The organism is Kitasatospora sp. GAS204B, from assembly GCF_029892155.1.
Lineage (GTDB): Bacteria > Actinomycetota > Actinomycetes > Streptomycetales > Streptomycetaceae > Kitasatospora.
In genome coordinates this window covers 170,892-339,650 of sequence record NZ_JARZAG010000005.1, presented here as the reverse complement: position 1 = coordinate 339,650, position 168,759 = coordinate 170,892, and the positions used below count along the sequence as shown (strand labels likewise).

143 protein-coding genes, 1 tRNA gene, 3 pseudogenes and 1 riboswitch (1 of these 148 cut by a window edge) are annotated in these 168,759 nt (G+C 72.0%); of the genes and pseudogenes, 88 read left to right on the top strand and 59 right to left on the bottom strand.

The window, feature by feature from the left end; all coding sequences use genetic code 11:
• Window positions 1–741 (top strand): annotated as a pseudogene (locus P3T41_RS09865) (transcriptional regulator); the annotation flags it as partial.
• 923 nt (window positions 742–1,664) lie between these two features.
• On the opposite strand, the gene P3T41_RS09860 reads toward P3T41_RS09865, so the two are convergent.
• The 12 genes from P3T41_RS09860 to P3T41_RS09805 form a co-directional block, all read right to left on the bottom strand.
• Window positions 1,665–2,207: a hypothetical protein gene (locus P3T41_RS09860; protein WP_280689261.1), complete on the bottom strand. Its 543-nt coding sequence runs from the start codon at window positions 2,205–2,207 to the stop codon at window positions 1,665–1,667.
• A gap of 71 nt (window positions 2,208–2,278) precedes the next feature.
• Window positions 2,279–2,995: a hypothetical protein gene (locus P3T41_RS09855; RefSeq protein ID WP_280689260.1), complete on the bottom strand. Its 717-nt coding sequence runs from the start codon at window positions 2,993–2,995 to the stop codon at window positions 2,279–2,281.
• A gap of 638 nt (window positions 2,996–3,633) precedes the next feature.
• Entirely contained in the window at window positions 3,634–4,611 is a 978-nt protein-coding gene (locus P3T41_RS09850) for an aldo/keto reductase (protein ID WP_280689259.1), read from the bottom strand.
• 106 nt (window positions 4,612–4,717) lie between these two features.
• On the bottom strand, window positions 4,718–5,605 hold the full coding sequence (locus P3T41_RS09845; protein WP_280689258.1) for a TIGR03621 family F420-dependent LLM class oxidoreductase: 888 nt from the start codon (window positions 5,603–5,605) through the stop codon (window positions 4,718–4,720).
• Between the two features lie 6 nt (window positions 5,606–5,611).
• Window positions 5,612–8,680, bottom strand: a complete 3,069-nt coding sequence (locus tag P3T41_RS09840; RefSeq protein ID WP_280689257.1) for a condensation domain-containing protein — start codon at window positions 8,678–8,680, stop codon at window positions 5,612–5,614.
• Between the two features lie 22 nt (window positions 8,681–8,702).
• Entirely contained in the window at window positions 8,703–10,271 is a 1,569-nt protein-coding gene (locus P3T41_RS09835; RefSeq protein WP_280689256.1) for an amino acid adenylation domain-containing protein, read from the bottom strand.
• A gap of 31 nt (window positions 10,272–10,302) precedes the next feature.
• A complete protein-coding gene (locus tag P3T41_RS09830; protein ID WP_280689255.1) occupies window positions 10,303–10,491 on the bottom strand; it encodes an MbtH family protein in 189 nt (62 codons plus the stop codon).
• A gap of 51 nt (window positions 10,492–10,542) precedes the next feature.
• Window positions 10,543–11,298: an alpha/beta fold hydrolase gene (locus tag P3T41_RS09825; RefSeq protein WP_280689254.1), complete on the bottom strand. Its 756-nt coding sequence runs from the start codon at window positions 11,296–11,298 to the stop codon at window positions 10,543–10,545.
• Window positions 11,295–14,636, bottom strand: coding sequence for an amino acid adenylation domain-containing protein (locus P3T41_RS09820; protein WP_280689253.1), 3,342 nt, complete (start codon window positions 14,634–14,636; stop codon window positions 11,295–11,297). The genes P3T41_RS09825 and P3T41_RS09820 overlap by 4 nt, the downstream gene beginning before the upstream one ends.
• Entirely contained in the window at window positions 14,633–16,780 is a 2,148-nt protein-coding gene (locus tag P3T41_RS09815; protein ID WP_280689252.1) for a beta-ketoacyl synthase N-terminal-like domain-containing protein, read from the bottom strand. Before P3T41_RS09815 ends, P3T41_RS09820 begins: the two co-directional genes overlap by 4 nt.
• Window positions 16,777–20,151: an amino acid adenylation domain-containing protein gene (locus P3T41_RS09810; protein ID WP_280689251.1), complete on the bottom strand. Its 3,375-nt coding sequence runs from the start codon at window positions 20,149–20,151 to the stop codon at window positions 16,777–16,779. The genes P3T41_RS09815 and P3T41_RS09810 overlap by 4 nt, the downstream gene beginning before the upstream one ends.
• The gene (locus P3T41_RS09805; protein WP_280689250.1) at window positions 20,141–20,461 is read right to left on the bottom strand and encodes a phosphopantetheine-binding protein; all 321 of its coding nucleotides are present in this window, start codon (window positions 20,459–20,461) and stop codon (window positions 20,141–20,143) included. The genes P3T41_RS09810 and P3T41_RS09805 overlap by 11 nt, the downstream gene beginning before the upstream one ends.
• A gap of 666 nt (window positions 20,462–21,127) precedes the next feature.
• On the opposite strand from P3T41_RS09805, the gene P3T41_RS09800 reads away from it, so the two are divergent.
• Both P3T41_RS09800 and P3T41_RS09795 read left to right on the top strand, forming a co-directional pair.
• A complete protein-coding gene (locus P3T41_RS09800) occupies window positions 21,128–21,775 on the top strand; it encodes a response regulator transcription factor (RefSeq protein ID WP_280689249.1) in 648 nt (215 codons plus the stop codon).
• An 80-nt stretch (window positions 21,776–21,855) separates the two neighbouring features.
• Window positions 21,856–22,719, top strand: a complete 864-nt coding sequence (locus P3T41_RS09795; RefSeq protein WP_280689248.1) for a GNAT family N-acetyltransferase — start codon at window positions 21,856–21,858, stop codon at window positions 22,717–22,719.
• A gap of 37 nt (window positions 22,720–22,756) precedes the next feature.
• On the opposite strand, the gene P3T41_RS09790 is transcribed toward P3T41_RS09795, so the two are convergent.
• Window positions 22,757–24,409, bottom strand: a complete 1,653-nt coding sequence (locus P3T41_RS09790) for a beta-1,3-glucanase family protein (RefSeq protein ID WP_280689247.1) — start codon at window positions 24,407–24,409, stop codon at window positions 22,757–22,759.
• 291 nt (window positions 24,410–24,700) lie between these two features.
• Here P3T41_RS09790 and P3T41_RS09785 point away from each other — a divergent pair, with 291 nt between their 5' ends.
• On the top strand, window positions 24,701–26,500 hold the full coding sequence (locus tag P3T41_RS09785) for an FAD-dependent oxidoreductase (RefSeq protein ID WP_280689246.1): 1,800 nt from the start codon (window positions 24,701–24,703) through the stop codon (window positions 26,498–26,500).
• A gap of 23 nt (window positions 26,501–26,523) precedes the next feature.
• On the opposite strand, the gene P3T41_RS09780 is transcribed toward P3T41_RS09785, so the two are convergent.
• Window positions 26,524–27,033, bottom strand: a complete 510-nt coding sequence (locus P3T41_RS09780) for a universal stress protein (RefSeq protein WP_280689245.1) — start codon at window positions 27,031–27,033, stop codon at window positions 26,524–26,526.
• A gap of 235 nt (window positions 27,034–27,268) precedes the next feature.
• Here P3T41_RS09780 and P3T41_RS09775 point away from each other — a divergent pair, with 235 nt between their 5' ends.
• Both P3T41_RS09775 and P3T41_RS09770 read left to right on the top strand, forming a co-directional pair.
• Window positions 27,269–28,690, top strand: coding sequence for a DUF2252 domain-containing protein (locus P3T41_RS09775; RefSeq protein WP_280689244.1), 1,422 nt, complete (start codon window positions 27,269–27,271; stop codon window positions 28,688–28,690).
• 134 nt (window positions 28,691–28,824) lie between these two features.
• The gene (locus tag P3T41_RS09770; RefSeq protein ID WP_280689243.1) at window positions 28,825–29,328 is read left to right on the top strand and encodes a hypothetical protein; all 504 of its coding nucleotides are present in this window, start codon (window positions 28,825–28,827) and stop codon (window positions 29,326–29,328) included.
• A gap of 27 nt (window positions 29,329–29,355) precedes the next feature.
• Here P3T41_RS09770 and P3T41_RS09765 read toward each other — a convergent pair whose 3' ends face one another.
• The gene (locus P3T41_RS09765; RefSeq protein WP_280689242.1) at window positions 29,356–30,240 is read right to left on the bottom strand and encodes a geranyl diphosphate 2-C-methyltransferase; all 885 of its coding nucleotides are present in this window, start codon (window positions 30,238–30,240) and stop codon (window positions 29,356–29,358) included.
• A gap of 18 nt (window positions 30,241–30,258) precedes the next feature.
• Window positions 30,259–31,629 carry a family 2 encapsulin nanocompartment cargo protein terpene cyclase gene (locus tag P3T41_RS09760; protein WP_280689276.1) on the bottom strand — a complete coding sequence of 457 codons (1,371 nt, stop codon included), beginning with the start codon at window positions 31,627–31,629 and terminating at the stop codon, window positions 30,259–30,261.
• 489 nt (window positions 31,630–32,118) lie between these two features.
• Between P3T41_RS09760 and P3T41_RS09755 the strand changes: the two genes are divergently transcribed.
• Window positions 32,119–32,472, top strand: a complete 354-nt coding sequence (locus P3T41_RS09755) for a PadR family transcriptional regulator (protein WP_280689241.1) — start codon at window positions 32,119–32,121, stop codon at window positions 32,470–32,472.
• Window positions 32,469–33,479, top strand: a complete 1,011-nt coding sequence (locus P3T41_RS09750) for a hypothetical protein (RefSeq protein ID WP_280689240.1) — start codon at window positions 32,469–32,471, stop codon at window positions 33,477–33,479. Before P3T41_RS09755 ends, P3T41_RS09750 begins: the two co-directional genes overlap by 4 nt.
• A gap of 832 nt (window positions 33,480–34,311) precedes the next feature.
• On the opposite strand, the gene P3T41_RS09745 is transcribed toward P3T41_RS09750, so the two are convergent.
• Window positions 34,312–35,244 carry a hypothetical protein gene (locus tag P3T41_RS09745; RefSeq protein ID WP_280689239.1) on the bottom strand — a complete coding sequence of 311 codons (933 nt, stop codon included), beginning with the start codon at window positions 35,242–35,244 and terminating at the stop codon, window positions 34,312–34,314.
• A gap of 369 nt (window positions 35,245–35,613) precedes the next feature.
• Complete coding sequence (locus P3T41_RS09740) at window positions 35,614–36,756, bottom strand: cytochrome P450 (protein WP_280689238.1); 1,143 nt, start codon at window positions 36,754–36,756, stop codon at window positions 35,614–35,616.
• 297 nt (window positions 36,757–37,053) lie between these two features.
• Between P3T41_RS09740 and P3T41_RS09735 the strand changes: the two genes are divergently transcribed.
• On the top strand, window positions 37,054–37,281 hold the full coding sequence (locus tag P3T41_RS09735; RefSeq protein WP_280689237.1) for a hypothetical protein: 228 nt from the start codon (window positions 37,054–37,056) through the stop codon (window positions 37,279–37,281).
• A 21-nt stretch (window positions 37,282–37,302) separates the two neighbouring features.
• On the opposite strand, the gene P3T41_RS09730 is transcribed toward P3T41_RS09735, so the two are convergent.
• Entirely contained in the window at window positions 37,303–38,043 is a 741-nt protein-coding gene (locus P3T41_RS09730; protein ID WP_280689236.1) for a class I SAM-dependent methyltransferase, read from the bottom strand.
• A 179-nt stretch (window positions 38,044–38,222) separates the two neighbouring features.
• On the opposite strand from P3T41_RS09730, the gene P3T41_RS09725 reads away from it, so the two are divergent.
• The 3 genes from P3T41_RS09725 to P3T41_RS09715 all read left to right on the top strand — a co-directional run bounded on the left by P3T41_RS09725 (window position 38,223) and on the right by P3T41_RS09715 (window position 41,708).
• Complete coding sequence (locus P3T41_RS09725) at window positions 38,223–38,357, top strand: hypothetical protein (RefSeq protein WP_280689235.1); 135 nt, start codon at window positions 38,223–38,225, stop codon at window positions 38,355–38,357.
• Window positions 38,358–38,372: 15 nt separating this feature from the next.
• Window positions 38,373–38,699: a nuclear transport factor 2 family protein gene (locus P3T41_RS09720; RefSeq protein WP_280689234.1), complete on the top strand. Its 327-nt coding sequence runs from the start codon at window positions 38,373–38,375 to the stop codon at window positions 38,697–38,699.
• A 273-nt stretch (window positions 38,700–38,972) separates the two neighbouring features.
• Entirely contained in the window at window positions 38,973–41,708 is a 2,736-nt protein-coding gene (locus P3T41_RS09715) for a SpoIIE family protein phosphatase/ATP-binding protein (RefSeq protein WP_280689233.1), read from the top strand.
• A gap of 139 nt (window positions 41,709–41,847) precedes the next feature.
• Here the strand turns inward: P3T41_RS09715 and P3T41_RS09710 are convergent, their stop codons facing one another.
• Both P3T41_RS09710 and P3T41_RS09705 read right to left on the bottom strand, forming a co-directional pair.
• Window positions 41,848–42,735 carry an aminoglycoside phosphotransferase family protein gene (locus P3T41_RS09710; protein ID WP_280689275.1) on the bottom strand — a complete coding sequence of 296 codons (888 nt, stop codon included), beginning with the start codon at window positions 42,733–42,735 and terminating at the stop codon, window positions 41,848–41,850.
• A 400-nt stretch (window positions 42,736–43,135) separates the two neighbouring features.
• Window positions 43,136–43,223, bottom strand: a tRNA-Leu gene (locus P3T41_RS09705).
• 255 nt (window positions 43,224–43,478) lie between these two features.
• Here P3T41_RS09705 and P3T41_RS09700 point away from each other — a divergent pair.
• From P3T41_RS09700 to P3T41_RS09690, 3 genes are all read left to right on the top strand, one after another.
• Complete coding sequence (locus tag P3T41_RS09700; protein WP_280689232.1) at window positions 43,479–44,816, top strand: M20/M25/M40 family metallo-hydrolase; 1,338 nt, start codon at window positions 43,479–43,481, stop codon at window positions 44,814–44,816.
• Between the two features lie 328 nt (window positions 44,817–45,144).
• Entirely contained in the window at window positions 45,145–45,387 is a 243-nt protein-coding gene (locus P3T41_RS09695) for a chaplin (protein WP_280689231.1), read from the top strand.
• A gap of 294 nt (window positions 45,388–45,681) precedes the next feature.
• The gene (locus P3T41_RS09690) at window positions 45,682–46,590 is read left to right on the top strand and encodes a chaplin (protein ID WP_348533635.1); all 909 of its coding nucleotides are present in this window, start codon (window positions 45,682–45,684) and stop codon (window positions 46,588–46,590) included.
• A 195-nt stretch (window positions 46,591–46,785) separates the two neighbouring features.
• On the opposite strand, the gene P3T41_RS09685 is transcribed toward P3T41_RS09690, so the two are convergent.
• Window positions 46,786–46,980 (bottom strand): DUF5703 family protein, encoded by a 195-nt coding sequence (locus P3T41_RS09685; protein ID WP_266301036.1) that lies wholly within the window; start codon window positions 46,978–46,980, stop codon window positions 46,786–46,788.
• Window positions 46,981–47,393: 413 nt separating this feature from the next.
• On the opposite strand from P3T41_RS09685, the gene P3T41_RS09680 reads away from it, so the two are divergent.
• Entirely contained in the window at window positions 47,394–47,999 is a 606-nt protein-coding gene (locus tag P3T41_RS09680; RefSeq protein ID WP_280689229.1) for a hypothetical protein, read from the top strand.
• A gap of 112 nt (window positions 48,000–48,111) precedes the next feature.
• On the opposite strand, the gene P3T41_RS09675 is transcribed toward P3T41_RS09680, so the two are convergent.
• Together P3T41_RS09675 and P3T41_RS09670 are read right to left on the bottom strand one after the other, a co-directional pair.
• A complete protein-coding gene (locus P3T41_RS09675) occupies window positions 48,112–50,310 on the bottom strand; it encodes an ATP-binding domain-containing protein (RefSeq protein WP_280689228.1) in 2,199 nt (732 codons plus the stop codon).
• A complete protein-coding gene (locus P3T41_RS09670) occupies window positions 50,307–51,305 on the bottom strand; it encodes an aldo/keto reductase (RefSeq protein WP_280689227.1) in 999 nt (332 codons plus the stop codon). The genes P3T41_RS09675 and P3T41_RS09670 overlap by 4 nt, the downstream gene beginning before the upstream one ends.
• A gap of 167 nt (window positions 51,306–51,472) precedes the next feature.
• On the opposite strand from P3T41_RS09670, the gene P3T41_RS09665 reads away from it, so the two are divergent.
• The 5 genes from P3T41_RS09665 to mshC all read left to right on the top strand — a co-directional run bounded on the left by P3T41_RS09665 (window position 51,473) and on the right by mshC (window position 56,373).
• Window positions 51,473–52,519 (top strand): LLM class F420-dependent oxidoreductase, encoded by a 1,047-nt coding sequence (locus tag P3T41_RS09665; RefSeq protein ID WP_280689226.1) that lies wholly within the window; start codon window positions 51,473–51,475, stop codon window positions 52,517–52,519.
• A gap of 92 nt (window positions 52,520–52,611) precedes the next feature.
• Complete coding sequence (locus tag P3T41_RS09660) at window positions 52,612–53,316, top strand: histidine phosphatase family protein (RefSeq protein WP_280689225.1); 705 nt, start codon at window positions 52,612–52,614, stop codon at window positions 53,314–53,316.
• Between the two features lie 159 nt (window positions 53,317–53,475).
• Window positions 53,476–54,051: a DUF3090 domain-containing protein gene (locus tag P3T41_RS09655; protein WP_280689224.1), complete on the top strand. Its 576-nt coding sequence runs from the start codon at window positions 53,476–53,478 to the stop codon at window positions 54,049–54,051.
• Window positions 54,052–54,173: 122 nt separating this feature from the next.
• The gene (locus P3T41_RS09650; RefSeq protein ID WP_280689274.1) at window positions 54,174–54,971 is read left to right on the top strand and encodes an SCO1664 family protein; all 798 of its coding nucleotides are present in this window, start codon (window positions 54,174–54,176) and stop codon (window positions 54,969–54,971) included.
• 172 nt (window positions 54,972–55,143) lie between these two features.
• Window positions 55,144–56,373: a cysteine--1-D-myo-inosityl 2-amino-2-deoxy-alpha-D-glucopyranoside ligase gene (gene mshC, locus P3T41_RS09645; RefSeq protein ID WP_280689223.1), complete on the top strand. Its 1,230-nt coding sequence runs from the start codon at window positions 55,144–55,146 to the stop codon at window positions 56,371–56,373.
• A gap of 66 nt (window positions 56,374–56,439) precedes the next feature.
• On the opposite strand, the gene P3T41_RS09640 is transcribed toward mshC, so the two are convergent.
• From P3T41_RS09640 to P3T41_RS09620, 5 genes are all read right to left on the bottom strand, one after another.
• Window positions 56,440–57,480 (bottom strand): slipin family protein, encoded by a 1,041-nt coding sequence (locus tag P3T41_RS09640; protein ID WP_280689222.1) that lies wholly within the window; start codon window positions 57,478–57,480, stop codon window positions 56,440–56,442.
• Between the two features lie 312 nt (window positions 57,481–57,792).
• Window positions 57,793–58,908, bottom strand: a complete 1,116-nt coding sequence (locus P3T41_RS09635; protein ID WP_280689221.1) for a PAC2 family protein — start codon at window positions 58,906–58,908, stop codon at window positions 57,793–57,795.
• 269 nt (window positions 58,909–59,177) lie between these two features.
• Entirely contained in the window at window positions 59,178–60,011 is an 834-nt protein-coding gene (locus P3T41_RS09630) for an SGNH/GDSL hydrolase family protein (protein WP_280689220.1), read from the bottom strand.
• 45 nt (window positions 60,012–60,056) lie between these two features.
• Window positions 60,057–60,833 carry a GNAT family N-acetyltransferase gene (locus P3T41_RS09625; protein WP_280689273.1) on the bottom strand — a complete coding sequence of 259 codons (777 nt, stop codon included), beginning with the start codon at window positions 60,831–60,833 and terminating at the stop codon, window positions 60,057–60,059.
• Between the two features lie 77 nt (window positions 60,834–60,910).
• The gene (locus tag P3T41_RS09620) at window positions 60,911–61,618 is read right to left on the bottom strand and encodes a haloacid dehalogenase-like hydrolase (RefSeq protein ID WP_280689219.1); all 708 of its coding nucleotides are present in this window, start codon (window positions 61,616–61,618) and stop codon (window positions 60,911–60,913) included.
• 83 nt (window positions 61,619–61,701) lie between these two features.
• Window positions 61,702–61,787, top strand: a riboswitch (ZMP/ZTP riboswitch).
• A 38-nt stretch (window positions 61,788–61,825) separates the two neighbouring features.
• Between P3T41_RS09620 and P3T41_RS09615 the strand changes: the two genes are divergently transcribed.
• The 3 genes from P3T41_RS09615 (at window position 61,826) to P3T41_RS09605 (ending at window position 63,643) form a co-directional block, all read left to right on the top strand.
• A complete protein-coding gene (locus P3T41_RS09615; protein ID WP_280689218.1) occupies window positions 61,826–62,974 on the top strand; it encodes a phosphoribosylaminoimidazolecarboxamide formyltransferase in 1,149 nt (382 codons plus the stop codon).
• Window positions 62,975–63,047: 73 nt separating this feature from the next.
• Window positions 63,048–63,245, top strand: a complete 198-nt coding sequence (locus P3T41_RS09610; protein ID WP_280689217.1) for a hypothetical protein — start codon at window positions 63,048–63,050, stop codon at window positions 63,243–63,245.
• Window positions 63,242–63,643: a hypothetical protein gene (locus tag P3T41_RS09605; RefSeq protein ID WP_280689216.1), complete on the top strand. Its 402-nt coding sequence runs from the start codon at window positions 63,242–63,244 to the stop codon at window positions 63,641–63,643. The genes P3T41_RS09610 and P3T41_RS09605 overlap by 4 nt, the downstream gene beginning before the upstream one ends.
• Window positions 63,644–63,680: 37 nt before the next feature.
• Here the strand turns inward: P3T41_RS09605 and P3T41_RS09600 are convergent, their stop codons facing one another.
• Entirely contained in the window at window positions 63,681–64,421 is a 741-nt protein-coding gene (locus P3T41_RS09600; protein ID WP_280689215.1) for an alpha/beta hydrolase, read from the bottom strand.
• 307 nt (window positions 64,422–64,728) lie between these two features.
• Here P3T41_RS09600 and P3T41_RS09595 point away from each other — a divergent pair, with 307 nt between their 5' ends.
• The gene (locus tag P3T41_RS09595) at window positions 64,729–65,355 is read left to right on the top strand and encodes a disulfide bond formation protein DsbA (RefSeq protein ID WP_280689214.1); all 627 of its coding nucleotides are present in this window, start codon (window positions 64,729–64,731) and stop codon (window positions 65,353–65,355) included.
• Window positions 65,356–65,477: 122 nt separating this feature from the next.
• Here P3T41_RS09595 and P3T41_RS09590 read toward each other — a convergent pair whose 3' ends face one another.
• Window positions 65,478–66,470, bottom strand: coding sequence for a hypothetical protein (locus P3T41_RS09590; RefSeq protein WP_348533636.1), 993 nt, complete (start codon window positions 66,468–66,470; stop codon window positions 65,478–65,480).
• Window positions 66,471–66,734: 264 nt separating this feature from the next.
• On the opposite strand from P3T41_RS09590, the gene metH reads away from it, so the two are divergent.
• The 3 genes from metH to P3T41_RS09575 all read left to right on the top strand — a co-directional run bounded on the left by metH (window position 66,735) and on the right by P3T41_RS09575 (window position 72,983).
• Window positions 66,735–70,268, top strand: coding sequence for a methionine synthase (metH, locus tag P3T41_RS09585; RefSeq protein ID WP_280689213.1), 3,534 nt, complete (start codon window positions 66,735–66,737; stop codon window positions 70,266–70,268).
• A 91-nt stretch (window positions 70,269–70,359) separates the two neighbouring features.
• Window positions 70,360–71,064 (top strand): HAD family phosphatase, encoded by a 705-nt coding sequence (locus P3T41_RS09580; protein ID WP_280689212.1) that lies wholly within the window; start codon window positions 70,360–70,362, stop codon window positions 71,062–71,064.
• A 302-nt stretch (window positions 71,065–71,366) separates the two neighbouring features.
• Window positions 71,367–72,983 carry an ABC transporter substrate-binding protein gene (locus P3T41_RS09575; RefSeq protein ID WP_280689211.1) on the top strand — a complete coding sequence of 539 codons (1,617 nt, stop codon included), beginning with the start codon at window positions 71,367–71,369 and terminating at the stop codon, window positions 72,981–72,983.
• Window positions 72,984–73,112: 129 nt separating this feature from the next.
• Here the strand turns inward: P3T41_RS09575 and P3T41_RS09570 are convergent, their stop codons facing one another.
• Window positions 73,113–73,784, bottom strand: a complete 672-nt coding sequence (locus P3T41_RS09570; protein ID WP_280689210.1) for a response regulator transcription factor — start codon at window positions 73,782–73,784, stop codon at window positions 73,113–73,115.
• Window positions 73,785–74,687: a RecB family exonuclease gene (locus P3T41_RS09565; protein ID WP_280689209.1), complete on the bottom strand. Its 903-nt coding sequence runs from the start codon at window positions 74,685–74,687 to the stop codon at window positions 73,785–73,787. It lies immediately after the preceding gene.
• A 179-nt stretch (window positions 74,688–74,866) separates the two neighbouring features.
• On the opposite strand from P3T41_RS09565, the gene P3T41_RS09560 reads away from it, so the two are divergent.
• From P3T41_RS09560 to P3T41_RS09550, 3 genes are all read left to right on the top strand, one after another.
• Window positions 74,867–76,093 (top strand): site-2 protease family protein, encoded by a 1,227-nt coding sequence (locus P3T41_RS09560; protein ID WP_280689208.1) that lies wholly within the window; start codon window positions 74,867–74,869, stop codon window positions 76,091–76,093.
• Window positions 76,094–76,169: 76 nt separating this feature from the next.
• Window positions 76,170–77,126 carry a tRNA (adenine-N1)-methyltransferase gene (locus tag P3T41_RS09555; RefSeq protein WP_280689207.1) on the top strand — a complete coding sequence of 319 codons (957 nt, stop codon included), beginning with the start codon at window positions 76,170–76,172 and terminating at the stop codon, window positions 77,124–77,126.
• A 175-nt stretch (window positions 77,127–77,301) separates the two neighbouring features.
• A complete protein-coding gene (locus P3T41_RS09550) occupies window positions 77,302–77,952 on the top strand; it encodes a hypothetical protein (protein ID WP_280689206.1) in 651 nt (216 codons plus the stop codon).
• A 65-nt stretch (window positions 77,953–78,017) separates the two neighbouring features.
• Here the strand turns inward: P3T41_RS09550 and P3T41_RS09545 are convergent, their stop codons facing one another.
• On the bottom strand, window positions 78,018–78,320 hold the full coding sequence (locus tag P3T41_RS09545) for a ferredoxin (protein WP_280689205.1): 303 nt from the start codon (window positions 78,318–78,320) through the stop codon (window positions 78,018–78,020).
• 221 nt (window positions 78,321–78,541) lie between these two features.
• Here P3T41_RS09545 and arc point away from each other — a divergent pair, with 221 nt between their 5' ends.
• The 26 genes and pseudogenes from arc to P3T41_RS09415 all read left to right on the top strand — a co-directional run.
• On the top strand, window positions 78,542–80,308 hold the full coding sequence (arc, locus tag P3T41_RS09540; RefSeq protein WP_280689204.1) for a proteasome ATPase: 1,767 nt from the start codon (window positions 78,542–78,544) through the stop codon (window positions 80,306–80,308).
• A 139-nt stretch (window positions 80,309–80,447) separates the two neighbouring features.
• On the top strand, window positions 80,448–81,959 hold the full coding sequence (dop, locus tag P3T41_RS09535; RefSeq protein ID WP_280689203.1) for a depupylase/deamidase Dop: 1,512 nt from the start codon (window positions 80,448–80,450) through the stop codon (window positions 81,957–81,959).
• A 178-nt stretch (window positions 81,960–82,137) separates the two neighbouring features.
• On the top strand, window positions 82,138–82,356 hold the full coding sequence (locus tag P3T41_RS09530; RefSeq protein WP_280689202.1) for a ubiquitin-like protein Pup: 219 nt from the start codon (window positions 82,138–82,140) through the stop codon (window positions 82,354–82,356).
• Window positions 82,357–82,362: 6 nt separating this feature from the next.
• Window positions 82,363–82,887, top strand: a pseudogene (locus P3T41_RS09525) (endonuclease VII domain-containing protein); the annotation flags it as partial.
• 20 nt (window positions 82,888–82,907) lie between these two features.
• Window positions 82,908–83,750 (top strand): proteasome subunit beta, encoded by an 843-nt coding sequence (gene prcB, locus P3T41_RS09520; protein ID WP_280689201.1) that lies wholly within the window; start codon window positions 82,908–82,910, stop codon window positions 83,748–83,750.
• A gap of 36 nt (window positions 83,751–83,786) precedes the next feature.
• Window positions 83,787–84,620, top strand: a complete 834-nt coding sequence (gene prcA, locus P3T41_RS09515) for a proteasome subunit alpha (RefSeq protein ID WP_280689200.1) — start codon at window positions 83,787–83,789, stop codon at window positions 84,618–84,620.
• Window positions 84,621–84,773: 153 nt separating this feature from the next.
• Window positions 84,774–86,135 carry a Pup--protein ligase gene (gene pafA / locus P3T41_RS09510; protein WP_280689199.1) on the top strand — a complete coding sequence of 454 codons (1,362 nt, stop codon included), beginning with the start codon at window positions 84,774–84,776 and terminating at the stop codon, window positions 86,133–86,135.
• Window positions 86,136–86,302: 167 nt separating this feature from the next.
• A complete protein-coding gene (locus P3T41_RS09505) occupies window positions 86,303–87,295 on the top strand; it encodes an FKBP-type peptidyl-prolyl cis-trans isomerase (RefSeq protein WP_280689198.1) in 993 nt (330 codons plus the stop codon).
• A 152-nt stretch (window positions 87,296–87,447) separates the two neighbouring features.
• The gene (locus P3T41_RS09500) at window positions 87,448–88,773 is read left to right on the top strand and encodes an FKBP-type peptidyl-prolyl cis-trans isomerase (RefSeq protein WP_280689197.1); all 1,326 of its coding nucleotides are present in this window, start codon (window positions 87,448–87,450) and stop codon (window positions 88,771–88,773) included.
• Window positions 88,774–88,945: 172 nt separating this feature from the next.
• The gene (locus P3T41_RS09495) at window positions 88,946–89,320 is read left to right on the top strand and encodes an FKBP-type peptidyl-prolyl cis-trans isomerase (RefSeq protein ID WP_280689196.1); all 375 of its coding nucleotides are present in this window, start codon (window positions 88,946–88,948) and stop codon (window positions 89,318–89,320) included.
• Between the two features lie 141 nt (window positions 89,321–89,461).
• Window positions 89,462–90,463 (top strand): WYL domain-containing protein, encoded by a 1,002-nt coding sequence (locus tag P3T41_RS09490; RefSeq protein ID WP_280689195.1) that lies wholly within the window; start codon window positions 89,462–89,464, stop codon window positions 90,461–90,463.
• Window positions 90,460–91,413 carry a WYL domain-containing protein gene (locus P3T41_RS09485; protein WP_280689194.1) on the top strand — a complete coding sequence of 318 codons (954 nt, stop codon included), beginning with the start codon at window positions 90,460–90,462 and terminating at the stop codon, window positions 91,411–91,413. The genes P3T41_RS09490 and P3T41_RS09485 overlap by 4 nt, the downstream gene beginning before the upstream one ends.
• On the top strand, window positions 91,410–91,655 hold the full coding sequence (locus P3T41_RS09480) for a hypothetical protein (protein WP_280689193.1): 246 nt from the start codon (window positions 91,410–91,412) through the stop codon (window positions 91,653–91,655). Before P3T41_RS09485 ends, P3T41_RS09480 begins: the two co-directional genes overlap by 4 nt.
• On the top strand, window positions 91,652–91,831 hold the full coding sequence (locus P3T41_RS09475; RefSeq protein ID WP_280689192.1) for a hypothetical protein: 180 nt from the start codon (window positions 91,652–91,654) through the stop codon (window positions 91,829–91,831). Before P3T41_RS09480 ends, P3T41_RS09475 begins: the two co-directional genes overlap by 4 nt.
• A gap of 203 nt (window positions 91,832–92,034) precedes the next feature.
• Window positions 92,035–92,310: a twin-arginine translocase TatA/TatE family subunit gene (locus P3T41_RS09470; RefSeq protein WP_280689191.1), complete on the top strand. Its 276-nt coding sequence runs from the start codon at window positions 92,035–92,037 to the stop codon at window positions 92,308–92,310.
• 68 nt (window positions 92,311–92,378) lie between these two features.
• On the top strand, window positions 92,379–93,329 hold the full coding sequence (gene tatC, locus P3T41_RS09465; RefSeq protein ID WP_280689190.1) for a twin-arginine translocase subunit TatC: 951 nt from the start codon (window positions 92,379–92,381) through the stop codon (window positions 93,327–93,329).
• A 154-nt stretch (window positions 93,330–93,483) separates the two neighbouring features.
• Entirely contained in the window at window positions 93,484–94,629 is a 1,146-nt protein-coding gene (locus P3T41_RS09460) for an FAD-dependent oxidoreductase (protein WP_280689189.1), read from the top strand.
• A gap of 53 nt (window positions 94,630–94,682) precedes the next feature.
• A complete protein-coding gene (locus tag P3T41_RS09455) occupies window positions 94,683–94,994 on the top strand; it encodes a (2Fe-2S)-binding protein (protein WP_280689188.1) in 312 nt (103 codons plus the stop codon).
• On the top strand, window positions 94,978–96,384 hold the full coding sequence (locus P3T41_RS09450; protein WP_280689187.1) for an NAD(P)/FAD-dependent oxidoreductase: 1,407 nt from the start codon (window positions 94,978–94,980) through the stop codon (window positions 96,382–96,384). The genes P3T41_RS09455 and P3T41_RS09450 overlap by 17 nt, the downstream gene beginning before the upstream one ends.
• A gap of 274 nt (window positions 96,385–96,658) precedes the next feature.
• Window positions 96,659–97,522 (top strand): dihydrodipicolinate synthase family protein, encoded by an 864-nt coding sequence (locus P3T41_RS09445; protein ID WP_280689271.1) that lies wholly within the window; start codon window positions 96,659–96,661, stop codon window positions 97,520–97,522.
• 135 nt (window positions 97,523–97,657) lie between these two features.
• A complete protein-coding gene (locus tag P3T41_RS09440) occupies window positions 97,658–98,662 on the top strand; it encodes a proline racemase family protein (RefSeq protein ID WP_280689186.1) in 1,005 nt (334 codons plus the stop codon).
• Window positions 98,659–100,020 carry an aldehyde dehydrogenase family protein gene (locus P3T41_RS09435; RefSeq protein WP_280689185.1) on the top strand — a complete coding sequence of 454 codons (1,362 nt, stop codon included), beginning with the start codon at window positions 98,659–98,661 and terminating at the stop codon, window positions 100,018–100,020. The genes P3T41_RS09440 and P3T41_RS09435 overlap by 4 nt, the downstream gene beginning before the upstream one ends.
• Window positions 100,020–101,003: a proline racemase family protein gene (locus tag P3T41_RS09430; protein ID WP_280689184.1), complete on the top strand. Its 984-nt coding sequence runs from the start codon at window positions 100,020–100,022 to the stop codon at window positions 101,001–101,003. The genes P3T41_RS09435 and P3T41_RS09430 overlap by 1 nt, the downstream gene beginning before the upstream one ends.
• Window positions 101,000–101,902, top strand: coding sequence for an ornithine cyclodeaminase family protein (locus P3T41_RS09425; protein ID WP_348533634.1), 903 nt, complete (start codon window positions 101,000–101,002; stop codon window positions 101,900–101,902). The genes P3T41_RS09430 and P3T41_RS09425 overlap by 4 nt, the downstream gene beginning before the upstream one ends.
• Window positions 101,903–102,097: 195 nt before the next feature.
• On the top strand, window positions 102,098–102,808 hold the full coding sequence (locus tag P3T41_RS09420) for a GntR family transcriptional regulator (RefSeq protein ID WP_280689183.1): 711 nt from the start codon (window positions 102,098–102,100) through the stop codon (window positions 102,806–102,808).
• A 228-nt stretch (window positions 102,809–103,036) separates the two neighbouring features.
• Window positions 103,037–103,549 (top strand): annotated as a pseudogene (locus P3T41_RS09415) (Uma2 family endonuclease); the annotation flags it as partial.
• A gap of 12 nt (window positions 103,550–103,561) precedes the next feature.
• Here P3T41_RS09415 and P3T41_RS09410 read toward each other — a convergent pair.
• A complete protein-coding gene (locus P3T41_RS09410) occupies window positions 103,562–104,272 on the bottom strand; it encodes an ABC transporter ATP-binding protein (RefSeq protein WP_280689182.1) in 711 nt (236 codons plus the stop codon).
• Between the two features lie 11 nt (window positions 104,273–104,283).
• Window positions 104,284–105,357, bottom strand: a complete 1,074-nt coding sequence (locus P3T41_RS09405) for an ABC transporter permease (protein WP_280689181.1) — start codon at window positions 105,355–105,357, stop codon at window positions 104,284–104,286.
• 274 nt (window positions 105,358–105,631) lie between these two features.
• Between P3T41_RS09405 and P3T41_RS09400 the strand changes: the two genes are divergently transcribed.
• On the top strand, window positions 105,632–107,149 hold the full coding sequence (locus tag P3T41_RS09400; RefSeq protein WP_280689180.1) for a sensor histidine kinase: 1,518 nt from the start codon (window positions 105,632–105,634) through the stop codon (window positions 107,147–107,149).
• Window positions 107,146–107,784, top strand: a complete 639-nt coding sequence (locus tag P3T41_RS09395; RefSeq protein ID WP_280689179.1) for a response regulator transcription factor — start codon at window positions 107,146–107,148, stop codon at window positions 107,782–107,784. Before P3T41_RS09400 ends, P3T41_RS09395 begins: the two co-directional genes overlap by 4 nt.
• Before the next feature lie 149 nt (window positions 107,785–107,933).
• On the opposite strand, the gene P3T41_RS09390 is transcribed toward P3T41_RS09395, so the two are convergent.
• Window positions 107,934–108,476 carry a YceI family protein gene (locus tag P3T41_RS09390; protein ID WP_280689178.1) on the bottom strand — a complete coding sequence of 181 codons (543 nt, stop codon included), beginning with the start codon at window positions 108,474–108,476 and terminating at the stop codon, window positions 107,934–107,936.
• A 203-nt stretch (window positions 108,477–108,679) separates the two neighbouring features.
• Entirely contained in the window at window positions 108,680–112,303 is a 3,624-nt protein-coding gene (locus tag P3T41_RS09385) for a choice-of-anchor D domain-containing protein (protein WP_280689177.1), read from the bottom strand.
• A gap of 391 nt (window positions 112,304–112,694) precedes the next feature.
• Here P3T41_RS09385 and P3T41_RS09380 point away from each other — a divergent pair, with 391 nt between their 5' ends.
• Window positions 112,695–113,702, top strand: a complete 1,008-nt coding sequence (locus P3T41_RS09380) for a LacI family DNA-binding transcriptional regulator (protein WP_280689176.1) — start codon at window positions 112,695–112,697, stop codon at window positions 113,700–113,702.
• Between the two features lie 184 nt (window positions 113,703–113,886).
• Here the strand turns inward: P3T41_RS09380 and P3T41_RS09375 are convergent, their stop codons facing one another.
• Together P3T41_RS09375 and P3T41_RS09370 are read right to left on the bottom strand one after the other, a co-directional pair.
• Window positions 113,887–114,834, bottom strand: a complete 948-nt coding sequence (locus P3T41_RS09375; RefSeq protein ID WP_280689175.1) for a hypothetical protein — start codon at window positions 114,832–114,834, stop codon at window positions 113,887–113,889.
• A 229-nt stretch (window positions 114,835–115,063) separates the two neighbouring features.
• Window positions 115,064–115,993 carry a hypothetical protein gene (locus P3T41_RS09370; protein ID WP_280689174.1) on the bottom strand — a complete coding sequence of 310 codons (930 nt, stop codon included), beginning with the start codon at window positions 115,991–115,993 and terminating at the stop codon, window positions 115,064–115,066.
• 157 nt (window positions 115,994–116,150) lie between these two features.
• Here P3T41_RS09370 and P3T41_RS09365 point away from each other — a divergent pair, with 157 nt between their 5' ends.
• Together P3T41_RS09365 and P3T41_RS09360 are read left to right on the top strand one after the other, a co-directional pair.
• The gene (locus P3T41_RS09365) at window positions 116,151–117,197 is read left to right on the top strand and encodes a nitronate monooxygenase (protein WP_280689173.1); all 1,047 of its coding nucleotides are present in this window, start codon (window positions 116,151–116,153) and stop codon (window positions 117,195–117,197) included.
• A 310-nt stretch (window positions 117,198–117,507) separates the two neighbouring features.
• Entirely contained in the window at window positions 117,508–118,266 is a 759-nt protein-coding gene (locus P3T41_RS09360; RefSeq protein ID WP_280689172.1) for a GNAT family N-acetyltransferase, read from the top strand.
• A gap of 154 nt (window positions 118,267–118,420) precedes the next feature.
• Here P3T41_RS09360 and P3T41_RS09355 read toward each other — a convergent pair whose 3' ends face one another.
• Entirely contained in the window at window positions 118,421–118,837 is a 417-nt protein-coding gene (locus tag P3T41_RS09355) for a PPOX class F420-dependent oxidoreductase (RefSeq protein WP_280689269.1), read from the bottom strand.
• Window positions 118,838–119,144: 307 nt separating this feature from the next.
• Here P3T41_RS09355 and P3T41_RS09350 point away from each other — a divergent pair, with 307 nt between their 5' ends.
• The gene (locus tag P3T41_RS09350; protein ID WP_280689171.1) at window positions 119,145–120,305 is read left to right on the top strand and encodes a hypothetical protein; all 1,161 of its coding nucleotides are present in this window, start codon (window positions 119,145–119,147) and stop codon (window positions 120,303–120,305) included.
• Window positions 120,306–120,341: 36 nt separating this feature from the next.
• On the opposite strand, the gene P3T41_RS09345 is transcribed toward P3T41_RS09350, so the two are convergent.
• Window positions 120,342–121,787, bottom strand: a complete 1,446-nt coding sequence (locus P3T41_RS09345; protein ID WP_280689170.1) for an aminopeptidase P family protein — start codon at window positions 121,785–121,787, stop codon at window positions 120,342–120,344.
• A gap of 309 nt (window positions 121,788–122,096) precedes the next feature.
• Here P3T41_RS09345 and P3T41_RS09340 point away from each other — a divergent pair, with 309 nt between their 5' ends.
• The 7 genes from P3T41_RS09340 to P3T41_RS09310 all read left to right on the top strand — a co-directional run bounded on the left by P3T41_RS09340 (window position 122,097) and on the right by P3T41_RS09310 (window position 130,862).
• Complete coding sequence (locus P3T41_RS09340) at window positions 122,097–123,830, top strand: ABC transporter substrate-binding protein (RefSeq protein WP_280689169.1); 1,734 nt, start codon at window positions 122,097–122,099, stop codon at window positions 123,828–123,830.
• A gap of 16 nt (window positions 123,831–123,846) precedes the next feature.
• Window positions 123,847–124,797 (top strand): ABC transporter permease, encoded by a 951-nt coding sequence (locus P3T41_RS09335; protein WP_280689168.1) that lies wholly within the window; start codon window positions 123,847–123,849, stop codon window positions 124,795–124,797.
• The gene (locus P3T41_RS09330) at window positions 124,794–125,783 is read left to right on the top strand and encodes an ABC transporter permease (RefSeq protein ID WP_280689167.1); all 990 of its coding nucleotides are present in this window, start codon (window positions 124,794–124,796) and stop codon (window positions 125,781–125,783) included. Before P3T41_RS09335 ends, P3T41_RS09330 begins: the two co-directional genes overlap by 4 nt.
• Window positions 125,780–126,778 carry an ABC transporter ATP-binding protein gene (locus P3T41_RS09325; RefSeq protein ID WP_280689166.1) on the top strand — a complete coding sequence of 333 codons (999 nt, stop codon included), beginning with the start codon at window positions 125,780–125,782 and terminating at the stop codon, window positions 126,776–126,778. The genes P3T41_RS09330 and P3T41_RS09325 overlap by 4 nt, the downstream gene beginning before the upstream one ends.
• A complete protein-coding gene (locus P3T41_RS09320; protein ID WP_280689165.1) occupies window positions 126,772–127,758 on the top strand; it encodes an oligopeptide/dipeptide ABC transporter ATP-binding protein in 987 nt (328 codons plus the stop codon). The genes P3T41_RS09325 and P3T41_RS09320 overlap by 7 nt, the downstream gene beginning before the upstream one ends.
• Window positions 127,759–127,834: 76 nt before the next feature.
• A complete protein-coding gene (locus P3T41_RS09315) occupies window positions 127,835–129,613 on the top strand; it encodes an alpha-galactosidase (RefSeq protein ID WP_280689164.1) in 1,779 nt (592 codons plus the stop codon).
• A 4-nt stretch (window positions 129,614–129,617) separates the two neighbouring features.
• A complete protein-coding gene (locus P3T41_RS09310) occupies window positions 129,618–130,862 on the top strand; it encodes an aminotransferase class V-fold PLP-dependent enzyme (RefSeq protein WP_280689163.1) in 1,245 nt (414 codons plus the stop codon).
• On the opposite strand, the gene P3T41_RS09305 is transcribed toward P3T41_RS09310, so the two are convergent.
• A complete protein-coding gene (locus P3T41_RS09305) occupies window positions 130,831–131,205 on the bottom strand; it encodes a hypothetical protein (protein WP_280689162.1) in 375 nt (124 codons plus the stop codon). The two genes, P3T41_RS09310 and P3T41_RS09305, sit on opposite strands and share 32 nt — an antisense overlap.
• A gap of 311 nt (window positions 131,206–131,516) precedes the next feature.
• On the opposite strand from P3T41_RS09305, the gene P3T41_RS09300 reads away from it, so the two are divergent.
• Entirely contained in the window at window positions 131,517–134,360 is a 2,844-nt protein-coding gene (locus P3T41_RS09300; protein WP_280689161.1) for a DEAD/DEAH box helicase, read from the top strand.
• A gap of 82 nt (window positions 134,361–134,442) precedes the next feature.
• Here P3T41_RS09300 and P3T41_RS09295 read toward each other — a convergent pair whose 3' ends face one another.
• On the bottom strand, window positions 134,443–135,495 hold the full coding sequence (locus tag P3T41_RS09295) for a sphingomyelin phosphodiesterase (protein WP_280689160.1): 1,053 nt from the start codon (window positions 135,493–135,495) through the stop codon (window positions 134,443–134,445).
• Between the two features lie 414 nt (window positions 135,496–135,909).
• Here P3T41_RS09295 and P3T41_RS09290 point away from each other — a divergent pair, with 414 nt between their 5' ends.
• Complete coding sequence (locus P3T41_RS09290; RefSeq protein ID WP_280689268.1) at window positions 135,910–137,139, top strand: hypothetical protein; 1,230 nt, start codon at window positions 135,910–135,912, stop codon at window positions 137,137–137,139.
• Window positions 137,123–137,893 (top strand): hypothetical protein, encoded by a 771-nt coding sequence (locus tag P3T41_RS09285; protein ID WP_280689159.1) that lies wholly within the window; start codon window positions 137,123–137,125, stop codon window positions 137,891–137,893. Before P3T41_RS09290 ends, P3T41_RS09285 begins: the two co-directional genes overlap by 17 nt.
• 18 nt (window positions 137,894–137,911) lie before the next feature.
• Here the strand turns inward: P3T41_RS09285 and P3T41_RS09280 are convergent, their stop codons facing one another.
• From P3T41_RS09280 to P3T41_RS09270, 3 genes are all read right to left on the bottom strand, one after another.
• Window positions 137,912–138,826, bottom strand: a complete 915-nt coding sequence (locus P3T41_RS09280; protein ID WP_280689267.1) for a 5'-3' exonuclease — start codon at window positions 138,824–138,826, stop codon at window positions 137,912–137,914.
• Window positions 138,827–138,903: 77 nt separating this feature from the next.
• Window positions 138,904–139,755 carry a PhzF family phenazine biosynthesis isomerase gene (locus tag P3T41_RS09275; RefSeq protein WP_280689158.1) on the bottom strand — a complete coding sequence of 284 codons (852 nt, stop codon included), beginning with the start codon at window positions 139,753–139,755 and terminating at the stop codon, window positions 138,904–138,906.
• A gap of 48 nt (window positions 139,756–139,803) precedes the next feature.
• A complete protein-coding gene (locus P3T41_RS09270; protein WP_280689156.1) occupies window positions 139,804–140,895 on the bottom strand; it encodes a cation diffusion facilitator family transporter in 1,092 nt (363 codons plus the stop codon).
• Between the two features lie 219 nt (window positions 140,896–141,114).
• Between P3T41_RS09270 and P3T41_RS09265 the strand changes: the two genes are divergently transcribed.
• Window positions 141,115–142,350 (top strand): DUF2510 domain-containing protein, encoded by a 1,236-nt coding sequence (locus tag P3T41_RS09265; RefSeq protein WP_280689155.1) that lies wholly within the window; start codon window positions 141,115–141,117, stop codon window positions 142,348–142,350.
• Window positions 142,351–142,451: 101 nt separating this feature from the next.
• Here P3T41_RS09265 and P3T41_RS09260 read toward each other — a convergent pair whose 3' ends face one another.
• Together P3T41_RS09260 and P3T41_RS09255 are read right to left on the bottom strand one after the other, a co-directional pair.
• Entirely contained in the window at window positions 142,452–143,651 is a 1,200-nt protein-coding gene (locus P3T41_RS09260) for an alanine racemase (protein WP_280689154.1), read from the bottom strand.
• Window positions 143,652–143,690: 39 nt separating this feature from the next.
• Window positions 143,691–144,785, bottom strand: a complete 1,095-nt coding sequence (locus P3T41_RS09255) for an exo-alpha-sialidase (protein ID WP_280689153.1) — start codon at window positions 144,783–144,785, stop codon at window positions 143,691–143,693.
• A gap of 49 nt (window positions 144,786–144,834) precedes the next feature.
• Between P3T41_RS09255 and P3T41_RS09250 the strand changes: the two genes are divergently transcribed.
• Complete coding sequence (locus tag P3T41_RS09250) at window positions 144,835–145,569, top strand: SseB family protein (protein ID WP_280689152.1); 735 nt, start codon at window positions 144,835–144,837, stop codon at window positions 145,567–145,569.
• Window positions 145,570–145,585: 16 nt separating this feature from the next.
• Here the strand turns inward: P3T41_RS09250 and P3T41_RS09245 are convergent, their stop codons facing one another.
• Complete coding sequence (locus P3T41_RS09245; protein WP_280689266.1) at window positions 145,586–145,918, bottom strand: DUF1844 domain-containing protein; 333 nt, start codon at window positions 145,916–145,918, stop codon at window positions 145,586–145,588.
• A 494-nt stretch (window positions 145,919–146,412) separates the two neighbouring features.
• Between P3T41_RS09245 and infC the strand changes: the two genes are divergently transcribed.
• The 8 genes from infC (at window position 146,413) to P3T41_RS09205 (ending at window position 154,995) form a co-directional block, all read left to right on the top strand.
• Window positions 146,413–147,189 carry a translation initiation factor IF-3 gene (gene infC, locus P3T41_RS09240; RefSeq protein ID WP_280689265.1) on the top strand — a complete coding sequence of 259 codons (777 nt, stop codon included), beginning with the start codon at window positions 146,413–146,415 and terminating at the stop codon, window positions 147,187–147,189.
• A 141-nt stretch (window positions 147,190–147,330) separates the two neighbouring features.
• Complete coding sequence (gene rpmI, locus P3T41_RS09235; protein ID WP_280689151.1) at window positions 147,331–147,525, top strand: 50S ribosomal protein L35; 195 nt, start codon at window positions 147,331–147,333, stop codon at window positions 147,523–147,525.
• A 107-nt stretch (window positions 147,526–147,632) separates the two neighbouring features.
• Window positions 147,633–148,028 (top strand): 50S ribosomal protein L20, encoded by a 396-nt coding sequence (rplT, locus tag P3T41_RS09230; protein WP_280689150.1) that lies wholly within the window; start codon window positions 147,633–147,635, stop codon window positions 148,026–148,028.
• A 126-nt stretch (window positions 148,029–148,154) separates the two neighbouring features.
• Window positions 148,155–149,045: an RNA methyltransferase gene (locus P3T41_RS09225; RefSeq protein ID WP_280689149.1), complete on the top strand. Its 891-nt coding sequence runs from the start codon at window positions 148,155–148,157 to the stop codon at window positions 149,043–149,045.
• A 66-nt stretch (window positions 149,046–149,111) separates the two neighbouring features.
• Window positions 149,112–150,245 carry an ATP-binding protein gene (locus tag P3T41_RS09220; protein ID WP_280689148.1) on the top strand — a complete coding sequence of 378 codons (1,134 nt, stop codon included), beginning with the start codon at window positions 149,112–149,114 and terminating at the stop codon, window positions 150,243–150,245.
• A 237-nt stretch (window positions 150,246–150,482) separates the two neighbouring features.
• On the top strand, window positions 150,483–151,604 hold the full coding sequence (gene pheS / locus P3T41_RS09215) for a phenylalanine--tRNA ligase subunit alpha (RefSeq protein ID WP_280689147.1): 1,122 nt from the start codon (window positions 150,483–150,485) through the stop codon (window positions 151,602–151,604).
• A complete protein-coding gene (gene pheT / locus P3T41_RS09210) occupies window positions 151,604–154,123 on the top strand; it encodes a phenylalanine--tRNA ligase subunit beta (RefSeq protein ID WP_280689146.1) in 2,520 nt (839 codons plus the stop codon). The genes pheS and pheT overlap by 1 nt, the downstream gene beginning before the upstream one ends.
• Before the next feature lie 140 nt (window positions 154,124–154,263).
• Window positions 154,264–154,995: a hypothetical protein gene (locus tag P3T41_RS09205; protein ID WP_280689144.1), complete on the top strand. Its 732-nt coding sequence runs from the start codon at window positions 154,264–154,266 to the stop codon at window positions 154,993–154,995.
• Between the two features lie 452 nt (window positions 154,996–155,447).
• Here P3T41_RS09205 and P3T41_RS09200 read toward each other — a convergent pair whose 3' ends face one another.
• Window positions 155,448–156,275 (bottom strand): GH25 family lysozyme, encoded by an 828-nt coding sequence (locus P3T41_RS09200; protein WP_280689143.1) that lies wholly within the window; start codon window positions 156,273–156,275, stop codon window positions 155,448–155,450.
• A 203-nt stretch (window positions 156,276–156,478) separates the two neighbouring features.
• Complete coding sequence (locus P3T41_RS09195; RefSeq protein WP_280689142.1) at window positions 156,479–157,348, bottom strand: 3-hydroxybutyryl-CoA dehydrogenase; 870 nt, start codon at window positions 157,346–157,348, stop codon at window positions 156,479–156,481.
• Window positions 157,349–157,582: 234 nt separating this feature from the next.
• On the opposite strand from P3T41_RS09195, the gene P3T41_RS09190 reads away from it, so the two are divergent.
• Window positions 157,583–158,401, top strand: a complete 819-nt coding sequence (locus P3T41_RS09190) for an SDR family oxidoreductase (RefSeq protein ID WP_280689141.1) — start codon at window positions 157,583–157,585, stop codon at window positions 158,399–158,401.
• A 40-nt stretch (window positions 158,402–158,441) separates the two neighbouring features.
• On the opposite strand, the gene P3T41_RS09185 is transcribed toward P3T41_RS09190, so the two are convergent.
• From P3T41_RS09185 to P3T41_RS09165, 5 genes are all read right to left on the bottom strand, one after another.
• On the bottom strand, window positions 158,442–159,365 hold the full coding sequence (locus P3T41_RS09185) for a nuclear transport factor 2 family protein (protein ID WP_280689140.1): 924 nt from the start codon (window positions 159,363–159,365) through the stop codon (window positions 158,442–158,444).
• Between the two features lie 116 nt (window positions 159,366–159,481).
• Complete coding sequence (locus P3T41_RS09180) at window positions 159,482–160,351, bottom strand: polysaccharide deacetylase family protein (RefSeq protein ID WP_280689139.1); 870 nt, start codon at window positions 160,349–160,351, stop codon at window positions 159,482–159,484.
• A gap of 130 nt (window positions 160,352–160,481) precedes the next feature.
• Window positions 160,482–162,071, bottom strand: a complete 1,590-nt coding sequence (locus P3T41_RS09175) for an alpha-amylase family glycosyl hydrolase (protein WP_280689138.1) — start codon at window positions 162,069–162,071, stop codon at window positions 160,482–160,484.
• Window positions 162,072–162,127: 56 nt separating this feature from the next.
• Window positions 162,128–162,844 (bottom strand): class F sortase, encoded by a 717-nt coding sequence (locus tag P3T41_RS09170; protein ID WP_280689137.1) that lies wholly within the window; start codon window positions 162,842–162,844, stop codon window positions 162,128–162,130.
• A gap of 164 nt (window positions 162,845–163,008) precedes the next feature.
• On the bottom strand, window positions 163,009–163,443 hold the full coding sequence (locus P3T41_RS09165) for a hypothetical protein (protein ID WP_280689136.1): 435 nt from the start codon (window positions 163,441–163,443) through the stop codon (window positions 163,009–163,011).
• A 238-nt stretch (window positions 163,444–163,681) separates the two neighbouring features.
• On the opposite strand from P3T41_RS09165, the gene P3T41_RS09160 reads away from it, so the two are divergent.
• Together P3T41_RS09160 and P3T41_RS09155 are read left to right on the top strand one after the other, a co-directional pair.
• Window positions 163,682–163,954 (top strand): DUF1876 domain-containing protein, encoded by a 273-nt coding sequence (locus P3T41_RS09160; RefSeq protein WP_280689264.1) that lies wholly within the window; start codon window positions 163,682–163,684, stop codon window positions 163,952–163,954.
• 118 nt (window positions 163,955–164,072) lie between these two features.
• Entirely contained in the window at window positions 164,073–165,917 is a 1,845-nt protein-coding gene (locus tag P3T41_RS09155) for a Xaa-Pro dipeptidyl-peptidase (protein ID WP_280689135.1), read from the top strand.
• 47 nt (window positions 165,918–165,964) lie between these two features.
• Here P3T41_RS09155 and P3T41_RS09150 read toward each other — a convergent pair whose 3' ends face one another.
• Window positions 165,965–166,198 carry a ferredoxin gene (locus P3T41_RS09150; protein ID WP_280689134.1) on the bottom strand — a complete coding sequence of 78 codons (234 nt, stop codon included), beginning with the start codon at window positions 166,196–166,198 and terminating at the stop codon, window positions 165,965–165,967.
• Window positions 166,195–167,403 (bottom strand): cytochrome P450, encoded by a 1,209-nt coding sequence (locus P3T41_RS09145; protein ID WP_348533633.1) that lies wholly within the window; start codon window positions 167,401–167,403, stop codon window positions 166,195–166,197. Before P3T41_RS09145 ends, P3T41_RS09150 begins: the two co-directional genes overlap by 4 nt.
• A 233-nt stretch (window positions 167,404–167,636) precedes the next feature.
• Here P3T41_RS09145 and P3T41_RS09140 point away from each other — a divergent pair, with 233 nt between their 5' ends.
• Together P3T41_RS09140 and P3T41_RS09135 are read left to right on the top strand one after the other, a co-directional pair.
• Window positions 167,637–168,626, top strand: a complete 990-nt coding sequence (locus P3T41_RS09140) for an ATP-binding cassette domain-containing protein (RefSeq protein ID WP_280689132.1) — start codon at window positions 167,637–167,639, stop codon at window positions 168,624–168,626.
• Window positions 168,626–168,759, top strand: partial view of an ABC transporter permease gene (locus P3T41_RS09135; protein ID WP_280689131.1) — the start only. 736 nt of this gene lie beyond the right edge of the window; only the first 134 of its 870 coding nucleotides appear in the window; the start codon lies at window positions 168,626–168,628; its stop codon lies off the right edge, out of view. Before P3T41_RS09140 ends, P3T41_RS09135 begins: the two co-directional genes overlap by 1 nt.

The window sequence follows — 168,759 nt, the reverse complement described above, 5'->3', positions numbered from 1 at the left end:
GGTACCTCACCCCACTCGAAACCCGAGCCAGGCTCCGGCACGACTTCACCCCTGCAGCGTAAGCACCCGCTGTCCAAGATCAGGGGGGAACTTCACCAGGCCGAAAGCGCCGGCGACACGATCCGCGCCGCCATGGTCGCCTCGGGGCGGTCGTGGATCTATCTGCGCGATGCCCGGCTCGACCAGGCCGAACAGACCGCGCGGGCATCGTACGAGAACATCGAACCCCGCTACGGGGATCGTGACCTGGGGTTGTTGGCCACCTACGGGTGGCACGTCACCTTCGCGGCCGTCGTCGCAGCCCGTCAGGGGAACGTGGACGGCGCCGACGACCTGTTGTCACAAGGGCATGCGGTCGCGGCCCGGATGGGCCGGGACGTGACCGTGAACGGCACGGCGTTCGGGCCGACCACGGTCACCGCGCAGGCCATCGGCATCACCGTTTCCACCGGGCGTCCCGCCAAGGCGCTCGGGCTGTTCGACTCGATGGGTGACCTGTCCGGCCTCACTCCGTCGGCCCGCAACCGGATGATGCTGGACGTCGCCCTCGCGCAGGCCGACACCCGGCAGGGCGACACCGCCTTGGACACACTCCTTGACGTGTGTTCGGGTGCGCCCGGTTGGGCCCGGCACCAGGCACTGCCCGGGGTGGTCGCGCAGAAGGCGAGCGCGGGCAGCGCGACCACGGCCAAGCTGCGGAAGCTGTCGAGCATCCTCGGGACTTCTGTGATCATCAGCTGACGGAGAGTGATATGGGGCGTATCACTCGGCTGCGGTACGACTTCCGGAAGTGATACGCCCCATCCGTTCACCGATCGTGGCGGGCGGGCAACAGTAGGCGCATGCTGATGACCAGTCATCAACGCGCCGCCGCGACCCGCGTCGCGTTCCTCGCACGCCTCATGAAGGACCAAAGGCACCCCACCGGGGGCCGCAGATGACCACCCCGACTGACGCCTCCCCGTGGCCGGTCCGCGAGGAATCCTGGACCGTTCAGCCCGGCGACATGGCGGCCGTCGCCGCATCCCGCCGGCGCGCAGTCGCTGCCGCCCGCGCCTGGTGCCCCGAGGAGCTGCCGGAGGAGACCGCCGCCGCGATCCGCTGTGTCATCGCCGAACTGGTCACGAACGCCCTGCGGCACGCAGGTGATGCCGGACCTCGCCGTCCTGGTCGCCGACGGCTCGCCGAAGCCTCCCAGGCCGCGCGACCCCTACGCGGACGGCACTGCCGGCCGAGGACTCGCGGTGGTCGACGCCGAGACGATCGCGTGGAGCTGGCGCCCGGACGGCGCCGGCAAGGTCGTCAGCGCGACGATCGCCCTTCCCGGCTACACCGGGCGGCCCGCTGGCGCCGGCACGGCGCTCACGGCCCGTGTGAGTGCCGCAGCACCACGCCCAACGTCCACACCATCGCGTGCCCCGGCAGCGGCCGGCGCCACCTCACCATCCGATCGGCGCGCCGAACCGATGCCGCAACTACCGCAACGGAGGAGAGCAGCACGTGACGTACACGGAGCAGGGCGCCGCCGCTGGGGTCCTTGGAGTCACGGACCGGGACCGCGCCGGGAAAGTTGGGTGCCGCCTCAACGCACTTTCCACTGCTGGCAGCTGCAAGGTTACGCCCTCGCGGCGTAGACGGAGATCGTCCAACCGCAGAGCGGAACGTCAGACTTCCCGTTGCGCGACCCGTAGGACGACTTCGCTGCTGCGGTAGTTGTCCTCGCCGCACACGATGACGGTCACCTCCGCCAGGCGAGCCCGGACGGCGAAGCACCCGCTCAGCCTGATCTCGATGGCCTCCGCCTCGTGCCCGTCCACCGACAGCACCGCCGGACTCTCCTCGACGGCCCGGCACTCCCGCACCAGGTCGGGCAGCCGCTGGTGGCGGGCGAGTGGCGCCTCGCCGTCCTGGACTGCCCGCTCGTTGAGGAACACCGCGAGGGGGGAGGCGAGGTCATCCAGGGGCCGTACCCGCACCGTCTCGGGCAGTTCCCGGATCGTGCGCACGATGACCTGTGGAACGCGGCGTGCCTGGTACTTCACGTCCAGCGACCACGGGTACCCGTCGGCGCCGCCCTGCCCCAGGGTGCGCGTCCAGGCGGCCGGCGGGTCGGGCAGGAACGCCACGGGCTTTCCGAAGCGCCGCAGTTGACCCTCGTCGCCTCCCTCGTCGGGTGAGGGCAGCGGTCGGCCGGTGCTTCGGTACATAGGTGCCTCCGGTAGAGCTGGGACAGGGCCGGGAGTCACGAACTCCCGGCCCTGCCAGTCTGTCTGTCCTGCTAGCTGATTGTGTAGTGCACGGTGGCGGGACCCGCCGTGCAGGTGCCGCCGTCTACCAGTAGAGCCCAGGAGTAGGTGGGGTTGATCTCCGAGTAGGCAGCTCCCGCGGACAGGTGCCGCAATGCGCGGTGGTCACTCCAGCCGTTGGTGGTCCCGATCCTCTCCGGGGGCCACTCCTGGTTGCTCACGCCGCCTGGGTCCACGAGGGTGACGTCCCAGCTGAAGTAGTTGGTGGCGCTTTCGGTCATTGTGAAGCCGGTGTACAGGTCGCCGGCAACGGTGCCGCCGCCCCACGGGTCGAACTCCAGGAAGGCCCCGCCGCAGTCTCCCCACAACTCGGTGGAGACGTTCGGTACTACGGAACCCTCGGCAGCAGGTGTCGGCTTGACCGCCTCGGCCTTCTTCAGCGCGGCGTCGAGCTGCGTGGCGGTGGCGTCCTTCTTCACCGAGTACTGAACGCCGTTCGGCGCGGTCAGGATCCTGTAGCCGTTCCTGTCGGCCACGGCCGAGTCGAACTTGCTGTACTTCATCCCGGCGTCGATGCGGACCTTCTTACCGGACGCGAGTGCCTCCTTGATCGTGTCGCCCGACGGCACGCCGGTCCCGTGGACGGCCTGCGCGGTGGTGTTGGTCTGTTGCGGTGCGGCATTCGCGACGGTCGGCCCCGCAACTGTGAGCGTGAACATCGTGACGGCAATCGCTGTCTGCTCGAGCACCTGTGCCCCCCTGTGTGTGCCGCGACATCCCCCCAGCGCAGTGTGCGCCTGGTGTGACGGCAGGGGATTGACGCTACGTCTGCTCGACAGTCGCTCACCAGGCGTACGCTGCGGATGGCGTGAACACGCCCGAGGAGGGGCCGATTCCGGTAGCCCCCGACTGAGCAGGGGAACGACCTGGGAGCTAGCAACCTGATTACTGGCACGGATAGTTGGGTTGTCGCCAGCAGTTCCCAAGTTACTGCTCCAGTGGGACTGCTCCATGTGGCCTGATGGCGGGGAGTGAAACGAGGCCGGCGCATGGCTGGGACGGCTTTGAGGAGGACGTCCCACCCACGACTCACCGCAGCGCATGTAGAGACAGCGCCGTGGAGAGCCCACCGCTGTGCTCGACGATCTGCCGACGGATACGTGGGGCCACTTGTTCGTGCGACCTCCACGCGAACGTCACCCCGCCCCTGCAGCGTCCCCGCTACGCTCCCCACTCCCAGCCCGCCGACCAGGGCAGAAGGAGAACTCCCGCTGGAGTAGCCGAGGTTGTTGACGACCATTCAGAAGCCAGCCGGGCCCGTAGCAGTCGTGAGTGCTTGCTACGGGCCCGTCGTGCCGGCTGCGTCCTCAACTGCCGTGGCGTCAGGTCAGAACCGCCCGCCGTGCGGCGTGGGCAGGGCGTCGAGCTCGGCGAGGTCGGTCGCGCTCAGCTCCAGGTCGCCCGCGCCGGCGTTGTCGGTCAGGTACTTCGGGGTCTTGGTCCCGGGGATCGGGATCACCTGCGGGCCTTGTGCCATCAGCCAGGCGAGTGCGACCTGCGCCGGGGTGGCGCCCAGGCGCTCGGCGAGCGTCCGGACCTGGGCGACGATGGCCAGGTTGTCCCGCAGGACGTCCTGCTGGAACCGCGGCAGGCGGCGGCGGAAGTCGTCCTCGGGCAGCTCGTCGAAGGAGGCGAAGCGGCCGGTCAGGATGCCCTGGCCCAGTGGGGACCAGGGCAGTAGGGCGATGCCCTGGTCCTGGCAGTACGGCAGCACCTCGGCCTGCACGTCGCGGGTCCAGAGCGAGAACTCGGACTGCACCGAGGCCACCGGGTGCACCGACTGGGCCCGCCGGATCTCATCCACCGTCGCCTCGGACAGGCCGAGATGCCGGGCCTTGCCGGCTGCCACGGCCTCGGCCATCGCGCCGAAGGTCTCCTCGACCGGAACCTGCGGGTCCACCCGGTGCAACTGGTAGAGGTCCACGTGGTCGGTGCCCAGCCGGCGCAGGCTCGCGTCGATCGAGGTGCGGATGTGCTCGGGGCGCCCGTTGTTGCCGAAGAGCGGGGAGTTGTCGGGGCCGCCGGTCGGGTCGGTGACGACCAGGCCGACCTTGGTGGCCAGCACCGCGCGCTCCCGGTGGCCGCCGGCCAGCGCGCGGCCGACCAACTCCTCGTTGGCGAAGGGCCCGTAGACGTCGGCGGTGTCGATCAGCGTCATGCCGAGGTCCAGGGCCTGGCGGAGCACCGCGATGGCCGTGTCGTCGTCGCGCGGGGCCGCCATGTCGTAGGCGAAGCTCATGCCCATGCAGCCCAGGCCGAGGACGCCGACCTGCGGGCCCTTGGTACCCAGTGTGGTGGTGCGCATGTGCTCTTCCCTCCGGAGGTTGGTGCTTCGGGCGGCCGCCGACCGAACCTGAGTCGTCGTCACATCATGAGTATAAGCCGAAACTCACGGTGACGATGGTGCGAGCTCAGCGGCCAGCCAGCAGCTCGACGACCGGAGCGAACGCCGTCATGTCCCGTTCCTGGATGCACACGTAGGAGATGCCGTAGCGCTCCCGGCGGGTCAGCAGGGTGTCGGCGATCTCGGCGGGTGTGCCGACCAGCAGGGTGGGGACCTCCAGGAGCTGCTCCGCCGTGAGATAGGGGAGGCGGCGCCGCATGGCCTGGGCGGCGGCGCGGCGGTCCTCGGTGATCAGCACCGTCTGGACCATGATGTTGCGCTCCACCGCCGCCGCGCGCGGGCCGGCCTCGGCGGTGAAGAACGACACCCGCTCGTCCATCGCCTCGGCGTCGATGAGTTGCAGGGTGCCGCGGGCCGAGCCGGGCGCGAGGACGGCGCCGGCGAAGGAGACGATGTCCGCCTGCCGGGCGGCCAGCCGCAGGACCCGGTCGCCGTTGCCGCCGATCAGCAGCGGTGGTGCCTGGGTCGGCCGGGCGAAGCCGAGGGCGCGCGGGTCGGTCAGCAGGCCGCGCAGGGCGGCGGCGGCATCGGAGAGCCGGCCGACCCGACTGCCGGCGGTGCCCCAGTCCAGGCCGGCGGTCTCGAACTCGGCTCGGACGTAGCCGGTGCCGAGCCCGGCCTCCACCCGGCCGTCGGTCAGCTCGTGCGCGGTCAGCAGGTCGCGGGCCAGCAGGACCGGGTTCCAGAAGCCGCTGTTGAGGACGAAGGTGGTCAGCCGGATCCGCTCGGTGGCGGCGGCCGCGGCGACCACGGCGAGGAACGGGGACTGCACGCCGAGGTGGTCGGGGACCGCGATCACCTGGTAGCCGAGGCGTTCGGCGCTGCGGCAGCTCTCCGACCACTGCCGGCGCCCCCCGGTGGGGACCAGGTTGACGCCGAAGCGGAAGTTTCGCATGGGAGTTCAGCTCGTTTCGGTGGTCTGGGTCGGGTCGAGGGCGAGGACTGGTAGGTCGCTCAGCTCCTGGAAGCGGTTCAGCAGGTCGGCCAGGTCACCGGCCAACTTCCCTGCCGCGCCGGCGTCGAGGAAGCCGCCCCGGTAGGCGAGGGTGCCGTGCAGCGCGTCCTCGCGCGCCGTGAAGGTCACGGTGAGCCCGAACTTGTTGGTCGCCTCGTCCGGCAGGTCGTGATCGAGTGAGGCCAGCCGGGCCGCCCCGAGGGTGCCGGCCCAGCGGGTGGTGCTGACGCTGTTGAGCATGCAGTCGACGTAGGGGGTACGGCCGGAGGTACGCGGGGGGCGCAGCGTGCGGACCACCTCGTCGAAGGGCGCGCTCTGGTGCTCGAAGGCCTCGATCACGCTCTCGCGAGTCGCGCGCAGCAGGTCGGCGAGAGTCGTCCCGGGGGTGCAACGCGAGCGCAGTACCACGGTGTTGAGGGACGGACCGAGGACCTCGTCGAAAGCGCCGCCCGCCCGGTTCGCCACCGGCACACCGAAGGTGAGGTCGGCTTCGCCCGACCAGCGGTGCAGGGCCGCGGCCAGGGCCGCCGCGGTGACCATGAACTGCGAGGCCTGCCAGCGCTGCTGGACCGGGCGCAGCCGCCGGGTCAGGTCGGCCGCGAGCGGCAGGGCGGTGCTGCCGGGGGCGAGGCCGGCGATGGTGGCCGGCCCGAGGGTGCTGGGGGCGCCGGCCAGCCGGGCGGACCAGTACCCGAGGTCCGCGGTGGCCCGCACCTGGCCCGCGCCGACCTGCTGGGCGTGCACCAACTCCCGGTACTGGCGCGGCTGCGGCAGCTGCGGGAGTTCGGCCGGGTCGCCGCCCGCCTGCTGGTGGCAGCGGGCCAGCTCGCTCAGCAGGAGCGGCACCGACTCGCCGTCGAGCACCAGGTGGTGGACGCACAGGGCGAGCAGTTGCTCGCCGGAGGGCAGCGTGAACAGGCCCGCCGCCAGCAGCCGTCCGTCGGCGGGCGCGAAGCCCTCGGCGGCGGTGTCGGACCAGCCGCGCAGCCACCGGTGCGGGTCGGCGGCGGCCGCGGCGGTCAGCGCCGCCTGCGCCAACTCGGGCTCCCAGGCCGGGCCGACCTCCTGGAAGAGCCGGCCGTCGTGGTCGACGAAGCGGGTGCGCAGGATCTCGTGCCGGGCGACCAGCAGGGCGAGCGCGGCGCGCAGCCGGGCCGGGTCCAACTCCCCGTGCACGCGCCAGGAGAGCGGGATGTGGTACCTCGCGTGGCTCGGGTCCAGGCGTTCGGCCAGCCAGATGCCCTCCTGGAAGCCGGCGGCCGGGAAGACCTCGCCCCACTCGGCGTCCTGGACCTGGGACGGGGTCGCCGGCACCGCCGCCGGGGCGGTGCGCTGCCGGTCCACGAGTTCGGCGATGTCGACGAGCCTGGGGTGGCCGAACAGCTCGCGGACCGTGAGCGCCACGCCCAGCCGCTCGTTGATCCGGGCCAGCAGCGTGGCGGCGATCAGCGAGTGGCCGCCCAGCTCGAAGAACGAGTCCTCGGGCAGCAGGTCCGGGACCCGCAGTACCTCGGTCCAGATCGCCCCGACCTCCGCGATCGTCTTCGCCGAGACGGATGCCTGGTCCACCGCGGGCTCGGGCGCCGCCGCCTCCGTCTCCGGGTTCGAGCGGTGGGTGACGGCGGGCAGCAAGGCGGTGGCCTCGGCCAGGGTGCGGTGCGGGTCGGCCGCGAAGTCGGCGAGCACGGCCAGGAAGTCGCGCGCCAGCGCGTTGGTGGTGGCGCGCCCGACCGAGCCGGTCGCGTCCTTCCAGAGCATCCGGCTGCCGTTGCTGCCCTCGTTCAGCTGCACCATGAACCGGTAGTCGGCGATGTCCGTCGAGTCGAGGTAGTGCAGCGAGCAGCGCGAGTGCTCGCCGACGAGTTCGAAGTGGTAGACGTCGAGGCCGACTTCGGCGCTGGTGTTCCAGTACTCCAGGACCACCTGGTGGGTCTGGCGGCGGCCGCCGGGGCCCAGCAGGTTCGCGGCGCGCAGGATGCTGGGGAGCGGCAGGCCGCCGTGGCGCAGGCCGGCGCGGACCGTCGAGTGCAGCTCGCGCAGCAGGTCCGCGAAGCTGTCCGACGGGCGGATGCGCTGGCGGAACGGCAGCACGTTGACGAAGAAGCCGACCCGTCCGTCCAGCGCCTTGTCCGAACGGCCGTGGTAGGGAGCGGAGATGATCAGGTCGGCGCTGCCGGTGTGGTGGTGCAGCGTGACGAAGAGCGCGCCGAGCATCACGGTGAAGTAGGAGTGCCCCAACTCCTTGGCCCGGTCGCGCACCCGTCGGGCCAACTCCGGGTCCACGGTGAAGGGCCGCGCGTCGTCGGCAGCTGAGTCGTCGGCACCCGCGTCGTCGGCGCCGGTCCTGTCGTCGGCGGTCCCGTCGGCGGCGGGCAGCGGCCGGGCCGGCGGCAGCTCGGCCAGCGCCTCGCGCCAGTACGCCCGCAGCGGCTCGCCGCTCTCTCCTTCGGCCGCCTCCCGCGAGCGCCGGGCGTACTCGATCAGCGGCGTGAGGTCATCCGGTGGCGCCAACTCCTCGCCCCCGTAGGCCCGGCGTAGGTCGTCCAGCAGGACGGGGATCGAGGCGCCGTCCAGCGTGATGTGGTGCACCGTGATCACCAGTACGGTCCAGTCGCGGCCGGTCAGCAGCTCGACCCGGCTCAGCGGGCCCGCGTCCAGGTCGAACGGGACGCGGGCCGCCGCCAGGGCCGCCGTGCGGGAGCCGTCCACCTCGCGCACGGTGACCGGCACGGTCTCCTCGGTGGTGCCGGACCAGTCCAGGCACATCCCGTCGGCGCCGCGCGCCACCCGAGCCCGCAACGCGGGGTGGCGGCGCATCAGTTGGGCGACGGCGCCGCGCAGGCGCGGCAGCTCCAACGTGCCGTCGACCACCAGGGCGAGCGGGATGACGTGCTCCCACTTGGCGGGGTCGAGCTGCCAGGTCACCCACATCGCCTCCTGGGTGACCGACAGGGGGAGCTGGGTCGGGGGCAACTGGGTCGGGGGAAGTTGCGGGGTCGACACGGACTGGTCCATCAGGTCCTCCTCTGGCGGTGGGCTAGCGCAGTTGCTCGGCGAGCGCGCGCTTGTCGGTCTTCCCGGAGGGACTCAGCGGCAGCGAGGGCACGTTGACGAACCGTCCGGGCACCATGAAGGCGGGCAGCGCGGCCCGGGCGTGGCTGGTCAGCCGCTCCGCCAGGCCGTCGGCTGCCAGCCCGCCGTCCGGGGCGGTGTAGAAGGCCACCAGCATCCGCTCGCCGACGCGACTGGTGGCGGGCACCACCACCAGGTCGCCGACCCCGGGTGCCCCGCGCAGCGCCGACTCGACCTCGCCGATCTCGATCCGGTAGCCGTTGATCTTCACCTGGTCGTCCGCGCGTCCGGCGTACTCGAGGGCGCCGTCGGCCCGCAGCACCGCGAGGTCGCCGCTGCGGTAGTACCGGCGGGGCTGGCGGCCCGGCAGTGCCAGCACCGGGTAGCGCTCGGCGGTCAGCTTCGGGCGGTCCAGGTAGCCGATCGCCAACTGCTCACCGGCCAGGTGGATCTCGCCGATCTCGCCGGGTGCGACGGGGCGGCCCTCCGGGGTGAGCACGGCCAGCTCGAAGCCGTCCAGCGGCAGGCCGATGTTGAGCGCGGGGTCGGCGGCGCCGGCCGGCGCCGGCGAGCCGACCGGCACGTCGATCTCGGCCGGCAGCAGCGTGCGGCCGGTGGAGAAGACGGTGGTCTCGGTGATGCCGTACATGTTGACGAACTCGGTGGCCGTGCCGTGCACTTGGCGCCATTCGCGGACCGCGTCGACGTCCACCACCTCGCCGCCGAAGATCACGTAGCGCAGCGAGGGCACCCCCTGGGCGCCCGGGGCGGTGCCGGCCCGGGAGAGGTAGCGGAAGACCGAGGGGACCTGGTTGAGCACCGTCACCCGCTCGGCGCGGAGCAGCTCCAGCATCGCCTCGGGGGACCGGGCGGCCTCGGCGGAGACCACCACGAGCTTCCCGCCGTGCGCGAGGGCACCCCACAACTCCCAGACGGAGAAGTCGAAGCAGTACGAGTGGAAGAGCGTCCACACATCGCTGTCGTCGACCGTCACCAGCTGGTCGCAGGCCGCCAGCAGCGCCGTGACGTTGCGGTGCGAGACCTCGACACCCTTGGGGGTGCCGCTGGACCCGGAGGTGTAGATCACGTAGGCCGGCACCTGCGGGGTCACCGCCGCCTCGGCCGCGCGCGGCAGCTCGGCCGCCCAACTGCTCGAGCCGATGCCGAGTACCCGCCGCGCCGCCGGGGCGGTGGCCTCGCTGCCGGAGTCCGTCAGGATCAGCTCGACTGACGCATCGTCAGCCATGTACTGCACGCGCTCGGCCGGGTAGGACGGGTCGAGCGGGACATAGGCGCAGCCCGCCTTCAGCGTGGCCAGGATCGCGACCACCACCGCGTTGCCGCGCCGCAGGTGCAGGCCGACCCGGGCGCCGGGCCCCGAGGTCTCGCGCAGGATCGCCGCCGCCAGCCGGGCGGCTCGTTCGTCGAGTTGACGGTACGTCAGTTCCTCGTCGGCGTCGCAGACGGCCGGAGCGTCGGGCCGGAGCTCGACCTGCTGGGCGAATATCTGGTGAAGGCAGAGTTCTGACTGCACGGTGCTGTTCTCCACTCCTCTTCGGGGTCGGCTAACGGACGCTGAGCGGGCGCTGGTCGGTCCAGGTCTCCCTGATGTGGGCCAGGCAAGCCGCCTTGTCGCCCGTCACGCCGACGCCCGTCCAGCCGGCCGGCAGCTCCCGGCCCTCGGGCCAGATGGAGTACTGCTCCTCGTGGTTGCGCACCACGAGGTACTGGCGGTCGTCGCCATCCTCGAACATGTCGTGATCCTTCTCGTGCTGAGTTTTTGGAGGTCCGGTCTGGAGGTCCGGTCAGGCGTGCTGGAGCAGGTCCGAGGCCAGCTCGCCGAGTTGGGCGAGCAGGTCGACGCCGCTGGCGCCGGTGGGGAAGAAGTGGTCGCCGGGCAGCATCCGCAGGCTGAACCCGGCACTGGTGTGCTCGCGCCAGGCGGCGAGTTCGGGTTCGGCGACGGTGGTGTCGCCCAGGCCGCCGAAGACCCTGATCGGGATCGGCAGCGCCGGGCGCTCCCGGTAGCGGTAGGTGTAGTCGAGTTCGAAGTCGGCACGGATCGAGGGCAGCGCCAGCCGCAGCAACTCGGGCCGTGCCAGCACCTCTTCGGGTGTCCCGCCGAGGCCGACCATCACCTTCGCCAGGTCCGCGTCCGCCAGCCGGTGGTACGGCAGGCCCGCGCTGCCCAGCCGCGGGGCCCGGTGCGCGGCCACCACCAGCGCGCTGGGCGCGTGGGTCGCCGAGTCCGTGAGCCGGCTCGCCAGCTCGAACCCGACCAGCGAGCCGAGGCTGTGGCCGAAGACCACGGTGGGCAGCGCGGGTTCGGCCAGCACGGCCTCGGTCAGCGCGTCGACCAGCGGGTCCATCGCGGTGTACAGCGCCTCGCGCAGCCGAGCCCCGCGACCGGGCAACTGGACCGCGCAGACCTCCAGGTCGGCCGGCAGCAGCTCGCTCCAGGAGCGGTACATCGCGGCGGCCGCGCCGGCGCCCGGCAGGCAGAGCAGGCGCACCCGCGCTTCGGGGCGCGGCGGGAAGCGCAGCAGCCAGCGGCTCTTCACCGGGCACTCTCCTGCCGCAGGCGCTGGGCCAGCTCCTCGATGGTGGGGTGCTGGAAGATCGCGCTGACACCGAGGGTCAGCCCGGCCTCGCGGGCGCGGTGGACCACCTGGATGCTCTTCAGCGAGTCGCCGCCGATCTCGAAGAAGTCCTCGTCCACGCCGATCAGCGGCCGGCCCAGCACTTGGCTCCAGATCCCGGCCAGCGTGCGCTGCAGCGCGTCGCGCGGCTCGACCAGTCGCTCGTGGTCGTGGCCGTTCTCCTGCTGGGGCAGCGGCAGCGCGGCCCGGTCGACCTTGCCGCTGGAGTTGAGCGGGAACCGGGGCAGCAGGACCAGGTGGCCGGGGACCAGGTGCCTGGGCAGCTGGTCGCGCAGCCGCTCGCGCAGGACGGTGGTCAACTCCCGCTGCTCGACTGCGGCCGTCTCGACTGCGGCCGTCTCGACCGCGGCCGCCCCGACTGCGACCGTCCCGACCGCGGCCGCCCCGACTGCGACCGTCCCGACCGTGGCCGCCCCGACCGCGGCCGCCCCGGGCGGGGTGAGCACCAGGTAGGCGGTCAGCACCGGTTCGGCGCCGGGGGTGCCGGCCGGCGTGGTGGTGACCAGCGCCTCCTGCACCTCGGGCTGGGCGCGCAGCACGTTCTCGATCTCGCCGGGCTCGATCCGGAACCCGCGGACCTTGAGCTGGTGGTCGTTGCGGCCCAGGTACTCGATGGTGGTGTCGGCCCGCCAGCGCACCAGGTCGCCGGTGCGGTAGAGCCGGGCTCCCGGGGTGCGGCTGTGGGGGTGCGGGACGAAGCGGTCGGCGGTCAGCTCGGGCCGGCCCAGGTAGCCGCGGGCCAGCGCGACCCCGCCCAGGTACAGCTCGCCGGGCACCCCGACCGGGACCGGGCGCAACTGGTCGTCCAGCACGTAGACGTCCACACCGGCGATCGGGCGTCCGATCGGTACCCGGGCCTGACGAGCGGCGCCGGGTCCGGTCGCGTCCAGCGGCGGGCACTGCCACTCGGTGACCTCGATCGAGGCCTCGGTGGGTCCGTAGAAGTTGAACAGCCGCACCGAAAGCCGGCTCAGGCAGCGGTCCACCAGCTGGGCGGGCAGCGCCTGGCCGCTGCAGAACACGCGCCGCAGCGAGGCGCACCGGTGCAGGTCGGGCTCGTCCAGGAAGGCCTCCAGCATCGGCGGCACGAAGTGCACGGTGGTGACCGCCTCCCGCTCGATCAGGTCGACCAGGTAGCCGGGGTCGCGGTGGCCGCCCGGCGCGGCCATCACCAGCGTGGCGCCGGCGGTGAGCGGCCAGAGCAACTCCTGGACGGACACGTCGAAGGTGTACGGGGTCTTCTGCAGGACGCGGTCGGCGGGGGTGAGGCGCTGCGAGTCCTGCATGGCGTGCACCCGGTTGGCCAGCCCGCCGTGCGGCACGCCCACCGCCTTGGGCTCCCCCGTGGAGCCGGAGGTGTAGATGACGTAGGCGAGGTCGTCCGGGCCGACCGGCGCCGGCTCGGCTGCCTCGGCGGGCGCGGTGAGGGTGTCGACGGCCAGTACCGGCACCACGGACCCGGCGAAGGCCTCGGCGAGTTCGGTGGTGGTCAGCACGTGGGTGGCGCCCGACAGGCGGGCCAGCTTGGCCAGCCGGCCCGGCGGATCCTCGGGTGACAGCGGCAGGTAGGCGCCGCCGCCGCGCAGCACGGCCAGGATCGCGGGCACCAGGTCCAGGCCGCGCGGCAGGCAGAGTGCCACCACCGCTCCTGCCCGGGCGCCCTGTTGGGCCAGGTGGGCGCCGATCAGCTCGGTCCGGCCGGCCAGTTGCGCATAGCTCAGCTCGGTGCCCTCGAAGAGCACGGCGCTGCGCTCGGGCGTGCGGTCGATCTGACGATCGATCAGCTCGTGCACCGGCCCGTCCCACGGGTGCGGTTCGGCGCTGCGGCTCCACTCGTGCAGGATCTGCTCGGCCTGCCGCTCGCTCAACAGCGAGAGGTCGGCCACCTTGGTCTCGGGCGCGGCGAGCGCGGCGTCCAGCAGGTTCCGGTACTGCTCGGCCATCCGCGCCACGCTCGCCGCGTCGAACAGCTCGGTCCGGTACCGGAAGGTGGCCAGCGCACCGCCGTCCTGCGCATCGCCGTCGAGCTGTGCCGGGCCGCCGAGCGGACGGATCTCCAGCCAGAGATCGGTGAACGTGGTCGGCGGCCGGACCGGCAGCACCTCGACCGCCAGCTCCGCCAACTCCGGTACGGTCAGCGGCTGCTGGAGCGCGAACATGGTCTGGAAGAGCGGGTCGTGGCTGGCGGCGCGGTCCAGCCGCAGGGCGGTCACCAGTTGATCCAACGGCACGCCCTGGTCGGTGAAGGCGGCCAGCGCGGTGCGACGGGTGCGGGTCAGCAACTCGGCGAAGGTGGGCTCGCCGGACAGGTCGACGCGCAGCGGCAGGGTGTTGACGAACATGCCGATCAGCGGTTCCACGGCGGAGCTGGTGCGGCCGGCCGAGGGGCTGCCGATCACCAGGTCCCGCGTGCCGGAGAGCCGGGAGAGCAGCAGGGCGTAGGCGGCGAGCAGGGTCATGAACGGGGTGACCCGGTGTTGGCGGGCGGTGGCCAGCACCCGCTGCCACAACTCGGCGTCCAGCGGCAGGTCGTGGGTCGCGCCGGCGTAGCCCTGGACGGCGGGGCGGGTGTAGCTGGTCGGCAGTTCCAGCGCGGTCGGGGCGCCGGCCAGCCGCTCGCGCAGCCGAGCCAGCGCGCGCCCGGCCTCCTCACCGAGCAGCGCGGCTCGCTCACGCTCGGCGTACTCACCGAACTGCATGGGCAATGGCGGCAGTTGTGGATCGGCGCCGCTGCGGTGGGCGGCGTAGAGGGCGGACAGCTCCAGGTGGAACCGTCCCATCGACCAGCCGTCGCTGATGGTGTGGTGGCAGATCACCGCCAGCACGTGGTCCTCATCGTCCAGCCGCAGCAGGGCGGTTCGGATCAGCGGGCCCCGCGCGAGGTCGAACTCGCGCAGCGTGTCCGCCTCGACCAGCGCGGTGGCCCGGGTGACCCGCTCGTCGGCGGGGGCGCCGCGCAGGTCGGTGAGCGGCAGGGCGAGTTCGAGTTCGGCGGCGATCCGCTGGCGAGGTTCGCCGTCCGCCAGCTCGAAGGTGGTGCGTAGGCTCTCGTGCCGGACCACCAGGTGCTGAAGCGAGCGGTGCAGCGCGCCGGTGTCGAGCGGGCCGCGCAGGCGCAGCGCGGAGACCAGGTTGTAGGCGCTGTTGCCGCCGGTGAAGTGGTCCAGGAACCACAGTCGCCGCTGGGCGAACGAGGTCGGCGCGACCCTGGCCGCGGTCTCGGTCCCGGTGTACGTCACGCGGTCTCCCGGGTGGAGCTGCCGGCCTCGGTGGCCTGCAGGGTGGCGAGCAACTCGACGATCACGGTGGCGAATTCGGGGACGGTCGGGTGATCGAAGATCGCCTCCAGCGGCGGGGCCACCCCGAACTCGTCCTCGACCAGCGAGAACAGCTGCACGGCGGTGAGCGAGTCGCCGCCCAGCTCGAAGAAGTCACGCCCGGCGGGCTCCTCGCTATCGCCCAGGACCTTGGCGAAGAGCACCGCGAGCCGGTCCGTGACGGAGCCGGCGGCCTGCGGTGCCTGCGGCAGACTTTCAGGCGACTCCTCGGGCAGCCCGGTGCTCGGCAGCCCGGCGAAGGGCTCAGGCTGGACCAGGTGGTGCCGCCGCTCGAACGGGTAGCTGGGCAGCGGCACCCGGCGCCGGCGCGCGGCGCCGTGCAGGCGGGTCCAGTCGATCGCCGCCCCGTCCTGCCAGCGCCGCCCCAACGCGTCGAGCAGCACGGCGCGTTCCGCCTCCCCGGCAGCCAGGTCGAGCTGGTCGAGCAGCCGGCCGATCTCGCCCGCACCCTCGCCGGATTCGGCCCGCGCCGCCGCCGCAGTGAGCGCCGCGATGGCCTGCGCGTGGTCACCGCAGACCACGTACCGCCGGTGCGCGAACGCGTGCCGCCCGGTCTGCAGCGTCCAGGCGACGTCGGCCAGCGGCAAGTCGGGCCGCTGGCGCAGGTGTTCGGCCAGTCGGCCGGCCATCGCGGCCAGCGCGGTCGGGGTCCGGGCGGAGAGCACCAGCAGCTGGCCGCGCCCGTCCGGCGCACCGGCCGCCGCGTCCTGCGGCGCCTCCTCCAGTACCAGGTGGGCGTTGGTGCCGCCGATGCCGAAGGAGCTGACGCCGGCCCGGCGCGGCAGCGCGCCGGTGTCCCAGGCACGGCGTTCGGTGTTCACGGCGAACGGGCCGGCGGCGAAGTCGATCACCGGGTTCGGGCCCGTGAAGTGCAGGGTCGCCGGGATGGTCCGGTGCTGCAGCGCCAGCGCGGTCTTGATCAGGCTGGCCACCCCGGCGGCGGTGTCGGTATGCCCGATGTTGGTCTTGACCGAGCCCAGCAGCACGGAGCCGGCGGGCAGTTGATCGCCGCCGTCGTCGCCGAACGCCTCGGTCAGGGCGGCGACCTCGATCGGGTCGCCGACCGGGGTGCCGGTGCCGTGCGCCTCGACGTACGAGATGTCGGCGGGGCTCACCTCGGCCGCCGCGTGCGCCAGGCGGATCACCTCGCGCTGGCCGTGCACCCCGGGCGCGGTGAAGCCGGCCCGCTGGTGGCCGTCGTTGTTCACAGCGGTGCCCCGGATCACGGCGTGCACGTGATCGCCGTCGTCCAGCGCGTCCTGCAGCCGGCGCAGCACCACGACGCCCGCCCCGTCACCGCCGACGATGCCCTTGGCGTCCGCCGAGAAGGTGCGGCAGTGGCCGTCGGGGGACATCGTGCCACCCTCCAGGTAGCGGTAGCCGGAGCGCGGCAGGCGCAGCGTCACCCCGCCCGCGAGCGCCAGGTCGCAGTCGCCGGCCAGCAGCGCCCGGCCGGCCTCGTGGACGGCGACCAGCGAGCTCGAACAGGCCGTCAGCACCGCCATGCTGGGCCCGGTCAGTCCGAGCTTGTAGGAGACCCGGGTGGCCAGGTGCTCGGGCTCGTTGGCGATGGTCAGCGCGAGGTCGTCCACCCCGGGGAAGCGGTCGGCCTGGTCCCGCACCAGCGCGGCGTAGCCGTTGCGCCCGGCGCCGGCGTAGACGCCGACCGTGCCGGGAGTGTTGCGCGGGTCGTAGCCCGCCCGCTCCAGCGCCTCCCAGGCGCACTCCAGGAAGAGCTGGTGCTGCGGGTTGAGCAGGGTGGCGTCGCGGGTGGAGAACTGGAAGAAGTCGGCGTCGAACTCCCCTACGCCGTCGACGCTTCCGTGCATCGGCACGTAGCGCGGGTCGTCCAGCGCGGCCGGGTCGTGGCCCCAGACCCGCAACTCCTCGGCGGTGAAGGGGCGCACCGAGTCCACGCCGGCCACCAGGTTGTCCCAGTACTCCTCGGGCGTCGAGGCGCCGGGGAACCGGCAGGCCAGGCCGATGATGGCCAGGTGTGTGTCGTTGCCGCTCTCGTTGCCACTGTCGTGGTCCGTGTCGGTCATGAGTCCGTCCTTTCAACAGTGGGTGCGGGGCGCCGGCTCTGGGCCCGCAGCGCCTTCAGCCGGGCGGTGCCGCGTCGCGCGCGCTGGGCGGCGTCACCCGTCGGGCTCGCGGCCACCGCGGCGCCTGCCGCGACCGGCGCGGCAGCGTCCAGCCGGCGGGCCAGCGCGGCGATGGTGGGGTGCTCGAAGAGCGTGAGGATGCTCAGCTCGCGGTCCAACTCCCGGGCCAGCGCCTCGCGGACGGTGGCCAGCAGCAGGGAGTGGCCGCCGATGTCGAAGAAGTTGTCCTGGGTGCCGAACTCCCGGTGGCCCAGTGCCTGCGCCCAGACCTCGCCGATCCGCTGCTCCAGCGGCGTGCGGATGCCGGGCTCGGGCGCGGCGCCGGCGGGCAGCGGCAGGCCCTGCCCGGCCAGCGCGGCACGGTCGACCTTGCCGTTGCCGGTCAACGGCAGCGCGGGCAGCACCCGGTAGTCGTGCGGCCGCATGTAGCTCGGCAGCTGACGGCCCACTCGCTCGTGCAGCTCCGCCCGGTCGGGCGGGGCGGCGGGGTCGGCGAGCACCAGGTAGGCGGTCAGCGCCGGTTCGGCGCCGTCCGGCCCGGCGGGCACCAGGGCCACGATGGCGTCGCGCACGCCGGGGTGGGCGCGCAGGACGTTCTCGATCTCGCCGGCCTCGATCCGGAAACCGCGCAGCTTCAACTGCTGGTCGTTGCGGCCCAGGAAGTCGAGGGTGCCGTCGGTGCGGCGGCGCACCAGGTCGCCGGTGCGGTAGAGCCTGGCCCCAGGGGTGTGGCCGTAGGGGTGCGGGACGAAGCGGTCGGCGGTCAGGTCGGACCGGCCCAGGTAGCCGCGGGCGAGCGCGACCCCGCCCAGGTACAGCTCGCCGGGCAGGCCGATCGGCACCGGGTGCAACCGGTCGTCCAGCACGTAGGCTTCGACGCCCGCGATCGGGTGGCCGATGTCCGGCAGTGCGCCGCGTTGCAGGGGATCGGTGGTGACCGTCCCCGAGGTGGCGACCACCGTGCTCTCGGTCGGGCCGTAGTTGTTCACCAGTCGGAACGGCAACTCCTGTTGCCCGAGGCCGTGCAGGCGGTCGCCGCCGGTCAGCACCACGCGAGGGGCGCGCTCGGCGGGCCAGGGGACTGCGGTGATCAGTTCGACCAGCGGGGTGGGCAGGAAGCAACTGCTCACCTCGCGCTCCACCAGCCAGTCGGTCAGCTCGCGCGGTGACAACACGGTTGCGGTGTCCGGCACTTCGAGTGTCGCGCCGGCGGCCAGGGTGGGCCAGATCTCCCAGGCCGAGGCGTCGAAGCCCGGGGCGGCGATCAGCGTGCCGCGGTCGCCGGGCGCCGGTGCGAACTCCCGGTGGTGCCAGGCGACCAGGTTGGCCAGCGCCCGGTGCTCGATCATCACACCCTTGGGCCGGCCGGTCGAGCCCGAGGTGTAGATGACGTACGCGAGGTCGCCGGCGCCGGCCTGCGGCGCGGGCCGGGCGTCGGCGGACCCGAGGCCGGTGTCGGTGTCGGCGTCGTCGAGCAGCTCGTCGAGCGTGAGGATCCGTACGGTGTCCGGCAGTTCCGGATGCTGACGATCCGTCAGAACGGCCAGCGGGCACGCCTCGTCCAGCACGGCGGCCAACCGGCCCGGCGGGTTGGCCGGATCGAGTGGCAGATAGGCGGCGCCGCTCTTCAGGACGCCGAGTTCGGCGATCACCAGCTCCGGGCCGCGCGGCAGGCAGGTTGCCACCAGGGCACCGGGCCGGGCCCCGGCGGCCCGCAGGCGCGCCGCCACCAGGTCGGCCTGACGGTCGAGTTCGGCGTAGCTCAGGGCGCGCTCGGCGGTGCGCACCGCGACGGCCGTCGGCTGCTCGCTCGCCCGGCGCGCCACCAGCCGGTGCACGCACTCGGCGGCGGGCGGCGGCGGTTGGAGCGCGCCGGCCAGCACGGTCCGCTCCTCCTGCGGGCCCAGCAGCGGCAGCCGGTCGAGCGGCGCGTCCGGTGCGGCCAGCGCCGCCGTCAGCAGCCGCAGGTACCGCTCGCCCAGCAACTCGGCGGTGCGCGGCTCGAACAGGTCGCTCTGGTAGCCCATCCAGCCTTCGGCCCGCTCGGCGTCGAAGGCCACGTGCAGGGTCAGCTCGAACTTCGCGGTCTCGATCCGGATCGGCACCGGGCTCGCGGTCAGCCCCGGCATTCCGGACTCGGCGCCGCTCTGGTCCTCGTAGGTGAAGACGCTCTGGAAGATCGGGTGGCGCGAGGTCTGCCGCTCGGGCGCCAGTTCCTCGACCACCTGCTGGAAGGGCAGGTCCTGGTACTCGTGACCGGCCAGGAAGGTGTCGCGCACCTGGGGCAGCAGCTCGGCGAAGGTCAGGCCGGGGCGCACCCGCACCCGCAGCGGCAGCATGTTGACGAAGAGCCCGACCACCCCTTCGACCTCCAGCGAGGTGCGGCCGCTGACCGGCACGCCGATCACCACCTCCTTGGCGGCGGTCAGCCGGGCGAGCAGCGCGGCGTAGGCGCTGAGCAGCACGACGAACTTGGTGACCCGCTTCTTGCGGCCCAAGGCCTGTGCCTGCTGGGCGAGTTGGGGCGGCAGCAGGAAGGAGCGGACATCGCCGGCATTGCTCGGCACCCGTGGCTGGGGCCAGTCGGTCGGCAGCTGGAGCTGGGCGGGCGCGTCGGCCAGCTGCCGCCGCCAGTAGGCCATCGCCTCGGCCCGGCGCGGGCCGGCCAGCATCCGCCGCTCGTCGGCCGCGTAGTCCCGGTAGTCGTACGTGGGTGTGGGCGTCGTGGGCAGTCGAGGGTTGCCGTCGAGCGCGGCGGTGTACTCGCCCGCCAGATCGCGCTCGATGATGCCCAGCGACCACCCGTCCACCACGATGTGGTGGAAGGCGAGCACCAGCACGTGCTCCTCGGCCGCCAGCCGGATCAGCCCGGCCCGGAACACCGGGCCGTGCAGCAGGTCGAACGGCCCCAGCGCCAGCCGGTCCACCGCCTCGCCCAGCGCGCGTTCGCGGGCCGGGGCGGGCAGGTCGGTCAGGTCGGTGACGGGCAGCGGCACGGTGACGGCCGGCGCGATCCGCAGCATCGGCGTGCCGTCCACGGTGGGGAAGGTGGCGCGCAGCAGGCTGTGCCGCTCGGTCAGCCGGGTGAGGGCCGCTGCCAGCGCGGGCAGGTCGAGCGGGCCGCGCAGCCGGGTGGCCTTGGGCACGTTGTACTCGCTGCTCCGCGGGCGCAGCTGCCAGAAGAACCAGAGCCGCTGCTGCGCGGCGGAGAGCGGCGAGAGCTGGGACGTGAGGTCGGACTGGGACGTGAGGTCGGCCTGGGGCGAGACGTGGGACCGGGACGAGCGCTCGGGCTGCGGGCTACTGGACACCGGGGTCCGCCTCGGCCCGTCGAGCCGCCGTGAAGGCCGCCAGTTCGGCGACGGTCGGGTGGTCGAAGAAGGCCGCCAGCGGCACCTCCACCCGCAGCGTCTGCCGCATTCGGGAGATCACCTGCGAAGCGGTCAGCGAATGGCCGCCCAGCTCGAAGAAGTCGTCGTCGGGGGTGAGGCCGTCCAGGCGCAGCACATCCTGCCAGATGCCGGTGATGACGATCCGCAGTTCGTCCAGCGAATCGCAGGCGATCGGTGTTTGTGGCGGCTGCTGCGCCGCGTTGTCCGTCGATATCCCGTGGAGGGTCATGGCCGCAGGCTTCCTCTCTGTCCGAAGCATTGGTGGAAGGGGTTCAATTCGGGCCTGCTGCAGGGACCTTCGCGCTCTCGGCGCGGTTTCGGGGCCGATCCCAAGATGAACGGCACCGGAGACGGAACGCAAGGCGTGCCGCCCCTTGGGGCGGGGAGCGTCGCACTTTGGGGCTGCGACGGCGTGAAACGCGCTGGGCCCGGGGGATGATCACGATGCGGTCTCGGCCGTCCTGCCTGCTCGGCCGGGCGGCGCCGGATTCTGCCTCTTCGGGCAGTTCGGGCACGGCTGATGGTGCTGCCCCTTGGTGCAGCCACCCGGCGGGGCCCGACGGCCGCAGGCCCGGGGGCGCCGCCCGCAGCGGCCCTTTCCGGCCTTTCTCGGCCCTTCTCGGCCCTTTCCGGCCATCGGTGCAACGCACTACGCACCTGAGTCCGTGTCATCAGTTGCCGGACTATCGTCTCCTGACGAAGTGTCCGGAGATCGTCGCGGCAGGAGTCCTTGGCGAATCACGATCCGTAACGGGGCGTCAGAGATGAGACCGAAGTGGCGCATAATGGCAGTGTGCGGGGGAGCGGAGTCGGAGTGATGCCGACAAACTGCACGGGGTTCTCGGGGAATTCCCGTGCAGGGAATTGGAGCCAGCGCGTGGCCGGGGGGCAGCTGATGACTGACAAGGCCGTGAAATCCGTCACGGTGGCGGTTCTCGCGAATGATCCGGTGACCGGCGAGGGGGCCGTCTGGTGGCTCTCCTCGTGCAAGGACATCACCGCCAGCTACTGGACCTGGCGCCATCCCGCCGATGTGCTGCTGGTACTGGCGACCGAGGTCACCAGTGACACGCTGTCGCGGGTGGAACGCGTCCAGGTCGAGGCGACGGACCGGCCCCTGCCGCTGGTGCTGGTCGCGCACGAGTTTCCGGAGCACCAGATGCTGCGGGCCATCGACCTGGGCCTGGTGAGTTACCTGAACCGGCAGGAGAGCGGCTTCGACGACATCAAGCGCGCCGTCCTGGAGGCCGGCGCCGGGGGCGGGGAGTCCTCGGCGGGCGTGCAGCAGGCGCTGATCACCCACATCAGGGCGATCCGGGACCGGACGCTGGTGCCGGCCGGCCTGAACATCGCCGGTCTGGCCGACCGGGAGGTCGAGGTGCTGCGCCTGCTGGCGGAGGGCTTGAGCACCAAGCAGATCTCCGCGAAGCTCAGTTACTCCGAGCGCACGGTGAAGAGCATCGTGCACGGCGTGGTCACCCGGCTCGGCCTGCGCAACCGCACCCACGCCGTGGTCTACGCCCTGCGCGCCGGGGTGATCTGAGCGCGGTGCGCGGGCAGCCTGAGACCGACCGGCACAGGATGGGCGACGGCCCTGGTCACCGAACTGCGCAAGGAGCCGAGATGAACCCGAGCCCCGACCCGACCGCGCTGCCCACTGCGCGCGCCGCCGCCGAGCGCGCCGCCCGTGCGGCCGGGGTGACCATCCGCGAGCTGCACGACCTCGACACGCTGGCCGAGGCCGGCGCGCTGCTGGACCAGGTCTGGCCGCCCACCACGCCCGGGGGCACCATGATCACGCCCGAACTGCTGCTGGTCCTGGCCCACTCGGGCAGCTACGTGGCCGGCGTCCACCAGGACGACCGGCTGATCGGCACCTGCCTGGGCCTGCTCGCCACGGTCGGCCTGCACTCGCACGTCGCCGCCGTCGAGGGCGGCACCCGCGGCCGCAGCATCGGCTACGCCGTCAAACTGCACCAGCGCGCCTGGGCGTTGGAGCGCTCGATCGCCACCATCACCTGGACCTACGACCCGCTGGTCAGCCGCAACGCCTACTTCAACCTGGCCAAGCTCGGCGCGCTCCCGGCCGAGTACCTCGCCGATTTCTACGGCCCGATGCAGGACGAGGTGAACGCCGGCGACGCCTCGGACCGGCTGCTGGTCCGCTGGGAGCTGGCCGCCGAGCGGGTCGAACTGGCCTGCGCGGGACGGCCGCACACCATCGAGCCGGACGGGCTGCGGTCCCGTGCGGTGGTCGCCCTGGACATGGACGAGCGCGGCCGCCCGACCGCCGGGCGACCGGACGGCGACACCCTGCTGGTCCGCGTCCCGCCGGACATCGAGGCGCTGCGCCGGCGCGACCCCCGCGCAGCGCGTGACTGGCGCCACGCGCTGCGCGAGGTGCTCGCGGGTCTGCTGGCCGAGCGGTGCGCCGTCACCGGGTTCGCCCGGGACGGCTGGTACCTCGTCGAGCGACCGGAGAGCTGAGCGCAAGCGGTCGTTTCGTTGGCTGGCTGCGCTACCGTCAGCCGGCCGCGAAGGTGGACCAGTTGACGTTGACGTAGTCGGCGGGCTGGCCGCTGCTGAAGGTGAGGTAGACGGTGTGCACGCCGGTGGTCGCGGCGAGGTTGGCGGGGACGGTGGTCCAGCTCTGCCAGCCGCCGGTGTTGCCGATGGCGAAGCTGGCGACCGGCGGGGCGGTGACGCTGTCGAGCCGGACTTCGACCAGCCCGCTGACCCCGGCGGCCGCGCCCGAGGCCACCCGCGCCTGGAACTGGGTGGCGCCGGTCGCACCGAAGTCGATGCCGGAGTAGCCGAGCCAGGCACCATTGGAGATCCAGCCGACGTCCTGCCCGCCGCCGACGTCGGTGCAGGGCTCGGTCTGGGTACCCGAGTTGGAGCTGTGCGCGGCCGCCTTGATGGTGCTGAACGCGCTGGTGCCGCCCGGCGGCGGATTGCCGGAGGAGCCCTGGGCCGCGCCGACGGTGATGGTGAGCAGGGTCGGGGTGGCCGACTGGACCTTGCCCTCGAAGTCCACGCCTGCCGGGTGGACGTCGTCGTAGGGGAACGCGTAGCCGAGGTGGTCGGTGGTGGTCGCGTGCAGGATGCGCGCGTAGTGGTTGGTCCGGGCCTGGGTGTAGAAGGCGGCCGGGTTCTCGCCGTCCGGCTGGTTCGGATCGGCCAGCAGCGTGGTGCGGTTGAACGCCGCGGCCAGGCGCGCGCTCAGGTTGCCCATCTCGTCGTTGCCCGTGGTGAACGGGGCGCTGCTGCAGTTGAAGACGGCGGCGGTGGACGGTTTCGTGAAGCTGCCCACGCCGGGGAAGGTCAGCACCCCGTTGCCCACCCGTCCGGTGACGGTGCCCCAGGTGTACTGGGTGTCGACCACCAGGTCGGTGCCCTGGTACTGCTGCCACACCTGGTCGATGTACGCGTCGAGGTACCCGGCGAAGAGCGAGGAGTTCGACCCGATGGCCAGGTTGGGGCTGAGCGCGCGCAGGTTGTTCCCCGCGGCGTCCTGGACGATCAGCTTCGCCCAGTCGCCGCCGTCCGCGGTGGCCTGGGCGCGCAGCGCGGAGCAGACGGTATCGAGCCCGCCGGCCGGCAGTCCCTGGACCGTCTGGGGGCCCTGCGGCGTCTGCAGGTTGAAGGAGATCGGCACCGAGACGAAGTCCACGAAGCTGATGTTGGCGTACAGCTGGCTCTGGTCGTAGGTGAACTCGCAGAAGCTGTAAGCGGTGTTGATGTTCGGGTCGGTGGGGTTGCTCACCGACGGCATCGCGATGCCCGGGCCCGGGTTGACCAGGAACACCAGCTTGCTGCCGATCGAGAAGTAGATCCGCCCGCTGGCGAGTCGGGGCAGTGCGATGGTCCGGGGCGCCGCTCCGGGAGGCGGCAGGGCGATCGCGCAGTCGGCGCCGAGCGGGGCCCCGGGGGCGGCCGGGGAAGGCGGGTGGTAGAGCGTCTGGCCGTCGGCCTGGAGGAAGGCCCAGCTGTTGCCCTGCGCGATGTCCAGTCCCAGCACGTAGGCGTAGACGGTGTTCGAGGAGGTGTTGTTGGCCAGGTCCACGGTGAGCGTGGCCGGCGTGGCGGCCGCGGCGCGCCGCTGCGTGCCGGTGAGCACCAAGGGAGCCGCGAGAGCGGCCATCGAGGCGCCGAGCAGTGTCCTGCGAGCGATCACGGAGTCCTCCTGGAGGAGGCGGCGGTGGGGGGCGGCGCTGCGGCGCTGGCGTGTGGGGGAGTGCCGCGAGTCCGGTTGGTCTGACACTCTGGCCAGTTGACGTCCTCAAGTCAAGGCACGCCGCCGGACCACGAGCCGCCGCCGCGGCTCGGACGACTGTGCGAAGAGTCGAACGCCAAGTGAGGGTGGTGTACGTCCGGGGCGGTCCGGCGCGCCGTCGTCGCGATGGTTCGTAGGCTGTGCCCTGGACATGACGACACGTCAGCAGGATTCAACAGGGGGTCAATCGTCATGACGGCGAGTCGATCACGGCGTCGGTTCCTCTCCGAGGTCGGCGGCATCGGCGGTGCGGTCGCCCTGGGCGCGGCCGCACCGGCAACGGCTGCTGCTGATGCTGCCGGCGGTGGTGGCGGCCGAACCAGCGTCGCGGTGCTGGGCGGTGGCGTGTCAGGGCTGAGCGCGGCCCATGAACTCGCCCTGCGCGGCTACGCGGTGACGGTCTACGAGTACTACCCGGTGCTCGGTGGCAAGGCCCGCAGCATGGACGTGCCGGGCACCGGCCAGGGCGGCCGCCGGCCGCTGCCGGGCGAGCACGGCTTCCGGTTCTTCCCCGGCTTCTACCGCAACCTGCCCGACACGATGCGCCGGATCCCGTTCGGCGGCAATGCCGACGGGGTCCACGGCAACCTGCGCAACGGCACCGAGGCGCTGCTCGCCCGCAACGCCGGCCGCCCCGGCCTTCGGCTGCCCCTGCGCACCCTCACCGCACCACCGGACCCGAGCGAACTCGCCCCGGAGGCCCTGCTGCGGACCGTCACCGGTCTGCTCGACACCGTCCTGCACCTGCCCGCCGACGAGGTCGCCTACTTCGCCGGCCGGGTCCTGGTCCACCTCACCAGCTGCGACCGGCGCCGGGAGGATCAGTGGGAGAAGGTGCCCTGGTGGGACTTCATCCGGGCCGCCGAGATGTCCCAGGACTACCAGCGGCTGCTCGGCATCGGCCTGACCCGCGACCTGGCCGCCACCAAGGCGGAGGAGGCCAGCACCCGGACCGTCGCGCGCACCATCCTCGAGGCCTTCGTCATCGACGGCATCCTCGGCCGGGGCGTGGACGGCGAGCCCGACCGGGTGCTCAACGCGCCGACCAGCGAGGCCTGGATCGACCCGTGGGCGGCCGAGCTGCGCTCGCTCGGCGTGGTCTTCGAACTCGGCACCGAGGTACAGGAAGTGCTGTACGGCGACGGCCGGGTCACCGGCGTACGCGTCGCGGCCCCGGACGGCGGCGCGGCCCGGACCGTCACCGCCGATCATTACGTCTCGGCTCTTCCGGTGGAGCACGCCCGGGTCACCTGGGGGTCGGAACTCCGCGCCGCCGACCCGCAGTTGGCGCGCTGCGACGAGCTGCGCACCGACTGGATGGTCGGTGTGCAGTTCTACCTGAAGAGGCCGGTGCGGATCGTCCACGGGCACACCATCTACATCGACTCCCCATGGGCGATCACCAGCGTCAACCAGGCCCAGTTCTGGGACGTCCGGGACTTCCCCGCCGACTACGGGGACGGCACCGTGGTCGACTGCCTGTCGATCTGCGTCTCCGAGTGGAACCTGCCCGGCATCCTCTCCGGCAGGACCGCCATGGAGTGCACCCGCGAGCAGGTGGCGCAGGAGGCCTGGGCCCAGTGCAAGGACGCGCTCAACGGTGCGGGCCGGGTGCTCCTCGACGATGCGGATCTGCACTCGTGGTTCATGGATCCGGCCGTCACCGGCCTCGGTGGGCCCACCCCGCGCAACCGCGAGCAGCTCCTGATCCACCCGGCCGGCACCCTCTACCACCGGCCCTCCGCCGCCACGGCGATCCCCAACTTCTTCCTGGCCGGCGACTACGTGCGCACCGACGTGGACCTGGCCACCATGGAGGGGGCCAACGAGTCGGCCAGGCGAGCCGTCAACGCCCTGCTCGACGCGGACGGCTCGACCGCCGAACGCTGCCGCATCTGGCCCCTGTTCCGGCCGCCGGAGCTCGAACCGCTCAAGCGGGTCGACGAGTTGCGCTACCAGCTCGGCCTGCCCAACACCTTCGACCTGGGCTGAGGCCCGGCGTCGGCGAGCCGGTCTCAGGCCGGGGCCTCGTGCGGCTCGGCCGGCACCACCACGACCGGGAGGTGCGCGTGATGGACGACCTCGGTGCTGGTCGAGCCGAGCGTCAGGCGTCCCCAGGCGCTCGAACCCCGGGTGCCCACCACCAGCAGGCAGGCGTCCGTGCTGCCCTCCAGCAGGACCTGCGCCGGACGCCCCAGCTCGCACCGCACCTCGACCTCGACGGGCGGCCCGCCGACCTGCCGCGCGAGCTCCGCGACCGAGTCGGCCACCGCCTGCGTGACGAGATCGTACTGATGCGGCGGGTAGCCGCCGCTGGTCCCCGGCCAGGCCATCCGCTCCATGCCGGTGTGCCGGGCCGGCACGTAGTCGTAGGCGCACACGGCCCGCAGGGCGACGCCGCGTAGCTGGGCCTCACGGAGCGCGAAGAGCACCGCTTCGCGGGCGGGCGGTGAGCCGTCCGTTCCCACGGCGACCGGGCCTTCGGCGACCGGGCGCTTCGCATCGGGCGCGGGACTGTCGGTCATCAGAGCCTCCAGGGGGCTCGCCGGCAGCGGGTTGTCGCACGGCGACGACCCGGGGAGCCCGTCTCCGTCCAGGATCCTCCCCGCACGCTGCCCCGGCGCGCTGCCCTGGCGTGCTGCCCCGGCGCGCGCGGATCGCGGCTGCCGCGCGCAGCATGGGGAGAAGGGGAGGCCGATGCGTGCCGACGGCCCGGGCGAGGGCCGCCGGATGGACGGCTGTAACCGGACGGAGACTGTGATGACTCGGAATCCAACGATCACCACCCGCGACGTGTCCTGGCGCTCCCCGCGCGAACGCGCCGAGCTGGGCAGGGCGGCCCGCGCGCACGCGCCACGCTCCAGCCACGCCGAGTTCGAGCCGGGCCCGCACCGGCCCGACCCCGTGGACGTCATCGAGAAGCAGTCCGCCACCCGGGTCACCGAACTGGTGCCGATCCGCTACGGGCGGATGTCGGAATCGCCGTTCCGCTTCTACCGGGGCGCCGCCGCGATCATGGCCGGTGATCTGGCCACCACGCCACTCTCCGGCCTGCGCGTGCAACTCTGCGGTGACGCACACCTGTTGAACTTCCGGCTGCTCGCCTCCCCGGAGCGGAACCTGGTCTTCGACATCAACGACTTCGACGAGACGCTGCCGGGCCCGTGGGAGTGGGACGTCAAACGGCTGGCCGCCAGCATGGTCATCGCCGGCCGCGAGAACGGTTTCACCGACGCGGAACGCGCCGCGATCGTGCAGGCCACCGTCCGCTCCTACCGTGAACAGATGCGCCGCTTCGCCGGGATGAACAATCTCGACGTCTGGTACGCCCGGCAGGACGCCGAACAGCTGCAGGCCATCGCGGCCGGGCGGTTGCACAAGCGCGGCCGCGCCATGCTGTCCGAGACGCTGGCCAAGGCGCGCACCCGCGACAGCCTGCAAGCGTTCGAGAAGCTCACCGAGGTGGTCGACGGCGAGCGGCGGATCGCCTCGCAGCCGCCGGTGATCACCCGGGCCCGCGACCTGATGCCCGGCCTCGCGGGCGAGGCGCTGGAGGAGATGATCCGGGAGCTGATCGCCCGGTACCGCAGCAGCCTCCAGACGGACCGCCGGCACCTGCTCAGCCAGTTCACCCTGGTCGACATGGCACGCAAGGTGGTGGGCGTCGGCAGCGTCGGTACGCGCTGCTGGATCGTGCTGATGCTCGGCAAGGACGGTGAGGACCCCCTCTTCCTTCAGGCCAAGGAGGCCGACCCGTCGGTGCTGGCCGCACACGCCGGCGCGAGCCGGTACGCCACCCAGGGCGAGCGGGTGGTCGCCGGGCAGCGACTGATGCAGGCCACCAGCGACATCTTCCTCGGCTGGGAGCACGTGCACGCGCCGGACGGCGTCGAGCGCGACTTCTACGTACGCCAGCTGCGCGACTGGAAGGGCATCGCCGAGCCGTCGCAGATGGTGCCGCGCGGCATGCGCGCCTTCGGCGAGTTGTGCGGCGCCACCCTCGCCCGCGCCCACGCCAGATCCGGCGACCGGATCGCCATCGCCGCCTACCTGGGCCGCAGCGACGTGTTCGACCAGGCGCTGACGCGCTTCGCGGAGACCTACGCCGACCAGAACGAGCACGACCACCAGGCACTGCTCGACGCGGTCGCCTCGGGACGGGTGCCCGCCGAAGCGGCCTGAGGCCGGCGCTGAACTCACGCCTGGTGGGCCGTCGATGGCTCGAGCGCCGGGCCGTCCCTCCGTGCACCGATCTCAGCCCGGGAGCGGGCGCGTCACACTGACGTCAGGAGATCACGTACGTGGAGAGGACCGAGATGACATCCACCCCCGGCACCGCGCGCCTGCTGGCCGACCTCGCCGAACGCGTCGCCGGAGCCGGTTCGGAGCAGCGGGGCGCGCTGTGGCGGCTCGCGGAGCCCGGGCGGCAACTCGACGCCAACCTGATCCGCCTGCCGGCCGATGCCGTGGTGGACGAGCACCAGGAGAACGACCTGGACGTGCTGCTGCTCGTCGTCGCTGGCGGCGGCACGCTGTTGGACGGTGCGCGGGCGCTGCCGCTCGAGGTCGGCGGGCTGGTCTGGTTGCCGTGCGCCGCCCGGCGCGGACTGCGTGCCGGACCCGGGGGGCTGGTCTACCTCACCGTCCACCGGCGGCGTCCGGGCCTGGCCGTCCAGGGGGTCCGGACGGCCAGGCCCGTGGCCGAGGGTGGCGAGGCCGCCTGCCTGCTCCACCGGATCTGCCCGGCCTGCGGCGCGGTGCCCGATGGGGTCGCCCCGGCCTACTGCAGCCGCTGCGGTGAGCGGTTGGCGGCGGACTGACCGGCGGAGCAGGAGCGGGACGGCTGGTCAGACCCGGTCGGCGGCGATCAGCACGTACTGGAAGGAGCCGTCCTTGTAGGAGGAGAGAAACGCTTCTTCAATGCCGGTGACCAGCGAGGAGGTGGCCCGCAGCTCCCAGTAGGGCAGCGTCGCCGGCGTGAGGTCGATGACGGCCTGCGGCACGAGGCGGTTGTCGGCCATGGCGCGCAGGTACTCCCGGCGGGAGTGGATGTTGCACTCGAAGTGCGCGTTGATCTGCGACACCCACTTCGACGGCTGCCCGTAGACCGGGTTCCAGCAACCGGTGATGGTCACGTAGCGGCCGCCGACGGCGAGGATGCGGGAATGCTCGGCGAAGAGGTCGTCCAGGTCCACGTACATGCTGGACTCGTTGTTCCAGGAGCCCGCCACCTGCCCGGTCTCGAAGGGCATGTCCAGCATGTTGCAGACGCGGGAGCGGACGGAACGGTCGATGCCGAGCTGCTGGGCGCGCTGGTTGGCGAACTCGGCCTGCTTGGCCGAGAGGGTGACGCCTTCGACCCGGCAGCCGAACCGCTGGTGCGCCATGATCATGGAGCCGCCCCGGCCGCAGCCGGCGTCCACCAGCGTGGCGTCGCCCGGGACCTGGCCCAGGTGGTCCAGGAGGACGTCGGCCTGCGCGGACTCCAGCCGGTGCAGCTCGGCGATCACCTGCTTCTCGCGATCGCCCTCGTCGGACGCCGCGATCGCGGCGCGGTCGATCTCGCCGATGCCGTAGTGGTGGTGGTAGAGGCCGTCCACATCACCCAGGCGCAGGTTGACGGGTCGCGCCTCCTGGTCCCAGTAGCGGGCGATGTCGTCCTGGTAGGGCGTCGCCGGTCCGGGGATCTCGGCGGTCGTGTTCGGGTCGGCGATGAGGTCCGTTGTGGTCATTGGTGGTCAGCTCCTTGGTTACCAGAAATCGGGCAGGCTGTAGCGGTACGTGTTGGTGCAGTGCCAGTGGTGGTTGCCGTCGACCCAGGCGGCCACGCCGCGCAGGAACCGGACCACTGGTGGTGCGGGATGGGCGGCGGCGGCAGCGGCCGCGGCGGCCTCGAAGTCGTGCATGAGCTCGTTGTGGACCTCGACCGCCTTCAGGTACGCCTCGCGGTCGCTGCACCGTTCGCGCTCCGCGATCACCACCGGCAGGTTCAGGTGCTTGCCCGGGCTGGCGAGCTCCTTGGTGTACGAGTACAGGTCGTTGACGATGGTGGTGGCGTTGGAGCCGAGCGCGATGGCACGCTGAACGGCGGGCAGGGCGTGCAGCTCGGCGGGGAGCTCGTAGCCGTCGATGGTGTCGGTGATGGTCGGGCAGGGGCGGAAGTTGTTGAACTGGCGCATCGCCAGGTACTCCCACACCTCGGGCAGGTAGTCCGTCTCCGCCCAGGCGGCCTCGGCGAGGTATCCCAGGTGCAGACGGGCCATGTCGTGCCGGAACCGGTCCGCCTGGCTGGGCGTGGCCGCCTCGGTGAGGTACCGCATGGCGGAGTGGTAGGCGCGCCGGGGGGCGTCCGCGTGCAGCGACGCCTCCCAGTCCGGGTGGTACTCGTGCGTGGTGTGCAGGGGGTCGAGGGCGGTGTGCGCCAGCAGGAGCCGGCCACCGAGACCGATGGGTGAGCCGCCGTGGTCCTCGCAGTAGACGTCGTCCAGCGCGTTCTCGGCCGCCATGAGCCGGGTGGCGATCATCAGGTGGTCGATGGTGGGGGCCTCGGGGTGGCAGGCGACCATGTAGCGGCCGAGGTCGAAGCCGTCGAACTGGCCTTCCCAGTCCGGCGGAAAGAGCTGGACCTCCTCCACCGCCCACTGCTTGACCCGCCGACCCACCTCGGCCACCCGCTCGGGGTCGGGTTCGGGCACCGGGTGGTGGTAGAGGCCTGGAATCGGCCTGCCTGCTTCCGCCGGTGTCCCCTCCGCTGCCGCGTCAGGCGCCTGGCCGGGTGCGTCGGACCGGCCCGGGTGCAGGCTCGACGTGCCAAGGCCGCTCGGGCCGCGCAGAATCCGTGCGATGGATGCGGTGTTCGCTGTGGCGTTCACGGCCGCACCGCCGCGGGCCTGGCTGAGGCGGGCGCGGCAGGCGGTCTCCCGGCCTGGCCGGAGAACTGCGACCGCACGTCGGGGGTGAAGACGGTGAACCCGGCCAGGGGCATTGACCACTCCTTGTGCGTACTGGTGCGGACCGGCCGGCCCGAGACCGCCAGGGTCCGAACGCGCATCGGGGCTTTGATCCGGTTGGCAGACAACAGAGTTGTCGTCTCGCTCATCTAACTTAGCCAGCAGCGATATCCGCAATCCCCGCCCACCCCGCGCATACGCGCGCGCCAGCGGCGTGCGATCACCGGGGGCTTCACCCGGCGTTCCGTCGGAGACGGCTGCCGTCGCATGCTCAGGTGCGAGAATTCACCCACGTTTTCGGCGAGTGTCGGACAACTGGCAGTGTCAGTAGAGGAGTTGTACCACTCATTGGCCAGCTGCCATCCAGAGGAACTAGGTAGTTGATATGCTTAACGGTCAAGCATTTTCAAACCAATGCGCTGCAATTCGACGAGGTGGCGCGGATAATCAGCGGCTACTCGACTTGCTGTTGCCCCTGGCACTTTCGCTTGCTCGGCGACGGGTCCGGGCCAGCGGTGGACACGGTCTCGGCAGACCTTCGCGCCGGCTCCGTGTGCGGTGACCGAGCGTCAGATCAAGGCGGGCGGGGCACCTGCCCGCCGTTGCGAGGTCACGCGATCCCCTGGACTACATATGACGGTATCCGATATATGTAGTCCCATGACGGATCGTTCGATGCAGGAGCCCACGCTGCTCCTCCTCACCGCACTGGCCGATGCGCCCCGGCACGGGTACGCGCTGATCCAGGAGGTCGCCGTGATCTCCGGAGGCCGGGTGAAACTGCGTACGGGGACGCTCTACGGAGCGCTGGACCGCCTGCTCGGGCAGGGGCTGGTGCGCGTCGAGAGCGAGGAGGTGGTGGACGGGCGAGCCCGCCGCACCTACGCGCTCACCGACACCGGGCGCGAGGTGCTGACCGCCGAGGCCGAACGGCTGCGCGCGGTCGCCGCCGAGGCCGAACGCCGGCTCGCCGCCGCCCGCGCCCCGAAGCTGCGCACCGGGTTCGCCTCATGAGCGGCCTCGGGTTGAAGCTGGCGCTGTTGCTCCACCCGGCCGCCTACCGGCGGGAGTGGGGCGAGGAGTTGGCAGCGGTGTTCGCGGACACCACCGCCGGCACGGGCCGCTGGACCACCGCACGGGAGGCGGTCGACCTGGCCGGGCACGGGCTGCGGCTGCGGATCGGGCTGGGCTCCGACGGGCTGCCCGCGCAACTGGCCGCGCTGGCCGCACCGTTCGCGGCAACGGCGGCGGTGGCCTGGGGGCTCGTGTCGCAGCCCGGGCCCATGTCGGTGCTGATGCTCCTGGGGCCGAGGCACTGGCGGCAGTTCGGGATGCTGGACCTGTGGCCGTCCGCCACCGGCCTCCAGCTCGCCTCCTACTGGCTCGATCAGGCCGGCCTGCTGCTCTTGCTGCTGGCCGCCGTTGCGGCCGTGTGCGGTCGCTGGACGATGGCCCGGTCGTCCGGCGTGGTCGGCCTGCTGGCGACGCTGAGCGGTGACGTGATGGAGCTGACGGATTCCATGAGTTGGGCCGAAGGCCACTGGGCCCAGTTGATCGCCCGGGCGTTCGCCTGGTTCGGGCCGCAGGTACTGTGGGCGCTGATCCCGCTGGCCGCGCCGCGCGACCTGCTCGGACCTGCCGCCCGTCGGCGCAGCTGGAGCGCCCTGGCGGGAGCGCTGACCGGCGGTGTCCTGCTCGACACGGCGCTCGGAATGGGGCCGGTGAGGTGGCTCGGCTACGGCGCCGGCGCCGTGGTGGCGCTGGTGCTGGGTGCGACGGAACTCGCGCTGCTCGCGGTGGCCGTGCCCGCCCTGCTGCGCGGCCGGTACGGTCCGGCCGCCGCAGCGCTGGCAGGGTCTCCCGTCGTCGTCCTGATGCTCTTCATAGCCGGTTGCTTCCTGTGGAAGACCGCCGGCCCCGACGCGGCCGTGGCACTGCTCGGCGTGGCCACGCTGCTCACAGCGGGGCTGAGCCGCTGGCGGCCGACCATCCCCGACCGCCGGCCACCCACGGCCGGCTGACACCCCGACGGCTGGACCCGGCACGGGGGCCGGGCCCAGCCGCTTCCCTTTCCGGGATCGGGCTACCGACCAACTCCTCGGCTGGTGCGGCCTATCGGGCCTGGAAGTCGTGCCCGGCAGCGGGCGGTCGACCCGCTGCGCGATGAAGGCCGCCGGTACGCCGAGCGTCTCAGCGCCGCTGGAGCCACCACCGAGCTCGTCCAGGCAGGCGATCCAGCCCTCCCTGGTGGCGCCGGACCAGCTGTCGACACACCTGAGCCGTCCGCCGCCGATGACCAATCGCGTGTCATCCGCCGCGACCGCCTTGGCGGTCTCATCCATGAATACGAGCAAGTCGCATAAGGTGACCGGCTTTTCGGCACGCACAGGCCGGCTATCGTGCGAGGACGACCGGCTTCCACCCTGTGGTTGGACACTATCCGTTTACGCCGTGAGGGTGTGTCCTTGCTGGTGCCGCTGGCGGAACTCGAGTGGCGTGAGGTAGCCCCACTCCCATCGACTGCAGCATGTCCAACTCGCTTGTCTCACTGCGAAATTCAGTATTGGTTCTAGGTGGCTGAAGAAAGCTGGTCGCCCTAGCCGAGGGCGACGGCGACCAGCGGGTAGGGCGATGGCGGCTGAGGCCGCCGTTCGCGAAGCGGTGTGGACCGAACGGCTCGACCTGCGGTGCAGACTCGCCGTAAGCCGTCATCGCCAGGTCCGCGCCGTGGCCCGCGAGGCGGTCCGCCGCGCCGGCGGAGGTGTGCCCGGAGACTACCGCGCCGCCGTTCAGTCGCCCGCGCCCTCGCGCGGCGTGCCCGCGCCGCCGCGCTGTCCCGTGGCAGGGTCGGGGTCAGCCGCAGTGGCTCCAGCCGCTGGTCCAGGAGGTGCCGCGGTAGGAGCCGCCCCAGGACACGCAGATGTGTGGGGCGTGCTCGGTGACCGGGCCGGCGTAGTCGACGAAGTTGCCCGGGTTGCTCGTCGAGGCGCCGCCCTGGACGGCGAGGGTGGCGTTCATCGGGACAGCGCCGCTCGGGTGGGCTGCGAGGGTGACCGCACAGTCGACGCCGGTGGCGTTGTTGTACAGCAGGTAGACGGTGGCGTCGCCGAGGCTGTGCGAATCGATGACGCCGTACCCGGTGCCGCACACCTGACCGGGGCTGTACGGGTTGGCGGCGGCCGGAGGCGTCGGCGTCGGCGACCCCTTGGCGGTCGGGCCGGCGCCGGGAGTCTGCGCGGGGGCGGCTGGTGCTGTTGGTGCGGTGCTTCCCGCCGAGCCGCCCGGTGCCGGGGCGGCCGGGTGGCTGGTGGACCCGATCGGGTCGGCCGGCTGAGTGGCGGTCGACGGGCGGGGAGCGGTTGACGAAGGAGCGCCGGGTCGGACGCTCGCACCAGTCGACGCAGGAGCGTCGGGTGTGGCGCTGGCACCGGCTGACGCGGGAGCGCCGGGTCCGGTGCTCGAACTGGCCGACGGTGAGGCGCTGTTGCCGGAATCGGTGGCCGATGCTGTGGTGTCGCGCCAACCTGCTATGCCGCTGGGACCGACTCCCGCGAGGGCGGAACTGTGGCCGGGCTTCTGCCCCGAGCCGGTGACCTCGACCGCGGTGACGACGATGCCGCCCACAGCTGCCGCGGCCGCGACGCAGGCTGCCACCTTGCGGACCTGCTGGCGCCGCTGGGACGAGCGCTGGTAAGTCTCGGCGAGAGCCGCCCAGTCAGGTTCGGCGGTCGTCGCCGCCATCGGTTCGCCGCTCCAGAGCGGTCCTGGCCCCCGTGTGTCCGTCATGGGCCGACATCCTAGAACACCTGTTTTGGCCCGTGTGATAGCAGGTAGGCGGCGGACGCGCCGTCACCGGGCCGGCCCCGGCGCGGATGAGAAATTCGGCAGGCGCAGGTGCCCGCGGAGGTTCGAGGCGTTCGCGGCCGCCGAACCCGTTGATCCCGGCGCGTAATTGGCTGCCTATCAGGCCGGGCGGCTGGTGGTGGACCACTGGGTGGGGGAGGTGCCCGGTGACGCAACGCTCGGTGGGCTCATACGTGCGGTTCGCCGTGTGAGCCCACCGAGCCGAGGTTCACCAATCGATGCTTACACCCAGAACCAGTTCCGGGCCGGCTTCCGGTTGAGGATGCGGTGCAGTACAGCTGCCATGTTCGCTCACCTCCTCTCGGTCTCGTGGACCTGCCTGACGGTGCGGTGGACGGTGAAGGGCCGAGGGATGGCGCCCTCGACCATGACGGCGCGCATGTCGCCGCCAGTGACGGTCATACGGCAGTCGCTGGTGAGGGCGATCAGCGCTTCGGTCATCAACACATGCGCCACCGCTGCGCCGGCACAGGTGAAAGGGCCTGCGCCGAACGGTATGTAGGGACCGCGCTGGTGCGGTTCCGCCCAGCGGTCGGGTCGGAAGACGTCGTGGTCGGTCCAGCCTTGTTCGTCGTGGTGCAGCAGGTAGGGGCTGACCGAGAGCATCTCGCCCGCTTGGAAGGGGATACCGCCGAATTCAGTCGGGTGGGGGAAGGTGCGGCCGACCATCCACACCATCGGACGGTGCCGCAATGCTTCTCGCACGATCCAGTCCGCGGGCCAGGGCAGCGGACAATCCGATGTGTGGTGCGAGAAGGCCAGCAGAACCGACCACGCCAGTGAGGAGCTGACGGGCGCCACGATCGAACGGTACATCACCAGGAATACCTCGGCCACGGTCCGATCCGCCAGATTGTGCGGACAGGCGCCGAGCACGGCGTCCAGTACATCGCGGGACTCGCCCGCATGGTTCTCTCGGCGATATCCGACGTGTTCGGTGATCGCCGCGATGAGCTTGGCGCGCAGTATTTCCGCGCGCGCCCGCTGCCACGTGCCTGGAGCTTGGAATACGACGCCGCCATGGACGGCCTTGTCCATGAAGTGCCGGATCTGCGGCGGAGTGTCCGGATGTAACAGCAGATCTGCCAGGGCACGGTAGACAAGGTCGGTCGCCGTGGTCGGCCACTGGCTGACGGCCGGCAGTCGGGCCATCTCGGCGGAGAGCACCTCGCGGTAGTCCGCCACGTGTGCTCGCAGGAGGTCTCGTACCGCGTGGCCGACATCGACCTGTGCGGAACGGGTCGGCAGCAGGTCCCCGAAGAAGCCCGACCTGTCGCCGTTGAGCTCCGGGTCGCGTAGCAATGTGTGTGCCAGAGCGGCGTCACTCACGCACCTGCCGCCCCAGGGCAGTCGGAGTATGCCGTTTGAACTGCGGCGACGAAGTTCCTCGAGATACTCGAATGGATCGTGCTGGAGCCGGCGCTGATAGCCCACCCTCACCAAACCCCCCTGATGAGTCTTTGCCCTACGGCTCACGGACCTGAACTCGGTGACGTCGGCCCGTGTTTGTGGTGCGCCAGCTGACTCTAGCCGAGCGGTCGTCGTGTGGGAACAGTCGGTACGGGTACCGCTTTCGGATTCACGCTCCGTAGTGCCGAATCCAGTTGTGAGTCATTTTGATCAGGCGTATTGACTTGTCAGGACCGAAAGCCGCACACGAGTCCGCGCCTGCCGAGAATGTCATCCGTGCAGTTCAAGGGCTTGTGGGCGGCTGGCGCAGGATGATCAGTCGTGTTGCTTCGCTTGGCGTACCTGATCGTCAGCAACGTGTTCGCCGCCTTCCGACTGCTGCCGACTCGGGTGCTGCCGCAGCCCAAGGTCGATCTGTACGCGGCGATCCGCCGCGACGCGCACCGGCCGATCGGATTCAGCCCGCACTCGAGGTGGCCGGCCTGGTGCCTGGTGCCTGGTGCCTGGTGCCTGGTGCCTGATGCCGGATGGCGGCCCGTCCTCGGCTGAACAGGGGACGGCCGCTCGGGGTCAGGCGCGGCAGCGCAGCATCGTCAGCGGGGGGTTGGCGGCGTAGTCGTCCCAGAAGTCCCTGCCGTATTCGCGCACGCCGGCGGCGGAGACCTCCAGGGGAACCCAGGTGACCTCGTTGAATCCGGCCGCCCGCAGGCACTTCTCGAAGACCTCGCGGCTGGGCGGGTTCGCGACGAACGAGATCGGCGGGTCGAGGAGCGCGGTGAGCCGCTCGCGCGGGCCGATCTCGGTTTCCTCGCCGAGCGATTCGCACAGGAAGCCGTACTTGGCCAGGGACGGCCCGTCGAAACGGAAGTCCGGGTTCTGCGTGAAGACGAAGAACTCGGCGCCCTCCGCGATGCTGCGGCGGATGTTGTGGCACATCCGCTCGATGGTGGCGACGTCCTCGGCGTAGTTGAACAGCTGGACCGCAACCGCGATGTCGAAGCGCTGCTCGAAGGTGCGCAGTTCGGCGACGTCGCCGACCTCGTAGTGCACGCCCAGGGGGTCGCTGTCCTCCAGGCCCCGGGCCGCGTCGACCATCGCGGAGGAGATGTCCACGCCGAGGACGTGGGACGCGCCGCGGCGCTTGAACTCCCGGCTGTAGAAGCCGGTTCCGGAGGCCAGGTCGAGGATCGACTTGCCGTTCACATCGCCGACGAGGGCGAGGAAGCCGGGCACCTCCGCGTAGCGCGCGAGAGGGAGGGTCTTGAAGCCCTCGAACGCCTCGCCGATCTCGTCGTACAGCTGACCGCTCATCGTGCTGTTCCCCCTCTGTCCTTGGCGTCGGCCTTCGGGACAGGCCGCAGCCCTTGGCGGGAAGTCTTCCTCCCATCGGCCGGGCGTCGCATTGGCGGAAGCCACGAATATGCCGTGGCCCGCAGCTGGTGCGGTCTTCGTGTTCGTACCGGATGACTGCTGCTGGACGCGTCGAAGACGTGAGCACCAGTCAAGGGGCTCCGGTGGTGGCCAGTTGTCCCACGCTGAGCCAGGCCATGACCTGGGCCGGCCCGACGAGCGGCCGATGGATCACAGGCGGCGAGCTGCTGCTCGACCACTTCGCGGGTTGGTGAGGAATGATCACAGGCATGACCGATCCCCGCGAAGTGGTCGAGCAGCAGCTCGCCGCCTACAACAGCCACGATGTGGACGCCTTCGCCGCCACCTACGCCGAGGACGTCCTGGTCCAGCGGCGCAACGGCAGCCCCATGCAGGGCCGTCAAGCTCTGCGTGACGCATACGCCGGACTCTTCGCCGAAGGCCGCTGCCGGGCGGAGATCCTGGGGCGGCTCACCGAAGGCGACTGGGTGGTCGACCACGAACTCGCGCATGGCCTGGCCGACGAACCGATCCGCGTCCTGGTGGCCTACCGTGTGCGCGAAGGTCTCATCGACCGCGTCGACTTCCTCAGCTGAGCAGCATGGTCCCGTTCCGGCGGCCCCCGCGCAGCGCCGCCCGACGGTGATGTCACCGGCCGACCCACCGCACAGACCACCTGCGACGTAGACGGCCCGGCGCGGCACGCGAGCACGGCGGTGCACCGCGGCAGGCCGGCTCGTCTGGCGAGCTCAGCACGGTCACCGAGCGTGACTGTCCGGGGCAGAGAACGCGGACGGCAGGAATCCGAGGAGTGAGACAACGAAGAAAGCCTGGCGGAAAAATCCGGGCACGGTGCTAGACATGACAGCATGGTCGAACATGGCGACCGATCGCAGATCGTATTCAGAAAGCCACTGATCGCGAGAAACCGACGCAGCGTAGCCACTCAGGTATTCGCTCTGGAACTCGTGGTCGTGGTCCTCCTCGTGCTCGGGGCGATCCTGGCGCAGGTCCTGGAGTCGCGGCGGAGCAGCGATGCCGAGGCGAAGAACAGGTCGATTGCGGTCGCGGAAACCTTCGCACATTCTCCTGGCCTGCTCGCGGCCCTCAAATCGCCCGATCCCTCGGCGATTCTCCAGCCGATCACCGAGGCCACCCGCAAAGTGGCCGGCGTCGACTTCATCGTGGTCATGAACGACCAGGGAATCCGCTACACGCACCCGCTGCCGAGCAAGATCGGCCAACGGTTCGTCGGCACCATCGGCCCGTCCCTCCACGGGCAGATCTACACCGAGAGCGTGCACGGCCCGCTGGGCCACGAGGTCCAGGCGACCGTGCCGGTGACCGCCCCGGACGGATCGGTACCCGCCCTGGTGTCGGCCGGGCTCAAGGTCAAGAACGTCACCGCCGCCGACAACCGGCTGCTGCCGCTGATCCTCGGCACCGGCGGCGTCGCCGTCCTGGTCGCCACCACCGGCACCGCGCTGATCGCCCGCAGGGTGAAGCGCCAGACCCGCGGCATGGATCCGGGCGAGCTGGCCCGGATGTACGAGCACCACAACGCCGTCCTGCACGCGGTCCGGGAGGGGGTGGTCATCGTCGGACAGGACGGGCAGCTGCTGCTGGCCAATGACGAGGCGCGCGAGCTGCTGGGTCTGCCCGCGCAGGCTGAGGGCCGGCACGTGGGCGACATCGAGGGTCTCACCCCCGAGACCGCCGACCTGCTGCTGTCGGGCCGGACGGTCACCGACGAACTGCTCCACGTCGGCAGCCGGCTCGTCGCGGTCAACCAGCGGCCGACCGGCCCGCAGAGCCGCGCCATGGGGACGGTCGCCACCATTCGCGACTCCACGGAGCTGCTCGCTCTCTCCGGCAAGGCCGAGGTGGCCGGCCAGCGCCTCGCCCTGCTGTATGAGGCCGGCGTGGGCATCGGCACCACGCTCGACGTCGAGCGCACCGCTGAGGAGCTGGCCGGGGTCGCGGTGCCCGGCTTCGCGGACTTCGTCACCGTCGACCTCGCCGACCCAGTGCTGCAGGGCGAGGAGCCCACCGGCGGCGCCGTCAATCTGCGCCGCACCGCTGTCCACGGCATCCGCGACGACCACCCGTTCTACCCCTGCGGCCGACTGACCGCCTTCATCCCGTCCTCCCCGATGGCCCGCGGTTTCGACAGCGGCCGCTCGCAGGTCGTCCCCGATCTGGAGGTCGCGCACGGCTGGCGGGCCCAGGACCCCACGTGGACCGGGCACATCCTGGACTACGGCGTCCACACGCTGATCACCATCCCGCTGAAGGCCCGCGGCATCGTCCTGGGCGTCGTCAACTTCTGGCGGTCGCAGAAGCCCGAGCCGTTCGACGACGACGACCGCTCGCTGGCCGAGGAGCTGGTCGCGCGGGCCGCCGTCAGCATCGACAACGCCCGCCGTTACACCCGCGAGCACGCCATGGCCGTGACCCTGCAGCGCAGCCTGCTGCCGCGCGCCCTACCCGACCAGAGCGCACTGGAGGTCGCCCACCGTTACCTGCCCGCGCAGTCCGGTGTGAGCGGCGACTGGTTCGACGTGATCCCGCTGCCCGGCAGCCGGGTCGCCCTGGTGGTGGGCGACGTGGTCGGCCACGGGCTGCACGCCGCCGCCACCATGGGCCGGCTGCGCACGGCTGTACACAACTTCTCCACGCTCGACGTGCCGCCCAACGAGGTGCTCGGCCACCTCGACGAGCTGGTCAACCGGATCGACCAGGAGGAGGCCGACAGCGGTACCGGCACCGGCGTCACCGGCGCCACCTGCCTGTACGCGATCTACGACCCGACCTCCCGGCTCTGCACCATCGCGACCGCCGGCCACCCGCCGCCCGCGCTGGTCGAGCCCGACGGCAAGGTCGTCTTCCCGGACCTGCCGACCGGCCCGCCGCTCGGCGCGGGCGGGATGCCGTACGAGACGACCCAGCTGGAGCTGACCGAGGGCACCCAGATCGTGCTCTACACCGACGGCCTGATCGAGGAGCGCACCCGGGACTTCGACGTCGGCATGGACCTGCTGCGCGCGGCGCTGTCGCAGCGCGACCGGGATCCGGAGGAGAACTGCCGGGCGGTGCTGGACGCGCTGCTGCCGGAGCACCCGCAGGACGACGTGGCACTGCTGATCGCCAGGACCAGGGTGCTCGGTCCGGAGCGGGTCGCCGAGCGCGACGTGCCGTCCCACCCGGCCGCCGTCGCCGACATTCGGGCATGGAGCGCGGCGACGCTGGATGAATGGGGCCTGGGCGAGCTGTCCTTCGCCACCGAGCTCGCCCTGAGCGAGCTGGTCACCAACGCCATCCGCTACGGCTCGGACCCGGTGCGGGTCAGGCTGCTGCGCGACCGCAGCCTGATCCTGGAGGTCTGCGACGGCAGCAACACCTCGCCGCACCTGACCTACGCGGCGAGCACCGATGAGGGCGGCCGCGGCCTGTTCCTGGTAGCCCAGCTCACCGAGCGCTGGGGCACCCGCTACACGCCGCACGGCAAGATCATCTGGGCCGAGCAGGCCTTCCCCGCCCAAGTCCGCACCCTGACCCCGCAACGTCACGAGACCCCGCACGCCGTCCCGCTGCCCTCGCCGTGAGCCGTGCCGCCAGCGTGTGCGGGACGGTGCGTTTCAGGTTTCGCCGGCAGGGGAGACGGCGGACGGCGCGGCGCACAAGGCTGGGCAGGAGTCGGGAGCGCGCCTTACGCCGCATACCAAGCACAGACGCGGGTCGCTGTCACACGAGCAGCGCCTCGAGCTCCGGAAGTCGGCCGAACAGGTCGGGGAGGCCGCGCACGCCGTTGCGCACGGACTCGTGCGACAGCGCGAGGTCAGGGCCGGTGCTCGCCTCGACACCGGCGAGGCACCGGAGGACGTTCCACCTCGTGTGCCCCAGCCAGCCGCCGATCATGAACACGAACCAGCTTGGCCCTGACGGCGGCAGCGCCCCGCCCCCCGCGACGTAACCGTCGAGGACCGAGCGGAAGATGGCGGGCTTGATGTCGTCGAAGCCAGGTCCCTTCGCCAGGCTCAGCGCGGTCGAGCCGAGCTCACTGGCCAGGTCGAGCATCCCCGAGAGCTCCCAGTCGAGCACCACCGGCCGACCCTCTCGAGCGAGCAGGTTCCACGGTTGGATGTCCTTATGGGTCAGCACGACGGGGCCTGGCCGTTCGCAGGTGTCGACGAAGTGGGCAATCGCGAGGAACGTCTCGACGTGGGAGGCGAGTTCGTCGGCCCACGGCTGTCCGGTCGCCGCCGCCCGCTCGGCGAGCTCGGGCCAGTCCCGTGACGTCGGATCCTCGACCGACACGTGGGTCCACGGGACGTCGAGCGCGTGGATGCGCGCGAGGACCTCACCGATCTCGAACGCGTACGCCGCCGACACCGGTGCTTCGGGCACCGTTTCTCCCTCGACCCATCGGTGGACGAGCATGTGGTGGCTGGCCGAGACCGGCTCCGGCATCGGGATGCCGGCGCCGAAGGCCGCCCGCTCGAACCTGAACACGTCCTCGACGTGGTAGGTCCAGCGGCGGTCGACGAGGTTCAACTCCTTCACGGCGAAGGACCCTTGGTCAGTGTCGAGCCGGTACATCCGGTTGGCGAACCCGCCGTGGACGCGGATCATCGGCCTGATCGGCGCGCCGAGATGCGAAAGATTCACCCACGCATGCTAGGGGCTGGCAGTTCATCGATGCACCGGACTTTCCTGCGATGCATGCTCACGATCACCGCCACGCGGACGCAGGGGGCTGCCGGAGGACTTCCGGATTCACGACCTGCGACACAGCCACCTGATGAACGCCCTGAAGCGAGGGAGAACCCGGTAGAGGTGTCGGCGAACGTCCGGCACCACTGGCCCGGTTGCACGAGGGTACGGGCACAGTCGTAAGGACGGAGCCAGGAAGCTGGCCGCGAGCAACACGAACCGGGTAGGGCTGTCAGCCCTGGTGCAGGTCGTTGCTGGCGCTGTTGGTCACGCGGTATCCCAGAAATGACGAAAGCCCCGGGTAGGGGGCTATTCGATCTGGTGTCCGAGGGGGGACTTGAACCCCCACGCCCGATAAAGGGCACTAGCACCTCAAGCTAGCGCGTCTGCCATTCCGCCACCCGGACTAGGTGGTCCGCTCGGCCCGTCGGCCTCGCTGACATGCATAACTGTAGCAAAGATCGGCTCAGGGGCCCAAAAGCCTGGGGGAGTGGGGGTGGCTGGGGGGTGGACGGAAGGGTTCGGAGAGGTTCTGGGGGGATTTCCTTGGGGTGGGGCGGGGAGTGGGGGAGGATGGCGGGACCGTGCTCGAAAGGTTCCCGGCGAGGTCGGGGGCGGTCCGGACTGGTGTGCCGGGCGGGGCCAGACGACGAGGAGTGGGCGTGAGCGAGTCGAACGCGGAGCGGGCCGGCGGGTCGCGGGTGACGGGGGAGTCGGAGGTCGTCGACATCTGTCGTGATCTGATCCGGATCGACACCAGTAACTACGGGGACGGGTCGGGGCCCGGTGAGCGGGCCGCGGCGGAGTATGTGGCGGAGCAGCTGGCCGAGTTCGGGCTGGAGCCGAAGATCATCGAGTCGGCCAAGGGGCGAGCCTCGACCGTGGTGCGGATCGAGGGTGAGGACCGGTCGCGGCCGGGGCTGCTGATCCACGGGCACACCGATGTGGTGCCGGCCAACGCGGACGACTGGACGTACCACCCGTTCTCCGGCGAGGTCGCGGACGGTTGCGTCTGGGGGCGCGGCGCCGTGGACATGAAGGACATGGACGCGATGACCCTCGCGGTCGTCCGCGACCGCCTGCGCACCGGGCGCAAGCCCCCGCGTGACCTGGTGCTCGCTTTCCTCGCGGACGAGGAGGCCGGTGGCACCTACGGGGCGCGCTACCTGGTCGACAAGCACCCGGGCCTGTTCGAGGGCGTCACCGAGGCGATCGGCGAGGTCGGCGGGTTCTCGTTCACGGTCAACGACAAGGCGCGGCTGTACCTGATCGAGACGGCCGAGAAGGGCATGCACTGGATGCGGCTCACGGTCGAGGGTCGGGCCGGGCACGGGTCGATGATGAACGACGACAACGCCATCACCGAGCTCTGCGAGGCGGTGGCCCGGCTCGGCCGGCACGAGTTCCCGCTGCGGATCACCAAGACGGTCCGGTCGTTCCTGGACGAGCTCTCCGATGCGCTGGGCGTCCCGCTCGACCCGGAGAACATGGACGAGACCCTGCGCGTTCTCGGCGGGATCGCCAAGATGATCGGCACCACGCTGCGCAACACCGCGCAGCCGACCATGCTGGGCGCCGGGTACAAGGTGAACGTGATCCCGGGGCAGGCCACGGCGCACGTGGACGGGCGGTTCCTGCCCGGGTACGAGGAGGAGTTCCTGGCCGAGCTGGACAGCGTGCTCGGGCCGCGGGTGAAGCGGGAGAGCCTGCACTCCGACAAGGCGATCGAGACCAGCTTCGACGGCGCTCTGGTGGAGGCCATGCAGTCGGCGCTACGGGCCGAGGACCCGATCGCCCGGGCGGTGCCGTACTGCCTGTCGGGCGGGACGGACGCGAAGTCGTTCCAGGACCTCGGGATCCGCTGCTTCGGCTTCGCGCCGCTGCAACTGCCGCCGGAGCTGGACTTCGCCGGGATGTTCCACGGTGTGGACGAGCGGGTGCCGGTCGAGGGGTTGAAGTTCGGCGTGCGTGTGCTGGACCGGTTCCTCGACGCCTGCTGACGCCTGCTCACGCGTGCTGACACCTGCTCACGCGTGCTGACGCCCGGTGAGTCCTGCTGGCGGCGGCAGGCAGCTGGAAGGCGGTCAGGCCCGCCCTGGAAGTCGGAGTGACTTCCGGGGCGGGCTTTTCCATCTGAGGGGATGAAGAGTGGCGCGGTGATCGGCGGCGAGATGAATCGTTTCTTCCGCTCTTTCGCCTATCGATCATCAGAGCGAACCATCACCGCTGCGGGTGAATGGATCCGGGGCTGCGTACCCCATTTGGCAGAGCCTCGTTCACTCCTATGGCGGCTCGGGGACCGGGCCGCTCAGATGATCAGGAGGAAAGATGAACACCAAGAAGATCGCCATGGTCACGGCTGCGGCCGGTGGGCTGCTGCTGGCCGGTGCGGGTGTCGCGAGCGCGACCGGTGGGGCCGGTGCCGAGGGTGCCGCGGTGCACTCGCCTGGCGTCGCGTCCGGCAATGTCGTCCAGGTTCCCGTGCACATCCCGGTGAACGTCTGCGGCAACACGATCAGCGTGATCGGCCTGCTGAACCCGGCGTTCGGCGACACCTGCTTCAACAGCTGACGGTGTGCCGGTCGGCTGCCGCCACCTCGGGCGGGCAGGTTCGGTAGGCCCTGCGGGGCCTGCGGGGCCGTCAGCTCGGTAGGCAGAGCAGCACTCGGAAGAGGGGCGTCCCGGTGGGGGCGCCCTTTTTCGTGGCGTAATCCACCTGATCGAGTGAGGTGCGCCCGGTTGGGCCAACCTTTTGGGGGTTGGCTCGTTACTTAGTGGGCGGGAAAAGATTTCGTCGGAAATTCCGACCATCACATGTCAGGGGTACCTATGCGACAGGTTGCCAGAAAAGGGATCCTCACGGCGGTGGCCACCGGCAGCGTGCTGGCCTCCACCGCGGGTTATGCGTACGCGAGTGCGAACGCGGACGGGGTCGCGGCAGGCTCCCCGGGGGTCGGCTCGGGCAACGCGGTGCAGGTGCCGGTGGACGCGCCGATCAACGTGTGCGGCAACACGGTCGACGTGGTCGGGCTGCTGAACCCGGCGTACGGGAACCAGTGCGGGAACAGCGCGCCGCATGGTGATCAGCACAGCGGGCACGGTGGCCAGAAGGGTGGCCAGCCGGGCGCCGGTGACCAGGGCGGCTCGGGGGCGCAGACCGGTCCGGGCACGCCCCAGCAGGGTTCGTGGCCGGGCACCCCGTCGATGCCAGGTGTGCCCCCGCTGCCGGGCAGCCCCGGTGGCCCGGTGGTCAACCCGCCCACCGGCGGCGACAACGGCAGCACCGCCGGCAACGGCAACGGTCCCACCGGTAACGGCCCCACCGGCACCGCCGGCAGCTCGGCGTCCGGGGTCGCCGCGCACTCGCCCGGTGTGGGCTCCGGCAACACGGCGCAGCTCCCCACGGACGTCCCGCTGAACCTCTGCGGCAACTCGGGCAACGTGATCGGCCTGCTCAACCCGGTGATGGGCAATGACTGCGCCAACCACGAGGTCGCGCCGGTCGTCACCCCGGCGCCCGGTCCGCAGGCGCCGCCGGTCCAGACGCCGCCCACCCAGTCGATGCCGGGCGGCACCACCCGCACCGGGGGCGTGCCGGCCGCGGTGCCCGTCGCCGCGCCGGCGGCCGCCCCGGCGCTGACCGCGAGCCACCCGGCCACGGTCGGCCGGCTCGCCTACACGGGCGCCGGCGGGATCGACGTGCTCGCCCCGGCCGGGCTCGCGCTGCTGATCGCGGGTGGGGTGCTCTACCGCCGCTCGCGCGCGGCGGCCTGACCGGACCGCTGATCGAGGGGCGTCACAGAGCGAAGGACGTCACCGACCCAGGGGCGTCGCCCGCGCAGCCGTCGTGACGGCTGCACGCGGGCGACGCCCCTACAGCTGCCCCAGCTGCCCTGGCTGCCCCAGCGGTCCGTGCGGCACGCCGCCGCTACAGCCGTGCCACCGCTCGCTGCCGCCCGCCGCCCGGCATCACCAGCTGCGGACCTGCCGGATGATCCGGCGGCGCAGCAGCACCGTGCGACTGCCGTCCGGGAAGAGCCGCAGCCTGTCCAGCTCCCAGTGCCCGTACTCGGCGTGCTCGGTGAGCAACTGCCGTGCCGCGTTGCGCGTGGTGCCGCGCGGCATGCGCAGCGACTGGTACTCGTACTCGGGCTGTCGGACCAGCTTCGGTGGGGTCAATGGTCGCCTCCTCAGCGATGTCTGCGGGCAAGCCTACGACTTGCCCCCGACGATGACACCGGTCCGGCCGAGCCGCCGGACCGGCCTCTCGTCGGTCGAGCGCCATGCTCTTCGGAGAAGCCGCCTGATGGTCGATCAATTCCCTGAGCCGATTCCCTGAACGGCTCGCCCACCAGCACGCCGACCGTCCTCGGACGGAGTGCTCGGCCCTCCTTCGAGGGGAGTCCTACCCGGCTCGCAGGCCATGGATGCGCCGGCCGCAGGCTCCGGGAAGGGCGCACGGTGGCGGGCACAGAAGCGCACGCATTCGGACATCACGGGTCAAGTTGCCGGGCTTTCGGAAACTGAGAGCGGAACCCCTGTGCGCCCCGGGCCCCGGTACGGATAGCGTCTGCCTCATGTCTGATGCCGCGCAGCTCACCCGCACCGAGGTACGCGAAGCCGCCGAGGCGGTCAAGGCCGCTATCGACCGCCATCTGGAAGCGGTGTCCAGCACCACCGAAGCCGACGATCCTGCGGTCTTCGCCGCGTACGAGGGGTTGGCCGCGGCGGCCGTCCACTACGACCAGCTGCTGTACGAGGTCTACGACGAGGTGACCCCGTTCGAGGTCCCCGGCGACGGTGGCCCGGGCAGCTATCGCGGACCGGAGGAGCCGGAGGCGATCAGCGTGCTGATCCGCCGTGACTACCGGATCGCCGACCCGTGCCGGCTGCGCGGCCAGGCCGAGCGACTGGACGGTTCGCTGCCCGCGGTCCCGGAGGGTGCCGACGGGGTGACCGCCGCGGTCGGCGTGGTCTTCGGCGAGTACGAGCCGGACGAGATTGCGGCCCGCGCCGAGGAGTTCGGTCTGGAGGAGGGCGACTCGACGATCTGGGTCACGGCGACGGAGCCGGGCGAGCCGGGGGAGTGGCTCGCCGAGCCGTTCGACAGCCCGGATCCGCACCTGCTGCTCTGCCGGTTCGACGTCAGCGAGGTCTACGACGAGGACGAGCTGGACGACTGACCGGGGTGACCGGGTGACCAGGTGACCGGTCAAACCGTCGTGGGGTGCGCGGGGTCGATCGACCCGGCGCACCCCACGGTCGTACGCGCCCGCTGCGCGCCCCGTGCGTGCGTCAGTACGCCTGCTCGGTTTGCTCCGCGAGGATCGCCCGCAGCCGGGTGGTCCGTGCGGCGGCAGGACGTTCCGCGACGGCCTGCGCCAGCGCGGGACCCGCGGCGTGCACCACGGACAGGTGACGCTCGGCGCGGCTGAACGCCGTGTAGACCCACTGGCGGGTCAGCGTGGCGGCCGCGTCCTCGGGCAGCACCACCACCACGCCCGGCCAGCGCCGTCCGACGGCCTGATGCGCCGTCAGCGCCCAGCCGTGGCGCAGCCGGTCGACCTGGGCCGGCGGCAGCAGCAATTCGTCGGTCGCGCCGGCCAGTGCGAGCCGCAGACCGGCCGGGTCGCCGCCGAGCACGGTGCCGGGGCGGTTGACCCCGGGCAGCGGGGAGTAGACCACCCGGTCGCCGGGATCGAAGCCGGCGAACCGCCCGGGGCCGGGGTTCAGCCGGGCCTTGGCCGCCGCGTTCAGCGCGCGGGTGCCGGCCGGGCCGCCGTGCCCCGGGGTCAGCAGCACGGTCTGCTCGGCAGGGATGCCGAGCGCACGCGGAATCGAGTCGGTGAGCAACTGGACGGCCCGGTGGACGGCTTCGCCGGCCTCGCGCGCGGTGAGGATCATCACCTCCTTCTCCGGCGCCTCGACGCTCTGCAGCTCGCCGATGCCGATCCCGGAGACCAGCTCGCCGATCGGGCTGAGGTCGGGGGTGCGGGAGGCGACCACGGGAGCGGGCTTGGCGGCGAGCAGGTCGGCGAAGAGCCGGCCGGGCCCGGCCGACCAGAGCTGGCCAGGATCGCCGCTGAGCACCAGCCGGGTGCCGTCGGCGAGCGCCTCCACCAGGGTGGCGGCCAGCTCCAGGTCGAGCAGGGGGGCGTCCTGCACGATCAGCAGATCAACGGCGAGCGAGCCGTCCTCGGCCCGGCCCGGTCCGGTCGGCGCACCCGGCGCGCCCGGGCCGCCCGGCCCGTTCTGCAGCAGTTCGGCCAGCGTGAGCGACCTGCCGCGCCCGTCGGGGAGCAGCGCCGCCAACGCGTCCCGCCCGTGCTCGCTCCAGGAGGCCGCCCAGGCCCGCAGGCCCAGCTCGTCGGCGGTGGAGAGCAGCGCGGCGAGCTCGATCCGCGCGGCGGCGTCGCCGGTGTGCAGCACCAGCGGGTGCGCGGCGACGGCCCGGATCAGCGCGCTCGCCGAGGCGGACGGTGCCGCGGCCGCAGCGGCCTCCCAGACCGCGGCCGCGGGCGCGACGGGCTGCCGGCCTGCTGACGCCTCATCAACTTCGTCAGGCGCCACCTCATCGGCAGCAGCCTCGTCGGCTGACGCCTCATCGCCCGGCACCTCGAAGGTGGACATGATCCGCACCAGCCCGTCCGCCGCGCTGTCCTCGGCGAGCGCGAGCCGCTCCAGCGCGAGCAGCATCCGGACCGGCGACTCCTCGTCCTCCTCGGCCGGTTGGGCGCCGGGGCCGGTCTCCTCCTCCTGGAACGGCATCACCCGCCCGTCCAGCACGGCCTCCTGCAGCGCCTGTTCGGGCTCGGGCAAGCCGAGCTTGGCCAGGCCCTCGCGCAGCTCGCCCGCCTCCAGCGCGGAATGACCGCGCAGCGCGGCCTGCTCCAACAGCCAGACGGCCAGCGCCTGTCCGCGCCGCAGGTCGCCGGGGCCGGCCTCGGCGCCGAGCAGCGCGCGGGCGAAGCCGTCCGCCTGCTCGGGGCGCACCCCGGGCAGTGCGAGCAGGCCCCACGGGTCCTCTCGCAGGGCGGTGGCCGCGGCCTCGCCGAAGGCGGCCACGGCGGCTGCCGCGAGCCCGGCGACAGCGGCGGCGGGCGCGCCGCCGGCCGTCAGCACCTCGCTCACGGCGTTCAGCGCGGCGGCCCGCGCCTCGTCCAGCGCGGCCGTGGCAGCGGCGGCGGAAGCAGCAGCGGACGCGGCGGTGGCCGGAGCGTCTTCGCCGCTCGTCGCCCGCGCGGCGGCGCCGGCTGCCCCGTCCGCCCGGGCGGTCCCGCCGCCGATGGTCCGGATCGCCTCGGCCAGCGCGGCCACCTCGGCGGCTCGCCCGGCGTCACCGGCCGCCGCCGGTGCTCCGGCCGGCGCCGCGGCGCCGGGGGCGCTGCCGGCCCCGGTGTCCGGCTCGCTGCCGGCCCCGCCGCCCGCCTCCGCGCGCGGCTCGGGCAGTGCGGCCTCCTGCGGACCCGAGTCCGGGTCGTGCGTCTGACTCACAGTTCGTTCCAGTCCTGATCAGGGTAGCGACGCACCGGCGCCGAGATGTCGTCGAGCGCACCGCGGATCTCATCCGGAAGCGTAAGCGCCTCCACCGACAGCGCCGCCTGCAGCTGGGTCGCCGTGCGGGCGCCGACGATCGCGGCGGCCACCCCGGGCCGGTCCCGCACCCAGGAGAGCGCCACCGCCAGCGGGCTGCTGGCCAGGCCGTCGGCGGCGGTCGCCACCGCGTCCACGATCCGGCGCGAGCGCTCACCGAGGTACGGCTGGACGAACCCGGCCAGGTAGGGCGAAGCGCCGCGGGAGTCCGGCGGCACGCCGTGCCGGTACTTGCCGGTGAGCACCCCGCGCCCCAGCGGCGAGGAGGCCAGCAGGCCGACCCCGGCGTCCAGCGCGGCCGGCAGCACCTCGCGCTCGATGCCGCGCTGCACCAGCGAGTACTCCATCTGCGTCCCGGCCAGCGGCACCCGGCCGGCCGCGCAGCGCTGCCAGGTGGCGGCCTTGGCCAGTTGCCAGCCGCTGAAGTTGGAGACGCCGACGTAGCGGGCCCGGCCGGAGCCGACGGCCAGGTCCAGCGCGTGCAGGGTCTCCTCGGTGGGGGTGTCGGGGTCGAACGCGTGCACCTGCCACAGGTCGACGTGGTCGGTGCCGAGCCGGCGCAGCGAGGCGTCCAGTGCGGCCAGCAGGTACCCGCGGGAGGTGTCGAAGTGACGGGAGGCGTCGAAACGACGGTCGGCGTCGGGGACGCAGCCGGCCTTGGTGGCGATCACCAGCTCGGAGCGCGGGACCAGACTGTCCATCAGCCGGGAGAGCAGGTACTCGGCGCCGCCGTCCGCGTAGCTGTCGGAGGTGTCGACCAGCGTGCCGCCGGCCGCCGTGAACTCCTTGAGCTGCTCGGCGGCCTCCTGCTCGTCGGTGTCCCGGCCCCAGGTCATGGTGCCCAGGCCCAACCGCGAGACCCGCAGACCGGTGCGGCCGAGTTGACGCTGCTCCATGGCATCGAGCGTAGTGCGCAGGCGCTGGTCGGCCGCGCAGACCCGCAGGACCCCGCGAGCAGAGCCGGTGATGTGACCCGCGCCACCACTACCAGCCGGTAGCATCGCCCGCCGCCCCGGGACTACGCTCGGCCACGGCATTCCCCTCCCGAAAGGCGTGGCACGCTATGCGACTCGGCATCAACCTCGGCTACTGGGGACTCGGCCTGGACGCCGACAACATCGCGGTCGCCCAGGAGGCGGACCGGCTCGGTTACTCGGTCTGCTGGGCGGCGGAGGCGTACGGCTCGGACGCCGCCACGGTGCTCTCCTACGTCGCGGCGAAGACGGAGCGGATCGACGTCGGCTCGGCGATCTTCCAGATCCCGGCCCGTACCCCGGCGATGACGGCGATGACCGCCGCCACCCTGGACACCCTCTCCGGCGGCCGGTTCCGGCTCGGCCTCGGGGTGTCGGGTCCGCAGGTCTCCGAAGGCTGGTACGGCGTCAAGTTCGACAAGCCGCTGGCCCGAACCCGGGAGTACGTGGAGATCATCCGCAAGGCGATGTCGCGTGAGCGGCTGACCCACGAGGGCGCCAACTGGACCCTGCCGCTGCCGGGCGGGCCGGGCAAGGCGCTGAAGCTGACGGTGCATCCGGTGCGCGAGCGGATCCCGCTCTACCTGGCGGCGATCGGGCCCAAGAACGTGGAACTGGCCGGCGAGATCGCCGACGGCTGGCTCGGCCTCTTCTTCGCGCCCGAGCAGGCGGCGGCCTCGGTCGACCGGCTGCGGGCCGGGCGGGCCAAGGCCGGGCTGACCCTGGACGGGTTCGACCTCTGCCCCACCGTGCCGATCTCGGTCGGCACCGACCTGGCGGCGGCCGCCGACACCCAGCGGACCTACGCGTCGCTGTACATCGGCGGCATGGGCAGCAAGGAGCAGAACTTCTACAAGCAGCAGGCGCAGCGGCTGGGTTACGAGCAGGAGGCCGAGGAGATCCAGCAGCGCTACCTGGCCGGTGACAAGCAGGGCGCGGCGGCCGCGGTGCCGCAGGGCTTCATCGACTCGACCTCGCTGCTCGGCACCAAGGAGCGGATCGCCGACCGGATGCAGGCCTACGCGGCGGCCGGGGTCACCACCCTGACCCTCTCACCGGCCGGCTGGACCCTGGAGGAGCGGGTGACGGCGCTGCGCACCGGGGTCGAGGCGCTGGAGCTGGCCGGCCTGGCCTGAGCGCATCCGGACTGAGCGCCTCCCGGAGGGCCGAGAGGCCCCTGGACCCAGCCCCGGGCCGGCGGCAATAGCGGACCCCGTAGGCTTGGGGCATGCCCACACTGCTGTTGGTACGCCATGGCCGGTCGACTGCGAACTCCGCCGGGATCCTCGCCGGTTGGACGCCCGGCGTGGACCTCGACGAGACCGGCCGGACGCAGGCCGAGGCGCTGGTCGGCCGGCTGGCGGGGGTGCCGCTGGCGGTCGCGCTGAGCAGCCCGTTGGAGCGCTGCCGGCAGACCCTGGCCCCGCTGCTGGCCGCCCGTCCCGAGCTCGGCGAGCCGACCCTGGACGAGCGGCTCGGCGAGTGCCACTACGGCGAGTGGACCGGCCGTCCGCTGATGGAGCTGGCCAACGAGCCGCTCTGGCGCACCGTCCAGGACCACGCCTCGGCGGCCGCGTTCCCCGGCGGCGAGAGCCTGCGCGCGCTGAGTCACCGCACGGTGGCGGCGGTCCGCGAGTGGGACGAGAAGATCGCCGCCGAGCACGGACCCGACGCGGTGTGGATCGCCTGCACCCACGGGGACGTGATCAAGGCGATCGTGGCCGACGCGCTCGGCCTGCACCTGGACCACTTCCAGCGGATCAACGTGGACCCCTGCACGGTCACCGCGATCCGCTACACCCCGCTGCGCCCGTTCCTGCTGCGGATGGGCGACACCGGCGAGCTGAGCGGCCTGCGCCCGAAGACCGCCGACCGTGCGGGTGCCGCCGGCAGCGGCGACGCGGTGGTCGGCGGCTCCACCGGCACGGACTGACCACCGGCAACGTAGGACCGACTGCGCGCCACCGACCGAGCACCGGCGAACGGCCGCGCGCGGACTGCCTGCGGCGCCGACTGACTGCCGTGCCGAAGCCGTAGGGTGAAAAGGCGCGCCACCGAAAACCCGATCCGTTTCACACCCCGGAGCGAGAGAGTGCCCCGACAGGTCTTCTTCTACGACCAGCCCGAGCGGTTCGTGGCCGGCACCGTCGGCCAGCCCGGCTCGCGGGCGTTCTTCCTGCAGGCCAGCGCGCGCGGCCGGATCACCAGCGTGCTGTTGGAGAAGACGCAGGTGGCCGCGCTCGCCGAGCGGGTCGAGGAGGTGCTGGACGAGGCGCTGCGACGCAGCGGCGGCCAGGCGCCGATCCCGGCCATGGCACCGGCCGAACTGGTCGACACCGCCCCGCTCGACCTGCCGCTGGAGCAGGAGTTCCGGGTCGGCACCATGGCGCTGGCCTGGGACAACACCGACGGCTACCTGGTGGTCGAGGCCCAGGCGGTGATCGAGGACGCCGAGGACGACGAGGACGCCGCCGCCGAGTTGGCCTTCGAGGACGACGAGAACGGCCCGGACATGCTGCGGGTGCGGCTGACCGGCGCGATGGCCCGGGTGTTCGCCAAGCGCGCGCTCGACCTGGTCGCGGCCGGTCGCAAGCCCTGCCCGTTCTGCAACCTCCCGCTGGACCCGGAGGGCCATCTGTGCCCGCGTCAGAACGGTTACAAGCGCTGAACGCCGACCGCGAACCGCAGACCGACCGGGACCCGCAGCCCACGCCGGACCCGCCGGAGCCGGACGAGCAGGACCCGGAGGAGCAGGACATACCGGAGGCCGACCCGGTCGCCGGCGCGGCGCTGGCCGCCGACGTCCCCGCCGCGCTGGAGCTGCTGCGCGCCGGCACGCTCACCTTGCACGGGCGGCTCACCGACGCCTCCAACGCCGCGCTCTACTGCTCGGTCACCCTGGACGGCGTCTCGGCACTCTGCGTCTACAAGCCGGTGCGCGGCGAACGCCCGCTCTGGGACTTCCCCGACGGCACGTTGGCCGGGCGCGAGGTGGCCGCCTACGAGGTGGCCGCCGCCACCGGCTGGGCACTGATCCCGCCCACGGTGCTGCGCGAGGGTCCGTTCGGCACCGGCATGGTGCAGATCTGGGTCGAGCCGGACCCGAAGGCCGCCCCGCTGCTGGCCCTGCAGGACCCGAGCGGACCCGAGGCGGGTTGGCTGCCGATCATCGAGGCCGAGGTGGGGGAGGGCCGCACCGCGCTGCTGGTGCACCTGGACGACCAGCGGCTGCGCCGGCTCGCGGTGGTCGACGCGGTGCTCAACAACGCCGACCGCAAGGGCGGTCACCTGCTGCCGGCCGCCGACGGACGGATCTACGGGATCGACCACGGTGTCACCTTCGCGGTCCCCGGCAAGCTGCGCACCCTGCTCTGGGGTTGGGCCCGGCAGCCGCTGACCGGGGAGGCGGTCGAGATGCTGGAGCGGCTGCGCGGCGAGCTGGCGGGGCCGCTGGGGGAGCGGCTGCGGCCGCATCTGACGGAGGCTGAGGTGACGGCGACTCGGGAGCGGGTCGGCGGGCTGCTGCACAGCGCACGGCACCCGGTGCCGTCCCAGGAGTGGCCCTCGATCCCCTGGCCGCCGGTCTGACCCCGTGCTCCGGGTGAGCGCGGCCCGGCATCCTGGCTGCGGCCTGGTGTTGCTGCGGCCCGGTGTTGCTGCGCCCTGGTGTTGCTGCGGCCCGGTGTGAGCGCGCGCTCATTTCAGCCGATTCCGCATACTGGTTAGCCTTTCAAATGATCGCAAGGTTAGAGTCATTTTCATGCATGCCTGGCCCGCCTCCGAGGTTCCCGCCCTGCCTGGTCAGGGACTCCCCCTGCGCATCCACGACACCGCCGCGGGTGCGATCAGAGAGGTCGTGCCCACCGGCCCGACCGCTCGTCTGTACGTCTGCGGCATCACCCCGTACGACGCCACCCACCTGGGCCACGCCGCCACCTACAACGCCTTCGACCTGATCCAGCGGGTCTGGCGGGACGCCGGACTCGACGTCCGGTACGTCCAGAACGTCACCGATGTGGACGACCCGCTGCTCGAACGCGCGGTCGCCACCGGACAGGACTGGACCGAACTCGCCGAGCGGGAGACCGCGCTGTTCCGCGAGGACATGACGGCGCTGCGGATCCTGCCGCCGGCCCACTACATCGGTGCGGTCGAGTCGATCCCGTGGATCGTCCCGCTGGTCAAGAAGCTGCTGGCGAGCGGCGCCGCGTACGAGCTGGACGGCGACATCTACTTCTCCATCGAGTCCGACCCGCGGTTCGGCGAGGTCTCCCGGCTCAGCCGCGAGGAGATGCTGCCGGTCTTCGGCGAGCGCGGCGGCGACCCCGAGCGGCCCGGCAAGCGCCACCCGCTGGACGCGCTGCTCTGGCTGGCCGCCCGGCCCGGCGAGCCGGCCTGGGACACCGAGCTGGGTCACGGCCGGCCCGGCTGGCACATCGAGTGCGTCGCGATCGCGCTGGAGTACCTGGACATGTCCTTCGACATCCAGGGCGGCGGCAGCGACCTCGCCTTCCCGCACCACGAGATGGGTGCCGCGCACGCCCAGGCCGCCACCGGCCTGCACCCGTTCGCGAAGGCCTACGTGCACGCGGGCATGGTCGGGCTGGACGGTCAGAAGATGTCCAAGTCCCGCGGCAACCTGGTCTTCGTGTCCGCGCTGCGCCGCGATGGCGTCGACCCGGCGGCGATCCGCCTGGCGCTGCTGTCGCACCACTACCGCAGTGACTGGGAGTGGACCAAGAACACGCTGGACGAGGCCGTCGAGCGCCTCGCCCGCTGGCGCGCCGCCGTCTCCCGCCCGGACGGGCCGCCGGCCGAGCAGCTGCTCACCGAGGTGCGCGCGGCGCTGGCCGCCGACCTGGACGCGCCGGCCGCGCTGGCCGCCGTGGATCGCTGGGCCGAGCAGCAGGCCGCCACCGGCGGCGAGGACACCGGCGCGCCCGGCCTGGTCTCGCGCACGGTCGACGCGCTGCTGGGCGTCGCGCTGTAACAGCGCGTGCCGTCACCACTGCCGAGGGCCGCCGACCCGATACCGGGTCGGCGGCCCTCGGCGTTCTCACGTTCTCGCGGACGCCCCGCCGGACGCCGCGGTGCCGCCAGGGGAGGTGCCGTTGACGGACACCGTCGGGACCTCCAGCGCCAGCGCCTCCTGACCGGGGATCTCGGGCGCCTGGACCTCGGTCGCGGCACGCAGCTCGGGCACCGGTAGGTCGGGCACGTCGGGCACGTCAGGTACTTCGGGCACCTCGGGCATCCCGGGCAGCTCGCTCGCCGCCGGCTCAACCGGCTCAGCCAGCTCAGCCGGCTCCTCGCCGCGCTGGGCGTCGCTGGTCTTGGTCGCGCTGTCCAGGAACCGCAGCAGCTCGACCGGGAACGGCAGCACCAGGGTCGAGTTCTTCTCGGCGGCGACCTCCACCACGGTCTGGAGCAGCCGCAGTTGGAGCGCGGCCGGGGTCCGGCTCATGATCTTGGCGGCGTCGGAGAGCTTCTTGGACGCCTGGAACTCGCCGTCCGCGGTGATGATCCGGGCCCGCCGCTCGCGGTCCGCCTCGGCCTGCCGGGCCATCGAGCGCTTCATCGACTCGGGCAGCGCGACGTCCTTGATCTCGACCCGGTCGATCTCCACGCCCCAGCCGAGCGCCGGACTGTCCAGCATCAGCTCCAGGCCCTGGTTGATCGGCTCGCGGTTGGCCAGCAGGTCGTCCAGTTCGCTCTTGCCGATGATCGAGCGCAGCGAGGTCTGCGCGACCTGGGAGATCGCGAACTGGTAGTCCTGCACGTTGACGGTGGCGCGCACCGGGTCGACCACCCGGAAGTAGACCACCGCGTCCACCCGGACCGTGACGTTGTCGCGGGTGATGCCCTCCTGGGCGGGGACCGGCATGGTCACGATCTGCACGTTCACCCGGCGGATCCGGTCGGCCACCGGGAGCAGCATCACCAGGCCCGGGTCGCGGACCTCGTCGCGGACCCGGCCGAACCGGAACACCACGCCTCGCTGGAACTGCTGCACCACCCGGACGCTCAGCGCGGTCCAGACCGCGCCGAACGCGGCGAGTCCGCCCAGCACACCCAACACCACATCCAGGACAACCATGGCTGATCACCTCGGCCCGCACCGGCTCCGAACCTCCACGGTACTCCGCAGCTGCGGACGCGGACGCGGACGTGGACGTGGATGCGGACGCGGGAGCGGCGGCGGCCGCCGGAGGGAGAACTGGGCCCTGGCGTGGGATGGGTGGGTTTGGCGGAGAGCGGGGCGGAGAATGGTCTAGACCCTTGACAGGTATCGGTCCTGACGGGTGCACTGGTGGCGGCCGATGACCGGCGGCTGCCCGACGCCGGTCATCGGCTGACCACCGGACCGCCTGGTCGCCGGATCATCTGATCATGATCGGCTGATGACGGGTCAGCGCGCCGTGCCCTTGCCGTCGGCCCCGCGGCCATCGGCCCCGTGACCGTCGGCGCCGTCGCCGTCCTCGTCGCGATTCCCGTCCGCCGCACCGGAGTTGGGCCCGGCGCCCGAGTCGGACCCGGTCGCGCCGCCGTCCTGCGCGGCATCCGCGTCGGCGTCCGTGTCCACGCCCGTCTCGGCCTCGGTCGCCCCCGCCCCGCCCGCCGGGCCGTCCGTGGCGCGCTCGGTGATCGCCCGCCCGGCCACCGGCTTCTCGCCGGCTGGGCCCTGGTTGTCCCGGCGGCGCAGGTAGCGCTCGAACTCGCGGGCGATCGCCTCGCCGCTGGCCTCCGGCAGCTCGGCGGTGTCCTGGGCCTCCTCCAGCTGCTGGACGTACTCGGCCACCTCGCTGTCCTCGGCGGCCAGTTGGTCCACCCCCAGCTGCCAGGCCCGGGCGTCCTCGGGCAGCTCGCCGGGCGGGATCCGCAGGTCGAGCAGGTCCTCCAGTTTGTTCAGCAGGGCCAGCGTGGCCTTGGGGTTCGGCGGCTGCGCCACGTAGTGCGGCACTGCGGCCCAGAGGGTCACGGCTGGCACCCCGGCGTGCGCGCAGGCCTCCTGCAGCACGCCGACGATGCCGGTCGGACCCTCGTAGCGGCTCTCCTCCAGGTCCAGCCGGCGGGCCAGCTCGGCGTCCGAGGTGACGCCGCTGACCGGCACCGGGCGGCTGTGCGGGGTGTCGCCGAGCAGCGCGCCGAGGATCACGACCAGCTCCACGCCGAGCTCGTGGGCGAAGCCCAGCAGCTCGTTGCAGAACGAGCGCCAGCGCATGCTGGGCTCGATGCCGCGCACCAGGACCAGGTCCCGGGTGGTCGGCTCGGTCACCCGGACGACCGAGAGCCGGGTGGTCGGCCAGGTGATCCGGCGCACCCCGCCGTCCAGCCAGACCGTGGGCCGGTTGACCTGGAAGTCGTAGTAGTCCTCCGCGTCCAGGGCGGCGATCACCTTGCCGCCCCAGGTCTCCTCCAGGTGTCCGACCGCCGTGGAGGCGGCGTCGCCCGCGTCGTTCCAGCCCTCGAAGGCACAGACCATGACCGGGTCGATCAACTCGGGAACATCTTCCAGCTCGATCACCCAGCGTCTCCCTCCGGCCGATCCGGCCGCGCTCCCCGCCCTGGGACGGTCGCGGCCGGCCGACTGCCGACTGCTCTCCTGACCACGTGGAACGCTCCGTTCCACGGACCCTACCTGCCCAGCCTACGGGCTTTGATGCGCGCCGACCCCGACGGGCCGCCCGCCCGCCGGGGCCCGTCCCGGACCGTCCGGACGCACGTGTGGAAGGCGCCGGCCGGGTGGGTGCGACCGGGACAGTCTCGACCGGGGGAGGGCCCGGCGGCCAGCGGTTATCCGGCCAGCGCCTGCGCGACCACCGGGAGGTAGCCCTGTGACTGCCCGTCAGCGGTCGGGTGGAAGGACTCCCAGAGGCTCGGCAGCACGATGCCGGTGATCCACTCGCCGCCGCGCCCGGCGCAGATCCCGTGCCCGGCGAAGGTGGCGCGCGGGTCGGCGAACTGGGCACCGTGGGCGGCCGCTTGACGCTGGATCAGCTCGTCCAGCTGGTCGGCCAGCTGGTTGAAGCGGGTCCGGCGGTCGTCGGTCCCGGCCCAGCAGGTCGCGGCCGCGTGCTCCTGCAGCAGGTGCGGGTAGCCGGTGATCACCACCCGGGCGCCGGGGGCGGCCTGGCCGATCGCGCCGAGCAGCCGGTCGAGCCGGCCGGGCAGCTGGTCGTGCAGCAGTTCGGCCGCGTGGTCCAGTGCCTGGGTGCACCTGCCCTCGGTGGTCAGCGGTTGCAGGCAGTCCACCACCGCGTCCGAGAAGTCCAGGTCGTTGCCGCCCACCGTGAGCGTCACCATTGCGGTGCCGGCCGGCAGCCGGGGCAGCTGGCCGGAGAGCACGGCCGCGGTGTCCGCCCCGCCGCAGGCGAGATCGAGGAAGTCGCCGCCGGGGTGGCCGGCGGCCCACAGTGCCGGGTAGGCGCGGGTGCTGCGGTGGCAGTCGCCGCTCGCCGGGTCGTAGGAGCCGGCCGCCACGCCGGCGGCATAGGAGTCGCCGAGCGCGACATAGCCCGGCCGGCCCGCCGTCGTGGCAGCGGCGGCGGGTCCGGGCGCGGCGACGGCGAGCAGCAGGAGCGGCAGGGCGGCGAGGACGGTGCCCGTCCGGTGGCGCAGAGTGATCATGGCGACGCATGCTAGCGCGAACCGTGACGGCAGGTGCTCAGGCGATTACGGCTCGTAGGTGAAAGGTGTCGTGACGCTCAGCGCGGTGAAGCCCAGCCGGGCCAGGATCGGGCGGCTCTGGTCGGAGGCGTCCACCTGTAGGTAGCGGTAGCCGCGGTCGACGGCCAGCCGCGCGCGGTGCGCGATCAGCGCCCGGTACAGGCCCTTGCCGTGCCACCCGGGTGCGGTGCCGCCGCCCCACAGACCGGCGAAGGAGGTGCCGGGCAGCAGCTCCAGCCGGGCCCCGCAGACCGGCTCGTCACCGGCCATCGCGACGACCACGGCGAGCGTCTCGGGTGCCTGGTCGAGCACGTCCAGCAGCTCGCGGGTGAGCCGCGAGCCGTCGTTCTCGAAGGCCTGCTCGTGCACCCGGCCGAGCAACTCGATCGCCGTCCGGTCGGTCTCGGTGCGCAGCCGGACACCGGCCGGCAGCTCGACCGCACTGGTGAGCGCGGCGGCCTCGGCCACCATCAGCGTCTCCGGCGGCTCGGGCACCAGGCCGGCGGCGCGCAGCCGGTCGGCGAGGTCGGCGGGCCGGTCGTGGCTGTAGTGCTTCCACTCGAACTCCCGGCCGAGCGCACCGAAGTGGCGCAGCTGCTCGGCGATCGCCGGATCCGCCGTCCGCTCGTCCAGCTCGGACCAGAGCACGCCCGACCAGCCGTGCTCCCCGCCGTCCTGCCGGACCACCGACCCGACCCGCTCGACCACCGCGTCCGGCCCGTCCGGGCCCCGCTCCCGGCGCGCCTGCCGGTCGTACTCCGCCAGTACCTGCGCCGCATCCAGTTCCAGTGCCATCCGCCCAGCTGAGCAGGCGCACCGGGCGGTGGCAACCGGTTTGTTCGCCGCCCCGGCCCCGCCGGTCAGCGCTCCCCGGTGATCGCGCGCAGCACCGCCGCCGTGTCCGCCAGGTCCGGCAGGACCACGTCCGCGCCGGCCGCAGCCAGCTCCGCGGCCGACGCCGCCCCGGTCGCCACGGCCACGCTGCGGGCGCCGGCCGCCAGCGCGGTGGCCACATCGCGCCGGGTGTCGCCGATGATCACCGCCCGGCTGCCCGTGAAGGGCCGGCCCAGCACCTGCTCGGCCCGGGCGAACGCGAACTCCGGCAGGTCGGTGCGGTCGACCGCGTCGTCCCCGTAGGCGCCCAACCGCAGGTCCAACCGGCCGGCCAGGCCGAAGGCGGCCAGCTTCAACTCGGCCAGCGGCCGCAGGTTGCCGGTCAGCACCGACTGCCACACCCCGGGCAGCGCGCCGAGCGCCGCCAGCGCGGCCACCGCGCCGGGCAGCACGCGCCCCTCGTCCGTCAGGTCGGCGGCCCGGTCGTGCATCTCGGCCACCACCAGCTCCAGGAAGCTGTCGAGCAGCCCGTCCCCGGGGTCGAAGCCGTGCGCCCGGAGCACCTCGGCGGCCGCGGCCAGCTCGGTACGGCCGTCGAACTGCCAAGCCCGGGTGAGCGGTTGCCCGGTGGCGCGGTTGAACGCGGCGGCGTACGCGCGGCGGTTGACCGTGCCGGCGTCGATCAGCGTGTGGTCGATGTCCCAGAGCACCAGCAGCGGCGCGGACTCGTCCATGGTCGAGCTCCCTTGGTCCAGTGTGGCCGTACCGGACGGCCCCCCGAGCCGATCATCGCGCATCGGTGCTGGGCCTATACTTCCGACCCGGCCGCGACTGGCGAAGGTGGGCCACCACCGGGGAGCGGCCGGTGATCCGATGCGAGCGTCGACCGCCTGGGCGCCTCCATCAGCGAATTCCGACGATCTCGCTGACGAGGAGTCACCATGCGACTGCGTTATGGCATGAATCCCCACCAGGCCGCTGCCCCCGTACTACCGGTCCGTCCGGGCGATGAGCCGGTCCGCCTGCTCAGCGGCACCCCCTCCTACATCAACCTGCTGGACGCGCTGAACGCCTGGCAGTTGGTGAGCGAGGCCAGCCGGGCGCTGGGCGGGCAGGTGGCCGCCGCCTCGTTCAAGCACGTCTCCCCGGCGGGCGCCGCGCTGGCGGGCCCGGTGGACCAGGCGGCGGCCGAGCTGTACGGGGTGAGTGCGGCCGGCCTCGGCCCGGTCACCAGTGCCTACCTGCGGGCCCGGGACGCCGACCCCAAGTCCTCCTACGGCGACTTCGCCGCCGTCTCGCACCCGGTGGACGCCGAACTCGCTGAGCTGCTGGCCACCGTGGTCTGCGACGGCATCATCGCCCCCGACTACCACCCCGGCACCGTCGACCGGCTCAGCCGCAAGAAGGGCGGGCGGTTCCTGGTGCTGGCCGCCGACCCCGGCTACCGCCCGCCGGCCCGCGAGGTCCGCGAACTCTACGGCCTGCGGCTGGAGCAGGACCGCGATCAGGCCGAACTCTCCGCCGACCTGCTCCGGTTGTCGGTCGGCGAGGAGCTGTCGCCGGCCGCCGTGGCCGATCTGCTGCTCGGTCTCGCGGTGTTGCGCTATACCCAGTCGAACTCGGTCTGCTACGTGCGCGACGGCGTCACGGTCGGCATCGGCGCCGGTCAGCAGTCCCGGGTCGACTGCACCCGGCTGGCCGGGGCCAAGACCGACCTGTGGTGGTTGCGCCGCCACCCGGCCGTGCGGGCGCTGGAGTTCCGTCCCGAGGTGCGCCGCCAGGACCGGATCAACTGGCAGCTGCGCTACCTGGAGGGCGACCTCCCGGCCGACGTCACCAGCGTATTGGCCACCCCGGTTGCTGAATTGACGTTCCGTCAGCGGACTGACTGGCTGGCCGAACTGACCGGCGTCTCGTTCGCCTCCGACGGCGCGCTGCCCTTCCGCGACAACGTCGACTTCGCGGCCCGGCACGGCGTCACCCGGATCGCCGAACCGGGCGGCTCGATCCGCTCGGCGGAGGTGGAGCAGGCCTGCCGCGAGCACGGGATCACGCTAGCCCGCACCGGGCTGCGGCTCTTCCATCATTGAGTCCGGTATGATTAATCAAGGGCCTCTAGATCTCAGGATCAAGGGGGCTAGATTATTGGTCATGGTAGCGGGAATGAAGCTCAGGGAACTGGAGCGCAAGCTGATGGCCCAGGGCTGCACGGTCAAGTCGGACCTCGGCAGTCACACCAAGTGGATCTGCCCGTGTGGCCGACACCAGGCCCACATCCCCCGGCACACCATGGTGTCGCCGGGGGTTGTGAACGATACGGCGAAGAAGCTCGCCTGCCTGCCGAAGGGATGGATCAAGTGACCGAGAAGCCGACTTCGTACACCGTCGTCGCCAAGCGGTGGCGGCACGGCTGGGAGCTGCACATCGACGGCGTCGGTGTCACGCAGTCCCGCACGCTGCTCGACGCCGAGCACATGGCTCGCGATTACATCGCCCTGGAGCGGGACATCCCCGAGGACTCCTTCGAGGTCCGTGTCACGCCCGAGATCGGGGCCGGCGTCGATGGTGAACTCGTCGTCCTGCGTGCGGCCGACGACGAGGCGACCGCCGCGCAGCAGCGCGCGAGTGAGAAGCGGCGCACGATCGCGGCGCAGCTCAAGGCTCTCGGCCTGTCCGGCCGTGAGATCGCTGCGGTTCTCGGCATCACCCCTCAACGCGTCTCTCAACTCCTCAGTCAGAAAGGGCGCGCACAGGTCTGAGCGTCCGGCACGACGAGCCAGGATCGGTGACGCTCCCTCAGGCGTCGGCCACCCGCGCCAGCACTCGAGCCGTCTGCGCCGGCTCGGAGAACATCGGCCAGTGCCCGGTGGGCAGTTCCGCCAGCTGCCACTCCGGCCCGCCGAGCGCCGCGAACCACGGGTGCCGCTGCGCGATCATCGCCCGCACCGCGTCCAGCGGGTACGAGCAGCTCACCAGCGTCTTGGGCACCCCCGCTGCCGCGCCGGTGAGTTCGAGTGCCTGTCGAAGGGTCCCCACGGGCTGGTCGGTGGCCCGCTCGCGGAACAGCGCCAGCTCCGCCTCGTCGAGTCCGGTCAGGCTCACGCCGTTCGCCGCCAGCTGCTCCCAGGACGGCAGCGGGTAGCGCCAGCCGTCCACCAGCGCGGCCTCGATGCGCGCCCGCTGCTCGGGCGGCTGCTGGTCGAGCGGCGCCAGCCCGTCGGGGAGCGGGCCGCTGTCCAGGTAGACCACCCGCCGGATCCGCTCGGGCACCCGGTCTGCGGCCCCGGTCACCGGCGCGCCGGCGCCGCTGTGCGCGACCAGCACCACCTCGTGCAGGTCCGCGGCGGTGATCAGGTCGGTCAGGTCGCCGATGTGGGTCTCCAGGTCGACCTCAGGGCCGCCCTCGTCGGCCCGCTCGCCGAGCCCGGTCGGCGTGACGGCGTGCACCGCGTGCCCGGTCGCCCGCAGCGGCTCGGTCACCCGGTCCCAGGCCCAGCCGCCCAGCCAGTACCCGGGAACAAGAACGAACGTGCTCACGGAAATCTCCTCCTCGAAGTCGCTCACCACCGACCCTAGGATCGAATCAGGACGGAACCCGTCCGGATGGCGTCGGCCTCGCGAGTTCCCTCGGAGAACCCAGCTGGCCCACCCCGGCCGCCCCCACACGGTGCCGCGCCCGGCCGAGCTGCGGACCGAACTGCGCGCGCCGGCCGCCCGGTTGACCACCTGGAGAAAGCGCACCGGCTGACCGCCCGACCGGGTACCCGACGAAGTCGGCGGCCGCCGGGCGGACAATCGCGAAAGGGTCTGCCGAGTGTCAGAGCGGCGTCCTATGGTTGGGCCCATGACGACTTCCGAGCAGAACACGACCACGAAGGTCGATTTCTACTTCGACCCGATCTGCCCCTTCGCCTGGATCACCTCCCGCTGGATCCTGGAGGTCGAGCAGCAGCGTGACCTGGACCTTGACTTCAAGGTGATGAGCCTGTCCGTGCTCAACGCCGGGCGCGAGGACCTGCCTGAGCGCTACAAGGAGATGCTCGACCGTGGGTGGGGCCCGGTCCGGGTCTGCATCGCCGCCGCCGAGCAGCACGGTCCCAAGGTGCTGCGCGAGCTCTACACCGCGCTGGGCACCCGGATCCACAACCAGGACAACAAGGACTACGCCGAGGTCATCCCGCTGGCGCTGGCCGACGTCGGCCTGCCCGCCGAGCTGGCCGAGGCCGCGACCAGCACCGAGTGGGACGAGGCGCTGCGGCGCAGCCACCACGAGGGCATGGACCCGGTCGGCGAGGACGTCGGCACCCCGACCATCCACATCGACGGCGTGGCCTTCTTCGGCCCGGTGCTGACCGCGATCCCGCGTGGCGAGGATGCGGTCAAGCTCTTCGACGGCGCCCGGCTGCTGGCCGGCTTCCCGAAGTTCTTCGAGCTGAAGCGCACCCGCACCGGCGAGCTCGACTTCAACTGAGCCGCCCCGCCCGCCGCTGGGCCCCGGGAGGTCGGGGCCCAGCGGCCGGCTTGCGCGCTCGGGTGACGGATCGTCAGATCTGCTCGGCAGCACCGGTTCCCCTCGCACCGCTCACCGCCCGGTCAGTCCAGCCCGCACCAGTCCCGCCGGTACGTCGCCCAGTCCGCCGCCGTCGCCGTGAAGTCCGCGTAGACGGCCACCCCGAAGGCCTGCCGCCCCGCCGCGTGCCGCCCCAGCGCCAGGCGCACCCCGCGCACCGCCGCCGCCACCGTCTCGGCCGAGCCCCGGTGGCCCACCTGGTCGGCGTCGTAGGCGGGCAGCCCCATCAGCAGGTCGACCGAGGCCGGGGTGACCTCCAAGGCCAGCGCGGTCTGCTGCGCGACGTAGCCGGTGTAGAGCGAGGGCAGCGGCATCGCGGTGTCGTAGGACATCACCGCCACCTGGTCGACCCGCCGCGCCACCTGCCCGAAGTAGGCCTGCGACCACCACTTGGGATGCCCGGTGAGGGTGCCCGCCACGGCGTGCAGCCCCGGTAGCGGATCGATCTGCGGGGTGGCCACCGAGAACGGCACGCCGCGCGCGGCGGTCAGCGCGTGCACCTGGTCGAGCAGCGCGAGGTAGCCGGCGTCGCCCGAGTGCACCGGCTCCAGGTCGAAGTGCACGCCGTCGAAGCCCGCGTCCAGCACCTGCGCCGCCGAGTCGGTGATCCGTCGGCGAACCGCCGGGTCGTCCAAGTGGAGCCCGACCTCCTCCGGTGCCACCAGGTCGCCCAGCCAGGCCTGCACCCGCACACCGGGCAGTTCGCGGTGCACCGCCGCGAGCAGGGCGCCGGCCTGCGGGTAGCGGTCGGCGGGCAGCGAGCCGTCGTCGTTCAGCGGGCCGGCATGTACGAACAGGTCCCGGATGCCGCCCTGGATCAGCTGCGGCAGCCCGGCCAGGTCAGCCGGGCCCTTGCGGCCGTCCACCCAGGCGTGCCCGAGCCAGGCCGCGTCCTGCCCCCGGGTGCGGGCCAGCGCGGAGGGCGTCCCGGCGGCCTCCAGCCGCAGCGCCGTGGCGATCCCGGCCGGTGGCAGCACCAGCAGGGCCACCAGCGCCAGCGCGGTGAGCGTGACGATCGGCCGTCGCCGTGACCAGCCCCGCCACCCGGCCCGCAGCCGCCGCCCACCGCCCGCCAGGACCTGCCGCCACCTCGCCGAGACCTGCCGCCACCTGCTCGAATGCCACGCTTCGACCACGAATTCCGCCCCTGGGTCAGCTCTGATGGCCCACCATACGGAATGGTCTCCGTCGCAGAGCGCCCGGCCGGATACGCTGGCGGGGTGCGCCCCCGTCCGGAGGGTGCGCATAGCCGACAGCCGTCGCATCCAGGGAGTAGCCCCATGGCCACCAGTGTCCCCGCAGGCACCCAGACCGCCGTCCACCAGGCCCGCGCCACCGCGCTGCGCGAGGCCCTCGCCAGCCGGGTCGTCGTCGCCGACGGCGCGATGGGGACGATGCTGCAGGCACAGAATCCGACGCTCGAGGACTTCCAGGACCTGGAAGGCTGCAACGAGGTCCTGAACGTGACCCGTCCCGACATCGTGCGCGGGGTGCACCAGGCGTACTTCTCGGTCGGCGTGGACTGCGTGGAGACCAACACCTTCGGCGCGAACCTCACGGCGCTGGGGGAGTACGACATTCCCGAGCGGATCTTCGAGCTGTCCGAGGCCGGCGCCCGGATCGCCCGCGAGGTGGCCGACTCCTACGAGGACGGCCGCACCCGCTGGGTGCTCGGTTCGATCGGCCCGGGCACCAAGCTGCCGACGCTGGGTCACACCACCTTCGACCTGGTCCGCGAGGGCTTCAAGCAGAACGCGGCCGGCCTGATCGCGGGCGGCGCGGACGCGCTGCTGGTGGAGACCAGCCAGGACCTGCTGCAGACCAAGGCGGCGGTGCTGGGCTGCAAGGACGCGCTGGCCGAGGCCGGCCTCGACCTGGTGGTGCTGGCCCAGGTGACGGTCGAGACCACCGGCACCATGCTGCTGGGCTCGGAGATCGGGGCCGCGCTGACCGCGTTGGAGCCGCTGTCCCTCGACTACATCGGCCTGAACTGTGCCACCGGCCCGGCCGAGATGAGCGAGCACCTGCGCTACCTGGCCAAGAACGCCCGGATCGGGCTCTCCTGCATGCCGAACGCCGGTCTGCCGGTGCTCGGCAAGGACGGTGCGCACTACCCGCTGAGCCCCGCCGAGCTGGCGGACGCGCACGACACCTTCACCCGCGAGTACGGCCTGTCGCTGGTCGGCGGCTGCTGCGGCACCACACCCGAGCACCTGCGCCAGGTGGTCGAGCGGGTCCAGGGCCGCCCGCTGGCCGAGCGCCACCCGCGCCCCGAGCCGGCCGCCGCCTCGCTCTACCAGGCGGTCCCGTTCCGCCAGGACACCTCCTACCTGGCGATCGGCGAGCGGACCAACGCGAACGGCTCGAAGAAGTTCCGCGAGTCGATGCTGGCCGGCGACTGGCAGGCCTGCGTGGAGATCGCCCGCGAGCAGATCCGCGAGGGCGCGCACCTGCTGGACCTGTGCGTGGACTACGTGGGCCGCGACGGCGTAGCGGACATGAAGGAGATCGCCGGCCGCCTCGCGACGGCCTCCACCCTGCCGATCGTGCTGGACTCCACCGAGCCGCAGGTGCTGCGCGCGGGCCTGGAGCTGCTGGGCGGGCGCGCGGTGCTCAACTCGGTCAACTACGAGGACGGCGACGGTCCCGACACCCGGTTCGGCAAGGTCGCGGCGCTGGCTCGCGAGCACGGCGCGGCGCTGATCGCGCTGACCATCGACGAGAGCGGTCAGGCCCGCACCGCCGAGACCAAGGTCGCCATCGCCGAGCGGCTGATCGAGCAGTTGGGCCGCGAGTACGGCATCGCCGAGAGCGACATCCTGGTGGACTGCCTGGCCTTCACCCTGGGCACCGGGCAGGAGGAGTCGCGCCGCGACGGCATCGAGACCATCGAGGCGATCCGCGAGCTGAAGCGCCGTCACCCGGACGTGCAGACCACGCTGGGCCTGTCCAACATCTCCTTCGGCCTCTCGCCGGCGGCCCGTCAGGTGATCAACTCGGTCTTCCTGCACGAGTGCGTCGAAGCCGGTCTGGACTCGGCGATCGTGCACGCCGCCAAGATCCTGCCGATCGCGCGGATCCCCGAGGAGCAGCGCCAGGTCGCGCTCGACCTGGTCTACGACCGGCGCCGCCCCGAGCACGGGGACGAACCGGCCTACGACCCGCTGCAGAAGCTGCTCGAGATCTTCCAGGGCGTCTCGGCCGCCTCCAGCGCCGCGTCCAAGGCCGAGGAGCTGGCGGCGCTGCCGCTGGAGGAGCGGCTCAAGCGCCGGATCATCGACGGCGAGCGCAAGGGCCTGGAGGCCGACCTGGACGAGGCGCTCACCGAGCGTCCGGCACTGGCGATCGTCAACGAGACGCTGCTGGACGGCATGAAGGTGGTCGGCGAGCTGTTCGGCTCCGGCCAGATGCAACTGCCCTTCGTCCTGCAGTCCGCCGAGGTGATGAAGGGTGCGGTGGCGTACCTGGAGCCGCACATGGAGAAGTCCGACGACGAGGGCAAGGGCACCATCGTGCTGGCCACCGTCAAGGGCGACGTGCACGACATCGGCAAGAACCTGGTGGACATCATCCTGTCCAACAACGGCTACACCGTGGTCAACCTGGGCATCAAGCAGCCCGTCTCGGCGATCCTGGAGGCCGCCCAGGAGCACCGGGCGGACGTGATCGGCATGTCGGGCCTGCTGGTCAAGTCCACCGTGATCATGAAGGAGAACCTGGAGGAGCTGAACCAGCGCAAGCTGGCCGCCGACTTCCCGGTGATCCTCGGCGGCGCCGCGCTCACCCGGGCCTACGTCGAGCAGGACCTGCACGCCATCTACGAGGGCGAGGTCCGCTACGCCCGGGACGCCTTCGAGGGCCTCAAGCTGATGGACGCGCTGATCGGCGTCAAGCGCGGGGTGCCGGGCGCGGCCCTGCCCGAGCTGCGCCAGCGCCGGCACGCCCGCACCGAGGTGGTCGAGGAGGAGCAGGAGCCGAACCTCGGCCAGATCCGCTCGGACGTCGCGGTGGACAACCGGCTGCCCACCCCGCCGTTCTGGGGCGACCGGATCGTCAAGGGCATCCCGTTCGCCGACTACGCCTCCTGGCTGGACGAGGACGCGCTGTTCAAGGGCCAGTGGGGTCTGAAGGCGGCGCGCACCGGCCAGGGACCGTCCTACGAGGAGCTGGTGGAGACCGAGGGCCGGCCGCGGCTGCGGATGTGGCTGGACCGGCTGCAGACCGAGGGCTGGTTGGAGCCGGCCGTGATCTACGGCTACTACCCGGCCAACTCCAAGGGCGACGACCTGATCGTCTACCACCAGGACGGCACCGAGCGCACCCGGTTCACCTTCCCGCGCCAGCGGCGCGGCCGCCGCCTGTGCCTGGCGGACTTCTTCCGTCCGGAGGAGAGCGGCGAGCGCGACGTGCTCGGCCTGCAGGTGGTCACCATGGGCAACCGGGTCTCCGAGGCCGCGAACGAGCTGTTCCAGGCCAACGCCTACCGCGACTACCTGGAGCTGCACGGCCTGTCGGTGCAACTGGCCGAGGCGCTGGCCGAGTTCTGGCACGCCCGGGTCCGCTTCGAGCTGGGCTTCGGCGACGAGGACCCGCAGGACGTCCGGGACATGTTCGCGCTCAAGTACCGCGGCGCCCGCTTCTCGCTCGGCTACGGTGCCTGCCCCGAGCTGGAGGACCGCGCCAAGATCGCCGAGCTGCTCAAGCCGGAGCGGATCGGCGTGGTGCTCTCCGAGGAGTTCCAGCTCCACCCCGAGCAGTCCACCGACGCCATCGTGATCCACCACCCCGAGGCGAAGTACTTCAACGCGCGGTAACGCCTTGGTCGCGTGCCGTTCGTGTCCGGGCGCGTATCCTGGACGACCCCGCTCCGCAGGGGCGGGGTCGAACAGCGAAGGAGCGTGCCGCATGACCACTGTCGACACCGCAGCCGTGCAGCTCGACGCGCTCGGCGGCCCGGACCCGCAGGCGGTGCTGGTGGACATGGACGGCACGCTGATCGACAGCGAGCAGTACTGGTGGCAGGCCGAGGCCTCGCTCTTCGCCGAACTCGGCCACCCGCTGGACGACTCGCACCGGGCCCACGTGGTCGGCGGTCCGATGACCCGGGTGATCGACTACCTGCTCGGCGTCACCGGCCTGGAGGTGAGCCCGGCCGAGCTGGCCGTCGGGATCAACGAGCGTTTCGTCGAACTGCTGGACGGTGGCGCGCCGCTGATGCCCGGCGCCGCCGAGCTGCTGGCGCTGCTCGCCGAGCACCGGATCCCGGCCGCGCTGGTCTCCGCCTCGCACCGGCGGATCATCGACCTGGTCCTGAAGAACCTCGGGGACCACCCGTTCGCCTTCTCGGTGGCCGGTGACGAGGTGACCCGCACCAAGCCGCACCCCGACCCGTACCTGGCCGCGGTCGCCCGCTTCGGCGCCACACCGGCCCGCTGCGTGGTGATCGAGGACGCGCCGCTGGGCGTCCAGGCCGGCGAGGCGGCCGGCTGTCCGGTGATCGCGGTGCCTTCGGTGGCGCCGATCGCCGCCGCTCCCGGGCGCGTTGTGCTGCGCTCGCTGGCCGAACTCGACCTGGACCTGCTGCGCTCGGCGGTCGCCGCCCAGGTGTGATACCACCTGTGATTTCGCCGCCCGAATGTGACGCTCGTCTCCTTTTCCCGCCCGCCGGGCCGCGAGTCGGCCCGGCCTGGTAGGGCGAAACCGGACATCGGCTGACAACTCGTCGGCTCTGCGCACGTCCTTCGCATACCCCGTTCCCCGGCGGCGGTGAGCGCGACCTGCGGGATATGGCAGGCTGGCGCGGTCTATCCCGACACGCCTTGGGCAGAGCGTGCGGCGCGAATCCCTGATCCGGGGCCGTCCAGCGGCCTGCCCACCGGTCCCCACGGCCGGCCTGCACGGAGAAGGAACGCATGACTTCAGCCATACGACGCGTGCCCGGGCGCATCGCGACCCTGGGGTGTGCGGCCCTGGTCGCCACTTCGCTGGCCGGCTGCGGCTCGGTCAAGTCCATCGCGGGTGGCGGCAGCAGCAGCCCGATCACCCTGGGCACCGTCAACAGCACCACCGTGCTCGACCCGGCCGGTGCCTACGACATCGGCTCCTGGCTGATCCTGGAGAACACCTTCCAGGGGCTGCTCCGGTTCCCGGTCGGCGCCACCACGCCGCAGCCCGACGCCGCGCAGTCCTGCGAGTTCAGCTCTGACGCGATGACCTACCACTGCACCCTGCGCCAGGGCCTGACCTTCTCCAACGGCCACCCGCTGACCGCGCAGGACGTGGTCTTCTCGGTGAACCGGATGAAGAAGATCGCCGACCCGAACGGTCCCGCCTCGCTCCTCGACACCGTCAAGTCGGTCGAGGCGCAGGGCGACAGCGACGTGGTCTTCCACCTGACCCAGCCCGACGCGGTGCTGCCGGACAAGCTGGCCAGCGGCGCCGGCTCGATCGTGGACCACAGCGTCTTCCCGGCCGACAAGGAGCTGGCCAACGACCAGCTGATCGGTTCGGGGCCGTACAAGATCGACTCGGTGGACGAGACCACCGCCTCGGACGGCACCAAGACCCCCGCCAAGGTCAGCCTGTCGGCCAACGGCAAGTACCAGGGCGACGAGAAGGCGAAGACCTCGAAGATCGCGGTCCGCTTCTTCACCCAGCCCGACCAGCTGAAGAGCGCGCTGGACAGCGGCCAGGTCGACCTGGCCGACAACAGCCTGGACCCGAAGGTGGCCGCCCAGCTGCAGGCCGACCAGACGGCCGGCAAGGGCACCCTCAAGGTCACCGAGGTGGACGGCAGCGACTCCGGCTTCCTGGTCTTCAACACCAAGGACCAGACGCTGAGTCAGCAGGCGGTGCGCCAGGCCGCCGCCCAGCTGGTCGACCGCGACCAGCTCAGCAGCCAGGTCTTCTCGAACACCGTGCAGCCGCTCTACTCGGTCGTCCCGCAGGGCGTCGCCGGGCACAACACCGCCTTCTTCGACAAGTACGGTCAGCCGGACGCGGCCAAGGCCAAGGCGATCCTGGCAACCGCGAAGATCGCCACGCCGGTCAAGTTCAACCTCGCCTGGACCGGTGCCGCCGCCTCGGGCGCCGAGGCCGCGGCACTGAAGAAGCAGCTGGAGGCCGGCGGGCTGTTCCAGGTCACCACCCAGCAGGTGGCCGACTGGAGCGTCTACCGCAAGGCCTGGGCACAGGGCAGCTACCAGGCCTACACCACCGGCTGGAGCGCCGACTACCCGGACGCCGAGGACTTCGTGGCGCCGCTGGTGGTCGACGGTGGATCCTTCCACAACGGCTTCGACGACCCGGTGATCAGCCAGCAGCTGCTCCCGCAGACCCAGCGCCAGGCCGACCGCCTGCAGTCCGCCGGCACCTTCGGCACCATCCAGAACCAGCTGGCCGTCGACGTCCCGATGGTCCCGCTGGTGCAGAGCAAGGCGCTCTACACCGCACGCGAGGACATCAACGGCGTGGAGGCCGCCGTGGACTCCACCTCCCTGATCCGGTTCTCCGAGCTCAGCCGCGGCTGAGCCGGGCGCGGTACGCCGAGGGGCCGTCCGGAACTCCGGACGGCCCCTCGGGCTTCTCGTACGGCTGCTGCCAGCTGACGAATCGACGAATCGTTTCCCGCCGCAGGGCAGGGCAGGGCAGGGCCGGGCCTATGCCGCGCCCGGCCGGACCAGCCCGCTCTCGTAGGCGAAGACCGCGGCCTGCACCCGGTCGCGCAGCCCGAGCTTGGTCAGCACATGGCCCACGTGCGTCTTCACCGTGGTCTCGCTGACGAACAGCTCGGCGGCGATCTCGGCGTTCGACAGCCCCTTGGCGACCAGCCGCAACACCTCCATCTCCCGCTCGGTCAGCGCGGTCAGCGCGGGCGAGGGCGTCTCGTCGCCCGAGGGCAGCCGGGTCGCGTACATGTCCAGCAGCCGGCGGGTGATCGAGGGCGCCAGCATCGCGGCCCCGTCGGCCACCACCCGGATCGCCTGCACCAGCTCCTCGGCCGGCACGTCCTTGAGCAGGAACCCGCTGGCCCCGGCCCGCAGCGCCTCCACCACGTACTCGTCCAGGTCGAAGGTGGTCAGCACCAGCACCTTCACCGGGCCGTCCCGACCCGGCCCGACGATCCGTCTGGTCGCCTCCACCCCGTCCATCCGGGGCATCCGGATGTCCATCAGCACCACATCGGGCTGCAGGGCCCGCACCTGTTCCAGCGCCTGCTGACCGTCCCCGGCCTCGCCCACCACCACCAGATCGGACTCGGCCTCCAGAATCATCCGGAAACCGGTGCGCAGCAGTGGCTGGTCGTCGACCAGCAGCACTCGGATCGCCACCTAGGACTCCTTGCTCGTCATGCTCGTCACGGTCTTCTGCGGCGGCAGCCCGGTGATCGGCAGGGGGTAGGGCGGGGGAGTCCCGCCGAACTCCGGGCAGCTCGCCTGATGGTCGCACCAGTCGCAGAGCCGGTTGCGGGTGGCCGGGAACTCCCCGGTGGCCACCGCCCGGCCGATGGTCTCCCAGAGCGCCAGCAGCTTGCGCTCCACCGAGCGCAGGTCCGCCTCGTCCGGGTCGTAGCTGACCACGTCACCGCCGCCGCCCAGGTACACCAGCTGCAGCCGCTTGGGCAGCACGCCCTTCCAGCGCCACACCACCAGGGCGTAGAACTTCATCTGGAACATCGCCTTGCCCTCGAAGTCCCGCGAGGGCGCGCGCCCGGTCTTGTAGTCCACCAGCCGCACCTCGCCGGTGGGCGCCACGTCGACCCGGTCGATGTAGCCGCGCAGCTTCAGCCCCGAGTCGAGCACGGTCTCCACGTACAGCTCGCGCTCCACCGGCTCCAGCCGGGTCGGGTCCTCCAGCCGGAACCACTGGGCGAGCAGCTTCTCGGCGTCCGCCAGCCAGCGCGCCAACTGCTCGGCCGCCTCCCCGGCCCCGCCCCCGTCCGCACCCGGGAACAGTTCGGCCAGCTCCGGCCGCTCACCCAGCAGCCGCTCCCACTGCGGGCGCAGCAGCTCCAGCGCGCGCTGCGGGGTCCGCTCGCCGGCCGGGTGGTCGAAGAGCCGCTCCAGCACCGCGTGCACCAGGGTGCCCCGGGTGGCCGCCTGGCTCGGCGGCTCCGGCAGCTTGTCGATCACCCGCAGCCGGTAGAGCAGCGGGCAGGTCAGGAAGTCCCCGGCGCGCGAAGGGGACAGCCCGCTCGGCGGCACGGCCTGGCGGGCGGTCTCGGTCTGCTGCATACCCAGACCCTATGGGGTCCGGCTGTCATCCGGCTGTCAGACCACTCACCGCCCGCAAGTTGGGTAGAACGTTCACCAGGGGGCACTCACGCCATCGCGGTCCGAGATCACGTAGCGTGGGCAGCCTCCGCCCGCCAGGGACGGGGCCGAGGCGGGGACGACGACCTGAAGGGGTCACGGTGAGCGACACCACAGGGCAGCAGACCTCACAGCAACCGCCACGCCAGAACGGTCCCGCCGGCCCCGACGGCCCCGCCAAGGAGCCGGAGCGTCCCGGCGGCGCGATCCTGATGGGCCGTCCGTTCGGCGTGCCGATCTACGTCACCCCCACCTGGTTCCTGATCGCCGCCCTGATCACCTGGCTCTTCGGCGACCAGCTCTCCAACGTGCTGCCCGGCCTCGGCTTCACCCGCTACCTGGTGGCGCTCTCCTTCGCGATCGCCTTCTACGCCTCCGTCCTGGTCCACGAGCTGGCCCACACCCTGGTCGCGCTGCGCTACAAGCTCGGGGTCCGCCGGATCCAACTGCAGTTCTTCGGCGGCATCTCCGAGATCGAGAAGGAGGCCGAGACCCCTGGCCGGGAGTTCTGGCTGGCCTTCGTCGGGCCGCTGCTCTCCCTGGTGCTCGGCGGGATCTGCTGGCTCTTCCTGGACCTGGTCGAGCTGGAGACCGTGCCCGGCGTGCTGCTGGCCGGCCTGATGGTGGCCAACCTGGTGGTCGCCGTCTTCAACCTGCTGCCCGGCCTGCCACTGGACGGCGGCCGGATGCTGCGCGCCGTGGTCTGGGGCCTGACCGGACGCCAGATGACCGGCACCATCGCGGCCGCCTGGGCCGGGCGGGTGCTCGCCCTGGTCGTGCTGTTCGGCCTGCCCGCGATCAGCTCGGCCCGGGCCGGCGCCCAGCAGAGCGGCAGCCAGGCGCTGCTCGACTCGGTGCTGGCCGCGGTGCTCGCCGTGGTGATCTGGAACGGCGCCGGCGGGGCCCTGCGCAACGCGAGACTCAAGGAGGCGCTGCCCGGCCTGGCGGTGCGCGGCCTGACCCGCCGGGCCGTCTCGGTCACCGCCGAGACCCCGCTCGCCGAGGCGCTGCGCCAGGCCCGCGAGGCCCAGGCCGGCGCGGTGGTGGTGATCGACGGCCACGGCGACCCGATCGCGCTGGTCAAGGAGGCCGCCGTGCTCCAGGTCCCGGAGCACCGCCGCCCCTGGGTGGCCGTCGGGGCGCTGGCCCGCTCGCTCGAACCCGGCCTGCGGATCTCCGCCGACCTGGACGGCGAGCAGCTGCTGGCCGCGCTGCGCACCACCCCGGCCAGCGAGTACCTGGTGGTCGAGGAGGACGGCCGGCCCTACGGCGTGCTCGCCGTCTCCGACGTCGAACGCCGGCTGAGCGCGGTGCTCACCGGCCGCTGAGCCCACAGCTGCCGGTCACGGACCGTGATGATCGCCCGGCGTCGAGCGGTGTCCGGGCCGGGATAGGATTGTCGGCATGTCCGAACCGACCGGTGCCACCCGCAGGCGGGGGCCATTCACGGTCGGGGATCAGGTTCAGCTGACCGACCCCAAGGGCCGTCACTACACGTTCACGCTCGAGGGTGGAAAGAACTTCCACACCCACAAGGGCGCGTTCCCGCATGATGAGCTGATCGGCGCCCCCGAGGGCACCGTCGTGCGCACCACCGGGAACGTCCCCTATCTCGCGCTGCGCCCCCTGCTCCCCGACTACGTCCTGTCCATGCCCCGCGGCGCCGCCGTGATCTACCCCAAGGACGCGGGGCAGATCCTGGCCATGGCCGACATCTTCGCCGGCGCCCGCGTGGTCGAGGCCGGCGTCGGCTCCGGCGCGCTCAGCACCTACCTGCTGCGGGCCGTCGGCGACACCGGGCTGCTGGCCTCCTACGAGCGCCGCCAGGACTTCGCGGACATCGCCCGCAGCAACGTCGAGCGCTACTTCGGCGGCGCCCACCCGGCCTGGAAGCTCACCGTCGGCGACCTCCAGGACAACCTGGTGGAGAGCGACGTCGACCGGATCATCCTGGACATGCTGGCGCCCTGGGAGTGCCTGGACGTCGCCGCCAAGGCGCTCGTCCCCGGCGGCCTGATCTGCTGCTACGTGGCCACCACCACCCAGCTGTCGCGCACCGTCGAGGCGCTGCGCGAGCACGGCACCTTCACCGAGCCGCAGTCCTGGGAGACCATGGTCCGCACCTGGCACGTCGAAGGCCTGGCCGTCCGCCCCGACCACCGGATGATCGGGCACACCGGCTTCCTGCTCACCTCCCGCCGGCTGGCCGACGGCGTCGAGCCGCCGCTGCGCCGCCGCCGCCCCGCCAAGGGCGCCTACGGCGAGGACTACGACAACGGCTCGGCCGAGACCAGCCTGGCCGAGCGCGCCGCCGCCCGGGCCGCCGCCAAGGCCGCCACGCCGGTGATCGACCAGGACTGACCGGGACGACCCGTCCCGCCCGTCCGCCCTCGGGGGCGGCGCTCCCGCCCGGAGCGCCGCCCCCGAGGCGTTCGGCCGGCCGCTCGACGGGCGGCGCCCCCGGTGCCGACCACACCGCGCCCATGTGCGACGATCTGCGCGTACACGTTCACCCCGGGCCGGTGGAGGGGACCTCTTGGCCAACGCAGCGGACACGACGGCACCCGATCCGGCGCGCACCCCCCGACCCACCGAGGGTGCCCAGGCGCCGGCACCCGCCGCCGCCCGCTCGGGCCCCTGGCGCTGGGGCCTGGTCGTGCTGGCCTGCACCGCCCTGGTCACCGGCACGCTGGCCGCCGCACCGAGCGTCGCGAGCCACCCGCTCGCCGCCCCGGGCAGCGCGCAGGGCGCCACCGACACCCCGCACGCGCTGCCCACCGCGCAGGCCCCGGACCCCGCCCAGGCCCAGCTCCCGCTGGACTGCGGACCGATGCCCACCGCCGTGTCGATCAGCTTCACCGCCGACCTGGGCGACGGGACCCCGGCCACCGTGGTCGCCGCCCACTGCCAGGCCGGCAGCGGCACCGCCCCCGACGGCGTCTTCGTCCTCGCCCCCGGCCAGGACGGCCACCCGGCCGTGCGCGACACCCTGCTGCGCTGGCAGGAGGGCTTCATCGTGACCCGGCTCGCGCTGCGCTCCGACGGCACCATCACCGCCATCGCCAAGGGCTACTCCACCGCCGACGTGCCGCGCTGCTGCCCCGACCTGACCGTCCAGTTCAACTGGACCCGGCACGCCGACGGCTACCAGCGCACCCAGCAGATCGCCCCGACCGCCGCGACCTGACCGAGGGTCAGCACCGCTCAGCCTGACGGGGCGCCAACTCGCCCCGGCCAGGGGCCATTCGCGGCTCAGTCCGCGTCCGGCCCGTACACCTCGACCCGGTCGGCGACCCGTCGCACGTGGATGCAGTCGCCCGGGCAGTCCTTCGCCGAGTCCACCACGTCCTGAAGCAGCGTCAGCGGCACCCGCGTGGTGGCCCCCGGCTGCTGGCGCAACTCGTCGTCCTCGCCCTTCACATAGGCCAGACCGTCGATGTCCAGTTCGAAGACCTCCGGCGCGTACTGGACACAGATCCCGTCCCCGGTGCACAGGTCCTGATCGATCCACACCTCGAGAGGCTCGGCGGCACCCGCCCCACTGGTCACTGACATCGGTTCCTGCCTAGAAACGGTCACGATCGGATATTGACTCGCTCGACCCTACCCTCCGCCCGCTTTCCGGGCGTGTGCGGTGGGTATCTGCTTGCCGAGGGGAAGCACACACGGGTGAAGATCGGACACACCCCTTCCGTCTTTCTTGATCTAGGGGTTTACGCGACCCCTAGTGCAGGTAGGGTCTGGAAGCATCCCGCTCCCCGGAGGAGGTGAGGACCGTGGCAGCCCACGATGACGACTACAACCGCAGTGCCGGCAAGCCCGCCCGTGGTTCCGACGAGGCCGCACAGGTCTCGTACCTGGAGCAGGAGATCGCCGTGCTGCGTCGCAAGCTGGCCGACTCCCCGCGCTCTTCGAGAGTTCTCGAAGACCGGATCGTCGAGCTTCAGACCAACCTGGCCGGCGTGACCGCTCAGAACGAGCGGCTCGCAGCCACCCTGCGCGAGGCCCGCGACCAGATCGTGGCCCTCAAGGAGGAAGTGGACCGGCTGGCCCAGCCCCCCGCCGGATTCGGCACCTTCCTCACGCAGAACGAGGACGGCACCGCCGACATCTTCACGGGCGGGCGAAAGCTGCGCGTCAACGTCAGCCCCACCATCGACCTGGACGAGCTGCGTCGCGGGCAGGAAGTCCTGCTCAACGAGGCACTCAACATCGTCGACGCCTTCGCCTTCGAGTCGATCGGCGACCTCGTCACCCTCAAGGAGGTGCTCGAGGACGGCGAACGCGCGCTGGTCGTCGGACACACCGACGAGGAGCGGGTGGTGCGGCTGGCCGAGCCGCTGCGTGACATCACGCTGCGCGCCGGCGACGCGCTGCTGCTGGAGCCGCGCTCCGGCTACGTCTACGAGGTGGTTCCCAAGGCCGAAGTCGAGGAACTGGTCCTCGAAGAGGTCCCGGACATCGACTACCGCCAGATCGGCGGCCTCGCCAACCAGATCGAGCAGATCCGCGACGCGGTCGAACTGCCCTACCTGCACGCCGACCTCTTCAAGGAGTACGAGCTGCGCCCGCCCAAGGGCGTCCTCCTCTACGGCCCGCCCGGCTGCGGCAAGACGCTGATCGCCAAGGCGGTGGCCAACTCGCTCGCCAAGAAGGTCGCCGAGGTCACCGGCCGTCCGCAGGGCAAGAGCTACTTCCTCAACATCAAGGGCCCCGAGCTGCTCAACAAGTTCGTCGGCGAGACCGAGCGGCAGATCCGCCTGGTCTTCCAGCGGGCGCGCGAGAAGGCCAGCGAGGGCACCCCCGTCATCGTCTTCTTCGACGAGATGGAGTCGCTCTTCCGCACCCGCGGCTCCGGCATCAGCTCGGACGTGGAGAACACCATCGTCCCCCAGCTGCTCGCCGAGATCGACGGCGTGGAGGGCCTGGAGAACGTCATCGTGATCGGCGCCTCGAACCGCGAGGACATGATCGACCCGGCGATCCTGCGCCCCGGCCGACTCGACGTCAAGATCAAGATCGAGCGTCCGGACGCCGAGGCCGCCAAGGACATCTTCTCCAAGTACCTCAGGAACTCGCTGCCCTTCCACCCCGACGACCTCAAGGAGCACGAGGGCTCGGTGGACACCACCGTGCTCGCCATGATCCAGACCGTGGTCGAGCGGATGTACACCGAGAGCGAGGAGAACCGCTTCCTGGAGGTCACCTACGCCAACGGTGACAAGGAAGTCCTCTACTTCAAGGACTTCAACTCCGGCGCCATGATCCAGAACATCGTGGACCGGGCCAAGAAGATGGCGATCAAGGACTTCCTCGACCACGGCCAGCGCGGTCTGCGGGTCTCCCACCTGCTCGCCGCCTGCGTGGACGAGTTCAAGGAGAACGAGGACCTGCCCAACACCACCAACCCGGACGACTGGGCTCGGATCTCGGGCAAGAAGGGCGAGCGGATCGTCTTCATCCGCACGCTGGTCACCGGCAAGCAGGGCGCGGAGTCCGGCCGCTCCATCGACACCGTCGCCAACACCGGGCAGTACCTGTAGCAAGCGCCCACGGCCCCGGCAGGCCGGACAGGCTCGACAGACGCGGCTGGCGGACCCGACGGTCCGTCAGCCGCGGTGGCACAGCAGGGACGTCGGTGCCCCGCCCGCTCGGGGCGGAGCGACGGGCAAGGAGGGCCGCATGACCGTAAGGCGCGTGATGGGCATCGAGACCGAGTACGGGATCTCCGTACCCGGACACCCCAACGCCAACGCCATGCTCACCTCGTCCCAGATCGTCAACGCCTACGCGGCGGCGATGCACCGGGCGCGCCGCGCCCGCTGGGACTTCGAGGAGGAGAACCCGCTGCGGGACGCGAGGGGATTCGACCTCGCCCGGGAGGTGGCCGACGCCAGCCAACTCACCGACGAGGACATCGGCCTGGCCAACATCATCCTCACCAACGGAGCCCGCTTCTACGTCGACCACGCACACCCCGAGTACAGCTCGCCCGAGGTGACCAACCCGCGCGACGCCGTGCTCTGGGACAAGGCCGGCGAGCGGATCATGGCCGAGGCGGCCGCCCGCGCCCTGGAGCTGCCCAACGGGCAGAACATCCACCTCTACAAGAACAACACCGACAACAAGGGCGCCTCCTACGGCACCCACGAGAACTACCTGATGCAGCGGGCCACCCCGTTCGCCGACATCGTGCGCCACCTCACCCCGTTCTTCGTCTCCCGCCCGGTGGTCACCGGCGCCGGCCGGGTCGGCATCGGCCAGGACGGCTCCGCCCACGGCTTCCAGCTCAGCCAGCGGGCCGACTACTTCGAGGTCGAGGTCGGCCTGGAGACCACCCTCAAGCGCCCGATCATCAACACCCGCGACGAGCCGCACGCCGACGCGGAGAAGTACCGCCGGCTGCACGTGATCATCGGCGACGCCAACCTCTCGGAGATCTCCACCTACCTCAAGCTCGGCACCACCTCGCTGGTGCTGGCCATGATCGAGGACGGCTTCATCGCCGTCGACCTCGCCGTCGACCAGCCCGTGCGCACCCTGCACCGGGTCTCCCACGACCACGAGCTGCGGTACCAGATCACGCTGCGCAACGGCCGCAAGCTCACCGCCGTCCAGCTTCAGATGGAGTACTACGAACTGGCCCGCAAGTACGTCGAGGACCGCTACGGCCACGACGCCGACGAGCAGACCAAGGACGTGCTCAGCCGCTGGGAGGACGTGCTCGGCAAGCTGGAGCGCGACCCGATGAGCCTGTCCAAGCAGCTCGACTGGGTCGCCAAGAAGGAACTGCTGGAGGGCTACCGCCAGCGCGACGGCCTGGACTGGGACAACCCCCGGCTGCACCTGGTCGACCTCCAGTACAGCGACGTGCGCGCCGAGAAGGGCCTCTACAACCGCCTGGTCGCCCGCGGCCGCTTCGAGCGCCTGCTCACCGAGGAAGAGGTGCTGCGCGCCGTCCACCAGCCCCCGGACGACACCCGCGCCTACTTCCGCGGCCGCTGCCTCGACCAGTACGCCGAGCACGTGGCCGCGGCCTCCTGGGACTCCGTCATCTTCGACCTGCCGGGCCGCGACTCGCTGCAGCGGGTCCCCACCCTGGAGCCCCTGCGCGGCACCCGCAACCACGTCAAGGAACTGCTCGACCGCTGCCGCACCGCCGAGGAACTGGTCCGGGTGCTGAGCGGTGGGTGAGTGATCCGTCACCACGGGTGAAAGCCCCCGGCGATGGGAATCATCAGGGTGAGGTTCCGGCGTTTCATCAAGTACCAACCACGAACGGGCAGCGCCTCGCGCCACCCGGTGTATAGGGTCTGAGCAGCAAGCCCGGACCGACCAACCGTGCCAGACGATTGCGAGCGGGGTGAGGGACATGGCGACCAAGGACACCGGCGGCGGCCAGCAGCGGGCGAACCGCTCCTCGGAGGACGTCGAGGAGCAGACCGCGGAGGCGGAGCAGTCCGAGGAGCTCAAGGAGCGTCAGGAGAAGCTGAGCGAGGACGTCGATTCCGTGCTGGACGAAATCGATGAAGTGCTCGAGTCCAACGCAGAGGACTTCGTTCGGGGATTTGTCCAGAAGGGTGGACAATAATCCCAGATGTCCGAATTTGAAAATCGGGCATGGTGCAGTCGGTGCCAGCAATGGCCGGGCCGTGCTCAGTTTGCGCGCAATAGGTCGATGAAGAGCGGCCTGCAGGCCTATTGTCGTGAATGTTCAGCGAAGTACTACGACGCGCGGCAGCGGGCGAAGGGGAGAATCCCGAGGCCGCGCGTCGAAGTGCCTGAAGGTCACAAGCGGTGCCCTGATTGCGGCGAGGTGAAACCGCATTCCGAGTGGGACAGGAACGCGAAGCAGTCAAGCGGCCTGGCGCCGTACTGCAAGCCGTGTCGTTCGGCCCGGAATCGTGAGAGCCATTTCCGCCGTACCTACGGCATGACCGAAGCCGACCTCCAGGCCATGCTCAAGGAGCAGTGCCACATCTGCCCGATCTGCCAGGACAAACGCGCAGAGCATGTGGATCACGACCACGAAACGGGTAGGGTCCGTGGCATCCTCTGTTTCGCGTGCAACGCGGCGCTGGGGCAGATGCGGGACCGGCCCGACGCGCTCCGGCGGGCTGCCGACTACCTGGAAGGAATCGTGTGGAAGCCAACACTCGTGGCACCGGGCGTCTACCGGCTGCCTTCCTCACCCCCGGACATTCCTCCTTCATGGAGTTCCTGGCGGAGCACTCGCCGGAACTCATCCCCGGCCGCCGCGCCCTGCCCGAAGGGCTGACGATCGAGGCGCCGCACGGGACGACCATCGTCTCGGCGGTCTTCGACGGTGGTGTGGTGATCGCCGGTGACCGGCGGGCCACCATGGGCAACGTGATCGCCCAGCGCGACATCGAGAAGGTCTTCCCGGCCGACGAGTACAGCGCGGTCGGCATCGCCGGCACCGCGGGGCTCGCGGTCGAGATGGTGCGGCTGTTCCAGCTGGAGTTGGAGCACTACGAGAAGATCGAGGGCACCGTGCTCTCGCTGGAGGGCAAGGCCAACCGGCTGACCACCATGATCCGGGGCAACCTGGGGATGGCGATGCAGGGGCTGGCCGTGGTGCCGCTGTTCGCGGGGTACGACCTGGACCTGGGGCGCGGGCGGATCTTCACCTACGACGTCACCGGTGGGCGCTCCGAGGAGCGCGGCTTCGCCGCGACCGGCTCCGGCTCGGTCTTCGCCCGAGGCTCGCTCAAGAAGCTCTACCGCAGCGACCTGACGGCGGATCAGGCCGCCACCCTGGTGGTCCAGGCGCTGTACGACGCGGCCGATGACGACTCGGCCACCGGCGGTCCCGACCTGGCCCGCCGGATCTTCCCGATCGTCTCGCTGATCACCGCGGACGGTTTCCGCCGGCTCTCCGAGCAGGAGGTGGGCGAGATCGCGATCTCGATCACCGAACACCGCCGCAACCAGCCCGACGGTCCCCAGGCTCCGCTCCTCTAACTCCGCCGTCCACCACCAGAAGGGGATGACCCGCCGGTGTCCACACCGTTCTACGTCTCGCCGCAGCAGGCCATGGCGGACCGCGCGGAATACGCCCGCAAGGGCATCGCGCGTGGTCGCAGCGTGGTCGTGCTCACCTACGCCGACGGCATCGTCTTCGTGGCCGAGAACACCTCCCGGGCGCTGCACAAGGTGTCCGAGATCTACGACAAGATCGCCTTCGCCGCGGTCGGTCGCTACAACGAGTTCGAGAACCTGCGGATCGGCGGCGTGCGCTACGCCGATCTGCGCGGGTACTCCTACGACCGGGCCGATGTGACGGCCCGTGGGTTGGCCAACGTCTACGCGCAGACGCTGGGCACCATCTTCTCGTCGGTCGGCGAGAAGCCGTACGAGGTGGAGCTGATCGTCGCCGAGGTGGGCAAGGGCCCCGAGGACGACCAGATCTACCGGCTCACCCCTGACGGTTCGGTGGTCGACGAGCAGAACTCGGTGGTGGTCGGTGGCAACGCCGACTCGATCGGGAACTACCTCGGGCAGCGCCACCGGGTCGGGATGAGCCTGTCCGAGGCGCTCGGGGTGGCTGTCGAGTCGCTGGCCCGTGACCCCAACGGCGGCTCGCCGCGCACCCTCACCCCCGAGCAGTTGGAGGTGGCGGTGCTGGACCGGCAGCGGCCCCAGCAGCGCAAGTTCAAGCGGATCCTGGGCGGCCAGCTGAGCCGGCTGCTGAGCGGCGACGCCACGACCGACGCGGACTCGGACGCGGAGCCGCAGGCGGGTACCGACACGGCTGCGGCCTCGTCCGACGCCACCTCCGACGCCACCTCCGACGCCACCTCCGCTACCGAGGAGCCCGGCGCCGAGGAGTGACGGCGGGTCGCCGGTGGGGTGCGACGGGCTGACCGCCGCACCCCACCGGCGTGCTCGCGGGTGACCCGTGGGTGACCGGGCCGGCACGGATCGTGATCCGATTGGCCTCTCCAAAACGGTTTCAGATCCCCGCCAAAAGCGTAAAGTCCAGGCATGGACCGCCGAATTTTCGGGCTGGAGAACGAGTACGGCGTCACGTGTACGTTCCGGGGACAACGGCGTCTGTCTCCGGACGAGGTGGCCAGGTACCTCTTCCGCCGCGTAGTTTCCTGGGGCCGCAGCAGCAATGTGTTCCTGCGCAATGGCGCCCGCCTGTACCTCGATGTCGGTTCGCACCCGGAGTACGCCACCCCGGAGTGCGATGACGTCACCGAACTGGTGACGCATGACAAGGCGGGCGAGCGGATCCTCGAGGGCCTTCTGGTGGACGCCGAACGGCGGCTGCACGAGGAAGGCATCGCGGGGGACGTCTACCTCTTCAAGAACAACACCGACTCGGCCGGCAACTCCTACGGCTGCCACGAGAACTACCTGGTGGCCCGACACGGGGAGTTCTCCCGGCTGGCGGACGTGCTGATCCCGTTCCTGGTGACCCGCCAGCTGATCTGCGGGGCGGGCAAGGTGCTGCAGACCCCGCGCGGCGCGGTCTTCTGCGTCAGCCAGCGGGCCGAGCACATCTGGGAGGGCGTCAGCTCGGCGACCACCCGGTCCCGGCCGATCATCAACACCCGGGACGAGCCGCACGCGGACGCCGAGCGCTACCGCCGACTGCACGTGATCGTCGGTGACTCCAACATGTCGGAGACCACCACGCTGCTCAAGGTGGGCGCCACCGATCTGGTGCTGCGCCTGATCGAGGCGGGCGTGGTGATGCGCGACCTGACGCTGGAGAACCCGATCCGGGCAATCCGCGAGGTCAGCCACGACCTGACCGGCCGCCACCAGGTGCGGTTGGCCAACGGGCGGGAGGCGAGCGCGTTGGAGATCCAGGAGGAGTACTACTCGAAGGCGCTGGAGTTCGCCGACCGCAAGGGGCTGAACACCGGCACGGTGGGTCGGGTGCTGGAGCTGTGGGGCCGCACCCTGGAGGCGGTGCGCACCGAGGATCTGGCCAAGGTCGGCACCGAGATCGACTGGATCATGAAGTACCAGCTGATCGAGCGGTACCGGGAGAAGCACCAGATGAGCATGTCGAACCCGCGGGTCGCCCAGATCGATCTCGCGTACCACGACATCCACCGCCGCCGCGGCCTCTTCTACCTGCTGCAGAACAAGGGGCAGGCGCAGCGGGTGACCACCGACCTGAAGGTCTTCGAGGCCAAGTCGGTGCCGCCGCAGACCACTCGCGCCCGGCTGCGCGGTGACTTCATCCGCAAGGCGCAGGAGCAGCGGCGGGACTTCACGGTGGACTGGGTGCACCTGAAGCTGAACGACCAGGCGCAGCGCACGGTGCTCTGCAAGGACCCGTTCCGCTCGGTGGACGAGCGGGTGGAGAAGCTGATCGCGGGCATGTGAGCGGGCATGTGAGAGGGCAGGTGAGCGGCCGGCTGAGCGGGCCGCTGAGAGGCCTGATCGGCTGAGTGAAGAGGGTTGATCCGATCGCTGCGGCCCCGCCTCCTCGGGAGGCGGGGCGCGCTGGTTCTAGGCTGATCACGTTTACTGATCCGTAAATGTGACCGACCGTGAGGATCGCCGTGCGCCGCAGAGCCGGACTGCTCGTACTCCTGCCGATGCTGGTGCTCGCCGCGTGCAGCAGCAGCACCCCCACGAAGGCGGGGCCGTCCGCGGCACCGACCAGCGCCTCGCCCAGCGTGCCCGCCCCGGTGGGTTCCGCCTCGCCGATGCCGACGGTCAGCGGGGACTTCGGCAAGAAGGCCACCATCACGCTGACCGGGCAGCCCACCGGCCAGTTCGTGGTCACCACGGTCTCCGAGGGGGAGGGGGCGACGGTCAACAAGAACGACTGGGTGACCGTCAACTACTCCGCCAAGGACTGGACCACCGGCAAGGACCTGTCGAGCTCCTACGACGCGGGCGCCAAGCCGCAGCTCTACCAGGCGGGGAACGGCCAGCTGGTGCCGGCCTTCGACCAGAGCGTGGTGGGCAAGAAGGTGGGCAGCCGGGTGCTGGTGGTGGCGCCGCCCTCGACGGCCTTCGGCAGCACCGGTAACCAGCAGCTCGGGGTGGGCAAGGACGAGACCGTGGTGTTCGCGCTGGACATCGTGGAGGCGGTGCCGCCGGACTCGGTGGTGACCGGGACGCAGACCGAGCCGCCGGCCAACCAGCCGCAGGTCAAGGACAACGGCAAGGCCGCGCCGACGATCACCATCCCGGCCGGGCAGCCCGCGCCGACCTCGCTGCAGACCACGGTGCTGATCAAGGGCGACGGCAAGCCGGTGCAGTCCGGCCAGACCCTGCTGGTGCAGTACACCGGGGTGCTCTACAGCAACGGGCAGCAGTTCGACTCCTCGTGGAGCCACGGCGGCGCGCAGGCGCTTCAGGTGGGCACCGGCAGCGTGATCGCGGGTTGGGACCAGGGGCTGGTGGGGCAGCCGGTGGGCAGCCGGGTGATGCTGGTGATCCCGCCGTCGCTGGGCTACGGGTCGACCGCGCAGAGCGGAATTCCGGCCAACTCCACCCTGGTCTTCGTCATCGACATCCTGGAAGCTGTCTGACCACGGCTGCTCGGCCGGCGGTGCTTCTGTCACGCGCGCGGGTACTCCTGGTGTGTCATGCACACCCAATGAGTGCCCGCGCTCATGGCAAGCTGACATACTGCTGCCGATTCGCACAGCGGCGAGCGATCTGATGGCGAGGATGGGGAGAAATGGCTGAGAATCCGTCGGGCCCGAGCGAGGCCGACACCGCGAGCGCCCCTGTCGCCGACCCGGCGGCGCCCCGGCCCGGAGGCCCGCTGCCTGGCGACGGTGAGTCGATCGTGATTCCCCCGTCGATTCTCAAGCAGCAGGCGGGCTGGACCAAGCCCGGTGAGAGCGCGCCGCCGATCCCGGGTGCCGCCAAGCCGGAGGAGCCGCAGGTCTTCGCCTCCACCGTGCGCAAGCAGGAGATCTCCGAGGCCGACTACGAGAACGTGGGCGGCGGCGGCCGGCTGGGCGTGATCCTCGGCGTGGTGATCACGCTGCTGCTGGTCGGCAGCGGCGTCGGGCTCTACGCCGTGAACCAGCACAACGACAAGGCGGCCAAGGCCTCGGACGCGGCCACCGCCACGCCGAGCACCCCGCCCTCGCCGAGCCAGGCCCCCGTGCCGCCGATCAAGACCGACGCGAAGGTGCTGCCGACGGTCGCCGGCGACTTCGGCAAGAAGGCGAACATCACGGTGCCGCAGCAGGCGCCGGACGGCACCTTCGTGGTCAAGCCGATCTCCGAGGGTGACGGCGGCAAGATCAACAAGGGTGACTGGGTCTCCGCCGACTTCACCCTCAAGGACTGGCAGACCGGCAAGGACATCCCGGGCTCCTACGACCAGGGCAAGTCGCTGATCCTGCAGCCCGGCACCGGACAGGTGATCCCGGCGCTGGACGCCACCCTGGTGGGCCAGAAGGCGGGCAGCCGGCTGCTGGTGGTCGCTCCGCCGGCGGCCGCCTTCGGCGACCAGGGCAACGCGCAGCTGGGCCTGGGCGCCAAGGACACCCTGGTCCTGGTGATCGACATCCAGCGGGTGAGCGCGCCGGACGCCCGGGTGAGCGGTGACATGACCGCCCCGCCGGCCGACTTCCCGCAGGTCAAGGTGAACGGTGGCAAGACCGCCGACACCATCACCCCGCCGGCCGGCGTCACCGACCCGACCGACCTGAAGACCGCGGTGCTGATCCAGGGCAAGGGCCCGAAGGTGGAGAGCGGCGAGGAGGTCGTCGTCCAGTACACCGGGGTGACCCTGAAGGACGGCAAGAAGTTCGACTCCTCGGTGGAGAAGGGCCAGGCGTTCAGCTTCGTCACCGGCGGCGGCCAGGTCATCGCCGGCTGGGACAAGGGTGTGGTCGGCCAGAACGTCGGCAGCCGGATCGAGTTGGTGATCCCGGCCGCGCAGGCTTACGGTGCGCAGCCGCCGGCCGGCAGCGGCATCGCGGCCAACGCCTCGCTGGTCTTCGTGATCGACATTCTGGACGCGGGTCAGGGGTCCGGCGGCCAGTGATGGCAGGATGGTGGCTTCCGGCCGGCGGGGCGACCTGCGGCCGGGCCTGATCTGCGCGGGCGGCGGATGCCCGTACGGTGGTTCCTGGCGGAGCCCTCGTGCGGCGGATCCGCCGCCGTGCTGTGTGGACTGATGTGAGGCCGCCTCAGGCGGCCGATGAGAAGAGGTAGTTGTGAGCCAGAAGACGAAGCCCGAGATCGACTTCCCCGGTGGCGAGGCTCCGGCCGAGCTGCTCATCGAGGACATCGAGGTCGGCACCGGCGCCGAGGCCAAGGCCGGCGCCAATGTCGAGGTGCACTACGTCGGCGTGACCTTCGAGACCGGCGAGGAGTTCGACGCGAGCTGGAACCGCGGCTCGACCTTCCGCTTCCCGCTGGGCGGCGGCCGGGTCATCAAGGGCTGGGACCAGGGCGTGCAGGGCATGAAGGTGGGCGGCCGTCGCAAGCTGACCATCCCGCCGCACCTGGGCTACGGCAAGCAGTCGCCGACCCCGGCGATCCCGGCGAACTCGACCCTGATCTTCGTGGTCGACCTGATCGGCGTCTGACGGTCCGTCGGACCGCCGCGTGGAGGCGGCCGCGCTCCCGGGTCGGGGGTGCGGCCGTCTCGGCTTTCGCGGCAGGACTCGCTACCGGTACGGTCGGGTCCGCCGGGATTCCCGGGACGCAACGACGATGAAGGGTCAGCGATGGCGATCGCCAAGGCAGAGCGGCTGATGAACCTCGCCCTGTGCCTGATGAACACCAGACGGCCGCTCTCCAAGCGGGAGCTGCGGGAGTCCGTCGAGGCCTATCGGGAGGCCTGGCAGTCCGGCAGCGAGGACGCCTTCAACCGGATGTTCGAGCGGGACAAGGACGACCTGCGCGAGCTGGGCCTGGTGATCGACGTCGACGAGAACACCCTGGACGGCGAGGCCGGTTACCTGGCCCGCCGGGACCGCAACCGGCTGCCGGAGATCGCGCTGGACGCCGAGGAGGCCGCCGCGCTGAGCCTGGCCGCCAAGGTCTGGCAGCAGGCCCGGCTCTCCGGCGCGGCCAGCGGAGCGCTGCAGAAGCTGCGCGCGGCCGGAGTGCCGTTCACCGAGGACGCCGCCGAGGGCCGCACCGCGCTCGAGCCCTACATCCCGGTCCGCGAGGCGGCGTTCGAGCCGCTGCTGATCGCCGCCCGGGACCGCCGCCCGGTCTCCTTCGACTACCGCAAGGCCGGCGCCGCCCTCACCGAGCCGCGCTCGGTGGAGCCCTGGGCGCTGGAGTGCTGGCGCGGCCACTGGTACCTGGCCGGTTGGGACCGCGACCGCGGCGCGGTGCGCGTCTTCAGGCTCAGCCGGATCACCGGCAAGGTCCGCTCCCGTTCGGCCGCCTTCACCGCCCCCGTGCCCGAGCACGTGGACGTGCGGGCCGCCGTGGCCGCCTTCGCGGGTGAGGGCGCCACCGCCTCCGCCACCGTGCGGCTGCGGCGGGGCGCCGGGTTCCCGCTGCGCACCAAGGCGCTGGGCGCCCGCCAGCTGGACGGCGACTGGGACGAGCTGGAGATCCCCTACGGGCACGGGCTGGGCGCGGACCTGGCCGAGTACGGGCCCGACCTGGTGGTGCTGGCGCCCGAGGAGCTGCGGGCCGACGTGATCGACCGGCTGCGCGCGGTGGCCGGTCTGCCCGCCCAGGGCCTGGCTGTTGAGGGAGGAGTGCGATGAGCAACGCCATCGACCAGACCCGGCGGATGCTCTCGCTGGTCACCTACCTGCGGGAGCGCCCCGGCGCGGAGGTCGCCGAGGTGGCCCGGGCCTTCGGGATCTCCGAGCGCGAGCTGATCGCCGACCTGAACGTGCTGCCGATGTGCGGCACCAGCTTCCGCGGCGGCGACCTGCTGGACATCGACACCGACGGCGAGCGGATCTGGTGGCACAACGTCGACGACGTGGCCCAGCCGCTGCGGCTGGCCGCCGACGAGGCCACCGCGCTGCTGGTCGCCGCGCGGGCGGTGGCGGGCCTGCCCGGGCTGCGCGAGCGGGACCGGCAGGCGCTCACCCGGGCCGTCGTCAAGATCGAGAACGCGGCGGGGGAGAGCGCCGAGGGCAGCGCCCGGGTCGGGGTGACCTTCGAGGCCGAGGGCCAGGTCTTCGCCGACATCGACCGGGCGCTCAGCGAGGGCCGGCGGATCTGGCTGCGCTACTACTCGCACGGGCGCGGCGGGATGACCGAGCGCGAGGTGGACCCGATCCGGCTGCTGACGGAGGGTCACACCTACCTGGACGGCTGGTGCCGCAGCTCCGAGGACCGCCGGCTCTTCCGGCTGGACCGGGTGGCCGAGATCAAGGTGCTGGACGAGCCGGCCGACCCGCCCCGGCTCGAGCCGCGTGACCTCTCCCAGGGCCTGGTCAACCCCGGGGCCGACGACCCCGAGGTGGTGGTCGAGGTCGGCCCCGCCGGGCGCTGGGTGGCCGAGTACTACACCCACGACCTGGCCGAGGAACTGCCCGACGGCGGCCTGCGGATCACCCTGCGCAGCTCCGACCCGCTGGGCCTGCGCACCCTGGCGCTGCGGCTGGGCCGGGACGGGCGGATCGTGGCCCCCGCCCCGCTGGCCGAGCAGGCCAAGGCGGCGGCGCTGGCGGCCCTGGCCGGCTACCCGGAGCAGCCATGACCGAGGACGCCGAAGCCGGCACCAGATTCAAGGTCTACTGCTCGCAGTGCCGCGAGAAGGTGGAGCTGGCCGCCGCCGAGTTCCGCCTCGCGCTCGGCCGCACCAAGGAGCGCACCTTCTACAGCTTCACCTGCCCCGCCTGCGGGGCGGCGGTGCGCAAGCCCGCGGGGGAGAAGATCGTCGAGGCGCTGACCGGCGCGGGTGTCTCCACCATCCGGCTGCTCCAGGTGGTGGAGGGATGACCGTGACCTGGCTGCTGATGGCAGCGGTGGGGCTGGCCACTGCGGGCCTGCTGGTGCTCGGCATGCTCGGGCTGCGGCTCTGGCTGGACGTGCGGGGGCTGGCCGAGCAGGTCGACACGGCCTCCCGGGCGCTGGCCGGGGCGGCCGAGGAACTGGGCGAGAGCGCGCGGGGCTGAGCACCGCGCGGCGGAGTGCAACCGGTGGCGGACAAACTTCACCCACTCGTGCGCCCTGGGGGCTCCTGCGGCCACGGCGCGCGGGTTAGGCTCTCCCAGGGCCGCCCTCCATCCGGCGGGGTGCTCACACTGTCCCGTCCACCCAGCGGCCGGGGTCCCGCGCGGATCCCCGGGCACCGCGTCGAGTCAGAAGGTAGTCGTCCATGGGCAGGATCCTGGCGTTCCTGATCATCATCGTGATGGCGGCGGTCTTCTTCGGCGGTAAGCGCCTGCCCGATCTGGCCCGTGCGGTGGGACGTTCGCTGCGCATCCTGAAGAGCGAGACCTCCGCGCTGCGCGAGGAGTTCGCCAAGGAGGCGAAGGAGCCGGTCGAGCCGCCCGCGGCGGTGCCGGACCCGACGCTGACCATCAAGGCCGCGCCCGGCGGCGTGTCCTCGGCGCGGCCGACCGACGAGCAGCGAGGCGGCCGCACGCGCTGAGCGTCCGGCCGGTCCACCGTGTGGCCCGCCGCCCGGCGGGCCACGACCCACGATTTCGAGGACCGGGGTTGAGCAAGTCTTCCAAGCCGCCCAAGAGCGCCGACGGACGGATGTCCCTCGGGGATCACCTGCGCGAGCTGCGCAACCGGCTGGTCAAGTCGGTCCTGGCGATCGTGGTGTGCATGATCGTGGCGGCGTTCTTCAAGGACCAGCTGCTGCACTTCCTGATGAAGCCGCTGCCGGGCTGCCTGCCCGACGGGCAGCCCAGGCCCGGGGTGAAGCACTGCGCCCAGGTGGCGGTGATCGGTGTCACCCAGCCGTTCAACCTCACCCTGAAGGTCTGCCTGCTGACCGGTCTGGTGGCCTCCGTCCCGGTCTGGCTCTACCAGGCCTGGGCGTTCATCTCGCCGGGCCTGCACCGGCACGAGCGGCGCTACTCGCTGACCTTCCTCGGCCTGGGCACCCCGCTCTTCCTGGGCGGCGTCGCCTGCGCCTACCTGCTGCTGCCGACCACCCTCGAGGTGCTGGGCTCGTTCACCCCGATCGGGGCGCAGCAGATCCTGCCGGTGGACAACTACCTGAACATCGCCACCCGGATGCTGCTGGTCTTCGGCCTGGCCTTCGAGTTCCCGCTGCTGCTGGTGATGCTGAACATCGGCGGGGTGCTCACCGGCAAGCGGATGCTCGGCTGGTGGCGCGGCATGGTGATGGCGATCACGGTCTTCGCGGCGGTCGCCACCCCGAGCGCCGACCCGGTCAGCATGCTGGCGCTGGCCTCGCCGATCTGGATCCTGTACTTCCTGGCGGTCGGCTTCTCGCTGCTGAACGACCGGCGCCGGCGGCGCCGCAACCCGGACGCCGACCTGTCGGACGAGGAGGCCTCGCACCTGGACCTGTCGGTCGCCGCGGTCGACGGCGCCGAGTCGGTGGCCGCCTCCGCTGCCGAGCTCGCCTCGCCCACTCCGGTGGCCTCGGTCCCCGGCGCGCGCGGGGAGCAGGTCGACGACGACATCACCTGACGGGGCGTCAGCCCTGATCCGCCGGTGCCCCGGCCCGCAGACGCTTCTGCGGGCCGGGGCACCGGCGTATCGCGGGGGTGCGGACGGTCGGGTGGTATAGGCCGCCTGCGTGGACATGCTTGGCAGAGCTGCGGCAATGTGACATATTACTGACGTGCTCACGAACCCCTCCCATGACGTCGTGGTGATCGGCGCCGGTGTCGTCGGCGCCGCCTGCGCGTACTACGCCGCCCGGGCCGGGCTGACCGTCGCCGTGGTCGACCGCGGCCCGGTGGCCGGCGGCACCACCGGCGCGGGCGAGGGCAACCTGCTGCTCTCCGACAAGGCACCGGGGCCCGAACTCGAACTCGCCCAGCTCTCCGCCCGGCTCTGGAACGAGCTGGCCCAGGAGCTGCCGGCGGCCATCGAGTACGAGGCCAAGGGCGGCCTGGTGGTCGCCGCCGACCCGGCGGGCCACCGGGCGCTGCGGGCCTTCGCGGCCAGGCAGGCGGCGGCCGGGGTGACGGCCCACGAGGTGGCCGCTGAGCAACTGCCGCAGTACGAGCCGCACCTGGCCCCCGGCCTGGCCGGCGGCTTCCACTACCCCGAGGACGCCCAGGTGCAGCCGGCGCTGGCCGCCGCCCACCTGCTGCGCGCCGCCCGCCGCGCGGGCGCCGAACTGCACCTGGGCGAGCAGGTGATCGCCGTGCTCACCGGACCGGGCGGCGCGGTGCGCGGGGTGCGCACCCCGCGCCGCACGCTGGCGGCCGGCGCCGTGGTCAACGCGGCCGGCACCTGGGGCGGGGAGGTCGCCGAGCTCGCCGGCACGCAGCTGCCCGTGCTGCCCCGGCGCGGCTTCGTCCTGGTCACCGAGCCGCTGCCGCGCCTGGTCCGGCACAAGGTCTACGCCGCCGACTACGTGGCCGACGTGGCCAGCGGCTCGGCCGCGCTGCAGAGCTCGGGCGTGGTGGAGGGCACGCCGGCCGGCTCGGTGCTGATCGGCGCGACCCGGGAACGCGTCGGGTTCGACCGCCGGGTCTCCACCGAGGCGCTGCGCCGGCTGGCCGCCCAGGCGGCCGCGCTCTTCCCGGTGCTGGCCGGGGTCAAGGTGCTGCGCACCTACCGGGGCTTTCGCCCCTACCTGCCGGACCACCTGCCCGCGATCGGCGCCGACCCCCGGGTGCCGGGCCTGTACCAGGCCTGCGGCCACGAGGGCGCGGGCATCGGGCTGGCGCCGGCCACCGGGCTGCTGATCGCCGGGCAACTGACCGGCGCCGTGCCGCAGATCGACCTGGCGCCGTTTCGACCCGAGCGCTTCTGACGGCGTCCACCCCGCCCTCTCCTGCCCACCTCCGCGCAGAACGGACCCCACCCATGCGCCGTACCCCGGCCTCCCTGGCCGCGGCCGACCCCGGACCGGCCCACACCATCGAGTTCGACGGTCGCCCGATCCCCGCGCTGCCCGGTCAGAGCATCGCCGCCGCGCTCTGGGCGCAGGGCATCCTGGCCTGGCGCACCACCCGGATCGCAGGGCGCCCGCGCGGGGCGTTCTGCGGGATCGGCGCCTGCTACGACTGCCTGGCCACCGTCGACGGGCAGCCCAACCAGCGCACCTGCCTGCTGCCGGCCGACCCCGGCACCGTCGTCACCACCCAGGAGGGCCACGGCCATGCCGACCTCGCCTGACGCCACCGGCTACGACCTGGCCGTGATCGGCGCGGGCCCCGCGGGGCTGGCCGGTGCGGTGGCCGCCGCCGACCGGGGGCTGCGCTGCGCGCTGCTGGACGCGGGGGCCCGTCCCGGCGGCCAGTACTACCGGCATCCGGCCCCTGAGCTGCGGGCGGCCCGTCCCGACCGCCTGCACCACCACTGGTCCACCTTCATCGGGCTCGCCGACCGGCTGGCCGCGCACCGGCAGGCCGGCCGGATCGAGCTGCTCAGCGGCCGGCACGTCTTCCTGCTGGAAGCCGAGCAGGGCGGTGACGCGGCCGGCCGGTCGGCTTGGCGGCTGCACGTGACCACCGGTGAGCGGACCGGCCACCTGCGGGCCGCGGCCGTGCTGCTGGCCACCGGTGCCTACGAGCGCCAACTGCCGTTCCCCGGCTGGACGTTGCCGGGCGTGGTGACGGCCGGCGGCGCGCAGGCGATGCTCAAGGCGGGCCTGGTGCTGCCCGGGCGCCGGATCGTGGTGGCCGGCAGCGGCCCGCTGCTGCTGGCGGCGGCCGCCTCGCTGACCGCCGCCGGGGCCCAGGTGCCCGCCGTGGTCGAGGCCGGCGACTACCTCGGCTACGCCCGCCGCCCCGGCGTGCTCGCCGCCGTCCCCGGCAAGCTGGGCGAGGGCGTCACGCACGGCGTGGCCCTGGCCCGGCACGCGGTGCGGCTGCGCCGTGCCAGTGCGGTGATCGAGGCGCACGGCACCGAGCAGGTGACCGCCGTGACGGTGGCCCGGCTGGACGCCGACTGGCGCCCGGTGGCCGGCACCGAGCGCCGGATCGCCTGCGACGCGCTCGCGGTGGGCCACGGGCTGGTGCCGCAGCTGGAGTTGGCCACCGAGCTGGGCGCCGAGACCCGGACGGTGCCGGACGGCACCCTGGCGCTGCGGGTCGACGCCCGCCAGCGCACCACCGTGCCCGGGCTCTGGGCGGCGGGGGAGACCTGCGGCGTCGGTGGCGCGGAACTGGCCCTGGCCGAGGGGGAGTTGGCCGCACTGGCGATCGCGGGTGAGCCGGCGCCGTCCGGCGCGCTGCTGGCCCGGCGCCGGCGGCTGCGCGGCTTCGCCGAGCTGATGGCCGCCGCTCATCGGCCCGGCGCCGGCTGGCCGGGGTGGCTGCGCCCGGACACCGAGGTCTGCCGCTGCGAGGAGGTGCCGGCGCAGCGGATCACCGAGGCCGTCGAGGAGCTGGGTGCCACCGATGCCCGCACCGTCAAGCTGCTCACCCGGGCCGGCATGGGCTGGTGCCAGGGCCGGATGTGCGGTCCGGCCGTGGCCGCACTGGCCGGGACGCTCGAGCCGGCCGCCGACCGCCGTCCGCTCTCCTGTCCCGTCCGGCTGGGCGATCTGGCACAGCTGCCGTAGGCCGGGTCGACCGGGCCGGCTCGGCGCACCCTCGCCGGGCCGGCCCTAGGGCCGCTCTTACGGATCTTGCCGGGCGCGCGACGCCGGGCATCACGCCTGGACGCAGGAGAGGCCCCGGGCCCGCCGTGTCCCCCGGTCGAGCAGCATGCCGTGGGCGCGCGCGTGTGCCCTCTTGCGCCGCCCGGCCGTTCATTTATAAAATGTCACACCTCACCAAGGAGAAATGCTCGTGACCCACCCTCAGCACGACAGCACCCGTCCGTGGCGCGGCATCATGGTCGCCACCGCACTGCCGCTGCGCCCGGACCTCTCCGTCGACTACGACGCCTACGCCGAGCACGTCCGCCGTCTGATCGACGCGGGCTGCGACGGCGTGGTGCCCAACGGCTCGCTCGGCGAATACCAGACACTCACCGCCGAGGAACGCGCCAAGGTGGTCAGCACCGCGGTCGAGGCGGCCGGCGACGGGGCCCGGGTGATGCCGGGCGTGGCGGCCTACGGCAGTGCCGAGTCCCGCCGCTGGGCCGAGCAGGCCGCCGAGGCCGGGGCCGGCTCCGTGCTGCTGCTGCCGCCCAACGCCTACCGCGCGGACGCCGCCGCGGTGCGCGCCCACTACGCCGAGGTCGCCCGGGCCGGCCTGCCGGTGGTCGCGTACAACAACCCGATCGACACCAAGGTCGACCTGGTCCCCGAACTGCTGGCCGAACTGCACGCCGAGGGCAGCATCGTGGCCGTCAAGGAGTTCAGCGGCGACGTCCGGCGCGCCTACCAGATCGCCGAGCTGGCCCCGGGCCTCGACCTGCTGATCGGCGCGGACGACGTGCTGCTCGAACTCGCCCTCGCCGGGGCGGTGGGCTGGATCGCCGGCTACCCGAACGCGCTGCCCGACGCCTCGGTCGCCCTCTACCGGGCCGCCGTCGCGCACGACCTGGAGACCGCGCTGCCGCTCTACAAGGCGCTGCACCCGCTGCTGCGCTGGGACTCCAAGACCGAGTTCGTGCAGGCGATCAAGCTCTCGATGGACATCGCGGGACTGCCCGGCGGCCCGGTCCGCCCGCCGCGCGGCCCACTCACCGCGCAGGTCGAGGCAGCCGTGCGGGCCGCCACCGAGAAGGCGCTCGCCGAGGGCCTGAGCTGAACCGCCGCCGGTCGCCCAGGTCCTGCCCGGCCGATCTTGCCCGGCGTCGCGCGCCCGGCAAGATCGGCCGGACAGGACCTAGGTGGCGGCCGGCGCCCCACCCGTCCCCTGCCGCCAGCTGACGAAGGGTCACCCATGCGCACCCGGCACGTCTTCCACGCCGTCGACTCCCACACCGAGGGCATGCCCACCCGGGTGATCACCGGTGGCTTCGGCGTCATCCCCGGAGCCACGATGGCCGAGCGCCGGGTCCACTTCCAGCAGCAGCTGGACCACTTCCGCACCCTGCTGATGTACGAGCCGCGCGGCCACGCCTCGATGAGCGGCGCCATCCTGCAGCCGCCGACCCGGCCGGACGCCGACTACGGGGTGCTCTTCATCGAGGTCTCCGGCCTGCTGCCGATGTGCGGGCACGGCACCATCGGCGTGGCCACCGTGCTGGTGGAGACGGGCATGGTGCCGGTGGTCGAGCCGGTCACCACGGTGCGCCTGGACACCCCCGCCGGCCTGGTCACCGCCGAGGTGCGGGTGGAGAACGGCGCCGCCACCGCCGTGACCATCCGCAACGTGGCCTCCTACGCGGTGGCGCTCGACCAGAAGATCGAGGTCCCCGGCTGGGGGACCGTCGGCTACGACCTCGCCTACGGCGGCAACTTCTACGCGATCCTGCCGCTGGCCGCCTTCGGGCTGCCCTTCGAACGCGAGCGCAAGCAGGAGATGCTCGCCGCGGGACTGGCCCTGATGGACGCCATCAACGCCTCCGAGGCCCGTCCGGTGCACCCCGAGGACCCGTCCTTCCACAGCGTCCACCACGTCAACCTGCTGGCTCCCGGCTCCACCGCCGAGCACTCCCGGCACGCGATGGCGATCCACCCCGGCTGGTTCGACCGCTCGCCCTGCGGCACCGGCACCTCGGCCCGGATGGCGCAGTTGCACGCGCGTGGCGAGCTGCCGCTCGGGCAGGACTTCGTCAACGAGTCCTTCATCGGCACCCGCTTCGTCGGGCGACTGATCGAGGAGAGCACCGTCGCCGGTCACCCGGCCGTCATCCCGACCGTCACGGGGCGCGCCTGGGTGACCGGCACCGCCCAGTACTTCCTCGACCCCACCGACCCCTTCCCCGGAGGCTTCCTGCTGTGAGCGCCACCGTCAGCTCGTACAACCCCGCCGACCCCGCCGACCTGGTGATCGAGGTCGCGGCACCGGGCGCCTTCGCCGCTGCCGCCGCCGTCGAGCGCTCCCGGGCCGCCCAGCCCGGCTGGCTCGCGGCCGGCTCGGCCGCCCGTTCGGCCGCGCTCGGGCGGGCCGCCGACGCCGTCGAGCAGCACGCCGAGGAGCTCGCCGCGCTGGCCGTGCGCGAGGTGGGCAAGCCGCTCGGCGAGGCCCGCGGCGAGGTGGCCCGCACGGTGGCGATCCTGCGCTACTACGCGCAGGCGCCGTTCGCGGCCTCCGGCGCGGTGCACGAGACCGCCGCCGGCTCTGGCCTGCTGCTCACCCGGCGTCGCCCGTACGGGGTGGCCGGGCTGATCACGCCGTGGAACTTCCCGTTCGCCATCCCGGTCTGGAAGGCCGCGCCCGCGCTCGCCGTCGGCAACACCGTGGCGCTCAAGCCCGCGCCGGAGGCGACCGCCTGCGCGCTGCGGCTGGCCGAGCTGCTGGCGCTGCCCGAGGACGTGCTGATCGTGCTGCCGGGCGGCGCCGAGGAGGGCGCGGCCGTGGTCTCGGCCGCCGACGTCGTCTCCTTCACCGGCTCCACCGGCACCGGACAGGCCGTGATCCGCACCGCGACCGAGCGCTCGGTGCCGGTGCAGGCCGAGATGGGCGGGCTGAACGCGGCGATCGTGCTGCCGGACGCCGACATCGAGCAGGCCGCTGCCCAGCTGGCCTTCGCGATCGCCGGGTACGCGGGTCAGAAGTGCACCGCGACCAGCCGGGTGATCGCGGTGGGTGGCGCGCTGGAGCCGCTGCGGGCGGCGCTGGCGAAGGCGCTGGCGGCCGCCGGGGCGGACGGCGGACCGGTGATCTCCGCCACCGCCCGGCAGCGGTTGACCGCTGCGATCGCCACCGCCGTCGAGGGCGGCGCGGAGCTGCTGACGGGTGGTCAGCTGCCCGAGCGGGACGGTTGGTTCATCGAGCCGACGCTGCTGGCACAGGTCCCGGCCGGGCACCCGCTGCTGACCGAGGAGTTCTTCGGCCCGGTCGCCGTGTTGCTGGGCGCCGCCGATCTGGACGAGGCGATCGCGCTGGCCAACGCGACCCGGCACAACCTGGCCGCCTCCGTGCACACCCGCGAGCTGGACGTCGCGCTGGCCGCCGCGGACCGGCTGGACGCCGGCATGATCCGGATCAACGCGCCCTCCACCGGCGTCGACTTCCACCTGCCGTTCGGCGGCGCGAAGGCCGCCTCCTACGGGTCGCGCGAGCAGGGGCAGGCGGCGCTCGACTTCTACACCGCCAGCCGCACCGTCTCGCTGCTGCCGGCCGGCGGTGTCGGCTGATGGACCTGCGCGCGGTCGAGACGGTCGACTACCACACGGCGGGCGAGCCGTTCCGGATCGTGGTCGCCGGCCTGCCTGCGGTGCCGGGTGACTCGGTCGCCGAGCGCCGGGCGATCGCGCTCGGCGCGGGCCGCGGTGCCACCGATCCCCGGCCCGGCCCGCTGGACACCGTGCGGCAGCTGCTCACCCGCGAACCGCGCGGTCACGCCGGGATGTATGGCGGATTCCTGGTGCCGCCTGACGACAACGAAGCGCACCTGGGCGTGCTCTTCTTCCACAAGGACGGCTACTCCACCGCCTGCGGCCACGGCACCATCGCGCTGGGCGCCTGGGCGGTGGACAGCGGCCTGGTCCCGGCGCCCGACGACGGCACGGCCCGGGTCCGGATCGATGTGCCCTCCGGCCGGGTCACCGCACTGGTGCACCGCGAAGGCGGGCGCACCACGGCCGTCGCCTTCCGCAACGTGCCGACCCGGGTGCTGGCCCGCAAGCGCCCGGTGGCCACCTCGGTCGGGACGCTGGACGTCGACCTGGCCGACTCCGGCGCCGTCTACGCCTCGGTCGCCGTCGAGGCGGTGACGCCCGCCGAACTGCCCCGCCTGACCGAGCTCGGGCGCGAGATCCGGGCGGCGCTGCTCGGGGAGTACGACCTCTACGGCGTGATCCTGTACCAGGAACTGCCCGACACTCCGGCGGGCCCGCACCAGCGCAACGTCACCGTCTTCGCGGACGGCCAGATCGACCGCTCGCCCTGCGGTTCGGGCACCTCGGCGCGGCTCGCCCTGCTGGCCGAGGACGGGCGCCTCGGCCCGGACCAAGAGCTGCGCCACGAATCGATCGTCGGCACCGTCTTCACCGGCCGCCTGCTCGGCCACCGGGCCGGCGGGGTGCTCACCGAGGTCACCGGGCAGGCCCACCGCACGGGCCTGCACCGGTTCGTGCTGGACCCCGCCGACGCGCTCGGCACCGGGTTCCTGCTGTGATCGCCGAGCTGGCGGTCGACCTGACCTGCCGTCAGGCCTGTGAGGCGATCACCGCCGCGCTGCGGGCCGGGCTGGACGTGGAGGGCTGTCCGGCCCGCAGCAACATCGCCGTGCCCGGGGGTGAACTGCTGCTGATGCCAGCGGCGTTGGGTGGCTACGCCGGGGTCAAGATCGCTGGGGTGGCGCCGGCCAACCCCGGGCGCGGACTGCCCCGGATCACCGGCAGCTACCTGCTGCTGGACGGCGCCACCCTGGTCCCGGTCGCGCTGCTGGACGGCGCCGCGCTCACCGCGCTGCGCACACCTGCGGTGACCGCGGTGGCGGTCGACCGGCTGGCCGGGGCCGAGGCCGCGCACCTGGTGCTCTTCGGGGCCGGGCCGCAGGCCTACGGGCATCTGGACGCGTTGCGCGAGGTGCGGCCGCTGGAGCGGGTCACCGTGGTGGCCCGGCGGGCCGAGCCGGCCGAGCGGTTGGCCCGGTACGCCCGCGCGGCAGGGCTGGCGGCGGTGGTGGGGGAGGCGGACGCGGTAGCCGAGGCCGACCTGGTGGTCTGCTGCACCACCGCGAGCGAGCCGCTCTTTGCCGGTGCCCTGGTGCCGGACCACGCCGTGGTGGCGGCGGTCGGCTCGCACTCACCGACCGGGCGCGAGGTGGACACCGCGCTGGTGGCGCGGGCCGCCTGCTACGTGGAGGCGCGGGCGGTGGCCCGGCGGGAGGCCGGCGATCTGCTGCTGGCGGGGGAGGCGACCGCGCCCGAGCGGTGGACCAACCTGGGCGAGCTGGTCGCGGGGGAGGTGGTGCCGGGTGACCGGCCGCGCTTCTTCAAGAGCGTCGGGATGGCCTGGCAGGACCTCGCGGTCGCCGCCGAACTGCACCGGCGGTACGGGGCGTTGTGCTGACCCGGCTCAGGGTCGGCGCCCGGGCGGCCCAGGGTCACCCCGGGTCGTGCCTGGGCGCGCTGAAGGTCGTGCTCGCAGAAGTGACCGGACCGTTCCCGTGACCCACCGTCAGGGGGCATGATGGTTCGGCCCACCTACGGGCCAGCCAAAACGTGACATTGTACGCTGGTGCTCCGCACCTTTCGGAGGACCGCAGTGACCGAGCCCAAGCCCCGCCCCCTCATCTCCGTCCAGGAGCGTCTGCGCGACCAGGTCGCGCACGCGCTGCGGGCCGCGCTGATCTCCGGTGAACTGCGCCCCGGCGTGGTGTACTCCGCCCCCGCGCTGGCCGCCGACTTCGGCGTCTCGGCCACTCCGGTCCGCGAGGCGATGCTCGACCTGGCCCGCGAGGGCCTGGTCGAGGCGGTGCGCAACAAGGGCTTCCGGGTCACCGAGATGACCGAGCACGATCTGGACGACTTCACCGAGATCCGCGCGCTGATCGAGGTCCCCACGGTGGGCCGGGTCACCCGCAGCGCCACCAAGGAGCAGCTGGAGGCGCTGCGCCCGGTGGCCCAGGAGATCGTCGCCGCCGCCCGTCAGCACGACCTGATCGGCTACCTGGAGGCGGACCGCCGCTTCCACCTCACCCTGCTCGGCCTGGCCGGCAACGCCCACCTGGTCGAGGTGGTCGGCGACCTGCGCAAGCGCTCCCGCCTCTACGGCCTGACCCGGCTCGACCAGCGCGGCGAACTCGTCTCCTCCGCCGAGGAGCATGTGGAACTGCTCGACCTGATGCTGGCCGGCGACGCGCCGGCCGCAGAGGCCTGCATGGCCCGCCACCTGGGCCACATCCGCTCGCTCTGGGCCGAGGGCCAGGGGGAGAACGAGGAGGAGAAGCCGGCCCTGCGACTCGGGCTGCGGTAGGTGCGGGTGGCGGCGGGCCGCGGGCCGCGGGGTGAGGCCGGGCGGGGACGGACTCGTTCGGGTGAACGAGCAGGCTTCGCTTCCGGTGGGTGCGGGCGGCCTACGATGACGGCATCGATGCCTGGCCCCGACCGGAGGTCGCCGATGTCTGCCGCTGCTGCGGAGCACCCGCTTCACCAGCCGTCGCTGATTGAGCTGGCTGAGTAGTTCCATCGGGATCACGAGGGCTATCGCGTCGAGATCCTCGGGAACCAGCTCATCGTGACGCCGCCCGCCGACGGCTCACACGCCGAATCACTGACTGACCTCATGCTGCTGCTCGCGGCAGCCGGCTTGCATGCTGAGCAGGCACGAGTGCTGCACGCCATCGGACTCTGGCTCCCGGACGGTCCGTCGGGCTACGCCATCCCTGATCTCGTGGTCGTCGACGCGGACTACCGAGATCACCTGGCCGAATACGGCTGCTGCGAGCCCGCCGTCTTCCGACTCGTGGTCGAGGTCACGTCGGCCGACTACCGTATGGATCTCATGGCCAAGCCCACGGTCTACGCCGGCGCCGGCATTCCCCTCTACGTGATCGTCGACTGGAAGAACCGCCGCGTGCGCGTGCTCACCGACCCGCAGGACGGCGAGTACCGCGTCCACGCCGTCCACCACCCCGGGCAGTCCTTCGAGCTCCCCGAGTCGATCGGTGCGCTCGTGAAGCTCGACGTGGACAGCGTCCTGGGCCCTGAGGCCTGACCACCCGGACTCTCACTGACCGACCGTCAGTCGCCCGTCTGCCATCTCCAGCACCCGGTCCACGCCGCCCAGCAGCGCGCGGTCGTGCGTGACCATGACCGTCGCCGTCCTGTGCACTCGGGTGACCTCGGCCAGTAGGTCCACGATCTGCGCGCCGCGCTCGTGGTCCAGGGCGGAGGTGGGCTCGTCCACCAGCAGGACCGAGGGCTCACCGAAGAGGGCGCGGGCGATGTTGACGCGTTGGCGTTCGCCGCCGGAGAGCTGGTGGGGACGGCGGCGCTGCTTGGCGGGGTCGAGGCCGACGGAAGCGAGGAGCTCCTCGGCGCGGGAGCGGGCCCGGGCCGGGCGCTCGCCGCGCAGGTCGGCGAGGACCAGCAACTGCTCGGCCGCGGTGAGGGAGGCGAGCAGGTTGGACTGCTGGAAGACGATGCCGAGGTGGTCGCGGCGCAGGGTGGTGCGGGCCCGGTCGGAGAGGGTGCCCGCGTCCTGACCGGCGAGCAGGACCTGGCCGCGGTCGGGGCGCAGCAGGGTGGCGGCGACCGCGAGCAGGCTGGACTTGCCGGAGCCGGAGGGGCCGACGACCGCCGTGAACTCGCCCGGCGCGACCTCCAAGGAGACCTCGTCCAGGGCGGTCAGGCGCTGCTCGCCGTCGGGGTAGGTGAGGGTGACGTCGCGCAGGGCCAGGCCGGTGCGGGTCCGCGGGGCGGCGAGGGTGGAGGGCATCAGTTGCTTCCTCATCGGTTGGCGCCGAGGGCGGCGATCGGGTCGACGGCGGTGATCCGGCGCACGGCGAGCACGGCGCCCAGCAGGCCCAGCAGGACCATGGCGACCACGGGTACCGCGATGCTGGCCAGGCTCAGGTCGAAGGGCACTCCGGCCGAGGCGACCGCCCCGCCGATCGCGCCCGCCGCGCCGCCGAGCAGGGCTCCGGCCAGCAGCACCACGGCGGCCTGGGCGAGGGCGTCCCGGACCAGGTAGGCGCTGCTCGCGCCGACTGCCTTGAGCACCGCGATGTCGGGCTTGCGCTGGATCGTCCAGACGGTGAAGAAGGCGCCGACCACCAGGGCGCTGACCGCGAACAGGAAGCCCTGGATGAGCTGCAGGCTGCCCTGCTCGGCCGCGTAGCCGTCGATGCCCGTCAGTGCGTCGTCGACCGTGACGGCCTTGGTGTTCTGGGCCTGATCGAGGGCGCTGAGGTCGGCGCCCGTGCCGGTGGTGATCGCGAGTGCGGTGGGTCGGCTCTGGCCGCTGAGCGCCTGCCAGGTGGGCAGCGTGGTCCAGACGGTGGGCGCGTGGGCGTAGGAGCGCGGCTCGGTGATCGCGCTGACGGTCAGCGTCTTAGGCCCTATCCGAACCTGCTGACCCACGGTCAGGTGGTTCTGGGCGGCGGTGTCGGCTCCCACGGCGACCTGTTCGTCGTTCGGGGCGGCGCCCGAGCGGAGCGTCGGCAGCAGCCCGCCGGGGACGCCGAGCACGCTGACCGAGGCGGCCGGGCCGTCGGAGGTCAGGCGGGTCATCGACAGGCCGAACGGCTCGACCGCGGAGATGCCCGGGCCCGCGGACCAGCCGGCCTGTTGCTCGGCCGAGACGGTGCTGGAGCTGAACGAGACGGTCGGCGCGGCACCGGCGGGCGCGCCGAAGACGATCCGGTCGGCCGGCAACCCGGCGACCGTGGAGGAGGCCGCGGCGGCCAGCCCGCCGGTCAGTCCGTAGAGGAAGACCACCAGGGTGGTGATCAGCGTGACCGCCGCGCCCATCAGGGCGAAGCGGCCGCTGGCGAAGCGGATGTCCCGCAGGGCGACGAACACGACTACCTTCTTCGGTGGTGGTTGGTGGTTGGTGGTTGGTGGTTAGTGGCTGGTGGTTAGTGGCTGGTCGGTGGCTGGTTGGTGGCTGGTGCTGACGGGCGACGGTTGGCATCGGCCGGCTGCCGACGTCTCCAACTCTGGCGATCGGCGCCCTGCTTGCCATCGCCGAGAGGAGCGGCTTGCGGGCCGTTCGCTCGATGGAGGCGGGAATCCATCGAACGGTTGATGCCGCAGGGCATGGCCAGGCGCACCGATGCCCGTACTCTCGGAAGGCGTGAACCGCCTCAACCACCCAGGCCGCGCCGACCGGGACCGTGCGAACGGTCGTGCCGACGCCGGCCGCCCCGCCCCCGTCCTCGCCGGACACGCCGCCAGCACGCCTGCCCTGCGGACGATGAACCTTGCCCTGCACGGGCTCTTCTTCGTCCTGCTGGCAGTGCTGCTGCTGCGCGGTCTCCTGGCCGGTGAGCTGAGCCACGGCGGCCCGGGCCCGGCCGGTCTGCTCCTCGCGATCGCGCTCGGCGCCGCCTACGCGCTCGGTGGCCGGGTTCAGCGGGTGCGTACCGACCGGCGCTGGGCCGGTGGTTGGCTGGCCGCCGTGGTGGTGCTCTGGACGGCGCTCACCCTGCTGCATCCCGAGTTCTGCTATCTCGCCTTCCCGCTCTACTTCGTCTGCCTGCACCTGCTGCCGGTGCGCTGGGCGGTGCCCGCCGTGCTCGGGCTGACCGGCATCGTGGTGGCCGCCCAGGCCGGCACCGAGGGCGGTCTCAGCACGGCGAAGGTGCTCGGCCCGCTGGCCGGCGCCGCGGTCGCGCTGCTCACCGCCTACGGGTACGCGGCGCTCTACCGGGAGAGCCGCGCCCGCCAGCGCCTGATCGAGGACCTGGTGCGCACCGAGAGCAAACTGGTGGCCAGCCAGCGCGCGGCCGGACGGTTGGCGGAGCGCCAGCGGCTGGCCCGGGAGATCCACGACACCCTTGCGCAGGGTCTGTCCAGCATCGTGATGCTGGCCCGCGCGGCGGAGGCGGCGCTGCCCGCCGATCCGCAGGCCGCCGCCGAGCGGATCGGCGAGGTGGGCCGCACCGCCTCCGAGAACCTCGCCGAGGCCCGCCGCTTCGTCCGGGCGCTGACCCCGCCGGCACTGGACGACGCCACCCTCGCCGAGGCACTGCGCCGGCTCTCGGCCGGGCGCGGCGCCGTCTTCCATCTGGACGGCGAGCCCTACCCGCTGCCGGTGGAGGCCGAGGTCGCCCTGCTGCGGCTCACCCAGGAGGCGCTGGCCAACGCGGTGCGCCACGCCGCAGCGGGCCGGATCGCGGTGACTCTCAGCTACCTGGACGACGAGGTGACGCTCGACGTGTTCGACGATGGCGTGGGCTTCGACCCGCTCGAGCTGGCCGATCCGACCGGCACCGGCGGCTTCGGCCTGCACGGGATGCGCGAGCGGATCGCCGCCCTCGGCGGCAGCCTCACGGTCGAGTCCGCCCTGGGCGAGGGTACGGCGGTGGCGGTCTCGCTGCCGCTGGGCGAGCTCCCGGCGGACGGCCTCGACACGGACAGCCTCGGCATCGACGGCTTCGGCACTGCCGAGTTCGGCCCGGACGAGATCGGCCTGGACGGCGTCGGACCGGGCAACATCGGCCTGGACGACGTCGACCTGGACAGCCTCGGCACATACGGCTTCGGCTGGGGCAGGCCCAACCGGCAGAAGTACGCGCCGGCCGCGTTCATCACCTCCGGGGTGATCGTCGGCCCGCTCAGCCCCGACCACAGTGCGGAGGGCGGGCGATGATCCGGGTCCTGCTGGTCGATGACCATCCCGTGGTGCGCCGTGGCCTGCGCGCGATGGTGGACGAACTCCCCGAGCTGTCAGCGGTCGGCGAGGCCGGCGACGGCGCCGAGGCGCTGCGCCTGCTGGCGGCCCTGCCCGGGCCCGAGCGGCCCGATGTGGTGCTGATGGACCTTCAGATGGGCGCCGGCATGCACGGCGTCGAGGCGACCCGGCAGATCAACGCGCTGCCCGACCCGCCCGCCGTGCTGATCCTGACCACCTACAGCACCGATGCCGACATCCTGGCCGCGGTCGAGGCCGGCGCGACCGGTTACCTGCTCAAGGACGCGCCGCCCCAGGAGCTGGTCGCCGCCGTCCAGGCTGCTTCGCGGGGCGAGACGGTGCTGGCTCCTCCGGTGGCGGCTCGGCTGCTCGGGCGAGTCCGGGCCGGCCGGCCCACCCTGTCACCGCGGGAGGCCGAGATCCTCCAGCTGCTCGCCGAGGGGCTGGCGAACCGTCAGATCTCCAAACGCCTCTTCATCAGCGAGGCCACCGTCAAGACCCATCTGGTCCACATCTACGAGAAGCTCGGCGTCGACAGCCGCACCTCCGCGATCGCGGCCGGCCTCAGCAGCGGCCTGATCCGGGCCGGCTAGTACTGCAGCTGTAACGGGGTGGGCGCTGGGCGCCGGACCGCGGGGCGGCCCTCGCCGGGCCGGCCCGCGCCCGGGTGACCGCGCCGTCCAGCAGGCCGGCGCTCCCGACAGCCGCTACGCGTGATCGGCCATGCCGGGTTGCGCCCCGCTCAGTGGCGGGTGAAGCGCAGGCTGAGGGTGACCGTGGTGAGGCCCTTGAGCATTCCACCCTTGTTCCAGCCCATGCCGAAGTCGACACGGTCGACGGCGACCTCGCCGGTGAGCGTGACATCCGTGGGAGTCGCTGCGGCGGCCTGGGCGGTGAACTCCAGCGGGCGGGTCGTGCCGAGCACGGTGAGGTGGCCGGTGACCTGGGCGATTCCGGCGTTGTCCGCCGTGACGCTGTCGGCGGTGAAGGTGAACGTCGGGTGATTGTCGACGTCGAAGAAGTCGGCGGAGCGCAGGTGGACATCGCGCTTGGCGTTCTTGGTGTCGATTGAGGCGGCGTCGACGGTCAGCGTGCCGTGCGCGGAGCGGTCGGGCAGCAGCTCGCCCTCGCCGCTGAGCTTGGTGAAGGCGCCCTTCACGTTGACCAGGCCCCACATCGCCTTGTGCTGGATGCGGACCGAGGAAGCGGCTGGGTCGAGGTGCCAGGCGCCGACGCTCAGATCGGCGGCCGGGAGCGGAGAGGACTGGGAAGTGGGGTTCGCCATGGCGATCACGCCTTCAGGAGGTGACATTTTGCTTGTAGCTATCAATAGCATATCTCCTTACTTTTCCGCAGCCTATAGCCACTCCCAGAATCACTCCCGGAGCCACTCCCAGAGTCACCTCCACAGCGGTGGGGGCCGCCGCACGTAGCGACGGCCCCACCCCCTTCCTCCTGAACCGCCCAGTGAGCCGGTTCAGTAGCCGGTCAGTCGAAGATCTGGAACTCGGAGATCTGCCCGGCCGGCCAGCCGGTGTTCGCGGTGAAGTTGAGCCGCAGGTAGCGGTCGTCGGTTCCGCTTGGCAGCGTGATGCCGACGGAGTTTCCGGTCGCCGGATCGAAGGTGTAGTTGGCGGAGCCGACCAGCGTCGTCCAGGTGTTGCCGTCGGTGGAGCCCAGCACGCTCAGGGTCTGGGTGCGGGCGGCCCAGGCGGTGGACGGCGGCAGGTCAAGGGTGATCGAGCCGAGCTGCTGGCTCGTGCCCAGGTCCGCCTGGAGCCACTGCGGGAAGGCGTTGTCGGTGCTCTCCCAGTAGCTGCTGGTGTTGCCGTCGTTGGTGTTGGACGGCACGTAGGTCTGGGTGTAGCCGCTGGCGGTCATGGTCGCGCCCAGCGCCAGGTTGGTGGTCGAGGACGGGTTCCCGCTCCCGGTCAGGCCGATGGTGAGCGGGCTGTTGCCCGCGCTGCCGTTGACCGTGACGCTGCCCGTGCGGGTGCCGGTGGCGGTCGGCGTGAAGGTGACGCTGACCGTGCAGGACGCGCTCGGTGCGATCGAGGCGCCGCAGGTGTTGCTCTGCGCGAAGTCACCGGTGGCGGTGATGCCGGAGACGGTGGCGGCCGCGGTGCCGGTGTTGCTGACCGTGACGGTCTGCGCGCCGCTGCCGGTGCCGACCGTCTGTCCGCCGAAGGCCAGCGAGCTCGGGTTGGCCGCCAGCGTGGCCGAGTTGGTGCCGCCGCCGCTCGGGAACACCTCGAAGTCGGAGAGCTGACCGGCGGCCCATCCGGTGTTCGCCGTGATGTTCGCCCGCACGTAGCGGGCCGTGGTGGCGTTGAAGGTGATGGTCACCGTGTTGTTGTTGGCGTTCGGGTCGAAGGTGTACCCGGCCGAGCCGACGATCGTCGAGAAGGTGGAGCCGTCCGTCGAACCCAGCAGCGACAGGGTCTGGGTGCGGGTGGCCCAAGCGGTGGACGGCGGCAGCTTGAGGACGACCTTGCCGATCCGGAAGCTCTGGCCGAGGTCGACCTGGGCCCACTGCGGGAACGAGCCGTTCTGGCTCTCCCAGTAGGTCGACGGATCCGGGTCGGTGAGGTTGGCGGCGACGTAGGGGCTGTTCGCCGAACTCGCCGCAGCCGGCCGGCCGGCCGCGATGTCGGTGCTGCTGTCGATGCCGCTGCCGGTCAGCGCGACGGTGGTCGGGCTGTTGTTCGCGCTGCCGGTGATGGTCAGACTGCCGGTGCGCGAGCCGCCCGCGGTGGGGGTGAAGGTGACGTTCACGGTGCAGGACGCACCCACCGCGACGGTCGAGCAGTTGTTGGTCTGGCTGAAGTCACCGGTCGCCGCGACGCCGGAGACGCTCGCCGAGGTGGTGCCCGAGTTGGTCACCGTCACGGCCTGGGCGGCGGTCGAGGAGCCGACCACGGTGCCGGCGAACGACAGGCTCGCCGGGGCGGCGTTCAGCACCGGGCCGGGCGCGGTGCCGGTGCCGGAGAGGCTGACGGTGTCGGTGTTCCCACCGGCGTTGACGGTCAGGGTGCCGCTGCGGGCGCCCGTCGCGGTCGGCGTGAAGGTCACGTTGACCGTGCACGAGCCGTTCGCCGCGATGCTGGAGCCGCAGGTGTTGCGCTGCGCGAAGTCGCCGCTGGTGGCGATCGAGGCGACGGCGGCGGCCGAACCAGTCGGGTTGCTGACCGTCACGCTCTGCGCGGCGCCGGTCGAACCGGTCGCCACCGAGCCGAAGTTGAGCGCGCCAGGGGTGGCGGTCACGCCGGTGGCCGGGTAGGGCGGGTAGACCGGGGCGGGCCACGGGCCGCAGAGCGGCGTGCCGCTGATGCCCGAGTTTCCGCCGCCGTCGGTGACCGTGAAGTTCCCGCCCTCGCAGTTGTAGACCGGCGAGGACGCGCCCACGCCGCTCGCGGTGACGTTGCTGAAGCTCGCCGCGCCCCCGGTCTGCTCCTGCAGCGCGAAGGTTCCGGTGCCGGCGATGGTCACGTTGTCGAGCGAGACCCCGCTGATGGTGCCCTCGACCCACTGCACGGCCTCGTACGGGCTCTGCTCGATCAGCGCGTTGCTCACGTTGATCGGTCCGGTGATCGACCCCTGGCTGCCGTCGAACCAGAGCGCGCCGACGCCGAACTGCCAGTTCGGGTCGAGGTCGCCGTCCCGGATCAGGGTGTTGTTCGAGATGGTGGTGGTGCCGACCGGGGTGGACGTGAAGCGCTGCCCGACCTGGATGCCGCCGCCCTGGGTGATCCCGCTGTCCTGGACCAGGTTGCCGGTGACGGTGTTGTCGTGGCCGCCGTAGATCGCGATCCCGTTGGCGAGCATCTGCAACTGCACCGTGTTGTTGGAGATGGTGTCGTTGGCGTCGGCGCCGATGCTGGAGTCCGCCCAGGTGGCGATGCCGTCGTCACCGGTGTTGCGGATATCGCTGTTGGTGACGGTGGAGTTGGTGACGCCGCCGTGGAAGTTGATGCCGTCCGCGGTGGTGTCGCGGATCCGCATGCCGCTGAAGGTCAGCTTGTCCATCGGCCCGTCCATCCAGGCGCCGACCTTGTCGTGCTCGATCCACAGGTTCGAGACGGTCGAGGCGCTCAACGCGCCGCCGATGCCGTTGACCTGGGCGCCGTCGTTGCGGTCCTGGACGTTGCCGAAGATCGCGAAGTTCTGCAGGTGCACGTTGCTGCTCGGCGAGGGCGCCGAGTTGCCGTAGAAGCCGGGGGCCGAACCGGTGACGGTCGAGTACCACATGCCGGCGCCCGCGATCGTCACGTTGTTCACGCTGATGTGGCCCGGGATGTTGAACGTGCCCGGCGGGATCCACACCGTGCCGCCGGCGCCGGCCGCGCTGATCGCCGCGTTGAACGCGCTGGTCGCGTCGTTCACGCCGGTCGCGTCGGCGCCCTCGCTGGTCACCGAGACCGAGCCCGCGGGCTGTGTCAGGGCCGGGCCGACCTGCTCGAAGTCGGCGAAGTCGATCGTGTAGGAGGACGCGGTGTCCCCCGGGTCGACCTGGAGCTTGAAGGTGGTGCCGGCCGGATAGCTGGTCGGGAGCAGGCGGTGCGTCTCGTCGAAGAAGTGGTGCGGGTTGCTGCCGGGGGTGTTGGTGAACGGGTAGCCGCCGTAGAACCAGCTGTAGGCGTTGGTCAGGGTGAAGTCGCTCTGTTTGGTGCCGTTGATGTAGAGCGACAGCGGCGCGGTGTAGACCGACCCGTCCGAGGTGTCCGGGATGCTGTACCGGAAGTCGATCGAGTTGGTCGCCACCGGTGTGGTGAACGAGACGTACTGGCCGCTGCCCTGCAGCGTCACGGCCTTGCGCCCCGACGCCTCGTCGGCGAGCTGGCCCTGGGTGTAACTCGGGCCGATGACAGTGCCGTTGGTGGCGGAGTTCTCGGCCTGCACCTCGACGTACGGCAGGCTTGCGCCGCTGCCTCCGGTGGCCGTGGCGGCGGCGGTGCTCGTGGCGGCGGCGGTGGTCGTGGAGGCGGTGGTGGTGGCCCAGGCCGGCTGGTTCGCCACCGCCAGGACGCCGGTGGCGGCCAGCAGCGTGGTGACGACCGCCGGGGCGAGCGCTCGTCTCAGGTCTCGGGTCAGGTTCCTGATGGGGTGGAACATCTCTTGCTCCATTCAGCATGGACATGCCAGTGAGCGCGGTCGGCACCACCGCCGGGCGAGCGGGGCGGGATGTGGTGGGGTGGGGGAGTGGGGCGGGGAATGCGCCTCGCTGGGTCCGTGCGTGGCAGAGCGGCGAGGTGGTCCGCGGGCTTGGGTGAGCGGGCGGACATGGTGCCGACGCGAGGGGAACCGTAACTGCTCTGACACGTGCGTGCAATATCTAGACGCAAGACTGTCGAATCGCGACGTTCACTTGCAAGATCTGAAGTGGGCCGAGTCAGCCCGCCGGCCGTTTTCCCCGCCAAATGCGGCAGATCGCTTGCGGCAAGCGGTGCTGGATTTTTGCAAGAAGAAGCAAGCGGGTTGCGGTGGATGCCCTAGGCTGGTCGCCATGACACGACGACTTGCCGAGGTGGCCAAGAAGGTCGGGGTGAGTGAGGCGACGGTCAGCCGGGTGCTCAACGGCAAACCCGGCGTCTCCGAGCAGACCCGTGGCGCGGTGCTGACCGCCTTGGACGTGCTCGGCTACGAGCGTCCGACCCAACTGCGCGGCGAACGCTCGCGGCTGGTCGGGCTGGTGCTGCCGGAGCTGCAGAACCCGATCTTCCCCGCCTTCGCCGAGGTGGTCAGCGGTGCGCTGGCGCAGCAGGGCTTCACCCCGGTGCTCTGCACGCAGACCGCGGGCGGCGTCTCCGAGGCCGACTACGTCGAACTGCTGCTCCAGCAGCAGGTATCGGGCGTGGTCTTCTTCGGTGGGCTCTACGCGCAGGCCGAATCCGTGCACGAGCACTACGAGTTGCTCTCCCAGCGAGGCCTGCCGACCGTGCTGATGAACGCCGCGATCCCGGAACTCGGCTTCCCGCAGGTCAGTTGCGACGACGCGGTGGCGGTCGAGCAGGCGGTCGGGCACCTGGTCTCGCTCGGGCACCGGCGGATCGGCCTGGTGCTCGGCCCGCCCGATCACATGCCCTCACGGCGCAAGCTGGCGGCCGCGGGGCCGGCCCTCGGCCGGGCCGGGCTGGAGCTCGGCGAGGCTGACGTCGAGCACGCGCTGTTCTCGCTGGAGGGCGGTCAGGCCGCCGCGGCGCGGCTGCTCGGGCGCGGCGTCACCGCCATCGTCTGCGCCTCCGACCCGCTGGCCCTGGGCGCCGTGCGGGCGGCTCGCCGCCGCGGGATGGACGTGCCGGGCGACGTGTCGATCGTCGGCTACGACGACTCGTCCTTCATGACCTGCACGGATCCGCCGCTGACCACGATCCGGCAACCCATCGAGGCGATGGGGCGCGCGGCGGTCGGGCTGCTGATCGGCGAGTTGGCCGGCGCTAAGGTCACCCACGACGAGCTGCTCTTCGAGCCGGAGCTGGTCGTGCGCGGCTCGACCGGACCGGCGCCCAAGTAGTGCTGCCGGGCTCGCCGTTCGGTCGGCTCTGCGCGCGATGAGGCGAGGTGCGAGAGGGCGAGGCGAGGTGCGGTGAGGGCCGGATCCGGCACGGGTCCGGCCCTTCTGTGGGAACTGCTGGCCGGGTGGCCCGGCCTGACCGTACGTCAGGCCGGGCCACCCGGAGTGTGGGGCGGGGTGGCGGTCAGTGCTTGGCGGCCGTCGAGGTCACGCAGGCGTTGGCCGAGTTGGACCAGAGGCCCTGCAGGTCGAAGCTGCCGGTGCTCAGCTTGACGAAGGCGTCCATGTTCTCGCACTCGTCGCCGATTTCACCGTTGGTGCCGTTCCAGCCGATGCTGGGCCAGAAGTCGGTCACCGTCTCCGCGTACTCGTGCGTCTCGGTCGACTCGATGCCGGACAGCGCGCGGCCGTCGGTCAGCGTGGTGCAGCCGTCGACGCCGGTGTCCGGGACGTAGGGCATGTTGGTGTAGGCGATCTTGCCGTACGACGCCGAGGTGGTGAAGTCGTGCCAGGCGCAGAAGCCGCTGCTCGGGAAGCCGTCCGGGTGCATGCCGGTGTCGGAGAGGATCACGTACTGGGCGTTCAGGTTCGGCGCCTGGGTCTTGTTGCCGAAGTGCCCGGCGGCCTTGACCGCTTCGGCGGCCAGCTGCGCGGCGGTGGCGCTGGTCGGCTCGGCGGCCGCGTTGTCGAACCAGACGCCGGCCAGCGGGGAACTGGTCGGGTGCTGGACGTGGGTGCCCTTGGTGCCGCAGGTGCTGGTGCCCTTCGCGACGCCTTCGCAGTACTGGTCGAGGATGGTGCCCCAGGTGTCCTGGCTGCCGTAGAGGCCCTTGAACATGGCCTGCATGTCGGGCGCCACTCCGGCCGGGTCGCTCTTCGACCACTGCGAACCCCAGAAGACCAGGTAGACCTTCGGAGTCGGCGAGACCACGCCCTGGGTGCCGTTGGAGTCGACCGACAGGGTGTTGGTGGAGGTCGCCGTCGCCGCCTGGGCGTGCGCGCCCGGGTGCAGCGGCTTGACGCCGAAGTGGCTGACGCCGGCCGAGGCCGGACCCGCGAATCCGAGGGTGGCCGTGGCGAGTGCGGCGGCGCCGAGGGCGGCGCCGGCGGCGGCGAGGGAGCGGATGGGCATGGGGAGTCCTTCCCGAAGGTGGGGGTCGCGCGGGAATCGGAGGACCTACGTGGTGCCGCGCGCAACCCAACCAGCTGCTTCGCGAACCGTCCATACCTCGGACATGACAAGTCGACAGATTTTACGGAGACGTCATCGATCAGCGGGACGATCTGCTGACGAAACGGCCCGCATCAGCAGAATCTGATGCGGGCCGTTCAGTGCCCCTGGGGGCGACTCGGTGGGTTGATCAGCAGACCGGGATCAGCACGGTCAGCGTGAACCGGTGCGGGGCCGGGTTGCCCGGCGCCAGCTGAGTGACCGTCACCGGGATGCTGGTCCCCGGCGTCGCGTGCGGGTCCACCTGGAGCGCGAAGCCCCGGTTGACGTTGGCCCAGGTGTTGAGCACGTCGTCGTCGCAGGTCGCCGTGGTGCCGTCGGCCGAGATCGCGCACGGCCGGTAGTCGGGCGCGCTGCTCAGGAACTTCGAGCCGGCCGGCAGCGTCGCCACCACCTTGCCCGGCACCGGATAGCCGCTGGAGGGGCCGAGGTTGCGCTCCAGCACCTCGAAGTCGGCCGGGTTGCCGGGGGCGGCGGGCTTGGGGGGACGGACCAGTTCCAGCACCGCGTTGTTCACCGGGGCCGAGGTGTCGAAGCTCCAGGTGGTGGAGTTGTCGTTCGGGTTCTGGCTCGGGTCCCAGGTCACCACGGCGGTGCCGCCGGGGTAGCCGGCCGGCCCCGGCGTGGTGCTGATCGTGTTGGCGAAGATCGTGTCGGTCTCGCAGCTGGCCGGCTTCAGGTTCTGCGCGACCGGGAAGCGGGTCCAGTTCCAGCCGCCGTCGACCGGTCCCGACTGGAACGGGCCGGGGACCAGCGTGAGCCCCGGATTGGCCGGGCCGTTGACGACCAGCGTCGCGGAGGTGGGGGTCTCGGTGCCGTTGTTGCAGATGGTCACCAGCACCTTCCCGACCGCGCCGGGGGCGGTCGGGAAGGACGGCGGGCTGACCTGCACGCTGAGGTCCTTGGCGAACGTCGAGCGGTGGCCGGCGGTGGTGGTGGCGCCGCGCAGGGCCGGGCCGTGGCTCGCGCCGTGCAGTCGGGGGACGGCGGCGGCCGCAGCCGTCTGGGCGAGGGGGAGCGGCAGCAGCAGGGCAGCCGTGAGGAGGGCGGGGATCCGCATCGGGGTACTCCGGTGGGAGGGTGGTGGGTGAACGTCGTCGTTCGATCACGAAGTTATGCACGGCCGCCACGGGTCGGCCTGGGGAGTTACTCCGCTCGGCCCCAGGGCCTGTCGAAGGCGTCTCGGACGACGATCACTGCCGCCGTACAGTGGAGCCGTGTTCACTCTCGACGAGCTGGCCCTGCCGATCATCGCCGCCCCGATGGCCGGCGGCGCCTCCACCCCCGAACTGGTCGCCGCCGTGAACGCCGCCGGCGGGCTCGGCTACCTGGCCGCCGGCTACCGGACGGCGGCTGCCATGGCCGAGCAGATCGCCCGCACCCGCGAGTTGACGGACCGCCCGTTCGGCGTGAATCTCTTCGTGCCGACCGCCACCGACCCGGCCGAGCTCGCCGCGCTGCCCGCCTACCGTGCCGAACTGCTGCCCGAGGCCGAGCGCTGGGACGTCACGTTGCCCGAGCGGATCGCGCCGGACGACGAGGACTGGGCGGCCAAGATCGCCGCGCTGCTCGCCGACCCGGTCCCGGTGGTCTCCTACACCTTCGGCCTGCCGACTCGTCAGGAGGCGGGCGCACTGCGGGCGGCCGGCACGGCTCAGGTGGCCACCGTGACCAGCGTGGCCGAGGCCCGGGTGGCGGCCGAACTGGGCCTGGACGGGCTCTGCGTGCAGGGTCCCGAGGCCGGTGGGCACCGCGGCACGCACACCGTCAAGGCCGAGCGGGGCACCGAGCCGTTGCGCGACCTGCCCCTGCTCGACCTGCTGGCGCGGGTCCGGGTCACCGCCGACCTGCCGCTGATCGCGGCCGGCGGGCTCGGCGACGGCCCCCGGATCGCCGCGGCGCTCGCCACCGGCGCCGCCGCCGTCCAGCTCGGGACCGCCTACCTGCTCACCGACGAGGCCGGCACCTCCGCCCCGCACCGCGCCGCCCTCGCCGATCCCGCCTTCACCGAGACCGTCCGCACCCGCGCCTTCACCGGCCGGGTGGCCCGAGGCCTGCGGAACTCCTTCACCGACCGTCACGCCGACCAGGCCCCGCACGCCTACCCCGAGGTGCACCACCTCACCGCCCCGCTGCGCGCCGCGGCCACCGGGCGCGGGGACACGCAGACCATGCACCTGTGGGCCGGCACGGCGTTCCGCCAGGCGCGGCCCGGTGGCGCGGGGGAGCTGACGGCGCGGCTCTGGCGGGACGCGCGGCACTGATCGGTCGCGGCTGTGGTCGCAGCGATCGTCCCAACCCCTTGTGAACTCTCGATCTTCATGGAAGGGTTGGACCCGCTGTGCAGCACGCACACACATCAGACAGAGGATTGAAGTCCATGGTCTCGGCGCCCTTCAGCGGCCGCCGTCGGTACTGAGCGGTCTGCCTTCCCGGCAGCATCGCCTCGATCGGTACCACGCCCGTCTTCGCACGGCGGCCCCACGTGCGGTGCCTTCGGCACCGCTTTCGACAAGCAGGCGCAGCTCAACGGAGCGCGCTTCACCATGTCATCAACGTGAGGTCATCATCATCGTGGACACCAATGTCCAGAGCTTTGCCGTCGCCAACCTCCGCCGCCGCCCCGTGGTCATCGAGACCGCAGGCTTCGTCGCGGGGTTCGACCCCAGCACCACCAGCCCGTTCATCAACTACGCGACGCCGCTGCCCGGCGCCGAGCCGACCGCGCGGGACGTCGCGGCGCTGATCGCGGCCTTCCGCGAACGTGGTCTCAAGCCGCGCCTGGAGTTCGCCCCCGACGCCGCGCCGGCCGTGGAACCCGCCTTGCGCGCAGCCGGTTTCAGCACTGAGGCGGTGCACGAGTACCTGGTCTGCACCCCGGCCACGCTGGCCGTCCCGCCGGCCGGTCCAGGCGCGCCCCTGGTGGAGACCCCGGCCACCGACGAGGACTACACCGCGGTCGACGCCGCCCTGTCCGAGGCCTTCGCGGGCGAGTTCACCTCCTCGCCCGAGGGCGCGGCCCGCCTGCGCCGCACCCAGGAGATGGGCGGCGCGGTCCGCTTCGTCCGTTCCCCCGACGGCGGTTGCGCGGGTGGCGCGATGACCTCCGCACCGGCTGTCGGCACCTCGGAACTCGCCGGAGTCGGTACCCGCCCCGCCCACCGTGGTCGGGGCATCGCCGCCCGCGTCACGGCTGCCCTGGCCGAGACGATGTTCGCGGCCGGGGCGGAGTCGGTGTGGCTGGAGTACTCGGGCGAGGGCTCGCAGCGGGTGTACGAGCGGGTCGGGTTCCGGCCGCAGGGGACGCGGCTGTACGTCTCGTTGGAGGGCTGAACCGTGGGTCGGGCTGCCGAGCGCGATCGGCGGCCCCACCCACGGTCACCTCGCCGGGGGAACGTGGGCCGCTTTCACCGTGGCGGTCGCCGCCGGGGCGTTCGGGCAGGGGTAGCGGGGCGCGAGGCCGGGCGGCCTCCGGTTCCTGGCGGCCTCAGTCGGCCACGCCGGCCTGGGCGTTGACCCGCTCGATCCGCACCCGCACCACCAGCTCACCCGGCACGCCGTTGCGCGCGCCGTACTCCTCGGCGCGGTCCTCGCCCATGTAGCGGGCGGCGATCCTGGTCGCCCAGGAACGCAACTCGGGCAGCTCCTCGCTCAGTTCCGCGCGGCCCTCGATCAGCACGAAGGCGAAGGGCGGCTGCTCGTCGTCCACACAGATCGCCACCCGGGGGTCGCGGGCGAGGTTGCGGCCCTTGACGGTGGAGCGGCCGGTGTTGAAGACGATCTCGTCCCCGTCGAGCAGGAACCAGATCGGCGCCACGTGCGGGCGCCCGTCGGCCCGCACGGTGGAGAGCTTGGCGGTGCGGGTGCCGGAGCTGAGGAAGGCGCGCCAGGCGTCCTCGGTCATGATCGTCATGGGGCCATCCTGACGGAACGCCGAGCGCGCGGGCCAGCGGACGCGCGGCGCGCGGCGATCAAGGCCCCGTGCAGGAACCAGCGGACGGCATCCGCTGGTTCCTGCACGACCGGTGAGGTCGAGCCCCTCAGAGCGAGCGCATGGTGGGACTGACTGACCCCACCGGGTGATTGGGACCTTCGGGTTCATCCGGCGAGGCCACACCTTCCAGGCGTTCGGCGTAGTGCCCGCTGCCGTTCGGCGGAACTCCTCGGCGTCCGGTCGAGTCCGGTCGGGGCTGGACCGTACCGTCGCGTCCATGACCGACTACGTGCTCGATCCGCACCCCGGGCTGTCCGCGGCGGAGCGGGCCTCGCTGGCCCGGGTGCGCCGCTGGGCTCGGGAGGTGGCGCCGCCGTTGCTGCTCTACGGTGTGGTCTGCGCGCTTCAGCTCGGGCTGCTCGCCGTGCTGCGCCGGCCGGGTTCGGCGCCGCTGGGGCGGCTGTTGCTCGGCGGGGACGGGCGGTTGGTGCTGGCGTTGGCCGAGCACGGGTATCCGGCGGCCGGGGCGCCGCGTGACGCGGGTGAGTTGGCGGTCTTTCCGCTCTACCCGGCGCTGGTCCGGCTCGTCCACCTGGTGACCGCCTTGAGTTTCGGGGACGCGGCGCTGCTGGTCTCGCGCGCCGCGGGGGCGCTGGCCGCGGTGCTGCTCTACCGGCTGGTCGAGCGGCTGTACGACCGGTGGACCGGGCTCTTCCTGCTGGCCCTGGTGCTGGCGCAGCCGTTGGCGGTGGTGCTCGGGATGGCCTCCAGCGAGGCGGTGTTCCTGGCCTGCGCGGTGGGTGCGTTGCTTGCCGCGCATCGGGGTCGGTGGGGCGCGGCGGGACTCCTCGGGGTGCTGGCGGGGCTGACTCGGCCCGGCGGGCTCGCGGTCGGGTTGGCGCTCGGGTTGGCAGCTGTTTTGACGGTGCGTCAGGGCTGGTCGTGGCGACCGCTGCTCGCCGCGCTGCTCGCCTGCTGCGCCACCCCGGGGTACCTGCTCTGGGTGGGGCTGCGCACCGGGCGGCCCGACGGCTGGTTCCGGATCCAGCGGGCCGGCTGGGGTGCCGAGTTGGACTGGGGGGCGCACAGCTGGGACTACGTCACCGACCAACTGGCGGGCGGCACCGGGTGGGTGGACGTCAGCGTCGCGTTGCTGGTGGTCGCGGCGTTGGGCGGCTGCCTGCTCGCGCTGCTGCGCCGGCCGTGGCCGCCGCTCGCGCTCTACGGGGTGCTGGTGACCGGGCTGGCGCTCGGCCAGAGCGAGTTCGCCGCGTGCAAGCCGCGGCTGCTGGTCCCGGGGCTGCTCTTCCTGCTGCCCGCCGCGGTCGCCCTGGCCAAGGCCCGCCCGCGCGTGGCCTGGGCGGTCGCGGGGGCGGTGCTGCTGGTGGGGAGCTGGTACGGGGCGTACCTGCTGACGTCCTGGCAGTCAATGATCTGACGAGGCGTCAGGGAGAGCCGGCCAGCGCCCCTCCCGTCACCCCAGCAGCTCTCCCATCCACGTCTCGATCCCGGCCACCGTGCGCGGCAGCCCGTTGGACAGCAGGCGCGCCCCGTCCTCGGTGATCACCAGGTCGTCCTCGATCCGCACCCCGATCCCGCGCAGCTCGGCCGGCAGCGTCAGGTCGTCGCGCTGCAGGTAGAGGCCGGGTTCGACGGTCAGCACCTGGCCGGCCTCCAACACCCCGTCCAGGTAGGTCTCGGCGCGGGCCTTGGCGCAGTCGTGCTCGTCCAGGCCCAGCATGTGGCCGCTGCTGCAGAGCGTGTAGCGCCGGTAGAGCCCGCTGTCGGGGCGCAGCGCCTCCTCCGCGGAGATCCGCAGCACGCCCCAGTCGGCCAGCCCCTCGGCGAGTACCACCATGGCCGCCTCGTGGAAGTCGCGGTAGCGCGCGCCGGGGCGCAGCGCGTCGATGCCCGCCTGCTGGGCTGCCAGCACCAGCTCGTAGACCTGGCGTTGGACCGGCGTGAAGGTGCCGCCGAGCGGCAGGGTGCGGGTGATGTCGGCGGTGTAGAGGGTGTCGGTCTCCACGCCGGCGTCCAGCAGCAGCAGTTGGCTCGGGTCGAGGGGGCCGTCGTTGCGGATCCAGTGCAGCACACCGGCGTGCGCGCCGGAGGCGACGATGGTCTCGTAGCCGATCCCGTTGCCCTCGGCCCTGGCCCGCAGGTTGAAGACGCCCTCGATCCACCGCTCGCCGCGCCGGTGGCGCAGCGCGGCGGGCAGCGCGCGCACCACGTCCTCGAAGGCCAGCGTGGTGTAGTCGACGGCCAGTTGCATCTGCTCGACCTCCCAGGCGTCCTTGACCAGACGCAACTCGCCGAGCACAGTGGCGAGTTCGGCATTCCCGTCGCCCTCGACCAGGGAGTCGACCACCGGGTCGACGCCGCCCAGCACCCGGACGACCCCGTGCCGGTCGCCCAGCACCTTCTCCAGGGCGTCCGCGTGCTCGGTCCGCAGGCCGGTCAGCTGCGCCGCCTCGGCCAGGTCGGGGCGCCGCCCGGTCCAGAACTCGCCGTACCGGCGGTCGCGGTAGAACTCGTCGCTGACCCCGTCCCGTGCGGCGCGCGGCCGCAGGTAGAGCACCGGTTCGTAGCCGTCGCCGCCGTCCGGCTCCAGCACCAGCACGTTGCCGACCTGGTCCTCGCCGGTCAGGCCGGTCAGCCAGGCGAAGGCGCTGTGCGGGCGGAAGCGGTAATCGACGTCGTTGGTGCGCACCTTGAGCTGCCCGGCCGGCACGATCAGCCGCTCGCCGGGGAAGGCCGCGGAGAGTCTGGTCCGGCGGGCCGGCATCATCCGGTAGCCGGGCACCCGCGCCGAGGCGGGCAGCGGGGTGGCGGCCCAGGAGGCGCCCATGAAGGCGGCGAGGGCGGGCGAGATGGGCTGGTCGTGGCTCCCGGTGTTGGCGGAGGGGATCGGACGGGTCACGGGCGGGCTCCTTCGACGGCCTGAGGGCGGTGCGGGTCGAGCTGCGGGGTGCGCTGCGGTCGGCCCGCAGCACAGCGGCGGGGCTGCGGGGCGGTGCTGCGACGGGGGTTGAGCTGCGCTGATCTCGTTGCGCTGACCGGAGATTGACGCCCCGTTCGGACACAGCTGGATAACGGGATGGTCGATCTCTTGCCTGTGCAATTTCACATTACTATGTTACTCGTCACACCTCGGACGAGGCCAGCCCCCAGCGCCCCGGCCCCCAACGCGCCGCCCACACCACGCGCCAGAACCCTTTGCGGAGAGCACATGACCAGGCGTACCCACGCCGCCCTCGCGGCAGCGATCGCGGCGACACTCACCCTCGGCCTCGGGGCCTGTTCGAGTACCGGGAGCGGCTCCGGCGCGGACGAGAAGAGCCTGACCACCGCGGGCGACGGCATCATCGGCGGCACTCCGGTCAAGGGCGGCACCCTGCACGTGCTGGCCGACCAGGACTTCTCCGACCTCGACCCGACCCGCAACTGGGTCGAGCCGGAGATGGACTTCGGCATCCGCACCCTCTACCGCACGCTGACCACCTTCAAGGCCGAGCCAGGCTCGGGCGGCCTGCAGATCGCCCCGGACCTGGCCACCGACCTGGGCGAGCCGAGCGACGGCGACAAGACCTGGACCTTCCACCTCAAGGACGGCCTCAAGTACGAGGACGGCTCACCGATCGTCGCCGACGACATCAAGTACAACGTCGAGCGCTCCTTCTCGCCCGACCTGCCCGGCGGCCCGGACTACGCCAAGACGTACCTGAACGCGCCGGCCGACTACCAGGGCCCGCTGAAGGGGCAGCGCCTGGGCCCCTCGGCGATCGAGGTGCCGGACGCCAAGACGATCGTCTTCCACCTCAAGCGCCCGGTCGCCGAGTTCGGCTACACCGTCACGCTGCCCACCTTCGCGCCGGTGCCGATCGCCAAGGACACCGGCGCCAACTACGCCAACCACCCGTTCTCCTCGGGGCCTTACAAGATCCAGAGCTATGACCGGGGCAAGCAGCTGGTGCTGGTGCGCAACTCGTACTGGGACCAGTCCACCGACCCGGTCCGCAAGGCCTACCCCGACAAGATCGTGGTGGACCAGACGCTCAGCCCCACCAACGTCGCCGACCGGATGATCGCCAACCAGGGCGACGACCAGAACGCCATCGCCTACGCCGACCTCGACCCCTCCAAGGTCGGCAGCGTGGTCACCGACCCGACCGTCAAGGCCCGGCTGGTCAGCGAGAACTCCAACTGCGACGCGCTGCTGGACATGGACACCAGCAAGCCGCCGTTCGACAACCAGAACCTGCGCCTGGCGGTCGAGTACGCGGTGGACAAGGGCGCGTACCAGGCGGCCGTCGGCGGCCCTGCACTGGCCGACATCGCCACCACCTACCTGCCGCCGGAGCTCACCGGCGGCTCCTCGGTGGACCAGCTCAAGATCCCGGTGAACGGCGATGTCGACAAGGCCAAGCAGTACCTGGCGGCCGGCGGTGCCCCGAACGGCTTCTCCACCACCCTCACCGTCGCCAGCAGCCAGGAGCAGCGCGCCGAGTCGTTGCAGGCCTCGCTCAAGCGGGTCGGCATCAACGTCACCATCAACGCGGTGGACGCCTCGGTCGCCTACTCGGTGGAGGGCAGCAAGACCACCCAGACCGGTCTCTCGCTGGCCGGTTGGTGCCCCGACTACCCGTCGGCCAGCACCTTCCTGCCGATGATGTTCGACAGCCGGATCATCACCGACACCGGCAACCAGGGCAACATCACCCGGTTCAAGGACCCGGCGGTGGACGCCGAGATGGACCGGATCGCCGGCCTGACCGACGTCGCCGCGGCCAACCAGGCCTGGCTGGCGCTGGACGCCAAGATCATGGGCGAGGCGCCGGCCGTCCCGCTCACCTGGCAGAAGAAGCCGCTACTGGTCGGCTCCAACATCGCCGGGGCGTTCGGCGCGCCGGTCTGGTCGGCGCAGATCGACTACGCCACCGTCGGCCTCAAGTCGCTGAAGTGATACGGGGATCCCACGGATGACCGCTGTACTCCAGACCGGCGAACCGGTCGAACTGACGGAGAGTCAGGAGCGACTCTCACCCTGGACGTTGACCTGGCGCCGGCTGCGCCGCGACAAGGCGGCGCTGTTCGGCCTGGGCCTGATCGCCTTCTTCGTGCTGGCCGCGCTGCTGGCCCCGGTGCTCACCGGGATCAGCGGCCACGGGCCGGCCGACACCGACGGGAAGGCCATCGACCCCTATCTCGGCGGGCTGCCGCGCGGCAGCCTGGGCGGGATGAGCCCCTCGCACTGGCTCGGCGTCGAACCGATGCTGGGCCGGGACATCTTCGCCCGGCTGCTCTACGGGGCCCAGGTCAGCCTGCTGGTGGCGTTCAGCGCCGCCGTGCTGATCACCGCGATCGGCGTGCTGCTCGGCAGCCTGGCCGGCTACTTCGGCGGCCGGGTGGACGCGGTGATCAGCCGGTTCATGGACGTCATGATGTCCTTCCCGAGCCTGATCTTCATGATCGCGCTGCTCTCGGTGGTGAAGGACGCCAACCGGGTGCTGCTGCTGATCCTGGTGATGACCCTCTTCACCTGGCCCTACATCGCCCGGGTGATCCGCGGTCAGACCATCTCGCTGCGCCACCGCGAGTACATCGAGGCGGCCCGGGCCAGCGGCACCGGCAGCGTCCGGATCCTGCTCACCGAGATCCTGCCCAACCTGACCGGGACCATCATCGTCTACCTGACGCTGGCCATCCCGAACCTGATCGGCGCCGAGGCCGGCCTGACCTACCTGGGCGTCGGGGTCCGCCCGCCCACCCCGTCCTGGGGACAGATGATCTCCGACTCGGTGCTCTACTACAAGGTCGACCCGATGTTCTTCGTGCTGCCCTGCGCCTGCCTCTTCCTGCTGGTGCTGGCCTTCACCCTGCTCGGCGACGCGCTGCGCGACGCCCTGGACCCGAAGGGCGGGCGCGGATGATCGGCTACCTGGTCCGCCGGCTGCTCGGCATCGCCGGCACCCTGCTGGTGATCTGCGCGATCACCTTCGTCATCTTCTACCTGCTGCCCACCGACCCCGCGGTGATGTTCTGCGGCAAGGACTGCCCGCCCGACCGGGTCGCCCAGGTGCGCCAGCAGATGGGCCTGAACGCCCCGTTGGTGGTGCAGTTCGCCCGCTACGTGCTGGCCATCTTCGCCGGCCGCACCATGGGCACCGGGCAGTACGTGGTGCACTGCGGCTTCCCCTGCTTCGGGTACTCCTTCCAGAGCGGCGCCCCGGTCTGGGACCTGATCATGAACCGGCTGCCGACCAGCGTCTCGCTGGCGATCGGTGCGGCCGTGGTCTGGGTGCTGCTGGGCCTGGGCGTCGGCGTGGTCTCCGCGCTGCGCAAGAACAGTTGGGTCGACCGCACGCTGATGGTCGCCACCATCGGCGCGGCCGCGGTGCCGGTCTACTTCACCGCGATGATCCTGCTCTACGTGGTGGTCGTGCTGCTCGGCTGGCTGCCCTTCCCGAGCTACGTCGCCTTCACCTCGGACCCGGTGGGCTGGGTGCAGAACCTGATCCTGCCGTGGATCACCCTGGCGCTGGCCACCGCGGCCATGTACGCCCGGATGACCCGCAGTTCGGTGATCGAGACGCTCGCCGAACCCTTCGTGCGCACCGCCCGGGCCAAGGGCCTGTGCGAGCGCAAGGTGGTCGGCAAGCACGGGCTGCGCCCGGCGCTGACGGCGGTGGCCACCATGCTCGGCATGGACCTGGGCTCGCTGCTGGCCGGCGCGATGATCACCGAGTCGCTGTTCAGCCTGCCGGGCGTCGGCAAGCTCTTCGCCGACTCCCTGCACAAGGCGGACCAGCCGGTGGTGATGGGCATCACGTTGCTGGCCTCCTTCTTCATCGTCACCTCCAACCTGGTCGTGGACCTGCTCTACGCCTGGATCGACCCGAGAGCGAGGCTTTCGTGACGCTGCTTCAGGTCCGCGACCTCGCGGTCGAGTTCAGCACCGCCGAGGGGCTGGTCCGGGCGGTCAAGGGCGTCGACTTCGACGTCGAGCGCGGCCGCACCCTGGGGATCGTCGGCGAGTCGGGTTCGGGCAAGTCGGTCACCTCGCTGGCCGTGATGGGCCTGCACCGTGGGGCCGAGGTCACCGGCTCGGTCGACTTCGACGGCACCGAGCTGATCGGGGCGCCCGACGAGACGGTGCGCCGGCTGCGCGGGCGGCGGATGGCGATGATCTTCCAGGACGCGCTCACCGCGCTGCACCCGTACTTCACCATCGGCGACCAGATCGCCGAGGCGCACCGGGAGCACTTCGGCTCCAGCCGCAGGACGGCCTGGGCCCGTGCCGTGGAGGTGCTCGGCGACGTCGGGATCCCCGAGCCGGCCCGCCGGGCGGGGGAGTACCCGCACCAGTTCTCCGGCGGCATGCGCCAGCGCGCGATGATCGCGCTCGCGCTCTCCTGCGAGCCCGAGCTGATCATCGCCGACGAGCCGACCACCGCGCTGGACGTCACGGTCCAGGCCCAGGTGCTCGACCTGCTGATGAAGCTCAAGGAGGAGCGGGGACTGGGCATCATCATGATCACCCACGACCTCGGGGTGATCGCCCGGGTGGCCGACGACGTGCTGGTGATGTACGGCGGCTCGGCCGTCGAACAGGCGGACGCCGACGCGCTCTTCACCGCGCCCCGGCACCCGTACACCCGCGGCCTGCTGGACTCGCTGCCGCGCCTGGACGCCGGCGGTGCGCAGGGAGAGGAGGCGGCGCTGCGGGCCATTCCCGGCTCGCCGCCCTCGCTGCTCTCGCCGCCGGCCGGCTGCGCGTTCCACCCGCGCTGCCCGCTCTACGCGGCCGCCCCGCAGGCCGCCTGTACCGACGCCCGGCCCCCGCTGGTCCAGGTCGCCCCCAGCGGGCACCGCAGCGCCTGTGTCCACCCGGAGGTGGCATCCCCATGCTGACGGATTCGGTGCTCACCGTACGGGAGTTGCAGATGACCTTCCCGGGCGGCCGGGAGGGGCTGCGCAGGCGGCCCGGGGTCAAGGCGGTGGACGGGCTCAGCTTCGACGTGCGGGCCGGCGAGACGCTCGGTCTGGTCGGCGAGTCCGGCTGCGGCAAGTCCACCACCGGGCGGATGCTGGTGCGGCTGCTCGACCCGACGGGCGGGCGGGTGGAGTTCCAGGGCCAGGACATCACCCGGCTCGGGCAGCGCGAACTGCGCCCGCTGCGCAGCAGGTTGCAGATCATCTTCCAGGACCCGTTCGCCTCGCTGAACCCGCGGCAGACGGTCCAGCAGATCATCGCGGCGCCGCTGCGGGCCCAGGGCGTGGCGACGGCGGAGATCCGGCGCGAAGTGCGGGACCTGGTACGGCTGGTGGGCCTGGCGCCGGAGCATCTGGAGCGCTATCCCTACCAGTTCTCCGGCGGCCAGGCCCAGCGGATCGGGATCGCCCGGGCGCTGGCCACCCGGCCCGCGCTGGTGGTCGCCGACGAGCCGGTCTCGGCGCTGGACGTCTCGATCCAGGCGCAGATCGTCGGCCTGCTGGAGCGGCTGCAGCGCGAGTTGGGGGTGGCGTACCTGTTCATCGCCCACGACCTGGCGGTGGTCAAGCACATCAGCCACCGGGTCGCGGTGATGTACCTGGGCCGGATCGTCGAGATCGGCGACAAGGCCCAGGTGTACGGCGACCCCGCGCACCCGTACACCAAGGCGCTGCTCTCCGCGGTGCCGCTGCCGGACCCGGCGGCCGAGCGGGCCAGGGAGCGGATCGTGCTGCTCGGCGACCCGCCGAGCCCGGCCAACCCGCCCAGCGGCTGCACCTTCCACCCGCGCTGCCCGCAGGCGCAGCAGATCTGCCGGACCGAGGCGCCGCTGCTGCAGATCGCGGGACCGGGCCGCCGGGAAGTGGCCTGCCACTTCCCGCAGAACGCGGCTCACTAGACCCCCGGTCGGGCGGGGCGGGGAACCCATTGAGGGCCTCGTCCGACCGGGATCCACTTTCGAAAGGCGAGTATCTGTGTCTCCGCTGAACTGGGACGGCAGCGCGCCGAGCTCGGGGCTGACCGAGAGCGTGCGAGAACTGGACACCGGCGTACCGGGGTTGCGGCTGCGGGTGACCGCGATCGGGGCGGCGGGTGTCGAGGCGCGGGTGCGTGGCGGCGATCAGCGGCTGCTGCTGGTGGAGGCCGAACCCCTCGGCGAGCGGCCCGCCCGGGTGCGGGTCGAGTGGCGGCTGCCGTGTGCGGGCGCCACCGGCCTGTGGCGCCCGCACACGGACTCCCGCTGGCTGCCGCCCTCCTGGAGCAAGCCCCGGGTGGCCGACCTGGCCGCCGGGGTGCCGATCGGCAGCCTGCTCGGCGCCGGCGACACGGCGTTGTGCACCTTCGCGGTCGGTGAGCTGCTGCGGCCGGTGACCATCGGCGAGGGGGCGGTGGAGGAGACCGGCGAGTTCGTCTGGTGGGTGGAGCACCAGGTGGACCGCGAACCACTGTCCCTGCGGCTTGATCTGACGGGACGTCATTTCGCCGAGACCATCGCCGAGATGGTCGCCTGGTGGGGCACCGGTGCGCAACCGGCGGCGCCCGACGGCGCTTTCGAGCCGGTCTTCTGCACCTGGTACGTCCGCCACCTGGAGATCACGGCCGCCGAGGTCGAGCGGCTGGCCGCGCTCGCGGTGCCGCTGGGCTTCGGCGCGCTGATCGTCGACGACGGCTGGCAGACCGAGGAGACCACCCGCTCCTACGCCACCACCGGCGACTGGCAGCCCGCGCAGGGCCCGTTCCCGGACCTCGCCGACCATGTGGCCCGGGTGCGCGCGCTGGGCCTGGCCTACCTGCTCTGGGTCGCGCTGCCCTTCGCGGGCGACCGCAGCGCCGCCGGCATGCGGTTCGCCGACCGGCGGCTCGCCCACCTGGAGGAGTTGGAGACCTCGGTCCTCGACCCGGCCGACCCCGAGGTGCGCGAGCACCTGATCGAGCGGCTCGCGGCGCTGGTGGAGGAGTACGGCGCGGACGGGCTGAAGATCGACTTCATCGACACCTTCGCCCGGCACGCCACCGACCGGCAGGCGGTCGCCGAGGGCCTGCGGGCGTTGCTGACCGGGCTGGACGAGCGCCTGCGTCCGCAGCGTCCCGAGCTGCTGATCGAGCACCGGCAGCCGTACGTGGGACCGGGGTTGTGGCCGTACGCCACCATGGTGCGGGCCACCGACTGCCCGCACAACGCGGTGGAGAACCGGGCCCGCACCGCCGACCTGCGGCTCACCGCCGGGCCGCTGGCCGTGCACGCCGACCCGCTCACCTGGCACCCGGGCGAGCGGCCGGTGGAGATCGCGGTGCTGCTCCAGTCGGTGCTCTTCGCCACCGCCCAGGTCTCGGTGGACCTGGGCACCCAGGATGCCGGGCAACTGGCGGTGCTGCGGTTCTGGTTGGCGGTGATGCGCGAGCACGTGGGGCTGCTGCAGCGCGGCGCGTTCCGGCCGCACCGGCCCGAGTCGGGCTATCCGCTGCTGGAGTCCCGGCAGGGCGCCGGGCTGGCCTTCGGGCGGTACGCGCCGGTGCCGATCACCGTCACCGGTGCCTTCGAGCTGCTGCTGGTGGCCAACGCCGACCCCGATCCGCTGGTCCGGCTGGCGTTCGATCGCTCGCCGGGCCCGCTGCGCCTGCTGGTGCGCGACTGCGCGGGCGCCACCGTGGCGGACACGACGGTCACCGTGGCAGGGCAGGAGTTGGCGGTCACGGTGCCGCGCGGCGGGTTGCTGACCCTTGCGCCGGCCGACCGGCTTGGTCAAGGGTGATCCCGTGACAGCCGACGTGTCCGCAGCGGACGCCCCCGCCCCCATCCCCGGTGCCGCCGAGCTGTTCGCGCTCGACCCGGCCCTCGCGCACCTCAACCACGGCTCCTACGGTGCCGTCCCGATCCCGGTGCGCGAGGCCCAGGAGGTGTTCCGGGCCGAGCAGGAGGCCGACCCGGACGGCTTCTTCCTCGCCCTGCCCGAGCGGGTCGCGGCCGCCCGCACCGCGATCGCCCCGGTGCTGGGCGCGGATCCGGCCGGGCTGGCGCTGCTCAGCAACGTGACCGAGGCGGTCGCGGTGGCGCTGGACAGCGTTCCGTTCCAGCCCGGCGACGAGATCCTGGTGACCGACCACGGCTACGGCGTGGTCACCCGGGCCGCCGAGCGCCGGGCGGCCGAGTGCGGCGCCACCGTCCGGGTGGCCCGGCTGGCGCTGGACGAGGCGGACCCGGCCCGCGCCGTGCTCGATGCCGTCACCGAGCGGACCAGGGTCGCGCTGCTGGACCGGATCACCTCGCCCACGGCCCGCGAGATCGCCACCCCGGCGCTGCTGCGGGCGCTCGCCGAGCGCGGGGTGCTGACCATGGTCGACGCCGCGCACGCGCCTGGCATGCTGGCTCCCGACCTGCGGCCTGATGCGGAAGTCGACCGGCCCGACTTCTCGCGCTCTGATCTCTCCCGGCCCGATTTCTGCTGGCCCGATTTCTGGTTCGGCAACCTGCACAAGTGGGCCTTCGCGCCCCGCCCCACCGCCGTCCTCGCGGTCAGCGAGGCCTGGCGCGAGCGGGTCCGCCCACTCACCTACTCCTGGGAGCACGAGCGCGGCTTCCCGTCCAACGTCGAGTGGCGTGGCACCGCCGACTACACCGGCTGGCTGGCCGCCCCTGCCGCGCTGCGGGTGCTGGACGAGCTCGGCGTCGAACGGGTGCGCGAGCACAACGCGCGGCTGGCGGCCCACGGTCAGCACCTGCTCACCGAGTTGGCCGGCCTGCCGCCGCTGCCCGGCTCCGATCGGCTGGCGATGCGGGCGGTGCGGCTGCCCGCCGGAGTGGCCGAGGACGAGGCTGGCGTGCGGGCGCTGATGGGCGCCGTCCGGGACGAGCTCGGCGCGCGCGTCGCGGTGCGGCCGTGGGCGGGCGGCGGGGTGCTGCGGATCAGCGCGCAGGTCTACAACCGGGCCGAGGAGTACGAGAAGCTCGCGGCCGGCCTGGCCGGGCTGCTCAGATCTCCAGGCCGGCCTCGATCAGCTTGAGCTGGTGGCGGGCCATCGCGAGGTTGGAGCGGCTGCGCGCGAGCGCGAGGTAGAGGAAGAGCCCGCGGCCGCCCGGCCGGGTCAGCGGCCGGATCAGGTGGTACTGGTTGGTCAGCGAGATGAGGATGTCCTCGATCTCGTTGTCGTGCAGATTGAGCATCTCCATGGTGCGCATCTTGGCCCGCACCACATCGGTGTTGCCGGCCGCCGCCACGTTCAGGTCCAGCTCGGGGCTGTCGCCCAGCGCGCCGAGCGCCATCCCGCTGCCGTAGTCGACCAGCGCGACGCCGATCGCGCCCTCGATGCTGATCGCTTCCTTGAGCGAGGTGTCCACGTTCGCCATGTCTGCGCCCCTCCAGGTGACCAGGTCTGTGTCGCTGACTGTAGGGAGAACCGCAACGCTCGGTTGACAAATGTTCACAGCTGAACGAAGGCGGTCGTGCCTGATCGATGGGGACCATGAGTGATCGTTCAAGGTCGGGAAAACGGTGCGATCAATGTCAGCCCCGGCGGGTAATCTCAGGCTGAGATGCTGGAACACCACACCGACCAGACCAGCTGCGCGCCCCGTTCGGCCCAGTGCCCCGGAGCCGGCCCGCAGCCGCAGGCGTCACCGTCTGCGACCCACCACCACGGGAAGAAGAGGTGACGCCGATGAGCAGCGCCCTGTCCGACGACGATGCGATGAGCCCCGCCGAGGCGTACGCGGCCTCCCGCCGCCGCGCCAAGGAGCAGGCCACCGCCCTGTACGGTTTCCGCGAGCTGTACGACTTCCCGCTCGACGAGTTCCAGCTGGAGGCCTGCCGGACCCTCGAGGAGGGTCAGGGCGTCCTGGTCGCCGCGCCGACCGGCTCCGGCAAGACCATCGTGGGCGAGTTCGCGGTCCACCTGGCCCTGGCGGCCGGCCGCAAGTGCTTCTACACCACCCCGATCAAGGCCCTGTCGAACCAGAAGTACGCCGACCTGGTCAAGCGCTACGGCGCCGCCAAGGTCGGCCTGCTGACCGGCGACAACTCGGTCAACGGCGACGCACCCGTGGTGGTGATGACCACCGAGGTGCTGCGGAACATGCTCTACGCGAACTCGCACACCCTGGACGGCCTCGGTTACGTGGTGATGGACGAGGTGCACTACCTCGCCGACCGGTTCCGTGGCGCGGTCTGGGAGGAGGTGATCATCCACCTGCCCGAGTCCGTCACCCTGGTCTCGCTCTCGGCCACCGTCTCCAACGCCGAGGAGTTCGGCGACTGGCTGGACACCGTGCGCGGCGGCACCAAGGTGATCGTCGCCGAGCACCGCCCGGTCCCGCTCTGGCAGCACGTGATGGCCGGCAACCGGATGTACGACCTGTTCTCCGACCCGGACGTGGACGGCCGCCCCAAGTTCAGCCAGAAGAATCCGGCCAAGGCGGTCAACCCCGAGCTGGTCCGCCTCGCCCGCAGCGAGGCCGACCGCAACCCCCGGTTCGCCGGGCGCGGGCGGGGCCGCTCGATGCCGAGCGGGCGCCCCGGGCGGGTCTGGACGCCGGGCCGGGCCGACGTGATCGACCGGCTGGACGCCGAGGGCCTGCTGCCCGCGATCACCTTCATCTTCAGCCGGGCCGGCTGCGAGGCCGCCGTCCAGCAGGTGCTCACCTCCGGGCTGCGGCTCAACGACGAGCAGGAGCGGCTGCAGGTGCGGGCCATCGTGGAGGACCGCTGCGCCGCGATCCCCGACGAGGACCTGCACGTGCTCGGCTACTTCGAGTGGCTGGACGCGCTGGAGCGCGGGGTGGCCGCGCACCACGCCGGCATGCTGCCCCGGTTCAAGGAGGTGGTCGAGGAGCTCTTCCTGAAGGGCCTGGTCAAGGCCGTCTTCGCGACCGAGACGCTGGCGCTGGGCATCAACATGCCGGCCCGCTCGGTGGTGTTGGAGAAGCTGGTCAAGTGGAACGGCGAGATGCACGCCGACATCACCCCCGGCGAGTACACCCAGCTGACCGGCCGTGCCGGGCGGCGCGGCATCGACGTCGAGGGCCACGCGGTGGTGCTCTGGCAGCGCGGCCTGGACCCGGAGGCGCTGGCCGGCCTGGCCGGCACCCGCACCTACCCGCTGCGCTCCTCCTTCAAGCCGTCCTACAACATGGCCGTCAACCTGGTCGGTCAGTTCGGGCGGCACCGCTCGCGCGAACTCCTGGAGACCTCCTTCGCCCAGTTCCAGGCGGACCGTTCGGTGGTCGGCATCTCCCGGCAGGTGCAGCGCAACGAGGAGGGCCTGGACGGCTACCGCGAGGCGATGACCTGTCACCTCGGCGACTTCCAGGAGTACATGGACCTGCGCCGGGAGCTGAAGGACCGGGAGAACGAGCTGGCCCGCGAGGGCGGCAGCCAGCGCCGGGCGGCCGCGATCGAGGCGATCGAGGCGCTGAAGCCGGGCGACGTGATCCACGTGCCGACCGGCAAGTTCGCGGGGCTGGCGCTGGTCATCGACCCGGGCCTGCCGCCGGTCAGCCGCAACGGCCGCGGCGCGATCCGGCACCCCGACTACCAGGACGGGCCGCGCCCGGTGGTGCTCACCGCCGAGCGGCAGGTCAAGCGGCTGGCGATGATCGACTTCCCGTACCCGGTGGTGGCCATCGAGCGGGTGAAGATCCCCAAGTCCTTCAACCCGCGCAGCCCGCAGTCCCGCCGCGACCTGGCCTCCGCGCTGCGCACCAAGGCCGGCCACCTGGAGCCCGAGCGCTACCGCAAGGGCCGGGCGGCCGCCGCCGACGACCCGCAGATCGCCCGGCTGCGCACGGAGTTGCGCCAGCACCCCTGCCACGGCTGCGACGACCGGGAGAACCACGCCCGCTGGGCCGAGCGCTACCAGCGGCTGCACCGCGACACCGAGGTGCTGGAGCGCAAGATGCGCTCGCGCACCCACACCATCGCGCGCACCTTCGACCGGGTCAGCGGGCTGCTCACCGACCTCGGCTACCTGGTCGGCGACTCGGTGACCGACGACGGCAAGCGGCTCGGCCGGCTCTACGGCGAACTCGACCTGCTCGCCTCCGAGTGCATCCGCGAAGGCGTCTGGAAGGACCTGGCCGCCGCCGAACTCGCGGCCTGCGCCTCGGCGTTGGTCTACGAAGCCCGCCAGTCCGACGACGCGGCGACCCCGCGCCTGCCGGAGGGCGGCGCCAAGGAGGCGCTCGGCCGGATGGTCCGGATCTGGGGCCACCTGGACGCCCTGGAGGAGCAGCACCGGATCAACACCGCCGAGGGCGTCGGCCAGCGCGAGCCCGACCTGGGCTTCGCCTGGGTCGCCTACCGCTGGGCGCTGGGCCACAGCCTGGACGCGGTGCTGCGCGACGCCGAGATGCCCGCCGGCGACTTCGTGCGCTGGACCAAGCAACTGATCGACGTGCTCGGCCAGATCCAGGACGCGGCCGGCGAGGATGCCCAGCTGCGCTCCACGGCCCGCAAGGCGGTGGACGCGCTACGGCGCGGGATCATCGCGTACTCGTCGGTGGCCTGACGGGCCGTCGGATTCCGCGAAGTGCGGCTGCCCCCGACCGTCGTGCACGGTCGGGGGCAGCTGTGGCTCGGGCCGGTGGGGGTCAGCCGAGCTGGAAGGTGGCCTCGACCGGGTAGTGGTCGCTGGGGGAGTTGGTGTCCAGCTGACCGGCGCTCCAGCCGGCCTGCGGGTCGAGGTCGATCGCGACGTTCGGCAGCGCGACCGGGGTGGGGCGGCCGGCCTCGTTCAGGTAGCCGAGGTAGTCCAGGTCGTCGCGGTAGTCGACCGGGAAGGTCTCGATGCCGCTCATGTACTGGCACCAGGCGGAGACCGTGCAGTCCATCGTGGTCACGGTCTGGTTGGGGTCCAGCGCGGGCGAGCCGAGCACGCCGTTCACCGCGTTCTGCGCGTTGGCGTAGTCGCCGCGCGCCTGGCCGTGGTAGTACTCCACGTTCAGGTCGCCGCCGAAGAGCACCGGGGCGCTGGTGCCGACGATCCCGTTCACCCAGGACTTGATCTCGCCGAGCTGGGCGAGCCGGGTGGCCTGGGTGGTGTCGGTGGAGGTGTCGGACTCGTCGGCCTGCAGGTGGGTGCCGGCCACCCAGGTCTTCACGCCGCCCTTGTCGACCTGGACCAGCGCGGCGCCCTTGTCCGAGTGGTAGTCCCAGGTGCCGTAGGTGGAGTTGGAGAAGACGTGCTGGTACTGGGCGGTGATCGGGTACTTCGAGAGGATCATCGTCCCGCCGTTGATCACGAACGGGGAGCTGGAGCAGTTGCCGCTGGTGCCGTTCCAGCCGCCGCCGGAGCAGGTGCCGCCGACCACCGGGGTGCGGTAGGGGTAGAGGTCGGCGAGCTTGCTGTTGATGTCGCTGATCGAGGAGTCGTTGAACAGTTCGTCCAGGACCACCACGTCGGCGCTGTGCTGGCGGATGATCGACTCGACCACGGGGGTGCGGGTGCTGGCCTTCTCGTTCTGGCTCCAGTCGACCACGGAGGTGCCGAGGTCGACGTTCCAGGCGAAGACGGACAGCGTGCTGCCGGCGGGGGCGGCCGGGCCGGTGGCGGCGGCCGAGGCGCTGGTGGCGGCGGTGCCGGTGAGCAGGGTGAGCGCGGCGGCGGCGGAGGAGAGCGCGACAGCGGAGCGGCGCAGGGTCATGGGGGAACGGCTCCTGGAGGAAGGTCAGCTGTGCATGACAGCCGGAACCGTAGCTACCGATGAGTACGTTTGGAAGAACTCCAACCGACCAATCTTCGGCAGCAAGATGTCTGCACAACATTGTGGGCATGCGGAGCGGCCTGTCTGTACAACTATGGGTGATTTCAAGGCACTCTGGTCAGCTCCGGGCGCCGCACGTAGGGCGCGCGCATGGAGACCTCCGAGACGCTGACGGCCGTTCCGCTCGATCCTGGGGGACCCCAAGGCCAGGCCCAGCACCGGGTGGTGGCGGAGCAGGAGGATCGCCGCGGACCGTCCGCCCGGCAGGATCCGTTGCCCGTTGTCGAGCCCCGTGGGAGCATCTCAACGGTTTTGAGCACTCCACCAAGATCTGCGAACGGCAGGTACCGTTTGATGTACACACCAGAACTGACAGAAGCCCGCATCGAGGATGCGAGCAACATCCTGGTTGCGCCTTCGATGGTGCAAGACAATGACTTGATCAGGGACTTCTTCGGGTCCACGATCACGCCGGAGGACCTTGCTTCTGGTTCGCCCGACCTCGCACAGAAGACCGTCTACCTGTGTGGCGATGTATCCGGGATCAGCGGCCGCCAACTGCACGCGGCTGCCCGGGTATTCGTCATCCGGGAGCTGTCACACGGTTACCACGAGGACGTCGACAAGCCTTGGACCCTCGTCGACCTCGGCCGAGTTCCCATCCGCGTACACGGCGCGGGCGTGTACTATCGCCGATTTTTCGGACTCGGCGCCGATCACTTCGGACGGATCCGTGCGGAGCACGCTTTCCAGTCCCTGACGGAGTCCACCAAACCCGGAACAGCCCATCGCAGCGGAATCTATCTGACGCCCGTCACGCGAACCGGTGACGAACTACATTTCCGTCTGCTCCGGTGCTCCACGAATCTCTCGGGGCCGACCGAGAGCTTTCGCCCGACCGACACGCGCATCGTCGAGGCGCTGAACCGCGAGGCCGCCGCCGTCTTCCGGAACCAGGCACCGCTCAATCACGTCCTCGCTCAGATCTACCACAACACCCTTGCCACGGCCGAGCGCAAGCAGTCCAAGGCCAAGATCTCGGCCCATGCCGACAAGACCAAGGACATGCCCGCCAATGGCATCATGGCCTTCTGCACTTTCTATGACCGGATCGACAAGCTGCAGCCCCTGGCCGAAGACGCCTTCGACCACGGCGTGAAGGGTGCCAGCGGGCTGACCAAACTCCACTTTCGCCTCAAGGAGCCGACCGAAGAACGCGGCGGGGTCGCGCTCCCCCCGCAGTTCACCCTGACTCTCTATCCCGGCTCCGTGTTCTTCATGCCACTGTCCACCAACCGCCTGTACACGCATGAGATCCGGCCTTCGACATTGGACGCCGAGTTGCTCCCGACCCGCCTGGGATACGTGGTGCGCTGTTCGAGCGCCGAAGCCGTTCACAAGAACGGCCACACGTTCCTCAAAGCGCCCGGGGATCTGGTGAAGCTGGGGCCACCCACGCAGGTCGGCATGGACGAGCTGCGCAGGTTGTACGCCGAGGAGAACAGGACCTCGTCCTTCATTGATTACGGTGACGAGTTTCTCTTCAGTATGAACACGGGGGACTACATTGCCCCCCGACTCTAGGATCTCGGACGGGATCCTCTCGTGCGCTCTGCCGACCGAGGAGAATCTCTTTGCGGAGCTGTCCGCGTCGGCTCGCCTGGCAGACGTAGGAAAAGGTCGGCGAGGCGCCACGCTCACCAAGGTCGACGAGGCTGGTGGTGTGCCTCTCGTACGTACGACCGCTCGGTACAGCAGCCCGGCACAGCGTTTCCAGGAGGTGCACGAACGGCTGGCGCAACAGGTTCAGGAAAGCGCGGCGCTTTCGGTCGGCTTCAACAACGCTCTCATCGAGAGCTACACGAATGCTTACACAACCATGGGCAGCCATTCCGACCAGGCCCTCGATCTGGCCGGCGAGTCGTCTATCGCCGTCTTCTCCTGCTACCAGCATCCCGAAGCGAGCCCGCCGAGGAATCTGGTCTTCGAATCAAAGGGGTCCGATGGCGAGAAGTTCGAGATCCCCCTCGCTCACAACAGTATCGTCGCGTTTTCTGTCGACTTGAATCGGCAGCTCAGGCACAAAATCGTATTGGACAAGCCCGTCCAGGCGGCGGACAACCAGTGGTTGGGTGTGACGTTTCGAACGTCGAAGACCTTCGTTCGGTTTCGCGACGGACAGGCATACCTCCCGCAGGGTGCGCGCCTCAGGTTGGCCGACGATGACCAGCGGCACGAGTTCTACCAACTACGGCGCCGTGAGAACAAGGAAACGGACTTCCGCTACCCCCTGCTGACGTACACCATCAGCGAGAGCGATCTGCTGCCGCCCGTCTGACCTTGAGGGATTCCGTTCTCAGCGGGTGGCTGCGAGGGTGTCGAGGACGCGGGTGAGAGAGGAGCCCAGGCCCCAGCGGGCGGCGAGGGACTCCAAGGTCATCGGGTCGAGCGGCTCATGGGGCAGGGCGGGATCGAAGTCCGGCAGCGGGATGTCGGTGGCGACCCGGACCACGGTGGGGGCGACGTCGAGGTAGGCGGCGCCCTCCAGCAGGTTCCTGCGGCGGGCCGGGGTGAGCTTGGTGAACGGGTCGGCGGCGGCGGCCCGGATGCCGGCCAAGTCGCCGTACTCGTGGATGAGTTGGGCGGCGGTCTTCTCGCCGATGCCCTTGACGCCGGGCAGGCCGTCGCTCGGGTCGCCGCGCAGGGCCGCCATGTCGGCGTACTGGGAGCCGGTGACGCCGTACTTCTCGCGCAGCGCGGCCTCGTCGATCAGCTGGGCGGCGCCGACGCCCTTGAGCGGGTAGACGACCTGGACACCGCGGGCGTCGTCGACCAGCTGGAAGAGGTCGCGGTCGCCGGTGACGATCCGCACCGGCACGCTCGCCCGGGTGGCCAGGGTGCCGATCACGTCGTCCGCCTCGTAGCCGGGGACGCCGACGCGGGCGATGCCGAGGGCGTCCAGCACCTGCTCGATGATCGGGACCTGCGGGGAGAGGGTGTCCGGGATCTCCTCGGTGTTCTGCTCGCCCGGGGGCTGCTCCGGGGCGAGGCGGTGGGTCTTGTAGGTCGGGATCAGGTCGACCCGCCACTGCGGGCGCCAGTCGGCGTCCATGCAGGCGACCAGCTGGTCCGGACGGTGATCCTGGACCAGGCGGGTGATGAAGTCCAGCAGCCCGCGGACGGCGTTCACCGGAACGCCGTCCGGGGACTTCACGGACTCGGGCACGCCGAAGTACGCCCGGAAGTAGAGGCTGGCGGTGTCGAGGAGCATCAGGGTCACGCTCCGATCATCCCGCACCGCACCGACAAGTCACGGACCGGTCGGCGCGGCGGCCCGTCAGCGCCGCGCTACGCGGGCAGTCGCACCGCCGCGCCGGACACCCGCACCCGCGGGTCGCCCGCCCGCAGCTCCACGCTCAGCAGGCCGGGGCTGCCCATGTCCTCGCCCTGACGCAGGGTCAGCTCGGCCGTCTCGCCGGCCTCGCCCAGCTCGCGCAGGTAGGCGCCGAACGCGGCGGCCGCCGCGCCGGTGGCCGGGTCCTCGACCACGCCGCCGACCGGGAAGGGATCGCGGACGTGGAAGACCGTGGCCGACTCGCGCCAGACCAGCTGCAGGGTGATCAGCTCACGCTTCGTCATGAAGGCGGCGAGTCCGTCGAACTCGTACGCCAGCTCGGCCAGCCGCTCCCGGCTGCGGGCGGCCAGCACCAGATGGCGGGCGCCCGCATAGGCGTAGCGGGGCGGCAGGGTCGGGTCCAACTCGGCGGTGGTCCAGCCGAGCAGGGCCAGCGCCTCGGTCACGTCGGCCTGGTCGACCGGCAGCACGTGCGGCTCGACGCTGGTCAGGGTGGCCCGCAGCACTCCGTCCGGACCGGCGGTGACGGCCACCGGCACGGTGCCCGCCGCGGTCTCGAAGACCAGCTCACCCGGGCCGGTCGCCTCGGCCACCGCCACGGCGGCGGCGATGGTGGCGTGGCCGCAGAACGGCACCTCCAGGGTGGGCGCGAAGTACCGCACCCGGTAGGCGCGTTCACCGCCGGCCGGGTCGGGGGTGAGGAAGGCGGTCTCCGAGTAGCCCAACTCGGCGGCGATGGCCAGCATCCGCTGGTCCGTCAGGCCGGTGGCGTCCAGCACCACGCCCGCCCTGTTCCCGCCGGCGGGGTCGGTGGTGAAGGCGGCATAGCGCAGCACTGTAGTCATGGTCGTCCGAACACCACGGGCCCGAGCGTCATTCCGCCGGCCGCCGTTTCAGTGGGTGTGCGGGCCGGAGCGGTGCACCGGGCCGTGCGAGTCGGCGCAGTGTTCGACCGCCAGCGCCTCGGCGGCGTCGGTGATCTGCAGCAGCTGCTGGTCCTCGTCCTCGCCGACATGGTCGACCTGCAAGGTGGCGTGGGTGATCCGGTACTCCTCCCGCAGTCGCCGCTGCAGGTCGCGGCGGATGGCGTGGCAGTCGCCGCCGGGGGTGACCAGGATGTGCGCGGAGAGCGCGGGCTGGTTGGAGGTGATCTCCCAGACGTGCAGGTCGTGGATCTCCTCGACCAGGGGCGTCTCGACCAGGCGGTCGGCCAGCGTGTTGGGGTCGATCCCGGCCGGGGCGGCCTCCAGGAAGATCCGCCCGGAGTCCCGGACCAGCCCGATGCCCGCGCGCAGCATCAGCACCACCACGATCAGCGAGGCGATCGCGTCGGCCCGGCCGAAGCCGGTGGTCAGCATGATCGCGCCGGCCACGGCGGTGGCGATGAAGGCGTAGAGGTCGGTCACGACGTGCTGGAAAGCGCCCTCGACGTTGAGCGAGCTGCGGTTGGCCTTGGACATGCACCAGGCGGCGGCGAGGTTGACCACGATCCCGACCAGCGCGGTGACCAGCACCAGGCCGCCCGAGACCTCGGGCGGGTTGATCAGTCGGCCGATCGACTCGTAGCCCAGCCAGGCGGACAACACCAGCAGGGTGACGCCGTTCGCCTGGGCGGAGAGGATCTCGGCACGCTTGAGGCCGTAGGTGAACCCGCCGCGGGCCGGTTTGGCGGCCAGCCGCATCGCGATCAGGGCGAGCACGATCGATGCCGCGTCGGTGAGCATGTGCGCGGCGTCCGAGATCAGGGCGAGCGAACTCGCGGCGAACCCGACCACCACCTCGACGGCCATGAAGAGGACGATCAGGGTCAGCGCACTGGTCAGCCAGCGGCGGTCGGCGTCGGCCGCCACCCCGTGCGAGTGGCCGTGCCCGCCGTGCGAGTGGCCGTGCGCGCCGTGCCCGTGCCCGTGCGCGCCGTGCCCGTGGGCGTCAGGGGCGTCGTGCGCGTCATGCTCGTCGTGCGGGTGGTCGTGGTGGCCGGCCATCGCGGTCGTCTCCTGAGTGCCGGGTGCGGTCGAGGACGGATGCCCTGCAGGAAGTGAACCGTAGATCGGACGAAGATCCAAAGACTGCAGTGGTGACCGTTGTCGTTCCACTTTCCTGCTGCTCCGAATGGGCACTCTCACCGTAATCTCATGCGAATCGGCCCGATTGTGGCACTCAGTTGATATCGCGCTTATCCGCCTGCCCATACATTTTCTGGTGTGAGCGAAGCGAAGATCCCGGCCGGGTGGTACCCGGACCCGCAGGACACCACCAGTGACCCCCGGCCCGAGCGCTGGTGGGACGGCATGGGCTGGACGGCCACCACCCGTCCCGGCGACCCAGGTTCCAGCCACGCGACCGGCTCCGGCGACACGGTCGGCTCCGGCGAGAGCGGCTCCGGCGTCTCGGACGTCGAGGAGACCGCCGTGCTGGAGGGCACCCAGGTGATCGAGGGTGAGGTGCTGGAGAACGGCGCCGTGCGCTACCCGGTTCCGCCGGACGGCCCGGGGCCGAGCTTCGGCCCGTACGGCGAGCCGCTCCCGCCCCAGCGGCCCTCGGTCCTGCGGCGGATCAGCCGTCCGGTGCTGATCACCGCGGCCGTGGCCGCCCTGCTCGGCGCGGCCGTCGGCTCGGGCATCACCTACCTCGCGACGGACCACCACGGTTCGCGCGAGACGGCGCAGGCGGTCCCGCAGCAGCCGAACAACCCGCAGAACGGCGGCGGCCGGCTCCCCGGCCAGCGCGGTGGCGGTTCGGGCGGCAGCGGCGGCTCCACCGGCGGCAACGGTTTCCCGGGCATCCCGGGTTTCCCCGGCGGAGGAAACAGCGGAGGAAACAGCGGCGGCAGCGGCTCCGGGGGCACCGGCGGCGGCAGCGGCCAGCCCGGCGTGGCGGCCGACATGAACAGCGGCATCCAGCTGCCGGTCCCGACCGGCTGGCAGGGCGGCACCGCGGGCGACGGCACGGCCTTCCTCGCCATCGGCCCCTACCAGTGCCCGGGCGCCGGCAGCGGCAGCGGTGGCAGTGGCAGCGGTGGTGGCACCGGCGGCAGCGGCAACAGCCAGCAGTGCACCCTCGGCGGCGTCAACACCGGCCAGATCCAGGGCACCGACCCGCAGGCCGCCGCCAAGCAGGACATCGTGGACGCCGCCAACGCCTCCTACCCGGGCAACACCGGCCACAAGGAGCTGGAGTCCCAGTCGGTCACCGTGGACGGCCGCGCGGGCTACCTGGTGCGCTGGCAGGTCAACGCGGCGCAGGGCAACAACGGCACAGTCGAGTCGGTGGTCTTCCCGTCCGCCGACGGCAAGAGCCTGATCTCGGTGCGGCTCGGCTTCGACATCGCCGCCAAGGCCCCGGCGGTCTCCCAGATGGACACCATCGTCAGCGGGATCACCAACTACTCGGGATCCGGCGCCGCCGGCGGCAACGCCTCAGGCGGCACCACCACCTGACGCCGCCTCAGCTCACCCACCGTGCCCCGCCGCATGCCGACGCGACGGGGCACGGGTCTGCCCGCCCCAACCCGGGCCGGCCAGCTCAGCGGAACGCCCGCTCAGAGAAACGTCCGCCCCTCGCCCCGGTAGGTCGGCACCGTCGCGACCACCGCCTCGCCAGCCACCAGGTGCAGCCGCTCGAAGCGCTCGCACAGCTCGCCGGCCTTGGCGTGCCGGAACCAGACCTTGTCCCCGATCAGCAGGTCGTCGGCCGCCGACCCGAGCAGCGGCGTCTGCACCTCGCCGGCCCCCTCCATCGGGTCGTAGCGCAGCCCGGCCGGCAGGTGGGGCACCGGGGAGCGGTCGGCCCCCGCCGGGCCCGAGGCCGGGTAGCCGCCGCCCAGCACCGTCACCACGCCCACCCCGGGCCGCCGCACCACCGGCTGGGCGAAGAGCGCCGCCGGGCGACCCTGGAACGAGCGGTAGTTGTCGAAGAGCCGCGGCAGGTACAGCCCGGACCCGGCCGCCACCTCGGTCACCGCGCTCTCGGCCGCCGTGCTCCGCACGCTGCCGGTGCCCCCACCGTTGACGAACTCCAGGTCCGCCACCCGCCGTACCGCCCGCACCACCGCCGCGCGCCGCTCGGCCAGCTCCGCCCGGGCCTTGGCCTGCATCAGCTGGATCATCCGCGAGCGGACCGGCCGGCCGGCGATCCGGTCGCCCACCCCGGCGATGTGCCCCTCGTAGGCCATCAGCCCGACCACCTTGAACCCGGGCCTGGTGTGCACCAGTTCGGCGAAGGCGGCGAGTTGCTCGGGGGTGCGCAGCGGCGAGCGCCGGGCACCGACCCGCAGCCGCCCGCCGAGCAACTCCAGTGCGGTGTCCAGTTCCAGGCAGACCCGCACCGGCTCCTCGCCCGCCCTGGCCTGCTCTATCAGCCCCAGCTGTGCGGGGTCGTCCAGCAGCACGGTGATGTTGGCGGCCAGCTTCGGGTCGGCGGTCAGCTCGGCGAACGCCGCCCGGTCGGCCGAGGGGTAGGCGAGCAGCACGTCCTCGAACCCGGCCCGGACCAGCCAGATCGACTCGGCCAGCGTGTAGCTCATCACCCCGGCGAAGCCGTCCATCGCGAGCACCCGCTCCAGCAGCGCCCGGCAGCGGACCGATTTGCTGGCCACCCGGACCGGCTTGCCGGCGGCCCGGCGGACCAGGTCGGCGGCGTTGGCGTCGAAGGCGTCCAGGTCGACGATGGCCAGCGGCGCGTCCAACTCGGCGGTGGCGCGGTCATAGCGGGCCCGGTCGGCGGCGGCAGAGGTCGTCATTGGCGCAGCCTGCCACAGCGCCCCTACCGCTGGGTAGGGTCAGGAGACGGGAACCACGGCCGCCCGCACGCAGAGGATGTCGGGCAGGTGCGACTTGATCAGCCGCCAGCTGTCGCCCTCGTCCGCGCTCGCGTACAGCTCACCGTTGCGGTTGCCGAAGTAGACCCCGGCCGGGTCGGCGTTGTCACAGCGCAGCGCGTCGCGCAGCACCACGCCGTAGTGGTCCTCGCCGGGCAGTCCGAGGGTCAGTGGCTCCCAGTGCTCGCCGCCGTCCTCGGTGCGGTAGATCCGGCACCGGTGGTCGGGCGGCATCCGCATGAAGTCGGCCTCCAGCGGCGCCAGGTAGGCCACCCCGGAGCGGCGCGGATGGGTGGCGACGGCGAAGCCGAAGGTGGCCGGCAGGCCGTTCTCGATCGGCTGCCAGCTGTCCCCGGCGTCGTCGCTGCGGAACACCCCGCCGTGGTTCTGCAGGTAGCGGCGGTCGGGCAGCACCGGGTCCGGTGCGATCTTGTGCACGCACTGCCCGAACTCGGGGTACTCCTCCGGCAGGAAGCTGACCTTGATCCCGGTGTTGGACGGCCGCCAGCTCGCTCCGCCGTCCCCGCTGCGGTAGACGCCGCCCGAGGAGACCGCCACGGTGAGCGCGGCCGGATCCTTCGGGTCGGTCAGGATCGTGTGCAGGCCCTGCCCGCCGAAGCCGGCGCCCCACTGCTCGCGCTGCGGGTGCGACCAGAGCGCCTCGACGAAGTCGAAGCTCTCCCCGCCGTCGGTGGACCGGAAGAGCGCGGCCGGCTCGGTACCGGCGTAGACCACCCCGGGCGCCTCGGGCCCGGCCGGCTGCAGCTGCCAGAGCCGGGCCAGCGCGGCCCCGGTGTGCTCGGGGAACCGCACGGCGGGGGTGGTCGGTTCGAGCCAGGTCTCGCCCAGATCGTCCGAATGCCAGACCGAGGGCCCCCAGTGGCTGCTGTCGGCGCCCACCAGCAGCCGGGTGCGTCCGTCGCGGTTGTCGATGCCGATCGCGTAGACGCCGTTCATCGGGAAGATCGGGCCGGTGAAGTCCCAGACCTTCCGGTCCCGGCTGCGGCCCAGGAAGAGGCCCTTCTCGGTGCCGACCGCCAGCAGTACCTCGCTCATGCCACCACTGTGCGCAAGAGCGCCCCGCACCAGCGGCTAGGCTCGCCGGGTGGACCGCAAGAACATCCCGAACCCCGGATTCGCCGCCGACGACGGCAGCGCCGACCCCGTCCTGGCCGCGGCGCTCGCTGACTGGGCGCGCGACCCGGCCGCCGAGGCAGCCGTGCTGGCCGCGCTGCGCCCGGCCCGGCTGATGGTCCCGATCGTCGCCCTGCTCGGCGAGGTGGAGACCGACGCCCGGGGACTCGAGCACGAGAAGACCAGCGACATGGCGGTGCCGGTGATCGAGGCCGCCGACGGACGCCGCGCGCTGCCCGCCTTCACCTCGCTGGCCTCGCTGGCGGCCTGGCAGGCCGACGCCCGCCCGGCGCCGGTGAGCGCCCCGCAGGCCGTGCTGACCGCCTACGCGGAGCGGGCCGACACCCTCCTGATCGACCCGGCGGGCCCGGTGCCCTACCAGCTGACCGGTGCCCGGATGCGCGCCGTGGCGGAGAACCGGACCTGGCTGCCGCCGGTCGAGGACCCGCAGGTGTTGGCCGCGCTGCGGACGCTGCTGGCCGCCGAGCCGCAGGTGCTGCGGGCCGAGCTGCGCCCGGGTCAGGCCACCGACGCGGTGCTCGCCCTCGCGCTGGCCGACGGCGCTCCGGTCGCGGAGCTGGCCCAGCGGCTGGCCGGCGCGCTGGCCGCCGACGCCACCCTGCGGGTCCGGCTGGCCCGCGGCCTGGACCTCGCACTGCTGCCCGCCGACGGTGGGTCGACGGGCAGCGGCTTCTACAACGCGTAGGTACGGGACGCGCGGCTCAGGAGTAGACGGGCCCGGTGAACTTCTCGCCGGGGCCGGTGCCCGGGGCGTCCGGCACCAGCGAGGCCTCGCGGAAGGCCAGCTGGAGCGAGCGCAGGCCGTCGCGCAGCGGGGCCGCGTGGAAGTTGCTGATCTCGGGCGCGCCCGCGGTCACCAGGCCGGCCAGCGCGGTGATCAGCTTGCGGGCCTCGTCCAGGTCCTTGTCCTTCTCGCCGCCCTCGGCCAGACCGCACTTCACGGCCGCCGCGCTCATCAGGTGCACCGCGACGGTGGTGATCACCTCGACCGCCGGGACGTCCGCGATGTCGCGGGTCAGCTCGTCGTAACCCACGGTCTGGTCGCCGACGGTCTCGTCGCGGGCCTCGTCAACGTTGTCGGGCTGGCTGTTCAAGGAAGGCTCATTCCCTAGCGGTGGATCCGGTTACCCCTGGGAGGGTACCGGCAGACACCATCCCCGCCGGTGGTGTAAAGTGGCTCGAGACCGGCCAGGCGCTTCATCGTGCCCGGCCAGCAAGTGGAGGCTCCACCCAGGAGGCCCGAGAGGGCAACCGCGAAAGTCTCCCACCTGATCGACTTGGCGGTCGACAGGTCTCCGGTCAGCGACACCAGCCGTCAGGCCGTGAGTCGCCCGCAGCGCCCTTCCGGGCGCCGCCCCCGGTTGTGTGGAGCCCCGCTTGCGATGAGCGGGGCTTTTTTCGTGCCGCGGTGCCAGGTTCAGACGCCGACGGCAGCGCAGCACGAATGAAGCCCCGCCCAGTGGTCAGAGCCTACGTACGACCGCCTCCCTGACGGCCGTATCGAAGAAGGTGCAACCGAGGAGGCCCCATCAGCACCGAGCCCCGCATCAACGACCGGATTCGCGTCCCCGAGGTGCGACTCGTCGGTCCCAGCGGCGAGCAGGTCGGCATCGTGCCGCTTGCCAAGGCGCTGGAGCTTGCGCAGGAGTACGACCTCGACCTGGTCGAGGTCGCGGCGACCGCCCGGCCGCCGGTGTGCAAGCTCATGGACTACGGCAAGTTCAAGTACGAGTCGGCCATGAAGGCCCGTGAGGCGCGCAAGAACCAGGCGCACACGGTCATCAAGGAGATGAAGCTCCGGCCGAAGATCGACCCGCACGACTATGACACCAAGAAGGGTCACGTCGTTCGGTTCCTCAAGCAGGGCGACAAGGTCAAGATCACGATCATGTTCCGTGGTCGCGAGCAGTCCCGTCCCGAGCTGGGCTTCCGGCTGCTGCAGCGGCTCGCCAACGACGTCCAGGACCTGGGCTTCGTGGAGTCCTCGGCCAAGCAGGACGGCCGTAACATGATCATGGTTCTCGGCCCGCACAAGAAGAAGACCGAGGCGATGGCCGAGGCCCGCGCGGCGCAGGACGCCCGCAAGGCCGAGCGCCAGGGTCGCAACGCCGGCCCGGCTGACGCGGACGGCGACAGCGCCGCGGACGACGCAGCTCTCGAGGCGGAGAACGCCGCCCTCGAGGCCGAGGCGGACGGCGCCGAGGACGACGAGGACGCCGACGACGACGCCACCCACGACGAGGTGGAGGCCGGCGACACCGCCGCCGACGCCGAGCAGCCGGCCGAGGTCGCTCAGGACGCCTGAGCCCTCCAGGGCTCCGGTCGGTCCGAGTGATCCGGCCAACGCGGTCCCGGGACTCCCGTCCCGATGACCGAGCAAACACAGCGCCCGGGCCTGCGTGGCAACACGCGGGCCTGGGGCGGACCGACGAGGAGATACGGCGACATGCCGAAGCAGAAGACGCACAGTGGCGCCAGCAAGCGCTTCAAGATCACGGGCTCGGGCAAGGTGCTGCGCGAGCGCGCCGGTCGTCGCCACCTCCTGGAGCACAAGCCCTCGACGCTGACCCGCAAGCTTGCCGGCACCGTCGAGGTCGCCCCCGCGGACGCCAAGAAGATCAAGAAGCTTCTCGGCAAGTGATCGCCCGCCGCGACCTGGTGGTCGCGGAGTCCGGCTGATCCTTCCCGACCTATTCGATTTGACGGACCGCGTGAAGTAGTCCGTGGTCCAACCCAAGGAGTAATGAAGTGGCACGCGTCAAGCGGGCAGTGAACGCCCACAAGAAGCGCCGGGTCATCCTCGAGCGAGCGAAGGGGTACCGCGGCCAGCGGTCGCGCCTGTACCGCAAGGCCAAGGAGCAGGTCACCCACTCGCTCGTTTACAACTACAACGACCGCAAGAAGCGCAAGGGCGACTTCCGTCAGCTCTGGATCCAGCGCATCAACGCTGCGGCCCGTGCCAACGGCATGACCTACAACCGCTTCGTGCAGGGCCTCAAGGCCGCCAGCATCGAGATCGACCGCAAGATGCTGGCCGAGCTGGCCGTCAACGACCCCAACGCGTTCGCCACGCTGGTCGAGGCCGCCCAGAAGGCGCTGCCGACCGACGTCAACGCGCCGAAGGTCGCCGCTGACGCCGCCTGATCCACCGCTGTACCCCGGACCCGCAGGCTCCTCGTGAGCCTGCGGGTTCTTTTGGAGGGTCCGCCAGTCGAGGGCCGGACCCTCTCAGAGGGTCCGGCCCTCTTACCCACCCCCGCGAGAGAGAACATGGCCAGCACCGACACCCCCCAGCTCAGCTCGCTCCGCTCGCCGCGGGTGATCGCCGCCCGCAAGCTGGCCCGGCGGGCCCAGCGCGGCAAGGACCGCCGCTTCCTGGCCGAGGGCCCGCAGGCGGTGCGCGAGGCGGTGGCCTTCGGACTGCTGCCGGGTGGCGCGGACGGTGACGCTGCCAGGCCTGCCGTGGTGGAGATCTACCTGACCGCGGAGGCCGCCGAGCGGCACGCCGAGATCGTCGCCGAGGCCCGGGCCGCCGGCCTGCCGGTGCTGACCGCCACCGACGAGGTGATCGCCGACATCTGCGACACCGTCACCCCGCAGGGGATCGTGGCGCTCTGCCGGTTCCTGGACACCCCCTTCGCCGAGGTGCTGGCGGCCCGGCCCAAGCTGGTCGCGGTGCTGGCCAACGTCCGCGACCCCGGCAACGCCGGCACCGTGCTGCGCACCGCCGACGCGGCGGGGGCGGACGCGGTGGTGCTCACCGACGCCTCGGTGGACCTCTACAACCCCAAGGCCGTGCGAGCCTCGGTGGGCAGCCTGTTCCACCTGCCGGTGGCCGTCGGGGTGCCGGTCGAGCAGGCGGTGGCCGAGCTGAAGGCGGCCGGGGTGCGGGTGCTGGCGGCTGACGGGGCGGGGGAGCGCGACCTGGACCACGAGCTGGACGAGGGCACGCTGGGCGCCCCCACCGCGTGGATCTTCGGCAACGAGGCCTGGGGCCTGCCGGAGCAGACCCGCGCACTCGCCGACGAGGTGGTGCGCGTGCCCATTCACGGGCACGCCGAGAGCCTGAACCTCGCCACCGCCGCCGCCGTCTGCCTCTATGCGTCCGCTCGGGCACAGCGTTCGCCCGCAGGCTGTCGCGAGTCGGGTACGGAGCGCTAGGGTCTGCCTCGGCGGGGGCCATTCACCAGTTTCAGGTGTGGGTCGGGCGGATCGGGGAGGACACCCATGGTGGGCAGCGAGGAGGGGGCGAGCGCCGGGCCGGGCACGGTGGCCGTGGCGCTCGACGACCTGCCGGACGGCCTGGTGATCGCCGACCGGAACGGCCTGGTGGTCGGCTTCAACGCCGCCGCCGCCCGGCTCACCGGGATCAGCGCCGCCGCCGCGCTCGGCCGCCCGCTGGCCGAGGCGCTGCCGCTGGAGGACCTGGACGGCCGGCGCTGGTGGCCGCTCACCGACCCGTACGGAGGGCTGGCGATCCGCACCCGCCAGCCCGAGCGCAACCTGCTGCTGCCCGGCGCCAACCGCGAACTGCTGGTCTCGGCCTCCTACCTGCGCGAGGGCCCCGGCGGCCCGCTGCGCCAGGTGGTGGTGGCACTGCGCGGCACCGAGGCGCGGCGGCGCACCGAGCGGGCGCACGCCGAGCTGATCGCCACCGTCGCGCACGAGCTGCGCTCACCGCTGACCAGCGTCAAGGGCTTCACCGCCACCCTGCTGAACAAGTGGGAGCGCTTCACCGACGGCCAGAAGCGGGTGATGCTGGAGACCGTGAACGCCGACGCCGACCGGGTCACCCGGCTGATCGCCGAGCTGCTCGACATCTCCCGGATCGACGCCGGGCGCCTGGAGGTGCGCAAGCAGGTGGTGGACCTGGCCGCCGCGGTGCGCCGGCAGGTCGAGGGCAAGGTGGCCGCGGGCATCCCCGCCGAGCGCTTCGACATCCGCCTGGTCGACGAGTTGCCGCAGCAGTGGGCCGATCCCGACAAGGTGGACCAGGTGCTGGCCAACCTGCTGGAAAACGCGGTGCGCCACGGCGAGGGAACTGTCACCATCGAGGTCGCGCCGGCCAAGGAGATCGTCGAGGCCGCCAGTTGGGAGCACCCGGGCACTCCGCCCCGGATCGTGGAAGGAACGGCGGTCACCGTGAGCGACGAGGGCAGCGGCATCCCCGAGGAGGCCATGCCGCGCGTCTTCACCCGCTTCTGGCGCGGCAGCAAGCGCGGCGGTACCGGCCTGGGCCTCTACATCGTCAAGGGCATCGTCGAGGCGCACGGTGGGACGATCCGGATCGACCGGGCGCCGGGCGGCGGCGCGCGGTTCCGATTTATCCTGCCCGCCGGGGTGCCCGACTTCATGGTCTGACAACGACCGATTCCCGGGCCCGGCGGGCTGTGCAGGCGTTCCGCCAAGGGAACGAACCACACCAGGGTCGCTTGGTGAGCTGCTCCTACGCTGCGGGCGGGTGCCCCCTCGTACCTCGGAGGCCCCCACCCTCCGCTGCGTCGCAGCTCAGTCGCTCCAGGGCCGTGTGCGCGCTGCGACTACACTCGACCTGGTGTAACGCCACGGAGACGAGCAGGAGCACGGGAAAACATCGAGATGTCGGCACCCAATAAGTCCTACGACCCGGTCGAGGTTGAGGCATTGAAGCCCGAAGAGGTCGAGCGTGCCAGGGACGAGGCGGTAGCCGCTTTCGCCGCCGCCACCAGCCTGGATGAGCTCAAGCAGGCCAAGGTCGCGCACACCGGCGACCGTTCCGCACTCTCGCTGGCCAACCGCGAGATCGGTGCGCTGCCCCCGCACGCCAAGGCGGCGGCCGGCAAGCTGATCGGCCAGGCCCGCGGCGCGGTCAACCAGGCGCTGGCGAAGCGTCAGACGGAGCTGGAGGCCGAGCGCGACGCCCGGGTGCTGGTCGAGGAGGCGGTGGACGTCACGCTGCCGTACGACCGTGCTCCGCGTGGCGCCCGGCACCCGCTGACCACGCTGGCCGAGCGGATCGAGGACACCTTCGTCGCGATGGGCTACTCGATCGCCTCGGGCCCCGAGGTCGAGGCCGAGTGGCTCAACTTCGACGCGCTCAACCTGGGCCCGGACCACCCGGCCCGCTCGATGCAGGACACCTTCTTCGTCGCGGCCGCCGACGGCTCGCCCGACTCCGGTCTGGTGATGCGCACCCAGACCTCGCCGGTGCAGATCCGCAGCATGCTGGAGAAGCAGCCGCCGCTGTACGCCGTCTCGGTCGGCCGGGTCTACCGCACCGACGAGCTGGATGCCACCCACACCCCGGTGTTCCGCCAGGTCGAGGGCATCGCGGTGGACGAGGGCATCACCTTCGGCGACCTCAAGGGCACCATCGAGCTGCTGGTCAGCAAGCTGATCGGGGACGAGCTGGAACTGCGCTGGCGGCCCTCGTACTTCCCGTTCACCGAGCCGAGCGCCGAGGTGGACCTGCAGTGCTTCGTCTGCCGGGGTGCCAGCGTGGGCAACCCGGACGCCCCCTGCCGGACCTGCTCCTCCGAGGGCTGGATCGAGCTGGGCGGCTGCGGAGTGGTCAACCCGCGGGTGCTCGTCGCCTCCGGGGTGGACCCCGAGCGTTACAGCGGATTCGCCTTCGGCCTGGGCCTGGAGCGGATCCTGATGAACCGTCACAACGTCGCCGACATGCGCGACATGGTCGAGGGTGACGTGCGCTTCACTCTCCCGTTCGGGATGGAGATCTGATGCGCGTCCCGCTTTCCTGGCTGCGTGAGTACGTCGACCTGCCGGCCGGTGTGACCGGTCGCGAGCTGGCGGCGAAGCTGATCCGGGCCGGCCTCGAGGTCGAGACCGTCGAGCAGCTCGGCGCCGACCTCAAGGGCCCGCTGGTGGTCGGCGAGGTGCTGTCGATCGAGGAGCTGACCGGCTTCAAGAAGCCGATCCGGCACTGCTTCGTCAACGTCGGCGACGCCAACGGCACCGGCGAACCGCAGGAGATCGTCTGCGGCGCCCGCAACTTCGCGGTGGGCGACAAGGTGGTCGTGGTGCTGCCGGGCGCCGTGCTGCCCGGCCCGTTCCCGATCGCGGCCCGCCAGACCTACGGCCACACCTCGGCCGGCATGATCTGCTCGGCCCGTGAGCTGGGCATGGGCGACGATCACGACGGCATCATCGTGCTGCCCTCGCACTACGAGCCCGGCACCGACGCGATCGAGCTGCTCGAGCTGGTCGACGAGGTGCTGGACATCGCGGTCACCCCCGACCGCGGCTACTGCCTGTCGATGCGCGGGGTGGCCCGCGAGGCCGCCGCCGCGTACGGCCTGCCGCTGGCCGACCCGGCGCTGCTCGACGTGCCGCCGGCCAACTCCTACGGCTACCTGGTCAAGGTCGCCGACCCGGCCGGCTGCGACCGCTTCGTGGCCCGCACCGTGGTCGGCATCGACCCGGCCGCCCAGTCGCCGATCTGGCTGCAGCGCCGCCTGCAGAAGATGCACGTCCGCCCGATCTCGCTGACCGTCGACATCACCAACTACGTGATGCTGGAGGTCGGTCAGCCGCTGCACGCGTACGACAAGAGCCGGGTGGACGGCCCGATCCAGGTGCGTCGCGCCGAGGCCGGCGAGGTGCTCACCACGCTGGACGGCCAGAAGCGCGAGCTGTCCGCCGAGGACCTGCTGATCTGCGACAACAGCGGTCCGATCGGTCTGGCCGGCGTGATGGGCGGGGCCTCCACCGAGATCCTCGACCCGGTGGTGGACCAGGAGACCGGCGCCGTGGTCGGCTCGACCGAGGTGATCATCGAGGCCGCGCACTTCGACCCGGTGGCCATCGCCCGCGCCGCCAAGCGGCACAAGCTGCCCTCCGAGGCCTCCAAGCGCTTCGAGCGCGGGGTGGACCCGGAGGCCTCCAGGGCCGCCGCGCAGCGCGCCGTCGACCTGCTGGTGCTGATCGCCGGCGGCACCGCCGAGGCCGGGGTCACCGACATCGCGGCCCCGCACCCGGTGCGCACCATCACCATCGCCGCCGACCTGCCGGACCGGATCGCGGGCCTGGAGTACGGTCGCGAGACCGTCGCCCGCCGGCTGCAGGAGGTCGGCTGCTCGGTGGCCGGCGGGGACCTGCTGGAGGTCACCCCGCCCACCTGGCGGCCCGACCTGACCGACCCCAACGACCTCGCGGAGGAGGTCATCCGGCTGGAGGGCTACGACAACGTCCCTGCCCGGATGCCCACCGTCCCGCCGGGCCAGGGCCTGACCCCGGTGCAGCGGATGCACCGCCGGGTGGGCGTGGCGCTGGCCGGGGCCGGCTACGTCGAGGTGCACAACTACCCGTTCCTCGGTGAGGCGGCCTTCGACGGCCTCGGCCTGGCCGCGGACGACGTGCGCCGGCGCACCGTCAAGCTGGTCAACCCGCTGAACGACGAGGAGCCGGCGCTGCGCACCACGCTGCTGCCGGGGCTGCTCGCCGCGGTGCGGCGCAACATCGGCCGCGGCAACACCGATCTGGCGCTCTTCGAGACCGGCCTGGTCTTCCTGCCCGAGGCCGAGCAGCCGGTGGCCCCGCGTCCGGCGGTCGACCGCCGTCCCAGCGACGAGGAGATCGCCGCGCTGAACGCCGCGCTGCCGCACCAGCCGCGCCGGGTCGCCGTCGCGCTGACCGGCGAGCGGCTGCCGTCCGGCTGGTGGGGCAAGGGCGCGCCGGCGAGCTGGGCGGACGCCGTCGAGGCGGCCCGCACGGTGGCCCGCGCGGCGGGCGTCGAGCTGACGGTCCGCCAGGGCCAGTACCTGCCCTGGCACCCGGGCCGCTGCGCCGAGCTGCTGGTGGCCGGCACTGACCGGGTGGTCGGCCACGCCGGCGAGCTGCACCCGCGGGTGGTCAAGGCGCTGCACCTGCCCGAGCGCACCGTGGTCGCCGAGATCGACCTGGACCTGCTGACCGCCGACGGCGAGCTGCAGGCCCAGGGCCCGACGGTCTCCAGCTACCCGGTGGCCACCCAGGACGTGGCGCTGATCGTGGACGCCGCCGTGCCGGCCGCCGAGGTGGAGGCCGCGCTGCGCGAGGGCGCCGGCGAACTCCTGGAGGCGATCCGGCTGTTCGACGTCTTCACCGGCGAGCAGGTGGGCGAGGGCAAGAAGTCGCTGGCCTACGCGCTGCGGTTCCGGGCCACCGACCGCACGCTGACCGCGGACGAGGCCTCGGCCGCCCGCGAGGCCGCGGTGGCCGCCGCGCTCGCCAGCACCGGCGCGGTGCTGCGCGGGGCGTAGTCCCTCCCGGCCCACGGGGCCCCGGTTCGGAGCGATCCGAGCCGGGGCCCCGGTCGTTCGCCCGGAAACCGCCCGGGTGCGAGAGCTGGGCGCGAAAACCGGTTCGCCGCACGTCTGTTCGTCCTGCTAGCGTCCGGGGTGTGCCGAAGCTGAATCAGATCATCGCCGTCGAAAAGGGCGTCAAGTCCAAGTCGTTCCAGGAGCTGACCCAGGCTCACCAGGACGTCCAGAAGCCCGCGTTGCTGGCCGGGATCTCCCGCACCTACCAGCCCAAGGACGAGGAGGGCGAGCAACTGCCGCCCGAGTCGACCCGGGTGCAGCTGAAGGCCGAGGACATCCTGCGGGCGACCGCGGCGACGCTGACCCGGCTCTTCGACGTGACGGCCACCAAGGACTGGGCCAACCGCTCCGCCTGCGCCGACGTCGTGGTGGACGGGCAACTGCTGCTCGCCCAGGTGCCGGTGCCCTACCTGCTCTTCCTGGAGAAGCAGCTCACCGACCTGTTCACCTTCGTGCGCAAGCTGCCGGTGCTGGACGCCGCCGAGTCCTGGAACCTGGACCCGTCGACCGACTCCTGGAAGACCGAGGCGGTGCGCACCATCCGCACCAAGAAGGTGCCCCGCAACCACGTCAAGGCCGAGGCCACCGAGAACCACCCGGCCCAGGTCGAGGTCTACTACGAGGACATCCCGGTCGGCTACTGGACCACCGTGAAGTTCTCCGGCGCGCTGCCGGCCCGGCGGGTCAACGAGCTGCAGGAGCGGGTGGAGAAGCTCCAGCAGGCCGTCAAGTTCGCCCGCGAGGAGGCCAACAACGTCGAGGTCACCGATCAGCGGGTGGGTGACGCGGTGTTCGGCTACCTGTTCGGGTAGCCTCATGAACGCCCCTCACCCGAGCGTGAGGGGTGCGCCGGGGAGCCGGCGCAAGCTGACACTGATGTTGAAGCTGATCCCAGGGATCCAGTGGGGGTTCGAATCCCTCCTCCTGCACGAACACGCAGGAGTAGCCCAAGCCAGGCAGAGGCAGTCCCTGTCAATCTCAGACTCTCGCTCCAGTCTCAGCATTCGCCGCCGATCGCCGGATCGACCGGGTGTGGACGAATATCGACGAATGCGGGTTCAAATCCTGTCTGTGCCGCTCTCGTGGCACGGTAGTTCAACGGCAGAACGCGTCGATTTAACGCTGATCCGCACTCTTCAACGTGCCGGCGTGCGCAATTGGGCGGCAAACAGGGGCCCGGGAGCTGGCTACGCTCCCGGGTCCTCCTTCTTTCCGAATCTCCGAGAACTGACGGTCAGTCGAGCACCGGCCAGGCGAGCTTCGATCAGCTGACCGGATCGGCCCAGGCCGCCGCCCAACTGGCCGGACCGACGATCCCGTCCACGGTGAGCCCCTTCTCCTGCTGGAACTGGCGGCAGACGTGGTCGGACTGCTGGCCGTACCAGCCGTCCACGGTGAGCGGCCAGCCGCGGTCGTGCATCCGTTGCTGCCAGGTGCGCACGTTGCCGTCGTGCAGCATCGGCGTCTGCAGTTTCAGGTACTCGCCCGGCCACGGCGGGCCGGCCGGGGCGAAGGAGGCGGCCCAGGAACGCAGTTCGGCGGTGCTGGCGAGGTGGCAGTAGTCCTGGTCGGTGCTGCCGGAGTCGGCGTACTGGTGGAAGAGCCAGTTCGCGTTGATGCCGGGCTGACCGGCGGGCAGGCCGGAGGTGGCGATCCACAGGAAGTCCTGGACGTACCCGGTGGTGTCGATGCTCTGCCAGTACTCCAGGTTGCAGTACAGGCCGACGGGGTTGTGCGGCAGCCGGCTCTTGACGTACCGCAGCCAGGCTTCCTTGTAGGAGAGTTGGGTGCTGTGTGCGACCGCTTCGTTGGCGCTGTCGTAGCCCTCCCAGTCCAGGCAGACCAGCTCGCCGACCTGCGGCTGGGCCAGGCCGAGGAAGCGATCGGCCTCCTGCTGCGGGGAGTTGGCCATCTTCGGGTAGTGGTAGTAGCCCACCACCAGGCCGGCGGCGCGGGCGTGGTCACGCTGTGCGCTCCACTCCGGGTTGGTGTAGGTCAGGCCTTGACTGACCTTCACGAAGGCGAAGCTCAACCCGGTCGTGTCCGGTGTCGATGACTGGTAACTGGCCCAGTCCTGCCCGTATATCCCCATGCTGCTCCGTCCCCTGCGGGTGGGTGCGCGGTGTGCCCGAACGTTCGCGGTGTTACCCAGAACCGGCCTCGCTGATAGCTGGCGGCGCGAACGGAAACGGCGGAAGTCGACCCGGCCCGGGCATCGTCCCCAGCGGCCCGGAAACGAGGAAGAGGTCCAGTCCGACCGGACTGGACCTCTCCTGACGACTGGCGGTCGCCTGATCAGGCGGTCGCCGTGTAGTCGTAGAAGCCGCGCCCGGACTTGCGGCCCAGCAGGCCGGCGTCGACCATCCGGGAGAGCACCGGCGGGGCCGCGTACAGCGGTTCCTTGTACTCGGCGTACATCGACTCCGCGATCGAGGCGATGGTGTCCAGGCCGATCAGGTCGCACAGGCGCAGCGGGCCCATCGGGTGGGCGCAGCCGGCCTCCATGCCCTTGTCGATGTCGGCGGCGGTGGCCACACCGGTCTCGAACATCCGCACGGCGGACAGCAGGTAGGGCACCAGCAGCGCGTTGACCACGAAGCCGGCCCGGTCGCGGGCCCGGATCGGCTCCTTGCCGAGCACCTGGACGGCGAAGGTCTCCACCCGGGTGGTGGTCTCGGCGGAGGTGGTCAGGGTGGGGATCACCTCGACCAGGCGCTGCACCGGGGCCGGGTTGAAGAAGTGCAGGCCGATCACCTGCTCCGGACGGGAGGTGGCCGCCGCCAGCTTGACGATCGGGATCGAGGAGGTGTTGGAGGCGAGCACCGCGTCCCGCCGGCGCACCACCTGATCGAGCGTCTGGAAGATCTGGATCTTGATGTCCTCGCGCTCGGCGACCGCCTCGACCACCAGGTCGCGGTCGGCGAACTCGGCCAGGTCGGTGGTGAACGAGAGGTGGGCCAGCGCCTCGTCACGCTGCTCCTCGGTGAGCTTGCCGCGCTTGACCGCGGTGTCCAGCGAGTTGGTCAGCCGGGTGCGACCGAACTCCAGGGCCTCGCCGGTGGCCTCCGAGACCAGGACGTCCAGTCCGGCCCGGGCGAAGACCTCGGCGATGCCCGATCCCATGAGACCGCAGCCGACCACTCCGACGCGCGCGATGTCGCTCACTCACTTGCCTTTCCGGGTTTCCAGCCGGGCGGGGTCGCCGCCCATGTCGCTCGACCGTACTACTTGGCGCGGCACGGTGGGGCGGGGGCCCTGCTGATCAGCTGCTGCGCCGTTCGTGTGAGGCCGATGGGCGAGCCCGTGTGGCCGGGCGCACCCGGACGCGCGCAGCCAGCATGCTGTCCGGGAGTACGGGGCCGACGGCTCGACAGCGCGAACGGGGCGGAGGGAGCTGCGATGCGCAGCAGTTCGCTGGAGGGTCAGGTGGCCCTGGTGACCGGCGCGGGCCGGGGCATCGGACGGGAGATCGCGCTGGGCCTGGCCGCCGAGGGGATGGCGGTCGGACTGGTCGGACGGACCCTGGGGACGCTCACCGCGACACTCAAGACCTGCGTCCAGCAGGGCGCCAGGGGCGTCGCGGTGACCGCGGACGTGGCCCGGCCCGGCCCGGTGCGCGAGGCGGTGCGGGTCATCGAGCGGGACCTGGGGCCGATCGACCTGCTGGTCAACAACGCCGGGCAGGTGGACCGCTCCGAGGTCCCGTTCTGGGAGGCGGACCTGGGCCAGTGGTGGCAGGTGATGGAGGCGAACCTGCGCGGGCCGGTCAACCTGCTGCGCAGCGTGCTGCCGGGGATGGTCAAGCGTCGGCGGGGGCGGATCGTCAACCTCAACTCCGGCTTCGCCGTCCGTCCCGACGGCCACTACAGCGCCTACGCCACCTCCAAGGGCGCGCTGCTGCAGCTCTCCGACAACATCGCCGACTCGCTGGCGGAGCACGGTGTGGTGGTGCTGGACATCAGCCCGGGTGCGGTGGCCACCGACATGACCGCCGGGATGGCGATGTTCGCCACGATGAAGGAGTGGAACAGCATCCCGTACATGGTCGCCGTCACGGTGGACGCCGCGCGCGGGCGGTTCGACGGGCTGCACGGGCGGTTCATCCACGCGGGTCGGGACAACCTGGAGCACCTGGTGTCCCAGGCGGCCGAGATCCGGGCGCAGGATGCCAGGACCCTGCGGCTGCGCCCGTACAGCCCGGACGATCCGCTGGCCTGAACAGGTCCCGGGTCAGGTCCGGTCCTGGCCAGGCCCTGGGTCAGGCCCGCCCCAGGGAGACGTGGCAGAGCGCCTGGCGGTCCGCGGCCGACACCTGGGCGGCGAAGCGGTAGGTGTCGTACAGCTCGCGCAGCACCTTGATCTTCCCGTCCACCACCTGGAACATCCCGTAGTAGTGGTTGGTGTAGTCCTTGCCGTTCGGCTGGACCATCTTCCCGGTGTACTCGATCAGCGCCCACTGCGGATCGGCGAAGGCCTCGGTGCGCACCACCGGCAGATCGATCGACCGGAGGGCCGTCACCACGCCGGTGTAGCGCCGGCGGACCGCGTCGGCGCCGTCGAGGCGCCGCGGACTGCCCGGCGGGGCGAAGGGCGTGTCCAGCACCACGTCCTCGGCGAGGCAGGCGAAGGCGGTCGCCAGGTCCCGGTCGCTGATCGCCCCCAGGAAGCGGCGGGCGACGCTCTGCGCGTCCTGCGCCTGCGCGGGGGCGGCCGGTGCCGACGGGGTGGTGAGGATCGCGGGGTCACCGCTGCGCCAGGTCGGGGTGGCCACCAGCCGGGTGATCCGCCAACCCGCGGGCGTGGCCCGCAGGTCGAACCGGTAGTGGCCGGCGTTCTCCAGGCGGGCGTCGGGCCAGGCACCGGCTCGGCTGTGCCACACCTGGTACTGGGCGGTGCAACTGGCGGTGCCGGCCGACCGGTTCACCATGACCAGGTGGTCGGTGAGCCGGTGCTCGGTCGAGGACACCCCCGCCACCTGCGCCGCGCAGGCGTCGACCAGTTCCGCGCGGGTCAGCGTGCGCGGCTCGTCGGGCGGCCCGATGACCACCTGCTCGGCGAAGACCTCGGCCAGCGCGGACCAGTCCCGCCGATCGAACGACCAGCCGAATCTGCCGCACTGCTCGATGACGTCGAGCCGATCGCGCAGATCCGCTGCCGGGCGCTGCTGGGCCCCCTGCGTCATGGCAGCTCCTTCGGGTGGTCCCCGGCGGCTTGCGTCACGCGGGCAAGCGGCTGGACCGGCATCGAGTCAAGCTCCAATATGACACTGAGTCAATCATCTTGTCGATACCGCCCGGGTCACGAGCAGAGCTGACTCGCCGTCACCGCGCGCAGCCCGCGTTGCTGGAGCGCTTCCAGCACGGCCGGCAGCGCGTCCACGGTGCCCTGGTGGCCCATGTGCAGGGCGACGATCGAGCCGGGCTTGATGCCGCCGAGTATCCGGCGCTGGACCACCTCGGCCCCCGGGTCGGCGTAGTCGCGCGGGTCCAGGTCGTAGGAGAGGCAGTGCTCGTAGCCCGCTCGGCGGGCCTGCGCCTTGACCTCGGCGGTGGCGTACTGCGCGGCCGAGGGGCGGAACCAGCGGCCGATCGAGCCGGTCAGCGTCCGCAACCGGTCCGCGCAGCCGGCGATCTCGGCGTAGGCCTGGTCACCGGACATCGAGGAGATGTCCAGGTGGCTGAGCGTGTGGTTGCCCAGTTCGTGGCCGCCGTCCAGGATCCGCCGGGCCATCTGCGGCTGCTGGTCCAGCCAGCTGCCGACCACCAGCACGGTGACCTGGGCGCCGTGCTGCTCGGCGGCCTCCAGCAGGGCGGTCGCCAGTTTGGGATCGCCCTGGCCGTGGAAGGTCAGCGCGATCTGCGGACGGTCCCGGGGGCCGGTGACCACCTCGGGAGGCGTGCTCGCGGCCAGCGGTGGCAGCGCCGGCGGGCTGCCCGAGGCCGAGCCGCCGGGTGTCGAACTCGGCGTGGCGCTCGGGATCCGATTGGGTGTCAGCACCGTCGGCGTGCCCGGCGAGGCATGCGGATTCGGCGGGCCGGACCCGGCCGCGGCGGCGGTGCCCCCGGCGGTGGCGGCCTCCTGGCCGCAGGCCGCGAGCAGTGGACCGGCCGCGGTCAGGGCGGCCAGTTGGGCGGTGGTCCGCAGAATCCTGCGGCGGTCGGCGCTCATCGCCGCCAGCATAAGGAGGGCGGAAACACCCGGCGATTCGAACGGGAACCACACGGCGACGCGGCGTTGACCCCGGGTCAGCGGATCCGGTCGGCGCGAACGGGGCGGCGCAACGGGCCGGCGGACCGGGTCAGAGCCGGAAGATCCCGTAGGAGAATCCGGCGGCCCGGACCCCGTCGGCCGTGGCCGTCACCCCGTGGGCCAGCAGCGGCTCGGCAGCGGGGGTCAGTTGGGGCAGGGCCAGCTCGGTGGGCTCGCGGCGCGGGTTGACCACCACCAGATGGGTGGTGCCGCGCAGGTAGGCGAACGGGTAGCCGTCCGCGACCACCGTGACGCCGTGGCCGGTGCCGAGCTCGGGAGTGTCGCGGCGCAGCCGGATCAGCCGCTTGACGTGGCTCAGCGGCGAGTCCGGGTCGACGCGCTGCGCGGCCACGCTCGGCCGGTCGGCGGCCGGGTCCAGCGGCAGGTAGAACGCGCCGGGGTCGGCGGTGGAGAACCCGGCCCCGGGTGTGTCGTCCCACTGCATCGGCGTCCGCGAGCCCTGCCGGGCCTCGGTGCCGAACTGGCTGCCCTCCCGCTCCGGCAGGCCGGGGACGTAGCGCATGCCGATCTCGTCGCCGTAGTAGATCACCGGCAGGCTCGGCCAGGTCAGCAGGAAGGCGAAGGCACAGGCCAGCTGCTCGCGGGTGCGCGGACCGCAGGCCAGCCGGGAGAAGTCGTGGTTGGCGGTGGGCAGCGCGACCAGCCCGCGGCCGTCGATCGCGGTGTCCGCCGCCTGCCAGGCCGACAGGAACTCGGCCGGCGAGCCGCCGCCGCCCTGGTCGAAGTAGCAGGGCTCGCCGTGTGCCCAACTGCCCTGGCTGCCGGTGCCGTTGTCCCAGAGCGAGCGCAGGCCGCGCCCGTTGAAGTGCAGCAGGAAGTCGGCGTGCAGCCCGGCTGGGACCGAGCGGGCCGGGTCGCCCCACTCGGCGATCAGCACCTTGTCGGGGTGCTCGCGGTCCAGCCAGGCGCGCAGCTCGCCCCAGAGCTTGGCGGTCTCCAGCTGCCCGGGGTCGTCCTTGACCAGCGAGGCCGCCATGTCCACCCGGAAGCCGGCGACGCCGAGCGCGAACCAGTGCGCCATGATCTCGCGCAGCGCCGCCCGGTTGGCCCGCGGGCCCGGGGCGTCCACCGGGCTGCGCCAGGGCTCGGCCGGATGGGGGCGGGCGTAGCCGAAGTTGAGGGCGGGCTGGATCGGGTAGAAGTTGGCGCGGTAGAAGCCGCCGCGCCGGCCCTGGTTGGGGATCCACTCGTGCACCGGGGCGGTGATCCGGTCGGACCAGATGTAACGGTCGTCGGCGGGATCGTGGGCGGCCTGCTGGAACCACGGGTGGCGGTGCGAGGTGTGGCCCGGCACCAGGTCGAGCAGCACCCGGATGCCGCGGGTCCCGGCCGCCTCGACCAGCGCGGCGAGGTCGGCGTTGGTGCCGTAGCGCGGGGCGATGCTGAGGTAGTCCGCCACGTCGTAACCCGCGTCGCCGAACTCGGAGCTGAAGCAGGGGCTGAGCCACACGGCGCTCACCCCGAGCTCGGCGAGGTGGTCCAGGCGCCCGAGGAGGCCGGGCAGGTCGCCGATGCCGTCGCCGTCGGAGTCGGCGAAGGACTGCGGGTAGACCTGGTACAGCACGGCCTCGGCGAGCCAGGCGGGAACGTCGGGCCGACGGGGACTCAGGGGCGCCATGCGGCCAGCGTAGGACGCCGGGGTGACGCTTGTCCGGCACTCCCGGGATCCGGCGGTCAGCTCTCGCGCAGCCCGGTCAGGTGGGCGAAGACCACCACGTTGGCGGTGTAGTCGCCGCGCTTGCGGTCGTAGGCGCCGCCGCAGGTGATCAGGCGCAACTGGGCGTCGGCCGTCTTGCCGTAGACCCGGTCGTCCGGGAACTGGTTCTTGGCGAAGACCTCCACACTGTCCACCGTGAAGCTCGCGGTGACCTTGTCGTCGCGGGCGATGTCGACGGTGGTCCCGCGGGTCACCGAGCTGAGGCCCCAGAAGACGCCGGGCGCGGTCTTGGTGTCGACGTGGCCGAGCACGATCGCCGGACCGCGGTTTCCGGGGACGGTGCCGCCCTGCCACCAGCCGACCAGGTTGGTGTTGTCCGGCGGGGGCGCGTTCAGCACCCCGCTCGCGTCCAGGCCGAGGCCGGTGAAGGGGGCGTTGACGCCGATCGAGGGGATGCTGAGCCGGGTGGGGTGGGCGTCCGGGACGACGATCGCGGGCACCGTCCGGGCCGCCGAGTGGGATGCGCCGGCACTGGCCGAGGCCGAGACCGAGGGCTGGGGGGCGACGGCCCGGGGCATCGGCGGGAGCCCGGCGTTCGGGTCGGCCGACCGGTGGATCATGATCAGGCCGAGCAGGCAGGCGCCCAGGGCGGCGAACAGCACGTTGCGCCGCCGCCGGCTGAGGGGTTCGCGGTAGCCGGTCGGGTCGCCGTTCGCGGGGGCGTGGTTGCCCATGGACAGGCCTTTCTGGACGGGGTGAGCCGGTGGGGGAGCGCCGTCGCGCGCCACGCCGCCGCCGGGGACAGGGCGGTGGCGCGGCGCGCGAGGTGTGGGCCGGGTCGGCCGGGCGGCTGACGGTGGGTCGGGTGAGCGGAGTCAGCCGGCGGCGCCGATGCGGGTCAGCGCTCGGCGGGCTTGCGGCGGCGCAGCGCCAGGGCGCCGACGCCGACACCACCGGCCAGCAGCGCCGCGCCGGTGGCGGCGCTGCCGCTGTTCAGCGCGGCGAAGCCACCGCCGGTGTGCACGCCACCGTGCGGGCGGCGGTCCTTGTCCTTGGAGCTGGGGTCCTTGGAGTCGCTGTCCTTGTCCTTGGTGCCGGTCCAGCCGTGGTCGCCGTCGGTCTTCTTGTCCTTGCCCCAGCTCTTGTCGTCGGCCTTCTTGTCGTCGGCCTTCTTGTAGTCGTCCGTCTTCTTGTAGTCGTCCTGGGGGGACGAGCTCATCGGGCGGTCGGACGGGACACCGGGAACGGTGTCGGCGAAGGCGACGGCCGGAGCGGCCAGGCTCAGAGCGGCGGCGGTGAGGGTGGCGGCTGCCAGGTGACGTACACGACGCATGAGTGGGATCCCTTTCGGCGGCGCACCACGGACGGGGTCGGCATCGGGCCGGCCAGAGGGACGTCGGGGCGCCTGCTTCACCGTCCGCTGCGCAGCGCGACGGCGCCACCACACAGCGTGCGAATGTGTGACATTCGGTATGCGGATCGGCGTGTCGGACGGTGCTTCGCTCACCCAGCGTGAGATGTCACCCGGTGCCCAGGTGCATCCTGGAGAGGTACCGCTGGAGGTGACGGTGATGACGAAGACGCTGGTCGGATGGCACATCGAGCTGGAGTTCGCCGAGCAGGGCGCGCACACCCGGGCGGCCGCGCTGGTCAGGCTCCCGGACGGTCGCGAGTTGCGGGCGCACGGCGACACCAGCCGGCACCCCGCCGATCCGGAGCAGTTGCGGGTGGGTGAGGAGGTCGCGGCGGCGCGGGCCTTGCAGGACCTGGTCAGGCAGCTGCTGGAGAAGGCGCACACCGAGATCGACGAGGTGGGGCCGGTGTCGAGCTATCCGTTGATGTGACCCGAGGGCGCCGGCTGCGCCACGAGATGACGGGCCGTCGGCCGCGGCACGGCCGGTCCGTGGGATTGATGCGTACCTGACGAGTCAGCATGGACATGACTGGGTACCGTCCCCGTTTGTGAGAAACCACCGCATCCGCCCGGTGGCGGGGATCGCCACCCTGCTGCTCGCTCTCGCCGCCGCGCTGCTGACGCCTGCCGGCGCGGCCTGGGCCGGCACCGTCCACGACGGCGCCAGCCAGCCCGTCTACTCCTACGCCAACGCGATCCGCGAGACTGTCTGGGTCGACACCGGCCTCGACGGTGAAGGCGACGGTCACCGCGACCGGGTCGCCGCCGACATCATCCGCCCGCGCGAGCCGGCCCAGGCCGGCCGCAGGATACCCGTGATCATGGACGCCAGCCCGTACTACGAATGCTGCGGGCGCGGCAACGAGAGCCAGGTCAAGACCTACGACGCCCAGGGCAATCCGGTGCAGTTCCCGCTGTACTACGACAACTACTTCGTGCCGCGCGGCTACGCCGTGGTGCTGGTCGACCTGGCCGGCACCAACCGATCGGACGGCTGCGTGGACGTCGGCGGGACCTCCGACGTGACCAGCGCCAAGGCGGTGATCGACTGGCTGAACGGACGGGCCGCCGGCTACAGCGCCCGCGCCGGGGGCAGCCCGGTCGACGCGGCCGGCTGGGCGAACGGCTCGGTCGGCATGATCGGCAAGTCCTGGGACGGCACCATCGCCAACGGCGTGGCGGCCACCGGCGTGGCCGGCCTGAAGACCATCGTGCCGATCTCCGCGATCAGCTCCTGGTACGACTACTACCGCTCGCAGGGCGCCCCGCTCTACAGCGGCACGCCGGCCGACCTGGCGAGCGTGGTGGAGGACCCGGCCGACGCCGCCCACTGCGGCGCCGAACAGAGCGCGTTGGCCGCCGGCGCCCCCTACGACGGCGACTGGACGGCGCTGTGGCAGCAGCGCGACTACGTCGCGGACGCCGCCAAGGTGAAGGCCAGCGTCTTCGTGGTGCACGGGATGCAGGACCTCAACGTACGGACCGTCAACTTCGGTCAGTGGTGGGACGCGTTGGCCTCGCACGGGGTGCAGCGCAAGATCTGGCTCTCCGAGACCGGGCACGTCGACCCCTTCGACTACAGGCGTGGCGCCTGGGTGGACACCCTGCACCAGTGGTTCGACCACTACCTGATGGGCGTGCCGAACGGGATCCAGAACCAGCCGATGGCCGACATCGAGCGGGCCCCCGACCAGTGGTCCACCGACGCCCGGTGGCCCGCGCCCGGCACCACGGCGACCACCGTGCACCTCAACCCGGGTGCGCTGGGCGGCGGTTCGAACAGCGGGACGGTCTCCTTCAACGACGACCCGAGCAAGGACGAGAACGCCTGGGCCGGCGAGGTCGACCAGGCCACCCCGGAGAAGGCCGCCTTCACCACCGGCGCGCTCGCCCACGACCTGCGGCTCTCCGGCAGCGGCTCGGTGACGCTGACGGTCGGTTCGAGCACCAGCAGCGCCCACCTCAGCGCGGTGCTGGTGGACCTCGGGCCGGCCAGCATCCGTGACTACCAGGGCAGCGGGGAGGGGATCAGCACGCTCACCACCCGCTCCTGCTGGGGCGAGAGCACGGCCGGGGACAGCGCCTGCTTCCTGGACACGGCGGCGGCCACCACCAAGGTCGAGGAGACCGTGTTCAGCCGCGGCTGGGCCGACCTCGGGCACTACGCCGGGCTCGACCACGGCGTGCCGCTCACCCCGGGGACGCCGTACCGGATGACCGTGCGGCTGGCCGCCACCGACCATGTGGTGCCGGCCGGGCACCGGTTGGCGCTGATCGTGGCCGGGACCGACAACGGGCTGATCGACCCGCCGGACACCCGGCCCACCCTCACCGTCGACCTGGCCGACTCGACGCTGCGGCTGCCGCTGGTGGGTGGCGGGACGCTGCGCTGAGCGGGTGCTGGTGCCCCCCACCTTGAGGGGCACCAGCACTGCCGCGTCTACCAGTTGGGCGCGAGCTGCTCGCCGGTGGCGGCCAGGTGGACGGCGATCGCCTCCATCGGGCAGAGCTCGGCGGCCTCGGTGACCTCGGTCAGCGCCTCGGTGCGGGCCCGGCGCGGGCGGGCCCGGCCGTCGGGGCCCAGCTCCAGGTCGGCGGGGGCGGTCGCCGCGCAGAGTCCGGTCCCCACGCACCTGGCCTGGTCGACGGAGACCACCACCTCCTCGGCGCTCACCAGGTCACCGGGAGGGTCTGCGGGCTGCGGGTGACCAGGCCGCGCCGCCAGTCGATGTCCTCGACCGGCACCGCGAGCCGCAGCTCGGGCAGCCGCCGGGCCAGCCGGTGCAGTGCCAGCTCGAGTTCCATCCGGGCCAGCCAGGCGCCCAGGCAGTGGTGGGGCCCGGCGCCGAAGGTCAGGTGCGGCGTGCTCGGCGGGGCGAGCAGGCCCTGGCGCCAGTCGCCGGGGTAGACCTCGGGGTCGTGGTTGGCGGCGAAGGAGTCGGCGGCCACCACCGCGCCGGCCGGTATCAGCACCCCGCCGATCTCGACGTCCGCCACCGCCCGGCGCAGCAGGCCGGGGGAGACGGTGCTGTCGCCGAGCGGGACGGAGCGCAGCAGCTGTTCGGCGACCGTGGCCGCCCGCTGCTCGTCGCCGGCCAGCTCCTGCCAGGCCTGCCGGGCCTCGGTGAGCAGGAAGACCAGACCGTTGCCGAGGGTGGTCATGGTGGTCTCGTGCCCCGCGACCACCAGGCCGATGATCAGCTTGATGATCTGCAGCTCCGTCACCTCGCCGTCCTCGTCGGCGGCCTTGACCAGCGAACTGACCAGGTCCTCGCCCGGGTTGCGGCGGCGCTCGGCCATCAGCTGGGCGCCGAACATGCCGAAGTCCAGCATCGCCTCCTGCACCGCCTGCGGGGTGTAGGCGCTGGCGGAGAGCGCGTGGTCGCTCCAGTGCGACAGGCGCTTGAGGTCCAGGCCGTCCAGACCCATCAGCCGGCTGATCACCACCACCGGCAGCGGGCGGGTGAAGGCGGCGACCAGCTCCACCGGCTGCTCGGCGCCGGCCAGCGAGTCGACCAGGTCGTCCACCACGGACGCCACCCAGGGGCGCCAGCGCTCGATGGCCCGGGGGGTGAACGCGCGTTGCACGGTGCGGCGCAGCCGCTGGTGGTCGGCGCCGTCGATGTTCAGGATGGTGTCCGGGTCGTCCAGGATGTTCGGGTACGCGGTGATGGCGGGGGCGTCCGGTGCGAAGAGGTCGACCCGGTTCAGTCGCGGGTCGGTGAGCACCTGGCGGACGTCGGCGTGCCGGCGGACCCACCAGACCGGCGTGCCGGTCATCAGCTCGGTCAGGGTGGGCGGGCCGGCCTCGGCGGCGCGCAGGCAGTGCAGCGGGACGAGCGGCGCGGCGGCCGACGGGTCGGTGTGATCGAGCGACACGAGATCCTCCATGCGGATGGCCAGGCGGGTTGACCAGGCGGGTTGGCCTCGCTACCGACGGTAATGCGTCAAGCGCATGCCAACCAGGGGGTGTGGCGCACGAGTTGGAGCGCGCGGCAGGCGTACGCCGGGCGCACGAGGCGGGCGGTGGTGAACCGGGGGCGGCGGGCGTGGTTGGCGGGTCGCCTGACGGCGGCGCAACCTGGAGAAAGGTCTCAGGAACGAGGTGTCCAGTGGCCGGCGATCGAGGTGACCAGCGGACCGGTGAACAGCCGGAACCGGTGATCCGCACGGCCGCGCTGAGCAAGGTCTACCCGAAGACCGAGATCGCCGCCGTGGACCGGCTGGACCTCGCGGTCCACCAGGGCGAGCTCTTCGGACTGCTCGGCCCCAACGGCGCTGGCAAGACCACCACCGTCGGCATGCTCACCACCCGGGTGATCCCCACCTCGGGCGGCGCCTGGATCGGCGGGATCGACGTGGTCAACCAGCCGACCCTGGTCAAGCAGGTGATCGCGGTGGTCTCGCAGCAGAACACCCTGGACCGCTCGCTGACCGTGCGGGAGAACCTGATCTTCCACGGCCTGCTCTTCGGCCGCTCCGGGCGGGTGGCCCGGCGCACCGCCGACGAGCTGCTGGAGCGTTTTCACCTGACCCGGTGGGCCGACGCCTCGGTCTACGCGCTCTCCGGGGGCCTGGCCCAGCGGCTGATGGTGGCCCGCGCGATCTACCACCGCCCCGCCGTGCTCTTCCTGGACGAGCCGACCGCGGGCCTGGACCCGCAGAGCCGGCTCGCGCTCTGGGAACTGCTGACCGGCCTGATCGCCGACGGCCAGACCATCATGCTCACCACCCACAACATGGAGGAGGCCGAGCAGCTCTGCGACCGGGTGGCGATCATCGACCACGGCCGGGTGCTGGCGCTGGACACCCCCGCCGCGCTCAAGCAGGCGGTGGACGCCGACACCGTGGTCACCGTGCAGGCGCCCGGTGAGCCGGCCGCCCTGGCCGAAATGCTGGCCCGCGAGGTGGCCGGGGTCAGCCGCAGCCGGCTGCTGCCCGGTGGAGTGGAGCTGCACGTCAAGGGCGGGGCGAACCGCCTGCTGCCCCGGGTGCTGGGCGCCGCCGAGGCGGGGGGCTTCGAGGTGGCCGACCTGTCGGTGGCCGAGCCCACCCTGGAGACCGTCTTCATCACCCTGACCGGGAAGGAGCTGCGGGACTGATGACCGCCGTGACCACCCCCACGATCAGCGTCGAGCCGCCGCGCTCGGTGTTCGCCGCCTCGCGCGCCGCACTCGGTGCGCTGGTCAGACGCGACCTGCTGGTGCTGCGCAAGCACTTCGGCGAGTTCGCCGT

Coding starts and splice junctions, on each gene's coding strand:
- P3T41_RS09860 (WP_280689261.1), bottom strand. CDS start 2,207: ATGTACCGAAGCACCGGCCGACCGCTGCCCTCACCCGACGAGGGAGGC.
- P3T41_RS09850 (WP_280689259.1), bottom strand. CDS start 4,611: ATGCGCACCACCACACTGGGTACCAAGGGCCCGCAGGTCGGCGTCCTC.
- P3T41_RS09845 (WP_280689258.1), bottom strand. CDS start 5,605: ATGCGAAACTTCCGCTTCGGCGTCAACCTGGTCCCCACCGGGGGGCGC.
- P3T41_RS09840 (WP_280689257.1), bottom strand. CDS start 8,680: ATGGACCAGTCCGTGTCGACCCCGCAACTTCCCCCGACCCAGTTGCCC.
- P3T41_RS09830 (WP_280689255.1), bottom strand. CDS start 10,491: ATGTTCGAGGATGGCGACGACCGCCAGTACCTCGTGGTGCGCAACCAC.
- P3T41_RS09815 (WP_280689252.1), bottom strand. CDS start 16,780: ATGACCGACACGGACCACGACAGTGGCAACGAGAGCGGCAACGACACA.
- P3T41_RS09805 (WP_280689250.1), bottom strand. CDS start 20,461: ATGACCCTCCACGGGATATCGACGGACAACGCGGCGCAGCAGCCGCCA.
- P3T41_RS09800 (WP_280689249.1), top strand. CDS start 21,128: ATGACTGACAAGGCCGTGAAATCCGTCACGGTGGCGGTTCTCGCGAAT.
- P3T41_RS09795 (WP_280689248.1), top strand. CDS start 21,856: ATGAACCCGAGCCCCGACCCGACCGCGCTGCCCACTGCGCGCGCCGCC.
- P3T41_RS09785 (WP_280689246.1), top strand. CDS start 24,701: ATGACGGCGAGTCGATCACGGCGTCGGTTCCTCTCCGAGGTCGGCGGC.
- P3T41_RS09780 (WP_280689245.1), bottom strand. CDS start 27,033: ATGACCGACAGTCCCGCGCCCGATGCGAAGCGCCCGGTCGCCGAAGGC.
- P3T41_RS09775 (WP_280689244.1), top strand. CDS start 27,269: ATGACTCGGAATCCAACGATCACCACCCGCGACGTGTCCTGGCGCTCC.
- P3T41_RS09770 (WP_280689243.1), top strand. CDS start 28,825: ATGACATCCACCCCCGGCACCGCGCGCCTGCTGGCCGACCTCGCCGAA.
- P3T41_RS09765 (WP_280689242.1), bottom strand. CDS start 30,240: ATGACCACAACGGACCTCATCGCCGACCCGAACACGACCGCCGAGATC.
- P3T41_RS09755 (WP_280689241.1), top strand. CDS start 32,119: ATGACGGATCGTTCGATGCAGGAGCCCACGCTGCTCCTCCTCACCGCA.
- P3T41_RS09750 (WP_280689240.1), top strand. CDS start 32,469: ATGAGCGGCCTCGGGTTGAAGCTGGCGCTGTTGCTCCACCCGGCCGCC.
- P3T41_RS09745 (WP_280689239.1), bottom strand. CDS start 35,244: ATGACGGACACACGGGGGCCAGGACCGCTCTGGAGCGGCGAACCGATG.
- P3T41_RS09730 (WP_280689236.1), bottom strand. CDS start 38,043: ATGAGCGGTCAGCTGTACGACGAGATCGGCGAGGCGTTCGAGGGCTTC.
- P3T41_RS09720 (WP_280689234.1), top strand. CDS start 38,373: ATGACCGATCCCCGCGAAGTGGTCGAGCAGCAGCTCGCCGCCTACAAC.
- P3T41_RS09715 (WP_280689233.1), top strand. CDS start 38,973: ATGGTCGAACATGGCGACCGATCGCAGATCGTATTCAGAAAGCCACTG.
- P3T41_RS09710 (WP_280689275.1), bottom strand. CDS start 42,735: ATGATCCGCGTCCACGGCGGGTTCGCCAACCGGATGTACCGGCTCGAC.
- P3T41_RS09695 (WP_280689231.1), top strand. CDS start 45,145: ATGAACACCAAGAAGATCGCCATGGTCACGGCTGCGGCCGGTGGGCTG.
- P3T41_RS09680 (WP_280689229.1), top strand. CDS start 47,394: ATGTCTGATGCCGCGCAGCTCACCCGCACCGAGGTACGCGAAGCCGCC.
- P3T41_RS09670 (WP_280689227.1), bottom strand. CDS start 51,305: ATGGAGCAGCGTCAACTCGGCCGCACCGGTCTGCGGGTCTCGCGGTTG.
- P3T41_RS09665 (WP_280689226.1), top strand. CDS start 51,473: ATGCGACTCGGCATCAACCTCGGCTACTGGGGACTCGGCCTGGACGCC.
- P3T41_RS09660 (WP_280689225.1), top strand. CDS start 52,612: ATGCCCACACTGCTGTTGGTACGCCATGGCCGGTCGACTGCGAACTCC.
- mshC (WP_280689223.1), top strand. CDS start 55,144: ATGCATGCCTGGCCCGCCTCCGAGGTTCCCGCCCTGCCTGGTCAGGGA.
- P3T41_RS09640 (WP_280689222.1), bottom strand. CDS start 57,480: ATGGTTGTCCTGGATGTGGTGTTGGGTGTGCTGGGCGGACTCGCCGCG.
- P3T41_RS09630 (WP_280689220.1), bottom strand. CDS start 60,011: ATGATCACTCTGCGCCACCGGACGGGCACCGTCCTCGCCGCCCTGCCG.
- P3T41_RS09620 (WP_280689219.1), bottom strand. CDS start 61,618: ATGGACGAGTCCGCGCCGCTGCTGGTGCTCTGGGACATCGACCACACG.
- P3T41_RS09615 (WP_280689218.1), top strand. CDS start 61,826: ATGCGACTGCGTTATGGCATGAATCCCCACCAGGCCGCTGCCCCCGTA.
- P3T41_RS09610 (WP_280689217.1), top strand. CDS start 63,048: ATGAAGCTCAGGGAACTGGAGCGCAAGCTGATGGCCCAGGGCTGCACG.
- P3T41_RS09595 (WP_280689214.1), top strand. CDS start 64,729: ATGACGACTTCCGAGCAGAACACGACCACGAAGGTCGATTTCTACTTC.
- metH (WP_280689213.1), top strand. CDS start 66,735: ATGGCCACCAGTGTCCCCGCAGGCACCCAGACCGCCGTCCACCAGGCC.
- P3T41_RS09580 (WP_280689212.1), top strand. CDS start 70,360: ATGACCACTGTCGACACCGCAGCCGTGCAGCTCGACGCGCTCGGCGGC.
- P3T41_RS09575 (WP_280689211.1), top strand. CDS start 71,367: ATGACTTCAGCCATACGACGCGTGCCCGGGCGCATCGCGACCCTGGGG.
- P3T41_RS09565 (WP_280689209.1), bottom strand. CDS start 74,687: ATGCAGCAGACCGAGACCGCCCGCCAGGCCGTGCCGCCGAGCGGGCTG.
- P3T41_RS09555 (WP_280689207.1), top strand. CDS start 76,170: ATGTCCGAACCGACCGGTGCCACCCGCAGGCGGGGGCCATTCACGGTC.
- P3T41_RS09545 (WP_280689205.1), bottom strand. CDS start 78,320: ATGTCAGTGACCAGTGGGGCGGGTGCCGCCGAGCCTCTCGAGGTGTGG.
- dop (WP_280689203.1), top strand. CDS start 80,448: ATGACCGTAAGGCGCGTGATGGGCATCGAGACCGAGTACGGGATCTCC.
- P3T41_RS09530 (WP_280689202.1), top strand. CDS start 82,138: ATGGCGACCAAGGACACCGGCGGCGGCCAGCAGCGGGCGAACCGCTCC.
- pafA (WP_280689199.1), top strand. CDS start 84,774: ATGGACCGCCGAATTTTCGGGCTGGAGAACGAGTACGGCGTCACGTGT.
- P3T41_RS09500 (WP_280689197.1), top strand. CDS start 87,448: ATGGCTGAGAATCCGTCGGGCCCGAGCGAGGCCGACACCGCGAGCGCC.
- P3T41_RS09490 (WP_280689195.1), top strand. CDS start 89,462: ATGGCGATCGCCAAGGCAGAGCGGCTGATGAACCTCGCCCTGTGCCTG.
- P3T41_RS09485 (WP_280689194.1), top strand. CDS start 90,460: ATGAGCAACGCCATCGACCAGACCCGGCGGATGCTCTCGCTGGTCACC.
- P3T41_RS09480 (WP_280689193.1), top strand. CDS start 91,410: ATGACCGAGGACGCCGAAGCCGGCACCAGATTCAAGGTCTACTGCTCG.
- P3T41_RS09475 (WP_280689192.1), top strand. CDS start 91,652: ATGACCGTGACCTGGCTGCTGATGGCAGCGGTGGGGCTGGCCACTGCG.
- P3T41_RS09470 (WP_280689191.1), top strand. CDS start 92,035: ATGGGCAGGATCCTGGCGTTCCTGATCATCATCGTGATGGCGGCGGTC.
- P3T41_RS09455 (WP_280689188.1), top strand. CDS start 94,683: ATGCGCCGTACCCCGGCCTCCCTGGCCGCGGCCGACCCCGGACCGGCC.
- P3T41_RS09450 (WP_280689187.1), top strand. CDS start 94,978: ATGCCGACCTCGCCTGACGCCACCGGCTACGACCTGGCCGTGATCGGC.
- P3T41_RS09445 (WP_280689271.1), top strand. CDS start 96,659: ATGGTCGCCACCGCACTGCCGCTGCGCCCGGACCTCTCCGTCGACTAC.
- P3T41_RS09440 (WP_280689186.1), top strand. CDS start 97,658: ATGCGCACCCGGCACGTCTTCCACGCCGTCGACTCCCACACCGAGGGC.
- P3T41_RS09430 (WP_280689184.1), top strand. CDS start 100,020: ATGGACCTGCGCGCGGTCGAGACGGTCGACTACCACACGGCGGGCGAG.
- P3T41_RS09410 (WP_280689182.1), bottom strand. CDS start 104,272: ATGCCCTCCACCCTCGCCGCCCCGCGGACCCGCACCGGCCTGGCCCTG.
- P3T41_RS09395 (WP_280689179.1), top strand. CDS start 107,146: ATGATCCGGGTCCTGCTGGTCGATGACCATCCCGTGGTGCGCCGTGGC.
- P3T41_RS09390 (WP_280689178.1), bottom strand. CDS start 108,476: ATGGCGAACCCCACTTCCCAGTCCTCTCCGCTCCCGGCCGCCGATCTG.
- P3T41_RS09385 (WP_280689177.1), bottom strand. CDS start 112,303: ATGTTCCACCCCATCAGGAACCTGACCCGAGACCTGAGACGAGCGCTC.
- P3T41_RS09380 (WP_280689176.1), top strand. CDS start 112,695: ATGACACGACGACTTGCCGAGGTGGCCAAGAAGGTCGGGGTGAGTGAG.
- P3T41_RS09375 (WP_280689175.1), bottom strand. CDS start 114,834: ATGCCCATCCGCTCCCTCGCCGCCGCCGGCGCCGCCCTCGGCGCCGCC.
- P3T41_RS09370 (WP_280689174.1), bottom strand. CDS start 115,993: ATGCGGATCCCCGCCCTCCTCACGGCTGCCCTGCTGCTGCCGCTCCCC.
- P3T41_RS09355 (WP_280689269.1), bottom strand. CDS start 118,837: ATGACCGAGGACGCCTGGCGCGCCTTCCTCAGCTCCGGCACCCGCACC.
- P3T41_RS09350 (WP_280689171.1), top strand. CDS start 119,145: ATGACCGACTACGTGCTCGATCCGCACCCCGGGCTGTCCGCGGCGGAG.
- P3T41_RS09340 (WP_280689169.1), top strand. CDS start 122,097: ATGACCAGGCGTACCCACGCCGCCCTCGCGGCAGCGATCGCGGCGACA.
- P3T41_RS09335 (WP_280689168.1), top strand. CDS start 123,847: ATGACCGCTGTACTCCAGACCGGCGAACCGGTCGAACTGACGGAGAGT.
- P3T41_RS09330 (WP_280689167.1), top strand. CDS start 124,794: ATGATCGGCTACCTGGTCCGCCGGCTGCTCGGCATCGCCGGCACCCTG.
- P3T41_RS09320 (WP_280689165.1), top strand. CDS start 126,772: ATGCTGACGGATTCGGTGCTCACCGTACGGGAGTTGCAGATGACCTTC.
- P3T41_RS09305 (WP_280689162.1), bottom strand. CDS start 131,205: ATGGCGAACGTGGACACCTCGCTCAAGGAAGCGATCAGCATCGAGGGC.
- P3T41_RS09300 (WP_280689161.1), top strand. CDS start 131,517: ATGAGCAGCGCCCTGTCCGACGACGATGCGATGAGCCCCGCCGAGGCG.
- P3T41_RS09295 (WP_280689160.1), bottom strand. CDS start 135,495: ATGACCCTGCGCCGCTCCGCTGTCGCGCTCTCCTCCGCCGCCGCCGCG.
- P3T41_RS09290 (WP_280689268.1), top strand. CDS start 135,910: ATGTACACACCAGAACTGACAGAAGCCCGCATCGAGGATGCGAGCAAC.
- P3T41_RS09280 (WP_280689267.1), bottom strand. CDS start 138,826: ATGCTCCTCGACACCGCCAGCCTCTACTTCCGGGCGTACTTCGGCGTG.
- P3T41_RS09275 (WP_280689158.1), bottom strand. CDS start 139,755: ATGACTACAGTGCTGCGCTATGCCGCCTTCACCACCGACCCCGCCGGC.
- P3T41_RS09270 (WP_280689156.1), bottom strand. CDS start 140,895: ATGGCCGGCCACCACGACCACCCGCACGACGAGCATGACGCGCACGAC.
- P3T41_RS09260 (WP_280689154.1), bottom strand. CDS start 143,651: ATGACGACCTCTGCCGCCGCCGACCGGGCCCGCTATGACCGCGCCACC.
- P3T41_RS09255 (WP_280689153.1), bottom strand. CDS start 144,785: ATGAGCGAGGTACTGCTGGCGGTCGGCACCGAGAAGGGCCTCTTCCTG.
- rpmI (WP_280689151.1), top strand. CDS start 147,331: ATGCCGAAGCAGAAGACGCACAGTGGCGCCAGCAAGCGCTTCAAGATC.
- P3T41_RS09225 (WP_280689149.1), top strand. CDS start 148,155: ATGGCCAGCACCGACACCCCCCAGCTCAGCTCGCTCCGCTCGCCGCGG.
- P3T41_RS09220 (WP_280689148.1), top strand. CDS start 149,112: ATGGTGGGCAGCGAGGAGGGGGCGAGCGCCGGGCCGGGCACGGTGGCC.
- pheS (WP_280689147.1), top strand. CDS start 150,483: ATGTCGGCACCCAATAAGTCCTACGACCCGGTCGAGGTTGAGGCATTG.
- pheT (WP_280689146.1), top strand. CDS start 151,604: ATGCGCGTCCCGCTTTCCTGGCTGCGTGAGTACGTCGACCTGCCGGCC.
- P3T41_RS09200 (WP_280689143.1), bottom strand. CDS start 156,275: ATGGGGATATACGGGCAGGACTGGGCCAGTTACCAGTCATCGACACCG.
- P3T41_RS09190 (WP_280689141.1), top strand. CDS start 157,583: ATGCGCAGCAGTTCGCTGGAGGGTCAGGTGGCCCTGGTGACCGGCGCG.
- P3T41_RS09185 (WP_280689140.1), bottom strand. CDS start 159,365: ATGACGCAGGGGGCCCAGCAGCGCCCGGCAGCGGATCTGCGCGATCGG.
- P3T41_RS09180 (WP_280689139.1), bottom strand. CDS start 160,351: ATGAGCGCCGACCGCCGCAGGATTCTGCGGACCACCGCCCAACTGGCC.
- P3T41_RS09175 (WP_280689138.1), bottom strand. CDS start 162,071: ATGGCGCCCCTGAGTCCCCGTCGGCCCGACGTTCCCGCCTGGCTCGCC.
- P3T41_RS09170 (WP_280689137.1), bottom strand. CDS start 162,844: ATGGGCAACCACGCCCCCGCGAACGGCGACCCGACCGGCTACCGCGAA.
- P3T41_RS09165 (WP_280689136.1), bottom strand. CDS start 163,443: ATGCGTCGTGTACGTCACCTGGCAGCCGCCACCCTCACCGCCGCCGCT.
- P3T41_RS09160 (WP_280689264.1), top strand. CDS start 163,682: ATGACGAAGACGCTGGTCGGATGGCACATCGAGCTGGAGTTCGCCGAG.